We start from the raw sequence: 200,675 nt of genomic DNA, 5'->3' as shown, positions 1-200,675 counted from the left end.
AATGCGGCCTGCATCTCATCGTCGACAGCGCGAACTCGCTGCCGACGATGAGATGCAGGCCGCATTCGAGCGTGGCTTCGTAGGCATGCACAACGCCCGCCAGCGAGCATTCGTCGGTGATGGCCAGTGCCACGTAGCGCAGCGCGTGCGCCTGCTCGACCAGCTCCTCGGGATGCGATGCGCCGGTGAGGAAGCTGAAGTTGGAACGGGCGTGCAGCTCGGCGTAGAGGGGGTGGGGGGCGTGGAGAAGGGGCGGCATGCGCTCAGGCCAGGATGGCAAGGCGTGGCCTGCCAAGTTCATCAAGCTTGCGCAGAAGGACGAGCGCTGAAAGCGCCTGCCGGTGCGTGGACGCAGCCACACGCCGCTCGACAGCCAGATGCGTGAGGAAAGCCTCCACCTCGGGCGCGCCCATCTCGCGCGGATGCCGCAGGCCGTGAAAGCGCACATAAGCCTTTATAGATAGCCAATAGATGCAGATATCGAACGGGGCTGCGCTCGCGCACCTGATCAAGCCAAGCAGGCTGACAGATGGCAGTAGCGGCAGATGGAACGATGGACGGAGCCGAAGGGGGCAGGTAATCGGCTCCATGCTCGGCTTTATTACTGGTTTTTTAAACAGTATAAGTTGCCGAAGTGTTGAAGCAATCGAGAAGTTGGTAGCTAGATTCGTTGGAGTTGCACTATCTGGCGGATAGCAGTTAGGGAGTGCGAATAAAAACAGTAACTGATCAATATAGCTTGCAATACACAATTAGGGCTGAGTTTTAACGCTCGGACAAAATCAACCGTATCAAAAATCTGCTCGCGAAATCAATGTTCTATTGATTATGCTATCGAAGCTTGGAAAAATTGGCTGCGCTTCTTGTGTGCTTGATGGTTAAGCATCTTTTGTCATTCAAGCGTCATCTCTGTCAGCCAAAAAACAGGCTCCATTTGCAGACATGCGTCTGTATTCAGAGTTCGGAGAGTCCTATGGTTTCCTGGTTTCGTCATCGTATTGTTGCTAATTCGTTGGTGTGGTGCTTTTGTTTGTTTTTGCCAATCGCACAAGCGCTTGAGCTGGGCGCCATGAGTCTTGCGTATGTTCCAGCGCACACGATGTCGTCTGTGACTTTCTCTCATTCGCCGGCAATGTTTACTACATTCGCTCGTGCTGTTGGTGGTGTTGCATTTACTGGCATTGCTACTAGCGCCGATGGGTCGATTATTCGTCGCCTAAATTACGATGCTGCTGCCTCAGATGGAAAGCGATTTTCAGCGGATGTACAAAGTTCGAGCGGCACAATTAAAACTGTCGCTATCGAGGTTCCCGACTGGATTTTAATTCCATTGGCTAGATTGGTGGATACAAATGAAACTGGTGCGGTGACTTTATTTGGTTCGTTGAAAGATTCGATCTTGCAAGCCAAGTTGCAAGATGAGAAGCAGGCAATGATCGCTAACTACCATCCTGCATTAGAAAATACCCTGCTTGGGTTGCGTTTGTTGCAGGCTGATATGATGGCATTTGAATCAAATGCTACTGATCTATTTAAAGAAAACGGGCAATATATTTTGGGCTCGGGAGAATTCGCACCTAGCGATACTGATCTGCGGGCGAATTTGGCTGCATTTATGCGGGTTTCTCAATGGAAAGAGTCTCAACCTGTGTCGCATACATCCTATATAACAGGTGATATCGGAGGCGCGATTACCTTTTTTGTCACAGATGGGCGGCTAATCCTGCATGGTGACCCTGTTTGGTATTGTTGGAGAGACGATGACGAGCGAATTGAGTCGGCTATTTATGAGGTGGCGAAAACTCTTTCGCCAGATGCATTTGGCCTGCTTATGCTTAGCAGATTGGATGAGCAAAAATCAATAGCATTACAAAAACTTCAGAACAAAGCGGTATTAGAGCATGGTGCCCCGAAGGCCCTTGGTCAGCTTGCGCTTATTGATCAGGCAGAAAAGGAATCGTTGGTTGCTGTAGGGAAGTTAATTTTGAAGCATTTGTCCAATGTCCGCAAACATTCTTTGCAGGGTACAACCACGTTGTTTGATAAGTCAAAACTAGCTAAGGCCATCGCAATTGGGACCAGTTCCAGTCTGGAAACTGCATTTGCGGAAGTTGTTGAACGTTTGGAATCTAATCCGGTGCTGCAAGATCAATTGAAATCTGAGATTGAAGAAGCTGGGGGAAGACTTGGTGAGGTGGTGAATGCTATTCCTGTCATTCAAATGGAGAAATATAGTGCGGAGTTTTCAAGAATTATTGCGCGTGAGCGAGGTATAAATCCAAGTGTATATGGCGTACTACGTCGTTCAGTACAAATTGCAGCATTCCTGAGGGCTGCTCAACAAAGTGACACAAAGGCTTTTCAAAGCTTTGTGCAATCTATCCAAAAGGTACAGCTAAAAGTGAATCAGCCCATTGGGTATCACGTGATTACTCCAACTGTTTATCCACGCAATTAATTTCGCAAAGCCTATTTGAGAGTTTCATTTGGAAATGATGTTAGCCGGCTATGGTTCGACGAACGTCGGCAGTACCGAGTCAAACTAACAAAAAGATTGTGCGCGTTGCAAGCGCCATGACTGATTCGGGCGCTTGCTTTTTGGAGGTCTTAGATGGTCAGTCGAAAATCTGTATTTGTCAGTTACTCCGGGAGGATACCCTCTGATAAAGACTTTGCTAAGCGTCTACTTGTACGATTGTGCGAGCATTTTCTTGATCCTTGGGTATTTGAGCAGCGTGGAGGGGAGGTTCCGCTCGGTGAAAACGTTGACGAATATTGCAGGAAGAAAATTAGGCAGGCGGATCTTTTTGTGGCGATCATATCGGAATCCAGTCTTGAGTCTGAATCGACTCGATCTGAAGTCGCATTTGCTCTAAAGTTTTTGGACCCGAGGGAAATTATTCAGATATCAACTGCAGTCCGTCCCCATGATAGTTGGGATGATCCATATCGACAGCTTACCCCCTACAAAAGAATTGAGGTCATTGCCAATGATTCGGCGGATTTAGAGCGCTGTATAGAAGATATTTGCTGCCATGCTGGAATCAATTATCTCGGTCCCAATAATGGGTCTCCGCGTTTGCCGCTCATATCTAGGCTCACCGAAGAAGTAAAAGCAGCAAAGCCTCGCTATTCCCGTCTTGAAGTTGGGATTTTTAGCGAGCTTCGATTGTTAGCACTACATGCTTCTCAAGCGTATGAGGATGGCAGGCTTGAACATGCTTTCAGTGCACTAACTTCTTTAGAGTATCAACTTAGCATCCATTATGAGGGGCAAGCGTTCTATTATCCGCGACTAATACGTGGCGTTTTACTCTTTGAGTTGTCCGCATTTAGATCTTCATATCTTAATGATGCTATGACGCTGTTTTGCGAAATTTTGGAGGATCGGTCTATTGCAGCATTGGTGGACGAGAATTTATACGCGGCTATGGCGACAGTTTATCTTAGAAGGGGTGAAATTAATGAGGCTTTAAGATTTTATTATGTGGCACATGAAATGGTCAAGGCGCGGGGGCGAATTGACCCTGACCTTATACACAATATTATTGTGGCTAATATAGCTTCGCTATCAACAGGGCAGGATGCTGAAGTGGAGCGACTGTTAGAAGAAGCGAACTACATTTGCGCTACAACAGATCCATATTTATGTGAACGCCTTCTTGCTTTAAAAGCTGCGCTTCGAGCTAAGAAAGGTGATATAGAAGGGGCCCGCTATTTGTTGCATGAATTTGAGGTTTCAGCTACGGCTACTAGCGACATTTTAGCGGGGTTGGCACAGGATCTTGCTGTGCAACCACATTTGCTTGCGAGTGTGAAGGCAGTGGACTTTATCGAAAATCTTTTCGAAATTTCCATTCCAATGCTTCCGGATAAGCAGAAATCCTTGTTTTTGAGCTCGTATGCTGGCTTTCTCTATCGTATAGGGCAATTCGAGAGGGCACTTAAGTTACTGCAAATGGAAAATGCTACGAGTCATAATAATCCAAGATTTGTAATTGACGAAATTTGGTGCTTAAGACAGCTTGGGCGGCATAAAGACGCCCACGTCCTGGCGCTTGCGGCCGCAAATTTACCCTGCCCGTCTGAGGTAAGTTTTTCGGGTCGAGCTTTGGCGGAGTTTTTTTACTTTCGGGGCTTTGCCGCATGGCTGAGTGGTGCCTTTGAGCAGTCGCGTCGAGACTTCCTTGATTCTAGATTTCCAGTGCATCAAAGCTACGAGGTAGTCGCCCAGCAACACACACCGACCTCATTTAAACGATTTAAACGTCTTGCTGTAAGTGTACGTCGATTTTTGCAATAAAGATTAGAAGGGGCGTTATCCAGGTGGCTGGGGCCTGTCAGAAATTCTGTGTTCGCGTTATAGCTTCCCCGGGTTTCATTCAGTTTCCCAGTACGCAACCTTCAACCCAAGATTTTCTACAAACGGCAAGAAATCACGATCTGCATGCAGGAGCGCCAATCCATCCTCAATGCACCGAGTGGCAATGAGCGTGTCTATGGTCTTCCTGATGGTGATTCCCATCTTCCGCAATGTTCGGTAATTCTCTGAGGCTTTGATCGCAAGCTCATAGCCGGCGAGATTGATATGGTCGAAGGCATCAAAAGTATTCGTGACCAGCTCGAACTCTCGCTGATCACGAACGCCTTGCAGCACTTCTGCAGCGATCAAATCACCGATGGCAATTGGACTGCGCCCCAATAGGGAGTCCAAAAGTGCAACTTGTGGAGTGTCGGCCGAACGGAAATAGTCGATCCACACACTCGAATCCACCAAAATCACTTGTCAGTCCTCATGGCATTCAGGTCTCCCTCCCAGGTGATCTTTCCCTTGAGTTCCCTTGCCTTTTCCTGAGCGCGAAGCTGAACCAGCATCTTCAAACCAAGTTCCACCGCCTCACGCTTGGTCTTGGCTCCGGTTGCCGTCAGAGCGTCATTCATGAGCTTGTCGTCGATCTCGATGTTCGTTCGCATGGTGTGTACCAAAATTATGTTTTGTACACACTGTAGCACAAGTATTGCCTTTCATTGAATTTTTATCGCAATGAAGTTGGGGCGCATATCGGCCATCGCGCTGCATTTTTGAAATGAATTGCTTATCCAATCCGCTTCAGCGTCCCCCGATGCTTCCCCGCCTTCTCCACATACCCCACCGCCCCGCGCTGAAACTTCGCCGCCTCCTCATCCGTAAACGTCCGCACCACCTTGGCCGGCGATCCAATAATCAGCGAATTGTCCGGAAATACCTTCCCCTCCGTCACCAGCGCGCCGGCGCCGACCAGACTATTCCGCCCAATCACCGCGCCATTCAATATCACCGCCTGAATTCCCACCAGCGAGTTATCGCCGATCGTGCAGCCGTGCAGCATTGCCTGATGGCCCACCGTCACATTGGCGCCAATCGTCAGCGGTGAGCCCATGTCGGTATGCAATATCGCGCCATCCTGAACATTGCTGCCGGTGCCGATTTCAATCAGCTCGTTGTCGCCGCGCAGCACGGCCTGGTACCAGACGCTGGCGTTTTCACGCAGTGCAACCTTGCCGATCACGTCGGCCGATTCGGCGACGTGCGCGGTCGGATGAATGTCGGGGCTGTGGTCGTCGTAGCTGTAGATGGCCATGTCTCGTTTCCTTTGGTCGGTGAATGCGTCGGGCCGAAGTTTTCCATGCCCGGGCGGCGCGGCGTGCCGGCAGCCATCACGCGATGGCGTGACAATTGACCTTGCGCTGCCATTTCGGCGGCATCGGGCCGGGTGCCCGCGCAAGGTGAGGACATGAAACGCAATGCATGGGCAAGGGCAGTGGCGCTTTCGGCACTGACGCTGGCGGGCGGCGCGGGCGCCGGGCTGGCGCAGGCGCAGGTGGTGTGTACCCAGGCTGGCGCGGCCACGGTGTGCGACGGGCAGACCGGCTATCACCGGCGCTATCTGCCGGGCGGCGGCAACGGCAGCACGGTCGTCACGCGCGCGGACGGCAGCAGCACGACCATCACGCGGGTGGGCGGCGCCACACTCATCAACAACGGGCCGGGGCAGGGCACGACGACGGTCACGCGCATCGGCACGACGACGCTCATCACCCAGCCCGATGGCAGCTCGACGACGGTGTCGCGCGTGGGCGTGACCACCTTCGTGACCGAGAGCGGCCCGCAGCCGGCGCCAGCGCCCGAGGCGCCAGCCAAGCCCTGAGCCTGCCGGCTTACTGCTCGGGCCGGCGGTCGTTGGGGTACCAGTACTGCTTGTGGCAGGCCTCGCAGGCCTGGTCGATGCGGCTGCCGGCTTCGATGAAGTGGTCGACGTTCTTCTCGTCGATGGCGGCCAGCGTGATGCGGGCGGCTTCGCGCAGGGCGGCGGCGCGGCTGGCAAAGGCGGCGCGGTCGGCGTCGACGCGCTGCTGGATTTCCTCGGGCTTGAGGATGCCGCTCACATGCGCGTCTTCGAGCTGCTTGCCGGCGTGCGCGACCGGTCGGCCGTCGACGGCGAGCAGGTTGCCGGCCTCGGCCAGCCGCAGCGCCAGAAAGCGCAGCTCCAGCCATTCGGCGTCGCTGCGCGGCTGATGCTCCTCGGTGCCGGCGGCACTGACGGTCGTCGAGACCGATTCCCACAGCGCATCGGCCGACGGATCGACGAGGGATTGCATCAGCTCCTGAATCGACGCGACCGGTTCGAGCGCGGCGGCGGCCTTGGGCGCTTCGGGCGGCGTCTTGCCGCAGGCGGCGAGCAGGAGGAGGAGAACGGTGGGCGCGAGGCGCAGGCGCATGAGGGCTTCCTGATGGTTGTGATGGGCGGCGCGCGTCAGGCGAAGCCGATGGCACGGCCGGCCGCCGCGACCGCAAACCACAGCGCGAGCGAAAGCACGGCGACGGCGCGGGCCAGCGCGGGCGAGGGCGCCACATCGGCGCTGGCGGAGGTTGCCGCCGATGGCGCGGCCGAAGCCGACACACGCCGCGCGCCACCGCTCACCCGCCCGAACAGCAACGCCTGCACTGCCACCGCCGCCGCCAGCAGCAGCAACTTGGCGATGAACACCGGCTTGTAAAAGTAGAGCGTCGGCGCCGACACGAACATCAGCGCGCCGCTCACGGCTGCCGCCGCGAGCCCCCACCAGATCAGCGGCAGCGCATCGCCGGTGATGTCGGCCGCCGGCTGGCGCCCGAAGGCCAGCCCCAGCACGCGCAGGCTGGCCAGCAGCAGCGCCGCCAGCAGCAGCACAAAGCCCAGCACATGCACCACCTGGAGCGCGGCGCCGACCAGGTGATCGCTCTTGCTCACGGCATGCGCTACCGGCGTGTTCTGCAACCAGGTGAGGAATTCAAGCGTGGACATGGCGGCTCAGGACCAGTTGGGCAGGTAGGGGATGAGCCGCCCGCAGATGATGACCAGCGTCCACAGCAGCAGCGAGGCGAGGCCGGCGCGGCGCACGGCCGGCGGCTGCTCGGGCTGGTTGTGGCGCACGGCGTCGGTGCTGGCGATGGCCAGCTCGAAATACAGCGCATTGGCGCCGGCCAGCGCGATGAACAGCAGCTTGAACGGGAAAGCCGGGCTGGCGATGACGGTCGGCGCCTCGGCCCAGAACAGCAGCAGCCCGGTCGCGAACACCAGCGTGAAGCCGGCAAGCACCCAGGGCCGCAACTGCGCCAGCACCTCGGTGAGCGCGATGCGGCGCCACAGCAGCCCGACCATGCGCAGATCGATGAGGAAGATGAGCCCGACCGACAGCGACAGCCCGATCAGATGCAGCCCCTCGATGATCGGAAAGGCCAGCGCCGATTCGCTGATGACGAGGCCGAGGCCGGTGCCCTGAAGCTCGTCGGCCAGTTGCAGCAAGTGGTCCATGGTTCAGCGCCCCGGCGTGCTGGCCACGTTGCCGAAGCCGCCGTTGTTCTCGACGCAGATGCGCTCCTCGCGCTCGACGATCGGCTCGCTGCCGGCGTGCCTGGCCAGCGTGGTCTCGAAGTGCCAGCCGTTGGGCTTGTCGGCGGCGGTGTAGCGGCGCGCCGGGATGGTGGCGGTCCAGGGGCGCGTGTAGACGGTGGGGTCGTCGATGGTGGCGACGTAGTTGTAGCGCTTGCCGTCGGCCGCAAAGATGTAGCGCTCGGTGATGTGGGCGTTCTCGCTCAAAAACTCGCCGGTGCGGCCGAACAGCGCCTTGCCGTTGTTGTTGGTCACGTCCACCACCAGCGTGTTGCCTTCCCAGTGGCCGCGCGAATCGGCATTCCACAGCTTGATGCTGGCCGGCAGATGCGGCTTGCCGTCGAGATGGATGACCCGCGTGCCCGAGTTGAACAGGAACACCACATAGCCCGGGTACTGGCGGATCTCATAGCCGTGCCAGATCAGCGACTTGGGCACGCCGCTCGGGGCGCAGCGCGCCAGCGGCTCCACGTATTGCGGCTGGGTCGGGTTGTGGAAGTTGGCGAGGAACTCCTCCTGTTTTGCCTTGGCCCAGGGCTGGAACGGCACCTGGCCGTCGGGCGGATCGCTGACGCGGCTGGGCGCGCGTTCGTCGCGCGGGCCGAGCGGGCGGCCGCGCGTGGCCGGGTCGCCCGGAATGCCGCCTTGCGGATCGGTCCAGTTGTTGTGATTGGCCACGGTGTTGGACCAGTGGCCTTCCACGTTGGGCTGGCCGTCGCGCTGGCGCGGGCCGGTCCAGGGCGCCGGGTCGATGCGCGGATAGCTGCGCTCTTGCGAGATGCCGCCGCCACCGCCGCCGCGCACCGGCACCGGCGCGCTGCCGGGCGCGCTGCCCGATTGCAGCTTGGCCGCCTCGGCGACGGCCGGGCTGACGGTATTGCTCACCGCGCTGGTCTGCGCAGTGGCGGGCAGCGCGCTGGCCAGGGCCAGTGCCGCGCAGGCAAGGAAGGTCGTGTTGCTGTTCATGCTGCTGCACCAGGTCTTCGGCCCGCGCGCATTGCGCCCACGGGCCATTGCGGTCGTCACGGGCGGGGCGGGTAGTACTGGTCGAAGTCGAGCGTGTAGCAGTAGTTCTCCACCAGCTGGAAGTTCTTCTCGCGGTGGCGATGCAGGATCACCGCGATGTTCCACGGCCGGCTGAACACCTGGGCGTCTTCGATGGTGGCGCGGTAGTCGAGCGTGTTGGCATCGAGATAGGTCCAGCGCTCGACCACATGCAGCGCATCGCTGTGGAAGTTGCCGGCGCGGTCGAGCCAGGTTTCGTCGTTGAAGTGCTTCGCGTCGACGACCAGCGTGTCGCCCTCCCAGTGGCCGCGCGAATCGCCGAGCCACCAGTCGTTGGGGTTGTCCGGATGCTCGGTGCCGTTGGTGTGGATGGTGCGCACCGACTGGCCGAACTGGAACAGCAGCGTCAGGTCGCGCTCGCGCTGAAAGATCTGGAACGGCTCGGGGTAGTAGATGCCGCGCGGCACGCCGAGCGTGAAGCATTTCAGGCGCGGATCGTCGCTGCTGCGGGCGGCGAAGTTCTTCTTCTTCTGCTCCAGCGCCTTGGGCAGATAGGGGATGACATCGCCCTCGACGATGCCCTGGCCCGGCGGCGCGTCCTTGCGCGGACCGTGCGGCTCCAGGTCGAAGTCGGCATTGCTGGTGGTCTGCCAGATGCCGGAGAAATCGGGCTTGCCGTTGGGCAGGCGCGGGACGGCGGACTTGGGCGCGGTGGCGGCGGACTTGGCCGGCGCGGCGGTGGCGGCCTGCGTGGCCGGCAGCGCCGCGCCGAGCAGGGCGGCGGCGAGCGCGGCGGCAATCAGGGCCGGACGGGGCCGGAACAGCGGGTTCATCGATGCGGGCTGCTGTGGGAGGAGTTCGCGGACGCCGCGCGTTGGCGCGGCGTGTGGGGGATCAGCGGGTGGCGGGCGCGGTGGGGCTGTCCTGGGCGCCGCCGGTCTGGAAGCTGCGGCCGTCCTGCAAGGTGACCGTGACCGCGTAGCCGTAGGGGCCGCCGTTCTTCGAGCGATAGCCCTTCACGCGCACCGGCGTGCCGGGCGGCAGCACGGCCTTGGTCAGGCCGCGTTCCTGCAGGGCAAAGGGCGCGCCGAATTCCACGCCCCAGTTGGTCTCGGCGCCGTCGGGGCCCTTCACGTCGAAATAGAGCCAGCTGTGCGGATTGACCCACTTGGCCTTGGTGACCACGCCCGAGATGTCGATCGGCTGGTCGGCGTCGAACTCGGCCGAGAAGGCGTGATGCGCGGCGGCCGTGCCGGTGGCGGCGGTGAGTGCCAGGCCGAGCGCCAGCGCGGTCAGGGCGCGCGGCATGCGGCGGGCAGAAGCGGAATGAGCGGTCATGCTTGTTCTCCTGTCGGAAAGCCGGGCGGCGCAAGGCGCGGCGGGCCGGTGCGAAGGGCTTGCATTGCAGCTTCCGAACCACCGGCCAAGGCCGGCAAATCGGGCTGCCGAAGGCCGCAATTGCGGCGATGCGCGCAGCCCGCTGCTGCGAAGCCAGCGCGCCGGTGCGGCGGGCGTGCTTGGCTTCGGCCAGCGGCAGCCGCCCGATCGCCGACCGCCCGCGCCCTTGGGCGCGCCGGGCAGCCGCCGGCATTGCACCGGCGGCAGCGCAACGCGTCAGATCTTCCCCGTCACCGTCACGCCGACCCAGCGCGGCAGCGCCGGCGTCCAGCTGTTCCAGGTCTGCGACTGGTAGACCTTGCTGTCGAACAGGTTCTTGACGATCAGGCTCACGTCGAGCTGGTTGTTCTGCCGGCCCAGGCCCACCGCCGCATCGGTCACCGACGAGGCGCCGACCCAGCCATAGCTCGACAGCGCGTTGTCCGAGTTGAAGCGGCTGGCGAAGGTGGTGTTGAAGCTGGTGTGGAACAGCTTGTCGTCGAGCACCGGTACGCGGTAGTCGGCGCCGATGTTGAGCGTGACCTTGGAGGCGCCCGGCAGCGTCTGGCCCGAGATGTCGCGGTAGGGCGTGGCCAGATTGCCGTTCTCCACCGGCTGGGCCGAGTTCGGGAAGCTCTTGTACTTGGCGATGTTGTAGGCGCCCGAGAAGCGCACGGTCACGTTGCGGATGCCGCCGTACACGCCGTCGATCTCCAGCCCGTGCGCCTGCACCTTGGGCACGTTGCCGGTGTACGAGGTGTAGGCCGTGGTCTGGCTGCCGCCGGGCAGAAAGTTCTGCGCCGTCGTGTACTGGTCGACCGCCTGCACCGCCTGCTGGTAGTCGCGGATGCGGGTCAAAAACACGTCGGCGTTGAACACCAGCGTCTTGTCGAGCAGCACGGTCTTGGCCCCCAGCTCGAAGGAGTTGGTGCGCTCGGGCTTGGTCAGATAGGACAGCCCGTTCACGTTCTGCGAGATGCCGGCCTTCTCGCCGTACTGCCAGGTGAGGTAGGTGGTCAGGTCGGAGCTGAACTTGTAGCTCGGGCTCACGACGAAGGCCGGCTGGGTCTTGCGGAAGGGCTCGGCGTCGGCCTCGTTCCACAGCACGCCCACCTGATTGCGGCGCAGCGCGCGGGCTGCCGCCACCTGCGCCTTCTGCGCGGCGGTGAGGCTGTTGTAGGCGCCGCCCGGCGTGCCGGTGGCGGCCTTGCCGAAGTAGCGCGCGGCGATCTGGTCGGCCACCGCCAGCTGGGCCGCGTTGTTGGCCGAGTCGAGCACGCCGCTGCCATTGGCCAGGAAGCCGCCGAGGTTGATGCCGTTGACCGCCGCCGGATTGATGAGCGCGCCGGCGCCGGTGTCGTCGAGATAGGCGCGGCTGCTGGTGTTGCGGTCCTCGCGCGTGATGCGCAGGCCGGTGGTCAGCGTGAGCGGCTCGCTCAGATGCCAGTTGGCCTGGCCGAAGATGGCCGCGCTCTTGTTGTCGTAGCGGTTGTCCACGCGCTTGTAGAGCCGGTTCAGCGAGTCCTGCAGCAGGGCGCGGCCGCTGGTGTCGGTATCGAGCGTGCGGTACTGCGCGACGCTGGCAAACCAGGCGCCGGCATCCGAGCCCCAGCCGGTGCGGGTCGAGTGGTTGGTCTGGGTCTCGATGAAGAACAGGCCGGTCTGGTAGTCGACGAAGCCGCCCTGTTTCGACGTGAGCCGCAGCTCCTGGCTCAGCTGCTTGTAGTCGACCAGCCCGCCGCCGTTCTTGCTGATGTCGAACGGCGTGCCCTCGTCGTTGCGCGCGTCGAAGTAGTAGTTGCGCCAGCCGGTGATGGACGTGACCGTGTGGTCGGCCAGCTTCCAGTTCAGCTCGGCGATGGCGCCGTTGGTGCCGGTGACGATGGGGTTGTAGTTGTCGGCATTGATGGCGCGCCGGCCGGCATTGCCGAGGTAGTCGTTGGCATAGCTGTAGTCGCTCTGGTCGGTGAACCAGCGCCGGCCCAGGCGCGTGGAGGCGTCGGTGCTCAGCGGATTGGTCGTGCCGTCGGCATACACCGTGGGCGTGGCCTTGTTGTAGCTGCGGCCGTTGGTGGCCTCGCCGGCGCGCGGCTGGGCTTCGAGCGTGACCAGCGCATTGAAGTCGGCGCTCGGCGTCAGCAGCAGCTTGAGCCGGCCCGAGACGCGGTCGCGGTTGGCGTAGGTGAGGTCGGGGTTGTAGGCGTTGACCAGATCGCCTCGGCCCTTGGTGGCGCTGAGCGTGCCGCGCCAGGCCAGCAGATCGTCGACCAGCGGGCCGCCGTAGGTGGCGGTGCCGTAGAGCGTCTGGCGCTGGCCATAGCTGAGCAGGAACTTGCCCTCGGGCACGAAGCTCGGTTTTTTCGTGGTGATGTTGATGACGCCGAGACTGGTGTTCTTGCCCAGCAGCGTGCCCTGCGGGCCGCGCGTCACTTCCACCGTGTCCACGTCGGTGAAGTCGACGCTCGACGCGAGCGGGTTGTAGGCGTAGTTCACGCCGTCCACGATGATGCCGACGCTCGGGTCCTGGGCATCGGTCTGGCCCTGCTTGCCGATGCCGCGAATCGCCAGGCTGAACTGGCGCGGATTGCCCGGATTCCAGTTGACGTTGGCGACGCGCTTGGTGATCGACTCGACGTCGGTGGCTTGCAGCCGTTCCAGCTCGGCGCCGGTCACGACCGAGATCGACAGCGGCACATCCTGCAGCCGCTCGATGCGGTTGCGGCTGCGCACGACCACGGCGTCGAGCGCCTTGGCCTCGCCTTCGCCCTTGGCGGCGTCGGCCGGTGCGTCGGCGGCAAAGGCGGTCTGGCTGGCCAGCAGCGCGACCGCGAGAGCGATGCGGCCAAGCTGCCAGCGGGCGGCGGCCGGTGCGGCTGCGTGGGTTGCGGATGAGCCGGTCGGGCGGCGCGATTTTCTGGTTTTCATGGAGCGGCTTTCCTGATGATGGGAAACCGCTCCGTCCGCAATCGATGTGCCACCGCCCGTCGGCACGCAAGCGCGGTTGTGTTCACGCAGTGTTGCTGAAAGTTACGCGATCTAGGCGGATTTTGCCGCCGTGTTGGCCGCATTGCCGGCTATCGACAGCCTGTCGGGCAGGCGTCAGCCGCGCGCGCCGGTCTGCTATGTGCAAGCCAGCGGAAAGCCGCCGGCTGCGTGTTTCGCTGCAGCCGGCCGGCGCCGGATTCAGGGCTTGCCAGCGCTTGCAAGCCGCTCGCGCGGCACTTCCCAGCCGCCGCCCAGCGCCTTGACCAGCGCCACATGCGCGGCCAGCCGCCGGCCTTCGAGCGTGAGCGAGGCGCGCTCGTTGACCAGCGCCGTGGTCTGCGCGGTCAGCACGCTCAGATAGCCGACGGTGCCGGCCTTGTACTGGTTGAGCACCAGTTGCGCGGCCAGCCGGGCGCTGGCCGTGGCTTCGGATTGCACGCGTGCCTCGTCGGCCAGCACGCGCAATGCGGCGAGGTTGTCTTCGACTTCCTGCAAGCCGCCGAGCACGGTCTGGCGGTAGGTGGCGACCTGCTGGTCGTAGGCGGCGCGCGATTGCTCGATGGCGCCGCGCCGGGTGCCGCCGTCGATCAGCGTGCCGGCCAGCGCGGGCCCGAGCGCCCAGGTGCGCGCCGGCGCGGTGAACAGGTCGCCGAGCAGGCCGGCGCTGAAGCCACTGCTGGCCGACAGCGTCAGCGCCGGAAACCAGGCGGCTTCGCTCACGCCGATCTGGGCGTTGGCGGTCGCCATGCGGCGTTCCTCGGCGGCGATGTCGGGCCGGCGTTCGAGCAGGCTGGCCGGGAAGGCGACGGGCAGCGGCGGCAGTTGCGGTCCGGCCAGCGTGGCTTCGGGCGAGGGCGCGGCGTCGCTGCCGAGCTGGGCGCTGCCGGCCGGCGCGCCGGCGTCGGCCGTGGCGACCGCGCCCGCATACGGCGCAATCCGCAGCTCGGACGGCGGCACGCCGATCAGTACCGCGAGCGAGTGCTCAAGCTGGCTGCGCGTCACATCCAGGTCGATGGCCTGGGCGCGCGCCGATTGCAGCTGGGTCTCGGCCTGAACCACGTCGGCGCGCGCCACGGTGCCGGCGGCGTACTGGTTGCGCACGATGGTCAGCGAGCGCTCGTAGGCGGCGACGGTGTCGGCGTACAGGCGCTTTTGCGCATCGACCACGCGCAGTTGCAGAAAGTCGGTGGCGAGCTGGGCGCGCGCCGACAGCCGGGCGTTTTCCAGGTCGGCGGCGCTGGCCTGCACATTGGCCTGCACGCCCTCGTAGGCGCGGCGTAGCCGGCCCCAGAGGTCGACTTCCCAGCTGGCGTCGAGCGCCACGCTGTAGCTGCTGCGCACGCCGCCCGAGTTGCTGTTCTGCGAGCTGCCGGTGACCGAGCTGGAGCGCGAGCGCTGCGCGCTGCTGCTGACGCCGATCGCGGGCCAGAGCGCGGCGCGCGCCTGGGTCGACAGCGCGCGCGACTGGCGCAGCGCGGCGTCGGCGGCGGCGAGGTTCTGGTTGCCGATGTCGAGCCGCGCCATCAGCGCATCGAGTTCGGGATCGGCATAGGCGCGCCACCAGTCGGCGCGGATCGCGTCATCGGCCGGGCGGGCGGACTGCCAGCCGGCGGCTTCGCGGAAGGCCGTGCCGGTCGGCGCGTCGGGGCGGCGGTAGTCGGGGCCGGCGGCGCAGCCGGCCAGCGCCAGCGCGGAAGCCAGCGCAATCAGCGTGGCGGCGCGGTGGCCCCGACGCTGGCGGCTAGCGCTGCGCATGCCCGCCGTGGCTGCGCCGGAAATCCCGCAAATGGAAGGCATCTTCTTGTTCATCCTGGTCATGACTGGGCCGGGGCGGTCGGCAGGGCGCGCGGCGCGCGGCCGAAGCGGCGCTTGACCGCCAGCCGGGCGCGGTCGAGCGCGAGATAGACGACCGGCGTGGTGTAGAGCGTGAGCAGCTGGCTCAGCATGAGCCCGCCGACGATGGCGATGCCGAGCGGCTGGCGCATCTCGGCGCCGTCGCCGGTGGTGATGGCGAGCGGAATCGCGCCGAGGATGGCGGCCAGCGTGGTCATGAGGATAGGCCGCAGCCGCAGCGAGCAGGCTTCGAGGATGGCGGCCTGCGGACTCAGGCCGCGGTCGCGCTCGGCCGCGATGGCGAAGTCGATCATCATGATTGCGTTCTTCTTGACGATGCCGATCAGCAGCACCACGCCGATCATCGCGATCACGTCGAACTGGGTGTCGAAGGCCATCAGCGCCAGCAGCGCGCCGATGCCGGCCGACGGCAGCGTGCTCAGGATCGTGAGCGGATGCACCAGGCTCTCGTAGAGCATGCCGAGCACGATGTAGATCGTGATGAGCGCCGCCAGGATCAGCAGCGGCTGGTTGCCCTGGCTCTGCTGAAAGGCCATGGCGGTGCCGGCAAAGCTGCCGTGCACATCGGTCGGCACGCCGAGCCGCGCCATCGTGTCCTCGATCGCCGCCTGCGCATCGCCGAGCGAGCCGCCGAGCGGCAGGTTGAACGAGATGGTGCTGGCCGCGAACTGGCCCTGATGGTTCACCGCCACCGGCGCATAGCCGTCGGTCCAGTGCGCCACCGCCGCCAGCGGCACCGAGTTGCCGGCACTGGTGGTGATGCTGGTGCGCTCCAGCGCCTGCGAGTTCTGCCAGAAGCGCGGCGCGGCTTCCATCACCACGCGGTACTGGTTGAGCGGGTTGTAGATGGTCGAGACCTGACGCTGGCCGAACAGGTTGTTGAGCGTGGTGTCGATCTGGTTGACGGTCACGCCGAGCCGGCTGGCGGCATCGCGGTCGATGGCGATGAGCGTTTGCAGGCCGCGATCCTGCTGGTCGGTGTTCACGTCGACCAGCACCGGCAGCTGCGACAGCGCATTGCGGATCTTCGGTTCCCAGGTGCGCAGCAGATCGAGATCGTCGGCTTGCAGCACGTACTGGTATTGCGCATTCGACGGCCGGCCGCCCATGCGGATGTCCTGCACCGGCACCAGGAACAGGCTGGCGCCCGCCACCTTGGAGGTGGCCTTGCGCAGCCGCGCGATCACCGCATCGGCCGATGCCTTGCGCTCGGCCAGCGGCTTGAGCGAGACGAACACGTTGCCCGAATTGCGCTGCGATCCGCCGGTGAAGCCGGTGATGTTGGCGACCGCCGGATCGGCCTGGACGATGCGCACGAAGTCGGCGAGCTTGCCCTGCATCGACTGGAACGACACCGCCTGATCGCCCTGGATGAAGCCGAACAGCATGCCCACGTCCTGCTGCGGAAACAGCCCCTTCGGGATCACGGTGTAGAGCCGCACATTGAGCGCGACCGTGGCCAGCAGCACCAGCAGCGTGACCGCGCTGTGCCGCAGCGCCCAGCCCAGCGAGCGCACATAGCCGCGCCGCAGCGCCTCGAAGCCGCGCTCCGAGCCGGCCGCGAGCCGGGTCGCCAGCCGCGCCAGCAGACCGCTGCCGGCGGCCCGCGCCTGCTGCACCGGCCGGGCCCGCAGCAGCCGCGCGCACATCATCGGCGTGGTGGTCAGCGACACCGCCAGCGAGATGACGATGGCGATCGACAGCGTCAGCGCGAACTCGCGGAACAGCCGACCGACGATGCCGCCCATCGCCAGGATCGGGATGAACACCGCGATCAGCGACAGGCTCATCGACAGCACGGTAAAGCTCACCTCGCGCGCACCCTTGATCGCGGCCTCGCGCGGCGACAGGCCGTCCTCGACATGGCGCATGGTGTTTTCGAGCACGACGATGGCGTCGTCGACCACGAAGCCGGTCGCCACGGTCAGCGCCATCAGCGACAGGTTGTCGAGGCTGAAGCCGGCCAGGTACATGACGCCGAAGGTACCGATCAGCGATGCCGGCACCGCCACGCTCGGGATCAGCGCCGCGCGCCAGCTGCGCAGGAACAGGAACACCACCATCACCACCAGCGCCACCGAGATGACGAGCGACTTCTCCACCTCGCGCAGCGAGGCGCGGATGGTGGGCGAACGGTCGACCACCACATCCATGTCGAGCGCCGCCGGCGCGATCGCGCGCAGCTGCGGCAGCACCGCGTAGATGCGGTCGATGGTCTCGATGATGTTGGCGCCCGGCGCCCGGTTGAGCACCAGCTGCACCGACGGCTTGCCGTTGCTCAGGCCGGCATTGCGGATGTCCTCGACGCCGTCGTTGACCTCGGCCACGTCGGCCAGCCGCACCGCCGCGCCATCGCGCCAGCGCACGATCAGCGGCGCGTACTCGGCGGCAGTGCGGGCCTGATCGTTGGCGCCGATCTGCCAGCGCCGGTCGCCGTCTTCAAGAAAGCCCTTGGGCCGGTTGGCGTTGGTGGTGGTGATGGCCTGGCGCACGGTCTCGGTCGACAGGCCGGCGCGGTCGAGCGCCTCGGGATCGAGCTCGACCCGCACCGCCGGCAGCGAGGCGCCGCCGATGCTGACCTGACCCACGCCCTCCACCTGGGCCAGCTTCTGCGCCAGCATCGACGAGGCCACGTCGTACATCTGGCCGCGCGTCATGGTGGCCGAGGTGAGCGAGATGATGAGGATCGGCGAATCGGCCGGGTTCACCTTGCGATAGGTCGGGTTGCGCGTGAGGCTGGTGGGCAGCAGCGAGCGCGCCGCATTGATGGCCGCCTGCACATCGCGCGCCGCGCCGTCGATGTCGCGGCTGAGGTCGAACTGGAGCGTGAGCCGGGTGCCGCCGGCGGTGCTCTGCGAGGTCATCTCGGTGACGCCGGCGATGTTGCCGAGCGCGCGTTCGAGCGGCGTGGCGACGGTGGCCGCCATGGTCTCGGGGCTGGCGCCGGGGATGTAGGCCGAGACCGAGATGGTCGGGAAATCGACCTGCGGCAGCGGCGAGATCGGCAGCTTGAAGAAGGCCAGCGCGCCGGCCAGGATGATGGCCAGCGTCAGCAGCGTGGTGGCGACGGGGCGGGCGATGAAGAGCTTCATGCGGTTCTTCTTGTGTGCTGCGCTTGCGTCCGGGCTGGCGGAGAGCGGGAACGGCGCGCCTGCGGCGCGCTGGGTGACTCTGTTGAGGCATGGCGCTTGGGTCATGGGCGCAGCTCCAGTTCGGTCGGTGCCTGGTTTGCGAACACCGGTTCGGTCACGACTTCGGTCGTCACCGAGTTGGCGATGAAGCATTCCTCATGCGCCTCGTGATGCATGGCTTCGATGTCGGCGCGCGTCGGCAGATGGGTGCCCGAGAAGCGCGCGTCGGGCCGCAGCGTCACGCGGGTCATCGCGAGCCGGCCGGCGGCGTTCTTCGCCATCGCGCCGCTTGCGTTGTCGCGATAGCTGTCGACGCAGAAACCGCGCGCCGCCGCGATGGAGAGGAACCACAGCATGTGGCAGCTCGACAGCGACGCGACGAACAGCTCCTCGGGATCGACCGCGCCGGCATCCGACCACGGCAGCGGCACGACATGCGGCGATGACGACGCCGGCAGCACCACGCCGCCGTCGAAGGCGAGCGTGTGCGCGCGGCTGTAGCGCTTGCCGACGAAGTCGGCATCGCCACGCTGCCAGTCGAGCGTGCAGAGGTACTCAGCCATGCCAGATCTCCTGAACAGCACCAGCGCCACCGCAAGCCCGACCCGCAACCTCGACAGCCAACCGACAGCGGAGCGCCCGCCCCGGTACCGGCCGCGCGCCCTCCGATGCGCCGGGCGAGAGGAGGAAGACCGGGTTGCCCTGCCGAGGGACTCGGCAGGGCCGAACGAGGTTAGCCCCGCAGGGGCGGCCAACCTCGTGAGCCCGGTGCTTCCGAACGGTTCGCCCGGGAACCCCGCGCGCAGCGCGGGGCGCATCGGTGGGCGCGCGGCCGGTACCGGGGCGGGCGCTCTGCCAGCGCTTGAACGATGGCGCCGCCGCAGTCGCTCGGCAGTCAGTGCGCGGCAACTTCACGTCCCGCCTCGCCACTGCCCCGCACTCGCCGCGCCACCCGATCGAACGCCAGATAAATCACCGGCGTCGTGAACAGCGTCAGCACCTGCGACACGATCAGCCCGCCGATCATCGTGATCCCGAGCGGAAACCGCAGCTCCGCGCCCGACCCGCCGCCCAGCACCAGCGGCACCGCGCCCAGCAGCGCTGCCAGCGTCGTCATCAAAATTGGCCGGAATCGCAGCAGGCAAGCCTGATAGATCGCCTCGCGCGGCGGCAGGCCCTGGTTGCGTTCGGCGTCGAGCGCGAAGTCGATCATCATGATTGCGTTCTTCTTCACGATGCCGATCAGCAGCACGATCCCGATGATCCCGATGATCCCGAGGTCGCTGCCGGCCAGCATCAGCGCCAGCAGCGCGCCCACGCCGGCCGACGGCAGCGTCGACAGGATCGTCACCGGGTGGATGTAGCTCTCGTAGAGCACGCCCAGCACGATGTACATCGTGACGATGGCGGCCACGATCAGCAGCAGCGTGTTGCTCAGCGAGGCGCGGAAGGCCAGCGCCGCGCCCTGGAACGAGGTGTCCACGCTGGCCGGCATGCCGATGCGCGCCTCGGCCGCCTCGATCGCATCGACCGCATCGCCGAGCGCCGCGCCCGGCGCGAGATTGAAGCTGACGGTCGCGGCCGGGAACTGGCTCACATGGTTGATCGCCAGCGCGGTCGGCCGCTCGATCACCCGCGCCACCGACGACAGCGGCACCTGGGTCGTGCGCGACGCCGACACGCTGGTGGTCAGGCTCGATCCGGCCGGCGCCGAATTGGCATTGCCGGCGCTGGTGGTCGAGGTGTTGCCGGTCGCCGGCACGTACAGGTCCTGCAGCGCGGCGAGACCGGCGCGCGCCGACGGCGCCACCTCCAGCACCACGCGGTACTGGCTCGACTGGGTGAAGATCGTCGAGATCAGCCGCTGGCCGTAGGCGTTGTAGAGCGCGTTGTCGATGGCGGCGGTGGTCACGCCCAGGCGTGCAGCGGCGTCGCGGTCGATCTCGATATAGGCCTGCAAGCCCTTGTCCTGCAGATCGGTCGCCACGTCGGCGAGCTGGGGCAGGGCGCGCAGTTCGGTCATCAGCCTGGGCACCCAGGTGCTCAGTTCGTCGATGCTGGGCGAGCTGAGCGTGAACTGGTACTGGGTGCGCGCGATGCGGTCGTCGATGGTCAGGTCCTGCACCGGTTGCAGGTAGAGCGCGATGCCGGGCAGGTCGGCGGCGCGCGCCTGCAGGCGCCGGATGATCTCGGCGACGCGCGCCTTGCGTTCTTCGAGCGGGCGCAGGTTGATGAGCAGCCGGCCGCTGTTGAGCGTGGCATTGGTACCGTCCACGCCGATGAAGGAGCTGACGCTTTCCACGTCCGGGTCCTGCACCACCAGTTCGGCGGCGCGGCGCTGGCGCTCGGCCATCGCGGCAAAGCTCACGCTCTGGTCGGCCTCGGTCGTCACCTGGATCACGCCGGTGTCCTGCAACGGAAAGAAGCCCTTCGGCACCAGCACGTAAAGCAGCGCGGTCAGCGCCAGCGTGGCGACGGCCACCGCCAGCACCGCCGGCTGATGGTCGAGCACGCGGCGCAGCAGCCGGCCGTAGCCGGCGATCACGCGCTCGAAGAAACGCTCGCTCGCGCGGTAGAAGCGGCCCTGCTCGGCCTCGGGCACATGGCGCAGCAGGCGCGCGCACATCATCGGCGTGAGCGTGAGCGACACCACGGCCGAGATGAGGATGGCGACCGCCAGCGTGATGGCGAATTCGCGGAACAGCCGGCCGACCACGTCGCCCATGAACAGCAGCGGAATCAGCACCGCCACCAGCGACACGGTGAGCGAAATGATCGTGAACGCGATCTGCTCGCTGCCGCGCAGCGCGGCCTGCATCGGCGACAGCGGCGGATCGCCGGGCTTTTCGCCGTGCTCCAGATAGCGCGAGATGTTCTCGATGACGACGATGGCGTCGTCGACCACGAAGCCGGCGGCGATGGTCAGCGCCATCAGCGTGAGGTTGTTGATGCTGAAGCCGGCCAGATACATCACGCCATAGCTGCCGATCAGCGACAGCGGCACCGCGACGCTTGGGATGAGCGTGGCGCGCCAGTTGCGCAGGAACATGAAGATGACCGCGACCACCAGCACCACCGCCAGCGCCAGCTCGTGCTGCACATCGCGCACCGAGGCGCGGATGGTGTTGGTGCGGTCGGTCAGCAGCTGAACCTGCACCGCGCCGGGGAGGCTTGCCTGCAACTGCGGCAGCAGCGCCTTCACGCGGTCGACGGTCTCGATCACGTTGGCGCCGGGCTGGCGCTGCACATTGATGACGATGCCGGCCTTGATGCCGTCGCGCGCATTGCCGGCCCAGGCGCCGAGCTGGGCGTTCTCGGCGCCGTCGAGCACGGTGGCCACGTCGGCCAGCCGCACCGGATTGCCGGCGCGCCACGCCACGATGAGCTGGCGGTATTCGAGCGCCGAGCGCAGCTGGTCGTTGGCGTCGATGGTCGAGCTGCGCAGCGGGCCGTCGAAGCCGCCCTTGGCCTGGCTGGTGTTGGCATTGCCGATGGCCACGCGCAGGTCGTCCAGGCTCATGCCGTAGGCGGCCAGCGCGGCCGGATTGGCCTGAATGCGCACCGCCGGCCGCTGGCCGCCCGACAGGCTCACCAGCCCCACGCCCGGCAGCTGCGAAATCTTCTGCGCCACGCGGGTATCGACCAGCGCCTGCACGCGCGGCAGCGGCAGCGTCTCGGAGGTGACCGCCAGCGTCAGCACCGGCGCATCGGCCGGATTGACCTTGTTGTAGACCGGCGGCTGGGGCAGGTCGGCGGGCAGCAGATTGCTGCCGGCGTTGATGGCCGCCTGCACCTGCTGCTCGGCCACGTCGAGCGTGAGGTCGAGCGTGAATTGCAGCGTGATGACCGAGGCGCCGCCCGAGCTGGTCGACAGCATCTGCTTGAGCCCGGGCATCTGGCCGAACTGGCGTTCGAGCGGCGCGGTGATCGACGAGGTGACCACGTCGGGGCTGGCGCCCGGGTAGAGCGTGACGACCTGGATCGTCGGGTAGTCCACCTCGGGCAGCGCCGACAGCGGCAGCTGGCGATAGGCGAACAGGCCGGTGAGCAGGATGGCGAGCATCAGCAGCGAGGTCGCCACCGGCCGCAGGATGAACAGGCGCGACGGATTCATTGCGCGGCGCGCGGTGCGGCGGGCGCGGCGTCGGCCGGCTTGGCGGCGGCGTTTGCAGCGCCGTCGGCGGGTTTGGCGGCATCGCCGTTGCCGTCGCGGCGGCGCTTGCGCGGGGCGGCTTCGGCGCCGGCGCTGGCGGCCGTGGCGCGCGCCACCGGCTCGACCTTGGCGCCGTCGCGCAGCTTGTCGCTGCCTTCGATGACCACCACCGCGCCGGGCTTGAGGCCTTCCTCGATGACCGTCAGCTCACCCTCGGCGGCGCCGATGCGCACCGGCCGCACGCTCACCGTGTTGTCGTCGCCGACGCGGTAGACATAGGTGCCCTGGCTGCCGCGCAGCACGGCGGCGGTCGGCACCAGCAGCGCATCGGCCAGCGTGTCGACCACCAGCCGCACATTGACGAACTGGTTGGGGAACAGCGCGCTGTCGGCATTGGGGAACAGCGCGCGCAGCTTGACGGTGCCGGTCGCGCTGTCGATCAGGTTGTCGAAGCTGGCGACGGTACCGGTGGCCAGCAGGCTGCGCTGGTCGCGGTCCCAGGCTTCGGCCACCAGCGGCTTGCCGGCACGCAGCGCGGCGCGCACGCGCGGCAGCGCCGATTCGGGGATGGAGAACAGCGCGGAGATGGGTTGCAGCTGGGTCAGCACGACCAGCCCGTCGGCGTCGCTGCTGCGGATGAGATTGCCGGCATCCACCTGACGCAGCCCGAGCCGGCCCGCCACCGGCGCGGTGATGCGCGTGTACGAGAGATTGAGCTCGGCGCTGGCCACCGCCGCGCGGTCGACCTGCACCGTGGCCTCGTACTGGCGTACCAGCGCGGCCTGCGTATCGACCTGCTGGCGCGCGATCGAGTCCTGCGCGAGCAGGCCGCGATAGCGCTCCAGATCGACCCTGGCATTGGCCAGCTGGGCCTCGTCGCGCGCCAGCTGGCCCTTGGCCTGGAGCAGCGCCACGTCATAGGCGCGCGGATCGATGCGGGCCAGCAGCTGGCCGGCCTGCACCACGTCGCCTTCCTTGAACAGCAGCTGGTCGAGCGTGCCGTCGACGCGCGCGCGCACCGTGACCGTGGCCAGCGCGGTGATGTTGCCGACCGCCGGCTGGATCACGCGCAGGCTGCCGGCATGGGCGGTCTCGACCACCACCGGCTGCGGCCGGTTCGGATCGCCGCCGCGCCGGCCGCCGCCCGGACCGCCGGGGCCGCCCGGGCCACCGGCGGCGCCGGGACCGCCGGCGCGCTGCTCGGCACCGCCTTCGGCCGGGGTGCCCTCGGTCGCATGCCACTTGCGCCAGCCGAAGACGCCGAGCGCCCCCAGCAGCAGCAGCGCCAGCAGCCACCAGAGCCAGCGGGACGACGATTTGACGGGAGTGGTGGAGGCCGTGGGCGTGGTGTTGAGCGGATCGGTCGCTGCGTCGGCGCGATCACTGCGGTTGTTGTCGTTCATGAACTCGGAAGGGGCTGCGGCGGCGGGAAGGTGGCGAGTGCAGTGCAAACGCGCGGCGATGGGAAGGCCCGAATTGCAACCGTGCGTTGCGCTGGCTGACAGCCGGGGCGCGATTATCGATGGCGTCGGCGACTACACTGCGCGCCCCCGGCCAGTCGCCGTCCTTTCGTTGTCACCCCGCCGCAATGTCGCCGCCCATCGCCAGCAACATCGTCAACATTTCCGCCTATCGCTTCGTCGCGCTCGACGATTTGCCGGCGATCGCCAGCAGCGTGCAGGCGCGCTGCACCGAGCTGGGCCTGAAGGGCACGGTGCTGATCGCGCCTGAAGGCATCAATCTTTTCCTGGCCGGCGACCGCGCCGCGATCGATGGCTTCGTGAGCTGGATCGAGGCCGATGCGCGCTTTGCCGAGCTGGCGCCCAAGGAGTCGTTCTCCAGCGCGGTGCCGTTCAAGCGGCTGCGGGTGCGCATCAAGCGCGAAATCATCACGATGAAGCGGCCGGTCGATCCGACGCGCGGCCGGGCGCCGGCGATCGCGCCGGCCACGCTGCGGCGCTGGCTCGATGCCGGCCATGACGACGTCGGCCGGCCGGTGGTGCTGATGGACACGCGCAATGCCTTCGAGGTCGATGCCGGCAGCTTCGACGGCGCCATCGATTACCGCGTCGAGCGCTTCAGCCAGTTCCCGTCAGCCGCGGCGGCCGATGCGGCGCGGCTGGCCGGCAGCACGGTCGTCACCTTCTGCACCGGCGGCATCCGCTGCGAGAAAGCGGTACTGGCGATGCGCGAAGACGGTTACGACCATGTCTGGCAACTCGACGGCGGCATTCTCAAATACCTGGAGCTGGAAGGCGGCGCGCACTGGCATGGCCGCTGTTTCGTGTTCGACGAGCGCAGCAGCCTCGATGCGGAGCTGGCCGCGCCGGCCTGAGCCGGGCTCGCGTCAGGCGCGCCGCCGGGCGTCGTCGCGGCCGAGCCAGGGCGCGATGGCGGCATCGAGCTGGTCGAGCGTGTAGGGCTTGGCCAGATAGCCGTCCATGCCGGCGCGCAGGCAGGCATCGGCATCGCCGGGCATGGCGCTGGCGGTCAGCGCCACGATGGGCACCGGCGCCAGGCCGCGCCGGATTTCCTCGGCGCGGATGCCGGCGGTGGTGGCGAAGCCGTCCATGCCGGGCATCTGGCAGTCCATCAGGATCAGGTCGAAGCGGTGCTGGCGCGCCAGCATGCAGGCGGTCTCGCCGTCCTCGGCCTCGGTCACCGTCACATCGAGCCGGGCCAGCATGGTGCCGACCAGCAGCCGGTTGATCGCGTTGTCCTCCACCACCAGCACCTGCGGGCTGCCGGCCGGCGCGATGGTGGCCGGCTCGACGCAGGCGGGCGCCGGCGCCGCCGGTCGTTCGCCGGCCAGTACCGAGATCACCGTGGCCGGGCCGGCAAACGCGAGCGGCGCGGCGGCGGCGCTGGCCGCCTGCTCGGCGTCGGGCGGCACCAGCGGCAGATCGAGCCGGAAGGTCGAGCCGATGCCGGCCCGACTGTCGGCGGTGAGCGCGCCGCCCATCGCCTCGGCGAGCCGGCGGCTGATCGCCAGCCCGAGCCCGCTGCCGCCATGCCGGCGCCGGTTCGACTGATCGACCTGGGTGAAGGGCTCGAACAGCCGCCCGACCGCCTCGGGCGGCATGCCGATGCCGGTATCGCAGACCTCGAAGCGCAGCCAGTCGGGCAGGCTCGGGTCGCGCGCCAGCCGCTGCACCCGCACCAGCACCCGGCCGCGCTCGGTGAACTTGAGCGCATTGCCGACCAGATTGAGCAGCACCTGGCGCACCCGCGCCGCATCCAGCAGCGCCTGCGCCGGCAGGTCGGGCGCCAGCTCGCAGCCAAGCGCGATCTGGCGCGTGCGAGCCGAGGCGCTGAACAGGTCGACCGCTTCCTGCGCCAGGCTGGCCGGCGCCACCGCCGTCGGATCGAGCTCGACCCGGCCGGCCTCGATCTTGGACAGGTCGAGGATTTCGTTGAGCACATGCAGCAGCTGGGCGCCCGACTGGGCGGCGGTCTCGACCATGTGGCGCTGGCCGTGGTCGAGCGCGCTGTGGCGCAGCAGGTCGAGCGTGCCGAGCACGCCGTTGAGCGGGGTGCGGATCTCGTGGCTCATGCTGGCCAGGAACTGGGTCTTGGCGCGGTTGGCCGCCTCGGCGCCGTCGCGTGCCTCGACCAGTGCCGCATTGGTATCGGCCAGCGCCAGCCGCTGGCCGATCGAATGCTCGACCAGCTCGCGGAACTCGATGGCGCTGCGCCGCAGCGTGATGAACAGCAGCGGCAGCAGCAGCACCGCCACCACCGCCAGCAGTGGCGGCCCGAGCAGTCCGGCCAGCCCGATCGCCAGCAGATGCGGAATCGTGTAGATCGGAAAGCAGCGGCCGATCAGCGCGGTGTACTGGCCCGCCACCGTGAGCGAGAGGGCCAGGATCACGATGATGAGCAGCCCCTCCTGATCGGGCACATGGTTCTCGATGGCCAGCATCACGTAGAGCGAGATCGCCGAATTGAGCGCGCAGTTCAGCTCCATCGTGCGCACGATCGGCCGCTGCGCGAGCCAGTCCAGGCCCACCGGCGGATGGTGTCGCAGCAGATTGATGCGGTGCGCGACCAGCAGCAGCGCCGCCACGGTCACGATCAGCGCCTCGACATGCAGGCCGTTGGCCGCGCCGATGCCGGCCATTGCGATGCGGCTGCCGATGAAGCTCAGGCTGCTGGCCTGGGCCTGGCGCAATCCGGTGGACAGCATTTCTGCGCCGACGCGTGGATCGGGCGCGGTGGCGGACGGTGCGACGCGGTTTTTCGAGGGCATGCAGGAGGCGGTGTGGGCGCCGCGCAGGCGGCCGGTTCGGACGGGTGGGCGCCGGGGCGCCGACGGCATTCTGGCGCAGGCAAGGGCCGCTTCGGCGCTGGTAACCTCGACGGGTCAGTTTTCGGCGCGCCGCGCGCCTCACCGTTCAAAAAGCACTGCAATGGCTCAATACGTCTACACGATGCACCGCGTGGGCAAGGTGGTTCCGCCCAAGCGCCACATTCTCAAGGACATCTCGCTCAGCTTCTTTCCGGGCGCCAAGATCGGCGTGCTGGGGCTGAACGGCTCGGGCAAGTCGAGCCTGCTCAGGATCATGGCCGGCATCGATACCGAGATCGAGGGCGAAGCCGTCCCGATGCCCAATCTCAACATCGGCTATCTGCCGCAGGAGCCGCAGCTCGATCCCGCCAAGACCGTGCGCGAGGAAGTCGAAGCCGCGCTCGGCGCCGTGAAGGAAGCCCAGGCCAGGCTCGAGGAGATCTACGCCGCCTATGCCGAGCCGGATGCCGACTTCGACAAGCTGGCCGAGGAGCAGGCCAGGTACGAAGCCATCATCGCCGCCGCCGGCGACGACACCGGCCATGCGCTGGAGATCGCCGCCGACGCGCTGCGCCTGCCGCCCTGGGATGCGGTCATCGGCAATCTGTCGGGCGGCGAAAAGCGCCGCGTGGCGCTGTGCAAGCTGCTGCTCAGCAAGCCCGACATGCTGCTGCTCGACGAACCGACCAATCACCTGGATGCCGAATCGGTCGAATGGCTGGAGCAATTCCTCCAGCGTTTTCCGGGCACCGTGGTCGGCGTGACCCATGACCGCTATTTCCTCGACAACGCGGCCGAATGGATTCTGGAACTCGATCGCGGCCACGGCATTCCGTGGAAGGGCAATTACTCCAGCTGGCTGGAGCAGAAGGAAGCCCGGCTGCAAACCGAAGGCAAGCAGGAAGCCGCCCGAATCAAGGCGATGAAGCAGGAATTGGATTGGGTGCGCCAGAACCCGAAGGGCCGGCAGGCCAAGAGCAAGGCGCGACTGGCGCGATTCGAGGAGTTGTCGAGTCACGATTACCAGAAGCGCAATGAAACCCAGGAAATCTTCATTCCGGTCGGCGAGCGGCTCGGCAATGAAGTCATCGAATTCGATGGCGTGAGCAAGAGCTTCGGCGACCGGGTGCTGATCGACAACCTGAGCTTCAAGGTGCCGGCCGGCGCCATCGTCGGGATCATCGGGCCGAACGGCGCCGGCAAGTCGACCTTGTTCCGCATGATTACCGGCCAGGAAACGCCCGATTCGGGCGCGGTGAAGATCGGCCAGACGGTCAAGCTCGCCTATGTCGATCAGTCGCGCGATGCGCTCGCGGCTGGCAAGACGGTGTTCGAGGAAATCGCCGACGGCGCCGACACGCTGACCATCGGCCGCTGGGAAATTCCGTCGCGCGCCTATATCGGCCGCTTCAATTTCAAGGGTGGCGATCAGCAGAAGATCGTCGGCAATCTGTCGGGCGGCGAGCGCGGCCGGCTGCATCTGGCCAAGACGCTGAGCGCCGGCGGCAATGTGCTGCTGCTCGACGAACCCTCAAACGACCTTGACGTGGAAACGCTGCGTGCGCTCGAAGATGCGCTGCTCGAGTTTCCGGGCAGCGTGATGGTCATCAGCCACGACCGCTGGTTTCTCGACCGGATCGCGACCCACATCCTGGCGGCGGAAGGCGAGTCGCAATGGGTGTTCTTCGACGGCAACTATCAGGAATACGAAGCCGACAAGAAAAAGCGCCTCGGCGAGGAGGGTGCCAAGCCGAAGCGCATTCGCTACAAGGCGCTCAAGTAGGCGCCACGGACGGGTCCGGCCGACTGGCCGGGCCCGCCGGGTTCACTGGGGCGAGACCGGGTTGGTGTACAGGAAGCCGCGCAGGATCAGCCAGGGCGTGTTGCTGCCGCCGCCGCCGTCGCCGCAGCCGGTAGCCGAGGTGTAGACGCTGTTGTTGTAGCTGTAGGACACGAACTTGCCCGGCGCCTTGCACGACAACCCGTTGTTGAAGTTGTACAGCGTCGACTTGCCGGCATCGGCCATCACGTAGATGAGGTTGCTGCCGCTCGCGTTGCTGCAATACAGCACGATGCTGCAAGTGCGGCCGGCGGCAATGTCGCCGCCCCAGACGATCAGGTCGGTGATGCGCGCCGACTTGCCGGTGGGCACGGTGTAGAGCGTGGTCGGCGCCGCCAGGGTGTTGACCCAGTTCTGGCCCTGGAAGGTGCCGACGATGTTGCCGGGCTGGGCGATGGTGGCCACCTGGGCAAAGGCACTGCCGGTGGCCAGCGCGGCGCACAGGCCGGTGGCTTTGATGAGCGATCTGACCATGCGGGTCTCTCCTGTCTGATTGGCTGAATGAATCCATCCACGCCGCGCCGGAACGACCACCTCGGGCTTGTGCGGACGGCGCGAGCATGCCGCCGGACGCCGGGTTGGTGATCGCTTGTCCCCAAGCCGTCCTGCCGACGGCAGCAAGGGCAGGACTTGCGGAGAACTCGATGAAGAAGAAGCAACACGGGCTGGGTCTTGCCCTGCTGGCGCTTGCGCTGGGCGGCTGTGGCGAACGGCCGGCGCAAGAGGCCGCCGCCGCGGCGCACCCGGCCGGCGGCGCGCGCAAGCATCTGGAACTGCGCATCGACGGCGACCGCGCCACGCTTTCCGCCGGCGGACTGGCGCGCGCCGCGGCGGCCCAGGCACTGGCCGCCGGCCTGGGCGCCAGCGTGATCGGCGCCGAGCCGCATGCCGAGCCGATCGACCTTGCCTTCAGCGACCAGCCGGCCGAGGCGGCGCTCAATCTGGTCGCCGGGCCCTGGCCGCATGCGGTGCAGCGGCGCGCCGATGGCCGCTGGGAGCTGCGCTTCATCGCCGACATGGCCGGCGTGGGCGCGGCGGTGGCCGGCGTGAGCGCCGGTCCGGCGCCGGTCGAGCGCGCCTTGCCGCCACCGCCGCCGGGCCAGCCCGGCATGACCGAGGAGCTGTTCGTGACCGATCCGGTCACCGGCCGGCAGACCACCGAGGTCTACAGCCATCCGCCCTCGACCGAGCGCAATCCGCCCGGGCAATTGCCGGCCAATGCACTGCCCGGCGGCGCCACCAGCAGCGGCGAGGATTACTTTGCCGCGCCGCCGCGGCGCTGAATGCCGCAGCGCGGCAATTGTGGGAATTGGCGTCGCGCTCGCGACATTTCCTACAAAGCGCGCATAAGAAACAATGCAATTGCAGACTTCATGCCCAACAAGGCCTAATGACTGCAATAGAAAACTGATATTGACGTGAATCAAGCTGCGGCGCTTCAATGAGCCGTCGGCAATCAGGCAATGCGCTGCCACGCAATTGCGCCGACCCTTTCAAGCCGGTTCAGCCTTTTCGCGAATTCAAGCTCAGGAGCGCGCAATGTTTCTCGACCACAATGTTCTCGGCCCCAAGAGTTTCACCAATGTGCTGAGCGACGCCGGTGTCGCGGTCAGCGATGCCAACATCGCCGCCTGGTGCCTCGGCATTCCGGGCCGCGATGAAGCCAAGCGTTTCTCGTACGTGTCGCCCAAGAGCGGCAATACCATTTACGCGCTCGAATACGCGACCTGCGTTCCGGCCAAGCCCGCAATTCACGAAGTCTGGCAATTCGACCACGACTTTTCGGAGAAGGAAGCGCTCGAAGCGCTGGGTGCCCGCAGCTATTTCAATCGCAAGATGGGCTGACGCCATCTGCGAAAACGGCCGGCGCAGTGAATGACGCCGGCCGCAACCGAGTGCTTGTATGACGATGTTTCAGGCCGCCTTCGGGCGGCCTTTTTTTCGTCGTGACGCCCGGCTCAGAAGCCGAAGATCAGATCTCCGGTGGCCAGTCCGGCGGTGCCGGTGAACAGCGCGATCTGGCTCAGTTCGGCGGCGCTCACCACGGCGTCGCTGCCGGCCGAGGTGAACAGGTAGAGCGAGCTGCTGCTGCCGTTGTCGACCGCGAACACCCGGCTGTCGCCGGCGGCGAAGGCGCTGTCGGCGCTGCCGATCAGTGCGGCGGCATTGGCCGTGGTGACCGTGCCCGAGATGTTGGCCGTGAACACCACGAACTCGGCCGCGGCCGAGAAATGCGCGCCGGCGCCGGCAAAGCTGGTCACGGTCTGGGCCGCATCGACGATGGCATCGCCATTGCCGACCGCGATGACCGACTGGTCGAGCTGGATCGTGTCGTAGCCGTTGCCGGCGGCCGGATTGCTGCGGCTCCAGAAGTCGGTGACGCTGTCCTTGTCGCTGCCGAGCGGGCTGGAGAACACGAACAGGTCGCTGCCCTTGCCGCCGGTCATCAGATCGCTGCCGGCGCCGCCGTCGAGAGTGTTGGCACCGTCGTTGCCGATCAGGGTGTTGTCGCCGCCGTTGCCGTTGCCGTCGATGGCCAGCGTGCCGGTGAGGGTCAGGTTCTCGAGCTGGGCGCCGAGGGTCCAGCCGATGGATGCCAGCACGGTGTCGATGCCGCCGCCGGCCAGCTCGACGATGCTGTCGTCGAGGCTGTCCATCACATAGCTGTCGTTGCCCTGGCCGCCGGCGAGCTGGTTGATGCCGGTGTTGCCGGTCAGCACATTGGCCAGCGCATTGCCGGTGCCGTTGATGGAGGCGCTGCCGGTGAGCGTGAGGTTCTCCAGCTCGTTGCCGAGGGTCCAGCTGATCGAGGCCAGCACGATGTCGATGCCGCCGCCGGCCAGCTCGGTGATGACATCGGCATCGCCGATCACATAGCTGTCGTTGTCGTTGCCGCCGATCAGCGTGTCGATGCCGCCGCCGCCGGCCAGGGTGTCGGCACCGGTACCGCCCGCCAGCACGTTGGCGGCCGAATTGCCGCTGAGCTGGTTGGCCAGCTCGTTGCCGGTGCCGTTGATGGCGCTGGCGCCGGTGAGCACCAGGTTTTCAACGTTGGCGGCCAGCGTCCAGCCGAGCGAGGCCTTCACCAGATCGGTGCCGGCATTGAAGGCCTCGACGGTGAGGTCGCCGGCACTTTCCACCACATAGGTGTCGTTGCCGAAGCCGCCGCTCATGGTGTCGCTGCCGGCGCCGCCGTTGAGCACATTGCCGGCACCGTTGCCCAGCAGCACGTTGGCGCCGGCGTTGCCGCTGCCGTCGATGGCATTGCTGCCGGTCAGCGTGAGGTTTTCGAACTCGTCGTCGAGCCGCCAGCTGATCGACGCCAGGATGGTGTCGCTGCCGCCGCCGGCCAGCTCGACCAGCTCGTCCTCGGTCGAATCGACCACATAGCTGTCGCTGCCGCTGCCGCCGATCAGCGTGTCGGCATCGAGGCCGCCGTCGAGCGTGTCGTTGCCGTCGCCGCCGGTCAGCACATTGCCGGCGCTGTTGCCGACGATGAGATTGGCCAGCGCATTGCCGCTGCCGTTGATGGCGATGGCGCCGGTCAGCGTGAGGTTCTCGATCTCGCTGCGCAGCGTCCAGCTGATGGACGAGAGCGTGGTGTCGATGCCGCCGCCGGCGGTCTCGCTGGTGCTGTCGCCGAGGTCGTCGACCACATAGCTGTCGTTGCCGCTGCCGCCGGTCATCGCATCGGCGCCTTCGCCGCCGTCGAGCGTGTCGTTGCCGTCGGCGCCGATCAGCAGGTTGGCGGCCGAATTGCCGACGATGAGATTGGCCAGCCCGTTGCCGATGGCGTCGATGGCGGCATTGCCGGTGAGCACCAGATTCTCCAGCTCGTTGCCGAGGGTCCAGCTCAGCGAGGCACGCACCGTGTCGCTGCCGCCGTTGAACAGCTCGGTCACCACGTCGTCGAGGCTGTCGACCACATAGGCGTCGTTGCCGGCGCCGCCGACCAGCGTGTCGCTGCCGCCACCGCCGTTGAGCACATTGGCGCTGGCATTGCCGGTGAGCAGGTTGGCGAGCGCATTGCCGAAGCCGTCGATCGCACTGCCGCCGGTCAGGCTGAGCCGCTCCAGGTTGGCGCCGAGCGTCCAGGTGACCGAGGTCAGCACCGTGTCGAGGCCGGCGTCGGCGCCCTCGGTGATCTGGTCGCGCACGTTGTCCACCACATAGCTGTCGTCGCCGCTGCCGCCCACCAGGCTGTCGGCGCCGGCGCCGCCGTCGAGCGTGTCGTTGCCGGCGCCACCCTTCAGCAGATTGACCGCGGCATTGCCGGTGATGAGGTTGTCGAGCGCATTGCCGGTGCCGTTGATGGCCGAGCTGCCGGTGAGCAGCAGGTTTTCCAGGTTGGCGCCGAGCGTCCAGCTCAGCGACGACTGCACGCTGTCGGTGCCGCTCAGCGCCAGCTCGACCACCCGGTCGGCGCTGCTGTCGACCAGGTACAAGTCGTTGCCGCTGCCGCCGGTCAGCGTGTCGGCGCCGCCGCCGCCGTCGAGCGTGTCGTTGCCTTCGGCGCCGATCAGCGCATTGGCGGCGGTATTGCCGGCGATGAAATTGGCCAGCGCATTGCCGGTGCCGTTGATGCGCGCGCTGCCCGACAGCACCAGGTTTTCCAGCTCGGCGCCGAGGGTCCAGCTCACGGTCGAATCGACGCTGTCGCTGCCGCCGTTGGCCAGCTCGGTGATGGTGTCGTCGACGCTGTCGACCACATAGGTGTCGTTGCCGGCGCCACCCGCCAGCGTGTCGTGGCCGGCGCCGCCGTCCAGCACATTGGCGCTGGCATTGCCGACGATCAGGTTGTCGAGCGCATTGCCGCTGGCATTGATGGCATTGCCGCCGGTCAGCGTCAGCTGCTCGACCTCGCTGCCCAGCACCCAGGACACGCTGGCCTCGACCCGGTCCATGCCGCCGTCGGCCAGCTCGGTCACCCGGTCGTAGAGGTTGTCGACGATGTACACGTCGTCGCCGCTGCCGCCGTCGAGCGCATCGCCCTCGGCGCCGCCGTCGAGCGTGTCGTCGCCGGCGCCGCCCGAGATCGCGTTGATGGCCGAATTGCCGGTGATGAGGTTGTCCAGCTCATTGCCGGCGCCGTTGATCGCCGAGGTGCCGGTGAGCGTCAGGTTCTCGACCTGCGCCGCCAGCGTGCCGAGCGAGCGCGAGGTCTTGATGAGATCGGTGCCGCCGAGCGCGCCCTCGATCACCTGGTCGCCCAGGTTGTCGACCAGATAGACGTCGTTGCCGCCGCCGCCGGTCATCACGTCGGCGCCCTCGCCGCCGTCGAGCGTGTCGTTGCCGTCGCCGCCGCTCAGCGCATTGGCCGCCACATTGCCGGTCAGCGCATTGGCCAGGGCATTGCCGGTGCCGTCGATGGCGGCATTGCCGATCAGCGTGAGGTTCTCCACCTCGTTGCCGAGGGTCCAGCTGACGGTCGAGCGCACCGTGTCGGCGGTTCCGCCGCCGGCCAGCTCGGTGACCGTGTCGCCGGCATTGTCGACCCGGTAGACATCGTTGCCGCCGCCGCCGGCCATGCTGTCGGCACCGGCGCCGCCGTTGAGCACATTGGCGCCGCCGTTGCCGAGCAGCGTGTTGGCGAGCGCATTGCCGGTGCCGTTGATGGCGCCGCCGCCGAGCAGCGTGAGGTTTTCCTGGCCGATGCCGAGGCGCCAGCTCACCGACGATTGCACCGTGTCGACGCCGGCATCGGCCGCCTCGATCACGCTGTCGTCGGCGCTGTCGACCAGATACAGATCGTCGCCGGCGCCGCCGGCCAGCGTGTCGCCGTCCAGGCCGCCGTCGAGCGTGTCGTTGCCGTCGCCGCCGCTCAGCGCATTGGCGCCGGCATTGCCGGTGAGGCGGTTGGCCAGCTCATTGCCGCTGCCGTCGATGGCGGCGGTGCCGGTGAGCGTCAGGTTCTCCACCTCCGAGCCGGGCGCCAGCGCCCAGGACAGCGCGGTCTGGATCGTGTCGTTGCCACCGAAGGTCAGCTCCACCACCCGGTCGCCGGCGTTGTCCACCACGTAAAGATCGTTGCCGCCGCCGCCCACCAGCGAGTCGGCGCCTTCGCCGCCATCGAGACTGTCGTTGCCTTCGCCGCCGCGCAGCGTGTCGGCGCCGGCATTGCCGAGCATCAGATTGGCCAGCTCGTTGCCGGTGCCCGACAGGCCGGTGCTGCCCAGGATGACCAGGTTCTCCAGATTGGCGCCGAGCGTGTAGCCGATGCTGGTGCGCACCGTGTCGGTCCCGGCGTTCGCCGCCTCGGTCACCACGTCGCCGGCGTTGTCGACCACATAGACGTCGTTGCCGGCGCCGCCCGCCAGCGTGTCGGCGCCGGCACCGCCGTCGAGCAGATTGGAGCTGCCGTTGCCGGTGATGACATTGGCCAGGGCATTGCCGGTGCCGACGATGGCATTGCCGATCAGCAGCAGGTTCTCGATGTTGTCGGCGAGCGTCCAGTTGACCGCCGCCTGCACGCTGTCGGTGCCGCCGCCGGCCAGCTCGACCGTCTGGTCGCCGGCGGTGTCGACCAGATAGGTGTCATCGCCGCCGCCGCCGATGAGCTTGTCGGCACCGGCGCCGCCGATCAGCACATTGGCCGCGTCATTGCCGGTGATCTGGTTGGACAGCGCATTGCCGGTGCCGTTGATGGCGGCATTGCCGGTGAGCACCAGGTTTTCCAGGTTGACGCCGAGCGTCCAGCCGATCGACGAGCGCACGGTGTCGGTGCCGCCGTCGGCCAGCTCGATGGTGAGATCGCCCGGGTTGTCGACCACGTAGATGTCGTTGCCGCTGCCGCCGGTGAGCGCATCGGCGCCCGCGCCGCCGTCGAGGCTGTCGTCGCCGGCACCGCCGGTGAGCGTGTCGTTGCCGGGGCTGCCGCTCAGCAGCGCGAATTTCACCGGCGTCTTGGCCGTCGGCGGCAGCGCGCCGAAAAGGACATCGGCAAGCGCGTCGGCCGGCGTGGCCGAATTGGCCGATTCACCCTTGTTGTTGAATTGCATGAATCTATTCCCGATGAAAATCGATGCGATGGATGGGCGGCAATGAAATGCGGACCAAATTGGCCTATTGGCCAGGCCGGCCGCAAGGTTTCAGCAACGAAATATAAATAAGCGAATTGAAGGCATCGCGATGGCAATGCCGTTTTTGCGACAGGAATGGCGAAATACGCCAATCCATATCAAGCGCGAATTGCAGCGAGGGGAATTGCGGTGGCGCGATCGCCGGCCGATGCCGGTGCGCCGGGCGCGGCTGCCGACAGCCCGGGGCGGGCGACGGCAGCCTGCGCACTGGCAGGCGCGCCCGTTGCAGGCGCGCCCGAAACTGCCTCAGGCCGGCAGGAAGCCGTCGACCGACAGATAGCGCTCGCCGGTGTCGTAGTTGAAGCCGAGCACCTTGCTGCCGGCCGGCAGCTCGGCCAGCTTCTGCGCGATCGCGGCCAGCGTGGCGCCGCTCGAAATGCCGACCAGCAGACCTTCCTCGCGGGCCGAGCGGCGCGCGTATTCCTTGGCGTCCTCGGCTTGCACCTGGATCACGCCGTCGAGCAGATCGGTGTGCAGGTTCTTGGGGATGAAGCCGGCGCCGATGCCCTGGATGGGGTGGGGCGCCGGGCTGCCGCCGGAGATCACCGGCGACGCGGCCGGCTCGACCGCAAACACCTTGAGGCCGGGCCACTTGGCCTTGAGCACCTGGGCGCAGCCGGTGATGTGGCCGCCGGTGCCGACGCCGGTGATGAGCACATCCAGGCCCTCGGGGAAGTCGGCGAGGATTTCCTCGGCCGTGGTCTTGACATGCACATCGATGTTGGCCGGGTTCTCGAACTGCTGCGGCACCCAGGCGCCGGGCGTCTGCTCGGCCAGCTCGGCGGCGCGCGCGATGGCGCCCTTCATGCCCTTTTCCTTCGGCGTCAGGTCGAAGCTGGCGCCGTAGGCCAGCATCAGCCGGCGGCGTTCGATCGACATGCTTTCCGGCATCACCAGGATGAGCTTGTAGCCCTTGACCGCCGCGACCAGCGCCAGACCCACGCCGGTATTGCCCGAGGTGGGCTCAATGATGGTGGCGCCCGGCTTGAGTTCGCCGCTGGCCTCGGCCGCTTCGATCATCGCCAGCGCGATGCGGTCCTTGATCGAGCCGCCGGGATTGCCGCGCTCGGACTTGACCCAGACCTGGGCATCGCCAAACAGGCGGTTGATGCGGATGTGCGGCGTGCGGCCGATGGTTTCGAGGACGTTTTGCGCTTTCATCTCTTCTTCACTCCGTGTTGGGTTGGGCGTTCAGGCGAGGCAGTGTCCGGCAAATGCCCACGCCGTGGACAGGGCGGATGCATATCGTCAGGTAATAACCAAAGACCTCGATCCGCCGGTATTCCACCATGCGAATGACGCATTTGGCCGCCAACTGACCGAACACGGCAGGCTTGAGCCGCCTGTTCCGCCGAACGCGGCGCGGACGCTCCGCTAGCCTCGCTGGGCAAGCGAGCATTCGCCCGCGTAAGCAGATCCAGGGAGCTGGCAGTAATGAAGTGGTTGACGCAGTGGAAAGTGGGGCCGCGGCTGGTGGCCGCATTCGTGATCGGTGCCTGCGGCGGCGCGGGTATCGGTCTGAGCGGGCTCTACGACATGCACCGCATTGCCGGCAACGGCGAGCGGCTGCACGACCGCGAACTGGCCGGGCTGGCGGCGGCCCAGGGCATCGCCATGCTCGATCTGCGCGCCGATTCGGCGCTCGGGCATGCGGTGGCGCGCAGCGGCGCGGCCGCGGCCGACACCGCCGCCATCGACCGCCATCTGGTCGAGGCGCGTCATGCGCTCGACGAGGCGCGCAACCGGGTCGGCCAGCTGGCGCCGCTGTTCGACGCCGGCGAGCGCGACCAGCTCGACCGGTTGGTGGCGCTGCAAGCCCGCGCCGATGCCGCCGTGACCGCCATCGAGGCCGAGCTGCGCGCCGGCGACCGGCGCGCCGCCAGCCATCTGGCCAACGACATTGCGCCGTTGGTGGCCGAGGCGGCCGAGCTGTCGGCCAGCCTGGTGCAGACCAAGCTGCGCGCCGCCGATGCCATCAAGGCCGCGAGCGATGCCCAGCTCTCCACCGCGCTGCAACGGCTGGCGCTGCTGATCCTGCTGGGCCTCGGCGGCGGCGTCGCGGCCGGCGTGGTGATCGCGCGCAGCGTGACCGGCCCGCTCGACCGCGCGCTCGCCGCCAGCGACGCGATGGCCGCCGGCGACCTCACGCGCCCCTTCGTGCCCGAAGGCCGCGATGAAGTCGCCGCCCTGGTCGGCTCGCTGGAAACCATGCGGCGCAAGACCGCCGAGGTGTGCGGCGTGGTGTCGAGCGGCGCCGATGCGGTGGCCACCTCGTCGGCCCAGGTGTCGGCCGGCACGCTGGAGCTGTCGTCGCGCACCGAATCGCAGGCCTCCACGCTGGAGGAAACCTCGGCGTCCATCGACGTGTTCAGCAGCACCGTCAAGCAGACCGCCGACAACGCCAGCCAGGCCAATCAGCTGGCCATGAGCGCCAGCGGCATTGCGGCCCAGGGCGGCGAGATGATGGAAAAGGTCGTCGCCACCATGGGCGACATCGCGGCCAGCTCGCAGCAGATTGCCAAGATCGTCGGCGTGATCGACGACATCGCGTTCCAGACCAATCTGCTCGCGCTCAATGCCGCCGTCGAGGCGGCGCGCGCCGGCGAGCAGGGCAAGGGCTTTGCCGTGGTGGCCAGCGAGGTGCGCATGCTGGCCCAGCGCAGCGCCACCGCCGCGCGCGAAATCAAGCAGCTCATCGCCAGCTCGGCCGAGCGGGTGGAAGAGGGCAGCGCGCTGGTCGACCGCGCCGGCCAGACCATGACCGACATCGTCACGTCGATCCAGCGCGTGGCCGACATCGTCAACGAGATTTCGGCCGCGAGCCGCGACCAGGCCGGCAACATCGGCCAGATCAACTCGGCCGTGGCCCAGATGGACACCCACACCCAGCAGAACGCCGCGCTGGTGGAACAGACCTCGGCCGCGACCCAGTCGATGCAGGAACAGGCGGCGCATCTGCTGGCGACGGCCGGGTTTTTCAGGGTGTGAAGCGGCTGGCGGCGCGGGCTGGCGCAAACCATGCTCGCCCGCAGCTGCCGCGAATTGCGCGGTGAACTTGCCGCCGGCGCGCTCACGAGGCAGCGCCGGCCCACTCTCGCGAGGGCAGACCATGTCCGTTCCCCAAACCGCCGTGCCGGTGTTCCAGCGCCATACCGCGCTCGACGATGCCCAGGCCATCTTCACCGGCGTGCTGTTCGTGTCGCTCGGGCTGCTGCTGTTCCGGCAGGCCGGGCTGCTGTCGGGCGGCACCGCCGGCATCGCCTTCCTGCTGCACTACGCCACCGGGCGCGATCCGGGCGGGCTGTTCTTCGTCATCAACCTGCCGTTCTGGTGGCTGGCGTGGCGGCTGATGGGGCGCGAGTTCACGCTCAAGACCTTTGCCGCCGTGGCGCTGCTGTCGGGCGCGATGGCGGTGTCGCCGCAGTTCGTGCGCTTCGAGGAGTTGCATCCGGCCTATTCGGCGCTCGCTGGCGGGCTGCTGCTGGGCGCGGGCTGCCTGTTTCTGGCGCGGCATCGGGCGAGCCTGGGCGGGGTGACGGTGACCTCGCTGTACGCGCAGGAGGCACTGGGGCTGAGCGCCGGGCGGGTTCAGCTCGCGATCGACGCGGTCATCATGCTGGCGGCGGTTTTCGTGATCGAGCCGGAGCGGGTGGCGTACTCGCTGCTGGGGTCGGTGGCGATGAATGTGTTCATCGCGATCAATCACAAGCCGGGGCGGTATCGGGCGGCGTGATGCCGCCCGCTCTGTGCCGGTCGAGCTGCTTCAGGCGCTGTAACCGCGGCTTTCCGTCGCGGTCGCGCCTGCGCCGGCCAGCTCGGTCAGGAAGGCGTCGTGCGTCATCGGGCGCGAGAACATCGGGTAGTTCTTGGTCGTGGCCATCGTCTGTTCCTCCTCGCTGAGCGTGGCGGTGCAGTCGGTCAGCGTGACCACGTCGTAGCCCTTTTCATACGCGGTGCGCATCGTCGATTCGACGCAGCAGTTGGTGAGGAAGCCGCCAAGCGCGACCGAGCGCACGCCCAGGCTGCGCAGGATGAAATCGAGATTGGTGCTGGCAAAGCCGCACAGGCCGCGCTTGCCCTCGATGACGATGTCGCCGGCCTGCGGGGTGAGCACGTCGACGATCTCGGCGCCCCAGCTGCCCTTGCGGAACGAGCGGCTGTCGACCACGCCCTTGAGGATGCCGTAGGGCTGGGCGGTGAGTTCGCGGTAGTCGTCGGTGAAGGTGATGGGCACCAGCACGATCCTGGCGCCGAGTTCGCGCGCCTTCTTTACCGTGGCGACCGTGTTGGCGAGCATGTTCGTGCTCTCCATGACGCCCTTGACGGCGTCGTGCAGCGTGCCGCCGGGGCTGGTGAAGTCGTTCTGGTATTCGATGAGGACGAGGGCGGTTTGCTTCGGGTCCATGCGTGTGTCTCCTGGTGGGGGACTGTGATGCTAGCCGGGCTTTGTTGCGTGCGTGGTCTGACCTTTTGATCGGCTGTTTGGCTGGCAGCGGCGGGCGGTGGGGCGGGGGCGATCCGGGGCAAGCGGGCCTGCCCTTGCGCTGCGCGCAAGGGTTCCCGGGCGGGCGCGACGGGCGTCGGCCGGTCCGCCAACTCAGGTCGCTTGCGCGACCTTCAGACATGCGGACCTGAGCGGCTGCGCCGCTCGCCGACGCCCGTCACGCCCGCCCGGCAGGACCGCCCATGCCCCGGATCGCCCCCGCCCCACCGCCCGCCTCGTGAGGTTGCGACGGCCACCCGCGCTGTCGGTTAACCTCCGCGCCACTCAGAACCGGCATTCCCTCCGCATGATTCGGCACATCGTCTTCTTCTCCGCCCGCGACAAGGGCGATCTCCCCACCATCCTCGACGGCCTGCGCCTGCTGGAGCAGATTCCCGACGCGCGCTTCTTCGAGGTCCAGCCCTGCGCGCGCATCGACCAGATCGGCAACGAGGTCGAGGTGGTCGTGTACGGCGAGTTCGACGACGAGGCGGCGCTGGCGCGCTTCAAGGCGCATCCGCTGTACGAGGAGTCGATCCGCGTGGTGCGACCCTTGCGTGAATTGCGCGTCGCGGCGGATTTCGTGTCGCGGCTGTCGTAAACCGCCAGCGCGGCGGGTATCGCGGCCGAGGGCGGCGGCGCGCCGCGCGGCATTGCAAAGGCTTGCAGCCATGGCAGACAACAACCCTCCCGTCGACAAGCCCTACGCCCCGTCCTGCGACCGCAACCGCGAGGTCATCCTCGCCGTGCTCGCCGAACATTTCGCCGACCGCAAGGCGGTGCTGGAGATGGGCGCGGGCACGGGCCAGCATGCGGTGTTCTTCGCGGCCGGGTTGCCGCATCTGACCTGGCAGGCGAGCGAACGCGCGAGCGAGCTGCCGGGCCTGCGGCTGTGGCTCGACGAGGCGGCGCTGGCCAACGCGCCGGCCCCGGTCGAGTGGGACGTGGCCACCGGCCTGCCCGCCGCGCTCGCGGGCGGGCGCTTCGACGCGGTGTTCAGCGCCAACACGCTGCACATCATGGGCTGGCCCGAGGTGGAAGCCTTCTTCGCCGCGCTGCCCGCGCTCGCCGCCGCCGACGCCAGGCTCGTCGTGTACGGGCCGTTCAACTACGGCGGACAGTTCACGAGCGAGAGCAACGCGCAGTTCGACGTGTGGCTCAAGAACCGGGGCGCGCACATGGGCATCCGCGATTTCGAGGCGGTGGATGCGCTGGCCGCGAAGGCCGGCTTCGCGCTGGTCGAGGATCGGGCGATGCCGGCGAACAACCGCTGCGTGCTCTGGCGGCGGGGCTGAGGCCCGAACCCGTCTAGAGCGGCGCCTCCCGGCATTCCTGCCACTCCACGGCTGTTCCCACCCGCGCGAACACGACCGGCAGCGCCACCTGCGCCTTGGGATGCACGTCGTGGAACAGCAGCACGCCGCGCCGCTTGATGAGCATCAGCGTGACGATCCGCCCCGTCACGTCATTGGCCGAGACGCGTGCGTTCCAGTCCTGCGAGTCGATGTTCCACAGCGCCACCCGCAGGCCCTGTTCGCGGAAGAAGGCGCCGCTGTCGGCCGTGCGCTGGCCATAGGGCGGGCGGAACCACGGCGCCACCATCGCCTCGGGAAAGGTCGTGCGCAGCAGCGCCTGGGTGCGCGTGACCGAGTCCTGCCAGGCGTCCCAGCGCTGGTGCGACTGGTGCTCCCAGCCGTGCGATGCCACGCACTGGCCGCGATAGGCGGCCGCCAGCGCGTCGGCGCCGCCGCGCGCCACCCGTGCCTGCAGGTTGCCGCCCAGCAGGAAGAAGACCCCGCTGCGCCGCGCCGTCGCGAGCATGCGCAGCGTGTCGTCGGTGCTGCCGCCGGGCGCCGACGGGCCGTCGTCGAAGCTGAGCAGGAAGCGCGTGTCGGGCAGGGCATCGCCATTCCATTCGCCGTCGTTGAAGCGGTCGATCTCGCTCGTCGTCTTCGGGAACAGCGCGGCGAGGCGCATCTGCTCGGCCACATAGGTGCGCGCGAAGGCCGCGAGATTGGCGTGCCACGCGGCCTGCCCGGCCGGCAGGCGCGCGGCCCAGGCGGTCGCGGCCGAGGTCAGGGCCGAGGCGGAGGCCGGTACCGCGTCGAGGCAGGTCCAGTCGGCGGCGTAGCGGGCGCAGTCGATCGAGGCCGCGCGGTAGTTGGCGAGCGCCAGGTCGGTTTCCCGCGCGGCCCAGCGCTCGACCGAGGCGCGGTTCAGGCTCTTGACGCCGAACGCGGCCGTCATGTCGGCGTCGGGCAGGCGCCGCAGTTCGTCGAGCGCGCCGACATACACCAGCAGCGCCGCGCGCGATGCCTTGTCGAAGCCGGGGCGGCGGTCGATCGCCTCGGTCCAGAGCGACGGATCGACCTGGGCGACGGCGGCGGGGCCGGCGGCGCGCGCGGGCGCCGAAACCAGCGTCGCGCCGAGCGCCAGCGCGGCCGTGAGCACGAGCGCCGACTTCACCGCGCGCCCTTCTGCCGCATGCGCTCGATCGCCTTGTCGTAGACCGGATTGGCGGCCTCGGCCCGGGCGGCGCGGTATTCCCGCGCGGCGTCGTCCCACTGGCCGGCGTCCTCGTAGATGCGGCCGTTGTTGTAGCGCGAACTGGCGCGCACGCGCGCGGCGGTCGGGCCGTCGGCGAGCGCGATGGCCTTGCGGTTCGCCCACATCGCCTCGGCGACGCGGCCGGCCTTCTGGAAGGCGAGCCCGAGGTTGCTGTACGCCTGACCGTAGCTGGCGTCGATCTCGATGGCCTGCTGGTAGAGCGTGATCGCCTCGTCGAGGTTGCCGGCGCGGTAGGCCGTCTCGCCGCGGCTGTTGAGGGCTTGCGCGTCCGCGCTGCCGTCGGTGCCGGTGGCGGCGGGCGCGGTCGAGGCCGGCGCGTCCATCACGCCCTGGAACTCGGGGCCTTGCAGGCGCCGTTCGCTGACGACCGAGGTGATCCGGTTCAGGTCCTGGATCTCGCCCTCGGGCGTGATCGCGAAGACGATCCACAGGTTGCCGGTCTGCTGCAGCGGCACGTAGTAGGTCTTGACCAGCGTCTGGCCGACATAGACGAAGACCTTGGCGCTGCTGCGCGACAGGCGCGGGGTGCGCGGGTCGGCGCGGTCGGTGTAGTCGTGTACCGCGTACACGTAGCGCTCGCCCACGTGCCGGCGGTTGAGCGTGATGGTCTCGGGCCCGAAGCCGTCGGTGTCGTCGACATCGAGCATGGCATCGGCACCGCGCATGCTCTCGAAGTAGACGTGATTGCCCGGAAAGACGACGTGGGAGTCGAGATCTTCCGGTCGGGCGCCCCAGTTGAGCACCACGCGCAGTCCGTCGAGGTTGTTCATGACCGGGCTGATCGCGTAGGTCATGTCGGCGCAGGGGCACTTCACGACGAGGTTGGAATAGCCGGCCTTCTTGACGATGAGCAGCGCGCCGGCATCGTCGGCGAAGGCGGAGGTCAGCGCGACCTGGCCCTGGGCATTGGTCACGCCGGAGACCGATTGCTCGCCGTTGCGCTGCAGGGTCACGGTCGCGCCGTCGATGCGCCGGTCCTTCACCGTGGCGCTGAGGATCTGGACGTTCACCGGCGCCGCGTGGGCGCCGAAGGCGGCGGTCGCCAGCAGGGCGGCGAGCAGACGGGCGGCCGGACGGCCGGTCGGGATGCGGAACATGGCGTTCTTTCTCGGGGTGTCGTTCTTGGAAGCAAGCGCGCCCGAAAATCGCACACTCCGGCGGCGACATGTTTGCGCCCGGACCGATGCCGTTCCCGGCTGTCGTTTCAGAGCGCCACCGTCCGCCGTTCCAGCCACTCGCGCGCCGCTCCCTCCACCAGCGGCCCGACCCGCTCCCGCACCTCCGCGTGATACCCGTTGAGCCACTCAACCTCCTCATCGGTCAGCAGCTCCCGCACAACGCAGCGGGTGTCGAGCGGGCAAAGCGTCGCCGTCTCGAACCGCATGAACTCCCCGAACTCCGTCGCCTCCGCCTCGGCGCACAGCACCAGGTTCTCCAGCCGCACGCCCCACTTCCCCGGCCGGTAAATCCCCGGCTCGATGGACGTGAGCATCCCGGTCTGCATCGCCGTCTGCGGCTCGGCCGCACCGCGAAAGCTGATGCTCTGCGGCCCTTCATGCACGTTGAGAAACCAGCCCACGCCGTGCCCGGTGCCGTGGCCGTAATCCACGCCCGCCGCCCACATCGGCGCGCGCGCGATGGCATCCAGCATCGGCGCCCGGATGCCCTTGGGGAAGCGCGCCCGGCTCAGCGCGATCAGCCCCTTCAGCACCAGCGTGAAATCGCGCTTCTGCTCGGCGCTGGGCTTGCCCACCGGCAGCACCCGCGTGATGTCGGTCGTGCCGCCGGTGTACTGCCCGCCTGAATCGATCAGCAGCAGCCCGTCGCCCTCGATGACCGCATGCGACTCGGGCAGCGCGCGGTAATGCGGCATCGCGCCGTTGGCGTTGAAGCCGGCAATCGTCGCAAAGCTCAGGCTGATGTAGCCGGGCCGGCGCGCGCGGGCGGCGGTGGCGCGCTCGTCGATGGTGATTTCGGTGATGCGCTCGCGGTTTACCGCGCCGTCGAACCAGGCCATGAACTCGGCCAGCGCGGCGCCGTCCTCGGCCATGGTGTCGCGCAGCAGCTCGATTTCGGCCGGCGTCTTGCGCGCCTTGGCGAACACGGTCGGGTTGATCGCCTCGATGACGGTCGCGCCCTCAGGTATCGCCTGGCGGAAGCCGTAAGTCAGGCGACGCGGATCGATCAGCACGCGCGCGTCGACAGGCAGGGCGGCCAGCGCACTGCGCGCCGCTTGGTAGGGCGCCAGCGCGACGCCGTCGGCCGCCAGACGCGCGGAGAGATCCGCGTCGACTTTTTCGGGTTGCACGAACAGGGTGGCGCCTTCGGTGCCGACGAGGGCATGGGCCAGGAACACGGGGTTGAATTCCACATCGCTGCCGCGCAGGTTGAGCAGCCAGGCGATGTCGTCGAGGGTGGACAGCCAGTGCCAGTCGGCGCCTTCGCGGGCCATGGCGGCGCGCAGGTCGGCGAGCTTGGCGGCGCGGCTGACCGGCGCGCGCGCGTGCTCGTACACCGGCGCGGCGGGCAGGGCCGGGCGGTCGGGCCAGATGCGGTCGAGCAGGTCGAGGTCGGTGCGCAGGGCGATGCCGCGCGCCGCCAGCTGGCCGGCGAGCTGGCGGCCGGCGGCCACGCCGAGCACATCGCCGTCGACCGCCACGGTGGTGCCGGCCGGCAGCGTGGCGGCCAGCCATTCGCCGTGGCCGGGGTCGGCGGGGGTACCGATCTTCATCAGCGCAAAGCCGCTGCCGGCGAGTTCGGCCTCGGCCTGGACCCAGTAGCGGCTGTCGGCCCACAGGCCGGCAAAGTCGGCGCCGACCGCCGCCGTGCCCATCGACCCGGTAAAGCCGCTCATCCAGGCGCGGCCCTGCCAGTGCGCCGGCAGGTATTCCGACAGGTGAGGATCGGCCGAGGGGATGATGACGGCGTCGACGCCGCTGGCGGCGAGTTGGGCGCGCAGGGCGTCGAGGCGGGAAGCGGGGTTGGCGGGCGGCATGGGCGGCGGGGTGGGAGGCTGTTGGAAAGCCGATGCTAAGCCCCGCACGGCGGCTGTCGGAACGCAAGACAGCTGTGGTTAACGGGAAATCCCGGGCAGACCGCCGGGCGATGCGCCGGGTATCTGAGGCGGCGGGCACACGACAAATTTCACGAAAGCGCCGGCACACAGGCGTTCAGCAAGAGGAAGCGGGACTTGGAGCAAGGCAAATGAGCGGCCCCGTGACGGGCGCCGCTGCGCATGACGAAGACGCAATGAGCCCGCCCGGCGCGCGCGGGCGGCGCCTGCGGCCGCTGGCCGCCTATGCGCTGGCACTGGCGCTCACGCTCGCGACGGTGCTGGCGCGCGCGCTGATCGAGCCGGCGGTGCAGGCGCGGCCGCTGATGATTCTGTTTGCGCTGCCGGTGGCGCTGGCGGCGCTGGCCGGCGGTCTGGGGCCGGGGCTGCTGGCCACCGCGCTGGCGGCCGGCGGCGTGGCGCTGCTGTTTCATCGGCCGTTCGACGGCACGGCGATCGAGGTGCCGCCGCACGATCTGCTCCAGTGGCTGCTGCTGATCGCCATCGGCGGCTTCGTGAGCCTGCTGAGCGGCGCGCTGCACCGCACGCGCCGGCGCGTCGAGGCCGACCGGGCGATGCTGGCGGTGACGCTGGCGGCGATCGGCGATGCGGTCATCTGCGCCGACCGGCTGGGCCGGGTGCAGGGCATGAATGCCGAGGCCGAGCGGCTGACCGGCTGGACGGCGGCCGAGGCGCGCGGGCTGCCGCTGATCGCGGTGTTCCACAGCCACGACGCGATCGATGGCCGGCCCGTCACCGATGTGGCCGAGCGCGCGCTCGCGCTCGGCGCGCCGGCGTCGCTCGACGATTGCCGCCAGCTGCGCCGGCGCGGCGGTGGCGCCTGGCTGCCGATCTCGGCGCGCTGCGCCCCGGTGCCCGACGAGGCCGGCGGCTGGCGCGGCATGGTGGCGGTGTTCCGCGACGAGACTGCCCGGCTGGCCGATGCCGCCGCGCTGCGCGAGAGCGAGGCGCGGTTCCGGCAGGTGGCCGAATGCCTGCCGCAGCTGGTGTGGACCTGCACGCCCAACGGCCAGTGCGACTGGATCAGTCCGCAATGGGCCGCCTATACCGGCGTGCCGGCCAGCGTCCAGCTCGGCACCGGCTGGCTCGATCAGGTGCATGCCGACGACCGCGCCGAACTACGCACCGCCTGGCGCACCGCCGTCGCCGAGCAGACCGACTTCCATGCCGAGTTCCGGCTGCGCCGGCATGACGGCGTCTGGCGCTGGTTCGATACCCGGGGCGCCCGCCTGCTGGGCGACGACGGCCGGCTGGTGAAATGGTTTGGCGCCAGCACCGACGTGGACGACAGCCGCCGCATGCTGGCCGAGCTCGAAGCGCACCGCAGCGACCTCGAAGCCCGCGTCGCCGCGCGCACCGCCGAGGCCGAGGCGGCCGGGCGCGCCAAGAGCGAATTCCTCGCCAACATGAGCCACGAGATCCGCACGCCGCTCAACGCGGTGCTCGGCTTCACCCGGCTGCTGCGGCGCGACGACGGCGCCATCGACCGGCTCGGCTATCTGGCGCGCATCGACGATTCGGCGCGCCACCTGCTGTCGATCATCGACGACATCCTCGACCTGTCCAAGATCGAGGCCGGCCGGCTGGAGCTGGAGCAGGCCAATTTCCCGCTCGCCTCGGTGCTCGACGAAGTGCGCTCGCTGATCGGCGATGCCGCCGCCGCCAAGGGCATCGCGGTCGAGATCGACACCGACCATGTGCCCACCTGGCTCAGCGGCGATCCGACCCGGCTGCGCCAGGCGCTGCTCAACTACGCGAGCAATGCGGTCAAGTTCACCGCCCAGGGCCGGATCGTGCTGCGCGCCCGGCTGCTGAGCGAGACGGCCGACGCGCTGCTGGTGCGCTTCGAGGTCGAGGACAGCGGCATCGGCATCGCGCCCGAGCAGCTGGCGCGGCTGTTCGAGGCCTTCGAGCAGGCCGATGCGTCGACCACGCGGCGCTATGGCGGCACCGGGCTCGGGCTGGTCATCACGCGCCGGCTGGCCCGCATGATGGGCGGCGACGCCGGCGCCACCAGCACGCCGGGCCAGGGCAGCCGGTTCTGGTTCACCGCCCGGCTCGGGCACGGCGAGGCCGGCCAGCCCTTGCAGGCGCCCGACGTGGGCGTGACCCGCGCCGTGGCCCGGCTGGCCCGGGCCCAGGCCGGCGCCCGCGTGCTGCTGGCCGAGGACCATCCGGTCAACCGCGAGGTGGCGGTGTGCCAGCTCGAACTCGCCGGGCTCGACGTGACCGTCGCCGAAGACGGCCAGATCGCGCTCGACAAGCTGGCCACCGAGTCCTTCGACCTGGTGCTGATGGACATGCAGATGCCGCGCCTCGACGGCCTGGACGCGACCCGCGCGATCCGCCGCATGCCGGGGCTGGAGCGGCTGCCGATCATTGCGATGACCGCCAACGCGTTTGCCGAGGACCGCGCCGAATGCCTGGCCGCCGGCATGAGCGATTTCCTGTCCAAGCCGGTCGATCCCGAGCGGCTTTACGAGGTGCTGCTGCGCTGGCTGCCGGCGCGTGCGCCCGCCGCCGCGCTGCCCGATCTGCCGCCGGCCTGACCTGGAGCAAGCGCCTGCGTTGCCCGGCCGCAACCGGCGGCCCGGCACGCGCGGCGCGGGTATTCCTGCCTCGCCGCGCGTGCCTGCCGGGCCCGAGCATCGGCGCTCCAATCACATCAGGAGAGAGCCATGCAACCGACGATCCGTTCGATCGCCCATCTGTGCGCCGTGGTGGCGCTGTTCGGCGCGGCCGCCGTCCAGGCCCAGACCCCGCCGCCGATCCAGCGCACGGTGGTGGGCAAGGGCGATGTCTCGGTGCCGGGCCGCGAGGCCATCGTGGCGCGGGTCGAGATCGCCGCCGGCGCCAGCGTGGCGCGCCACACCCATCCCGGCGACGAGATCAGCTACATCGCCGAGGGCGAGACCGAGCTGCTGATCGACGGCGAGCCGGCGCGTGTGGTGAAGGCTGGCGAGAGCTTCGTGATCCCGGCCGGCGTGGTGCATGCGGCGCGCGCCATCGGCACCGGGCCGGTCAAGTTGATCGGCGTGTATGTGGTGGAGAAGGGCAAGCCGCTGGCCACGCCGGCGCCGTGAGCGGCGCGGCCGGTCATTGGCCGCATAGCTGGCTTTCGCAGGGAATGCCGTCGTTGTCGCCGTCCATCTGGGTGCCGGGGCAGTTGCGCAGCACCCAGGTGGCTTCGGCGCAGGAGCTCATCTGCGAGCAGAGCGTGCGGCCGTTGCATTGGTAGCTGGCGGCGGCCGGCGCCGGTAGCGCAAAGCTGTCGGCAGGCGGATCGGCCAGGGTTTGCGCTGGCCGGGCGCTGCGATGGTCCTGCCAGGCGCTGATGGCGCCTGCGACGGCGAGCGCCACGGCCGCCAGCAGCACCGGCAGCCGGCTGCGCCGTCGCGGTTCGGCCAGCGCGCGGCGCGGCCGGTGCGGCGACCGGCTGGGCGGCGGCGGTGGCGCCAGCGGCGCGCTGTCGGTCGCTGGCGCGCGGCGTTGGATCGGTTCCAGCGTCAGCGCCGGCGCTGGCCAGAGGTCCGCCGACGACTGCGGATCGGCCGCAGGCGGCAGTGCATCGGAGGCCGGCGGCAGCGGATCGGGCGAGCGCGACAGCCGCAGCGCACAGGGCCGGCCGCGCTTGTCGCTGCCCGGCTCGAACCACAGGGTTTCGCCGACGCGCGGCAGCTGGCCGTCGTAGGGAAAGGCGCCGATGTGCACGAAGACATCGGCTGCGCCGCGCACGGCGATGAAGCCGAAGCCGCGCTCGGCATTCCATTTCTTGAGTTTTCCTTGCTGGCGCATGACTGGGCGACGGGGCTGGGCGGGCGCGCAGTGTCCCGGCGCAGAAAGCCGACCGCAAGCCGCGCCGCGCCGGCGACGTGCCGGAATGCAGCGCCGCCGTCCGCCGCTCGCCGCCGGGGCGCCCGGCCCGTCTTCCGACGCGCTCAGCCGCGCGTGCCCAGCCCCATGCGCAGCCCAAATCCGCGCCCGCCGGCCACCAGCCGCAGCCGGTCCTGATGCGCACGCGCGACCATGTCGGCCAGCACCAGCCCCAGGCCCGCGTGATCGGGCTGGCGCTCGTCCAGGCCGCGTTGCAGATCGTCGCGGCGCGCGGCATCGACGCCCGGGCCGTCGTCGTCGAGGGTGATGGCGCCGAGCGCCGCATCCCAGCCGATGCTGACCGCGCTGGCGCCGTGGCGCGCGGCGTTGTCGAGCAGATTGGCCAGTGCGGCGGCCACCAGATCCGGGTCGGCGCTGAACGCGGCATCGGCCACGTCGAGCGCCAGCCCCGAGGCCGGCACCTGCGCCACCAGCTCGCGCAGCCGCAGCGGCACGCGCTGGGCATCGGTGCCGCTGCGGAACAGCGCGAGCAGCGCGCCGACCACGGTGGCCAGCCGCCGGGTGGCGGCGCGGGTGCGGCCGAGCCGGTCGCGCAGCGCGCCGTCGGCCTCGCGCTGGGCCACGGCCAGTTGCGCCTCGATGCCGGCGAGCGGCGTGCGCAGCGCATGCGCGGCATGGGCGGCAAAGGCGCGCTCGGCGGCGGCGCGGCGCGCCAGCCGCTCGGCCAGCGCGCCGATGGCGTCATGCACCGGCACCAGCTCCTCGCGCTCGGGCGGCGGCAGCGCGGCGGCCAGCGGCCGGGGCGTGGCGGCCGGCACCGGATCGAAACGGTCGAGCGCATCGGTCAGCCGGCGCAGCGGCGCCAGTTCATCGCGCACCCGGCGCCGCAGCCACAGCGCCAGCCCCAGGCCCAGCGCCAGCGCGCCGGCCGAGGTGGCGGCCACCAGCTCGCGCCGCGCGCTCACGCGCTCGCTGCTGCGCTGCGCGACCTGGATGGCGAGCGCGCCGGTCCGGCCGGTGAGCGTGAACACGCGCCAGCCGTCGGCGGTGCTGGCATAGCCGTCGCGCAGCACGGGCGTGAGCGGCTGATCGGGCGCCGCATGCGAGCGCAACTGCACATGGCCGTCGCGCAGGCTGCGCAGCTGCCAGACCACGCGCTCGTGATGCGGCCGGGCCGGCAGGCTGCCCGAGGTGTCGGGCAGATCGTTGTCCTCCAGCTCGAACAGGCCCAGCAGCAGCTCGGCCGATTCGCGCAGCGCGTCGTCGAGCAGCGCATCGGTCTCGTGCGTGACGATGGTGCCGATCACCAGCGCCGCCGCCAGCCCGAAGCCGACCGACAGCACGATGACCGTGCGCGCCAGCCGCTGGACGATGGACGGAATCACGCGCGGCCCGCCATGCGGTAGCCCAGGCCGCGCACGGTCTCGATGGTGTCGCGGCCGATCTTCTTGCGCAGGTTGCTCAGATGCACCTCGACCGCGTTGCTCGACAGCTCGCCGTCGAAGCCCCAGAGCATCTGCTCAAGGTCGGCGCGCGGCACCACGCGGCCGGCGCGGCGGGCGAGGGCTTCGAGCAGCGCCCATTCGCGCGCGGTGAGATTGAGTTCGGTCTCGCCGAGCCAGGCGCGGCGCGCCGCCGGATCGAGGCTGACCGGACCGGCGACCAGCCGCGCGGTCGGCTGGCCCACGCCGCGCCGGGCGGCGGCGCGCACGCGGGCGGCCAGTTCCTCGGGCGCGAAGGGCTTGACGAGATAGTCGTCGGCGCCGGCGTCGAGGCCCTCGATGCGCTCGGGAATGCGGTCGCGCGCGGTGAGCAGGAGGATGGGCGTGGCATTGCCGGCGGCGCGCAGGCCGCGAATCCAGTCGAGGCCGGAGCCGTCGGGGAGCTGCCAGTCGACGAGCAGGGCGTCGTAGGGGGCGGGCAGGGCGGCGCGGGCTTGGGACAGGCGGGTGAGCCAGTCGACGGTGTGGCCGTCGCCGCGCAGGAAATCGCGCAGGGCTTCGCCGAGGAGGGGGTCGTCTTCTAGGAGGAGGAGGTGCATGGGTCGGCGCGACGGGACGGGGAAGGGAAGTGTCGCACCGGGATCGGACCGCTTGCCGTTGGGGCCTTGAGCCGAATACCGGCGCCCCATCCACTTCATTCGGCTCAACCACTGAGCCGATCACTGCTAGCATTCGGCTCATGCCCCACTGGATCTGGCAACACCCGCACTGGCCGCAGCTGCGCTGGCAGCCCGATGCCATCGCCGCGCCGCTGCGCGCGGTCACGCTCGCCCAGGGCCGATTGCTCGGCAAGGCGCATGGCTCGGCGCCCGGGGTGCAGGCCGCCTTCACCCTTGACGCGATGCTGCAAAACCTCATCGATTCGAGCGCCATCGAGGGCGAGCAGCTCAATCGCGAGTCGGTGCGGTCCAGCCTCGCGCGCCGGCTCGGGCTCGACGCCGCCGTCACGCGCAAGCCCGAGGCGCGCGGCGAAGGGCTGGCGCAGATCACGCTCGACGCCACGCAAAACCTTGCCGCGCCCATGACCGCCGAGCGGCTGCTGCAATGGCAGCGCTGGCTGTTTGCCGGCGACGACGGCGGGCTGCTCGGCCTGCGCATCCGCGTCGGCGACTGGCGCGGGCCCGACACCATGCAGGTGGTCTCGGGCCGCAGCGACCGGCCAACCGTGCATTTCGAGGCGCCGCCGCGCGCCGGTCTCGAAGCCCGCATCGATGAATTCCTGGCCTGGTTCAACGCCAGCCGCGCCGATCCGGCGCTCGATCCGCTGCTGCGCGCGGCGCTGGCGCATCTGTGGTTCGTCACGCTGCATCCGTTCGATGACGGCAATGGCCGGCTCACGCGGGCGCTGACCGATCACGCGCTGGCCCAGGGCGAGGGCGAGAGCATCCGGTTCTATGCGATGTCGGTCGCCATCCTGGCCGACCGCGAGGGCTATTACCGCGAGCTGCAAGCGGCCCAGCGCGCCGATCCGGAGGCGCCGCTCGATCTCACGCCCTGGCTGCTGTGGTTTCTGACCACGCTCGGCGCCGCCATTGCCGATGCGCTGGCGCGCATCGGCCGCGTGCTCGACAAGGCGCGGTTCTGGGCCGTGCATCACGCGAGCGATCTGGGCGCCGAGCAGGTGAAGGTGCTCAACCGGCTGCTCGACGGCGCGACCGACGACCGGGGCGGCTTTGCCGACGGCATCAGCGCGGCGCAGTACGGCGCGGTGGCGCGGGTGAGCAAGGCCACGGCCACGCGCCATCTGGCCGAGCTGCTCGCCAAGGGCTGCCTGTGCAAGTTGCCGGGCGGCGGGCGCAGTACGCGCTACAAGGTTTGTCTGCCGGGCGATGCGGCGCCGCTTCAGACGCCCTTAATTCCCGACGGCTAAGGTCGCCCAGCCGCTTTCCTCCAGGCCGTCAATGAACATGCCGCCATTCCCGCGCCGCCCGGTCCTGCCGCTGGTCGCGCTCTGCCTCGCGCTCGCCGCGCCGGCCTTCGCCGCCGAGCCCGCCACCGTCGCCGTCACCCAGCTCCAGCGCCAGCGCGCCCAGATCGAGACCGCGCCGCTGCAAGCCGCGACCGCCGCCACCACTTCCGAAGCCCGGCTCGACGGCCGCGCCGTCGCGCCCGCCAGCGCCCAGACCGTGGTGAGCACGCCGCTCGCCGGCGTGTTGCAGTCGGTCGAGGCCGAGCCGCTGCAAGCCTTGTCACGCGGCGCGCTGCTGGCGCGCGTGGCCAGCCCCGATCTGCTCGCGCATCAGCGCGAACTGCGCAGCGCCGCGCTCGAAGCGCGCCTCGCCGCCGACAAGCTCAAGCGCGATCAATCGCTGTTCGCCGACGGCCTGATCGCCGAATCGCGCCTGCATGAAACCCGCGCCGCCGAGCAGCGCGCCAGCGCCGCGCTCGACGAGCAGCGCGCCGCATTGCGCCTCGCCGGCCTGTCGCCGGCCGCCATCGAGCAGGGCGCGGGCGGCGCGCTGTCGCCCGCGCTCGAGCTGCGCGCGCCCGAGGCGGCCACGCTGGTCGAATGGCTGGCCCAGCCCGGCCAGCATCTGGAAGCGGGCGCGCCGGTCGTGCGCCTCGTGCGCAGCGGCCGCCTGCTGCTGGAGCTGCAAGCCACGCCAGCCCAGGCCGCATCCATCGCGCCCGGCGCCAGCGTGCGCGTCGACGGCTGCGCCGCGGCCGGCAGGATCACCGGCAGCGCGCCGCAACTCAGCGCCGGCGCGCAGACCGTGCTGCTGCGCGCCGACCTGCCCGATGCCGCGCGCTGCCTGCGGCTCAACCAGTACGTCAGCGCCACGGTCGCCACCGGCGGCGCGGCGGCGGCGGGCGGCGGCGCGCGCTTCCAGATTCCGTCGTCGGCCATCGCGCGCAGCGACAACCGCATCGTCGTCTTCGTCGAGCGGCCGGGCGGCTTTGTGCCGGCCGAGGTGGAAATCCTGTCCCAGTCGGCCGACACGGCGCTGGTGCGCGGCGCGGCGCTGGCGCCCGGCCAGCAGGTGGTCGTGAAGGGCACGGTGGCCATCAAGGGCATCTGGCTCGGCCTCGGCCACGAATAAGGGGCGGCCGATGCTTTCCAGACTGGTGGCGTTCGCGCTCGCGCAGCGCCTGCTCATCCTCGTGCTCACCGCGATGCTGGCGGTGGCCGGCGTGTTCGCCTGGCGCGCGCTGCCCATCGACGCCTTCCCTGACGTGTCGAGCACCCAGGTCAAGATCATCGTCAAGGCGCCCGGCATGACGCCCGAAGAGGTCGAGACGCGCATCGTCGTGCCGATCGAGCAGGAGATGCTCGGCATCCCCAACGCGCGCCTCGTGCGCTCGATGGCCAAGTACGCGATTGCCGACGTGACCATCGACTTCAACGAAGGCACCGACCTGTACTGGGCGCGCCAGCAGGTCAACGAGCGCTTTGCCGGCGTGCAGCCCGAGCTGCCGACGACGGCCAGCGGCGGCATCGCGCCGGCCACCACGCCGCTCGGCGAAGCCTTCATGTTCACCATCGAGGGCAATGCGACGCTGGCCGAAAAGCGCCGGCTGCTCGACTGGACCATCCGCCCGCAGCTGCGCTCCATCGCCGGCGTGGCCGACGTCAATGCGCTCGGCGGCGCGGTCGAAACCTTTGAAGTGGCGCCCGACGTCGCGGCGCTCGCGGCGCGCGGCATCACGCTGGCGCAGCTGCACGACGCCGTCGCCGCCAACAACCGCAACGACGGCGCCGGCCGGCTGCGGCAGGCGGAAGAAAGCCTGCTGGTGCGCGCCAGCGGCAGCGTGCAATCGCTCGACGACCTGGGCGCGGTGGTGGTCGCTGAGCGCGCCGGCACGGTGGTGCGGGTGCGCGACGTGGCCCGCGTGGGCATGGGCGCGCTGACGCGCTACGGCGCCGTCACGCGCGACGGCAAGGGCGAGTCGGTCGAGGGCATCGTGCTGACGCTGCGCGGCGCCAATGCGCGCGCCGTGGTCGATGCGGTGCGCGCGCGGCTCGGCGAGATCGGCAAGACCATGCCGCCGGGCATCACGCTGGTGCCGTTCTACGACCGTGGCGAGCTGGTCGGGCGCGCCATCGATACCGTGTCCAAGGCGCTGACCGAGGCCATCGTGCTGGTGCTGGTGCTGCTGTTCCTGTTCCTCGGCAACTTGCGCGCGGCCTTCGTGGTGGCGATGATCCTGCCGCTGTCGGCGCTCGGCACCTTCGTGCTGATGAGCCGGGCGGGCTTGAGCGCCAATCTCATGTCGCTCGGGGGCTTGGCGATCGCCATCGGCATGCTCGTGGACGCGGCGGTGGTGGTGGTGGAGAACGTCGAGGCGCATGCGGCACATCCGCCGCCCGGTGCGTCCCGGCCGCATCTGCACACGGTGTGGCGCGCGGTGCAGGAGGTGAGCACGCCGGTCGCGGCCGGCATCGCGATCATCGCAATCGTGTTCACGCCGCTGCTCAGTCTTGAGGGGCTGGAAGGCAAGCTGTTCGCGCCGGTGGCGCTGACCATCATCTTTGCGCTGGCGGCGTCGCTGCTGCTGTCGCTGACGGTGATTCCGGTGCTGGCCGGCATGCTGCTGAAAAAGGTGTCGCACACGACGCCGCCGCTGGTGCGCTGGCTCGAGCGCGGTTATGCGCCGCTGCTGGATGGGGCGCTCGCGCATCCCAAATGGGTGGCGGCCGGTGCGGTGGCGGCGCTGGCGCTGGCGGCGGCGCTGTGGCCCTTCATCGGCAAGAGCTTCATGCCGACGATGGACGAGGGCGACGTCATCATGCAGATCGAAAAGCTGCCGTCCATCGACCTCGACCGCTCGCTCGCCACCGATCTGCTGGTGCAGCAGCGCGTGCTCGAAGTGGTGCCCGAAGTCGCGCACATCGTCGCGCGCACCGGCTCGGACGAGCTGGGCCTCGACCCGATGGGCCCGAACGACAGCGACACCTTCATCGTGCTCAAACCGCCAGCCGAATGGCGCTCGCCCGACAAGAACCGGATCATCGATGCGGTGCGCGCGGTGGCCGGCGAGTTCGCCGGCATCAACACCGCCTTCACCCAGCCGATCGAGATGCGCACCGCCGAAATGCTGTCGGGCGTGCGCGGCGATCTGGCGGTCAAGATTTACGGCAGTGACCTTGCCACGCTCAACGAGGCGGCGCGCAAGGTGGTCGAGGTGCTGGAAAAGATCGCCGGCAGCGAGGACGTGCTGACGGTGCAGAACGAGGGCGTGCAATACCTGCGCGTCGACATCGATCGCGCGGCGGCCGGGCGCTTCGGCTTCACGGTGGAAGACGTGCAGAACGCGCTGCGCCAGATGGTCGAGGGCGCCGAGGCCGGCATCGTGGTGCAGGACGGCCGCCGGCTGCCGCTGGTGCTGCGCGGCGGCGAGGGCATGCGCATCTCGCCCGAGCTGTTCATGCAGCTGCGCCTGCCGCGCGCCGACGGCGAAGCCGTGCCGCTGGCCGCACTCGCGCGGCTGGAGCAGGGCGAAGGCCCGCTCAAGATCGACCGCGAGAACGCCCAGCGCTATGCCGTGGTGCGCGCCAATGTGCGCGACCGCGATCTGGTCGGCTTTGTCGACGAGGCCAAGGCGGCGGTGAGCGCGCAGGTGCCGCTGCCGGCCGGCTACCGCTTTGAATGGGGCGGCCAGTTCGAGAACCAGCAGCGCACCGCGGCCCGGCTGGCGGTGGTGGTGCCGGCGGCGCTGGCGCTGATCTTTCTGCTGCTGTTTGCCACCTTCGGCTCGCTGCGGCAGGCGACGCTGGTGTTCGCCAACATCCCGTTTGCGCTGGTGGGCGGGGTGGTGGCGCTGGCCGTGACACGCGAATACCTGTCGGTGCCGGCGTCGGTCGGCTTCATCGCGCTGATGGGGATTGCGGTGCTCAACGGGCTGGTGCTGATCGGCTATTTCAACCAGCTGGCGGCGCGCGGCATGGCGGTCGCCGAGGTGGTGCGGCAGGGCGCGATGCGCCGGCTGCGACCGGTGCTGATGACGGCCAGCATCACCGCCTTCGGGCTGGTGCCGCTGCTGTTCGCGACCGGGCCGGGCTCTGAGATTCAACGGCCGCTGGCCATCGTGGTGATCGGCGGGCTCATCAGCTCGACCGCGTTGACGCTGCTGCTGCTGCCGGTGCTGTTCCGGCGCTTTGGCATGGAGAACAAGGCATGAGCGGAGGGAATGGGGTGGCTGCGGAATCCGCTGGCCTGGAGGCGGTCGGCACGGCCACGGCGCCGCAATTCGACCGGCTGCTGACGGTGGTGGCGCCAGTGGCGCTGCAGGATGAGCTGATCGATGTGCTGCTCGGCCTGCCCGAGCTGGTGCGCGGCTTTACCGCCACGCCTGCCGACGGTTTTGGTGCCGGCGTGCGGCTGCCGAGCGCCATCGAGCAGGTGACCGGCCGGGCGCGCCGGGTGCGGCTGGAAGTGGCGCTGACCGAGGCCCAGATCGCGCCGCTGCTGGCCGCGTTGAAAGCGGCGCTGCCGACGCCCGAGATTGCCTACTGGGTGCTGCCGGTGCTGGGCTTCGGGAGGCTGGCATGAGCTACGGCGTGAAGCGGTTGTGGCCGATGCGATGCCTGCCGGCGGCGATTTGGCTGGCGCTGGCCGGCTTGGCCGCGCTGGCGAACGGCGCGGCGGCGCAGACGGCTCTGACGGCGCAATCCGGCGCCACGCCCGCAGGCAACGAGCCGGCGCCGCCGCACCACGCGCCCGCCGCGCCAATGCGCCAGGCCCCCGCCGCGCCGGCGCTCAACCTTGCGCTGCCGGCCAACCTCGCCACGCCGGCCGACGCCAGCGACCCATCCGAGCCCGGCCTGCACGACCACGCGCCGGCGCTGCCGGCCGACCTCGCTCGTGTGCTGCCGCCGGCCGAGCTGGCCGAGCGCGCCATCGCCGGCCTGCCCGAGGTGAGGGAGCGCCTGCGCGGCATCGACTACCGCGCCGCCGAGCGCGACCGGCTCGCCGCCGGCCCCTACGAATGGACCGCGCGCGCCACCGTGCAGCAGCGCCGCGAGGAGATCGGCCCGCGCTATCACGAGCAGGAAGTCGCCATCGAGCGCGGCTTTCGCTGGAGCGGCAAGGTCGAGCAGGACCGCAAGCTCGGCGCGACCGGCGTGCGCATCGCGCGCAACGGCTATTCCGATGCCTGGCACGAGGGCGCGCGCGGGCTGGTCGCCGGCTGGTTCGCGGTGCTGCGCGAGGCGCGCGCGGCGGCCCGGCTGGCCGAGCAGCAGGCCCAGCGCGAACGCGCGCTCGGCGTGGTGCGCAAGCGGCTCGCGGCCGGCGACATTGCGCGCATCGAGCTGGGTCTGGCCGAATCCGAAGCCGCCCAGGCCCGCAGCGCCCAGCGCGCCGCACTGGCCCGGGCCGCCGTGGCGCGGGCCGATTTCGCGCGCCGCTACGGCATCGCCGCGCCGCCCGAGACCGTGGCCGCGCTGCCCGAGCCGAGCTATGAGCCGGTCGATGTCGACCGCTACATCGAGGCGGTGCTGGCCGACAACCACGAGATCCGGCTGGCCGAACTCGATGCCGCGCACGCCCGCCTCAGCGCCGACCGCGAGCGCGCCGAGCTGCTGCCCGATCCGACCGTGGGCGTGCATGCCGGGCGCGAGCGCGGCGGCGCGGAACGCATCGTGGGCCTGAGCTTCTCGATGCCGATCGGCGGGCCGGCGCGCAGCGCGCGCGTCTCGGCCGCGCTCGCCGAGGCCGACATGGCCGACGAGCGGCTGCGCGCGACCCGCGCCCGCGTCGTGCAGTCGGCCTTCGAGCTGGCCACGCTGGCGAATGCCGCGCGCGAGGGCTGGGACAGTCTGGCCGGCGCCGCCACGCTGGCCGAGCGCAATGCCGATCTGGCCGAGCGCGGCTATGCGCTCGGCGAGCTGGGCATCAACGAGCTGCTGCTGGCGCGGCGTCAGGCCATCGAGGCCCGCAGCGCCGAGGAGACCGCGCGCGTCGGCCTGCTGGAGACGCATGCGCGGCTGCTGGTCGACCGGCATGCGCTCTGGGCGCCGCCCGAGGACGAAGACGAGTGAGCCGCGCCGCGTCGTGTAACAAGCCGTCGCAGCCGCGCTAGAGTGCCGGCCGGTCAATTCGCAGGGATGTTTCCGATGACGGGGGATGACATGCAGCCGCGCGCGGCAGACGCGCATCGGCAGGCGGCGCGGCCGGGCGGCGGCGCGGCGGGCTTTGCGTCGGCGCGGCGGGCCGTGCTGCTGGCGCTGGCCTGCTCGGCGCTCGGCGCCTCGGCCCAGCTGGCCGGCGCCGGCGAGAGCCAGCAGCCGCGTCCGGTCACGCCGCGCGGGCCGCTGCTGGCGCAGGAGCAGGCGATGGTGGCGCTGTTCGAGTCGACCGCGCCGTCGGTCGCCTACATCACCACCGAGACGCTGCAAGCCACCGGCCTGTTCCGCGCCGAGGTGCAGCAGGGCGCGGGCAGCGGCTTCGTCTGGGATGCGGCCGGTCATGTGGTGACCAACAACCATGTGGTCGAGGGCGCCCGGCGCGTGTTCGTGCAGCTCGACGCCGGGCAGCCGATCGAGGCCACGGTGGTCGGCGCCTCACCCGAATACGACCTGGCCGTGGTGCGGCTCAAGCGCGTGCCGGCCGACCTCAAGCCGATTCCGCTCGGCAGCTCGAAGGAATTGCGCATCGGCCAGTCGGTGATCGCCATCGGCAATCCGTTCGGGCTGTCGCGCACGCTCACCACCGGCATCGTCAGCGCGCTCGACCGCGAACTGCCGACCACCGATTTCCGCGAGGTGGCCGGCGTGATCCAGACCGACGCGGCGATCAACCCGGGCAATTCGGGCGGCCCGCTGCTCGACAGCGCCGGCCGGCTGGTGGGCGTGAACAGCGCGATCAAGTCGGCCTCGGGCAGCTCGGCCGGCGTGGGCTTCGCGATTCCGGCCGATCTGGTGAATCGCGTGGTGCCGGCGCTGATTGCGCGTGGCCGGGCGCCGTTGCCGGGCATCGGCATCGCGCCGGTGCGGCCCGACATCGTCGCGCGCGCCGGGATTGCCGGCGTGGTGATCGCCGACATCGGTCGCGGCACGCCTGCCGCCGACGCCGGGCTGCGCGCCTACGACTCGCGCAGCGGCGACCTCGGCGACGTGATCATCGGCGTCAACGGCCGCCGCGTGAACACGCTGTCGCAGTTCGTCAGCGAGCTGGATCGGGCCGGCATCGGCCAGACCGCCGAACTGACCGTGGTGCGCGGCAATCGCGAGCGCACGGTCAACATCAGGGTGATCGATCTGCGGCGGTAGAACGGCGCTGGCGGGCTGTGTGTATCATTGCGTGTCGCACGCCAGATCGGTGTGCCCGGCGTGCAAGGCTTCGTGGCCTTGCAAATGCCGCCAGACGCCGGGTTCGATGGGCGTCGCGGTTTCCCGGGCCGATGCGAGGGTCCGCTGGTTGCGGCGCACTTCCCGATGCGGGAGTCGCCGCCCGGATCCAGCCAGAAAGCGTTTTCTTCCAGGGTTTGCGTTGCGGGTCGCGTGGTTTGCTGCGACCGCTCCGGCACTTTCGTCCGGTCTCCATCGGTCGCATCCAGCGTGATGCGGCGATGCGCCGGGTTCGTTGAATCGAGTTTTTTCGCGTGCAGCGTGGTCGCCGACAGGTCGGCGATTCCGCTTCCGGCATGACCGGACGTAGCCGTTGTCGTCGGCCCTCGGGCGGATGACGCGGCGCGGTACAGGAACTGAATCGTCACTGGCCCCAGGGCCGTGGCGCTGGCGGCCAGTCCGCAACTAATCCAGCCAACTGAATGATGATGACCGAGGCCAGGCGCGTCGTTGAGACGGCGCTGCTGTGTGCTCAGGAGCCGCTGCCGGTGAATCAGCTGCGCAAGCTGTTCGAGCCCGAAGCCGAGCGCGGCCTGATCGAGAGCGTGCTCAACCAGCTCGCCGAGGATTGGGCCGATCGCGGCCTGCGGCTTGCGCTGCTGTCGAACGGCTGGCGCTTCGTGTCGCGGCCCGAGATGCGCATGTATCTGGAGCGGCTCAATCCGGAACGGCCGGCGCGCTATTCGCGGGCCGTGATGGAAACGCTGGCGATCATTGCCTACCGCCAGCCGGTCACGCGCGGCGACATCGAGGAGATTCGCGGCGTGACCGTGTCGACCCAGGTCATCAAGGCGCTCGAAGAACGCGGCTGGGTCGAGGTGATCGGCCACCGCGAGGCGCCGGGCCGACCCGGCCTGTATGCGACCACGCGCCAGTTTCTCGACGACCTGGGGCTGCGCGCCCTGGCCGATCTGCCGCCGCCGGTGCCGGTCGGCGAGGTAGCGTCCGGTGCCGCGCCGATCACGCTGCCGGCCCAGGTCGAGCTGGCGCTCGGCGATGCACCGGCTGCCGGCGCCGCCCCTGCCGTGGCCGATGAACCCAACTTTTCCGGCAGCGCACCCGTCACGGATGCCGCGCTGCCGAACCTTCTTTCTACCGAGGAGCCCGCCGGCTCCCGCCCCCAGCCCGACGCCCATGCCTAACGAACAGCAAGCCAACCTCCCGACCCCGGATCTTTTCGACAGCGACAAGGCGCCTGCGACCGACGCAGCGGCCAAGCCCAAGGCGCGCCGCGCGCCGCGCAAGACCGCGGCTGCCGAGGCTGGCGCGTCGCTGCCGGAAGCGGCAGCAGTGCCCGACGCGGCTGCGCCGGCGCCGCGCAAGCGCAAGCCCAAGGCGGTCGCCGAGGCGGCGGGCACGGCCGAGGCCGAGGTGCCGGCCGTGCCCAGGAAGAAGAAGGTGAAGGCGGATGCCGGCGACGAGGCGGCGACGGTCGGGCTGGGCGCGTCTGGGCGGCGCGCACGGTCGGCGGCGCGCGCGGCGGCGGGCGAGGTGGCAGCGGTGGCTGCGCCGGTGGTGGAGCAGGCCGAGCCGGCCGCGCCCAAGCCGGCGCGCAAGCGCAGCCGGACCGCGTCGGCGCCGGTGGCGGACGGCGCGCCGAGCGTGCCGGCAAGTCCGGCTCCGGTGGCGGCGGTCGAGCCGCGCGTCCGCGTCGACGCCGAAGCGCCGCGCGCACCGGTCGCGGCCGAGCCGCCGCGCGCCGAGACCGAGGCAGTGCGCGAGCGGCCGCCGCGCGCGCCGCGTCGCGAACCGGTCGCGCCGGCCGTGCCGGCGGCAGTCGCCGAGGCGGCAGTCCAGCCGTCCGGCGAGCGGCCGCCGCGCGATCCGGCGGCGCAGCCGGGCCGCGACGAGCCGAATGGCCAGCGCGGCCCGCGCTCGCGCCGCAACCGCTCGCGCGGCGCCGGCAACGCCCAGGCGCCGGGCAACGCGCAGGTCGAGGCCAATGGCGCTACCGATGCCGATGCCCAGCCGCGCACGCCGGCCGGCCAGCCCCAGGGCGGCCAGCCGCAGCGCGCCGACGGCACGCCAGGCAGCAGCAAGCGCCGACGCAAGCCGCGCGACCGGCGTGGCAAGCGCGAAGGCCGGATCGACGGCGCGCCGGCAGCCGACACGCCGACCGCCGTGCGCAGCGCCGGCATCCCCGACTTCATCGACGACGACGACGAGGACGACGATTTCTATCCTCAGGGCCGCGCCACCTACGCCGACAGCCAGCAGATCGCCAAGGCCCAGCGCGACTACTTCGCTGCCGAGGCGCTGATCGACGAAGACCTCGACGACGACGAGGTGCTGAAGGAAATCGCCGCCTTCCGCCCGCGCGACCGCCAGCTCGGCAACGGCGCGGCCAAGGGCACGGCGCCGGAAGACTTCCCGCGCATGGCGCGCGAGGAGGCCGCATCGGTATTCGAGCCGCCGGCCGGGCGCGCCGCCATCGAGCACATCGATGCGCTCGCGCCCAAGCTGCAAAAGGTACTGGCCGAGGCCGGCATCGGTTCGCGCCGCGAGATGGAGGAGCTCATCCTCGCCGGCCGCGTGTCGGTCAACGGCGAGCCGGCGCACATCGGCCAGCGCGTCGAAATCGCCGACCAGGTGCGCGTGAACGGCAAGCCGCTCCAGCGCCGCAACATCGCCAAGCCGCCGCGCGTCATCATCTATCACAAGCCCTCCGGCGAAATCGTCTCCAACGACGACCCGGAAAAGCGCGCCACCGTGTTCGAGCGCCTGCCGCAGGTGAAGAACGGGCGCTGGGTGTCGGTCGGCCGGCTCGACTTCAACACCGAAGGCCTGCTGATCTTCACCACCTCGGGCGAACTGGCCAACCGGCTCATGCATCCGCGCTTCGGCCAGGAGCGCGAATACGCGGTGCGCTGCCTGCCCGAGCTGACGCCCGAGGCCCGGCGCGCGCTCATCGACGGCGTGGTGCTCGACGACGGTCCGGCCAAGGTCAATGGCCTCATGGATGCGGGCGGCGACGGCGTCAACCACTGGTATCACGTCACCATCAGCGAAGGCCGCAACCGCGAAGTGCGCCGGTTGTTCGAGACCGTCGGCGCGACGGTCAGCCGGCTGATCCGGGTGCGCTACGGCGAGATCGAACTGCCGCGCGGCCTCAAGCGCGGTCGCTGGACCGAGGCGTCGCCGATGGAAGCGGCTTTTCTTTGCGCGCGGCTCGGCATCAAGCTGGCCGGCGATGCGCCGCACAAGGGTGGCGGCAAGCAGCAGCGCGGCGGTCAGCAGCACAAGCCGCGCGAAATCTCGCCGCTCGACACCATGACCGAGGCGATGTTCGGGGTCTCGCCGGTCAAAGGTGAGCGGTCGGATCTGCTCACCACGCATGTGCTGTCGGCGCGCCAGAACGGCGGCGGGCAGGGGCAGCAGCAGCGTCGGCGCGGCGGCATTCCGGGCATGCCGGGGATGGACGGTCCGCCCGACGGTCGTCCGGCCGGTGCGCCGCGTGGACCCAAGCCGGGCTTTCCGGGCGGTGCGCGCGGGCCGCAGGGCAAGAAGGCGGGCGGCGGATTTGGCAGCGGCAACGGCAAGCCGGGCGGCGCCAAGTTCGGCGGCAAGCCGGGTGCCGGCAAGAAGCCCGGCAAGCCCGGTGGCGTGCCGGGTACGGTCAAGGCTCAGGCCGGTCCGAAGCCCGGTGGCAAGCCCGGCGGACGTCCCGGCGGTGGCAAGCCCAATGGTCCCAAAGGGCCGCGCGGTCCCAAGCTTTGATGTGTTTGCGGTTTTTCCCCTATAATCCGCAAGTTAACCGCACAGTGCGATTTGCCAACCAGTTGTGACGCAGGCTTTACAAGGCCTCCACCACCGGACGGGCATGCGCCCGGTGCTCCCAGCAGGTAGTGATAAATGGGCGTCAGCGCCCATTTTTCTTTTGGGCTGGCTTGTTTGAATTCCAATTCCGCTTCGGCGGGTGGTCGAAGGTCCGGGCAACCGGCCGGCCGGCGAGTTGCCATTGGCGCTCGCTGCCAGTCGAACCGGGCTCGGGCCATTGCTTACAGGACTCGTCATATTGCTGCACTCGTCTTCAGCTCTGCACAGCTTGATCGAACAGAACGCCACCGCGCTCGGATTCGAAGTCGTTGAGGTCGAACGCGCGCCCCAGGGTCTGCTGCGTATCTCGATCGACCGGCCGCAGGGCGAGGGCGCAGTGACCGTCGGCGATTGCGAGCGTCTGAGCGACCAGCTCACCCATGTCTTCATGGTCGAAAACGTCGATTACGCCCGGCTCGAGGTGTCGTCGCCGGGTGTCGATCGTCCGCTCGTCAAGCCGGCCGACTTCGTTCGGTTTGCCGGCGCCGAGATCACATTGAAGCTGCGCACCATGGTCGGTGGGCAGCGCAAGTTCGAAGGCGTGCTCCAGACGCCCGAGGGCGAGGATTTCGCAATCGAGTTCGATACGCCGGGGGGCCGCTCGCAGTTGCGGTTCAAGTTTGCCGACGTGGAAAAGGCGCGACTCGTGCCCAAGCTCGATTTCAAGAGGAAAACAAGATGAGCCGCGAAGTGTTGTTGTTGGTCGATGCGCTCGCACGCGAGAAAAGCGTCAGCAAGGAAATCGTGTTCGAAGCGCTGGAGCAGGCGCTTGCCGCCGCGACGCGCAAGCTGTTCAGCGGCGATGTCGACATCCGCGTGTCGGTCGACCGCGAAACCGGCGAGAGCGAAGCCTTCCGTCGCTGGCAGGTCGTGCCCGACGAGGCCGGCCTCGAATTCCCCGACCGTCAGGAGCTGCTCAGCGATGCGCGCGAGCAGATCTCCGACATCGAGATCGAGGAATTCATCGAGGAACAGCTGGCGCCGATCGAATTTGGCCGCCGCTTCGCGCAGGACACCAAGCAGGCCGTGCTCCAGCGCATCCGCGATGCCGAGCGCGAGCAGATCCTCAACGACTTCCTCGACCGTGGTGACCAGATCATCAACGGCTCGGTCAAGCGCATGGAAAAGGGCGACGCGATCATCGAAGCCGGTCGCATCGAGGCCAAGCTGCCGCGCGACCAGATGATCCCGAAGGAAAACCTGCGCGTGGGCGACCGCGTGCGCGCCTTCCTGCTCAAGGTCGATCGCGCCGACAAGCGCCACAACATCATCGTTTCGCGCACCTCGGCCGACTTCATCAAGAAGCTGTTCGAGCTCGAAGTGCCCGAGATCGAGCAGGGTCTGCTGCACATCAAGTCGGCGGCGCGCGATGCCGGCGTGCGCGCCAAGATCGCGGTCTGGACCAACGACCGCCGCATCGATCCGATCGGCACCTGCGTCGGCATGCGCGGTTCGCGCGTGCAGGCGGTCACGAATGAGCTGGCCGGCGAGCGGGTCGACATCGTGCTGTGGTCGGAAGACCCGGCGCAGTTCGTCATCGGCGCGCTGGCGCCGGCGAATGTGCAGTCGATCGTCGTCGATGAGGACCGGCATGCGATGGACGTGGTGGTCGACGAGGACAACCTCGCGATCGCGATCGGCCGCCAGGGTCAGAACGTGCGCCTCGCGTCCGAGCTGACCGGCTGGCAGATCAACATCATGACGGCGACGGAGGCAAAGGAGCGCCAGAGCGACGAGCAGGGCAAGCTGCGCTCGCTGTTCATGGAAAAGCTCGATGTCGACGAGGAAATGGCCGACATCCTGATCGCCGAAGGCTTCTCCAATGTGGAGGAAGTGGCCTACGTGCCGATCCAGGAAATGCTCGAGATCGAGGCTTTCGATCAGGAAACCGTCGAGGAACTGCGCAAGCGGGCCCGCGATGCGCTCCTGACCGACGCGATCGCGAAGGAAGAGCAGGTCGACACGGTGTCGCAGGATCTTCTCGATCTTGAAGGCGTGTCGGCGGAACTGGCGGAGAAGCTGATCGCAAGCGGCGTCAAGACCCGCGACGAGCTGGCGGAACTGGCAGTCGATGAATTGCAGGAACTGACGGGCCTGGACGTGGAAGAAGCAAAGGCGTTGATCCTGCGCGCCCGCGCACACTGGTTCGAGCAGTGATGGACAGGGACTGAACAACACGGAAACGCAGTCCCTGCGCGTCCGGTTAACGAGGATGGAATGGCAAGCATGAACGTAGGCGAATTCGCCGCGGAACTGAAGATGTCCGAGCGCACGCTGCTCGAGCAATTGCAGGCGGCCGGCGTGGAAAAGCGCTCGGCAGAAGATGTCGTGACCGAGTCCGACAAGGCCAAGCTGCTCGAGATGCTGCGCAAGGCGCACGGCTCCGACAGCGCGGAAAAAAAGAAGATCACGCTCACGCGGCGCCAGACCTCCGAGATCAAGCAGGCGGATGCAACGGGCAAGTCGCGCACGATCCAGGTCGAGGTGCGCAAGAAGCGCACCTTCGTCCAGCGCGAACCCGATCCGGCGGAACTGCGTGCGACTCAGGCTGCGGCCGAGGAAGCCGCGCGGCTGGCGCGCGAGGAAGAGGCGCGCCGCGCCGAAGCCGCCCGCATCGAGGCCGAACGGCTCGAAGCCGAGCGTCAGGCGGCTGCCGAGGCACGTCGCAAGGCCGAGGAAGAAGCCGTGCGTGCCGAGGCCGCCCGGGTCGAAGCCGAGCGTCGTGCGGCCGAAGAGGCTGCGCGTGCCGAAGCTGCGCGTCAGGCTGCGGGCGCCGAGGCGCCGGCAGAAGGCGCACCGGCTCCGGCCCCCGCTGCCGCGCCCGTGCCCTCGCCCGAGGCGCAGGCGGCTGCGGCTGCCCAGGCCGTCGCTTCGGCGGCGAGCGCTGCAGCGGCGGCGGCCAAGGCGGCCGAGGAAACCGCGCGCAACCAGGCCATCGCACGCCGGCGTGCCGTCGAGGCCGAAGTGGCCGCGATGAACCGCATGCTGTCCCAGCCCAAGCGCGTGCTGAAGGCGCCCGAGAAGGCACCGGCTCCGCCGCCTCCGCCGGCCGCTGCGCCGGCACCGGCTGCGGCGCCCGCCGAGGGCACGCTGCATCGTCCGGCCGCCAAGACCGGCGAGGCCGCCAAGCCCGCCGACAAGAACGCCAAGCCGGCGCCCGGCGCGACCAAGCAGATCAAGCAGTCGCAGGTGGCTTCCACCTGGAGCGACGACGCGGCCAAGAAGCGCGCGATCAAGACTCGCGGCGATTCGAACGGCGGTGCCGGTGGCTGGCGCGGCCCGAAGGGCGGCGGTCGTCATCGCGGCGACACGGGCAACAGCAATTTCAACGCGCCGACCGAACCGGTCACGCGTGAAGTGCACATCCCCGAGACCATCACCGTGGCCGATCTGGCGCACAAGATGTCGGTGAAGGCGGCCGAGGTCATCAAGATGCTCATGAAGATGGGCCAGATGGTGACCATCAACCAGGTGCTGGACCAGGACACGGCGATGATCATCGTCGAGGAAATGGGCCACAAGGCATTCGCGGCCAAGCTCGACGATCCGGAATCGGACCTGATCGGCGTGGTTGCCGAGAGCGATGCGGTGGCCGAAAGCAGGCCGCCGGTGGTCACGATCATGGGTCACGTCGACCATGGCAAGACCTCGCTGCTCGACTACATCCGTCGCACCAAGGTGGCGTCGGGCGAAGCGGGCGGGATCACGCAGCACATCGGCGCCTATCACGTTGAAACGCCGCGCGGGATCATCACCTTCCTCGACACCCCGGGTCACGAGGCCTTCACGGCCATGCGTGCGCGCGGTGCGAAGGCGACCGACATCGTCATCCTGGTGGTGGCGGCCGACGACGGTGTGATGCCGCAGACGCGCGAAGCGATCCACCATGCCAAGGCGGCCGGCGTGCCGCTGGTGGTGGCGCTCAACAAGATCGACAAGCCGGGTGCCAACCTCGACCGCGTGAAGCAGGAACTGGTGGCCGAATCGGTGGTGCCGGAAGAGTACGGCGGCGAATCGCCGTTCATTCCCGTGTCGGCCAAGACCGGCGAGGGCGTGGACAACCTGCTAGAGAACATCCTGCTGCAGGCTGAAGTGCTTGAACTCACGGCGGTCAAGGAAGGCCCGGCCAAGGGCATCGTGATCGAAGCGCGTCTCGACAAGGGACGCGGTCCGGTGGCGACGGTGCTGGTGCAGTCGGGCATGCTCAAGCGTGGCGACACGGTGCTGGCGGGTTCGTCCTACGGCAAGGTCCGCGCGATGCTCGACGAGGCCGGCAAGCCGGTCGCGTCGGCCGGTCCGTCGATCCCGGTGGAAATCCAGGGTCTGACGGAAGTGCCGGCGGCAGGCGAGGAAGTGATCGTGCTGCAGGACGAGCGCAAGGCGCGCGAGATCGCGCTGTTCCGTCAGGGCAAGTTCCGCGACGTCAAGCTGGCGCGCCAGCAGGCGGCCAAGCTCGAAAACATGTTCGAGCAGATGGGCGAGGGCGAGGTCAAGTCGCTGGCGCTCATCATCAAGGCCGACGTGCAGGGTTCGCAGGAAGCCATCGTGCATGCGATGAACAAGCTCTCGACCGACGAGGTACGGGTGCAGGTCGTGCATGCGGCGGTCGGCGGTATCAGCGAATCGGACGTGAATCTGGCGACGGCGTCGAAGGCGGTGGTCATCGGCTTCAACACCCGGGCCGACACGTCGGCACGCAAGCTGGCCGAGGCCAACGGCGTCGACATCCGCTACTACAACATCATCTATGACGCGGTCGACGAGGTTAAGGCGGCCATGTCGGGGATGCTGTCGCCCGAGAAGCGCGAGCAGGTCATCGGTACCGTGGAAATCCGTCAGGTGTTCCAGGTGCCCAAGATCGGCGCGGTGGCGGGTTGCATGGTCACGGACGGCATCGTCAAGCGCAATTCCAGCGCCCGGCTGCTGCGCCAGAACGTGGTCATCTGGACCGGCGAGCTCGATTCGCTGCGCCGCTTCAAGGACGACGCGAAGGAAGTCAAGCAGGGCTTCGAGTGCGGTCTGTCGCTCAAGAACTTCAGCGACATCCAGGAAGGCGACCAGCTCGAAATCTTCGAGATCACCGAAGTCGCGCGGACGCTGTAAGGGCATCGGTCGATGAAGAAGCGTTCAACGAGTGCCCCGGCGGGCAGCCGCATCAAGCGGATCGCCGACCAGATCCAGCGCGATCTGGGCGAGCTGATTCCGCTCGAGGTGCGCGATCCGCGCGTGGTGCTCGTCACCGTGACCGGCGTCGAGGTCACGGCCGACTATGCGCATGCGAAGGTTTTCGTGAGTTCGCTGCGCGACGATCCCGAGGAAAAGGCCGGCGCCGTCGCGGCGCTGAACGAAGCCTCGGGCTGGCTGCACAGCCTTCTGTACAAGCGGCTCCACATCCACACCGTGCCGCGGCTGCATTTCCTGCTCGATGAAACCGGCGTGCGAGGTCTCGACCTCACGCGTCTCATCGACACGGCAAATGCAAGCCGCGCCAGGGACGACTGAGCCAGCGGGAAGGAAAGCGCCGACCGGATTCGCATGCTTGCGGCCCTGGCGGCCGACAGTCATGACGATTTCCGGCGTACTCCTGCTCGACAAGCCCGAAGGCTTCAGTTCCAACGCCGCGCTCGGCAAGGCCAGATGGCTGCTCGGCGAGCGCAAGGCGGGGCATACCGGCACGCTCGATCCGTTTGCAACCGGGCTGTTGCCGCTGTGCTTTGGCGAGGCCACCAAGTTTTCCGCCGATCTGCTCGATGCCGACAAGGCCTACGAAGCGACGGCGCGGCTCGGTCAGCGCAGCAGCACCGGCGATACCGAAGGCGAAATCGTCGAGGAACGTCCGGTCGATGTGTCGCGCGAGCAGCTCGACGCGGTGCTGACACGCTTTCGCGGTGAAATCAGCCAGATTCCGCCGATGCATTCGGCGCTCAAGCGCGACGGCAAGCCGCTGTACGAGCTGGCGCGCAAGGGCATCGTGGTGGAACGCGAAGCGCGGCATGTGCGCATCGAGGAGCTGGCGGTGCTGGAATTCGCCGCGCCGGTGCTCAAGTTTCGTGTGCGGTGCAGCAAGGGCACGTATGTGCGCGTGCTGGCCGAGGACATCGGCGCCGCTTTGGGTTGCGGCGCGCATCTCACGGCCCTGCGGCGCATCGCGGTCGGGCCGCTCGACATCGACGCGGCACTCACCTTGCAAGACCTCGAATCCATCCCGACGAAGGAAGCGCGCCAGGCCCGGCTCGCGCCGCTCGACTCGCTGCTGGCCAGCCTGCCGCGCGTCGATCTGGGCGAGCTGGATGCGGCACGCTTCCTGCACGGTCAGCGGCTCAAGACCGCAGACAGCGTCGGTCTGGCGAAATTGTTGCTGCCGGCCCGGACGGTGGCGGCCGAAGAGCCTCCCGATGTCGGCTTGGCGACGACCGAAGCCGCCGGCGCGGAGATCCGCGTGCGGGTCTATGACCCGGCCCGGCTGCTCGGCACCGCGCTGCTCGGCCCGGACGGTCGGCTCCAGCCGAGCCGGCTGATCGCGGCCTGAGCCGCGGGCAGGGCGGCGCCAGATTCGCTGCGATCCGTCCGCAGCGCTGCGCCAGGGCCGCAGAGCCCGCCAGCATCAGAAGAAGAAACCGGCTACGCGACCGCGCGGCCAACCGAATCCCCCGCCGGGCGACCTCGCGCGGCGAAACATTTGCAGATCGAGAAAGATCGAGAACCTCATGACCAAACGCGCACTCCGCAACATCGCGATCATCGCGCACGTCGACCACGGCAAGACCACGCTCGTCGACCAGCTCCTGCGCCAGTCGGGCACCTTCCGCGAGAACCAGCAAGTCGCTGAACGCGTGATGGACAGCAACGACCTCGAAAAGGAACGCGGCATCACCATCCTGGCCAAGAACTGCGCCGTGGACTGGAACGGCTACCACATCAACATCGTCGACACCCCGGGGCATGCGGACTTCGGCGGTGAAGTCGAGCGCGTGCTGTCGATGGTCGACGGCGTGCTGCTGCTGGTGGACTCGGTCGAAGGCCCGATGCCGCAGACCCGCTTCGTGACCAAGAAGGCGCTCGCGCTCGGCCTCAAGCCGATCGTGGTCGTGAACAAGATCGACCGTCCGGGCGCGCGTCCGGAATACGTCGTCAACGCCACCTTCGACCTGTTCGACAAGCTCGGTGCGACCGAGGAACAGCTCGACTTCCCGATCGTCTACGCCTCGGGCCTGTCGGGCTATGCCGGCCTGACCGACGATGTGCGCGGCGGCAACATGGATCCGCTGTTCCAGATGGTCATCGACCGCGTGCCGGTGCGTGACGACAACACCGAAGGCCCGTTCCAGCTCCAGATCACCTCGCTCGAATACAGCAGCTATGTGGGCAAGATCGGCGTCGGCCGCATCAACCGCGGCCGCGTCAAGCCGGGCATGAGCGTGGTCTATCTCGACGGCCCGGGCGGAACGCCCAAGACCGGTCGCATCAACCAGATCCTGAAGTTCCGCGGCCTCGAGCGCGAACTGGCCGAGGAAGCCCAGGCCGGCGACATCGTGCTCATCAACGGCATCGAGGAACTGAACATCGGCACCACCGTCTGCCAGCCCGACACGCCGGAAGGCCTGCCGCTGCTGAAGGTCGACGAGCCCACGCTGACGATGAATTTCATGGTCAACAGCTCGCCGCTGGCCGGCCGCGAAGGCAAGTTCGTGACCAGCCGCCAGATCCGCGAGCGTCTGGAGCGCGAGCTCAAGGCCAACATGGCGCTGCGCGTCGAATTCCCGGACGACACCGACACCTTCATCGTGTCGGGCCGGGGCGAACTGCACCTGACCATCCTGGTGGAAAACATGCGCCGCGAGGGCTACGAGCTGGCCGTCGGCAAGCCGCGCGTGGTGTTCAAGGACATCGACGGCGTGAAGTGCGAGCCGTATGAAGCACTGACGCTCGACGTCGAAGACCAGCATCAGGGCGGCGTGATGGAAGCCCTGGGCTATCGCAAGGGCGACCTGCTCGACATGCAGCCGGACGGCAAGGGCCGCGTGCGGCTCGAATACCGCATCCCGGCGCGCGGCCTGATCGGCTTCCAGGGTGAATTCCTGACGATGACGCGCGGCACCGGCCTGATGAGCCATGTGTTCGACGAGTACGCCGCCGTCAAGCCGGGCGACCTCGGCGAGCGTCGCAACGGCGTGCTGATCAGCCAGGAAGACGGCGCCGCCGTGGCCTATGCGCTGTGGAAGCTGCAGGATCGCGGCCGCATGTTCGTGGTGCACAACGACCCGGTCTACGAAGGCATGATCATCGGCATCCACAGCCGCGACAACGATCTGGTCGTCAACCCGATCAAGGGCAAGCAGCTCACCAATGTGCGCGCCTCGGGTACCGACGAAGCCGTGCGCCTCGTGCCGCCGATCCAGCTCAATCTGGAATACGCGGTCGAATTCATCTCCGACGACGAAATCGTCGAAGTCACGCCGAAGAGCATCCGTCTGCGCAAGCGCTTCCTGAAGGAACACGACCGCAAGAAGGCGTCGCGCGAATCGGCGATCGACTGAGCTTGATGGCGCCGCCAGTCGGCGCCGGTCTGTCCGTCAAAGGCCCGCCGCGTGCGGGCCTTTTCATTGCTGTGGCGCGGTTGGCGCGAGTCGCGCCGCCGTGTTGACCGACCCGATCCGTCCTCGCCCATGAACGCATCGCATCCCTTGCTGGCGCAACCGGCGCCGCTGCTGGGCTGGCGCGCCGCGCTGCTCGACGAGCCGCCGGCGCCGGCCCTGGTGGCGGCGCTGCCCGAGGCGCTCAAGGCGGCGGCGCAGGACTTTCTGGCCCGCGCCGACCGTCATCCCAGCGCTGCCGAGCAGGCCGGGCTGGACCGCTGGTACGCCGGCGCCGACGGCCAGCAGACGCTCGCCGCCATCACCACCGCGCTCTGGACCCAGATGCGCAGCCATGCGCCGCATGCGATGCCGGCGCATGACGCGCGCCACGCCATGCTCAAGGTGCCGACGGCGGCGCTCGAACACATGGCGGCCGAGCGCGTGACCGGTCATGCGCGCGTCGGCGTGCTGGCCGCGCTGCTGCACGACCACGGTCGCTGGGCCGAGGAGCGGCTGTTCGGCGGCCCGGGCGCGAGCCTGCTGCATGCGCGCATGAGTCTGCTGCTGGGGCGCGAACTGCTGGCCGGCTTTGCGCTGCCGCCGCTGCTGGCCGAGCAGATTCTGCTGGCGGCGCTGCGCCACACCTCGGGCGCCGAGCCGGCCGATCCAATGCCGCTCAAGCTCACGGTGGCGGCCGACCGCGACCAGCTCTGGGGCCATGAAATCGCGCTGCGCCTGTGCCATCACGCGCCCAATGCGCGCGGCGAATACGCCAGCCTCGACCGCGAACGGCCCGGCGCGCCGGCCGGGCTGTCGGTGCTCGACCGGCTGGAGTTCTTCTTGCGCAACCGGCTGCCCGGGCCGCTGTTCGCGCTCGATGCCCGGGCGCAGGCGAGCCGGCACTGGCTGCTCGACTTTGTGCTGATGGCGGATTCGCGCGCCGGCGGCATTGCGCGCTTCGCCGATCTGGCGGGCGCCGTGCTGCCGGGCCGGCGCGCGCTGCCGGACGGACTGGTCGGGCCCGATGGCCTCGAAGCGCGACTCGACCGCATCGAGGCCGAGCGGCCCGCCGCCGGCGCGCCCGAGCCGGCGCTGGCCGCGCTGCTGGCACTGCCGGGCGTGGCGCCGTCGCCGCATTACCGCGCGCTGGCCGGCGCGCGGCTGGCGCGGCTCGATGACGCCAGCCGGGCGCGCTTTGCCTCGGCCTTCGTCTGGGCCGAGCGCGCCTGTCGCCAGGACGATGCGCGGCAGCGCGCCTTCCTGACCGGGCTGTTGCAGACCGGGGCCGGCGATGCGCCGGTCGCCACGCTTGCCGGTCTGCTGCTGCGCGACTGGGATGTCATCGGCGCGGGATGAAGCGCCGGGCCGGCGTCATCGGAGCGCTGCGGCTGCGGCCGTGGTCGCGGCAGCCGGTGCGTCTTGCCTCGTGCCCGCCGTTGCGCAAAACGCCACCACCGCCTGCCGCATGTCGGCGCCGGCTTGCTCTGCCGGCAGATATTCCGACAGGTCGAGCGCGCCGTGGCAGGCCGGCGTGGCTGCCTCGGCAAGCGCTTGCGCCGCCGCCCGCGCCGCGGCCGCGCGACCGAAGCGGCGCAGCAGCAGCACGCCGTCGGCGTCGAGCCAGGCCACATACCAGCCGCCGCGTCCGCCCTCGACGCGCACCTCGCGGCCGCTGTCCTGCGCCAGACCGGCCACGGCATGCGCCAGCAGCAGCGCATCGAGGCGCGCGGCCTTGCGGCGCCACACCAGCGCGCCGATCGCCGCCAGCGGCAGCAGAGCCAGCAGTTCGATCATTGCGGCAGTCCCGGGCTTGAATGCATCGATCTTTCCTTCCGTTCGGCGGGTGCCGGTGCGTGTGCGGGGCGGCCGACTAGAATCCCGGCCCCATGCCGCCCGACTTTGCCACTGCCGCCCCTCGTCCGTCGCCCCGCCGCATCGGCCAACCGGCGGCTGCCGCGGCGCTGACCAGCCTGCTGGTCGTGCTGCTGGCCTCGGCCATCGGCTGCCACGATCTGGCCACCTGGTGGATGGAAACCCTGCCGGTGATGCTGGCGCTGCCGGCGCTGGCGTTGTCGCAGCGGCGCTTTCCGCTCACGCCGCTGCTGTTCTGGCTGGTGGTGGCGCATTGCCTGGTGCTCATCGTGGGCGGCCACTACACCTATGCCGAGGTGCCGGCCGGTCTGTGGCTGCGCGACGCGCTCGGGCTGGCGCGCAATCATTACGACCGGCTCGGCCATTTCATGCAGGGACTGGTGCCGGCGCTGCTGGCGCGTGAAATCCTGCGTCGGGTGCAGCGCATGCCGGCGGGCGCGATGCTCACGGCGCTGTGCGTTTCGGTTGCACTTGCGGTCAGCGCCATCTACGAAATCATCGAGATGATCGCCGGGCGCGTGTCGGCCGAGGGCGCGGCAGCCTTCCTCGGCACCCAGGGCGACACCTGGGATACCCAGATGGACATGACCCTGGCCTGGGCCGGCGCGCTGTTTGCCACCTTGCTGCTGGCACGCTGGCACGACCGTCAGCTGGCGGTGGCGCCGCGCTGTTCGCGCTGATCTCACCCAAGGACGACATGAAGCTTTCCATCCTCTGCCTGGTGGCGGCGGCGCTGTTGCCGCTGTTCTGCGCCTGGCTCGCCAAATGGGACGGCATCCGCTCGGGCGGCTTCGACAATCGCGCGCCGCGCGCCTGGCTGGCACGGCTGGAAGGCCGGCCGGCGCGGGCCCAGGCGGCCCAGGCCAATTCCTGGGAGGGCTTTCCGGTGTTTGCGGCCGGCGTGCTCGCGGCCCAGGTGCTGGCGGCACCGCAGGCGCGCATCGATCTGCTGGCACTGGCCCATGTGCTGCTGCGGCTCGGCTATATCGGCTGCTATCTGGCGGATCGCGCGAGCCTGCGCTCGCTGCTGTGGGCGGCCGGTTACGGCTGCTCGATCGCGCTGTATTTCGCAGCCGCATGGTGAAGCGCAAGCGCGGCGCGGCAGCCGCTCCGGGCGCTGCACCGCGCGCCAGTAGAATCCGCCGCGTGTCGCATCCCCCCTACCTTCATCGCGCCGGTCTTGCGGCGCTCGTCTGCGCAGCGCTGGCCACGGCCGGCGCGCATGCCGAATCCGCCACGCCGCTGGCCGCGCCCGCTGCCGAAACCGAAGTGAGCACCGCGCCGGTGGTGCAGGAGCCCTTGCCCGGCCGCGCGCTGCGCCCCGGCGAACGGCGCCGCGTGGCGCCGGTTCGGCGCTCGGCGACACCGGTCGCGCGCGCCGCTGCAAAGACGCCGGCTGCGCCCGGCGCGGCCCCGGCGCTGGCGGCGGCGGACGGCGCTTCGTCGGCCACGCCCGCTGCAGCCGTCGTCCCGCCATCCGCCGCGCCAGTCGCCGCAGCACCTGCACCGGTCGGCGCCGCCGCTCAGCCGGAGGGGGCCGCTGCCGCGCCGGCCGGCCTCGGCGCCAACCAGTCGTCCGCCGGCGGCAACCCGGCCGTCGCCGGCAGCCCGCCCGCCAGCGCCGGCCAGACCGCCGCCAGCACCTCGCCAGCCGAGCCCGCCGGCGCGCGTCCGGCCGCTGCCCGCCCGGCCCGGCGCGACTTCGACTTCACCCTCGAAGCGCCGGACGAGTTGCGCGAGCTGCTGTTGCGCCATCTCGATCTGGCCAAGGGCGACTATGACGAGGACGGCATCGACCGCGACCGGCTCGACACGCTGATCGAGCGCGCCGAGCGCCAGGCGCGCGGCCTGCTCACGACCGAAGGCTATTTCTCGCCCCGGCTCGACACCCGGGTCGATGGCGAGGCCCGGCCCTGGCGCGTGACCATGACGGTCGAGGCCGGCCCGGCGACCCGCGTTGCCGAGGTGTCGATCAGCGTCGTCGGTGCCAGCGAGCCAGTGGCCCAGCGCTTCTACGATGAGCACCGCGTGGCAGCGCACTGGACGCTGCGTGAAGGCGACCGGTTCCGGCAGGAGGACTGGGATCGCAGCAAGGACGCGCTGCTGCGCGCCTTTCTGGTCGAGGAATTCCCCGAGGCGCGCTATGCCCGCACCGAGGCGCGCATCGATCCGGCGACCCGGCAGGCGCGGCTCGAGGTCGAACTCGACGCCGGGCCGCCGCGCTACTTTGGCGCGGCGCATGTGACCGGGCTGACCCAGTACCCGCCGGAAATCATCGAGATCCAGAACCGGATCAAGCCCGGCGCGCCCTACAGCCAGGTGGCGCTGCTCGAAACCCAGTCGCGGCTCCAGGTGCTGCCCTACTTCCGCAATGTGACGGTCACGGCCGATCTCGATGCCGCCGATGCCGACGGCCGGGTGCCGGTCAACATCGCGGTCGAGGAGGCGCAGACGCGCAAGTTCCTGATCGGCCCCGGCTTCAGCTCCAACTCGGGCGCGCGGGTGCAAGCCGGCTACAGCGACGTGAACATCAACGGCGCCGGCTGGCGCTTCGACAGCCTGGCCCGCATCGAGCAGCGCGAGCAGCTGGCGCGCGCCGGCATCACGCTGCCCGACCGGCCCGACGGCTATCGCGACAGCATCACCAACACCTTCCTGCATTCCAACGTGTCGGGGCTGGAACTGCGCGCCAGCAGCCTGCTGCTGCGCCACGGCCGCGACGAGCAGGCGCTGCGCAGCATCGACCGCGCCTACACGCTGCTCTACGCCTACAGCATCGAGAAGCCGTCCGGCGCCGACCGGCGCCTGAACCGCGCGCTCGCGCCCGGCGTGGCCTGGACCTATCGCCGCATCGACAACCTCGCCTATCCGCGCGAAGGCGTGATCGGCAATCTGCAACTCGCCGGCGGCCTGCACAACGCGCTGTCCGACGAGGACTTCGTGCGCGGCTATGCCAAGGTCGTCGGCTTTCTGCCGGTCGGCGAGCGCGATTCGCTGACGGTGCGGCTCGAAGGCGGCGCGGTGCTGACCGCCACGCCCAGCAACGTGCCCGAGATGCTGCGGTTTCGCGCCGGCGGCGATCAGTCGATTCGCGGCTATGCCTACCAGTCCATCGGCCAGACCGAGGGCACGGCCACGGTCGGCGCGCGCTATCTGGCCATCGGCGGCGTCGAGGCGACGCACTGGCTCAGCAGCGAATGGGGCGTGGGCGTGTTCGCCGAGACCGGCGACGCGTTCAACACCGCCGCCGGCTTCGTGCCGCATACCGGCGTGGGCTTCGGCCCGCGCTGGCGCAGCCCGATCGGCCCGCTCAACTTCGACCTTGCCTATGGCGTGCGCGCGCATCAGGTGAGGCTGCATTTCTCGCTCGGCTTCGTGTTCTGAGTCATGGCCCAACCGCTTCCTCCGGCCGATGCCGATACCGAACCGACCGCGCCGCGCTATCCGCTGTGGCGCCGCGTGCTGCGCTGGATCGTCTGGCCGCTGGTGGCGCTGGTGGTGCTGGTCACCGGCGTAGGCTGGCTGGCGGGGCAGGAATTCACGCTGCGGCTGGCGGCGCGCGAGATTGCCCGCGCCACCGGCGGCGCGGTCACGGTCGAGGGCGTGAGCGGCTCGTTGTTCGGCCGACTCGATGTGCATCGGCTGCGCTACGAGGACGACAGCCTCGCGGTCGAGACGCGCGACCTGACGCTCGAATGGCTCTGGCTGCCGCCGACGCGCTTTTACGTGCGCACGCTGGCGGCCGCCGCGCTCGACATCGAGCAGAAGCTGCCGAGCACCGAGCCGGCCGCGCTGCCGAGCGCGCTGGCGCTGCCCGGCGTGCATGTGACGGTCGGCGATCTGCGCGTCGGCAGCATCGAATACCGCGCTGCTAACGGCTCGCGCACCGTGCTTGGCCCCTTGCGCGGCAGCGCCGACCTCGGCTCGACCGTCGACCGGCTGCATGTGGCCGAATTCAGCCTCTACGGCATCCGCCTGAGCGCCGATGCCGAGATCGATGTGCGCGCCCAGCCCTATCCGGCCACGCTGCGCGCGCACTGGCTCGCGCCCGACCTCGGGCCGATCGCCGACATCGAGCTGGATGCGCGCGGCTCGCTGGCGCGGCTCGATGTGCAGGCCCAGGCCAGCTGGCGCCGGCCGGGCGGCTCGCCGCTGGTGGCCACGACCGAGCTGAGGCTGTTCTCCGACACGCTCCAGCAGATGTTCGCGCCGATCATCCTGCTGGCCGACCAGGTGCCGATCGAGGTGGTGGCCGGCGACATCGGCCTGAAGGCGCCGCTGGCGCTCGAAGCCACGCTCGGCTTCGATGCGCAGGACAACTTCGGCGGCCCGGTCAAGCTCGAAAACCGCGCGCCCGGCAAGCTCGAGACCGGCCGCATTCCGGTCACCGTCATCACCGCCGACTTCAGCACCGCCAACGGCGCCCGGCTCGACAACGCCCGCATCGAGGTGCCGGGCGGCGGCACGCTGGGCGGCAGCGCGCATTTCGACACCGCGCAAACCATCGAGCTGGTGGCGCGCGGCTTCGATCCGCGCGGCCTGTCCGATCTGGCGGTGCCGATGAAGCTCGACGGCCCGGTGCGCATCGACGTGGACGAGAACGCGGCTATCACGGCGCAGATCGATCTGCGCGGCGGCGCGGTCGCCTATGCCGGCCATGCCCGCATCGCGCCGACCCAGGTCGACGTGGACCAGCTGCGCATCGGCACCGGCGCCGGCGCGCTCAGCGTCAGCGGCAAGGTCGGGCTCGACGGCCGCCGGCCGCTGGCGCTCGAAGGCCGCATGCAGGGCTTCGACGCGAGCCGCATCCTCACCGCGCTGAGCCCGAGCGATCCGCTCGCCGGCTGGCTGCGCTCCTCGTTCAACGGGCTGGTCAAGGTCGACGGCGCGCTCGGCATGGCACGCCACGGCAATCAGCCGGCGGTGCCGCTGACGCTCGCGGTCGATGCGCGCATCGATCCGAGCACGCTGGCCGGGCTGGCGCTGGCGGGCCGGGCGCGCGGCCGGCTGGCCGGCACCGGCGCGCTGGCCGGCTGGTCGGTCGACGATCTGGATGCGACGCTCAACTTTGCCGAGAACGCGCTGCGGCTCAACGGCGCGCTCGGCGTCGCCGGCAAGAAGCTCGCGGTCGACATCAATGCGCCGCGCCTCGACCGGCTGGCGGCGCTGGTCGGCGAGCCGATCGGCGGCCGCGCCACCGCACGCGGCAGCGCCGGCGGCACGCTGGCCGCGCCCGACACCACGCTGGCCGTGACCGGCGACGACCTGGTGCTGGGGCAGGGCGAACATGCGCTGCGGCTCGGCAGCCTGCGCGGCCGGGTCAATGCCAACACCGAGCGCATCGACGGCGATCTGGCGCTGGAGCGGGTGACGGTGGCGCAGCAGGCATTCGCGACCGCCCAGGTCACGGTCGCCGGCAAGCCGTCCGACCATCGCATCGCGGTGCGGGCGCGCGGCGACGGCGCGAAGCCGGCGGTGCAGTTCAGCGCCGACATCGCGGCCGGCCTGCGCGCGCCGACCCGGCCCGACGAGCATCCGGTCTGGGCCGGCCAGCTGCTCAAGCTGAGCAATGCCGGCCAGTACGCGATGCAGCTGGCGGCGCCGGCGCGCTTCGAGGTCTCGGCCGAGCGCCAGCGCTTCGAGGCGCTCGACATCGCGCTCGACGATGCGCGGCTGCAACTCGCGCGGCTGGAGCATGGACCGGGCGGTTTTCAGACCGCCGGCAGCCTGCGCCATCTGTCGTTCGCCACGCTCACGCGGCTGTTTCCCAAGGCGAAGGACATGCTGCCGCGCGCCACGCTGGCGCTCGACGGGCGCTGGGACATCGGCACGCTGCCCGACGGCCAGCTCAACGGCACGGCGCGCATCGAGCGCAGCGACGGCGATGTCTGGGTCATCAACTCGGCCAAGGGCGCGCTCGGCATTTCGCGGCTGGCGCTCGATCTGAAGGCCACGGCCAACCGCATCGAATCGCGGCTCGACTTCGAGTCGGCGCGCGCCGGCCGCTTCGACGCCAGCTTTGCGACCACGCTCGCCGGCCTCGACGGCAAGCTGCGCATCACGCCCGACGCGCCGCTCGACGCCCGGGTGCGCGGCGAGCTCAAGTCCTTCGCCTGGCTCACGCTGTCGTCAGATTCGCCGGTGACGGCCGACGGTCTGGTGACGATGGACGCGACCGCCAAGGGAACCTTTGCCCAGCCGCGGCTGGCCGGCGAACTGCGCGGCGAGAACATCGCGCTGCGGCTGCTCAAGCCGCGCGCCCGGCTCGACCAGGGCCGGGTGACCGTGGTGTTCACCGAGGATCGGGCCGAGCTGCGCGAATTCAGCTTCCAGGGCCGGCACGGCAGCCTCGGCGGCAGCGGCAGCATCCGCTTCATCGACCAGCGGCCCAACGGCAGCATCACGCTGCGCGCCGACCAGCTCGATGCGAGCAACGATCCCAACTATCAGATGGCCGCCAGCGGCGCGATCGAGCTGACGCTCGACAACGGCGCGGCGCGCGTGATCGGCGGGCTGCGCGCCGACTCGGCCAGCATCACTCTCGGCGATGCCTTCGCGCCCAAGCTCGGCGGCGATGTGGTCATCGTCAGCGAGGCCGATCCGGCTGCCGACCGGCTGCTCGAACACGAGGCGCAATCGGCCGAGGCGCGGCGCGAGGCGCTGCCGCTCACCGCCAATCTGCGCTTCGACCTCGGCAACAACTTCCGCGTCAAGGGCTATGGCGCCGAGGCCCAGCTGGGTGGCGGCATCGCCTTCGACGTGCGGCCGGGCCAGCCGATGCGCGCCAACGGCGTGGTCGAGGTGCTGCAAGGCAGCTACAACGCCTACAGCCAGCGGCTGGTGGTCGATCAGGGCACGATCAGCTTCGTGGGCACGGTCGACAATCCCAATCTCAACATCCGCGCCACCCGGCCCGAGCTGCCGGTCTCGGTCGGCGTCGAGATTCGCGGCACCGCGCGCGATCCCAAGCTCAAGCTGTATTCCGATACCGCCATGTCCGATACCGAGCGGCTGAGCTGGATCGCCACCGGCCGTGGCCTCGACGAAGCCTCGCGCTCCGATCTGCAATACCTGAGCGTCGCCGCCAGCGCGCTGATGAGCGACAGCAGCGGCGTGCCGATGACCAAGCGCGTCGCCAGCGCCATCGGCTTCGACTCGATCTCGATCGGCAACCGCTCGGCCACCACGGTGAGCAGCGCGCGCGGCAGCTCGCTCACCAGCCAGGACGTGGCCTTTGTCACCATCGGCAAGCGGCTGTCGTCGCGGCTCACCTTCACCTTCGAGCGCGCGCTGAGCGGCGTCGGTACCTTCGCCAAGCTGCGCTACGAAATCGGCCGCAAGTTCTATGTGCAGACCACCACCGGCGACGAAAACGCCATCGATGCCTTCTATACCTTCAGCTTCGACTGACTCTCCACGGCAAGGGGCGCGGGCGGTCATGGGCTGCATGACATAATCGACCGCTTCGCCAGCCCGCAATCTCCGCTCCCTCCGCGCCTTGCCGCCTGCCGGTGCGCCCCTTGCGCCGCCGCCTCCGATCACCGCTTCAACGCACGTCATTCGCTTCCATGGTCAGCTGGTTCAAACGTTCTTCCCCGGGCGACAAGCCCGAAGCGGCCGCTCCCGCCGCCGCACCGTCGCCCGCCCTCACCACCGCCGATCTCGCCGGCTTCGACGAAGACCGGCTGGTCGAGGTGGCCTGCGGTCCACATGCCTCCAACCTGCGCGAATCGGCGGTCGCCCGGCTCACCAGCGAAGAAGCGCTCAAGAAGGTGCAGCGCTGGGCCGGCGATCACGACAAGCGCGTGTACAAGGCCGCCAGCGCCCGGCTGCGCGCCACCCGCGACGCGGGCAAGGCGCTCACCGATGCCGAGCGCATCGCGGTGGCCATCGAGGATCTGGCCGCGTCGCCGGTGCCGGCCAACAACCGCGTGTCCGAGCTCGACCGCGCCTGGGCCGTCACCGCGCCGCATGTGGCCGGCACGCCCTGGGTCGAACGCTTCCAGCAGGCGCGCCAGACGCTCGAATCGCGGCTGATCGCGCGGGCCCAGCTGCAACGCGATGTGCGCGATCTGCAAGCCCTGATCGACGCTGCGCCCGACGCGCTGGTGCAGATGACGGCCGAGCAGGTCGAGGCCGAGCTGGCCAACATCGCGACCCGCGTCGCCGAGATCGGCCAGGCGCCCGAGTCGCAATCGGTACCGTCGACGCTGATGAGCGCGCTCGCCACGTCGGCCGAGGCGCTGCCCGGCGTCGTCGCCGAGCGGCGTGCTGCGCTGCCGGTGGTCGAGGCGCTCGTGGTCGAAGCTCCGGCCGAAGCCGCCGCGCCGGCTGCTGAAGCCGACGCCGCTCCCGCCGCCGAAGCGGCCGAGACCGGCGCCACCGCTGACGCCGCACCGACAGAAGCTGCTCCGACCGACGCAGTCGCCGCCGAAGCCGGTGCCGCCGAGCCGACCGAGACCGCCGCCAACGGCAGCGCCGAAACGCCCGAAGCCGCCACCGACGCCGCGCCCGCTGCCGACGCGCCGGCCAAGCCGCAACGCACCAAGGCCGAAGCCAAGGCCGAGCGCGCCGCCGCCAAGGCCAAGGCCGAGGAAGACCTGCCGCCGCCGCTGCCGCAGGAAGAGGCCGACGCCCTCGTGCCGCGCATCGAGGCGCTGCTCAAGATGGTCGAGGACGGCCAGATCGAGCAGGCCATCGAGGAAAACAAGCTGGTCGAGGCCGCCATCGGCGCCTACCGCCTGCCGCGCAAGGCCGCCGCGCCGTGGCGCCGCGCCCAGGCCCGGCTCGCCGAGCTGCGCGGCTGGCAACGCTTTGGCGCCGAACAGGTGCGCGACGGCCTGCTCGCTGAAGCCCTGCATCTGGCCGAGACCGAAGTCGCGCCCGAAGCCCGCGCCAAGGCGGTGCAGACGCTGCGCAACCGCTGGAAGGCCATCGACTCCGAATCGCGCCAGGGCGCGCCGGGCTGGCTGTGGCGCAAGTTCGACGAAGCCTGCGAGAAGGCCTATGCGCCGGCCGCCGCCCACTTTGCCGAACTGGCCGGCAAGCGCGCCGAGATCGCCAGCAAGCGCGAAGCGCTGCTGGTCGAACTCGAAGCGCGCGCCGTCGCGCTCGACGAAGCCCGCGCCGCCGACCAGCCGATCGACTGGAAGCCGGTCGCCGCCGCGACCGACAGCGCGCGCCGCCACTGGTTCGGCTTCGGCCCGCTCGAACGTCACCGTGCCGACCAGCGCAAGCTGGCCGAGCGCTTCGACGCCGTGCTGGCCCGCCTGCATGCGCCGCTCGACGAGACCCGCAAGGGCGAACTCGCGGTGCGCCGCGACCTGATCGAACGCGCCAAGAAGCTCGCCGAGGGCGAGCAGCGCGGCGGCTTCGGCCCGCTCAAGGTGTTGCAGGAGGAATGGCAGCGCCATGCCCAGCAGGTGCCGCTGCCGCGCAGCCAGGAACAGGCGCTGTGGACCGAGTTCCGCGCCGCCTGCGACGCCTACGCGACCAGCCTCAAGGCCGAGCGCGACGCCCAGCAGACCGAGCGCAAGACGCAGGACAGCGAGCGCCGCGACCAGCGCAAGGCGGTCGAGGGCGGCTTCCGCGATGCCGTCAAGGCGGCGCGCGACAAGGTCGAGCTCATCGTCAAGATCGAGGCGGCGCCCGGCGACGAGCTGCTGCGCACGCGCTGGAGCGAGCTGGGCAACGCCGGCAAGCTCGAACGCGCGCTGGCCGGTCGTTTCAATGCGCTCAAGCCGCTCGCGGCTGCGGCGGCCGAAGCGTCCACCTCGGAAGAGGATCCGGGCGCGGCCGCCGTTGAGCTGGCCGCGACGCCGGCAGCACCGGTGGCAGCTCCGTCGGCCGAGGTGACCCAGGGCATTGCCCGCGACCTGATTGCGCTTGAGCTCGAAGCCGGCGTCGCCAGTCCGGCCGAAGCCGAGGCCGACCGCAAGCGTCTGCAATTCGAGATGCTGGCCAACCGGCTCAAGCACCGCACCGCCATCGAGGATCCGGCGGCGCAGTTGCAGCGGCTGGTCGCCATCGCCGGCACCGGTGCCGCCGTGGCGCGGCGGCTGGCAGCGCTCATCACCGCCAAGAACGAATGGGTTGCCAATCCGCCGCCGCGCGTGCCGGCCGGCGGCTTCAGCGACCGCGAACGTGGCGATCGCGGTGGCGACCGTGGCGGACGCGGTGGTGACCGCCGCGACGACCGTCGCGATGGCCCGCGCAACAACAACGGCCCGCGCCGCTGACCGGCTGCCGCCGTCAGGGCGGTGCCAAAGCCAACAAGGCCGTGCCCGGCGTCATGCTCGGCACGGCCTTGTTGCGTGCGGCCTCAGCGCGCGCGCAGCCAGAGCGGATCGTTGAACAGCCGGTCGAGCGGCGCGCCGATCAGCGGCAGCATCATCGCCACCATGAACAGCCCGACCAGCAGCGTGACCGCAAAGCCCACGTTGAAGATCGACAGCTGAGGCGCGACCCGCGCCATCACGCCGAGCGCGGTGTTGCAGACCATGATCGCCACGATCACCGGCAGCGCCAGATTGAGGCCGATGGCGAACAGCGCCGAGCCCCAGCCGGCCATCGCGCGCAGGTCGAAGCCGCCGACCACGTCGCCCGAAATCGGAATGATGCGAAAGCTCTCGGCGAGCTGGGCGATGAGCATCAGGTGCCCGTCGAGCGTGAGGAACAGCATCGTCGCCATCAGCGACAGCAGGCTGCCGAGCAGCGGCGTCTGACGCGCGTTCTGCGGATCGACGAAGGTGGCGAAGCTCAGGCCCATCTGAAGGCCGGCCAGATCGCCCGCGTATTCCACCGCCGCAAACACCAGCCGCATCGAGAAGCCGATGACGCTGCCGACCAGCACCTGCTGCAGCAGCGTGCCCACGTTTTCCAGCGCGCCGCCCGGTGCCACCGTGCCCGCGCCCGGAATCGCCGGTGCCAGCACGAAGGCGATCAGCAGCGCCGCCAGCACCCGCACTCGCACCGGAATCGCCTTGTGCGACAGCACCGGCGCCGTGCCGAACAGCGCCAGCAGCCGCACGAAGGGCCACCAGAACTGCACGATCAGGCTCCAGACCTGCTCGAAGCTGAAGCTGACCATGCGGGCGCGCTCAGCTCACCACGTTCGGGATCGACTCGATCACCTGGCGCAGGAAGTCGGTGAGCGTCTGGATCATCCACGGGCCGGCGATGGCCATCATCGCGATCAGCGCCAGCAGCTTGGGGATGAAGGACAGCGTCTGCTCGTTGAGCTGGGTGGCCGCCTGCACGATGGAAATCAGCAGGCCCACGACCAGCGAGGTGAGCAGCAGCGGGGCCGAGACCATCAGCATGACCTGCATCGCCTGCATGCCGAGGGTGATGACGCCTTGCGAGTTCATTGCACCGCTCCGAACGACGCCACCAGCGACGCCAGCATCAGGTTCCAGCCGTCGACCAGCACGAACAGCATCAGCTTGAACGGCAGGCTGATGAGCACCGGCGACAGCATCATCATGCCCATCGACATGAGCACGCTCGCCACCACCAGATCGATGACGATGAAGGGCACGAAGATCATGAAACCGATCTGGAATGCGGTCTTCAGCTCGCTGGTTGCAAACGCTGGCACGACGATGCGCAGCGACAGGTCCTCGGTGGTGCGCGGCCGCTCGACCCGGGCCAGCCGCACGAACAGCGCGAGATCGCTTTCGCGGGTCTGGCGCAGCATGAATTTCTTCACCGGCACCTCGGCGCGCGCCAGCGCCTGGTCGAAGCTGATCTCGTTGCGCGTGTAGGGCTGCCAGGCCTCGTCATAGACCTTGTCGAACACCGGCCCCATGACGAACAGCGTGAGGAACAGCGACAGCGCGATCAGCACCTGATTGGGCGGCGTGGTCTGGGTGCCCATCGCCTGCCGCAGCAGCGACAGCACGATGATGATCCGCGTGAAGCCGGTCATCAGCAGCAGCGCCGCCGGGATGAAGCCGAGCGCGGTGAAGAACAGCAGCGTCTGCACCGGCACCGAATAGTTGGTGCTGCCGCCGGCGCCCGGCGTGGCGGTCACGCCCGGGATCGGGCTGGGGCTGGGGGCGGCGGTCTGGGCGCTGGCCAGCAAGGGCAGGGCGATCAGCGCCAGCAGGCCGAGCGCCAGGCCGGCGCGGCGCAGCTGCCGCTGGCGCCGTGTCCGGCTTGCGGCCGCCGCCAGTTCGGCGGCATCGGGATCGTGGGGATGCTGCTCGGGCGGCGCATCGGTCGATTCGGTCGGCAGCATCAGCGAGAGGTAGCGCATCGCGTCATTCCTTGCCGTTGGGCGCGCGGTTGAGCAGCGCCGACAGCTGGGCCATGAAGTTCGGCGCCGGCGTGCCGTTATCCGTGATGTCGGCCTCCGGGCGCGCCAGCGTCGCGATCGACGAAATGGCGCCGGCGGTCACGCCCAGCACATGCCATTGCGTGCCGATCTCCACCACCACCAGCCGCTCGCGCGCGCCGAGCGACAGCGCGCCCACGGTGCGCATCGGCAGGCCGGTGCGGCTCATGGGCAGGCGCAGCCGGCGCAGCAGCCAGCCCAGGCCGACGATGAGCGCCAGCACCAGGCCGAGCGCGAGCACCGAAGTCCACGGCGAATAAGAAGCATCCATCGTGTTCCTTCAGCGGCTCATGCGGCGCATGCGTTCGGACGGCGTGACGATGTCGGTCAGCCGGATGCCGAACTTCTCGTTGACCACCACCACCTCGCCCTGGGCGATCAGGCAGCCGTTGACCAGCACGTCCATCGGCTCGCCGGCCAGCGCATCCAGCTCGATGACCGAGCCCTGGGCCAGTTGCAGGATGTTCTTGATCGGAATCCGCGTGCGGCCCAGCTCCACCGTGAGCTGGACCGGGATGTCCATGATCATTTCGATGTCGTTGGCGGTGCCCGAGACCACGCCGCCCGGCGTGAGGATGCCGGCGGCGGCGGCGGCCTCGGCGGCCGAGGTGGTCAGGCCGGCGGCGGCGGCCTGCTCGGCCATCGCGGCGGCCCAGTCGTCCTCGGCGGGCGTGCCGGTATCGGGATCGATGTCGCTCATGATTGCCTTTTCTTGCCGTGGAGTTCTTCGGGTTTCGCGTTGCGTTCGAGGCTCAGCATCCGCTTGACGCGGACCGCGTAATGGCCGTTGAAGGTGCCGTGGCTGCCGCTGAAGACCGGTACGTGATCGACCTCCATGCTCACCTGCTCGGGCATGTCGAACTGGACGATGTCGCCGACCTTCATCTTCAGCATGTCGCGCACCGCCATGCGGGCGTGGCCGAGCACGGCGGTCAGCTCGACCTCTGCGTCCTGCACCTGGCGCGACAGCAGCGCGAGCCAGCGGTGATCGGGTTCGGCCGCGTCGCCCTGCACCGAGTTGTAGAGCAGGTCGCGAATCGGTTCGAGCATCGCGTAGGGCAGGCAGATGTGGATCGAGCCGGTCGCCGCATCCGAGAACTCGATGCGGAACGACGTGGCCACCACGATCTCGGACGGCGTCGCCACATTGGCGAACTGGGTGTGCATCTCGGCGCGCGAATAGATCCATTCGAGCGGGAACACCGGCGCCCAGGCCTTCTGGTATTCGTTGAACACCACTTCGAGCATGCGCAGGATGATTCGCTGCTCGGTGAGGGTGAAGTCGCGGCCCTCGATGCGGGTATGAAAGCGGCCGCCGCCGCCGAACAGCGTGTCGATCACGCCGAACACGAGCGTCGGCTCGAACACGAACAGCCCCGAGCCGCGCAGCGACTTGGCCGAGGCGATGTTGATGTTGGTCGGCACCATCAGCTCGCGCAGGAAGGCGCTGTACTTGATGACCCGCACCGGCCCGATCGACAGCTCGGGCGAGCGGCGCATGAAGTTGAACAGCCCGACGCGCAGGTTGCGGGCGAAGCGCTCGTTGATGATTTCGAGCGTCGGCATGCGGCCGCGAACGATGCGTTCCTGGCTCGCGATGTCGTAGTCGCGGATCGCACCGACCGGTGCCGCCTCGTCCTCCGCATCGGCGCCGTTGACGCCGTCGAGCAGTGCATCGACCTCGTCCTGCGACAGAAAGTGCTCAGCCATGGCCGGGCCTCACTGGATGACGAAGGTCGTGAAATTCACGCTGACCACCGGCCCCTCGATGTCCTCTTCGAGATCGTCTTCGGGCGCGGCCTCGCCGTGGGCGCTGGCCTTGCGCTTCTTGCGCGGCGGCGGCGCATAGCCGAGCGCCTTGTTGACCGTGTTCTGCAGCCGGTGCGCGAGGGCTTCCTTGCCCTCGGCATCGCTCACGTCGGCTGCCGTGAGCGAGGACAGCAGCAGCAGCACCTCGTGGCGGATCGACGGCATGTAGGCCTTGACCTCCTCGCCCGCATGTTCGTCGTCGAGCTGGAGCGTGATGCCGGCCTGCAGGTAGCGGTCGCGGTCGCGGTCGGCGAGGTTGACGGTGAACACCTCGAGCGCGGTGAACGACGGCGGATGCTTGGGATCGTGCGCCGGCTTGACCGGCTTCTTCTTGTATTCCTTGCCCGCCGCGTGGCCGTCGGCGGCGGCGGCTTCGCCACCTTCCGCGCCTTCGGCGTCGTGCTTCTTGCCGAGCAGCATGAAGGCCGCGCCGCCCGCCACCGCGAGCAGCAGAACCACGCCCACGATGATGAACAGCATCTTCTTGGACTTCTTGGGGGCGTCGCCGTCGGCGGTGGGTGCTGCTGCTGCCATGGTCTTGGGTTCTCCGGAGGCCTGATGAATCTTCTGCCGGCATTGTCCCGAGCCCCCGGTGCGCCGGTCGGGCGAGAAGCGGCCGCATTGCGGCGCTAATTCCGTCTGCCGCGACGGCTGGCCGCGCGTCGGCACGTCACGCGAATACCCCTCGATTCCCGCCCGATTTCGTCCGATGACGCGCGCGCCCGGCCGCCTAAGCTCCGCCGACTCTGCCCACGGCCGCTCCCTGCGGGCGCGCCCGGGCAGCGACAAGAACGATGAGCCGGAGAGAGGTCTGGAGATGAATGTCTTGCAAGCTGTGCTGGCGCCCGCCGTCGGCCTGATGCGCCAGCTGTCGCTACAGGTGAAGCTGGTGGCGCTGGGACTGCTGTGGCTGCTGCCGACCTTGCTGCTGACGAGCCGGCTGGTGGCCCACATCGATGCCGATTACGAGGTGGCGGCGGCCGAGCATGCCGGCCTGAGCCTGGCCCAGCAGGTGTTCGGCCTGCGCCGCGCGGTCTATGACCTGCGTGGCGCCGAGACCGCCCAGGACGCGGCCGCGCGCCAGGCTGCGGCCGACCGGCTCGACAGCGGCCTCGCGGCCATGTCGACCACCGTCGCGGCCGGCCGCATCGAGCTGACGCCGACCGAATGGTCGGTCGCCGAGACCCAGCTGCGCGCGCTGCTCGGCAGCGGCAATGCGCTGCGCAATGCCGGCACGGCGCTCGGCGCCTTGCAGAACGTGCTCCAGCTGATCGGCGAGCGCTCCAGCCTGGTGCTCGATCCGGCCGCGCCGAGCTATTTCCTGATGGAGCTGTCGATCCTGCATGCGGGCGACTGGGCCTGGGCGCTGTCCGACACCATCGCGGCGGCGCGCAATCCGACGCTGGCCGGCGGCATCGAACTCAGGCTGCGCGCCGACCGGCTCGAGCGCGCGCTCGACCTGATCGAGCGCTCGACCCAGGCGCTGCTGCGCAGCGGCGAACAGTCGCCGGCGCATCTGGCCGAGGCGATCGAGACCTCGCGCGTGCTGATCGCCAGCCTCGGCGGCGAGCGCATCGCCTTCGAGACCGCGGCGCGCCGGGCCGAGCAGTCGGAGCGCGCGGCAGTCGATGCCATCGTCGCCCGGCTCGATGTGCTGCTGGCCGAGCGCTGCGCCAGTGCGCTGGCCACCGAGCGCGGCGCCATCGGCGTGGCCGTCGTCGTCAATCTGGGTCTGATGTGGCTGCTGACCGCCTTCCGCGCCAGCGTGATCGGCTCGCTGCGCGAAGTGCAGCAGGCGGTCGACGCGACCGCGCGCGGCGATCTCGCGCATCAGGTCAAGGTGGCCGGCAAGGATGAATTCGCCCAGATCGGCGCCAGCGTCGAGCACATGAATGCGCGCCTGTCGGCGCTGGTGGCCGACATTCGCAGCAATGCGGTGATGGTTGCGCAGTCGGGCTTCACCCTGGCCGAGGGCACGCAGCGGCTGTCGGAACGCACCGAGCAGCAGGCCGGCAGCGTGCATCGCACCACTGCCAGCGTCGAGCAGATGAGCGGCACGGTGCGCGCCAATGCCGACAGCGCCGAGGCGGTCGACCGGCTCGCGGCCGAGGTGCGCGGCGTGGCCGAGCACGGCGGCAGCGCGATGCGCGAGGTGGTCACCACCATCGACGGCATCCAGACCAGCGCGCGCCAGGTGCGCGACATCATCGGCGTGATCGACGGCATCGCGTTCCAGACCAACATCCTCGCGCTCAATGCGGCGGTCGAGGCGGCGCGTGCCGGCGAGCAGGGCCGCGGCTTTGCCGTGGTGGCCAGCGAAGTGCGCACCCTGGCCCAGCGCAGCGCCAGCGCGGCGCGCGAGATCAAGGGTCTGATCGAGGACTCGGTGAAGCGCGTGGACGCCGGCGTGGCCCAGGTGAGCGAGGTGCATCGCCAGCTCGATTCCATCGTGGACGGCGTGCGCCGCGTGGCCGAGAACATCGAGACCATCAACCGCGCCACCGCCGAGCAGCGCGCCGAACTCAGCGGCGTGAGCGAGGCGCTCGGCGGGCTCGACGACATCACGCGCCAGAACGCCAGCATGGTGGTCGAGGCCAACCAGGCGTCGGCCGGACTCGGCGAGCGCGCCGGCAAGCTGGCCGAGGCGGTGGCCGCATTCCGGCTGCGCCAGGGCACGGCCGACGAGGCCCAGGCGCTGGTCGAGCGCGCCCATGCGCTGTGGACCCGCAACGGCAACGGCTGCTTCGCGCAGATCAGCGAGGCCGGCAGCGAATGGCGCGACCGCGACATGTACATCTTCGTGCTCGATCCGCTCGGCCGCTATCTGGCCTGCGGCGGCCAGCCCGAGAAGGTCGGCGTGTCGGTGCTCGACATTCCCAACATGGACGGCGAGCAGGTGGCGCGCGACATCGCGCGCTGCGCCGAGCACGGCGGCGGCTGGGTCGATTACGAGATCGTCAATCCGTCCACCGGCGTGAAGGCGCCCAAGACCTCGTATGTGCTGCCGTTGCGCGACGGGCTCGCCATCGGCTGTGGCGTGTACAAGACGCTCGTCGCCTGACCCGACCGGCGCGCCGGCGGCGCCTGTCAGCATCTGCGCTCAGCGCCGCGACCCTGCGGCCAGAGGAGTGCGATGCCCACCAATTCCCGCCCCGCCGCCGTCACGCCGTTCTGGGAGCGGCTGCCCAGCTGCTTCACCGCGCCGCTGCGGCCGACCCATCTCATGCTTTACGCGCTGGTCACCGTGGCCGGCGCGGTGCTGTCGGGGGTGTTCAACCCGGCCACCGCGATGAGCCAGATGCCTTTTCTGCTGGTGAGCGGGCTGGCGCTGATGCTGATCTTCGTCTGGCTGGTCGGCGGCTCGGCCTTCCGGGTGATGGATGCCGGCGCGCGCGGCCTGTTCGATCCCGAGACCGACGCCGCCGATCCGATCGACAGCGCGCTGCGCTCGCTGCCCTGGCGCATGTTCGGCGTGCAGATGGTGACCGGCATGGTGGCCGGCGTGTTTGCCGCCGCCAGCCCGGCGCTGGCGCTGGTGGCCCAGCTGCTGCTCATCGTGGCCTGGCCGGCCCAGCTGGTGCTGCTGGTGCGCGACCAGAGCTTCGTCTCGGCGATCAATCCGGCGCGCTGGTGGGAGGTGATGCATGCCATGGGCAAGCCTTACCTCGCGCTGGTGCTGTTCTTGTGGCTGCTGAGCGCGGGCACCGGCGTGGCGGCGGCACTGGTGCTGCCGCATGTGGGCGTGCGGCTGCTGCTGCCGGTGCTGCTGTTCGTCATCGCCTATTTCGCACATGCGATGGCCTATCTGATGGCCTATGCCATGTTCCAGTACCACGAGCCGCTCGGCTTCGAGCCCGATGCGCGCTCGGGCCTGGGCCAGCGCGAGGACGGCCCGGCGGCGCGCATCGCCGAGCTGATCGCCGACGGCGACATCGCCGCCGCCCTGGCCGAGGGCTATGACGACCAGCAGCGCAATCCCGACAGCCCGGCCGCGCATGAGCGCTATCACCGCGTGCTGATGCTGGCCGGCGAGCATGAACGCGCGCTGGCCCACGGCCGGCGCCAGCTCGCGCTGCTGCTCGACAAGGGCATGACCGGCGAGGCGCTGAAGCTGCTGACCGAGCTGCGCGGGCTCGATTCGGAATGGCGGCCCGACAACCCCGCGCATGAGCTGCCGCTGGCCCAGGCCGCGCTGCGGCGCCAGCAGCCCGAGCTGGCGCTGGCGCTGCTGCGCGGCTTCGACAAGCGGCATCGCGGTCATGAGCAGGTGCCGGCGGTCTATCTGTTCACGGCGCGGCTGCTGGCCACGCATTACCGCGATACCGCCACCGCACGCGCCATCCTGCTCACGCTGCTCAACCGGCATGGGCAGGCGCCGGCGGCGGTCGAGGCGCGCATCCTGCTCGACAGCCTGGACGCCGCGCCCGGGCGCTGAGCCGGCGCGCTCAGGCCAGTCCGGCGCCCTTGAGCAGATCGAGCGCGAGCCGGTTTTCCTGGCTTGCCGGATGGCGCTCGGCGAGCGCGGCGGCGGCCTCGCGCGCCTCGGCCGGCCGGCCGCTGCGCAGCAGCGCGCTCACGATGGCGAGCCGCGCCGGCGCATCGCTGGCCGGCGGCGGACTGCCGGCGCCGAGCCGCGCCGCCAGATCGAGCAGGCCGCGCGCCGGGCCGGTCTCGCCGAGCCGGGCCAGCCGCAGCGCCAGTCGCGCGGCCGCCTCGGGCTTGAGCAGCGGGCGCGGCCGGGCCAGCTGCAGATAGTCGTCGACCGCACGGCACAGCTGGGCCGGCGTGACCGCGTTGTCGGGCAGGCCGAACAGCCGCAGCGCCGCCAGATGGAAGTCGGGCGTGTCGGGCCGCAGCCGCGCCAGGTTGTGAAAGGCCAGCACCGCCGCCGCATCGCGCGGCCGCTCGGCCGACAGCTCGCCCCAGAGCTTGCGGGCATCGTCATAGCGCGCCGCCTCCAGCAGCCGGTGCGCCTCGGCGCGGCGCAGCTCGAACGGGTCGGGCACCGCCTCGGGCCGCAGCGGCGCCTGCACCGTCGGGCGCAGCCGGCGCAATCCGGCCATCAGCAGCGCGCCGCTGGCCAGCCCGCCAAAGTGCGCCATGTTGGCGATGCCGCTGCCGGCCTCGGCGAAATGCGCATACAGCTCGAAGCCCATCCACAGCGGCAGCAGCACGATGGCCGGCGCGCGCGTGACCGAGAAATAGAACAGCAGGTGGAAGAAGAAGCGGATGCGGCGCCGGCCGTAGAGCACGACATACATCGCCATCAGCCCCGACACCGCGCCCGAGGCGCCCAGGCCCGGCACGATCGAGCCCCAGCGCGCCAGCAGATCGCCCAGCTCGCCGCCCATGCCGGCGAGCAGATAGCAGAGCAGTAGCAGCGGGCCGCCGAGCGCCATCTCCAGCGTGTAGCCGAAGGCGAACAGGAAAATCATGTTGCCGACCAGATGCATGGTCGAGCCGTGCAGAAAGGTCGCGCTCAACAGCGTGTCGAGCCGCCATTCGGCCGGGCGCTGCGACCAGCGCCGGGTGAATTCATTGCCGCGCAGCTCGACCAGGCGCTGGCGCAGCTCGCGCCAGCGCGCGTGATCGGGATCGTCGCTGCGCAGGAGGCGGCCGGCATCGAGTTCGGCGCGAAAGCGGCTTTCCATTTCCAGCCGCGTCAGCAGCAGGCCGGCGTCGTCGGGATCGGCCGGGTCGGCATGACGCAGCTGCTGCGCGACGCCGCGATGGTCGGCATCGTTCTGCCGTTCGAGCCAGCCGAGGTAGTGCGGTAGCTCGATGGCGGCGAGGCCGGATTGCGCGTAATAGGCGCCGGCCCGGTCGAGCGCGCGCTGGTCGGCGCGTTGCGGACCGAACCACACCAGGCAGTTCACGAGGATGAGCAGCAGCGTGACCAGCGGCGGACGGCGCCAGTCGGGCTTGGTTTCGAGCGGGAAGACGAGGAGCACGCGGCGGCCTTGGACGGGGCAGGGAGGAGGAAGCGGCGGGCGGATTATCCCGGCGCTGCCTCGCTGGCCGTGCCGGCGGGCGGGCTTGTCCTTGTGCGCGCAGTCCGGCGCCGGTCAGGCGTGGCTCAGGCGAACAGGTCGAGTGCGCGACGGTTGGCGCCGGCGGCGGGGCGGACGACCGGGGCCGCGCCGTCGGCCGCCGTGCCGTCGTCGCGCGCGCCGCTGCCGCCGCCAGTGCCGCTACCGCGCTGGCCGCCGCTGCCGTCGCGCGCCTGCTCGCGCATGAAACCGAAGGCCTGACCCTGGGATTCGAAGCCGCTGGTGCCGCTTTGCAGCGCGATGCCGGACTGGGCCAGGCTGTCGCCGAGCCGGAACATCTGCTGGTCGATGGCGGCGCGGGTCTCGGCCTGCTCGGCGGCGAAATGCACGGCGGCCTTGCCGTCGGCCAGCGCGATCTCGACATGGATCGGGCCGAGATCCTTGGGATGCAGCGTGAGTTCGGCCACGTCGATGCCGTCGAGCGTCCAGCGCGTGACCTGATCGGCGAGCTGCTCGCCCCAGGCATCGCTGCCGACCGGCGCGGCCAGATCGGCCTGGGCCACGGCGCCCGGCGTGTCGGTGCGCACGACGGCGCTCGGCGCGAGGCCGGCGGCAGCGGCGAGGGCGGCGTCGAAGCGCGGCGCGGCATTCGGCTCGCCGGCGGGCGCGCCGGCGCCACGCGCGAGTTCGGCGAGCAGCTGGGCCGGATCGCTTGCGGCAGTGGCGGTGGCGGGGCTGCCGGTGGCCGGGGCGGCGCTGGCGGCGCCGGTCGCGGCGGCGCGCGCCGGATCGAGGCCGGTGGCGCCGGCGAGCGTGGCGGTGGCATTGCTGCCGGCCGGCGCGCGGCTGTCGGCGGCGACAGCAGCAGCAGAGGCTGCGGTGCCGAGGCCGGCACGGCTCGCTGGCAGCAGACCGGCGCCGGCGAGCCCGAACTTGTCGAGCGTGCTGACGCCGGTGTCGGCGGCGACGAGCGTTGCGGTGCCGCCAGGCCGGCTGGCGACGGGCGCTGCGACGCTGCTGGCGTCAGCTGCGGGCAGGCCGGGCCGGGCGGCGTTCAGCGCCATCAGTTGGGCGATGAGGTTGGCATCGGGACCGGCGGCGCTGGCGCTGCGGTTGTTCTCGGTTGCGCTAGCGGCGCCAGCGGTGGCAGTGGCGACCGGGTCGGCGGCGGCGCGGCCATGGCCGGCATCGCTTGCGCCAGCGGCCGGTCTGGCGGCGCTGGCGTCGGCATTGGACGGGCGCGCGCTCGGGCGCGCGCGGGCATCGGTCGGGGCGCCGGTGGCGGGCGTGGTCGGGGCGCTGGCCGGGTGCTCGGCGTCCGGCGCGGTGGCGGCGTCGGGCCGGGGCGCGTCGGCAGCGTCGGTGGCGGGGGCGGCGTCGGCCGGGCTGGCGCGCACGCCGTCGGCGCGGCGGGAGCCGGCATCGCTGGCGGGCGCGCTCGGCTCGATGCCGCGTACCGGCGTGTCGGCCGCCGCACCGCCGGCATCGACCATCAGCTGGGCGAAGGCCTTGCCGCCGTTGTCCTTGCCGGCGCTGCGGGCGCTGGCGTTGCCGCTGGTGCCGGCGCTGCGGCTGGCGGCCGCGTTGCTGCGGATTTCGTTGGTGCTCATGCCTGGTCGGCCGCAGCGGCGGCCATGCGGTTGAGCGCGATGCGCTGGGCGTATTCGTCGTTGTTGCGCGCTTCCTGGCGCTGTGCCTTGAGCGCGACGGCGGCTTCCTTGCGCGCCACATAGGTTTCGAGCGAGCGCAGTCGGCGTTCGGCCTCGAGCACGATGGCGCGCGCCCGCGCGACCGCCTGCTCGCGGAAGGCGTAGTCCTCGGTCTGCTGCTTGATCGCGGCTTCGAGCTTGGCCACGAAGGCGCCGAAGGTGGCCAGCGCGCCCGGACCGTCGACCCGCTCCATGCCGTCGCGCATGCGCTGCAGGTAGTCGCGCCGATAGCCGTCGAGCATCTCCAGCTTGTTGCGGCTGTCGTCGCGCAGCAGCGAGACATTGGCGAGCTGGCGCGCGGCCTGATCGCGCTCGTCGGCCGCCCGGTCGATCAGATGCGAGAACGCGGTGGCGTTGGGAATGCCTTGCAGGCGCGTCTGGGCCATGGCTGCTTACCTCCTGAAGCGGGACACGATCGCGCCGAGATGGCCGGTGGTGTCGCCATAGCGGGCACATTCGCCCAGGTCCTGGCGCAGGAAAGCCTCGATAAGCGGCCAGTTTGCAATCGCCGAATCGATGCCCGCGTCGCTGCCCGGCACATAGGCGCCGACCGCCAGCAGATCGCGGTTGCGCTGGTAGAGCGAGATCGCCTTCTTCAGCTCCAGCGCCGCCTTCGCATGCTCGGGCGAGACGCATTGCTGCATCACGCGGCTGATCGACTGCTCGATGTCGATGGCCGGGTAATGGCCCTGCTCGGCCAGCTGGCGCGACAGCACCACATGGCCGTCGAGGATGGCGCGCGCGTTGTCGGCGATCGGGTCCTGCTGGTCGTCGCCCTCGCTCAGCACCGTGTAGAAGGCGGTGATGCTGCCGCCGCCGTCCTCGCCATTGCCGGCGCGCTCGACCAGTGCCGGCAGCTTGGCAAACACGCTCGGCGGATAGCCCTTGGTGGCCGGCGGCTCGCCGATGGCCAGCGCGATCTCGCGCTGGGCCATCGCATAGCGCGTCAGCGAATCCATCATCAGCAGCACCTGCTTGCCCTGATCGCGGAAGTACTCGGCGATGGTCGTGGCATAGGCCGCGCCCTGCAGCCGCAGCAGCGGCGGCACATCGGCCGGCGCCGCCACCACCACCGCCTTGCGCAAGCCTTCCTCGCCCAGGATGTGCTCGATGAATTCCTTCACTTCGCGGCCGCGCTCGCCAATGAGCCCGACCACGATCACCTCGGCCTCGGTGTAGCGCGCCATCATCCCCAGCAGCACGCTCTTGCCCACGCCCGAGCCGGCGAACAGGCCGATGCGCTGACCCTTGCCGATGGTGAGCAGCCCGTTCAGCGCGCGCACGCCCACGTCGAGCACGGCTTCCACCGGCGCGCGGTCGATGGGATTCATCGGCCGGGCGCGCAGCGGGCGGCGTTCGCGGCAATCGGGCTCGGGCTTGCGGTCGAGCGCGCGACCGTTGGCATCGAGCACCCGACCGAGCAGCTCCCAGCCGACCGGCAGGGTGCGGGTGCGGTCCTCGGCGCGGCGCCACGGATGGCTGGCCTCGCCGTAGCGCGGCGGCGGCAGCGGGTCGTAGGCCGCTTCCACCCGCGCGCCGGGCATCAGGCCGGCCGGCTCGGTGTAGGGCATGAGGAAGACCTTTTCGCCGGCAAAGCCGACCACCTCGGCCTCGACCGTCTGGCCGCCGCCCTGGCTGACTTTCACCATGCTGCCGAGCGGCAGCTTGAGGCCGATGGCTTCCATCACCAGGCCCGACACGCGCACCAGCCGGCCGGCCACATGCGGCACCGGCGTCACGTCCGAGAACTCGGCGCTGTCGCGCAGGAAGGCGAGGGTGCGGTCGCCGGGCGCGGTGGAAATGGGCGTGCGGGTGTGGTTGTGCATGCAGCGGTCAGACCAGCGGGGTGTCGATCAGGCCGAGGTCGTGGCCGGGCGGCAGCGCCTCTTCCTTGAGGCCGAGCGCCGAGAGCGCGGTCTGGATGCGGCGCGCCAGACCGAGATCGATCTCGCCCTGGGCGCTGGTCAGCCGGCAGCCGCCGCGCAGTTGCGTCGGATCGGCGGCGAGCGCGATGCGGTCGTCCTCGCCGGCCAGATCGTCCTCGACCAGCGGCAGATCGTCGGGATGCAGATGCAGCCGCACCCGCGACGCCGACTCGCCGATCATGCCGACCGCCTCGCGCACCGCCGGCAGCATTGCCTGCGGATTGATCGTGAGTTCGGCGCGCAGCATCTGCTTGGCGAGGCGGGCGGCCAGCGTCAGCAGCTGCTCGGCGATGCCGGCTTCGCGCGCCGCCAGCTCGCTGCGGAACTGCTCGGCGATGGGCGCCATGCGCGAGGCCAGCTCGGTGGCGGCGCGGATCGCGATGGCTTCGGCATCGGCATAGCCGCAGGCGTAACCGTCAGCGCGCGCTTCCAGCGCCAGTTCATGCACCGGCACGGCGGGCGGCTCGGTCTCGACGAAGGCGAGGTCGTATTCGGGCGGCGGACCGGCCGGCTCCTCGGGCTCGGCCTCGGGTTCCGGCTCGGGCTCGGGCGGCTTGTTCAGGCGCGAGCGGCGGCTGAACGGGCTGATCGCAAAGTCGGCCTCGTCGGGGCGCGGACCGCGCGCAAACGCTTCTGCAAACGCTTGCTCGGCAGCCTTGCGCCGGGCCGCGCGCACCGCCTCGACGAAGGACATGGTTTGCAGCTCCAGCACCTCGGGCGTCCAGGCGCTGACCGTCACCCGGCTTTGCGCTTCCTCGCCCAGCACTTCGGCCGGGACGATGGGTTCAAACAAATGCGTCATCTGCGCCTCCGCTCAGCTGGATGGTTCCCTCGTCGGCCAGGCGCCGCACGATCTTGAGGATTTCCTTCTGCTCGGCTTCCACTTCCGACAGCCGCACCGGACCCTTGCCTTCGAGGTCCTCGCGCAGCGTCTCGGCGGCGCGCTTGGACATGTTCTTGAAGATCTTTTCCTGCAATTCCTTGTCGGTGCCCTTGAGCGCCGTGACCAGGGAATCGGTCTGCACCTCGCGCAGGATGGTCTGGATGCCGCGGTCGTCGATGTCGAGGATGTTGTCGAAGGTGAACATCTCGTCGAGGATCTTCTGAGCCAGATCGCCGTCGTGTTCCATCATGTTTTGAATGACGGAGGTCTCGGCCGCGTTGCCCATGAAGTTGAGCATTTCGGCCGCCGCGCGCACGCCGCCGAGCTGGGTCTTCTTGATCTTGTCGGAGCCGGCCAGCATCTTCGACAGCACCTCGTTCAGCTCCTTGAGCGCATGCGGCTGGATGCCGTCGAGCGTGGCGACCCGCATCATCACGTCGTTGCGGGTGCGCTCCGGCAGCTGCTTCAGGATCTCCGAAGCATGGTCGCGCTCCAGGTGGACGACGATCGACGCAATGATCTGCGGATGCTCGTTGCGCACCAGTTCGGCCACGGTCTGGGCGTCCATCCACTTCAGCCCTTCGATGCCCGACACGTCCTTGCCCTGCAAAATCCGGTCGAGCAGGAAGCCGGCCTTGTCCTCGCCGAGCGCCTTGACCAGCACGTCGCGCACGAAGTTGTCGGTATCGGCCACCAGCGAGGATTCGAGCCCGATCTGCTGGTGAAATTTCTTCACCACCATGTCGACCCGCTCCTTCGGCACGATCTGCAACTTGGCGATGGTCTCGCCGAGCTTCTGCACTTCCTTCGGCGACAGGTGCTTGAACACTTCGGCCGCCGCGTCGGTGCCGAGCGTCATCAGCAGGATGGCGCTCTCGGTCAGGCCTTCGTCTTCTTCGTTTGCCATGCGGCTTTGCTCCGGGTTGCGCGATCAGCTGTCGCGGTTCATCCACTTCTTGATCACGTTGGCCACGGCCTTCGGATCGTTGCGTGCCACCACGCAGATGTCCTCGATGAGCTTGGGATCGGGGATCGGCTTGGGCGGCGGCGGCGGCAGCGCCTCGATCTCCTCGCCGTCGGGGCCGACCACCGCCTCGAAGCCGCCCGGCACCACCGGCGTGCCGTCGGCATTGAGCGCGAGCGGCACCGGCACTTCCTCGTCCTTTTCCTCGGGCGGCGGCGGGTTGAGCGAGCGGATCGCCGGCCGGACCATGCCGAACACCACGATCAGCGCAATGCCCAGCAGCGCGAGATAGGGCGCCAGATCCTTCAGCAGCGCGAGCGTGGCCGGGTCCTTCCAGATCGGCACGTCCGGCGCGACCGGCACATCGGGCAGCGAGAACGGCACGTTCGATACCGACAGCGAATCGCCGCGCTCCTTGTTGAAGCCCATCGCCTCGCGCACCAGCGCATTGATCTGCTCCAGCTCCTGCGCGGTCAGCGGCTGGGTCGCCGGCACGCCTTCGGGCGGGTTCTTCAGCGTGCGGTGGTTGAGCACCACGGCGGTCGTCAGGCGGCGGATCGCGCCGGTGGCCACACGCGTGACGCGGGTCTGCTTGTCGACCTCGTAATTGATGGTCGATTCCTTGCGCGAATCGCTCGGGCCGGCATTCGGGCCGCTGGCGTTCTGTGCCGCCTGCGGATTGGCACCCTGGCCGACCGGCGCGGTCGTGGCCGCCGCCGGCTGGTTGGTCAGCGAGCCGGGCACGCCGCCGTCGGTGGTCTGGCGGCTTTGCGCGTCGACCGTCTGCACGCTGCGCACCGTGCCTTCCTTCGGATCCTGATTGGGCTTGAAGGTCTCGGCGGTCTGTTCCTGCTGGTTGAAGTCGACATCGGCCGTGACCTGCACGCGGAAGTTTTCCGGCCCGACGATCGGCTCGAGGATGTCGTTGATCCGCTTGATCGTCTGCTCTTCGACCCGGTTCACGTACTCAAGCTGGTTGCGGTTCAGGCCCGAGGTGTTGTCCTCGGGGCGCAGCAGCACCTTGCCGGTCTGGTCGACGATCTTGACGTTGCGCGGCGACAGCTCGGGCACGGCCGACGACACCAGCCCGGCGATGCCGGCCACCTGGGTCTCGTCGAGCATGCGGCCCGGCATCAGCGTGACCATCACGCTGGCGGTCGGCTTGAGGTCTTCGCGCACGAACACCGACGGCTTGGGGATGGCGATCAGCACCCGCGCCGACTGCACGCCGGTCACGGTCTGGATCGAGCGTTCGAGCTCGCCGGCAAGCGCGCGCTGATAGCTCATCTGCTCCTGGAACTGCGTCGCGCCGAGCTTCTGGCCGTCCATCAGCTCGAAGCCGATGTTGCCGCCGTGGACGATGCCCTGGCTGGCCATGCGCATGCGCAGATCGGCGACCTTGTCGCGCGGCACCAGGATCACGCCGCCGCTCTCGGTGCGGTAGGGCACGTTCATCTGCGACAGCGCCGCGACCACCGCGCCGCCATCCTTGTCCATGAGGTTGGAGTAGAGGACGGCGTAGTCGGGCGGGCGGTTCCACAGCATCGCGGCGACGGCCAGCGCCAGCAGCGCGGCGGCACCGCCGCCCAGCATCATCTTGGTTTTGGGCGGCGCGGCGCGCAGCCGTTCGAGCGGCGTCTGCGGCGGCGCCGGCAGTTCCGGCGCGTCGTCGGCGGTTGCTACGAGACTGTCGGCCATGGGGTGAGGTTCTCTGATGAAGGCTCAAGTTTTCTTGCGCACCGGCCGTCAACGGGCCAGCGCGTGAGCCGATTATCGAAACCGCCCGGCGCGGGCAAACGGGGATAAGGGGCGGGAAAGGGCCGCTTTCGGACCCGAGCGCGGGCCGCGCGACGCCTACAGTGCGAGGCATCCGAAATGGAGCCTCGCCATGGAATCGATCCGCCCCGTAGAAAGCCTGCTCGCCCAGATCGACGCCGCACGCGCGCGTCCAGCGGCCGGCAGCCAGAGCGGCGGCTTCGGCGCCGCCATGGCCGAAGCGCTCAACAAGGTGAGCCAGACGCAGAACGGCGCCGCCGACCTGCAAAGCCGGTTCCAGATGGAAGACCCGAAGGTCGGCCTCGAAGACACGATGCTGGCCATGAACAAGGCCTCGCTCGGCTTCCAGGGCCTGCTCCAGACCCGCAACAAGCTGGTTCAGGCCTACAGCGAAATCATGAACATGCAGGTGTGATCGGCGGGGCGGGCCGCCGCCTGCATCCGGTGGTGAACCCCACCCGAAGCGCCGCAATGGGCATGCGATCATCCGCGTTTGCCTTTGCGAGACCCGCTTCATGACCGATTCCACGACCCTCAGCCCGCTGACCGACGACGACTGCCAGCGCCTCGATGAACTGCTCGGCGAACTGCGCGACCGGGGGCTCGATGCGCCCGATGTCGAATTCACCGACGGGCTGATCGCCGGCGTGGTCTGCCATCCGGGCGAGATCGATCTGCTCGAATGGATCGCCGCCCTGATCGGCATCGACGTCGAGGACGAAATCCCGTTCGAGGACGACGAGCAGCGCGCCGAGTTCATCGAGCTGCTGGAGCGGCGTCAGGCCCAGGTGGCCGCCGCGCTCGCGCAGGACCCCGATACCGCGCTCGACGGTCAGCTGCTCGACCCGCTGATCTTCGAGCCGGCCGACGACGAGGAAGACGCGCCGCTGCTCGGCGAGTACTGGGCCGAGGGCTTCCTGGCCGCCTACGACGTGTGGGAGGACGAGCGCTTCGAGAAGCTCGACGAGGAAGAGTCGGCCTATCTCGAAGACCGGCTCGCCGACTTCGTCGAGCTGCTGTCGCCCGAATCGCTCGGCATGCCCGAGAACGCGATCGAGGAAGAGGACGACGTGGGCGTCGAGCACATCGACCGCACCGATCCCGCCACGCGCGATCTCGACATCGGCCGCGCGATCTGGTCGGCGCATGCGCTGCGGCGCTTCTGGGCCACGCGCGCCGCCAAGCCGGCGCCGATCCGCAAGGACGCGGCGCCCGGCCGCAACGACCCTTGCCCCTGCGGCAGCGGTCGCAAGTTCAAGAAATGCCACGGCGCCGACGCCTGAGCCGCGCGCGATGAGCAAGGCCTTCGTCAAGGAGGACGGGCAGGACGACGATGACGACCTGCCCCAGATGCCGCCGATTCCGGCCGGCAGCAAGAACTACATCACGCCCGCCGGCCATGCGCGGCTCAAGCATGAGCTGCTCGATCTCATCGACCGGCAGCGGCCCGAGGTGGTGAACATCGTGTCCTGGGCCGCCAGCAACGGCGACCGCTCGGAAAACGGCGACTACCTCTACGGCAAGAAGCGGCTGCGCGAGATCGACCGGCGCATCCGCTTTCTGACCAAGCGGCTGGACATCGCCGAGGTGGTCGATCCGGCGCGGCAGGAGAATCCGGAGCAGGTGTTCTTCGGCGCCACCGTCACCTATGCCGACAGTCGCGGCGATGAGCACACGGTCATCATCGTGGGCATGGATGAGGTCGATCCGTCACATGGCGCGATCAGCTGGGTGTCGCCGGTGGCGCGCGCGCTGACCAAGGCGCGCGAGGGCGACACGGTCACGCTGCGCACGCCGGCCGGCATCGAGGAGCTCGACGTGATCGAGATCCGCTATCTGCCGTTCAACCCCGCGGGCGGCTGATCTTCAGGATTTCGGGCAGGCGGCGCAGGTTGCGCATCACCAAGGCCAGATGATCGCGGTCGGCCACCTGCACCGTCGCATCGACCGCGATCGAGCCGTCGGGCTCGAAATCTTCGGTCGCCACGCGGTTGATGTTGGCGTCGCTGCTGGCGATTTCGGCGGCGATCTTGCCGAGCACGCCGCGCGCATTGGTCGCCAGCAGATGCACCCGGGCGTCGAAGCTGCGTTGCAGATCGGGCGCCCAGGCCACGTCGTCGAGCCAGCGTTCGGGGTCCTTGGCGCGCAGGCGGCGGGCGGTTTCGCAGTCGCGCGTGTGCACGATCAGGCCGTGGCCCTTGCGCAGATAGCCTGAAACCGTGTCGCCCGGAATCGGCGAGCAGCAGGGCGCGAGCTGGATCGCCATGCCTTCGGTGCCGTGGATGAGGATGCGCGCACCGTCGGAATCGACGCCGCTGCGCACCGTGGCACCCTCGGTGGCGAGCAGCAGCCGCCGCGCCACCACCGCCGCGATGCGCCGGCCCAAGCCGATGTCGGCATGAACCTCGTCGAGCGAACGCGCGCCGAGCGTGCGCACCAGCTTCTCGTAATTGGCCGCCGGCAGCGCCGACGGATCGACCTCCAGCGCCACCAGCGCCTGACGCAGCAGGCTCTCGCCCAGCGCGACCGACTCGGCCAGATTGGTCGTGCGCAGCGCATGGCGGATCTCGAAGCGCGCGCGCGCCGTGCGCACGAAGCCGAGCCAGTTGGGATTGGGCCGGCCGTGCGGATCGGTTTCCACCTCGACGATGTCGCCGCTGTGCAGCTCGGTGCGCAGGCTCACGGGCAGGCCATTGACGCGCGCGCCGACCGAGCTGTTGCCGATGTCGGTATGAATCTGGTACGCAAAATCGAGCGGCGTGGCGCCGCGCGGCAGCGAAATGATCTTGCTCTTGGGCGTGAACACGTAGACCGAATCCGGGAACAGATCGACCTTCACATGCTCGAAGAACTCGCCCGCGTCGCCGGTCTGGTTCTGCACCTCGATCAGCGATTGCAGCCAGGAATGCGTGCGCTGCTGAAGCTCGGTGACGCTCGCTTCCTCGTCCTTGTAGAGCCAGTGCGCCGCCACGCCCGACTCGGCAACGTGGTGCATTTCCTCGGTGCGGATCTGGAATTCGACCGGCGTGCCGAACGGACCCACCAGCGTCGTGTGCAGTGACTGGTAGCCGTTGAACTTGGGCACCGCGATGAAATCCTTGAACTTGCCCGGCACCGGCTTGAACAGCCCGTGCAGCAGCCCGAGCGCCAGATAGCACTGCTCGCGCCGCTCGACGACGATGCGAAAGCCGTACACATCGAGCACCTGCGAGAACGACAGCCGCTTCTCGCGCATCTTGCGGTAGATGCCGTAGAGGCTTTTCTCGCGCCCGAACACCTGCGCCTGGATGCCCGCCGACGGCAGCGTCGCGCCGATCTGGTTGAGGATCTTGTTCACCACCTCGCGCCGGTTGCCGCGCGCCGCCAGCACCGCCTTGCGCAGCGTGGAGAAGCGCGTGGGATAGAGGTAGGCGAAACTCAGATCCTGCAACTCGCGGAAGATCTGGTTCAGGCCCAGGCGATGCGCGATCGGCGCATAGATGTCGAGCGTTTCGCGCGCGATGCGGCGCTGCTTGTGCGACGGCACCGCGCCCAGCGTGCGCATGTTGTGCAGCCGGTCGGCCAGCTTGATGAGGATGACGCGCACGTCGCGCGCCATGGCCAGCATCATCTTGCGGAAGTTCTCGGCCTGGGCGTCCTGCTGGTTGGGGAACTTGAGCCGGTCAAGCTTGGACAGCCCGTCGACCAGCTCGGCCACCGGCGCGCCAAAGCGCTCGACCAGCTCCTGCTTGGTGACGCCCTGATCCTCGATCACGTCATGCAGCAGCGCGGCGATCATGGCCTGGGCATCGAGCTTCCACTGCGAGCACAGCTCGGCCACCGCGATGGGATGCGAGATGTAGGGCTCGCCGCTCTGCCGGAACTGGCCGAGATGCGCCTCGTCGGCGAAGCGGTAGGCCTCGCGCACGCGCGCCAGATCGGATTCGGAGAGATAGCTGCCGAGCACCTCGGCCAGCGGCGCGAAGCTCGCGACCGAGCGGAACTCGTCGCGCGGCGGCTCGGCATCCCGGGCGCCGTCGGGCGACTTGGGCTTGCGCTGCCGCGTGGTCGCGTCGGGCGGGGCGGCAGCATCTTCTTCTGCGGTGGCTTGTGCCATCGCCCGAGCCAGATGGCTGGTGATCGATGGCAGCTGGGTGCGCAGCGGCATGGCGGGTGGCGTCGGCGCGCGCGCGGCAGGCGCCGCCCCGGCCGGCTCCCTGGACGGGCGCTCGGGCCCGGAGCCTTCCGGCTCCGTCACAGCAGTAGCCCGATCGTCATCCATTCAATTCACTCCGTCAGCCAGGAACCTTCTTGAGCATTTCGATGCCGACCTTGCCGGCAGCGATTTCGCGCAGCGCGGTCACGGTGGGCTTGTCCTTGCTGTCGACCTTGGGCGTATGGCCCTGGGCGAGCTGGCGCGCGCGATAGGTTGCCGCCAGCGCCAGCTGGAAACGGTTGGGGATTTGCTTGAGGCAGTCTTCGACGGTGATACGGGCCAAGTGGGATCTCCGGATTTCAGATGGCGGTGCCGGCGGCGAGCGCCGCGACACCTTCGGCAGTATGCGGCAGGCGACATTTTGCCGCGCCGCAGCATCAGACGCGTTCGCCGCCAATGCCGAGCTGAATGAATAACTCGTGATTGCGTGCATGTTGTGCGGCAAAACGGGTGCGAGTGGCTTTGAGAATGCTCGTCAATTCATCCAAAGCCGTCGCAAAGTCTTGATTAATAATAACATGTTCAAATTCCGGGGCATGCGCGATCTCGCTGCCGGCGGCCAATAGCCGGCGCGAAATGACGCTGTCGCTATCCTCGCCGCGAGTGCGCAGACGATGTTCCAGCGCTTCGAAACTCGGCGGCAGAATGAAAATGCCGGTGACGGAAACGCGACTGCTGTCGGCGAATCGCGAGCGAATCTGGCGCGCGCCCTGCCAGTCGATTTCGAGCAGCACATCCACATCGCGAACCAGTTGATCCTCGATCCAGCGCCGCGACGTTCCGTAATAGTTGCCGTGCACTTCGGCCCATTCGAGGAAATCGCCGTCGGCCTCCATTTGCCGGAATTCGTCCACGCCAACAAAGTGGTATTCGCGGCCATTGCGTTCTTTTGAACGCGGCGCGCGCGTGGTGTGCGAAATCGACAGCCGCAGCGTCGGCATGCGTTCGAGCAGCGCATTCACGAGGGTGGATTTTCCGGCGCCGCTCGGCGCCACCACCATCAGCAGGCTGCCCGCGAAGGCGGGTTCTGACAGTCGGTTGGGCATGGTCGTGACCTTCATTCGAGGTTCTGGATCTGTTCGCGCATCTGCTCGATGAGCAGCTTGAGGTCGATGGACGCGTTGGCGAGATCGACCGCGACCGCCTTGCTGCCGAGCGTGTTGGCTTCGCGATTGAGTTCCTGCATCAGGAAGTCGAGCCGCTTGCCCAGGCCGCCGGCCGGCGGCTGATCGACGATGCGGCGCACTTCGGCGGTGTGCATGCGCAGCCGCGCCAGCTCCTCGTCGACGTCGGCGCGCAGCGAGAACAGCGTGACTTCGCTGGCAATGCGGCCGGCAAGTTCGTCGCGCGACACGCCGGCGGTCTCGCTCGCGGCAGCGACCAGTTCGTCGACGCGGCTGGCGACCTTGCGCCGATGGGCCTCGCGCAGTTCGGGTAGCCGGTCGGCGACCGAGGCGGCGATCGCGTCGATGCGGTCGAGCCGTTCGCGCAGATGGGCGGCGATGCGTTCGCCTTCGCGCGCGCGCGCCTGACGCAGCGTGGCGACGCATTCGCGCGCAGCATCGGCGGCGGCGTCGCGCAGTGCATCGGTGTCGAGCGGGCGATCGGCGATCACGCCGGGCCAGCGCAGCACGTCGGCGACCGACAGCCGGCCAGCCTCGGGCAATTCGTCCAGAACTGACGCTTGCCAGCCGGCAAGACGCTTTATTGCGGCTTTATCGGGCGCAGCCGCAGACGACGCGGTATCGTCCGCGCGTTGCCACTGCACGCGGAATTCGATCTTGCCGCGCGCGCAGCCGGCGACGATCGCCTCGCGCACGGCTGCCTCGATCTGACGCAGCTCGTCGGGAATGCGGAATTGAAGGTCGAGGAAACGGCTGTTCACGCTGCGCAGTTCGCAGCTGAGGTTGGCGCCGGCAACTGCGCGTGCGGCGCTGGCATAGCCGGTCATGCTGGCGCAAACCGCGCCGGCCTTCGAATGTTCGGAAGTCATTTCAGATGCATCTGGTGCGGCACGGCGCCAACTCGTCGAATAGGACGGGCTTGGCGGCCCTCATCGCGCGCGCATTTACAAACCACAGGGCCTAGGCTCAAATTCGGGTCTTCGAAAAGCACCGATACAGGCCGTCAGGGTAGATCAACCGTTCCGAATGTCAGCACAACAAAACGCAGCGCTCCCCGCGGGGCTGGTCATCGGCGGATATCGGATCGTCAAGAAAATCAGCACTGGCGGATTTTCCATCGTCTATCTGGCGCTCGACGAAACCAATACGCCGGTCGCCATCAAGGAATACCTCCCGAGTTCTCTCGTCGTGCGGCGTGAAGGCGAACTCGAGCCGTCCATCGTTCCGCAGAACCTGGCCACCTTCCGGGTCGGTCTCAAGTGTTTCTTCGAGGAGGGGCGGGCGCTCGCGCGCATCTCCCATCCCAATGTCGTGCGGGTGCTGAATTTCTTTCGCGCCAACGGCACGGTCTACATGGTGATGGTCTACGAGTCGGGCCGGTCGCTGCAGGAGCTGATCATTCGCCGGCGTGACACGCCGGGGCGCGACTACATCATTGGCGAGGGCACGATCCGGCGCATCTTTTCGCAGGTGCTCAACGGCCTGCGCGAAGTGCATGCCAACAAGATTCTTCATCTCGACATCAAGCCGGCCAACATCTATCTGCGCTCCGATGCCACGCCGATCCTGCTCGATTTCGGCGCGGCGCGGCAGACGCTCAATCCCGACGAGGACAAGCTCTATCCCATGTACACGCCGGGTTTTGCGCCGCCCGAGCTGCATGTGAAGGAGCCGTCGCTCGGGCCGTGGTCCGACATCTACAGCGTGGGCGCGGCGATGTTCGCCTGCCTGTCGGGCTCGCCGCCGCAAGCGGCCGATGCGCGCCGGCAGGCCGACAAGATGCCGTCGGCGATCCGCCAGTACCGGGCGCACTATTCGCCCGAGCTGCTCGATCTGATCAATCTCTGCCTCAAGCTCGATCCGCTGGAGCGTCCGCAGAGCGTTTTCTCGGTACAGAAGCTGCTTTTGGCAGAAGTCGTCCGGCATGAGCCGGCGTCGTTCACCGACCGGCTCAAGCGCATGGTGGCGCGCAGCGCGGGGCGTGGCGAAGGCGGGACCCCGCCCGGAAGCCATACCGAACCCGATCTGCCGACCGACTGGCGAAAATAAGCGGTGGAGGCCCCAAACCTTCCACCCGTCACTGCTTTACGGTGCTGAATACCCGTGCGTTTCTCGATCTACCAGGAAAGCAAACGCGGCGGCCGCAAGGTCAATCAGGACCGGATGGGCTACTGCTATACCCGCGACACCTTGCTGCTCGTGGTGTGCGACGGCATGGGCGGCCATCTCAACGGCGAGATCGCCGCGCAGATTGCCGTGCAGACCATCGGCGCGCTGTTTCAGCGCGATGCCCGGCCCATGCTCAAGGACCCGCGCCAGTTTCTCGAAGACGCGATGCTCACCGCGCACATCGAGATCCACCGCTACCGCGCCGGCCGCGGCTTGCCCGAATCGCCGCGCACCACCGCCGTGGCCTGCATCGTCCAACGCGGCGTGGCCTACTGGGCGCATGCCGGCGATTCGCGGCTGTACCACATCCGCGACGGGCTGATCCAGCAGGTCACGCGCGATCACTCCCAGCTCGAAGCCATGATCCAGGACGGTCTGCTCGATCAGCGCGACCGGGCCGACTATCCCGAGCGCAACCGGCTGTTCAACTGCCTCGGCGCGCCGGCCATGCCGCTGGTCGAGCTGGCCGATCCGGTCAAGCTGGTGCCGGGCGACCATCTGCTGCTGTGCTCCGACGGCCTCTGGGGCGCGGTGCCCGACACCATCATCGCGTCGGCGTTCCGGTCGAATTCGGTGATGCGCGTCGTGCCCGAGCTCATCAACTACGCGCTGATGCAGGCCGGCGCCCGTGCCGACAATGTCTCGGCGGTCGGCATGACCTGGGAATCCGACAGCTCGCCCGAGGAGGATCGCGGCGCGATCACGCCGGGCCGCACCGCCGATGCCTTCACCTCGACCATCCAGTTCCCGCCGCAAGGCAAGCCGACCGGCGACCACGCGCTGACCGACGACGACATCGAGAGCGCGATCGCCGACATCCGCAAGGCGATCGCCGCCACGCACAAAAGTCCGCCGCCCAAGCGCTGAGCGGTCGGCAGTCATCCCGAACCTTCCGCCGGCACTTTGTGCCGGTTTCTTTTTTTGGAATCTCCATGTCTTCGATCCAGCGGCCGTCCGGCCGGGCGCCCGACCAGTTGCGCGACGTGACCATCGAGCGCGGTTTCACCCGCCATGCCGAGGGCTCGGTGCTGGTGTCGTTCGGCGCGACGCGCGTCATCTGCACCGCCAGCGTCGAGGAGCGCGTGCCGCCCTTCCTCAAGGGCAAGGGCCAGGGTTGGGTCACGGCCGAGTACGGCATGCTGCCGCGCTCGACCCATACCCGCAGCGACCGCGAGGCGGCGCGCGGCAAGCAGTCGGGCCGCACCCAGGAAATCCAGCGCCTGATCGGCCGCTCGCTGCGCGCGGTCATCGACCTCAAGGCGCTCGGCGAACGCCAGATCCAGATCGATTGCGACGTGATCCAGGCCGACGGCGGCACCCGCACCGCCAGCATCACCGGCGCCTGGGTGGCGCTGCGCGATGCGATCGACGGGCTGCTGCGCACCGGCAAGCTCGCCGCCGATCCGTTGCGCGAGCAGGTGGCGGCGGTATCGGTCGGCATCTGGGAAGGGCAGGCGCTGCTCGATCTGGACTATGCCGAGGACTCGAACTGCGAGACCGACCTGAATCTGGTCATGACCGGCAGCGGCGGCTTTGTCGAGATCCAGGGCACGGCCGAGGGCGCGCCATTCTCGGGCGCCGAGCTCGACGCAATGCTGGCGCTCGGGCGCGGCGGCATCGCGCGGCTGGCCGAATTGCAGCGCGCGGCGCTGGGGCAGGGCGCGGCATGAGCGGCAGCGCCAACCGCCTCGTCGTCGCGTCGGGCAATGCCGGCAAGCTGCGCGAATTCGGCGCGCTGCTGGCGCCGCTCGGCTGGCAGCCGGTGGCCCAGGGCGAACTCGGCGTGCCCGAGGCCGAGGAGCCGCATTGCACCTTCGTCGAAAACGCGCTGGCCAAGGCGCGCAACGCCTGCGCGCATACCGGCCTGCCGGCGCTGGCCGACGATTCCGGCATCAGCGTGCCGTTGCTCGGCGGCGCGCCCGGTGTGCTGTCGGCGCGTTATGCCGGCGAGCCGCGCAGCGATGCGCGCAACAACCAAAAGCTCATCGCCACCGTGGCCGCGCAGGCGCGCAGCGAGGCCGACTGGGATGCGTACTACGTGGCGGTGCTGGTGTTCCTGCGCTCGGCCGACGATCCGCTGCCGCTGATTGCCCAGGGCCTGTGGCGCGGCCGGCTGGTGGCGACACCGGCGGGCGCGGGCGGTTTTGGCTACGACCCGCACTTCTTTCTGCCCGACGCCGGCTGCACCGCCGCCGAGCTGCCGGCCGAGCAGAAGAACCGCGTCAGCCACCGCGCCCAAGCGCTTGCCGCGCTGGTCGCCGGCCTGAGCGCGCGCTGACGTCATGGCGACGCGCATCAGCATCACGCCCGCCGAGGCGCTCCAGCGCGGCCCGGCCGACGCGGCGGTGCGCTTTCTGCGCCCCGGCGAACTGCGCCTCGATGCGTTGCCGCCGTTGTCGCTCTACGTGCATTTCCCGTGGTGCGAGCGCAAGTGCCCGTACTGCGACTTCAACTCGCATGCGCCGGATGGCGCGATCCCCGAGGCCGAGTACCTCGACGCGCTCTGCGCCGATCTGGAGGCATCGCTGCCGCTGGTCTGGGGCCGCCGCGTGCATACCGTGTTCATCGGCGGCGGCACGCCCTCGCTGCTGACGCCGGCCGGCCTCGACCGTCTGCTCGGCGATCTGCGCGCCCGCCTGCCGATCGACGCCGACGCCGAAATCACGCTCGAAGCCAATCCCGGCAGCGCCGAGGCCGCCAAGTTCCGCGCCTTCCGCGCCAGCGGCGTCAACCGGCTGTCGGTCGGCATCCAGAGCTTCGACGACCGCTATCTCAAGCCGCTCGGCCGCATCCACAGCGGCGATGAAGCGCGCCGCGCCGTCGAGGCCGCGACCGCCGTCTTTGACAACGTGAACCTCGACCTGATGTTCGCGCTGCCCGGCCAGTCGCTCGACGACTGCCTGCGCGATGTCGACACCGCGCTCGGCTTCGGCACGCGCCACCTGTCGCTCTACCACCTGACGGTCGAGCCCAACACGGTCTACGCCAAGTACCCGCCGGCGCTGCCCGACGAAGACCTCGCCGCCGACATGCAGGACGGCATCGCCGAACGCCTGAGCGCCGCCGGCTTCGACAACTACGAGATCTCGGCCTGGGCCAAGCCGGGCAGCGCTGCGCGCCACAACCTCAACTACTGGACCTTCGGCGACTACCTCGGCATCGGCGCCGGCGCCCACGGCAAGCTCAGCTTCCCGGAGCGCATCACGCGCCAGGCCAGGCTCAAGCAGCCGCAATCCTTCATGGAAGCCGCCCGGCGTGGCGACGCCTGCGCCGAATCCGGGGACGTGGCGACCGCCGCCTTGCCGGGCGAATTCATGATGAATGCGCTGCGCCTGCGCGACGGCGTGCCGACCGCGCTGTTCACCGAGCGCACCGGCCTGCCGCTGGCGCGGCTTGCGCACGGCATCGATGCCGCCTGCGCGCGCGGCCTGCTCGATCCCACGCCCGGCCGCCTGCGCGCGACCGACCTCGGCCGCCGCTTCCTCAACGACCTTCAGGCGCTGTTCCTCGACTGAGGCTCAGGCGCCGATCCAGGGCAGGCCGCGCTTGCACCAGCCGCCGACCGTCTTGCGATGCCCGGCGGCATCGCGGTCGCCCTCGAAGCCTTCGAGGATGTCGAAGCAGTCGGCAAAGCCGGCGACGGTCGCGGCCTTGGCCGCCGCCTTGCTGCGCACGCCGCTGCGGCACAGGAACAGCAACGGTCCGTCGCCGGCCGCCGCCTTCAGCTGCTCGATGAACTGCTCGTTCGGGCGACTGCCGGGCCAGATCGTCCATTCGATCGCGGCATAGCGATCGGCCGGCAGCGCGGGCCGCCCGACCCAGTCCAGCTCGGCGCGGGTACGCACATCGATCAGTCGCGCGCCGGGCAATGCGAGTGCGACGGCATGTGCTTCCTCCGGGCTGAGCGCACCGGCATAGCTGCCGTCGGTAGGACGGGCGCGGGCGTTTGTCAGAAGCTGGGTTGCATCAAGATCGGTCATTTGCGCCTCATTAAAGTGCGTATGCACCAAGTAAATGCGCGATTGCTTCTTCGCGCTGCAAGTCAGTCGATAGCCCCGTTGGCTCATTCAGCCCCAAACCGGCGCATCGCATCGCAATGGAGCATCGAATCCCTATTGCAATGCCTGATCGCCCGCAAATGGGTGCGGCATGCTAAATGCTATATTCGCCGGCGCTGTCAGAAAACTCCCGGTCAAGCGTAGTCCAATGACTTGATCGGTACCGATTTCTCTCGACCTGCAACGAACGGGGATGGTCGCCGCGGGCTGTCTGCGGATCTCCGTTTCGTCAAAACCGACAAACCTTTGAATCCGTTTCGATCCAGGAGATCTTCATGGCAATCACCGCCGATGACGTGATGAAGCTTGTGAAAGACAACGAAGTTAAGTTCGTTGATTTCCGCTTCACCGACACCAAAGGCAAGGAGCAACACGTCTCTGTTCCCCTGTCGCATTTCGACAAGGACAAGTTCGAGAGTGGCCATGCTTTTGACGGTTCGTCCATCGCCGGCTGGAAGGGCATCGAAGCCTCGGACATGCTGCTGCTGCCGGATCCCAACACCGCCTTCATCGATCCGTTCCGCGAAGAGACCACGCTCATCCTGACCTGCGACGTGCTCGAACCGTCGGATGGCAAGGGCTACGACCGCGATCCGCGTTCCATCGCCAAGCGCGCCGAGGCCTACCTCAAGTCCACCGGCCTGGGCGATACCGCCTTCTTCGGTCCGGAACCCGAATTCTTCATCTTCGACGGCGTGCGCTGGGGCGCCGACATGTCGGGCTGCTTCGTCGAGATCGAATCCGAAGAAGCCTCGTGGTCGACCGGCAAGAAGTACGAGGGCGGCAATCTGGCCCATCGTCCGGCGGTCAAGGGCGGCTACTTCCCGGTTCCCCCGGTCGATTCGTTCCAGGACATCCGCTCGGAAATGTGCCTGATCCTCGAACAGATCGGCGTGCCGGTGGAAGTGCATCACCACGAAGTCGCGGGTGCCGGCCAGAACGAAATCGGTACCAAGTTCGCCACGCTGGTCGAGCGTGCCGACTGGACGCAGAAGATGAAGTACGTCATCCACAACGTCGCGGCCAGCTACGGCAAGACCGCCACGTTCATGCCGAAGCCGCTCGTGGGCGACAACGGCTCGGGCATGCACGTTCACCAGTCGGTCTGGAAGGACGGCAAGAACCTGTTCGCCGGGGACGGCTATGCCGGTCTGTCGGAATTCGCGCTGTACTACATCGGCGGCATCATCAAGCACGCTCGCGCGCTGAACGCCATCACCAACCCGGGCACCAACTCGTACAAGCGTCTGGTCCCGGGCTTCGAAGCCCCGGTGAAGCTGGCCTACTCGGCCCGCAACCGCTCGGCCTCGATCCGCATCCCCTACGTCAACAGCGACAAGGCTCGCCGCATCGAAGTCCGCTTCCCGGACCCGACCGCCAACAGCTACCTCGCCTTCGCCGCCATGCTGATGGCCGGCCTTGACGGCGTGCAGAACAAGATTCATCCGGGCGAAGCCGCGGACAAGAATCTGTACGACCTGCCGCCGGAAGAAGACGCGCTCATCCCGACCGTTTGTTCGTCGCTCGACCAGGCGCTGGACTATCTGGACAAGGACCGCGAATTCCTGACCAAGGGTGGCGTGTTCACCGATTCGATGATCGATGCGTACATCGCGCTCAAGCAGGAAGACGTGACCCGTTTCCGCATGACGACGCACCCGATCGAATTCGACATGTACTACTCGCTGTAATTGGCCGGCGGCTTTGGCCGCCAGTGAAATCGACGGCGCTGAATGAAAATTCAGCGCCGTTTTTGTTGCACGAATGTGGTGCTTTTCATCTTTGCACCGAAACTGTGCGTGCCATACACTCGGCTTCGACAAATACCGTCGCGACGGGGGCCACGAATGACGCACCGATCATCAGTTGTTGCACTGCTTTTCTGGTTGTTTGCTGCACCGGCAATCGCGCAGGTCGTGAAATGCGAATTGCCCGACAAGACCATCGAATACAAGAACGTGGGCGATACGCGCGGCTGCAAGCCGATCGATCTGCCGGCGCTGACCACCGTGCCGCGCACGACTGCGCCGCAAAAGCCCGCGTCCGGTTCGGCTCCAGCTTCACGCGGCGACTTGAAGATCGATCCGACGGTGCAGCGCGGGCGCGATGACGACCGCCGCCGCATCCTGCAAGCCGAATTGCACATGCAGGAAGAAAACCTGGAAAAGCTGAAATCGGAATTCAATGCCGGCGAGCCCGAGCGGCGCGGCGATGAACGCAATTACCAGAAATATCTCGACAGGGTTGCCCGGCTGAAGGAAGACATCGCCCAGGCTGAGGGCAATATCACGTCGATCAAGCGCGAGCTTGGCAATCTGCCAAATTGAACGCCTTCGAGAATCCCATGACGAGCGGCCAGTTTCCTCAATTCGCCGGGCTCGATCTGCTCGGCTGTGGCGTGCTCGTGACCGATCCGCAATTCACCATCGTATTTGCCAATTCGGCGCTCGAAAGCATGTTGAGCGTGTCGCGGCGGGCGTTGGTCGGGCAGGTGATCGGCACGATTTTTCCGGGCAGCGGCCTGACCGAATTGCTCAAGCAGGTCTACGACGGCCATTTCGAGCAAAAGCGCCAGGATGTGACCTTCGGGCTGCCGAATCGCGATCCGATCACGGTGCACAGCACGGTCGTCGGTCTGCAGGAGCCGGCGCTTGGCGCGCTGATCGAGTTCCGCGAGATCGAGCAGCAGCTCAAGGTCGACCGGGCCGAACGCCTCATCGAGCAGGGGCAGGCCAACCGCGAGCTCATCCGCAATCTGGCGCATGAAATCAAGAATCCGCTCGGCGGCATTCGCGGCGCGGCGCAATTGCTCGAACAGGAAATGTCGGTCATGGACCGGGCGGTGGAATTCCGCGAATACACGCAGGTCATCGTCAAGGAGGCGGATCGCCTGCAAACCCTGGTCGATCGCCTGCTTGCGCCGCATCGTCGGCCCAAGCTGATTTCGCAGGTGAATATCCACGAAGTCTGCGAACGCGTGCGCTCGGTCATCCTGGCCGAATTTCCGCAGGGGCTGCGCATCGTTCGCGATTACGACATCAGCGTGCCCGAGATTCGCGGCGACAAGGAGCAGCTGATTCAGGCGGTGCTCAATATCGCCAACAATGCGGCCCAGGCTCTGTCACGCCAAATCTCTGACGGCAATGCGGTCATTACCCTGCGTTCCCGCGTGATTCGCAATGTCACGCTCGGAAAGCGCAGATGGCCGTTGGCACTGGACTTGCATATTCTCGATAACGGCCCCGGCATTCCGGGCGATATCCGCGACCGAATCTTTTATCCGCTGGTTTCCGGGCGCGAGGGTGGCAGCGGGCTGGGATTGACGTTGGCCCAGACTTTTGTCCAGCAGCATCACGGTGTCATCGAGTGCGACAGCGAGCCCGGACTGACCGATTTCAGAATTCTCCTGCCGCTCGGTTCCTGAGCCCGGCTTGCCGGAATTGCCAGAACGCTTTGACAGGATTTGCATGAGCCACAATTTCCCGCCGCCTTGGCTGCATTTTTGCCCGTCGATCGGCGTCGATTGCGCCGATCGTCCTGGCACTTACCGGAGGGGTAGCCCCGAATGAAGCCAATCTGGGTCATCGACGACGATCAATCGATTCGCTGGGTACTCGAAAAGGCGCTGACGCGCGAGCAATTGCCGGTCTGTACCTTTTCGAATATGCGCGAGGCGCTTGACGCGCTCGAAGTGGAAGAGCCGCAGGTCATGGTTTCCGATATCCGGATGCCGGGCGGCACCACCCAGAACGCCGGACTCGAATTGCTGCAACAGGTTCGCCGCGATCATCCTTCGGTGCCGGTCATCATCATGACCGCCTATTCCGATCTCGAAAGCGCGGTGGCGGCTTTTCAGGGCGGCGCCTTCGAATACCTGCCCAAGCCTTTCGACATCACCAAGGCAGTCGATCTGATCCGTCGCGCGGTCAGCGAAAGCCAGCGCGAGGAAGCCGTCGCGATCGAGACTTCGACGGCGGCGCCCGAGATTCTCGGTCAGGCCTCGGCGATGCAGGACGTGTTCCGCGCCATCGGCCGGCTGTCGCAGTCGAATGTCACGGTGCTCATCACCGGCGAGTCGGGTACCGGCAAGGAGCTGGTGGCGCGCGCGCTGCATCGTCACAGTCCCCGTCGCGATGCCCCTTTCATTGCGCTCAATACGGCGGCGATACCGCGCGATCTGCTCGAAAGCGAGCTGTTCGGGCATGAACGCGGCGCTTTTACCGGCGCGCAGACCTTGCGGCGCGGCCGCTTCGAGCAGGCCGAGAACGGCACGCTCTTCCTCGATGAAATCGGCGACATGCCGGCCGAGTTGCAGACCCGGCTGCTGCGCGTGCTGTCGGATGGCACCTTCTATCGGGTGGGCGGCGTCAGCCCGATTCGCGCCAATGTGCGCGTCATCGCGGCCACGCACCAGAATCTGGAGGAGCGGGTCAAGCAGGGCCTGTTCCGCGAGGACCTGTTCCACCGCCTGAACGTGATCCGGTTGCGGCTGCCGTCGCTGCGCGAGCGGCGCGAGGACATTCCGCTGCTGGCTCAGCACTTCCTCAAGGTGAGCGCGCGCCAGTTGCAGGTCGAGTCGAAACGGCTGTCGATGGAGGCGCTGCAGGCGCTCATGACGCTGCCGCTGCCCGGCAATGTCCGCCAGCTCGAAAACCTTTGCCATTGGCTGACGGTGATGGCACCCGGTCAGGTCATCGAGGTGAAGGATCTGCCGCCGGAAGTGCGCGACATTCTCGGCGCCGCGCCGGCCAGCGCCGAATCGCTGCCCGCGCCGATCGAGGCGAACGGATTCGCGGCTGCCGCGCCGACCGTGGCGTCGGCACCGGCGGCCGTTGCGCCCGATGTCGAGGACTGGGTCCGGTCGCTGGAGCGCGAGGCGGCCCGGCTGCTCGCGGCGCGCAGCCCCGAGGTGATGGAGCAGCTCACGCGCAAGTTCGAGGCGGCGGTGATCCGCACGGCGCTGCATTTCACCCACGGCCGGCGCATTGAGGCGGCGCAGAAGCTGGGCATCGGGCGCAACACCATCACGCGCAAGGTGCAGGACCTAGGGCTGGAAGCCAGCGACTCCGAGATCTGAGTCGCGCCATTTCGACGGGCAAAGAAAAAGGGCCGCTCATTGCGGCCCTTTTGCTGGGTGAAGGACGGTCAGTTGTGCGTGCGGATGAATTCGCGGATGCGCGGATAGACCACTTCGCGCCAGCGCCGGCCCGAGAAGATGCCGTAATGCCCGGCGCCTTCCACGACCATGTCGGCCTGCCGTTCCTTGGGAATGCCGCTGCACAGCTCATGCGCCGCCTGGGTCTGGCCCGGGCCGGAGATGTCGTCGAGCTCGCCTTCGACCGTGAGCAGCGCGGTGCGGGTGATGTCGGCCGGCTGCACCGGCACGCCGCGCACCGACCACAGGCCGCGCGGCAGCAACTGTTCCTGGAACACCACGCGAATGGTTTGCAGGTAGTACTCGGCCGGCATGTCGAGCACCGCGTTGTACTCGTCGTAGAACTTGCGATGCGACTCGGCGTCGTCCAGGTCGCCCTTCACCAGGTCGAGGTAGTAGTCGTAATGAGCCTGGGTGTGGCGATCCGGATTCATCGCGACAAAGCCGGCATGCTGCAAAAAGCCCGGATAGACCTTGCGCAGATAGCCCGGATGCTGGGCCGGCACCGGGTAGATCACATGGTTCTCGAACCAGCTGAGCGGCTTGCGCTTGGCCAGATCGTTGACGGCGGTGGCGCCCCGGCGCGTATCGATCGGGCCGCCCATCATCGTCATCGACTTGGGCGATTGCGGATCGTTGGCCGAGGCCATCAGCGATACCGCCGCCAGCACCGGCACCGTCGGCTGGCAGACCGAGATCAGATGCACGCTCGGGCCGAGGTGACGCACGAAATCGATGATGTAGTGGACATAGTCGTCGAGCGACCACGGGCCTTCGGTCACCGGAATGAATTTGGCGTCGACCCATTCGGTCACCCACACGTCATGGTCGCGGATCAGCATGCGGGCGGTATCGCGCAGCAGCGTCGCGAAATGGCCGGACAGCGGCGCGACCAGCAGCACGCGCGGGTCCTGCGCATTGCGTTCGTCCGAGATGGCGCGCTTGAAATGGGTGAGCTTGCAGAAGGGCTTGTCGACTGCGGTCTCGACCGTCACTTCGACGCTCTGACCGTCGACTTCGGTCGTCTCGAAGCCCCATTCGGGCTTTTCGTAGCTTTTTCCGATGCGGTGCAGCAATTGCAATCCGGCGGACAGGCGCTTGGCCAGGGGGGTATGCGAAAACGGCAGGACCGGGCTCGCATAGACCTGCGAAGTTGCTTCCGCCCAGAGCGATAAGGGCCTGAGCAAGGCCCGCTGCATCTCGTGTAGTTGATAAAGCATGCTTGTTTCCCTGATTCCTTGTCCCCGGAGTGCCACGCGTCTGCGCCCGTGTCAGCTCGCCTGCGCCGGCCCTTGGTCTGAAGCCGGCGCGAGTGTGCCATCGGCCAGTTTTGTTGCATAGCAACAAAACGGTGGCGAACGGTCCACGACCAAGATTTCAGCGCATATCCGACAAAACGTTTTGGGGATGAACCCGGGTATTCCGGGCGTCGGAAAGATGTTTTTGCCGGCTTGCACCGCGGAAAGGGAGCCACAAAACGACCGACGGCGCGCCAGTCGGATGACTGGTGCGCCGTCGAGGGCTGGGCGGCACGCGATCGCGTTCGCCCGGCTGAGCCATTCACGCCCGGTGGCGAATCGCACCGGGCATGACGGTCAGCGTTCGAGGTACTTGAGCTTGTCCGGGACGTTCGCCCATTCCTTGTGGTCGGGCAGGGCGTCGTGCTGGCGCGTGATCGACGGCCAGCTCTTGGCCAGTTCGGCATTGAGCGCCACGAAGGCAAGCTGATCCTGCGGCACGTCTTCCTCGGCAAAGATGGCATTGACCGGGCATTCGGGAATGCAGACCGCGCAGTCGATGCACTCTTCGGGATCGATCACCAGAAAATTGGGGCCTTCGCGAAAGCAATCGACCGGACAGACGTCCACGCAATCCGTATAACGGCAGCGAATGCATTGTTCGGTCACAACGTGAGTCATGGAAAAACCTCGAAAGCGATGAGTTTGGTGAGCCTGGTTCGGATGCCGTACCCACCTGCACCGACCCTGTTTGAGCAAGCCCCGGATTCTAACCGAGCACTTTTCGTCCCCAGCCGTGTTGCCCACACGGCGCCCGGTCTTTGCCGACCGTACCCGTCATGATCATCCAGTCACTGCTCGATACCGACCTGTACAAGTTCACGATGATGCAGGTGGTGCTGCATCACTTCCCGGGCGCGCATGCCGAATACCGCTTCCGCTGCCGCACGCCGGGTATCGATCTGGCGCGCCATGTGGACGAGATCCGCGCCGAGATCGCGCATCTGAGCACTCTGCAATTCACTGAAGCCGAGCTGGCGTTTTTGCGTGGGCTGCGGTTTGTGAAGAGCGATTTCGCCGATTTTCTCGGGCTGTTCCGGCTCAATCAGAAATATGTGCGGATTGCGCCATTGCCCGACGGCCAGCTCGAAGTGGCGGTGGAAGGGCCCTGGCTGCACACCATCCTGTTCGAGATTCCGCTGCTGGCAATCGTCAACGAGGTGTATTTCCGCAATCTGCCGCCGGGTACCGATTTTGTCGAAGGGCGCCTGCGCCTCACTGACAAGATTGCGCTGCTGACCCGGGACAGCGAATTCGACGATTTGCGCATTGCCGATTACGGCACCCGGCGCCGCTATTCGCGCGACTGGCAGGAGGAAGTGCTGCTGACCTTGCGCGACGGCCTCGGCGAGCGTTTCGCCGGCACATCCAACGTCTGGTACGCGATGAAGCACGGGCTGGTGCCGCACGGCACGATGGCGCACGAGTTCTTGCAGGCCTGTCAGGCACTCGGCCCTCGGCTGCGCGATTCGCAGACCTTCGCGCTCGAAACCTGGGCGCGCGAGTACCGCGGCGATCTGGGCATTGCGCTGTCCGACGTGTACGGGCTCGACGCCTTCCTGCGCGACTTCGACATGTATTTCTGCAAGCTCTTCGATGGCGCGCGCCACGATTCGGGCGACCCATTCATCTGGGGCGAACGCATGATCGAGCACTGGACGCGCAATCGTTGCGATCCGCGCACCAAGCTCATGGTGTTTTCGGATGGCCTGAATTTCAGTCTGGTGATGGAGCTTTATCGGCGGTTTCGCGGCCGGGCGCGGCTGGCATTCGGCATTGGCACCAATCTCACCAATGACGTCGGTCCCGAGCCGCTCCAGATCGTCATGAAAATGGTGCGCTGCAATGGCGCGCCGGTCGCGAAGCTGTCTGATTCGCCGGCCAAGAACATGTGCGACGACGTCGCTTATCTGGCCTATCTGCGCCAGGTATTCCAGATCGCCAATTGAGGCGATTGAAATTGCGCCGCCCGCTTAAGCTCGGCGTTTTGCAAATCTCGCCGAGGAAGCGCGCATGACCACCATCTCGATCAATCGCAAGCACACGCTCGGACTGGAGCGCGCCAAGGCGGCGTCCCAACGCGTGGTCGACAAGCTGAGCGAGAAATTCGGGCTGGAGAGCCACTGGGAGGGCAATGCGCTGAAGTTTGCGCGGCCCGGCGTGGAGGGGCGGCTCGACGTGAGCGAAACCCAGGTGGACGTGAAGATCGAACTGGGCCTGATGCTGGCCGCCTTTGCTGCGCCGATCGAGCAGCAGCTGGCTGCGTCGATCGACAAGGCGATTGCGGCGGGCGGCTGAGCGCCCGCGCGCAGCTCAACGCTGGCTGAGCGCCAGCTTGAGCAGATCGGCGACATTGGCGACGCCGAGCTTTTCCATCACGTTGGCGCGGTGCGCCTCGACGGTCTTGATGCTGATCGACAGGTCATCGGCGATTTGCTTGTTGAGCCGACCCGCCACGATGCAATCGAGCACCTGACGTTCGCGCAGCGTGAGGCGCGCGAGCTTTTCCTCGGCGGCGCGCTTGCGCAGGTTGTCGGCGGCGGTGGTCTGGGCCTGGGCCAGCATGCGTTCGACGATGGCGCGCAGCTCGGATTCGTTGAACGGCTTTTCGACGAAATCGACCGCGCCCTTCTTCATGGTGGAAACCGCCATCGGCACATCGCCGTGGCCGGTGATGAAGATGATCGGCAGGAAGAAGCGCGCGCCATTGCCCATCTGGTTCAGGCGCTCTTGCAGCTCAAGACCGCTCATGCCGGCCATGCGCACGTCGAGCAGCAGCACGCCGATCTTCAGCGGTTCGTAGCTTTCGAGGAAGGCTTCGGCCGAGTCGAAGGCCTGCACGCGGTAGGTGTTGGCTTCGAGCAGCCAGGCGAGCGAGTCGCGCACGGCCTCGTCGTCATCGACGATGAAGACGGTGGGCGGCTGGGTGGTGGTGGCCGGCGCGTTGGAAGAGCGGAGGGGGGTGGCAAGCATGAACATCTCCTGGTGTGGCTTCAGGATGGGGTCACCGTGGTGGTGACTTCGGGGTTGCCGGTGCCGGCGGACGATTCACCTGCCTCGTGGAACGGCAAACGTAGGTGAAAGGTGCAACCGTTCGGTGCGCCGTTCAATGGGGGATTGTTCTCGGCCCAGAGCCGGCCCTGGTGGAATTCAACGATGGAGCGGCAGATGTTGAGCCCCATGCCCATGCCTTCGCTCTTGGTTGTGTAGAAGGGCTCGAACAATTGCGCGGCGGCTTCGGCCGGGATGCCATGGCCGCGATCCATCACGTCGATGGCGAGGCCCGACACGCCGTTGGCGTCGGTGTACACATGCGCCCCGACGGTCAGACGGCGCTCGCGCGCGTCGGCCATCGCCTCGATGCCATTGCGCATCAGGTTGACCAGCACCTGCTCGATGAGGATCGGGTCGACCGCGATGGCCGGCAGATCGGCGTCGAGATCGGTCTCGATCACGGCCTGACGCTTGACCGCGTCGAACTCCACCAGGCCGATGGCGTCGTCGAGGATGGCCTGCACCGATGCCTTCTTGCGGTTGGGCTCGCGGCGTTTCACGAACTCGCGGATGCGCCGGATGATCGCGCCGGCCCGTTGCGCCTGCGACGCGGTCTTCTCCAGCGGCGGCAGCAGCTCGCCGGCGCGGCTTTCCGGGTCGCGCGCCATGATCGACTTGACCCGCGCGACCGTGCCCATCGAGTAGTTGGCGATGGCGGTGAGCGGCTGGTTCAGCTCGTGCGCCAGGCTCGACGCCATCTCGCCCATGGTGATGAGCCGCGAGGTCCAGGCTTCGCGCGCGTGCTGCTGGCGTTGCAGGTTCTCGCTCATGACGCGACTGGTGATGTCGGTGGCGATCTGCACTTCCACGCGGCGGCCGTCGACCCATTCGATCTGGCGCCGGCGCACCTCGAACCAGCGGTCGATGTCGGCGCAATGCACTTCGTGCGCGGCACCGGGCGTGGCGGCATCGGGCGGCGCGGCACCGGCCAGCTTGGCGTGGCCGTCGGGATCGTTGCCGAACAGCTGGCGGAAGTAGCGGTTGGCGAACAGCAGTTCGGCCTCGCCGAGCGACGGATCGGCCGGCGGCGCCACGACCGACACCGCCGCGTCCAGCTCTTCGAGCACGGTGGTGAAGCGCTCATGCGCGGCGGCGAGGCTTTCGCGCACGCGCTTGGGCTCGGTGATGTCGGTCATCGACGTCATCCAGCCGAATTGCGCGCCGCGCTCGTCGATCAGCGGCGAGAGGTAGAGCCGGGCGGCGAAGCGGCTGCCGTCCTTGCGCTGCACCGTGGCCTCCAGCCCGAGGTTGTCGCGGTAGGCGCGGCTGCTCATCACGGCGGCGAACTCGTCCCACTTGCTGGCGATGTCCTCGGCGGTCCAGTAGGGGTAGGGCGGCACGGCGCCCAGCAACTCGTGCTCGGCAAAGCCGGTCATGCGGCAGAAGGCGGCGTTGACGTAGGTGATGCGGCCTTCCATGTCGATGGCGCGCATGCCGGTGAGCATCGAGTCTTCCATCGCGCGGCGAAAGCCGGCCTCGCGCTCCAGCTGCTGCTCGGCGGCGGCGCGTCGCAGCATGTGGCGCCACACGCTCGCCAGCGACCAGATGATGAACACCGACAGCCCGAGCACCAGCCACAGCAGCAGGTTGGTGCGGAAGTGCGGCCGCTGGGCATCGGCATGCGCCACCAGCCGCATGCCGTCACCGGGCGGATCGAGCAGCAGCGAGTACTCCAGGCCCAGCTCGTCGAACTGGTCGCCCTCGCCGGCGATCGCGCGTTCCTCGCGGTCGTGGATCTCGACCTTGTACTTGCTGCGCACTTCGGCGGGCACTGCATTGCTCAGCAGATTGGCCATCGAATAGGTGGCGATGACCATGCCCGAGAAGCGCGCGCCGATGTACACGGGCACCGCGACGTCGAACACCTTGCGGTCGGAGCGCGAATACACGCGGCTGTAGCGCGCCTGGCGCGCATCGCGGGCGCGGTTGTAGTTGAGCGTGGGTTCCGATTCGAGGATGGGCATGCCCGGCTGCCAGCCGCTGCCGCCCACTTCGGGCCGCACTTCGGCCCAGCGCAGATTGCGCTGCGCATCGACGGCGGCGACCGAATTCAGCTCGCCGTACTGCGCCACCAGTTCGCGGGCGCGGGTGCGAAAGCCGTTCTCGTCGATTTCCTCTGCCGCGAGGCTGCGCGCCAGCGACGACAGCGCGTCCTGCTGCGACAGCACGCGCAGCCGCACGGTCTGCGCGGCGGTTTCGGTATCGCGGAACAGCACTTCGCGTTCGAGCGACTGCTGCTGGCGATGCAGCCACCAGGCGCCGCTGCCCATCACGGCGATGAAGATCGCCATCGAGATCAGTGGCGTGAGCCAGTACCAGCGCGAAAGCGGTTCGCGCCGCACAGCCGGATCGCCCACCGGAGTGGCGCCACGGCTGGTTTGGGAGGAGGGAAAGGTGTTCATGAAACCTGCCGATTCGGGCCTGCGATTGTGGACGAATCGCTCGGGCCGAGGGATGCGTGAAAGCGCGATCTGAAATTCAAACGATTTATCACATAGAGAAATCACAACTCACGATTCGCAAAATAGAATTCGCTCGCCTTCGGAGGAGGAGGTGCCCCAGACAACTACCTAGGTGAAAGCAAAGCCGCTTCGCCGACGCTTGGGGCAGTTCCGCCACCGCGCACCTGAGAGGAGACATTCATGTCCGCTGTGCCCAATGCGCCGCTGTCCGCGGCCAACGATTCCCGCGATCCCGACGTCGTCGAGACCCGCGAATGGCTCGACGCGCTCGAGTCCGTCATCGAACGCGAGGGCGTCGATCGCGCCCACGACCTGCTCGAAAAGCTGGTCGATCTCACGCGCCGCAATGGCGCCTACGTTCCGTTCTCGGCCAACACGGCCTACGTGAACACCATCCCCGCCACCAAGGAACAGCCGTTCCCGGGCAACCTCGACTACGAGGAACGCCTGCGGTCGTGGATGCGCTGGAACGCCATGGCCACCGTGGTGCGCGCCAACAAGATCGAGACGCCCGACGGCGGTTCGCTGGGCGGCCACATCGCCTCGTTCGCCTCGCTGGCGACGATGATCGGCGTGGGCTTCAACCATTTCTGGAAGGGCCCCGAGCATCCGGACGGCGCCGACCTGCTCTACATCCAGGGCCATTCGGCGCCCGGCATCTATGCCCGCGCCTTCCTCGAAGGTCGGCTCACCGAGGACAACCTTTCCAACTTCCGCCAGGACGTTGACAAGAAGGGCATCACGTCCTACCCGCATCCCAAGCTGATGCCCGAGTTCTGGCAGTTCCCGACCGTGTCGATGGGTCTGGGGCCGCTGATGGCGATCTATCAGGCGCGCTTCCTCAAGTACCTGCATGCGCGCGGCATCGCCGACACCAGCAAGCGCAAGGTCTGGGCCTTCTGCGGCGACGGCGAGATGGACGAGCCGGAATCGCTCGGCGCGATCGGCATGGCCGCGCGCGAAAAGCTCGACAACCTGGTCTTCGTCATCAACTGCAACCTGCAACGCCTCGACGGGCCGGTGCGCGGCAACGGCAAGATCATCCAGGAGCTCGAAGCCGAGTTTCGTGGCGCCGGCTGGAACGTCATCAAGGTGATCTGGGGCTCGTACTGGGATCCGCTGCTCGCCAAGGACAAGAACGGCACGCTGCAGAAGGTGATGATGGACACCGTCGACGGTGAATATCAGAACTTCAAGGCCAACGACGGCGCCTATGTGCGCAAGAACTTCTTCGGCAAGTCGCCCGAGACGCTGGAGATGGTCGGCCACATGAGCGACGACGACATCTGGCGCCTGAACCGTGGCGGCCACGATCCCAACAAGGTCTACAACGCCTATCTGGCGGCCACGACCGACAACCACGGCAAGCCGACCGTCATCCTCGCCAAGACCGTCAAGGGCTTCGGCATGGGCAAGATCGGCGAAGGCAAGAACACGACCCACCAGCAGAAGAAGCTGGGCGCGGCGTCGGTGCGCGAATTCCGCGACCGCTTCGGCATTCCGGTGTCGGACGAGCAGCTCGACGATCTGCCGTTCTACCGTCCGAGCCAGGACACGCCGGAAATGAAGTACCTGCAGGAACGCCGCAAGGCGCTGGGCGGCTATCTGCCGTCGCGGCGCCCGAAGAGCAGCGAAAGCTTCAAGGCGCCCGAGCTGGAATTCTTCAAGAGCCTGCTGGAACCGACCGCCGAGGGCCGCGAAATCAGCACGACGCAAGCCTTCGTGCGCTTCCTGGTCCAGCTGATCCGCGACAAGGAACTTGGGCCCCGCGTGGTGCCCATCGTCCCCGACGAGGCGCGCACCTTCGGCATGGAAGGCATGTTCCGGCAGCTGGGCATCTTCAGCCAGCAAGGCCAGCTGTACGAACCGGTCGACAAGGACCAGGTGATGTACTACCGCGAGGACAAGGCCGGCCAGATTCTGGAAGAAGGCATCAACGAGGCCGGCGCGATGGCCGACTGGATCGCCGCCGCCACGTCGTACTCGACGAACGACCGCGTGATGCTGCCGTTCTACATCTACTACTCGATGTTCGGCTTCCAGCGCATCGGCGATCTGGCCTGGGCGGCCGGCGACATGCAGGCGCGCGGTTTCCTGCTCGGCGGCACTGCCGGCCGGACCACGCTGAACGGCGAAGGCCTGCAGCATGAGGACGGCCATTCGCACATCTTCAGCGCCACGATCCCCAACTGCGTGAGCTATGACCCGACCTTCGCTCACGAGCTGGCGGTGATCGTCCAGCACGGCGTGAAGCGCATGGTGGAAGACCAGGAAAACGTCTTCTACTACCTGACGGTGATGAACGAGAACTACGCCCATCCGGGCCTGAAGCCGGGCACGGAAGAGGGAATCATCAAGGGTCTGTACAAGCTGGTCGACGGCAAGGAAGGCGTGGACAAGCGCGTGCAACTGCTGGGCAGCGGCACGATCCTGCGCGAATCGCTCGCGGCCAAGGACCTGCTCGAAGCCGACTGGGGCGTGACCGCCGACGTGTGGAGCGTGACGAGCTACACCGAGCTGGCGCGCGAAGGCCAGGACGCCGAGCGCTGGAACCTGCTGCATCCGACCGAAGCCGCCCGCGTGCCCTATGTGGCGCAGCAGCTCGGCGCGAGCAGCGGCCCGATCATCTCCAGCACCGACTACATCAAGATGTTCTCGGAGCAGATCCGCGCCTTCATGCCCAAGGGCCGCAGCTACACGGTGCTGGGCACCGACGGCTTTGGCCGCAGCGACTTCCGGGCCCGCCTGCGCCACTTCTTCGAGGTGGACCGCTTCTTCATCACCATCGCGGCGCTCAAGTCGCTGGCCGATGAAGGAAGCATTCCCGCCAGCACCGTGGCCGAGGCGATCGCCAAGTACGGCATCGATCCGAGCAAGCCGAATCCGGTGACCCAATAAGAACGACGGAGTCCAAATTGAGTCTCGTAGAAGTGAAGATCCCCGACATCGGGGACTCGAAGGATGTCGAGGTCATCGAAGTCCTCGTGAAGGTGGGCGACAGCGTCAAGGTCGAGCAAAGCCTCATCACGCTGGAGTCGGACAAGGCATCGATGGAAGTGCCGTCGAGCACGGCCGGCGTGGTGCGGGAGCTGAAGCTCAAGCTCGGCGACCGCGTGAATACCGGCGATCTGGTGCTGCTGGTCGAGGTTGAAGGCGCGGCCGCCGCGCCGGCACCGGCCAGTGCACCGGTGGCCGAACTGGCGCCGGCGCCCGCCGCGCCCGAAGCCAGCGACGCACCGGTGCCGGTCGCGGCGCCCGGCGGCATCGTCGAGGTGCGCGTGCCCGACATCGGCGACTCCAAGGACGTGGAGCTGATCGAGGTGCTGGTGAAGGTCGGCGACACCGTCAAGGTCGAGCAGAGCCTCATCACGCTGGAATCGGACAAGGCGTCGATGGAAGTGCCGTCGAGCGTCGGCGGCGTGCTCAAGGAGCTGAAGGTCAAGCTCGGCGACAAGCTGAACAGCGGCGATCTGATCGGGCTGGTGGAAACTGCCGCCGGTGCCGCACCGGCCGTGGCTGCGCCGGCTCCGGCGGCTGCGGCGCCTGCCGCCGGCCCCGCGCCGACGGTCGTCACCACGCCGCCGCCGGCTGCCGCCGCGCGTCCGGCGCCGCCGACCGAACCGGTGCCCGAAGTGCCGCTCGGCCAGCGTCCGCATGCGTCGCCGTCGGTGCGCATGTTTGCGCGTGAACTGGGCGTCGATCTGACCGGCGTGACCGGCACCGGACCCAAGGGCCGCATCACCACGGCCGACGTGCAGGGCTATGTCAAGGGCGTGATCGCCGCAGCCAAGGCAGCTCCGGCGCCCGCGCCGGCCGCAGCCGGCAAGTCGCTCGGCGGCGGGCTCGATCTGCTGCCCTGGCCGAAGGTCGACTTCAGCAAGTTCGGCGAGACCAAGGTCGAACCGCTGTCGCGCATCAAGAAGCTCAGCGGCCAGAACCTGGCGCGCAACTGGGCCATGATTCCGCACGTCACGCAGTTCGACGAAGCCGACGTGACCGACCTCGAACAGTTCCGCAAGGACACCAACGAGGCGCTCGCCAAGCAGGGCGTGAAGGTGACGATGCTGGCCTTCGTGATGAAGGCGGCGGTGGCGGCGCTCAAGAAGTTCCCGGCCTTCAACAGCTCGCTCGACGAGACCGGCGCGAACCTCATCCTCAAGCAGTACTTCCACCTGGGCTTTGCAGCCGACACGCCCAACGGGCTGGTGGTGCCGGTGCTGCGCGACTGCGACAAGAAGGGCGTCGCCCAGCTCGCGAAGGAAACGTCGGAGCTCGCCGCCAAGGCGCGCGACGGCAAGCTGTCGGGCGCCGACATGTCGGGTGCGAGCTTCACCATCTCGTCGCTCGGCGGCGTGGGTGGCACGGCCTTCACGCCGATCATCAACGCGCCCGAGGTGGCGATCCTCGGTCTGAGCAAGACCGAGATCAAGCCGAAGTGGGACGGCAAGGCCTTCCAGCCCAAGCTGATCCTGCCGCTCTCGCTGAGCTACGACCATCGCGTGATCGATGGTGCGCAGGCGGCGCGCTTCACGACCTATCTGTCGGAAACGCTGGCCGACCTGCGGCGCGTGCTGCTCTGACGCGCAACCGCTTGCAGCTCGGCGTTTGCCCCAAGGCGGGTCGGCGCGGGGCTGCAAGCGGCGTATCAGGCGTTTTCGCGGGTTTGTCGGGCTGAAGCCGGCGCGCAAGGTGAATTTGCATTCACCCCAAGCCGAGGACAGCCATGCACGACGATTCCCGCCCCCTTCCGGCGCGGCTTGCGCCCGCCGGTCCGAATCCGGGCCGCCGCTCGCCGCTTGCGCGCGTCGGCCGTGCGCTGGCCTTGCTGGCCGCGCTCGTCACGATCCTGCTCATCGCCCTCGTCGTGTTCGTCTCGACCGTCAATCTCAACCGCTTCAGGCCCTGGATCAATGACCGGGTCTCGACCGCGCTCGACCGGCGCTTCGAGATCGCCGGCGATCTGGCGCTGGACTGGCGGCGCGGCGACGACGGCGAAGGCTTCTGGGCGCGCGCGATTCCGCATCCGGAACTGCATGCGGGCGATCTGCGCCTTGCCAATGCCGACTGGGCCATTGCTGAAGGCCGACCCGAGCGGATGGTGGAGGTGAAGCAGCTGCGCGTCGATCTCGCGCCGCTGGCGCTGCTGGAGCACACCGTGCGGTTGCGGTCGGTGGTGGTGCGCGAGCCGTCGGTCGATCTGCGCCGCGAGGCCGAACGCAACAACTGGACGTTCAGGAAGAGCGAGGACGACGTGTCGTCCGCCTGGAAGGTGGAAGTGCGCTCGCTCGAAATCGACCAGGGGCATTTCGTGTATTCGGACGCGCCGCAGCAGCTCGATTTGGCGCTCGACTGGCGCACCGTCGAGCCGCCGCGCGACGGCCGCTACGGGCTTGCGTTCACGCTCGGCGGCAGATACCGCAAGGCGCCGGTCAAGGGCGAGGGCGAACTGGGCCGCGTGCTCAGGCTCGGTCAGGCCGACATGCGCTTTCCGGCGCGCGCCGCCGCGAGCGTGGGCCGCACCCAGGCCGAGGCGGAAGGCTTCATCGAGAACCCGCTCGCGCTGTCCGGCATCGATCTCAAGCTCAAGGTCGAGGCCGAATCGATGGCCGATCTCTACGACATCACCGGCATCGTGCTGCCTGCGACGCGGCGCTTTCGCACCGAGGGCCGGCTGGTCGGCAGCCTGGCGCCCGATGCGGCGACCTGGCGCTACGAGGATTTCACCGGGCAGGTCGGCGCGAGCGACATCGCCGGCCGGCTGAGCTATGCATCGAAGCAGCCGCGCCCGCGCTTCGACGGCGAATTCCGCTCCAGGCAGCTGCGGCTGGCCGATCTCGGTCCGCTGATCGGCGTGACGCCCGATGCGGCGCCGGCCAAGCCCAGATCCGGCACCGCCAGGTCAGGCAAGGTGCTGCCGCAGAACAGGTTCGACACCGCGCGCTGGAAGACGATGGACGCCGACGTGAAGTTCACCGGCGAGCGGGTGCTCAACGACGCCTCGATTCCGCTTGCCGACCTGACGTTTCATGCGGTGCTCGACAACGGCCGGCTCAGCCTCGATCCGCTCGACTTCGGTCTGGCCGGCGGGCGCGTGCAGGCCAGCGCCACGCTCGACAGCGCCCAGGCGCCGCTCGACGTGGCGCTCGAACTGCGCGCCAGCCGGCTGCAGCTGGCGCGGCTGTTTCCCGAGCTGGAACTGCTGCGCAAGAGCGTCGGCGAGGTGAATGGCGCGGCCGCGGTCAAGACGCGCGGCGACTCCATCGCCGCGATGCTCGCGGGCGGCAATGGCGAGCTCAAGTTCGTCACCCGCGATGGCGTGCTGAGCAAGCAGCTGCTGGAGCTGGCCGGCCTGAACGTGGGCAGCTATGTGGTCGGCAAGCTGTTTGGCGACAAGACCGTGGCGTTGCATTGCGCGCTGATCGACATGGCGCTCGACCACGGCGTGGCGCGCATGCGGCGTGGCGAGTTTTCCACCGAGCCGGCGCGCATCGACATCACCGGCCAGGCCGATTTCCGCGACGAAACGCTGGCCCTGCGCGTCAAGCCCGACGCGACCGGATTGCGCATCGTGTCGCTGCGCACGCCGATCGACATCGCCGGCACTTTCGCCGATCCCGACGTGTCGCTCGACAAGCTGCCGCTGCTGCTGCGGGCCGGCGGCGCGCTGGCGCTGGGATTGATCGCCGCGCCGGCGGCCATCGTTCCGCTGATCGTGCCCGGCCTCGAACACCAGCCTGAAGTCGCTTGCGCGCAGCTGCTCGCAAGCGGCCGCCGGCCGGCGCAGGCACCCGGCGGCGGCAAGGCCGCCGTGCCGCGCCAGAACCTGCATTGAAATTTCATCTTTACCCGTTCGTTCGCAAGAACAGACCACAGCGGACCACGAGCCCGCTCACTCAATAAGCCAGGAGATGCGATGAGCCAGAACATCGAAGTGACAGTCCCCGACATCGGCGATTTCGACGCGGTCGAAGTCATCGAAGTGCTCGTCAAGCCCGGCGACACGATCGCGAAGGAGCAGAGCCTCATCACGCTCGAATCGGACAAGGCTTCGATGGAAGTGCCGTCGGATTCGGCCGGCGTGGTGAAGGAGATCAAGGTCAAGGTCGGCGACAAGGTGAGCAAGGGCACGGTGATCCTGATCGCCGAGGCGGCGGCCGGTGCCGCTGCGCCTGCGTCTGCGCCGGCCGCCGCTGCACCCGCGCCGGCTGCCGCCGCGCCGGCTCCGGCACCGGTGAGCGCACCGGCCGCCGCGCCGGTGCCCGCGCCCGTCGCCGCCTCGGCCTATGCCGGCAAGGTCGACCACACTTGCCAGATGCTGGTGCTCGGCGCCGGCCCCGGCGGCTATTCGGCCGCCTTCCGCTCGGCCGATCTGGGCCTGGACACGATCATCGTCGAGCGCTACGCGACGCTTGGCGGCGTGTGCCTGAACGTCGGCTGCATCCCGTCGAAGGCGCTGCTGCATGTGGCGGCGGTCATCGACGAGGCCTCGCATTTCAGCGCGCTCGGCGTCGACTTTGCGCCGCCCGCGATCGACATCGACAAGCTGCGCGCGCACAAGGAAAAGGTGGTCGGCAAGCTCACCGGCGGTCTGGCCGGCATGGCCAAGGCGCGCAAGGTGCGCACGGTGCGCGGCCTGGGCCGCTTCATCGACGAGCATCATCTTGAGGTGTCGCTGACCGCCGGCACCGGCCAGGACTTGTCGGGCGAGAAGCAGGTCATCAAGTTCGACAAGGCCATCATCGCGGCCGGCTCGCAGCCGGTGAAGCTGCCCTTCGTGCCCGAGGATCCGCGCATCGTCGACAGCACCGGCGCGCTCGAACTGCGCTCGGTGCCGAAGAAGATGCTGGTCATCGGCGGCGGCATCATCGGGCTGGAAATGGCCACGGTGTACTCCACCCTCGGCGCGCGCATCGACGTGGTCGAGATGCTCGACGGCCTGATGGCCGGCCCCGACCGCGATCTGGTCAACGTCTGGCAGAAGTACAACGCCAAGCGCTTCGACAAGATCATGCTCAAGACGCGCACGGTCGGCGTCGAAGCCAGGCCCGAAGGCATCGCCGTCACGTTCGAGGGCGAGCAGGCGCCGGCCGAGCCCCAGCTCTACGACCTGGTGCTGGTGGCCGTGGGCCGCAGCCCCAACGGCAAGAAGATCGGCGCCGAGAACGCCGGCGTGGCGGTGACCGATCGCGGCTTCATCCCGGTCGACAAGCAGCTGCGCACCAATGTGCCGCACATCTTCGCCATCGGCGATCTGGTCGGCCAGCCGATGCTGGCGCACAAGGCGGTGCATGAGGCGCATGTGGCTGCCGAGGCGGCCGCCGGCCAGAAGAGCTTCTTCGACGCGCGCGTGATTCCGGGCGTGGCCTATACCGATCCGGAAGTGGCCTGGGTCGGCACCACCGAGGAAGAAGCGAAGAAGGCCGGCATCAAGGTCAAGGTCGGCAAGTTCCCGTGGGCGGCGTCGGGTCGCGCCATCGCCAACACGCGCGATGAAGGCTTCACCAAGCTCATCTTCGACGAGGAATCGCATCGCATCATTGGCGGCGCCATCGTCGGCACGCATGCGGGCGACTTCATCGGCGAGGTGGCGCTGGCCATCGAGATGGGCGCCGACGTGGTGGACATCGCCAAGACCATCCATCCGCATCCGACGCTCGGCGAGTCGATCGGCATGGCGGCCGAGGTGGCCGAAGGCGTCTGCACCGACCTGCCGCCGATGCGCAAGAAGTAAGGCGGCGCGGACCGGCTCGACGGGCCGGTCCGCGTTCTGGCAGTCAGCGACTGGCAGGCTTCTTGCGCAGTGCGTCATGTGCCCGCTGATACACTGGCCCGGCACACTAGCTACGGTCGGGACCATGACTCAGGACGAACTCAAGCAAGCCGTCGCGCAGGCCGCGATCGACTCCATCAAGCCCTATCTGGGCACCGGCGCCGTGCTCGGCATCGGCACCGGCTCCACGGCCGATCTCTTCATCGATGCGCTCGCGCCGTTTGCGCGCGAGATCGCCGGCACCGTGGCCAGCAGCGAACGCAGCGCCATTCGGCTCAAGAAGCACGGCATCGAGGTGCTCGATCTCAACAGCGTGCGCGACATCCCGGTGTACGTGGACGGCGCCGACGAGATCGACGCCGGCATGCACATGATCAAGGGCGGCGGCGGCGCCCAGACGCGCGAGAAGATCGTCGCGGCGGTGGCCGACAAGTTCGTCTGCATCGCCGACGAATCCAAGCTCGTCGACAAGCTCGGCAAGTTTCCGCTGCCGGTCGAGGTGATTCCGCTGGCACGCAGTTACGTCGCGCGCGAGCTGATGAAGCTGGCCAAGGAGCATCCTCTCGTCGAGGTGAACTGGCGGCTCAAGCCCGACGGCAGCGCCTTCCTCACCGACAACGGCTGCGTCATCCTCGACGTGAAGGGGCTGAGCATCGCCGACCCGGTCGAACTCGAAGGACGTCTCAACCAGATTCCCGGCATCGTCACCCACGGCATCTTTGCGCGCCGTCCGGCCGATGTGCTGTTGCTGGGCACGACCAAGGGCGTTCGCACGCTCGTGGCCGCCGTGCCTGCGAAATGACATCCGAGCGTCATACGCCACCGATAGCTTCCGAAGCTCCACGCCCCACCAGAGTGTCCAGATGAGCGATCACACCTCCAAGCAATACGACAGCGAACTCGAAGCGGTCCGCAACAAGGTTCTGCAGATGGGCGGGCTCGTCGAGCAGCAGATCAGCAAGGCGGTCGAGGCGCTCGACAGCGGCGATCTCGCGCTGGTGAACTCGGTGGTTTCGGGCGACCAGCAGGTCAACCGGCTCGAAATCGAGATCGACGAGGCTTGCACGCAGATGATTGCGCGGCGCCAGCCGGCGGCCGGCGACCTGCGGGTAATCCACACCATCATCAAGATGATTACCGACCTCGAACGGGTCGGCGACGAGGCGGTGAAGATCTCGCGCATGGCCCAGGCCATCACCGAGGCCAATCGGGTCCATCTGCCGCGCGTGGAACTCAAGCATCTGGAAAACACCGCGATCGGCATGCTGCGCCGTGCGCTCGATGCCTATGCGCGGCTGGATGTGGCCGGGGCCACGGCCGTGGTGCTGGAAGACGAAGCGGTCGATGTCGAGTACGCCTCGATCATCCGCCAGCTCATCACGCACATGATGGAAGACCCGCGCACCATCTCGCGTGCCATCGAGCTGCTGTTCATCGCCAAGGCGCTCGAACGCATCGGCGACCATTCCAAGAACATGTGCGAATACGTGATCTACATGGTCAAGGGCCGCGATGTGCGGCATCTGGCGATCGAGGAGTTCGAGCAGAGCGTCGTGCGCGACTGATCGCTCCCTGGGGCGGCCGAGCTGGCCGCTCCCGCAAATGCAAACGGCGGAACGCATCGACTGCGTTCCGCCGTTTGCATTTGCAGCTGCCGGCGTTGCCGCTGGCAGCTTCCGTCGCTCAGGCAGCGGTCGGCGGCACGTAGCCCTGGGCCGCGTCGGCACCGTCGCCGAAGAAATGGTTCTCCATCTGCTTGGCCAGGTATTGGCGCGCGCGGGGGTCGGCCAGGCTCAGGCGGTTCTCGTTGACCAGCATGGTCTGGTGCTTGAGCCAGCCCTGCCAGGCTTCCTTGCTGACCTGTTCATAGATGCGCTTGCCGAGTTCGCCGGGGTAGGGGGCGAAGTCGAGACCTTCGGCTTCCTTGTCGAGTTTGATGCAATGGATGGTGCGCGGCATGGCGGGCCTCGTGTGAGTGCTGCTCGGTTGTCGGCGGGCGTCGCTTCAGCTGGGTTAGACTCGAAACCCGCCCGTTCGGAGGTAATGTGAACAGCATTGTAATTCCAATGCAGCGCAGCATCCTGAAGGCGACCGAGCGCGAACAAGAACGCATCGGTCAGGAATTGCATGATGGGCTCGGTCAGCATCTGACCGGCATTGCATTTCTGGCCAAGGCCCTTGCGCGCAAGCTCGCCGACAAGGGTGCCGCAGAAGCCAGCGATGCTGAAAAGCTGGTTCAACTCATCAATCGTTCCGTCTCCATGACGCGAAATCTGGCGCATGGATTGCGTCCGGTGGGCGACGAGGACAACGCCTTGATGTCGGCCTTGCGCCAGATGGCGATCGATGTGGCCGATCTATTCAAGATCGAATGCCGCTTCATCAATGACGAACCGGTCCACATCGTCAGTCAGTATGTTTCGCATCATCTGTTCCGGATTGCGCAGGAAGCGGTGAATAACGCCATCAAGCATGGCCATCCCAACCGCATCGATATCGAGCTCGAACTCAAGCCGCGACGCGGCGGAAAGCATTCGAACATTGTTCTTACCATTTCCAACGACGGTGCGCTGTTTGCAAGCGACGTCGACAACAATTCTGGAATGGGATTGGCAGGAATGCGTTATCGGGCCCAGCTTATCGGCGCTAAGATTGCGTTTCGCAAGCTGCAAAGACCGGTAGGGGTTTCGGTGACGGTAGACGAGCGCAAGGCTCAGACGCTCGAGGAACCGCCCGGAGACGGAGAATTGGAATGATCAACGAACAGCCTGGCAATGAAACGGCTGGCGCCAACGGCGCAATCGAACCGCAGGCACCTGCACGAATCGTCATCGTCGACGACCACACCATCGTGCGCCATGGCATTGCCGAACTGCTCCATCGCGAACCCGATTTGCGGGTGGTTGCCGAAGCTGGCGATGCTGAAGAAGCGATCAATGTCATCAGCAATACCGAACTTGATCTGGCAATCGTCGATATTTCGATGCCGGGCATGAGCGGTATCGATCTGGTGAAGCGGCTGGTGGAAATTCGCCCCGAATTGCCCATCATCATGATGAGCATGCACGACGAGTCGCTCTACAGCGATCGGGCCTATCGCGCCGGGGCCAAGGGCTATGTGATGAAGCAGGAAGCCTCGGATCGGCTGCTGCTGGCAATTCGCAAGGTGTTGAAGGGCGGCGTTTACGTCAGCGATCGCATGCAGACGATCATGCTGCAGCGCTACCTGAATGCCGGCGATTCGGTGAGTTTCATCGACAATCTCACCGACCGCGAATTCGAGATTCTGCGGCTGATCGGTCAGGGGCTTTCGGTTCAGGACATCGCCGAGAAACTCGGGCGCAGCGCCAAGACCATCGAGGCGCATCGTGCCAACTTGCGTGAAAAGCTTGGCATTCGCAAGGCGGCTGAACTGACGCGTTTTGCCACTCAGTGGGTCGAGCGCGGCAACTGATCCGGCGCAGTGCTTTACGACTGCCGGATTGCTTTGCAACAAAAAAACCCGCAAATCGCGGGTTTTTTTGTTTTGGCGATGCCAGGCGAATTGCCGGTACTCCCTGGCGCGGTGCCGGTACTCGCGCGCCGCGCCCGGGCTAGAGCTGCTTGATGTAGACCTGACTGTTGCGCGAGCGGTCGATGGCGCGCTGCTTTTCGGGCGGCAGCGAATCGAGGCTGCCCTGCACGAATCCGCGCTTGAGAAACCAGTGCGCAGTGCGGGTGGTGAGCACGAAGATGCGGTTGAGGCCTTCTTCGCGGGCGCGCTGCTCGATGTGCTTGAGCAGCCGTTCGCCGTCACCCATGCCTTGCGCGTCGGGCAGCACGGTGAGGCAGGCCATCTCGCCCATGCGCTGGTCGGGATAGGCATGCAAGGCGGCGCAGCCAAAGATGCGCCGGTCGTGCTCGATGATCGAGAAGGCGGAGATGTCGCGCTCGATCACGCCACGGCCGCGCGGTACGAGCGTGCCGTCGGCTTCGAGCGGCTCGATCAGCGTGAGGATGGCGCCGACGTCGTCGGGCCCGGCTTCGCGCAGAAATTCCAGGTCGTCGCGGCTCACCATCGTGCCGACGCCGTCGTGGGTGAAGACTTCGAGCAGTGCCGCGCCGTCGATGCTGAACGGGATCATGTGGGCGCGCGGCACGTCGGCCTCGCAGGCGCGCAGGCAGCTTTGCAGATAGACGGCGGTGTCGGCTTCGAGCCGGCCGGTGGCCAGCAGCGACTTGACCGAGCGCTCGGAAATCTCGCGGATGAGCTCGCCGAGTTCGTTGACCACGCCGGGGATTTCGGTGAGGAAGATGAGCTTCTCGGCGCGCAGGGCGATGGCGATGCTGGTCGCCACGTCTTCCATCGACAGGTTGAAGGCCTCGCCGGTGGGCGAGAAACCGAGCGGCGACAGCAGCACGACGGCGCGCGAATTGAGCGCGAGCTGGATCTGGTCGATGGCGATCTTGCGCACCACGCCGGTGTGCTCGTAATCGACGCCGTCGACCACGCCGACCGGCTTGGCGGTCACGAAGTTGCCCGACATCACGCGGATGTCGGCATTGGCCATCGGCGTGTTGGCTAGGCCCTGCGAGAACGCGGCCTCGATGTCGAGCCGGATTTCTCCCGAGGCTTCCTTGGCGCATTCGAGCGTGGCGTCGTCGGTGATGCGGCGGCCGGCGTGGAAGCGGCTTTCGGCGTTGCGCAGCCGCAGCTGTTCCTCGATCTGCGGTCGGCAGCCGTGCACGACCACCACGCGAATGCCGAGCGCGCGCAGCAGCGCCACGTCCTGCACGGTTTGCGTGAGCTTGCCGGCCTGCACCATCTCGCCGGGGAAGGCGATGACGAAGACCTTGCGCTTGAACGCGTGGATGTAGGGCGCGACGGCGCGGAACCAGTCGACGAACTGGGCGCGGCTGGCGGCGTCGTCGGGTGCGGCGGGAGAGGCTGGGGAATAGGGCACGGTGGCGGGGGCAGGCGCGAGGGTGGCAGCAGGTGGCTCGGACACGATGGAAGGTCAGTCTGGGTCAGGGGAAAAAGGGACGAAATTCTATAATCCGCGCGATGCAAGAACCCCGCGTCCGGGCCGAACGGCGCCCGCCAGCCAACCCCGTCCCTCCCATCACCTTTCCCGAAGAGCTGCCGGTCAGCGCCCGGCGTGACGAGATCACGCGCGCGCTGCGCGAGCATCAGGTCGTCGTCGTCAGCGGCGAGACTGGTTCGGGCAAGACCACCCAGTTGCCCAAGATCTGTCTCGCGCTCGGACGCGGGCTGGGCGCGGGCGGCACCGGCCTCATCGGCCACACCCAGCCGCGCCGGCTCGCGGCCACGTCGGTCGCCAAGCGCATCGCGGTCGAGATCGGCTCGCCGGTGGGCGAGCACGTGGGCTACAAGATCCGCTTCAACGACAAGCTGTCGCCGGGCGCCTCGGTCAAGCTGATGACCGACGGCGTGCTGCTGGCCGAGACCCAGAGCGATCCGCTGCTGCGCGCCTACGACACGATCATCATCGACGAGGCGCACGAGCGGTCGCTCAACATCGACTTCCTGCTCGGCTATCTGCGCCAGATCCTGCCGCGCCGGCCCGACCTGAAGATCGTCGTCACGTCGGCGACCATCGACGCGGCGCGCTTTGCCGAGCATTTCGCCTCGGCCAAGGGGCCGGCGCCGGTCATCGAGGTCAGCGGTCGGATGTATCCGGTCGAGGTGCGCTACCGGCCCTACGGCGACCCGCGCATGGACGAATCGCGCCAGCGCCCGGCCACCGACCCGGCCGGCGCCCGCGCCGACGCAGTCCGCGCGCGCGACCGCGAGGAGCGCGACCTCAACGACGCCATCCTCGACGCGGTCGACGAACTGTCGAGCGAAGGGCGCGGCGACATCCTCGTGTTCCTGCCCGGCGAGCGCGAAATCCGCGAGGCCGCCGAGGCGCTGCGCAAGCAGCATCACACGCGCGGCGGCGTCCATCCCGAGGTGATCCCGCTGTTCGCGCGGCTGTCGGCCGAGGAGCAGGACCGCGTGTTCCGGCCCACGGGCAACAACCGCCGCATCGTGCTGGCGACCAATGTGGCCGAGACCTCGCTGACCGTGCCGGGCATCCGCTACGTCATCGATACCGGGACGGCGCGCGTCAAGCGCTACAGCTATCGGCAGAAGGTCGAGCAGTTGCAGGTCGAGCCGATCAGTCAGGCCTCGGCCAATCAGCGCGCGGGGCGTTGCGGGCGGGTTGCGGCGGGCATCTGCATCCGGCTCTACGACGAGGCCGATTTCAACAACCGCTCGCGCTTCACCGATCCGGAAATCCTGCGCTCGTCGCTGGCGGCGGTGATCCTGCGGATGAAGTCGCTGCGGCTGGTCGACATCGAGCAGTTCCCGTTCGTGGAGGCGCCGAGCGGGCGCGCGGTGGCCGACGGCTATGCGCTGCTGCAGGAGCTGGGCGCGCTCGACGAGCGCAACGAGCTGACGGCCATCGGCCGCGAGCTGGCGCGGCTGCCGCTCGATCCGCGCATCGGCCGCATGCTGATTGCCGCGCGCGACAGCGGCTGCCTGGCCGACGTGACGGTGATCGCCGCCGCGCTGTCCACGCAAGACCCGCGCGAGCGCCCGCCGATGGGCGCCGGCGCCGCCGTGGAGCAGGCCGCCGACATCGCCAACAAGCGCTTTGCGGATGAGCGCAGCGAGTTTCTCGCCATCCTCAAGCGCTGGGCCTTCCACGAGCACGCGCTCCAGCACAAGAAGAGCAACGCCAGGCTGCGCGACGAGCTGAAGGCCAACTTCCTGAACCCGCTGCGCATGCGCGAATGGCGCGATGTGCACGGCCAGCTGCATTCGACGATGGCGGAGCTGGGCTGGGATTTCGGCTCTGCGCCCGCTGCCGCCCCGGCAGCCGAAACGCCCGCTCCGGCCGGCGACACCACGGCCCGGCGCGGCTGCCCACAAGCTCCCAGCGCAGAGCCCGATCACCTCGATGCCGCCTTCAAGCGCATCGAAGCGCTGTCCAAGGACGCGGTCGCCTACGAGCGGCTGCATTCCGCCATCCTCGCGGGCCTGCTCGGCAACATCGGCTGCAAGACCGACGACGACGGCAAGCAGCAGCGCGACGCCTTCTACACCGGCGCGCGCGGCATCCGCTTCCTCATCTGGCCGGGCTCGACGATGGCCAAGAAGGCCGGCCGCTGGCTGATGGCCGCCGAGCTGGTCGAGACATCGCGGCTGTTCGCGCGCACCGTCGCCAGGATCGAGCCTGAATGGCTCGAAAAACTCGCGCCGCATCTGCTGGTGCGCAACCACAGCGATCCGCACTGGGAAAAGCGCAGCGGCCGCGTCAGCGCCTTCGAGCGCGCCACGCTTTACGGCCTGACGATCTATCACGGCCGCCGCGTGCCCTTCGCCAAGCTCGATGCCACCCAGGCGCGCGACATCTTCATCCGCAATGCGCTGGTCGAAGGCGACTACGAGCCGCGCGACCGGGGCGCGGCCGCGATGCTGGAGCACAACCTCAAGCTGGTGCGCGAGATCGAGCAGCTCGAACACAAGTCGCGCCGGCTCGACGTGCTGGTGGACGAGACGCTGATCCACGCCTTCTACGACGCGCTGCTGCCGCCCGAGGCGGTCGGCGCGGTCGAGTTCGAAGGCTGGTACCGCGACACCGCGCGCCAGCAACCCAGGCTGCTGTTCCTGAGCCGCGACGATGTGATGCGCCACGAGGCGGCCGGCATCACGACCGACCAGTTCCCGAAGAAGACCAACTTCGGCGGCGTGGAAATGGCGCTCGACTACCACTTCGAGCCGGGCAGTCCGCGCGACGGCGTGACGCTGAGCGTGCCGCTCTATGCGCTCAACCTCGTGAGCGAGGCGCGCTGCGACTGGCTGGTGCCGGGCATGGTCAAGGAGAAGGCGCAGCTGCTCATCAAGAGCCTGCCGCAGAAGCTGCGCCGCCATTGCGTGCCGCTGCCCGAGTACGCCGAAGGCTTTGTCGCGCGCCATCCGGCGGCCGGCGACGGCGATCTGGTGCTGGCGCTGATCGCCGATCTGCGCGCCCAGCGCCAGCTCAATGTGCTGGTGTCCGATTTCAAGCGCGAGACGCTGCCGGCGCATCTGGCGATGAACTTCCGCGTGGTGGATGAGCACGGCCGGCAGCTCGGCATCGGGCGCTCGCTCGGCGCGCTGCGGGCCGAGCTTGGCCGCAATGCGCGCGCCGAATTCCAGAAGCTGGCGGCGGCGGTGGCGATGCCGGGGCTGATCGGCGACGGCGTGGCACCGGCCGAGGCGGCCGGTCCGGGCGCGCCGGCTGCGACCGCGCCAGCGCGCGCCGGACTGGCCGGTTTGCAAGGGCTTGCAGGCGCGCTGCGGGCGGGCGGCGGCAACGGTGGCAAGGCGGGGGCGACCCAGCCGCCAGGCCATGCCGGCGCGCCAAACGCCGCCGGCAAGGGCGCCCCCGCCGGCAAGCCGCAATCCGGCCCGGCCCGGCTCGACGGCGACGCCCAGTTCACCGACTGGACCTTCGGCGAGCTGCCCGAGCTGGTCGAGATCCAGCGCAAGGGCGGCCAGGTGCTCATCGGCTATCCGGCGCTGGTCGATGCCGACACGCATTGCCGGCTCGAAGTCTTCGACGAGCCGGACGAGGCGGCGCGCGCACACCGGCGCGGGCTCAAGCGGCTGGTCGCGCTGCAACTCAAGGAGCCGCTCAAGTACCTCGACAAGAACATCCCCGGCCTGTCGCAGATGGCGGTGCAGTTCATGTCGCTCGGCAGTCAGGCCGAGCTCAAGCAGCAGATCCTCGATCTGGCGCTGGAGCGCGCCTGCCTTGCCGATCCGCTGCCGGCCACCGCCGAGCAGTTCCGCGCCCGGGTGCAGGACGGACGGGGCCGCCTGAGCCTGCTGGCGCAGGAGATCGCCCGGCTCGCCGCCGGCATCCTGGCCGAGTACGCGGCGGCGCTGAAGAAGCTGCCGCAGGTGAAGGCGTTTGCGCCCACGCATGCCGACATCGCCGGCCAGCTCGGCGCGCTGATGACGCCCGACTTTCTCGCGCGCCATCCCTATGCCCAGCTCGCGCACTTTCCGCGCTATCTCAAGGGCATCGGTGCGCGCATCGACAAGCAGCGCGCCGATCCGGCCCGCGACAGCGCGCGGCTGGCCGAGCTGCAACCGCTGCTCACCCATCTGCAACGCAAGCTGGCCGCGCGCAAGGGCGTGGCCGATGCCCGGCTCGACGAGTTCCGCTGGCTGCTGGAGGAGCTGCGCATCAGCCTGTTTGCCCAGGAGCTGCGCACGCCCATGCCGGTGAGCGTCAAGCGCCTGCAGAAGGTGTGGGAAGCGCTGCGCGACTGAGCGCGGCTGCCGCAGCAATGTTGCTGCCTTGCGGCAATTTCATTTCCGGTCTTGTCAGGCTTGGCAGCTTGAACAACAATGAGAACCATTCTCAAAGTGGATTGATTCCTGTCAAGGACCAATCCCGCCAGCCAGCCAGGCAGGTCAGCAGCGCCCAGCGCATCGACTGACTCCCCAGCCAGAGCCTCAACCTCCTCGGGGAAGTCATGTCCGTCTACACATCGCATCCGCTTGCGGCCGCCATCGCGGTCGCCGTCTCGCTTCCGGCCGCGCTGCCGGCCGCCGCCCAGACCGCGCCCGCCGCCCAGCCGGTGCTGCCCGAAGTGCGCGTGGGCGCCACCCGCGACAGCGATTACGCGACCGGCATCAGCTCGGTCGGCGGCAAGCTGCCCGAGGCCCTGCGCGATATTCCGCAGACGGTCAACGTGGTGAATCGCGCGGTGCTCGAAGCCCAGGGCGCGACTTCGCTGACCGATGCGCTGCTCAATGTGCCGGGCATCACCATCGGCGCCGGCGAGGGCGGCCAGATCGGCAACAACATCAATCTGCGCGGCTTTTCGGCGCGTACCGACATCTATCTGGACGGCATGCGCGATCGCGGCCAGTACTCGCGCGACACCTTCTTTCTGGAGGCGGTCGAGGTGCTCAAGGGCCCGGCGTCGATGCTGTTCGGTCGCGGCTCGACCGGCGGCGTCATCAACCAGTCGAGCAAGCGCGCCACGCTGCGGCCGGTGGACGAGGTGACCGCCACCGTCGGCACCGACAGCTATTACCGCGTGACCGCCGACGTCGGCAGCAAGCTGTCCGACACCGCCGCGCTGCGCCTGAACGCCTTCGGCCAGGACATCAAGTCCACCCGCGACGTGGTGCAGAACAAGGATTACGGCGCGGCGCCGTCGCTGCGCCTGGGCATCGGCACGCCGACCGAGATCACCGTGTCGGGCCTGTTCCAGCACAACAGCGATGTGCCCGACTACGGCTTTCCGCTGGTGGGCACCGGCGTGGGCACGGTCGCGCATCCGGTCAAGGCGCCGGCCAACCGGTTTTATGGCTATGCCGACGACTACTTCAAGCAGGACGTGCAGGTGGTGGGTCTCACCGTCGAGCACAAGCTCACGCCGACCACCCGGCTGCGCAACCAGACCCAGTTCAGCAACTACCGCATCGATGCCTCGCCGACACCGCTCGGCACGGTAAGCGTGGCGCCGGGCGCGCCGGCCGGCACCACCGTCAACTGGTACACGCCGCTGCAATACCTGCAAGCCCAGCGCCAGGACCGCAACCGCACGGTCGACGACCGCTCGCTGTTCAACCAGACCGAAGTCATCACCGAATTCGCCACCGGCGCCATCGGCCACAAGCTCACGGCCGGCGCCGAGGTCGGCACCGACAGCTATCGCTTCAAGCGCACCGGCTGGACGCCGACCAATGTGAATGTGAACCTGGGCGATCCGGCGACGGTGGATCGGGCCGGCAGCACTTTCCTGTCGAGCACCACCAACACCGATGCCAGCACCGTGGCCTTCTTCGCCAACGACGAGGTTGCGCTCACCAAGCAGTGGAAGCTCGTCGCGGGCCTGCGCTACGACCGCTATCACAGCGAGCAGACCGGCTACGACTATGTGGCCAAGGCGCCGGCCAATCTGCCGGGCCGTACCGACGCCAAGCTCAGCCCGCGTCTGGGCGTGCTGTATCAGCCCGACGAGGTGGCGAGCTATTACGCGTCCTTCGGCACTTCGTTCAATCCGTCGGCCGAGACCGTGACCGTGACCGCCGCCAATGTGAACGTGGCGCCGGAAAAGAACCGCTCCTTCGAGACCGGCGGCAAATGGGATCTGGACGGCGGCGCGCTGTCGCTCGCGGCCTCGGTGTTCCGCATCGAGAAGACCGATGCACGCACCACCGATCCGGTGACCGGCCTGGTCGACCTGACCGGCAAGGTGCGGGTGCAGGGCTTTGAAGTGAGCGCCGCCGGCAAGCTGACCGACACGGTGCAGCTGCTGGCCGGCTACACCCTGCTCGACAGCGAAATCCTGTCGAGCAAGGTGATCGGCACCGGCAACAACGCCGGCCTGTCCGAAAAAGGCCATGCCTATCCCAACACGCCGCGCCACAACGCCACGCTGTGGGCCACCTGGAAGCCGCTCGGCGAGGTCGAGCTGGGCGCCGGCAGCACGCTGTCGTCGAAGCGCACGCTGAACAACTTCGAGACCGCCGAGATCGCCGGCTATGCGCGCTTCGATGCGACGGCGGCCTGGATCCAGCGCAAATACACGCTGCGGCTCAACCTGCGCAATCTGACCGACGCCTACTACTTCGAGGGCGCCTCGGGCGGCCGGGCCACGCCGACGCGCGGCCGCACCGCGCTGCTGTCGCTGGCCTACCGGTTCTGATGGCCGGCGCCTAGCCAATCCGACGCCGGCGCCTTGCGTGCCGGCGTTGCCGTTTTCATTCGAGGTGGATCGTCATGCTTGTGCGCATTCCCGCCGTGCTCGGCGCCAATGAAATTGCCCGGATGCGCAGCGCGCTCGACGCTGCCGACGCGCCCTGGATCGACGGCCTGGCCACCGCCGGCCACCAGGGCGCGCGCGTCAAGCGCAATGCCCAGCTCGACGAGGCCAGCGCGCTGGCGATGCAACTCGGCCAGCAGCTGCTGGCGGCCATCGAGCGCAATCCGCTGTTCATCGGCGCGGCGCTGCCCAATGCGGTGTATCCGCCGATGTTCAACCGCTATGCCGGCGGCCAGCACTTCGGCGATCACATCGACAACGCGGTGCGGCTGCTGCCCGGCGGCGGCCGGCTGCGCACCGATCTGTCCTGCACGCTGTTCCTGAGCGCGCCCGACGAGTACGACGGCGGCGAGCTGCGCGTGGAGGACAGCTACGGCACCCACAGCGTCAAGCTGCCGGCCGGCGACATGGTCGTCTACCCGTCGACCAGCCTGCACCGGGTCGAGCCGGTGACGCGCGGCGCCCGCGTGGCGAGCTTCTTCTGGGTGCAAAGCCTGGTGAAGGACGACGGCCGGCGCAGCCTGCTGTTCGACATGGACTGCGCACTGCAACGGCTGGCCGCCAGCGGCGCCGACGAGCGCGCCCGGGTGCAGCTCACCGGCTGCTATCACAACCTGCTGCGCATGTGGTCGGAGCTGTGAGCGGCCGGTTCAGGCGGCGTCGAGCAGCGGCGCCATCGCCGAACTGAAGCGCTCGCTGCCGCCGCGCTCGTCGCGCTCGACGAACAGCGCGGCGATGCCGAGCCGCTCGGCCAGCGCCAGCCCGGCGTCGGCGCCGAGCACCGCAAGCCAGGTCGCCAGCGCATCGGCCCGCATGCAGCTCGCATGCAGCACGGTGACGGCGGCCAGCCGGTGCGCCAGCGGCCAGCCGCTGCGCGGATCGAGCGTGTGGCCGTAGCGGCGCCCGTCGCATTCAAAGACATGCCAGCTGTCGCCCGAGGTGGCGACGGCCTGTTCGCGCAGGGCCAGCACGCGCGGCGGCAGCTCGGCGTCGAAGGTGAGATCGGGCGGCTCGATGGCGATGCGCCAGGGCTGGCCGTCGGGCCGCTGGCCGCTGGCGCGCAGCTCGCCGCCGATGTCGACCAGCGCATCGCGGATGCCGAGCGCCGCGAGGCAGGCCACCACGCGGTCGACCGCATGGCCCTTGGCGATCGACGACAGATCGAGCTCGATGCCGCCCGGCTGGCGCAGCGCGCGCCGCTCGCGGTCGAGCTGCAAGCGCTGCCAGCCCATGCGGGCGCGGGCTTCGGCGATGGCTTCGGCGCGGGGCGGCGGGCGCTGCGGCCGCTCATCGCGCGGCTGGCCGGCGCCAAAGCCCCACAGCCGCACCAGCGGCGCGACGGTCGGGTCATAGGCGCCGGCCGAGCGCGCCGCCAGATCGAGCGCGCAATCGAGCACCTCGAACAGCGGCTCGGGCAGCGTCTGCCAGTGGCCGGCCGGCGCGCGGTTGAAGCGGCTGAGATCGGAATCGGCGTCCCACACGCTCATCTGCGCGATCACCAGATCCAGCTCGCGCTCGACGGCGGCGCGCAGCGCGGGCAGGGCCGGCGTCGGGCTGGCATCGGCTGGCCGCGCGAATTTCACCGTCCAGCGCGTTCCCATGCGCTCGCCGGTGAACCACTCGACCGCTGCGGTCACTTGGCCTGGATTTCCAGCGTCGCGCCATAGGCCAGCCGGCGTTCCTTTGCCTTCGGCACGCTGGTGCGGTCGTCCTTCGCATCGGCGTCGAGGTAGTAGAGGCCGGGCGCCGGCAGCGTCAGGCTGACCAGCCCGGTCGCATCGGTCGTCAGCTTCACCGCCTCGGGATCGTCGCGAAACCGCGTGTTGCCGGGCAGCAGCGTCAGCGCGATGCCGGCGGCCGGCTTGCCGTCGAGCAGCAGCCGGAAGCTCGCGCGCTCGCCGCTGACCAGATCGTTGGGATGGGTGACCGGTTGCAGCTCCAGCCCGCGACCGCTCGGCACCAGCGCGCTCGGCTTGCCCACGGTCACGAAGGACTCGACGCGGACGATCTGCTCGATCACTTCCAGGTTCTCGGCCTCGGCCGGGATCTCGCCGGCCAGCTTGCCGACCGGGCCGCGCCAGCGCTTCTGCTCGCCCTTGAGCGTGTAGCTGGCCAGCGCGTTGTGGCCGGCCAGCGCCAGCCGGTAGCTGCCCGGCTGCTCCAGCCTGAGATCGAAGCTGCTGCGCAACCGGCCGCGCTGCGGATTGTCGGGCGTCACGCGGCTGCCGTCGGGCGCGGTCACGGCCAGATCGTCGAGCGGCACGCCGACATGCGTGAAATAGAACAGGTCGTCCGACGCGGCGGCATCGACCGTGATCCATTGCGACTTGGCCAGCACCGTCGACGACGGCAGCAGCCACAGATGATGGGCGGCGGCCGGCGCCACGGCAGCGGCGCCGAGCAGCACGGCCAGGGCGGCACGCAGGACGAGCTTGCGGGATGGGTTCTTCATGTCGCGGTTCTCCGGTGCTGCGCTCAGGGCTTGAGTTCGAGCGTGATCTCGCCCAGTTCCTTGCGGCCGGCGGCCTGCAACTGCTCGGCTTTCTGCGGCGGCCAGCTGAACGCCAGGCTCACCACTTCATGGCCGCCGGCTTCGCGCGCGGCTTCCACGTTGAGGCGGTATTCGCCCGGCGCCAGCGCGGCCAGCGGCGCGGCCTTGTCGCTGAGGGCGAGCCGCTGCTTGCCGACCGGCCGGGTCGCGCTGGTCACGCCGTCGATGGGGAATTGCAGTTCGCGGCCGCTGCGGCGCCACCACTGGCGCAGGTCCTTCAGCCATTTCACGCCTTCGGCGTCGCGCTTTTTCAGGTCGTACCAGACGGCGACATTGCTGGCGGCGCTCTGGTCGGCGCGCTCGATCCAGATCGCGACATAGGGGCGGTGGTACTCGGCCACGTCGAGGCGCGGCACTTCGACGCCGATGCTGAGATCGGCGGCGAGCGCCGGCGTGCCCAGCAGCGCGCCCAGGGCAAGGGTCAGGCGGTGACGCATGGAACGGCTTTCAGTGAAGGAAGACGACAGCAAGCGCGAGCGGCACGGCGACACCGGCCGCCACCAGCGGCCAGGTGGACGGCCGCTTGCCGGCATGCACTTGCAGGATGAGCAGGCCGCTCAGCGCAAACACCAGACAGGCGAGCGCGAACACATCGATGAACAGGCTCCAGGCGCGGCCGGTGTTGCGGCCCTTGTGCAGATCGTTGAGCCAGGCGATCCAGCCACGGTCGGTGATCTCGGCCTCGGCCGCGCCGTCGGCGAGCGCGATGCGCAGCCAGGCGTCGCCGCCCGGGCGCGGCAGCGAGACGTAGACCTCGTCGGCCGACCATTCGGGCCGGGCATCGGCCAGCGTGAGCGGCCAGGCGTCCTCGATGCGGCCGGCGACCGTGGCGGGCAGCGGCGGCGCCAGCTCGGTGCCGGTCGGTGCGGCTGCGGTCAGCGCCGCCAGCTCGGATGGCGCGAGCTGGAGCGCCAGCCTTTGCACCTTGGCATGCGATTCGATCTGGCCGGCATGGTTGAGCGTGATGCCGGTCAGGCTGAACAGCAGCAGCCCCGCGAGGCAGATCGCCGAGCTGATCCAGTGCCAGTTGCGCAGCGTCTTGAGCCATTGGGCGCGGCGCTGGGCCTCGCGCTGGGTTTCGCGTTGTGCATCGGCCGGGCGCAGCGCTGCACCGGCGCGCCGGTCGGAGACCAGCGACGTGTCGGGAGATTTCATGGCCGGATCAGTGCGCGGGCGGCTGCATCACGAAGCCGAGCCTGGTCAGACCGTGGCGCTGCACGGCGGCCATCACCTCGGCCACATGCTCATAGGCCACGCGCTTGTCGGCGCCGAGGCGGATCTCGGGCTGGGGTTGACTGAGCGCGGCGTCGGCCAGCTTCGCGTCGAGCGCGGCGGCGTCGATGACCGCGTTGTCCCAGCGCACGCGGCCTTCGGCGTCCACCGCCAGTTCGATGGCGCGCGGGTCCTCCTTGGCCGGCGTGCTGCTGGCCTGCGGCAGGTCCACCGTCACGTCGTGCCGGATCATCGGCAGCGTCACCATGAACACCACCAGCAGCACCAGCATCACGTCGACCAGCGGCGTGGTGTTGATCTCGGGATTGAAGTCTTCGCTGTCGTCGAGGCTGCCAAGCGCCATGTCGTTCTCCTGGTGCTGGCGGCGCTCAGGCGCGGCCGGTGGCGGCGATGACGGCGAGCGGCGCGCGGTCGCGGCTGGCGCTCGGATTGGCGGCCGGCGCCATGCGCGCGCCGGTCACGAAGTAGGAATGCAGGTCGAAGCCGAAGCGGTTGAGCCGACCGGCGACCGCCTTGTTGGCGCGCACGAAGGCGTTGTAGGCAAAGCCGGCCGGAATGGCGACCGCCAGACCGAGCGCCGTCATGATCAGTGCCTCGCCGACCGGGCCGGCCACCTTGTCGATGGACTGCGCGCCGCTGCCGCCCATCGCGATCAGCGCGTGGTACACGCCCCAGACCGTGCCGAACAGCCCCACGAACGGCGCCGAACCGGCGATCGACGCCAGCATCGACATGCCGGCGCTCATGCGCGCGATGGCTTCGTCGATGCTCAGGCGCAGCGAGCTGGCGAGCCAGTCGTCGAGCCGGATGTTGTCGTGCAGCGCGCCGTGGCGCGTGGCGTGATGCTCGGCGGCGTCATGCGCGCGGGCGGCAACCGCGTAATAGGGGTTGTCGCGCGAGCTGCCCAGGCTGGCCAGCGCATCGCCGAAATTGCTCGCATCCCAGAACGCCACCTCGGCATTGCGCGACAGCCGGCGCATGCGCGCGATCTGGATCATCTTGGTCACGATCACGTACCAGGAGCAGATCGACAGGGCGATCAGCAGCACGGTGACGCCACGGCCGATGGCATCGGTTTGCTGCCACAGGTTGGCAAGGCTGAAGGCGTGTTGGTTGTCCATGGCAGGCGCTCGTTGGTTTGGGAAGGAGTCAGGAATCGAGGTCGAAGCGGGTGGCGATCAGGGCCCAGATCGGCACGGCGGCACCGTCGACGACATGGGGCTTGAACAGCGCCTTCATGGCGGCGGCGATGGCGGCGTTGTCGAGCCGTTCATGGCCGCTCGACCGGGTCACTTCGGCGCGCTGCGGAATGCCGCCGGCATCGACCAGCACGCGCAGTTCCACCACGCCGGCTTCGCCGCGCCGGCGCGACAGGCCGGGGTATTCGGGCGCCGGCGGGCGCAGATAGCTGATGCCGCTGCTGACGGTGCGCGGCTGGGCCGGCGCGGCGCTGGCCATGGCGGCGGGCGCCGGCGGCGCGGCAGGGGCGGGCGTTGCGGCGGCGACGGGCGGGCTGGGCGGCGCGGCTTCCACCGGTGCGGGCGCGGCCATCTGGGCCGGCGCCGGCGATTGCACCGCCAGCACCGGGCTCGGGCGCGGTGCCGGCAGTGGTGCGGGCGTGCGCTTGACGACTTCCGGCTTGCGCTCGACCGGCGTCGGTGCCGCAGCGGGTGCCGCCGCCGAGACCGGCGCCGCGATCAGGCTGGCGACCAGCACCGGCGGCGCGACCGGCTCGGGCAGCGCGGCGCTGGCCTGATGACCCACGGCCCAGATCGCGCCGGCATGCAGCGCAAGCACGGCGGCCAGTTCGGCGGGGCGCAATCGTCCGGAGGCCAGGTTCATCGGCGCAGCTCTTTCGTCGAAAACGATGGGTAGACATCAGGCAGCAATCTGCTTGATGAATTACAAATGCGAATCAATCGCATTACGTTTTCGACTATAGCCGCAGTGTCATTGCGGTGCAACAGTCCCGGCCTTGCGCCGGGGCTGCGTCAGTAGCGCGAGAGGTCGAAGCCCCAGGTGCGCGGGTCTTCGTAGCTGGCGATGCGGTCGTCCGAGCGCGCCAGATCGATCTCGCGCACCGGCAGGTGCGCCTGCGACTTGAGCGAGAAGAACACCCGCACGCGCGGCGTGAGCGCATTGCTCGCGTGCTGCTCGCCCACCACCGCCAGCCGCTGCGATTCCAGCCGCACCAGGCAGCCGGTGGGATAGATGCCGACGCACTTCACGAAGACGCGTACCAGCGCATCGTCGAAATGCGTGCCGACGTTCTTCATCAGCATGCGCAGCACCGCCGTGGGCGGCTGGGCGCGGTGATAGACCCGCTCGGACGAGACCGCGTCGTACACATCGGCGATCGCGGCCACCCGCGCGAGCGTGGAAATCTGCGCGCCGGCCAGACCGTCGGGATAGCCGGTGCCGTCGAGCCGCTCGTGGTGATGCCGCACCACGTCGAGCGAGGCGGCGTCGTGATGACCGGCCTCGATCAGCAGCCGGTGGCCCTCGGCCGGATGCAGCTTGATGGTGCTGAACTCGGCCTCGGTGAGCTTGCCGGGCTTGTTGAGCACCGCATCGGGCACGCTGGCCTTGCCCACGTCGTGCAACAGGCCGGCGAGACCGGCGGCGCGCATCGCCTCGGGCGACAGGCCGGCCTGCCTGCCGAGCGCGATCATCAGCGTGCCGACCGCCACGCTGTGCATGAAGGTGTAGTCGTCCTTGCTCTTGAGCCCGATCAGCGACACCAGCGCGCCGGCATTGCGCATGACCGAGCTGACCATTTCCTCGGCCAGCGTGGCCACCTCGGGCAGATCGCCGATGCCGCCGAGCCGGGCTTCGCGCATGGTTTCGCGGATCAGGCCGCGCGCGCGCGCGTGCAGCTTGCGCGCCGCCGTCAGCTCGTTCTCGAAGCTGGTCGGCGTGACGATGGCCCAGGGCGGACGGTTGTCGACCGGCGCGGGCGGGCTGGCCGGCACGGCCGGTTTGGCTTCGGGTTCGGCTTCCGGTTCGGCGGCGGTCGGCGCGAGCCGGTCGAGATCGATGCCGCGCGTCAGGTCGATGACGATTTCGCTGCGCCCGAGCTGGCGGATCTTGTCGAGCGTCTCGTCGTCCTCGATGAGGAAGCGCGTGCGCAGGAAGTCGTGCGCCCACCAGGAGCGGTCGATGTCATGCACGAACATGCCCAGTCGTGCGTCGCGCGCGGGAATCTTGAGCAGCGAATTCATGTGCCGTGGTTTGTGCCTTGCCGGTCGGTATCGCCAGGAATGGACGGCGCTCGGTGGGCTATCGGCAGCCGTGGACACATCTTGAGCGGGCTTGCCCGGCCTCAAGCCGGGAGAAGGGCGGCTGCGGGTAAGCTCGCAGCCCGATTGAACCGGAAGGCAAGATGATTCGACATGCGCTGGCAGGCGTCGCATTCGCGGCGCTGGGCCTTGGAGCCGCGGTCTGTGCCCAGGCACAGACGGCGGTGGTGCTCAACTCGCGCGACGCTCAGGTGAGCCTGCTCGACATGCGCGAGGGCCGCGAGACCGGCAAGCTCGACGTGGGCAAGGAGCCGCACCACCTCTATCCCACGCCCGACGGCAAGAGCCTGATCGTGGCCAATGCGCTCGGCAACGACCTCACCTTTCTCGATCCGCGTACCGGCGCGTTCCAGCGCAAGGTGACCGGCATCGACGATCCCTACCAGATCGGCTTTGCGCCCGACAACAAGCGCTTCGTCGTCAATTCGCTGCGGCTCGACCGCGTGGATGTCTACGACTACGACGGCGCCAACTTCAAGCTGGTCAAGCGTTTCGCGCTCAAGTCGATGCCGAGCCACATGGCATTCACGCCCGACTCGGCCGTGGCCTACATCACGCTGCAAGGCAGCAACCAGGTCGCCGCGCTCGACCTGCGCAAGATGGAAGTGCTCTGGCAGGTGCCGGTCGGCGAGGCGCCAGCGGGCATCTTCCTCACGCCCGACGGCAAGAGCCTGCTGGTCGGCATCATGGGCGCCGACTTTGTGGAGGTGATCGACATCGCTTCGCGCCGGACGGTCAAGCGCATCAAGACCGGCATGGGCTGCCACAACTTCCGCGCGCTCGGCGACAAGCGCCATGTGTTCGTCGGCAACCGGGTCGCCAACACGATCAACATGATCGACATGCAGACGCTGGAGAACGTGGCGACCATTCCGGTGCCCGGCGGCCCCGACGACATGGAGATCACCGCCGATGGCAAGCAGCTCTGGACCACGTCGCGCTTCATCAAGCAGGTCACGGTCGTGGATCTGGCCTCGCGTCAGGTGATCCGCAAGATTCCGGTCGGGCGGTCGCCGCACGGCATCTTCTTCGTCGACCGGGCGCCGCTGCTGTGAGGCTGGCCGCCGCGATGACCGTGGCGGCGCGCCGGGCCGGCGCAGTGCTGCTGGCCGGCGCGGCCGTCGCGTTCGGCCAGCCGGCGCGGGCTGCCGAGCCGGCCTGCGACAAGCCGGTCTTCCTCACCTTCGACACCGGCAACATGTCGGTGGCCGAGCAGATCGCCGCCATCCTCAACAAGCACCACGCCAAGGCCACGTTCTTTGTCGCCAACGAGCGCACGCCCGACGGCTGGTCGCTCGGCGAGGAATGGGCGCCGTTCTGGAAGGCGCGCGTCGCTGAGGGCCATGCCTTCGGCACCCACACCTTCGATCATGTCTATCTGCTCAAGGGCGCGAGCGGCATCCGCGTCGAGCCGCAGTTCGGTGCCGACGCCGGCCGCAAGCTCGACTGGAGCCCGGCCCAGTACTGCGCCGAGCTGGGCCGCAGCGCCACGCGCTTCAAGGCACTCACCGGCGCGACGCTCGCGCCGCTGTGGCGCGCGCCGGGCGGCCGCATCAATGCCGCCACCGAGGCCGCCGCCGCGTCCTGCAGCTATGCGCCGCATGTGGGCTGGGCCGAGGCCGGTTTTCTCGGCGACGAACTTCCGTCGGAGCGCTGGTCGAACCAGGCGCTGCTCGACCGGGCGCTGGCGCGCATTCGCAGCGGCGACATCGTGATGGCGCATCTGGGCATCTGGTCGCGCCACGATCCGTTCGCGCCCATGCTCGATCCGCTGCTCGACGGGCTGGCCGCGCGCGGGCATTGCTTTCCCACGCTGCGCGAACATCCGCTCTATCGGGCGGCCCTGCAGCGGCACTGATGTCCTCGTTCTCGCCTTCTCCGTAGCAGCCATGTTCAGCCACTTCGCCGACACCCTCGCCAACCTGTTCTCCGCCGCCCAGGACTGGCTGTTCGAGCATGTCGCCATCCACATCGTCTATGCGCTGGGGCTGGCGCCCTATACCGAGCAGGCCTTCGACGCGGTCGAATGGTTTCTGGTCGGGCTGATCGAGGTGCTGCTGCTGTGGCTGGTGCTCGGCACCTGCGAGCGGCTGGCGCCGGCCCAGACCATCGCCGACCGCCGCGCCGTGCTCACCGATGTGCTCTACACGCTGCTGCACCGGCTCGGCGGCTTTGCGCTGATCGCGTTCGCGCTGGTGCAGACCGTGGCCGACGACATCGAGGGCGCGCTGCGGCTGGTCGGCTTCGATGCGATCGAACTCGACCGCGTCTGGCCCGGCGTCACCGACCAGCCCTGGATGTCGTTCGCGCTCTATCTGCTGCTGTTCGACTTTGTCGACTACTGGCTGCATCGCGGCCAGCACCGGTTCGGCTGGTGGTGGCAGCTGCATGCGGTGCATCACAGTCAGCGCGACATGACGCTGTGGTCCGACAACCGCAATCACCTGTTCGACGATCTGCTGCGCGATGCGGTGTTTGCGCTGCTGGCGATCGCGCTCGGCGTGCCGCCGGGCCAGTTCGTGTGGCTGGTGGTGGCGCAGCGCGCGGTGCAGAGCGCCCAGCATGCCAATGTGCGCTGGGGCTTCGGCTGGTTTGGCCGGCTGCTGGTGAGTCCGCAGTTCCATCGCCGCCATCACGCGATGGAGGTGGGCCATCCGCCGGTCGACGGCCAGACCGGCGCGCGGCGCTATTACGGCGTGAACTACGCCGTGCTGTTTCCGATCTGGGATGTGCTGTTCGGCACCGCCGATTTCCGGCCCTTCACCGGCGCCTGCGGCATCGACGACCAGCGGCCGGGCCACAGCGCGCGCTTTCCGGCCGGGCGCGATTACGGCCGCGGTTTCTGGGCGCTGCAATGGCGGGCGCTCGCGCGCATCGCCGGCCGCGCCTGAAAGGCCAGTTCATGACCCGTACCACGCTCAAGCTGTTTGCCGCGCTGTTCCGTGCGGCGGTGTCGCTGGCGAGTCCGCGCATGCTGCTCATCACGCTGCTGCCGCTGCTGCTCACGGCGGCGCTCTGGGCCGGACTGGCGTTCTGGGGCTGGGAGCTTGCGGTCAATGCGCTGCAAGCCTGGATCGTGCAGTCGAGCGTCGGCGCCTGGACCGTCGGCTCGCTCGGCGCGGCCGGCTTCACTCAGCTGAGCGCCGGTTTCCAGAGTTTTGCCGCGCCGATCCTGGTGGCGGCGCTGGCGCTGCCACTGGTCGGGCTGACTTCCATCGTGCTGACGGCGCTGACCGCCACGCCGCTGGCGGTGCGCCAGCTGGAGCGCGGGCGCTATGCCGGGCTGGCAGTGCGCGGGCGCGATTCCTGGTGGGCGAGCCTCGGCAATTCGCTGCTCGCCAGCCTGATCTTTGCGCTGCTGTGGCTGGTGACGCTGCCGCTGTGGCTGGTGCCGGGCGTGGGCTTCGTGCTGCCGATCGCGCTCTGGGGCTGGCTTGCCTATCGCACCTTCGGCTACGACGTGCTGCAACGGCATGCCGAGCCGGCCGAGCTGCAAGCCTTTCTGCGCGCGCATCGCTGGCCGCTGTGGCTGCTCGGTGCGGGCAGTGCGCTGCTTGGCGCCGTGCCGGGCGCGATCTGGCTTGGCGGCGCGGTGGTCTTCGTGCTCAAGCCCTTGTTCGCGCTGGTGGCGCTGTGGCTTTACGCTGTGGTGTTCATGTATGCGTCGCTGGCTTTCGCGCACTACGCGCTTGCCGCGTTGCTGGCCGAACGTCTGCGGGCTGCTGCGGCGCAGACAGTCGCGGTCGAGGTCGTGGACGAGCCTGCCGTCGCTGCGCTGCCGCCAGCCTGATCGCGGCGCCGATCTTTCCTCCAACTCAAACCAGGGCCAGTCATGTTCGGTCTCATCATCATCGGCGACGAGATCCTGTCGGGTAAGCGCGAAGACAAGCATCTCGCCAAGGTCATCCAGCTGCTCGGCGCACGCGGCCTGGCGCTCGGCTGGGCGCATTACCTGGCCGACGACCGCGAGCAGATTGCGGCCTTCCTGCGCCGCAGCTTCAACAGCAACGACATCGTGTTCAGCACCGGCGGCATCGGCGGCACGCCCGACGACCATACGCGGCAGGCGGCGGCGCTGGCGGCCGAAGTCAAGCTCCAGCGCCATCCCGAGGCTGAGCGGCTCATCATCGAACGGGCGCATGAAATCGCCCGCGAGCGCGGCGACACCGCGCCCTTCGATCCCGCTTCGCCCGAGAACCTGCATCGCCTGACCATGGCCGATCTGCCGGCCGGCGCCGATCTGGTGCCCAACCCCTACAACCGCATTCCGGGGTTTTCGGTCGGGCAGCACTACTTCGTGCCGGGCTTTCCGGTGATGGCCTGGCCGATGATCGAATGGGTGCTCGACACCAAGTACGCGCATCTGTTCCAGTTTGGTGCACGCGGTGAGCGCTCGGCCATCGTGTTCGATGTGTTCGAGGCGCAGATCACGGTGCTGCTGGAGCGCATCGAAGCCGATTTCGCCGGCGTGAAGATCTTCAGCCTGCCGTCGGTGGGCACGGCAAGCCTGGGACGGCATATCGAGGTGGGCGTCAAGGGGTCTGAGCATCAGCTCGATCGGGCCTTCGATGCACTGATTCGGGGCTTGGAGGCGTTGGGCGGCCGGATCGGACCCGGCGAATGACTCGATCGCCCGGCCGGATTGCTGCATTTGCACCGGCCGGATTTGGCAAATTGCCCGGAAAGCGGGCAAAAAAAAGCCCGACCGCCGTGGTCGGGCATTAAGGCACCTGCACAAGGACAGAATACGGTGCCAAGGAGACAACCTGCATTTGATCTATAGCAAAAACGTTGCCAGCAAGATGGTCTAGTTCGATGCGGCGCACAAACGAAAAGGCCCTGTCCGAAGACAGGGCCTTTTCGTTTGTCGAGCCGGACTTGGAAGTCCGGCCGATCTACCAGCTGCCAATAACTTAGGCAGTGGCCTTCTTCTTGGCGACGGTCGCGGCTTGCGTGGCGGCCTTGACCGTGGCGCTGGTCGCGGCGGCCAGATTGGCTTCGGCCAGATCCGAGACTTGCTTGGTGGCCTTGCTGACCGATTCGTAGGCGCTGTTGGCGGCGGCGACAGCCGACTTCACCAGGGCGATGGCCGATTCCGAACCCGTGGGGGCGTTCTTGGCGGCGGTGTCGAGCAGCGTGGCGAACTTCTTGTTCGAGTCGGCCAGTTGGCTTTCGGCGAACTTGACGAATTCGGTGCGGGTTTCGGTCGCGATGTCGCTCAGGTGACGGCCGTAGGCCAGAACCTTTTCGGCGGTCGGCTGAGCCAGGGCGACCTGGAATTGCAGGAATTCTTGCGGGTCGCGCAGTTCGAGCGCTTCCTTGGCCTTCTCGGCCGATTCGGCCAGCGTGGCCTTGGCGACGTTGATGTTCAGGTCGAACAGCTTCTCGACGCCTTCGAAGGTCTTGGCCGACAGGGCGAAGAACGAATCGAGGTTGGCCTTGTAGGCGGTGGCGAGTTGTTCAGGGGTCAGGACGGACATGGTGGTCTCCAGGAGCGGCTAGTCGAAGTAGGAAATTCGGTGGTGCGGGCAGTCCCGCGCTTTAACCGCTGACCGGTCTGCATCCCCGGCTTGACTGCACCAGATCGCGTTGAATCGATCTCGGTTTGTGCGTTGCGGCGAAGTGATTGTTCGTCATTCGGCGACAATGTGCAAGCCCGGAATGATGCGGCGCAACATGAATTCGTTGGTCGATCTCTTATTTGCTAATAAGCCGTTGATTTATATAGATTTAAATTAGGGTTGCAAGCCTAGTTGCAGGCATTCTGCAAGGTAACTCCAGCGCTTGGCGTGTGGCGTTGCGCAAGCCTTGACGACGAGCTCGAAAGCGCTCGGGATCGTGCGTCGCACAATCAGGTGACGATGACATTTGCAGCTTGCGTTACCTGTTGTTGCATAGAGCCCGCGACCACCGGAATCGACGCGTCATTCGGGCCGCGAGCGCTCGATGGCGAGCCGGATCAGCTCGGCTTGGGCGCCCACGTTGAGCTTGCGCCGAATGTTGAGCCGATGCGTCTCGACGGTGCGCACGCTCAGGTCGAGTTCGCGCGCGATCTGCTTGTTGGACAGCCCGCGCGCCAGCCGCGCCATGATGTCGCGCTCGCGCGGCGACAGCGGCTCGGCGCCGGTCGCGGCCAGTTCGCGGTCGAGCATGCGGGGACCGAGCGCCGGCGGCAGATAGACGCCGCCCGCCAGCAGCGCCCGGATCGCCACGATGATTTCGCTCGACGGTGCGTCCTTGAGCACATAGCCACGCGCCCCGGCGCGCAGCGCCTGCGAGATGAACTCGGGCCGGTCGTAGACGCTGACCATCAGCACCTTGAGCGTGGGCATGCGCGCGATGAGATGGCCGGTCAGCTCGATGCCCGACATGTCGCGCATGCCGATGTCCATCAGCACCAGATCGGGCTCGAGCCGCGGGATGCAGTCGAGCGCCTCGGCGGCGCTGCCGGCTTCGCCGACCACGGTGAAGGCCGATTCGCCGGGCAGTGCGCCGGGCTCCTGGCGCAGCCGCGCGGTGAGCCCTTCGCGCACCAGCGGATGGTCGTCGACCAGTACCAGCCGGATCGTCATGCCTGCTGCATCCAGCGCGCGGCCGCCGGCGCCGACTTGGCGGGCCAGGGCAGGGCGGCGGCGCGCGGTACCCGCGCTTCCACCTCGGTGCCGGTGGCGGCGCTGCGGATGGCGAAGCTGCCGCCGATGGATTCGAGCCGCTCGCGCATGTTGCGCAGGCCGATGCCGGCGCGACCGTCGTGCTGCACCGCCGCGAGGTTGAAGCCGAGGCCGTTGTCGCGCACGCTGAGCGCGATGTCGCCCTCGTTTTGCGCCAGCGCGACCCAGGCCCGCGTGGCGCCCGAGTGGCGCGCCACATTGGCCAGCGCTTCCTGCGTCACGCGGAACAGCACGGTGATGACATGCTCGGGCAGGTCGCGCGCATGGTCGGGCAGCTGCACTTCGGTATGGATGCCGGTGTCGCCGCTGAACTCGGCCGCCAGTCGCATCAGCGCCGCCGGCAGCCCGAGCACATCGAGCATCGGCGGGCGCAGCCGGTGCGAGATTTCGCGCAGCTCCTGCGTCGCCGACTGGATGCGCGCCAGCGCCGTGTCGAGCTGCTGGCGCGCGCCGGCCGGATCGGCGCCGATCTGGGCGGCGGCGGTTTCCACCAGCAGCTTGATCGACACCAGCGTCTGGCTGCTGCCGTCATGCAGCTCGCGCGACAGCCGGGCCCGTTCGTCTTCCTGCGACTGCACCACCTGATGCGCGAGCTGGCGCAGCTTTTCATTGGCGATGCGGTGCTCGCTCAGATTGAGCACCAGACCGCAGCTGCCGATGACGACCACGCCGAACAGCGCGCAGCCGGCGATCCAGGCCAGCGTGCGCTCGATGTTGGCGGCGCTCTGGCGGTCGAGCTGGTCGAGCGTCGCGCTCACGTCGTCGAGATAGATGCCGGTGCCGATCATCCAGTTCCAGCGCGGCAGCGACACCACATAGCCGAGCTTGCGTTCGGCCGCGCCGGTCGACGGCTTGTCCCACACGTAGTCCACATAGCCGCCGCCGTTGCGCGCGGTGGCGATCAGCTGCTGGATGGTGGGCTGGCCGCGCCGGTCGCGCAGTTCCCACAGGTTGTGGCCGACCAGCTCGGGCTGGCGCGGATGCATGAGATTGCGGCCGTCGAGGTCGTAGACGAAGAAATAGCCGTCCTGGCCGTAGTCGAGTCGCGCCAGCCGTGCCAGCGCCGCCTTGCGCGCGGCCTCGTCGTCCTGGCCCTGGCCGTACCAGGGCTCGACCGCGCTCATGGCCAGCTCGACGTAATGGCGCAGCTCGCTGCGCTTGGCTTCCATCGTGGCCGATTCGACGAGCGCTCGTTCGCGTTGCGCGAGCAGGCGCTCCTCATGGAAAACGGCGGTGGCAATCGCGAACAGCGTGAGCGCGAGAGGCACCACCGCAAGCAGGATGACCTTGGTCTTGAGATGCATGAAAGCCGGTTCGCGGGTGGGTAAGCGGATGTTAACCGGGCATCCGCAACAACCCTAGTCTGTGCAGGTGACATGCGCAGGATGGACCCATCGACTTGCACCAAACTGGCGCTGGAACAGTGCCAATCGCGGAGTAGAGTCGGTGGCTCGAAAACCCGCCGCGCTCCCTCGCCATGACCCAGCTGTCCGACCAAGTCCATCTGCGCCCCGACCAGCTCGACGCCTTCTGGATGCCTTTCACGGCCAACCGCCAGTTCAAGCAGGCGCCGCGCATGCTGGTGCGGGCCGAGGGCATGCATTTCTGGACCGACGATGGCCGCCAGATCCTCGACGGCATCAGCGGCCTGTGGTGCTGCAACGCCGGCCACAATCGCAAGCCGATCGTCGAGGCGATCCAGCGCCAGGCCGCCACGCTCGACTTCGCGCCGCCGTTCCAGATGGCGCATCCGCTGGCCTTCGAGCTGGCCAGCCGCATCGCCGAGCTGGCACCCAGGCCGGCCACGCCGGCCGATCCGGCGCTCGACCATGTCTTCTTCTGCAACTCGGGCAGCGAGGCGGTCGACACGGCGCTGAAGATCGCCATCGCCTGCCAGCGCATTCGCGGCGAAGGCGCGCGCACCCGGCTGATCGGTCGCGAGCGTGGCTATCACGGCGTGGGTTTTGGTGGCATCGCGGTGGGCGGCATCGTCAGCAACCGCAAGATGTTCGGCACGCTGCTGGCTGGCGTGGACCATCTGCCGCACACCCACAATCTGGAGCACAACGCCTACAGCGTCGGCCAGCCGGAATGGGGCGCGGATCTGGCCGACGAGCTGGAACGCATCGTCACGCTGCATGACGCGAGCACTATCGCCGCGGTGATCGTCGAGCCGGTCGCGGGCTCGACCGGCGTGCTGATTCCGCCGCTCGGCTATCTGCAACGGCTGCGCGAAATCACGCGCAAGCACGGCATCCTGCTGATCTTCGACGAGGTGATCTGCGGCTTCGGCCGGCTCGGCGCGGCGTTTGGCGCCAACCGGTTTGGCGTGGTGCCCGACATGATTACCTTCGCCAAGGGCGTCACCTCGGGCACGGTGCCGATGGGCGGCGTGATCGTGTCGAAGCAGATCTACCAGGACTTCATGGTCGGCCCGCCGGGCGCCATCGAGCTGTTCCACGGCTATACCTATTCGGCCCATCCGCTCGCCTGCGCGGCGGCGCTGGCCACGCTCGACGTGTACCGCGACGAACAGTTGTTCGAGCGCGCGGCGACGCTGGAACCGGTGCTCGCCAAGCTGGCGCACGGGCTCAAGGGTCGGCCGCATGTGGTCGATGTGCGCAATCTGGGCTTTGTCGCGGCGGTCGAGCTGGAGCCGCGCGCCGGCCAGCCGGGCGCGCGCGCCTTTGACGTCTTCCTCAAGTGCTACGAGCAGGGCGTGCTGGTGCGCACCACTGGCGACACCATCGCCTTCTCGCCGGCACTGATCGCCAGCGAGGCCGATCTTGAACGGCTGGTGAGCACGGTTTCCGAGAATCTGGCGCGCGTCGATTGAAGCAACACGGCGTTAGCAATCGCGCGCGAGCATGGCCGGTTGACCGTGCGGCGGCGCTTGGCCTGGGCGGGTAATTCCCGGCCCGGCAGCCGCGTCGGGCTTGCAAACCACTTTCGGCAGCAGGGGTAGACTCGCGGCCCGGTCAACCGAAGTCATTCCCTCTCAAGGAGCCGCGCATGCAAGGCGACAAAGACGTCATCCAGTGGCTGAACGCCCAGCTCAAGAACGAACTGACCGCGATCAACCAGTATTTCCTGCACGCCCGCATCTACGGGCACTGGGGCCTCGACGGCCTGCAGAAGAAGGAATACGAGGAGTCGATCGGCGAGATGAAGCATGCCGATTCGCTCATCAAGCGGATCCTCATGCTCGACGGCCTGCCCAATCTGCAAGACCTGGGCAAGCTCAACATCGGCGAGAGCACCGAGGAAATCCTCAAGAGCGATCTGGCCGCCGAGCGCGCCGCGCAAGTCACGATCAAGAGCGGCATCGAGTGCTGCGAGCAGAAGAGCGATTTCGTGTCGCGCGAAATCCTGGTCGAGATCCTCGACGACACCGAGGAACACATCGACTGGCTCGAAACCCAGCTCGACCTGATCGACAAGGTCGGCATCCAGAACTACCAGCAGAGCTTCATGCGCGAGCCGAGCTGATCGGCCAGCCGACTCAGCGGGGCTTGAAGTCCTCGCAAGGGTCGGCGCGCGCGGCGGCCGGCGTCGCAATGACGAGGTCGTAGCGCGCTGCACTGCTGGCGCCGGCACTGCTGTCGGCGGTCAGCGCCAGTGCAGCACCCGCCGGCAAGCCGGCGTCTTCCTCCAGCCCGACGCTCGTCGCGGCCATTCCCACCAGCCATTGCGGCACGCCGATGTCACGCCGCACATGGCCATTGCCCGCAATCAGCAGCGCCTGCCGGTCGGTCACGCTGCGCAGCCGGGCCGCCATTACCGCGTCGCGCGCGATCTGGGCCAGCGCCATCCGGCGCGCCGTGGCTTCGTCGATCTGATTGCAATGGCCGGCGACGACTTCGGCGGTCTGGGCCGCGAGCAGCTTGTCGGGCAGCGGCCGGTCTAGGCCGAGCACGCTGCGCTCGCCGGCGCTGAACACCGCCTCGAAGCCGCCGCCGACGATTTTTGAAGCATCGGCGCGCGACAGATTGCCGGCCAGGATCGGTAGGTCGTAGCCCAGCGCCAGCACCACGAAGCCGCGATAGGCCGACCAGTCCCAGCCCTTGCGGCCCGGCGCGCCGGCGTCGATCACGCTGTCGGCGAGGCGGTCGAGCCCGGCAGCATCGGCCAGCCGACGGTCGCGTCGCGCCGCCGCCAGCGCGCGGTCGATGTCGGCCTGGCGTTCGCGGTCGAACTGTTCCATCACCAGCGCCGGCCGGATGCCCGCCACCAGCGCCCGCCGCAGCGCCTCGATGCGCAACTGGTGCTGCGCAGCATTGTCGTGAACCTCGCCGACCAGCAGCAGCCGTTGCCGGGTCATGACGCCGGCCAGCGCCTGCGCCGCCCATTCGCTGCCGGGCGGCAGTGGCTGGGCCGCCGGCGTGGCCGGAACCGGTGTCGGCTCGACCTTGCGTGGGGTTTCGATGGCTGGCCGCGCCCGATCCGGATCGGCAAACGGCCCCGATACAGGCGCGCTCGCCGAGGTGGTGGTCGTGGTCGTGCAAGCCGCGTTGAGCAGTGCAGCAACACCGATCATCGCGAGCGGCCAGCATCGTTTGCATGAACGATTGAGAATCATTATCGTTAAGTGTCTCAGGTTGATGTGGCTTCGCCGATGCCTTGACGCGCGGCAAGCGCGCATGGCGGCGGCATCGCTAGTCTGGCCCGGAACGACGGCGCTGCCGTCCGCGATTCCTCCCGTAACCCGACCAAGAAACCGCCATGCTCGCGCTCAGCCAGCTTTCGTTGAACACCGACGCCATCGTCGGTTCCGTGCAAGACGCGCATCCCGGCGATGTGGTCGCGCGCCGCCTGCGCGATCTGGGCTTTGTCTGCGGCGAGCTGGTGCGCGTGATTGCGGCCAGCCCGCTCGGCGGCGATCCGATCGTGGTGCAGGTCGGCTTCACGCGGTTTGCACTGCGTCGCTCCGAGGCCGAGCGCGTGTCGGTGCAGCTCATCGATGCGCGGCGCGCCGCCTGACCGGGAGCCGCGATGAATGCCAGCGTGAATCCGGCCGTGCTGCTCAACGGTTCGGCGCCGCCCAACCGGGTCGCGCTGATCGGCAACCCGAACTGCGGCAAGACCGCGCTGTTCAACCAGCTCACCGGCAGCCGGCAGAAGGTGGCCAACTACGCCGGCGTCACGGTCGAGCGCAAGGAAGGCCGGCTGGTGTCGCCGGCCGGCCGCGAGATTGCGGTGCTCGATCTGCCGGGCGCCTACAGCCTGGCCGCCGCCAGCCCCGACGAGGAAGTGACGCGCGATTTCTGCCTCGGCAAGCTGCCCGGCGAGACCCGGCCCGACATGATCGTCAGCGTGGTCGACGCGACCAATCTGCGGCTGCATCTGCGCTTCGTGCTTGAGCTCAAGTCGCTTGGTCTGCCGATGATCGTGGCACTCAACATGATGGACGCCGCCGCGCGCCGCGGCATCAAGGTCGATCGCGCCGGGCTGGAGCGCGAGCTGGGCGTGCCGGTCATCGAGACGGTGGCAGTCAAGCACGACGGCGCCCGTGCGCTGCTCGACCGGCTCGACGCCGCCATGCCGCCGGTGCCCGACGCCGGCCCCGATGCCGACGGCGTGCATGCCGAAGTCATGCGCATCCTCGCCGAGACCGTCGTCATTCCGCGCCGCACCGCCGAGACCGACGACGCCATCGACCGCTGGGCGCTGCATCCGGTCTGGGGTCTGGCCATCCTGGGCGCGGTGCTGTTCCTGATGTTCCAGGCCGTGTTCTCGTGGGCCGCGCCGTTCCAGGACGCGATCGACGCCGGCATCCATCTGCTCGGCGAGACGGTGTCGGGCGCCATGCCCGAAGGCGCGCTGCGCAGCCTGATCGTCGATGGCGCGATCGCCGGCGCCGGCAGCGTGCTGGTGTTCCTGCCGCAGATCCTGTTCCTGTTCCTGTTCATCCTCGCGCTGGAGGAATCGGGCTATCTGCCGCGCGCGGCCTTCCTGCTCGACCGGATCATGCTGTCGGCCGGGCTCACCGGGCGCTCCTTCATCCCGCTGCTGTCGAGCTTTGCCTGCGCCGTGCCCGGGATCATGGCCACGCGTTCCATCCAGGATCCGCGCGACCGCCTCGCCACCATCCTGGTCGCGCCGCTCATGACCTGCTCGGCGCGGCTGCCGGTGTATGCGCTGCTGATCGGCTCGTTCATCCCCGACCGCACAGTGGGCGGCGTGTTCAATCTGCAAGGCATGGTGCTGTTCGCGCTCTACGTGTTCGGCATCGTCAGCGCGCTGGCGGTGGCCTGGATCACGCGGCGGCTGCGCGGCAAGTTCAGCACCGATCCGGCCGAGCATGCGCTGCTGCTGGAGCTGCCGTCCTACCGCCTGCCGCGCCCGCGCGACCTGCTCATCGGCCTGAGCGAGCGCGCCAGCATCTTCATCCGGCGCGTCGGCGGCGTGATCCTGGCGCTCACGGTGCTGCTGTGGTTTCTGTCCAGTTTTCCGGCGCCGCCCGAAGGCTTTGCCGGCACGCCCATCGACGCGAGCTATGCCGGCATGCTCGGCCGCGCGATGGAGCCGCTGTTCGCGCCCATCGGCTTCAACTGGCAAATCTGCATCGCGCTAGTGCCCGGCATGGCGGCGCGCGAAGTGGCGGTCGGCGCGCTCGCCACGGTCTATGCGCTGTCGGCCACCGGCGACGACACGGCCCAGCAGCTCAGCCCGATCCTCGCGGCCAACTGGTCGCTGGCCACCGCGCTGGCGATGCTGGCCTGGTATGTGTTCGCGCCGCAGTGCCTGAGCACGCTGGCCGTGATCCGGCGCGAGACCAACTCCTGGCGCTGGGTCGCGGTGACCACCGTCTATCTGTTTGCGCTCGCATGGCTGGCGGCCTTCGCCACCTTCCGCATCGCGACCGCGCTGGCCTGAAGCCGCAACAAGGAGGCCGCCATGACCCCGTATGAAGTGTTCGAAAAGCTCGCGCTCGCGGGCGTGTTCGCGGTCGTCGTCTGGGTCGCCTTCGGCAAGCTGATGCCCGGCCTGCGCGCGCGGCTGCGCGCCGCGCTCGCCAGCGTGGCGGCGCGGCGCGGCCATGCGGCGCTTGCGCGCTGGCTGGCACCGACCGCGAGCGCTGGCGGCTGCGGTTCGGGCTGCGGCAGCTGCTCAAGCTGCGGCCCGGCACCGGCCGACGCCGCTGGCAAGACCGTGCCGATCCGGCTGCACGGCATTCCCCTCCCGCCGCGCAGCTGATCGCCGGACGCCCGTCCGGTCAAACGCCGGGCGCGGCCGGCCCGGCCGGTATGCTCGCCGGCCCTGTCGCCGTCCCGCCCGTCGCCGTGCCTGCTGCCGCTTCATCCTCATCCCCGCTACCGTCCGGCGCCGATTCACGCGGCCCGCTGCCGCCCGCCGTCATGGCCGGGCTGATGCTGGCCATCCTGCTCGGTGCGCTGGAGCAGAACATCGTCGGCATCGCGCTGCCGAGCATCGCGCTGCAATTGCAGGGCTTTGAATGGATGGCCTGGGTGGTGTCGGCCTATCTGGTCGCCTCGACCGTGGCCACGCCGATCTACGGCCGGCTCGGCGACCTGTATGGCCGGCGCCGGGTACTGGCCAGCGCCATCGGGCTGTTCGTGCTGGCGTCGGTGGCCTGCGCGGCCGCGCGTTCGATGCCCGAGCTGGTGCTCGCGCGGGTGCTGCAAGGGCTGGGCGGCGGCGGGCTCATCACGACCGCCCAGGCGGTCATCGCCGACATGGTTCCGCTGCGCGAACGCGGTCGCTACCAGGGCTATATCTCCAGCGTGTGGGCGTTTGCCGGCGCGGTCGGGCCGGTGGCGGGCGGCTTCATTGCCCACTGGCTGTCGTGGCGCTGGATCTTCTGGCTCAACCTGCCGCTCGGCCTGCTGACGCTGGCGGTCATCTGGCGCGCGCTGGCGCAACTGCCGCGTTCGGCGCGCCGGCCCCGGCTCGATCTGGCCGGCGCGGCGCTGCTGGGTGGCGGCACGGCGGCGCTGCTGATCGCGGTGACGCGGGCCGGGCAGGGCGCACCGCTGCTGGCGCCGGCCAGCCTCGCGCTGCTGATTGGCGGAGCGCTGGCGATTGCGCTGTTCCTGCGTCATGAGCGCCGCACGCCCGAGCCGCTGCTGCCGCTCGGTCTGCTGCGCGATCCGACGATTGCGCGCTGCACGCTCGGGCTGGCGCTGGCATTTGCGGCGCTGATGTCGGTGGCGGTGCTGCTGCCGCTGCGGCTTCAGCTGGTGGCGGGGCTGGCGCCCAATACCGCCGCGCTGTGGATGCTGGCCTTCAGCCTCGGCGTGCCGGCCGGCGCCTTCTCGGCCGGGCGCGTGATGCTGCGCAGCGGCCGCTACCGGCCGACGCTGCGGCTGGGCAGCTCGCTGGTGCCGCTGGGGCTGATCCTGCTGGCGCTGCTGCCGGGCGATCTGCCCTGGCCGTCGGCGCTGGCGGTGCTGGTGGTGGGTGCGGCGCTCGGCATGCAGCTGCCGACTTCGCTGGTGGCGGTGCAAAACGCCGCGCCGCGCGATCAGGTCGGCATTGCCACCGCGCTCACGGTGTTCACGCGGCTGCTCGGCGGTGCGATCGGCGTTGCCTGCGTGGGCGCGGTGTTCGTGGCGGCGCTCAAGGCTTCGGCGCCGACGGATGTGACGCCGAGCCTGTCCGATCTGCTGCATGGCGCGCTGGCGCCGCAGGCGGGCGCCGATGGCCCGGCACTGCGGGCCGCCGCCGATCAGGCATTGCGCATCGCCTTTCTGGCGGCGCTGCTGCCGGCCTTGCTGGCGGTCGGCGTGGTGGTCGGCATTCCCGACCGCGAACTCAATCGCGCGCCGGCACGCCGATAGCCGCTACTTGGTGAGGATGAGTCGGCCGGCGCGGGTGCGGCGCAGCGTGTAGAGCTCGCCGTTGTGCGCGATGCGCGCTTCCTGCTGGCCGCCGAGCAGGGTCTGGCTCGGCCAGACCTGCGGCCCCTGGCCCGCTGCGGGCCGCAGCCCGGCATCGCCGTGGCCGAGCATCGGCAGATCGTCCGATGCGCCAGCGATTGCCTCGTCGTTCATGCCGCCACCAGTCCGAGCGTGGCCAGCCCGGCCGACCGCTCGGCAGCCTCGGCCTCGTTGAGCAGGGCGCGCGCGTGCTGCACGCACTTGCCGCAGCTGCTGCCCAGACCCGATTCGTCGCGCAGATCGCGCACGCAGCGCGCGCCGGCATCGATGCACTTGCGCACCCGGCGCTCGGAAATGTTGTGGCAGACGCAGACGATCATGGAACCCATCCTCCGAAGTCCGGTGGGCGGGGGATGTAGCCGCCGCAGCCGGTGCTCAAACGCGAATCATTCGCATTCAATATAGCAGGACGCGGCGCTTTGGCAAGTGTTTGCCGCGCTGCGGTAAATCCAACATCCGAAAGCTTCCAGATAGTTTCCGATCTGCATGATTAGTAACGCAAACCATTCTCATTCACGTTACAGCGATGCCCGATCCGGCGCATCGGCAGGAGTCGGGCATGTCGGGGAGGTCGGAAATCGGTCGGGCCAGCGCGCTGGCAAAGCGGGATCGGCGCCGGTCCGCGCTGCCGCGTCTGGGCGCAGCGCTGGCGTTGATGGTGGCCAGCCTGCTCGGCGCCTGTGGCGGCGGCGGCACGGCCGGCGCCAGCGCCACGCCGGCTGCCACGCCGGCCTCGGCCATGAGCGCGACGGCCCAGCTCGGCGAAAAGCTGTTTGCCGATACCGCGCTGTCGCTGTCGGGCAAGCAGGCCTGCGCCAGCTGCCATGACGCCGCCTTCGCGCATGCCGCGCCCAATTCGCTGGCGGCCCAGCTCGGCGGCGCCGACCTGACGCTGCAAGGCACGCGCACGGCGCCGTCGATCGACTATCTCAACTACGACACCGCGTTCTATTTCGCGGCCGATGGCACGCCGACCGGCGGCTTCTTCTGGGACGGCCGCGCGCAGTCGCTGGCCGAGCAGGCCGGCGGCCCCTTCCTCAATGCGGTGGAAATGGCCATGCCGTCCAAGGCGGCGGTGGTGGCGGTGGTGGCCAAGGCCAGCTATGCGGCCGATTTCAGGAGCGTGTTCGGCAGCGACATCTTCAACAACGCCGAACTGGCCTTTGACCGCATCACCTTCGCGATCCAGGCCTATCAGCGCGAGGACGGCGACTTCCACCGCTTCAGCAGCAAGTACGACGCCTTCCTCGACGGCAAGGCGACGCTGACCGATGCCGAGAAGCGCGGCTTCGCGCTGTTCAACAACCCGAACAAGGGCAACTGCTTTGCCTGCCATCCGAGCGCGCGCGGCAGCGATGGCTCGCCGCCGCTGTTCACCGACTTCAGCTACGACTCGCTCGGCGTGCCGCGCAATCCCGAGCTGAAGGCCAATGCCGATGCCAGCTTCTACGACTTGGGCCTGTGCGCCCGGCCGGACGGCAGCCTGGCCCATCGCACCGATCTGTGCGGCGCATTCAAGGTGCCGTCGCTGCGCAATGTGGCGCTGCGTGGCGCGCTGTTCCACAACGGCCGCTTCAAGTCGCTGACCGAGGCGCTGCGCTTCTACGTGACGCGCGATACCGATCCGGCCGCCTGGTATCCGACCGTGAATGGCGAAGTCGTCAAGTTCGACGACCTGCCGGCCGCCTATCGCCGCAACGTCAACACCAGCGAGGCGCCCTACAACCGCCAGCCCGGCGATGCGCCGGCGCTGAACGAGGACGAGATCGCCGACGTGGTCGCCTTCCTGAACACGCTGACCGACGGCTGGACCGCGGCGAAATGAACCCCAAGACCTCCAACGCAGGAACCGCCATGCAAGCCCAACTCCGTCTCGCTTCGCCCCTCGCGCTGGCGCTCGCCGCCGCGTTCGCCTTCGCTCCGGCGGCTGCCCATGCCGACGAGGCGGCGCTGATGAAGCGCATCGAGCAACTCGCCAGCGAGCTGGAGGCGATGAAGGCCGAAGTCGCCAAGCTGAAGACCGCCGCGCCGGCCGCCGCACCCGCACCCGCAGCCGCTGCGCCGATGGCCGCCGCACCGCTCATCAACGGCGCCGACGCGCCCGCCGGCATGGACGGCGCGATGCACGCCCGGATGCACGGCGGCGCGATGAACGGCGGCGCGATGAACGGCGCCGAGCGCACCGACACCGGCCGCGGCCTGGTCGTGTCCGAGGAAGGCAGCCGGCTGACCAGCTATGGCGAGATCAACTACAACCGCTACCGCAACGACAGCTCGCGCAGCCAGTCCGATGTGCGCCGCGTGGTGCTCGGCTATGAACACCGCTTCGACCGCGACACCAAGGCGGTGGTCGAGCTGGAATGGGAACACGCGGTCGTCTCGGCCGACGACCAGGGCGAGAGCGAGGTCGAGCAGGCCTACATCGAGCATCAGTTCAACGACAGCGTCGCCGGCCGCGCCGGCCTGTTCCTGATTCCGCTCGGCCTGCTCAACGAGCGCCATGAGCCGACCACCTACTACGGCGTCGAGCGCAACTTCGTCGAGACCGCGATCATCCCCAGCACCTGGCGCGAGATCGGCGTGCAGGCGGTGGCCGATCTGGACAACGGCATCACGCTGCAAGGCGGCGTCAGCACCGGCTTCAGCCTGAGCAAGTGGGATGCAAGCTCGGACGAGGCGCAGGTCGAAGGCCCGCTCGGCACCATCCATCAGGAAGGCCAGAACGCGATGTCGCGCGACCTGTCGCTGTTCGGCGCGCTCAACTGGCGCGGCGTGCCGGGCCTGCATCTGGGCACCGGCGTGTTCACCGGCGGCGCGAGCCAGGGTGCGGCCGGCACGCCGCGCGGCCGCGTCACGGTGTACGAGGCGCATGCGCGCTGGCAGCCGGGCGCCTGGGATCTGGCGGCGCTGTATGCCGGCGGCAGCATCAGCAATACGGCGGCGCTCAATGCCGACAAGATCGGCGGCGTGTCGCTCATCCCCAGCCGCTTCGACGGCGGCTATCTGCAAGTGGCCAACCGGGTCTGGGAATCGGGCGGCAAGTACCTGTCGCCGTTCGTGCGCGCCGAGCGCTACAACACCGGCAAGTCCTACGCCTTCCTCGGTACCGGCGTCACGCCGGCCGCGCTGCCCAATGAGCGCGTGATTACCGTCGGCGCCAACTTCGGCCTGAGCCGCAGCGTGGTGCTCAAGGCCGACATGCAGTGGTTCAAGGAAACCACCGCCAACAACCGCATCGACCTCGGTGTGGGCTGGGCCTTCTGAGGGCGACGCGATGCGCTTCCAGCCCTTTGCGCTCGCTGCGGTTTCGGCTGCGGCGCTGCTGCCCACGGCCGCATTCGCGGTCGACTACCTGACGCCGGAGCAGGCCCAGAAGGCGCTGTTTCCCGACGCCGACAGCTTCGAGCCGCGCACGCTGGCGCTCGATCCGGCGCGCATGCAGGCGCTCGAAAAGAAGACCGGCCTGCCGGCGCGCTCCGCCAACTGGACCGTGCTGCTGGCCCGAAAGGCCGGCGCGCCGCTCGGCTGGCTGGTGTTCGACAACGTGGTCGGCAAGTTCGAGCTCATCACCTATGCGGTGGCGCTCGGCAGCGACGGCGCGGTCAGGCAGATCGAAATCCTGAGCTACCGCGAAAGCCATGGCGCCGAAGTGCGGCTGCCGGCCTGGCGCAAGCAGTTCGTCGGCAAGACCGGCGATTCGGCGATCAAGGTCGGCGACGACATCGGCAACATCAGCGGCGCCACGCTGTCCTGCACCCATGTGACGGATGGCGTGCGCCGCATCGTCGGGCTGATGCAGTTGGCGCGCGACGGCGGCTGGCTCGGCTAGCCGGGCGTGGCGCCGCAGTGCAAGCGCAGTTCCTGCGCCGGGCCCGGCCGGCGCTCGGTACGCGGGTTGAGGTGGCGGCTGTCGGCCCGGCCCAGGCTGTCGAGCGCGCCTTTGCTGCGGTCGAGCGGGTGCAGCGCGTGCTGTCGGCGCATGACCCGGCGAGCGACATCGGCCGCTTCAACGCCGCGCAGGCCGGGCCGCTGGCCGGCTGCGATCCCTGGACGCTGCGGCTGCTGGCGCTGGCCGACCGGTTGCGCGCCGACAGCGCCGGCGTGTTCGACATCGCGCTCGGCACGGCCGGCGGCGTGGCCGGCTATCGGCTGACGGCGGCAGGCGTGCTGGTCAAGACGCTGGCCGGCGTGCGGCTCGACGCCGGCGGCATCGCCAAGGGCTTTGCGGTCGATGCAGCCATCGCCGCCTTGCGCGCCGGCGGCTGTCGCGCCGGCTGGGTAGAGGCCGGCGGCGATCTGCGCGTGTTCGGCGACTGCGCACGCGACCTGTGGCTGCGCGACGCCCGGCCCGGCCGTGAGGCGCTGACGCCGCTCGGGCGCATCGAGCGCGGTGCGGTGGCCAGCTCGCAATACCTCGCCGACGGGCATTCGGCCGGCAAGCACGACTGGCTGCATCGCCCGGTCGGCGTAGTCCACGACTCGGCGCCGGTCGCGGTGATCGCGTCGCGCTGCGCCATCGCCGATGCGCTCACCAAGCCGGCGGTGCTCGGCGGACCGGGGCTGGCCGACTTGCTGCGGCGCTGGGGCGCGACCGTCTGCCGCCTCGACGACAGCCGGACGGGCGAGCCGGTTGGGCCTGGCTGATAAAGTCCGCGCCCATGCGTCGTCCCTCTCCCTCGCAGGCCGGCCTTGTGCATGCGCCGCGCGCCCGTCTTCATGCCCATGCCGCGCGGCCGGTCCGCACCAATCCCGCGCCGCGCTGGCAGCGCCGGCTGCTCGACTGGCCCTTGCTGGCGCTGCTGGCCAGCGGTCTGGCCTGGATTGCCGTGCACTACCTGATCGGCGCCGGCACCGAAGAAGGTCTGCCGCATCCGTCCGAACCCTGGCTGATGAAACTGCATGGCGCCGGCGGCTTTGCCGCGCTGATCGCGCTGGGCAGTTTCCTGTCGCTGCATGTGCCGCGCGGCTGGCGCGGCGGTCGACGGCGCGCCAGCGCAATCGCGCTGCTGATCGGCTGGGCAATCGCGGCAGGCAGCGCCTGGATGCTTTATTACGCCGCGCCTGAAGACTGGCGCGCGGTCATCGGATTGCTGCATGCGGCGGTCGGCAGCGCGCTCGGCGCCATTCTGCTGGCGCACCGCCGATTGCCTGCCAGAACCGAAGCCAATTCACTCGCCGAATAAGTTCCCGGATTGCAATCCACTTGAGCTAAGCGCGCTAAGTGCTTCTGCGAACAGGTTATTTTTTTCGGTGCTAAACTCCCGCCGCCTTGAGAAGACGATCTTTCAAGGCAATATTTCCGGAGATTCATTCATGCAAATGCGCGTGTCGCTGGCCATGCTGATCTGGCTGCTCTGTCTGATCATGGTGCTCGGCTATATGTCGGGCGAAGCGCAAGCCGCCACTGCCGAATCGCGTGTCGCCGTCTCCAAGGCGAAGGCGCGGGCCACTGCCGACAAGGTCAAGGCCAGCGTCAAGCGGCTGCCCAATTCCAAGGCCGATCGGCGCATCGCGATTCCGTCGCAGCAACGTTCGGTGCAGGGCGCGCGCATTCAGCGCGCCGCCTATCAGGCGCCGGCGGCGCTGTCCTACGGCCGGGCGCTCGGCCTGCACCAGTCCGAGAATCCGCTCGATCTCAAGTCGAGCGTCGCGCTGGTGGTCGATCAGGCCAGCGGCTCGCCGCTGTTCGAGAAGAACGCCGACGCGGTGCTGCCGATCGCCTCGATCAGCAAGCTGATGACGGCACTGGTCGTGACCGATGCCCGCCTGCCGCTCGACGAGGAAATCGAGATCTCGCAGGAAGACATCGATACCGAGAAGCACACCAGCTCGCGGCTGCGCCCCGGTACCCGGCTCACGCGCGAGGACGCGCTGCATCTGGCGCTGATGGCGTCGGAAAACCGCGCTGCCTCGGCACTCGGTCGTCACTATCCGGGCGGATTGCCGGCTTTCGTGCAGGCGATGAATGCCAAGGCCGCGGCACTCGGCATGCGCGATACCCGCTTTGTCGAGCCGACCGGCCTGTCCAGCTCCAACCAGTCGAGCGCACGCGATCTGGCCCGAATGGTGATGGCCGCCTATCGCGTGCCGCTGATCCGCGATTTCACGACCAGCCCGGCGCATTCGGTGCAGCTTGGCGCGCGCACGACCGAGTTCCACAACACCAACCGACTTGTCGATCGGCCCGACTGGAGCATCGGCGTGCAGAAGACCGGCTACATCTCCGAAGCCGGCCAATGTCTGGTGATGCAGGCCACCATCGATGCGCGGCCGGTGGTGATGGTGCTGCTCGATGCCCAGGGCAAGTATTCGCGTTTCGGCGATGCCGGCCGCATCCGCGACTGGCTGGTGCGGCATCCGGCGGTGGCCGATTCGCCGCTGACCACTGCGCCCAAATCGGCCGCCGTTCATCCGGGCTGATTGCCTGAATGCGGCACAAAAAAGCGCGGTGCTTGCAAAGGCACCGCGCTTTTTTCATGCCCGCGCATTGCGCCGGCGATCAGGCAATTCAGGCCGCCTGTTGCGAACCGTCATTGCTTGGCGCATAGCCGAGCGCCTTCGAGATTTCCTCGGCAGTGGCGGTCAGCAGTTGCACCCAATCTTCCTGGAGCCGATCGGCCGGTGCCGAGATCGACAGGCCGGCCACGAGCTTGCCCTGATCGTCCCGAATTCCGGCCGCAATACAGCGCACGCCCAGTTCGAGTTCCTCGTTGTCGCGTGAATAGCCCCGGCTGCGCGTATGGGCGAGTTCGCGTTCGAGTTTGGTCAGATCGGTAATGCTGTTGACCGTGGTTCCGGTAAGGCCGGTACGCATCGCGTAATTGCGCACATTCTTCGGATCGTCGACCGACAGGAAAAGCTTTCCGACCGAAGTGAGATGCAAGGGCGCCCGGCCACCGATGGCGCGAACCACCTGCATTCCGCTGCGTTCGGCATAGGCGCGCTCGATATAGACAATCTCGTCGCTTTGCCGCACCGACAGATTGACGGTCTGGCCGGTGCGGTAATGCAGCCGGCGCATGTGCGGCAGTGCCGCTTCGCGCACCGACAGCCGCGCCTTCACGAGATTGCCAAGTTCGAGGAGTCGCATGCCGAGCTTGTACATGCCGGGTTCGACCCGGTCGACGAAGCGGCAGGCGACCATGTCGTTGAGGAGGCGATGCGCGGTAGAGGGGTGGAGGCCGGTTTCAGCGGAGAGCTGCTTCAGGCTTGCCGGATCGGGCTGACCGGCGAGGGCATCGAGCAATCGCATCATGCGTTCGATGACTTGCACCGACGTAATCGAGTTGCGCTCTTTGCCCTTGGGTGCAACCACCGGTGCTTTTTCTTCCGGGGTTGGGCTTGACGGGGTGTTCATTGGTTTGACCTCTGTGGCGCACCTAGGCGACGTAGGAGTTTAGGTATCCGATTCTAGTGCTCCCATCTCTTCCGCTCAGCGGTGATATTCGGCCGTTATCCGGTCCACTTTTCGGGTTTCGAAATGCCCCTGTTTGGACAGCTGGCGATGGCGCATCACGAAATGCGCCATATGAAAAGACGGTTCGATAACTCAATGCCTCGAAAGCCGTTTCAGCTCAACGGAAATTCGACGATTGCCTCGTATCGCCGTACTCCGCCCTCGCCAGCTGCGGTGTAAAGACCAATTGCCCGGGACTTGAACAGGACCTTGTCGTCGCTCGCCTGATTGCGGACGGGGTGCGCCGGCCGTCTCGCATTGCGCACAAGGGTGACATGTGGGTGGAAGTGCTTGCTATCAAATTCAATTGAATGAGATTGCAGATTTGAGCTAAGGAATTCTCTTAGATGGAGCAGCGCCGGCGGCGTGTCGCTCGCGGCCAGCGTGGCCGCATTGCCGAAGTTGACGGGCCGTTCGAGCACGCAGTCGAGGCCCTGTTCGTCATGAATTGAGGCTTCGCGGACCAGGCGGTTGAGCAGGTCGGCGCAATGCTGGACATGCACCGGATTGGCGCTGCCGACGAAGGCCAGTGTGAGATGGAAGCTGTCGGCGCGCATCACCCGCGGACCGCGCGGGCTGGTGGCGGCCAGGCGGCCGAGCCGCAGCCAGCGCTCCTGCACCCGGACGAGTGCGTCGCGCGTGGCCAAGTCGGGCCAGAGGGCAAAAAAGATGCGTTGGTCTTGTTCCTCGGTCATGGTTTGGCTGCACGGTTGGTGACCGTCGACAGCCTCGGGACAGACCGAGAGGTGAATCGCCGCAAGCTGCGCGTCGATTCACATGCGCATCCAGAGTGCCGGCGACGGCGGAAGAAGTTCCGGCCAGCTTGGGTGCGCTAAGCCGGGTCAGATGCCCGGCGTTACTTTCTCTTTCATGCAACCGGCGCGCGCAGTTCGCGTGCGCAATCGGCCACCAGCGCGGGGCCGCGGTAGATGAGCCCGGTGTACAGCTGCACCAGGCGCGCGCCGGCCTTGCACTTGTCGGCGGCATCGGCACCCGACAGCACGCCGCCCACGCCGATGATGGGCAGCGCATCGCCGAGGCGCGCATGCAGCGCGGCGATCACCCGGTCGCTGGCGGCCTTGACCGGCGCGCCCGAGAGGCCGCCGGCCTCGTCGGCATGGCGCAGTCCGGCAACCGCATCGCGTGCCAGCGTGGTGTTGGTGGCGATGACGCCGTCGACGCGGTGGCGCAGCAGCAGCTCGGCGATGCGCGCGATCTGCTCGTCGTCGAGATCGGGCGCGATCTTGAGGGCGAGTGGCACGCGCTTGCCATGCCGGTCGGCGAGGCGGTCGCGGCTTTGCATCAGCGCGGCGAGCAGCGCATCGAGCTCGTCGCCGCCTTGCAGCTGGCGCAGATTCTTGGTGTTGGGCGAGCTGATGTTGACCGTGACATAGCTGGCGTAGGGGTACACGCGTTCCAGGCAATGCAGATAGTCGTCGGCGGCGCGCTCGATCGGCGTGCTGGCGTTCTTGCCGATGTTGAGTCCGAGCACACCGCCTTCGCGGTAGAAGCGCGAGCGCTGCACATTGCGCACGAAGGCGTCGACGCCGCCATTGTTGAAGCCCATGCGGTTGATGATCGCGTCGGCTTCGGGCAGGCGGAACAGCCTCGGCTGCGGATTGCCGGGCTGCGGCCTGGGCGTGACGGTGCCCACCTCGATGAAGCCGAAGCCCATGCGGGCCAGCGCGTCGATGTGCTCGCCATCCTTGTCGAGGCCGGCCGCCAGGCCGACCGGATTGGGGAAGCGCAGCCCCATCACTTCGCGCGGATCGGCGGGAATGCGCTGCTGCATCAGACAGCCGGGCAAGCCGAGCTTCTCGAGGGTATCGAGCCCGCCGAAGGTGAGGTGATGCGCCTTCTCGGGATCGATCAGGAAGAGCAGCGGACGAGCCAGGGAATAGAGCGACATGACGGCAGCGGGAGATGGCGAAGCGGGGGCCGGATTGTAGGACAGGCCACGACGCCGGTTTATTCCGTCGCGCCGCCGTCCAGATCAAGCTGCTGCCAGCGCCCGTTCACATGACTTTCCATCGGCCGGAAGCGCGCCTTGTAGGCCATCTTGGGCGAGCCCTGGATCCAGTAGCCCAGATAGAGATGGGGCAACTGCATCGTCAGGCACTGCTCGATCTGCCAGACGATGTTGTAGGTGCCGTAGCTCGCGCCTTCCACCTCGGGATCGTAGAAGGTGTAGACCGACGACAGGCCGTCGCTCAGCACATCGATGATGCTCACCATGCGCAACACGCCGGGCGTGGCGCTGTCGGGCGGATCGCGGAATTCGACCAGCCGCGTGTTGACCTTGCTTTGCAGCAGGAACTGGGCGTACTGGTCGCGCGAATCGTTGTCCATGCCGCCGCCGGCATGGCGCGCATTCTGGTAGCGCACGTACAGGTCGTAGTGCTCGGCGTCGAACACCAGCCGTAGCACGCGCGTTTCGAGTGCGCCGTGGTCGCGTCGGGCGCGGCGCTGGGCTCGGCTGGGCTTGAAGCGCGTGACCGGAATGCGCACCGGAATGCATTCGCGGCAACCGTCGCAATACGGGCGGTAGGTGAACAGGCCCGAACGCCGAAAGCCGACCCGCACCAGCTCCGAATAGGTTTCGGCGTGAATCATGTGCGATGGCGTCGCCACCTGCGAACGCGCCTGGCGACCGGGCAGATAGCTGCACGGATAAGGCGCCGTCGCATAAAACTGCAGCGCCGCGAACGGCAGTTCCTTGAGATGACTCATGCGCGCGGATCGTCTGGTGAGCCGGCGCGAACGCCGGCGGGTTTGCGACTAGACCTGCGGTATCGCGAGACGTTCCGGCCACTGCGCCGGCGCGGGCTGCGCGACAAGCTCCGCCAACTCGGCACAGAAACGGTCGCGCGGAACTTCGCGCGCGCCCAGCGAGGCCAGATGACGGGTGTTCTGCTGGCAGTCTAGCATCCGGAAATCCTCACTCCGGAGCCAGAAAACCAGCCCGGCGAGCCCTATTTTCGAGGCGTCGCTGCGGCGCGCAAACATGGATTCCCCGAAGAACATGCGGCCGATCGACACGCCATAGCCGCCGCCCACCAGTTCACCCTCAAACCAGGTCTCGAACGAATGGGCATGGCCGGCGCGATGCAGCGCGGTGTAGGCATCGATCATCGCGTCGGTGATCCAGGTGCCGTTCTGGCCCGGCCGCTGACTGGCGGCGCAGGCCCGCATCACATTGGCAAAGTCGAAATCGAAGCGGATTTCCCAGCGCGGATCGGCAGCGCAGGCGCGCAGGGTCCTGGCGAATGAGCGATGCACGCGGAAGTCGTCGAGGCGCAGCACCATGCGCGGGTCCGGGCTCCACCAGAGCACCGGCTGGCCTTCGGAAAACCACGGGAAGATGCCCTTGCCATAGGCGTCGCGCAGCAACTGCGCATTCAGATCGAGGCCCGCGGCGACCAGCCCGGGCATCTCGGTGCCGCTGCCCAGCGCGGTCGAAGCCTGCGGCAGCCGGTCGCCGGCATCGATCCACGGCACCGCCGAGCGGCCGATGCGGAGCATGCGCATCGACGACTCAGAGCGGGCCGTGCGTGCTGCCATGCGCATGCGGCGCGTGCGCCGGATGCACGCGCCCGGTGTGCAGTCCAAAGCGACCGACACGCAGATCGTCGAAGAAGGCGCGCAGCGTCATCGCGGTGGTGCGAAAGGCGATGTCGTCCCAGGGGATGTCGGATTCGGAAAACATCCGGACTTCGAGACTTTCCGGGCCCGGCGCGAAGTCGAGGTTGACGAGCTTGGCGAGATAGAAGACGTGCACCTGCTGTACATGCACCACGTCGAGCACCGAGAACAGCGGACCGATCTCGACCCGGGCGCCGGCTTCCTCGTCGGTTTCGCGCAATGCACCTTCGGCCAGGGTTTCGCCGTTTTCCATGAAGCCGCCGGGCAGCGTCCAGAAGCCATGCCTGGGCTCGATGGCCCGGCGGCACAGCAGAACCCGTCCGTCGAGATAGGGCAGGGTGCCGAGCACCAGCTTGGGATTGGCGTAATGAATGGTTCCGCATTGATTGCAGCAATGACGCGGACGATTGTCACCTTCGGGAATTCGCAGTGTCAGCGCATGGCCGCAGTGGGAGCAGTAGTTCATCCGGCGGGTCTCTTGATGATGCCGAGCAAGCGGGTTTGCCTAGTCTTGATAGGCGTACTATAATCTTCCTTCTCAGACGCGGGGTGGAGCAGTCTGGCAGCTCGTCGGGCTCATAACCCGAAGGTCGTAGGTTCAAATCCTGCCCCCGCAACCAGTTTTTCAATTGCCCCGATTCTTGCCAATTCGATCAGCGAATGGCGGGAATCGGGGCAATTTCATTTCTGCATCGTCTTGATTGCGGCGCCGATGGTGCAATTCGAATGCGCAAATCGGCATTGCGCCGGTCCGTTTCGGATGATGACGATCTGGCACTGCCCGAAATCCGGGCCGACTGCGCAGTGATCGCCGAAAACAGCGCGACGCTTTCCGCCGAGCTCGATGCATTCGGGCAATGCGCGCATGGCACCATCGGGTCATGTCCATCGCACGCATTCCGGTCGCCACACCTGGCGCAGCCGTCGCCGCCTCGCTCAGGACCAGTCTGCGCGGGCGGCGCCTGACCCTAGACGATCTCGTATTGGCGCTGGTCGCGCAGGGCATGGTCGGCGAAGCCGACATCGCCGCGATCCGCCGCGTGCCGGGTCAGACCGGACGCGCGATGCATCCGCTCGAAACTCTCGCCGAGGCACGGCTGCGGATCGCCAGTGGCGAGCGCATCGGCGAACTGCTCACGCCCGACGCGCTGGCCGAATGGCTGGCCGGCCAGACTGGCCTCGGCTATTTCCACATCGATCCGCTCAAGGTCGATTTCACGCGCATTGCCGATGTGATGAGCAGCGCCTACGCCACCCGCTACGGCATCCTGCCGGTGGAGGTGCGCGGCAACGACATCCTGGTGGCGACCTGCGAGCCGGGTCTCGACGACTGGGTTGCGTCGATCGAGAAGGCCACGCGCAAGGCGGTGCGCCGGGTGATCGCCAATCCGCGCGACATCGAGCGCTACACGGTCGAGTTCTACAACCTGGCGCGCTCGGTGAAGGGCGCGAGCCGCATCAACCACGGCGGCGCGGCCAACAATTTCGAGCAGCTGATCCAGCTGGGCGCGCAGATCGCCAGCGGCGCGCGCGCCATCGACCAGAACGATGCGCACATCGTGCAGATCGTCGACTGGCTCTGGCAGTACGCCTTCGAGCAGCGCGCGAGCGACATCCATCTTGAGCCCAAGCGCGACATCGGCATCGTCCGTTTCCGCATCGACGGCGTGCTGCATCAGGTCTATCAGGTGCCGGTCGCGGTGATGACGGCGATGGTGGCGCGGGTGAAGCTGCTGGGCCGGATGGACGTGGTGGAAAAGCGCCGGCCGCTCGATGGCCGCATCAAGACCAAGACGCCCGGCGGCTTGGAGGTGGAGCTGCGGCTGTCGACCCTGCCGACGGCCTTCGGCGAAAAGCTGGTGATGCGCATCTTCGATCCCGAGGTGCTGGTGCGGGACTTTGCCGCGCTGGGCTTCGGCGACGACGACGCGGCGCGCTGGACCGGCATGACCGCGCGACCGCACGGCATCATCCTGGTGACCGGACCGACCGGCTCGGGCAAGACCACCACGCTCTATTCCACGCTCAAGCTGCTGGCGACCGACGAGGTGAACGTCTGCACGGTCGAGGATCCGATCGAGATGGTGGAGCCGGCCTTCAACCAGATGCAGGTGCAGCACGGCATCGATCTGAGCTTTGCCGACGGCGTGCGGGCGCTGATGCGGCAGGACCCGGACATCATCATGGTCGGCGAAATCCGCGACCTCGAAACCGCCGAAACCGCGATCCAGGCCGCGCTCACCGGCCATCTGGTGCTGAGCACGCTGCACACCAACGATGCGCCGAGCGCCATCTCGCGGCTGCTGGAGCTGGGCGTGCCGGCCTATCTGCTCAATGCCACGCTGCTCGGCGTGCTGGCGCAGCGGCTGGTGCGCACGCTGTGCCCCGAGTGCAAGCGCCCGGCCAGTGCCGACGAGCGCCTGACCGACGATGCCTGGAACGAATTCATCGCGCCCTGGAAGGCGGCGCCGCCGGCCCAGGTGTTTCGGCCGGTCGGTTGTCTGGAATGCCGCATGACCGGCTATCACGGCCGTTCCGGCATTTACGAGCTGCTGGTGATGAGCGAGCGGCTCAAGGCGCTGGTGCATGACAAGCCCGACATTGCCGCGCTGCGCCAGGCCGCCATCCGTGAAGGCATGCGGCCGCTGCGGGTGGGCGGCGCGCGCAAGGTCGCGCACGGCGTCACCACGTTCGAGGAAGTGCTCAAGTGCGTGCCACCGGCCGACGCCACCGACTGAACCCCATCACCGGAACCAGCCATGCATCTGTTCATCTGGCGTCATGCCGAGGCCGAAGACGATCATCCCGAAGGCGATCTGGCCCGCCGTCTGACGGCGCGCGGTCAGGCCCAGGCGGCGCAATCGGCCGACTGGATTCGCGCGGTCGCCAAGGCGCGCGGCCTCAAGCCGAGCGTGCTCGCCAGCCCGGCCGTGCGCACCCGAGAGACGGCCGCCGCGCTGTCGCCCGACTTTGCGGTCGAGCCGTCGATCGCGCCCGATGCCGATCCGCAGCGCTATCTCGATCTGCTGCGCGAGGACCGCGATTCGCTCGTGCTGGTCGGCCATCAGCCGACGGCAGGCGAAGCGATCGCGCGGCTGCTCACCGGCCAGCCCGGCCATGTGAGCGTGCGCAAGTCGTCGGTATGGTGGTTTCAGCTGCGTTACCAGACGCGCGGCGACGCGCCGGTGACCCTGCGCGGCATGTTCGCGCCCGACTGAGCGCGCGCCGACTGGCTCAGCTGGCCTGGTCGAGCCGCTTGACCTTGAGGCCGAAGCCGACCTTGTCCCACTCCGCCATTTCCTGCTCCAGCGTGTAGTCGGTCAGCGGATGGGCATCGAGCCACTGGCCATCGAAGCCCAGCACGAAGATGTTGCCGTCGAGCGCCAGCGACACCGGCGGCAGTTCGATCTCGACCCGGCGCCGGAACAGCAGCACCGCCAGCCGCAGGCAGGCGATGCGGGTCCATTCGACGCGCGACTGCTTGCGACCCTCGATGACCGCGCGCAGCTTGGGCAGCTTGCCGGCGTGACCAAGCGTCAGCGTGGCCAGATCGGCCTGCTCGCGCTTGGAGAAGCCCGGCATGTCGGCATTGCCGACGATGTAGGCCGAATGCTTGTGATAGCCGGCATGCGAGATCGACAGCCCCACTTCATGCAGATCGCCGGCCCAGCGCAGAAAGCGCAGATGCAGGTCGAGCTCCTCGCCCGATGCCACGCCGGTCGACTGGAACAGCCGCACCGCCAGCTCGCCGACGCGCGCCGCCTGGGCCCGGTCGACGCTGTAGCGCTCCTGGAACTGCGCCACCGTCACCACGCGCATGTCCTGGCTCTTGCCGCGACCGATCAGGTCGTACATCACGCCCAGCCGCAGCGCGTTGTCGCAGGTCTGCATGCGCTCGAGCTCGAGCTCGGCGAACACCGCATTCATGATCGCGAAGCCGCCGGCCAGCACCGGCAGCCGGTCGGGCTTGAGGCCGTCGAGCTTGAGCTTGTTGACATTGCCGGCGCGCAGCAGCTCGGCGCGCAGCGCATCCATGCCTTCGCGCGTGATCACGCCCTGCGGCGCGGTGGCGCCATTGCCCAGGTTGTTGAGCTGGATGAGCTCGGCCAGCGCATTGGCGGTGCCGGCCGAACCCACGGCCTGCTCCCAGCCCTTCTGGCGGTAGCTGCGCGAGATGACCTGGATTTCGCGCTGGGCCGCGAGTTCGGCCTCCTTCAGCCCGTGACGATCGATCTCGCCGTCGCGGAAGAAGTTGCGCGACCAGCTCACGCAGCCGAGGTAGAGGCTTTCCATCAGCTCGGGCTCATAGCCGCGGCCGATCACGAATTCAGTCGAGCCGCCGCCGATGTCGACCACCAGCCGGCGGCCCTGATTGCCGTTCTCGTCGGCCATTGGCAGCGCATGCGCCACGCCCACGTAGACGAGGCGAGCTTCCTCGCGGCCGGCGATCACTTCGAGCGGGAAGCCGAGCAGGTCTTCGGCCTGGCGCAGGAACAGCGGCGCGTTCTTGGCGACCCGCAGGGTGTTGGTCGCGACGGCGCGCACCTGCTCGGGATGGAAGGAGCGCAGCCGCTCGCCGAAGCGTGCCAGCGCGGTAAGCCCGCGCTCGAAGGCCGCATCGTCGAGCATCTTGTCTTTGGAAAGACCGGCGGCGAGGCGCACCGTCTCTTTGAGGGAGTCGAGCGGATAGATCTGCTTGCCGTGGGAGGTTTCCACAACCCGTGCGACCAGCAGCCGGAAGCTGTTGGAACCGCAGTCCACCGAAGCGATAAGGGACGGATCCGACATCTGCGCGCGAAACTGTCTGAAGATGAAAAAAGAGCCCTGAGGCCGACCTGATTGCACTGCGACCCAATACTGCGCCGCAACAGTCCGGCGATTATGACAGCACGAACGCCAGCCAAAACCGTACCGCGCCGCATCACGACAATTCATCAATTGGTCACAAAGCAATGGAAGCCTTGCGCAAGTTGCGCGCAAGCATTGCCGCGGAAATCACGGAACAGGCATGGACCAACAACAACCAGAACTCAGCGAAAAAGTCCCGCAATTGCTCAACCGCGAAATCGGCATTCTCAAATTCAACGAACGCGTGCTCGCGATGGCGGAAGACGCCTCGGTGCCGCTGCTCGAACGGCTGAAATACGTCTGCATCGTCTCCAGCAATCTCGATGAATTCTTCGAGATTCGCGTGGCGGGATTGAAGGCCCAGGCCCGTACCGATCCGAGTTTCGTGCTCGAAGATGGCAAGACGGTGGTCGAGACGATGCGCAATGTCTCGGAGCTGGCGCATGCCATCGTCGCGCGCCAGTACGCCATCTACAACGATGTGCTGGTGCCGGCGCTGGAGGCCGAGGGCATCGTCTTCCATGTGACGGCGACCTGGAACGAGGCGCACGCGCGGTTCGCGCGCGATTATTTCGAGCGCGAAGTGCTGCCGATCCTCACGCCGATCGCGATCGATCCCGCGCGGCCATTTCCGCGCGTGCTGAACAAGTCGCTCAATTTCGCGATCGAGCTTTCGGGCCGCGATGCATTTGGCCGCAATTCGGGCATTGCCATCGTGCAGGCGCCGCGCGCCTTGCCGCGTCTCATCCAGGTGCCGCGCGAAATCAGCGGCTATCCGCATGGATTGATGCTGCTGACTTCTGTCATGCAGGGTTGCGTCGGATCGCTGTTTCCGGGCATGGAAATCAAGGGCATCTATCAATTCAGATGCACCCGCAATTCCGATCTGTTCATCGACGACGAGGAAGTGACCAATCTGCGCGAGGCGCTCAAGGGCGAGCTGTCGCAGCGACAGTTCGGCGATGCGGTGCGGCTGGAGCTGTCGGACAACTGCTCGGCCTCGATGCGCGAATACCTGTGCAAGCAGTTCAGTCTGGGCAGCGAGCAGGTGTTTCCGGTCGGCGGGCCGGTGAATCTGGTGCGGCTGATGCAGGTGCCCGACCTGATCGACCGCCCCGAGCTGAAGTACCGGCCCTTCGTGCCCGGCCTGCCCGAGGCGATCCGCAAGGGCGAGGCCAAGCAGCGCGACCTGTTCAAGATCATCGCCAAGCAGGATGTGCTGGTGCATCACCCCTACCAGTCGTTCACGCCGGTGCTCGACTTCGTGCGCCAGGCGGTCAACGACCCCAATGTGGTGGCGATCAAGCAGACCATCTACCGCACCGGCAACCAGAGCGAGCTGATGGAGCTGCTGGTGCAGGCGGCACGCATGGGCAAGGAAGTGACGGTGGTGCTGGAGCTGCTGGCGCGCTTCGACGAGGAAACCAACATCAACTGGGCGGCGCGGCTCGAAGAGGCCGGCGCGCATGTGGTGTTCGGCGTGGTCGGCCACAAGACACACGCCAAGCTGCTGTTCGTGGTGCGGCGCGAGATCGGCCGCACCGGCGCGACCAAGCTCGTGCGCTATGCGCATCTGGGCACCGGCAACTACCACCCGCGCACCGCCAAGCTCTATACCGACTTCGGCCTGTTCACCTCCGACGCCCAGCTTTGCCAGGATGTCCACGAGCTGTTCCAGCAGCTCACCGGGCTGGGCCGGCATCAGTCGCTCAAGCAGATCTGGCAGGCGCCGTTCACGCTGCACGAGAACGTCTGCGCCGGCATCCGTACCGAGATCGCCAATGTCAAGGCTGGCGGCAAGGGCCGAATCATCGCCCGCATCAATGCGCTGCTCGAAGACAAGGTGATCGCGCTGCTCTACGAGGCCAGCCAGGCCGGCGTGCAGGTCGATCTGATCGTGCGCGGCGTGTGCGCGCTGCGGCCGGGCGTGCCCGGCCTGTCCGAAAACATCGTGGTGCGCTCGGTGATCGGCCGCTTTCTGGAGCACAGCCGCGCGTTCTATTTCTTCGACAACGGCGCCGAGCGCGTCTATCTGTCGAGTGCCGACTGGATGGACCGCAACTTCTTCCGGCGCATCGAGGTGGCCTTCCCGGTCACCGACAAGAAGCTCAAGGCGCGTGTGATCGAGGAAGGGCTGATGGTGCTGCTCGACGACAACGCGCTGGCCTGGATCATGGACAGCGAGGGCAACTACACCCGCCTCGCGCCGGCCGCCGGCGAGCCGCGCCGCTCGACCCACGGCGTGCTGCTGCATCAGCTGGCCCAGATCACGCCCCAGCCCAAGGCCTGACCGCCGCCGTTGCCCTGGCGCAGCGACGTCCGGCCGACGGCTCGCGTCATGTCATTGGTCTGTCACACAGCCTGCATATCGTGCGTTTCAAGTTTTCAGCTCACCCCCGAAAGGTCACTTTCATGTTGAAGAAGTTCGTTCTGACGGCCGCTTTCGCCACCCTCGGCTGTGCTGCCGCGATTCCCGCGCAGGCCGCCGAAGTCACGGGTGCCGGTGCGTCATTCCCGGCGCCGCTGTATTCGCGCTGGGCTGCCGACTACCAGAAGGCGACGGGCAACCGGGTCAACTATCAGTCGATCGGCTCGTCGGGTGGCGTGAAGGCGATCCAGGCCAAGACGGTCGATTTCGGCGCCTCGGATGCGCCGCTCAAGCCGGAAGACCTCGACAAGGGCGGCATGGTGCAATTCCCGACCGCCATCGGCGGCATCGTTCCGGTGTTCAACATCGCCGGCGTCAAGCCGGGCGAGCTGCGCCTGACCGGCCATGTGCTGGCCGACATCTTCCTGGGCAAGATCACCAAGTGGAACGATCCGGCCATCGTGGCGCTGAACCCGGGCGTGAAGCTGCCTGAGCAGGCCATCGCCACGGTGCACCGCGCCGACGGTTCTGGCACGACCAACGGTTTCACCGACTACCTGAGCAAGGTGTCGGAAGACTGGAAGGCCAAGGTCGGCACTGGCAACACGGTCAACTGGCCCAACGGCATGGGCGGCAAGGGCAACGAAGGCGTGGCCTCGTTCGTGGCGCGCCTGCCGGGTTCGGTCGGCTATGTCGAGTACTCCTACGCCAAGCAGACCAAGATGCCTTACGCCGCGCTGCAGAACGCCGCCGGCAACTGGGTGCAGCCGGACGACAAGACCTTTGCCGCCGCCGCCGCCGGCGCCGACTACGAGAAGGCCCGCTTCGCGGTCAATCTCAACAATCAGGCCGGCAAGGACGCGTGGCCGATCACGTCGACGACTTTCATCATCGTCTACAAGAACGCCGAGAAGCCCGAGCAGGCGGCCGAGGTGCTCAAGTTCTTCAACTGGGCCTATGCCAATGGCGCGGCGGCTGCCGACCAGCTCGATTACGTGGCGCTGCCGGCCGATGTGGTCAAGCTGATCCAGAACCTCTGGACCAGCTCGATCAAGGACGGCGCCGGCAAGGCCGTCGCGTTCAAGTAATGTCCGCCCGCCGGGCCCATCGGGGGCCCGGCAGCGCCGCATGACGGCGATCGCGCCAGCCGACCGAAAGCGCGACGCACCGCAGCACGCTGATTCTCCAGGACATCTCCCATGACCGAACCCAACCGTTCCGCCGGCCTCGCGACCCAGCCGAACACCGACCGCGCCTACAACGCCGCCGGCGACATCATCTTCGCCGGCGCCACGCGCGCCGCCGCCTCGCTGGTACTGCTGGTGCTGGCCGGGATCATCGTTTCGCTGGTGGTCGAGGCCTGGCCGTCGATCTCGCGCTTCGGCCTCGGCTTCCTCACCAATTCCACCTGGGATCCGGTCGAGGAGAACTTCGGCGCGCTGGTGCCCATCTACGGCACGCTGCTCACCTCGGTGATCGCGCTGGTGATCGCGGTGCCGGTGAGCTTCGGCATCGCGCTCTTCCTTACCGAGCTGTCGCCGGTGTGGCTGCGCCAGCCGCTCGGCACCGCCATCGAGCTGCTGGCGGCGATTCCGTCGATCGTCTACGGCATGTGGGGCCTGCTGGTGTTCGCGCCGGTGTTCTCCAACTACTTCCAGGTGCCGGTGCAGAACGTGCTCGGCTCGATTCCGGGCTTGGGCAATCTGGTGGCGGGTCCGCCGATCGGCATCGGCCTGCTGTGCGCCGGGATCATCCTGGCGATCATGGTCATCCCCTTCATCGCCTCGGTCATGCGCGACGTGTTCGAGGTGACGCCGCCGATGCTCAAGGAAGCGGCCTACGGCGTCGGCTCCACGACCTGGGAAGTGGTCTTCAAGGTGGTGTTGCCCTTCACCAAGACCGGCGTGATCGGCGGCGTGATGCTGGGTCTGGGCCGCGCGCTCGGCGAAACCATGGCGGTCACCTTCGTGATCGGCAACACCAACCTGCTCGACGGCATCTCGCTCTACATGCCGGGCAATTCCATCACCTCGGCGCTGGCCAACGAGTTCGCCGAATCGTCGGGGCTGCATACCGCAGCGCTGATGGAACTGGGCCTGCTGCTGTTCTTCATCACTTTCCTCGTGCTGTCCGCGTCGAAGCTGCTGCTTGCCAAGCTGCGCGCGGGTGAAGGAGCCCGTTCATGAGCGCCGTCATCGGTCAGGTGGCCGCCCCCGGCCGCGTCGACATCGCCCTGCGCAATTCGATGCATCGCCGTCGCAAGCACATCAATGCCATCGCGCTCACGCTGTCGCTGTCGGCGATGGTGTTCGGGCTGATCTGGCTGGTCTGGATTCTGTTCACCACGCTCAAGCTCGGCATCTCGGGCCTCAGCCTGTCGCTGTTCACCGAATCGACGCCGGCGCCCAATGCCGACGTCGGTGGGTTGGCCAACGCCATCGTCGGCTCGGGGATGCTGGTGCTGGCGGCCACCTTCGTCGGCGCGCCGATCGGGGTGCTGGCCGGCGTGTACCTGGCGGAATACGGCCAGAACACCTGGCTCGGCCGCTCGACCCGCTTCATCAACGACATCCTGCTGTCGGCGCCGTCGATCGTGATCGGTCTGTTCGTGTATGCGGTGGTGGTGGCGCGCTCGGGCCATTACTCGGGTTTTGCCGGCGTGATCGCGCTGGCGCTGATCGTGATCCCGGTCGTCATCCGCACCACCGAGAACATGCTGCTGCTGGTGCCCAATGCGCTGCGCGAAGCCTCGTTCGCGCTCGGCATGCCCAAGTGGCGCGTGATCTACAGCATCACGCTCAAGGCATCGAGCGCCGGCATCGTCACCGGCGTGCTGCTGGCGGTGGCCCGTATCTCGGGCGAGACCGCACCGCTGCTGTTCACGGCGCTGTCGAATCAGTTCTTCAGTCTCGACATGTCGGAGCCGATGGCGAATCTGCCCGTCACCATCTTCAAGTTCGCGATGTCGCCCTTCGAAAACTGGCAAAGCCTTGCCTGGGCTGGCGTCTTCCTGATCACGGTCAGCGTGCTGTGCATCAACGTTCTGGCCCGGACGCTGTTCGGCAAGAAGGAGTTCTGATCATGTTCGAAAGCAAAGCTGTGGAAGCGACCTCCCGCCAAATCAATGTTTCGGCCAGCATGTTCGACAACAAGTCGGGCGCCAAGGATTCGGCGGCGCAATTGGCCTCCAAGATCGATGTGCGCAACCTGAATTTCTATTACGGGAAATTCCATGCGCTGAAGAACATCAATCTCGGCATTCCCGAAAAGAAGGTGACGGCATTCATCGGCCCGTCGGGCTGCGGCAAATCAACGCTGCTGCGCACTTTCAACAAGATGTTTGCGCTTTATCCCGAGCAGCGTGCCGAAGGCGAAATCCTGATCGACGGCGAAAACCTGGTCACGACCAAGACCGACGTTTCGCTGATTCGCGCCAAGATCGGCATGGTGTTCCAGAAGCCGACGCCGTTTCCGATGAGCATCTACGACAACATCGCCTTCGGCGTGCGTCTGTTCGAAAAGCTCAGCAAGGGCGAAATGGACGAGCGCATCGAATGGGCGCTGAGCAAGGCGGCGCTCTGGACCGAGGTGAAGGACAAGCTCAAGCAGAGCGGCACCAGCCTGTCGGGCGGCCAGCAGCAGCGGCTGTGCATTGCGCGCGGTATTGCCATCCGCCCCGAGGTGCTGCTGCTCGACGAGCCCTGTTCGGCGCTCGATCCGATTTCCACGGCCAAGGTCGAGGAATTGATCGCCGAATTGAAGGAGGATTACACGGTAGTGATCGTGACGCACAACATGCAGCAGGCCGCGCGTTGCTCCGATTACACCGCCTACATGTATCTGGGTGAATTGATCGAATTCGGCGATACCGACCAGATCTTCATCAAGCCGCGCAAGAAGCAGACCGAGGATTACATCACCGGGCGTTTCGGCTGATTTGTCGTCAAGCCGATGAAAGGGCCGATACCGGAACGGGTATCGGCCCTTTTGTTTTATGTCGCGTCATGAATGTTTCATTCGGCGGAGATATCGTCAAGGAGTTGCCTTTCAATTTCATTCTCGACGGAAACCCACAATGAAACGACGCACCCTGATTCTTTCCTCGATGGCAATTGCGCTGTCAGCCTGCGCCAGCTTCGGCGGCGCGTCGAAGGACATTCCGGCGGTGGCGGCGGCCCAGCCCGAGCTGGCCACCTTCAATCAGCTGGTCGCGGCGGCCGGCCTGGGCGCGACGCTTGCCGGTCCGGGCCCGTTCACGGTGTTTGCGCCGAGCGATGCGGCCTTTGCCGCCGTGCCGGCGAAGACGCTGGCCGAGCTCAAGGCCGATCCGGCCAAGCTCAAGGCCGTGCTCAGCTATCACGTGGTGGCCGGCAAGTTCCTGGCAGCCGAGGTCAAGGCTGGCGCGGTCAAGTCGCTCGAAGGCAGCGAACTCACCATCGAGACCGCGGGCAGCTTCGTCGGCCTGAACGGCGTGGCGGTGGTGACCCGTCCCGACCTGCGCGCCGCCAACGGCGTGATCCATGTGATCGACAGCGTGCTGCTGCCGCCGAAAAAGTAAGCCAGTTCAGGCGTTTGCTTCGGGTTTTCCCTTGACGTCGATCCGTCAAGAGTCGCTGCGTGTCGCCGTTAACAAGTGCATGGCCCGACCGGGTGCGCGTCCCGGTCGCCAGCCCATCCGGGGTCGCTGCCATCAGGCGCGCCCCGCACTTCGACACAAGCACGAGCTCCCTGGAGACAGACGTCCAAATGGTTCCGGCAAAACAGCACCCCAAGTGGAAGGACCTGGTCACCGGCAAGGTCCAGCCCTCCTTTACTCTCCTGGCCGCCAAGTTCCTGGTCAGCCGACTGACCATGTCGGCCAAGACTGACTCCTCGCCGAAGAATCTCGAAAAGCTGATCGGTGAAGCGCACCAGTTCTTCCATGAGAACGAGCGCATCGCCGACAAGGACATCAAAGCAATCTTCGGCTGAGGAGCCACGACATGAACAAGCTGCACACCCTGCAACAGGCCGCCTCGCTGATCGAGTCGGGTACCAAGGCCATCATCGCCGGCCCCGAAGCGCTGCTGACCCAGCTGCCGAAGGGCGACTGGATCGGCGGCACGATCCCCTACTTCATGGACGACGAGGGCGGTCTCAAGACCGAAGACCGCGTGTTCGTGTCGGCGCTGCCGGCCAGCGTGACGGCGATCTCGACCCGCCTGTACGACGAGCGCGAACTCGCGGCGATCGCCGCCGACGAGGCCGAGAACGGCTTCAGCTATCTCATCGTCCCGGCGCTGACGACGGTGCACGAGTCCTTCGCCAAGAACGTCTATGCCTATGACGGCATCTTCAATCGTCCGCTGCTGGGCTGGATCGCCGGCGTGGCGGTGGAAGACATCGGCAAGGCCGTGCCCAAGGTGATCGACGGCCGTACCGGCGCGGTCAGTTCGGATCGCGCGGTGGCGCTGCATGCCACGCTGGCTGCCGGCCATCAGGCCGAGATCGGCATCGTCAACCTGTTCGGCCAGGGCGACGGCGCCACGGTCGAGTTCGACGACACCGGCTTCAACGTGAGCCATGCGCGGGTCAACGGTCAGAAGGTGAATTTCGCGCAATGGCTGGGCGAGAACGCCATCGACACGCGGCTGCCGCTGGTGGCCGACTACTGCGGCGCGATGGTCAACGTGAGCTTCGCCTCGGTCGATGCGCAGAACGGCCGGGTGCAGCTGTATGCGCCGGTGTTCCCGGGCGTCACCTATCGCATCGCCGCGCCGGTGGCCGACTATCCCAAGTCGTTCGCTGCCGCGATCGAGCCGCTCGACATCGAGCCGGCGCTGTCGCTGAACTGCATCCTCAACTATCTGTACGGCAAGCTCGAAGGCCAGCACACCGGCCATTTCAAGGGGCCGTTCACCTTCGGCGAGATCGCCTACGGCCTGCTCAACCAGACGCTGGTGCATCTCCAGATCCACAAGCTCTGATCGCGGCGATGGCCGGCGCAAGCCGGTCGCGCCAATGAAAAAGGCCGGCATCTGCCGGCCTTTTTGCGTTGCTGCGCCGGCGGTCAGACCAGCCGGATCAGCGAGCCGCCCGACTTGGCATCGCGCTCCAGCTGGAGCAGGCCGCGCTTTTCGGCATCGGCCAGCAGATCGCCGAAGGCGCGATAGCCATAGGCCGCCTCGTTGAAGCCGGGCTGACGCCGCTTGAGCGTCTGCTTGACCATCGAGCCCCAGATCTTTTCCTCGGCGCCGCGCTCGTTGAGCAGCGCCTCGACGGTCTCGATGACCCAGTCGAGCGCCTGACGGCGGCGCAGTTCGTCCTCGCTGGCGTGGACGGCGGCGACGTTCTGCACCGGCGCCGGGGCTTCGGCCGGTACCGGCGCGGCCGCTTCGACCGGCGCGGTCTCGGCCGGTGCGGTTTCGATCACGTCGGCGGCGGCCTTGCGGCTGCGCGACTTGCGCGCCGGACGGGCCTTGGGCGCAGGCGTGGCGGGCTCGGCCGGTTCGGGCTCGGCGACCGCTTCGGTGGCGACGGCGTCGGTTGCAGCCGCAGCGCCGGCGCGGCCCCGGCCGCGACCGGTGCGCGACCAGCCGGCGTTGGCGACATCGGGCCGGGCGGGTTCGGCGTCCGGCTCGGTGGTGGCTTCAGGTTCGGTGTCGTCGGCGGCAGCGGCCGGCTCGGCGACGGCGACCACGGCTTCGGCGACTGGTGCATCGGCGCTGGACAGCTTGGCGCCGGCGCGCTTGCGGGCCGGTCGGCGCGGCTTGGCGGGCGGTGCGGCTTCTTCGGCCACCGGCGCGACAGCGGCTTCGGCCGGCGCGTCGGCCGCGACGTCTGCCGGCACGGCTTCGGCTTCGGACGGCACCTCGGCGGCGGGCAGGGCGAGCTGGGCGTCGGCCATGTCTGCGGTCAGTTCGCCAGCGTCATCGGTCGGCGGCACGATGCCGTCGAACAGGTCGGCCGGCTCGGCTGCGGGCGGCAGCTCGGTCTTGCCGCGTCCGCCGCGCCGGTTGCGCGAGCGACCTTCGCCCTTGCCGCTGCCGGTCTTGGCGCTGGCGGCCGGCTTGCCGGCGGGCGCGCGCTGCGGCTCGGCCTTGTCGGCGGCGGGCTTGCTGGCGCGGGCGTTGCCGCTTGGCTGCTGCTGGCCCTGGCGTTCGGCGCGCTTGCGCCGCGCTTCCTGGAATTCGAGCACCAGGTCGTCGTAGAAGATGAACTCGTCGCAGTTGCCGATCAGCAGGTCGGACGTGGAGTTGCGCACGCCGACGCCGATCACCTTCTTGTTGTTCTCGCGCAGCTTGGACACCAGCGGCGAGAAGTCGGAATCGCCGCTGATGATGACGAAGCAGTCGACATGGCTCTTGGTGTAGCAGAGGTCGAGCGCGTCCACGACCATGCGGATGTCGGCCGAGTTCTTGCCCGACTGGCGCACATGCGGAATCTCGATCAGCTCGAAGGCGGCCTCATGCATGTCGCGCTTGAACGCCTTGTAGCGGTCCCAGTCGCAGTAGGCCTTCTTCACGACGATGCTGCCCTTGAGCAGCAGGCGCTCCATGACTTTGCGGATGTCGAACTTCGGGTACTCGGCATCGGCGACGCCGAGCGCGACGTTCTCGAAGTCGCAGAAGAGCGCCATGTTGTGGATGTCGGAAGGAGAGGGCATGGGTCGGTCGGCTGTGGAAAGTCGGCCAGCTTAACGCGCGCGCTGCAAACCTCGGTGCGCATTCGGGTGAGCAGTCGGCTTGCGCTTGCGCCACCGCAGCCGGCTTCCGATCCGGGCGGCGGCGGCAGGCCGGCTCAGATGACCAGAATCGCCCGGAAGTCGTTCACGTTGGTCATCGTCGGCCCGGTGACGATCGAGTCGCCGACCGCGCCGAAGAAGCCATGCCCGTCGTTCGCATGTAGTGCATCGCGCGGCACGATGCCCAGCGTGCGCGCCTTGGCCAGCGTGCCCGGCCGCAGCAGCGCGCCGGCGCTCTTGCCCGCGCCGTCGATGCCGTCGGTATCGGCGGCCAGCGCATGCACGCCCTGCACGCCGTTCAGCGCGATGCCGAGCGACAGCAAAAACTCCACATTGCGCCCGCCCTTGCCGGCGCCGCGCACCGTCACCGTGGTTTCGCCGCTGGAGAGCAGCACGCAGGGCTTCACCACCGGCTGGCCGTAGCGCACCACTTGCAGCGCGATGCCGGCCATCGCCTTGCCGACTTCGCGCGCCTCGCCCTCGATGCTGTCGCCGAGGATCACCGGCGTGACGCCGGCGGCGCGCGCCAAGTCGGCGGCGGCTTCGAGCGAGGTTTGCGGCCTCGCGATGATGTGGGTCTCGATCTGCGGCAGACGCGGATCGCCGGGCTTGATGCTTTCGCCGCGGCCGGTCTCCAGCACCTTCCACACCGGCTGCGGCAGCCGGATGCCGTAGCGCTTGACGATGCCGATCGCGTCGGCGCAGGTGGTCGGATCGGGCACCGTCGGACCGGAGGCGATGTCGATCGGATCGTCGCCGGGCACGTCGGAGATGAGCAGGTTGATGACCTTGGCCGGCGCGCAGGCCAGCGCCAGCCGGCCGCCCTTGAGCGCCGACAGATGGCGCCGCACGCAGTTCATCTCCGAAATGCTCGCGCCCGAGGCCAGCAGCGCGCGACTCAGTTCCTGCTTGTGCTTGAGCGTGATGCCTTCGAGCGGCGCGGTCAGCAGCGCCGAGCCGCCGCCCGAAATCAGGCACAGCACCACGTCGTCGGGCGTGAGATTGCTGACCAGCTTGAGCATGCGTTGCGCGGCTTCGCGGCCGGCATCGTCAGGCACCGGATGGCCGGCCTCGACCACGTCGATGCGGTCGCAGGGCTGGGCATAGCCGTAGCGCGTGATGACCAGACCCTCGACCTCGCCGGGCCAGTTTTCTTCGACCGCCTTGGCCATCGAGGCGGCGGCCTTGCCGGCGCCGATGACGATGAAGCGGCCCTTGGGCAGCTCGGTCGGCAGATAGGGCGGCAGGCAGCGCGACGGCTGGGCGGCGTTGATCGCCATGTCGAGCATGGCGCGCAACAGGTCGGTGGGCTTGACCGGCTGGTTGGGAAAGGCGCCGATGGGACGCGAGGCACGCACGGCATTGAGGCGCTTCATGCGCAGGAACATTCTGGACATCCGGGGTCAACGCGGTCGGAAACGAGACAGAAAACGGCCTTCAGCAGCCCGGCGGGCTGCGCAGGAAGTCGATAGCACGCTGCTTGCCATCCAACGTCAGCGTCGAGACGGCCGGCGCCGCCGAGGCGACGATCTGGCCGCGCCGCACCACGGCAAGCCGGGTCGCGCGCAGCCGGATCGCCTCGACGGCGTCGCGCGCTTGCAGCAGCACGAAGTCGGCATGGCAGCCGGGCGCGAGACCGTAGCCGTCGAGCCCGAGGATGCGGGCCGGATTCTGCGTCACGGCGGCGAAGCAGGCACGCATCGCGTCCTGCGACGTCATTTGCGCAACGTGCAGGCCCATCTGCGCCACCTCCAGCATGTCGCCCGAGCCGAGCGAGTACCACGGGTCCATCACGCAGTCGTGGCCGAAGGCGACGGTGACGCCGGCGGCCATCAGCTCGGGCACGCGGGTCATGCCGCGCCGTTTTGGATAGCTGTCTTGGCGGCCTTGCAGCGTGATGTTGATGAGCGGATTGGCGACCGCGTTCACGCCCGATTCGGCGATCAGCGGGATCAGCTTGCTCGCGTAGTAGTTGTCCATCGAATGCATGGACGTGAGATGCGAGCCGGTCACGCGGCCGTGCAGCCCGAGCCGCTGGGTGTGGAAGGCCAGCGTCTCGATGTGGCGTGACAGCGGATCGTCGGACTCGTCGCAATGCATGTCGACGCGCAGGCCGCGCGCCGCCGCCAGCTCGCACAGCAGCCGGACCGATTCGGCGCCGTCGGCCATCGTGCGTTCGAAATGCGGAATGCCGCCGACCACGTCCACGCCGAGGTCGAGCGCCTGTTCGAGCAGTTGCAGCGCGCTGAGCTTGCAGCCCGGGTCGTCGCGCGCCGGCGAATAGCGCAGCACGCCGTCCTGCGGAAAGGCGACCAGTTGCAGATCGAGCCAGGGCGCGACGCGCTTCTTCACGTCGAGCAGGGCGCGCACTGCCAGCAGGCGCGGATCGCAGACATCGACATGGGTGCGGATCGCGAGCAGGCCGCGCGCGATGGCCCAGTCGCAATAGGCGAGCGCCCGTTCGGCGATGGCTTCCTCGGTGAGCACCGGCTTGAGTTCGCCCCACAGCGCAATGCCTTCGAGCAGGGTGCCGCTCGCATTCACGCGCGGCAGGCCGTAGGAGAGCGTCGCGTCCATGTGGAAATGGGCGTCGACGAAGGGCGGCGTGACGAGCAGGCCGGCGGCGTCGATGACCCGGGCCGCCTGCGCCTGGATGGCTGGCGCCACGTCGACGATGCGGCCGTCGGCGACTGCGATGTCGATGCCGGTCCGGCCGTCGGGCAGCGTGGCGCCGGTGACGAGGAGATCGAGCATCACTTGGTGCCGAACAGCCGGTCCCCCGCATCGCCCAGCCCGGGCCGGATATAGCCGTGCTCATCGAGCTGGCGGTCGACATGCGCGGTGAAGATCGGCACGTCCGGATGCGCGCGGCTCAGCGCCGTGAGCCCTTCGGGGCAGGTGAGCAGGCAGACGAACTTGATGCTGCGCGGGCTTTCTTCCTTGAGCCGGTCGATGGCGGCGATGGCCGAGTTGCCGGTGGCCAGCATCGGGTCGAGCACGATGGCGTCGCGCGATTCCATCTCGCCGGGCATCTTGAAGTAGTACTCGACCGCGCCCAGCGTCTTGGGGTCGCGGTACAGGCCGATGTGGCCGATGCGCGCACCCGGAATGACATTGAGCATGCCGTCGAGGATGCCGGTGCCGGCGCGCAGGATCGACACCAGCACCGTCTTCTTGCCGTCGATCACGCGCGATTTCATCGGCTCCAGCGGCGTCTCGATGTCGATTTCCTGCATCGGCATGTCGCGCACCACTTCATAGGCCATCAGCGTGCTCAGCTCGTTGAGCAGGCGGCGGAAGCTGTTGGTGCTGGCGTCCTTGCGGCGCATGAGGGTGAGCTTGTGCTGCACCAGCGGATGGTCGATGACGGTGACGTTGGGCGGGAGTTCGAAGCTCATCGTTGGGGCGCTCGGGAGTCGTTGTTGGGTTGCGGTGGTTCAGAACACGGTGCCGTCGCTCACCACCTTCATCGGCGGATCGCCGCCGCGCAGCTTGCCGGCAAGCACGCGGCCGGCGGCCCAGCTGCCGCCTTCGAGGATGGCGGCGAGCGGCATCTCGGGCTTGCCGAGCTTGGCGCGTACCCGGTCGGCGAGCGGGTCCATCAGCGCGATGGTCAGCGCGCGCCATTCGATGACGACGGTGTCGCCGGGCGTCCAGGCCTTGTCGGTGACCTGGCGCGTGAGCGGCACGATCACGCCGCTGTCGATCAGCAGGCCGCCGTTGCGGTACTCGGCCAGCGCGGTCAGCTCGTCGATGCCGATCACCTGTACGCCGGCGCGCAGGATCGGCTCCAGCAGCGAATAGCTCAGCCATTGCGACAGCTTGTGGATCGGCACCCAGCCGGCGCCGAGACCGCTGCCACCCGCGAGCGGATGGCGCCAGCAATCGCCGAGCGGCTGGTCGGCCAGCTTCTGGTGCGACGGCCAGATCGGCGCCAGACCGTCGAGCAGCAGCCCGAGCACATCGCGCGCGCGCACCGGCGCCTGACCCGATTGCGCGAGCAGCGCATCGAACAGATTGCCCGGCCGCGCCGGCTTGCCGAACAGCTCGGGCCGCGCGGCAATCGTCTTGCCGAGCCGACGCAGCAGCAGCGCGCGGCCGTCCACGCCGACCAGCGGATTGGCCTCGCTGGCCTGGAACAGCGCGCCGAGCTTGCTGGCGTCGAGCCGTTGCAGCGCCTCGGCATCCACGCGCAGCGGATCGCCGGCGGTGGCCGAGAAGGCGCCGCTCATGAAGGCGTGAAAGCTCGCCACGCCCAGCCCCTCGGAGCGGTTGAAGCTGGCCGAATGCCCGTCGGCGCGCGACTCGACCCAGCGCCATTGCGGCCCGGCGCCGGCATCGAGCAGCACGCTGACCAGCGCCAGATCGATGGCGGCGCGGGCGCGCGCGGCGGCGAATTCGGGCGAATCGAGCGTGCCGCCAGCCTTGGCGAATCGGGTTGCAAACGCCGCGTCGAAGGCCGCCTCGCGGTCGACGCCGCCGGCGCCAAAGTGCCGCCAGCGGCTGTGATACGGCACGTCGAGCGCCGGATAGCTGGCGCGCGTGACCTCGGCCACCACGTCGGCGGCCGCGTCGAGCCGGCTTTCGTCCACGCGGAAGAACTCGGAGCGGCCAGCCTGCACCGCCTTGAGGATGTTGTTGCAGCGCGCCCGGATCGTCGCTGGCGCGCGCAGCTCCTCGACCGCGCGGTCCAGCGCAGCGAGGCCGGCCGGCATGTGCTGCTGCTGCGCTGCATGCTGGCTGTGGGCAAGTTCATGGCTCATGACAGCTCCCGTCCCTTGATGGCGGCGAGCGCTTCGCCCTCGATCACGCGGCCGTCGGTGAAATAGCCGGCGGCCATCTTGGCTTCGATCTCGACCTTGGCATCGGCCGGCACCAGCTCGTCGGGGATGGGCACGCGCGCGCCGATCTCGATGCCGCTGCCGACCAGCGCGTCGAACTTCATGTTGCTCATCGAGACCAGCCGGTGAATCTTGCGCACGCCGAGCCAGTGCAGCACATCGGGCATCAGCTCCTGAAAGCGCATGTCCTGCACGCCGGCCACGCATTCGGTGCGCAAAAAGTACTTGTCGGCGCTGTCGCCGCCGACCTGCCGCTTGCGCGCGTTGTAGACGAGGAACTTGGTGACCTCGCCGAGCGCGCGGCCTTCCTTGCGGCTGTAGACGATCAGGCCCACGCCGCCCAGTCCGCCGGCTTCCACGCTCTGGGCACCGCGAATGCATTCCTCGATGGCATGGGTGAGATAGGGCCGGCAGGTGCAGATGTCGGAGCCGAACACGTCCGAGCCATTGCACTCGTCATGCACGCGCGCGGTCAGCGGCACCTCGGGATTGGCCAGGTCGCGCGGGTTGCCGAGGATGTAGACGGTCTGTCCACCGATCGGCGGCAGAAACACCTCCAGATCGCTGCGCGTGACCAGCTCGGGATACATGCCGCCGGTCTCCTCGAACAGGATGCGGCGCAGCTCGGTCTCGGTGCAGCCAAAGCGCTGGGCCACGCCGGGCAGCCACCAGACCGGCTCGATCGCCGCCTTGGTGACCACCGCCGAGCCGTTGGCCAGCAGCAGCTTGCCGTCGGGCTTGAGGCGGCCGGCGGCGATGGCCTCGCGCATCTCGGGCAGCTCGATGTGCGCCTGCGTCACCGCGATGGTCGGGCGGATGTCGATGCCGGCCGCGATCTGCTCTGTGAACACGTCGGCAACCCCCGCTCCCCACGGGTCGAGCGACACGATGCGGCCCGGCTCGCTCCATTGCGGATAGGGGCCGATGCGGTCGGTCGGCGCGGTATTGGTCAGGTCGGCGCGGTGCGTGGGATCGAGCGCGCCGGCGGCCACGGCAAGCGCGCGGTA

General features: G+C 68.2%; 170 protein-coding genes and 1 tRNA gene (1 of these 171 cut by a window edge). 89 read left to right on the top strand and 82 right to left on the bottom strand.

Annotated elements, in window-relative coordinates:
• Both B9P64_RS11420 and B9P64_RS11415 read right to left on the bottom strand, forming a co-directional pair.
• Positions 1-259: PHP domain-containing protein (locus B9P64_RS11420; protein ID WP_139826273.1), on the bottom strand; the 259-nt coding region annotated here is incomplete at its 3' end.
• A gap of 4 nt (positions 260-263) precedes the next feature.
• Positions 264-590 carry a site-specific integrase gene (locus B9P64_RS11415; RefSeq protein WP_139826272.1) on the bottom strand — a complete coding sequence of 109 codons (327 nt, stop codon included), beginning with the start codon at positions 588-590 and terminating at the stop codon, positions 264-266.
• Positions 591-973: 383 nt separating this feature from the next.
• Here B9P64_RS11415 and B9P64_RS24395 point away from each other — a divergent pair, with 383 nt between their 5' ends.
• Positions 974-2,458: a hypothetical protein gene (locus B9P64_RS24395; RefSeq protein WP_139826271.1), complete on the top strand. Its 1,485-nt coding sequence runs from the start codon at positions 974-976 to the stop codon at positions 2,456-2,458.
• Between the two features lie 153 nt (positions 2,459-2,611).
• Positions 2,612-4,303, top strand: a complete 1,692-nt coding sequence (locus B9P64_RS11410) for a TIR domain-containing protein (RefSeq protein WP_085316375.1) — start codon at positions 2,612-2,614, stop codon at positions 4,301-4,303.
• 75 nt (positions 4,304-4,378) lie between these two features.
• Here the strand turns inward: B9P64_RS11410 and vapC are convergent, their stop codons facing one another.
• The 3 genes from vapC to B9P64_RS11395 all read right to left on the bottom strand — a co-directional run bounded on the left by vapC (position 4,379) and on the right by B9P64_RS11395 (position 5,621).
• Positions 4,379-4,783 carry a type II toxin-antitoxin system VapC family toxin gene (gene vapC, locus B9P64_RS11405; RefSeq protein WP_085316346.1) on the bottom strand — a complete coding sequence of 135 codons (405 nt, stop codon included), beginning with the start codon at positions 4,781-4,783 and terminating at the stop codon, positions 4,379-4,381.
• Positions 4,780-4,974: a type II toxin-antitoxin system VapB family antitoxin gene (locus B9P64_RS11400; RefSeq protein ID WP_085316345.1), complete on the bottom strand. Its 195-nt coding sequence runs from the start codon at positions 4,972-4,974 to the stop codon at positions 4,780-4,782. Before B9P64_RS11400 ends, vapC begins: the two co-directional genes overlap by 4 nt.
• A 122-nt stretch (positions 4,975-5,096) precedes the next feature.
• A complete protein-coding gene (locus tag B9P64_RS11395) occupies positions 5,097-5,621 on the bottom strand; it encodes a gamma carbonic anhydrase family protein (RefSeq protein WP_085316344.1) in 525 nt (174 codons plus the stop codon).
• 153 nt (positions 5,622-5,774) lie between these two features.
• On the opposite strand from B9P64_RS11395, the gene B9P64_RS11390 reads away from it, so the two are divergent.
• Complete coding sequence (locus B9P64_RS11390; RefSeq protein ID WP_139826270.1) at positions 5,775-6,188, top strand: hypothetical protein; 414 nt, start codon at positions 5,775-5,777, stop codon at positions 6,186-6,188.
• A 10-nt stretch (positions 6,189-6,198) separates the two neighbouring features.
• On the opposite strand, the gene B9P64_RS11385 is transcribed toward B9P64_RS11390, so the two are convergent.
• The 12 genes from B9P64_RS11385 to B9P64_RS11330 all read right to left on the bottom strand — a co-directional run bounded on the left by B9P64_RS11385 (position 6,199) and on the right by B9P64_RS11330 (position 23,821).
• Positions 6,199-6,759, bottom strand: coding sequence for a cytochrome c (locus B9P64_RS11385; protein ID WP_139826269.1), 561 nt, complete (start codon positions 6,757-6,759; stop codon positions 6,199-6,201).
• A gap of 35 nt (positions 6,760-6,794) precedes the next feature.
• Positions 6,795-7,325, bottom strand: a complete 531-nt coding sequence (locus B9P64_RS11380; protein ID WP_085316342.1) for a hypothetical protein — start codon at positions 7,323-7,325, stop codon at positions 6,795-6,797.
• A gap of 6 nt (positions 7,326-7,331) precedes the next feature.
• Positions 7,332-7,835 carry a hypothetical protein gene (locus tag B9P64_RS11375; protein ID WP_085316341.1) on the bottom strand — a complete coding sequence of 168 codons (504 nt, stop codon included), beginning with the start codon at positions 7,833-7,835 and terminating at the stop codon, positions 7,332-7,334.
• Positions 7,836-7,838: 3 nt separating this feature from the next.
• Positions 7,839-8,879, bottom strand: coding sequence for a hypothetical protein (locus B9P64_RS11370; RefSeq protein WP_139826268.1), 1,041 nt, complete (start codon positions 8,877-8,879; stop codon positions 7,839-7,841).
• A gap of 56 nt (positions 8,880-8,935) precedes the next feature.
• A complete protein-coding gene (locus B9P64_RS11365; RefSeq protein ID WP_235839970.1) occupies positions 8,936-9,751 on the bottom strand; it encodes a hypothetical protein in 816 nt (271 codons plus the stop codon).
• Positions 9,752-9,812: 61 nt separating this feature from the next.
• The gene (locus B9P64_RS29080; RefSeq protein WP_268877146.1) at positions 9,813-10,256 is read right to left on the bottom strand and encodes a DUF6152 family protein; all 444 of its coding nucleotides are present in this window, start codon (positions 10,254-10,256) and stop codon (positions 9,813-9,815) included.
• A gap of 276 nt (positions 10,257-10,532) precedes the next feature.
• Positions 10,533-13,220 carry a TonB-dependent receptor gene (locus B9P64_RS11355; RefSeq protein WP_085316339.1) on the bottom strand — a complete coding sequence of 896 codons (2,688 nt, stop codon included), beginning with the start codon at positions 13,218-13,220 and terminating at the stop codon, positions 10,533-10,535.
• A gap of 258 nt (positions 13,221-13,478) precedes the next feature.
• Entirely contained in the window at positions 13,479-15,035 is a 1,557-nt protein-coding gene (locus B9P64_RS11350; protein WP_085316338.1) for a TolC family protein, read from the bottom strand.
• Between the two features lie 59 nt (positions 15,036-15,094).
• The gene (locus tag B9P64_RS11345) at positions 15,095-18,226 is read right to left on the bottom strand and encodes a multidrug efflux RND transporter permease subunit (RefSeq protein WP_085316337.1); all 3,132 of its coding nucleotides are present in this window, start codon (positions 18,224-18,226) and stop codon (positions 15,095-15,097) included.
• A gap of 101 nt (positions 18,227-18,327) precedes the next feature.
• Complete coding sequence (locus tag B9P64_RS11340) at positions 18,328-18,828, bottom strand: OsmC family protein (RefSeq protein WP_085316336.1); 501 nt, start codon at positions 18,826-18,828, stop codon at positions 18,328-18,330.
• Between the two features lie 332 nt (positions 18,829-19,160).
• The gene (locus B9P64_RS11335; RefSeq protein ID WP_085316335.1) at positions 19,161-22,379 is read right to left on the bottom strand and encodes an MdtB/MuxB family multidrug efflux RND transporter permease subunit; all 3,219 of its coding nucleotides are present in this window, start codon (positions 22,377-22,379) and stop codon (positions 19,161-19,163) included.
• Positions 22,376-23,821 carry an MdtA/MuxA family multidrug efflux RND transporter periplasmic adaptor subunit gene (locus tag B9P64_RS11330; RefSeq protein WP_085316334.1) on the bottom strand — a complete coding sequence of 482 codons (1,446 nt, stop codon included), beginning with the start codon at positions 23,819-23,821 and terminating at the stop codon, positions 22,376-22,378. The genes B9P64_RS11335 and B9P64_RS11330 overlap by 4 nt, the downstream gene beginning before the upstream one ends.
• A gap of 185 nt (positions 23,822-24,006) precedes the next feature.
• Between B9P64_RS11330 and B9P64_RS11325 the strand changes: the two genes are divergently transcribed.
• Positions 24,007-24,753, top strand: coding sequence for a sulfurtransferase (locus B9P64_RS11325; protein ID WP_085316333.1), 747 nt, complete (start codon positions 24,007-24,009; stop codon positions 24,751-24,753).
• Positions 24,754-24,765: 12 nt separating this feature from the next.
• Here B9P64_RS11325 and B9P64_RS11320 read toward each other — a convergent pair whose 3' ends face one another.
• On the bottom strand, positions 24,766-26,667 hold the full coding sequence (locus tag B9P64_RS11320; protein WP_176256804.1) for an ATP-binding protein: 1,902 nt from the start codon (positions 26,665-26,667) through the stop codon (positions 24,766-24,768).
• Between the two features lie 160 nt (positions 26,668-26,827).
• Here B9P64_RS11320 and ettA point away from each other — a divergent pair, with 160 nt between their 5' ends.
• Positions 26,828-28,489, top strand: a complete 1,662-nt coding sequence (ettA, locus tag B9P64_RS11315) for an energy-dependent translational throttle protein EttA (protein WP_085316331.1) — start codon at positions 26,828-26,830, stop codon at positions 28,487-28,489.
• A 42-nt stretch (positions 28,490-28,531) separates the two neighbouring features.
• On the opposite strand, the gene B9P64_RS11310 is transcribed toward ettA, so the two are convergent.
• The gene (locus tag B9P64_RS11310) at positions 28,532-29,020 is read right to left on the bottom strand and encodes a hypothetical protein (RefSeq protein ID WP_085316330.1); all 489 of its coding nucleotides are present in this window, start codon (positions 29,018-29,020) and stop codon (positions 28,532-28,534) included.
• A gap of 170 nt (positions 29,021-29,190) precedes the next feature.
• On the opposite strand from B9P64_RS11310, the gene B9P64_RS25685 reads away from it, so the two are divergent.
• Positions 29,191-29,829: a hypothetical protein gene (locus tag B9P64_RS25685; protein WP_085316329.1), complete on the top strand. Its 639-nt coding sequence runs from the start codon at positions 29,191-29,193 to the stop codon at positions 29,827-29,829.
• 256 nt (positions 29,830-30,085) lie between these two features.
• Complete coding sequence (locus B9P64_RS11300; RefSeq protein WP_085316328.1) at positions 30,086-30,391, top strand: hypothetical protein; 306 nt, start codon at positions 30,086-30,088, stop codon at positions 30,389-30,391.
• A gap of 113 nt (positions 30,392-30,504) precedes the next feature.
• On the opposite strand, the gene B9P64_RS11295 is transcribed toward B9P64_RS11300, so the two are convergent.
• Together B9P64_RS11295 and cysK are read right to left on the bottom strand one after the other, a co-directional pair.
• Positions 30,505-35,544 (bottom strand): beta strand repeat-containing protein, encoded by a 5,040-nt coding sequence (locus tag B9P64_RS11295; RefSeq protein WP_085316327.1) that lies wholly within the window; start codon positions 35,542-35,544, stop codon positions 30,505-30,507.
• A 327-nt stretch (positions 35,545-35,871) separates the two neighbouring features.
• Entirely contained in the window at positions 35,872-36,786 is a 915-nt protein-coding gene (gene cysK, locus B9P64_RS11290) for a cysteine synthase A (protein WP_085316326.1), read from the bottom strand.
• Positions 36,787-37,059: 273 nt separating this feature from the next.
• On the opposite strand from cysK, the gene B9P64_RS11285 reads away from it, so the two are divergent.
• Positions 37,060-38,613, top strand: a complete 1,554-nt coding sequence (locus B9P64_RS11285) for a methyl-accepting chemotaxis protein (protein ID WP_085316325.1) — start codon at positions 37,060-37,062, stop codon at positions 38,611-38,613.
• Between the two features lie 121 nt (positions 38,614-38,734).
• Positions 38,735-39,358, top strand: coding sequence for a YitT family protein (locus B9P64_RS11280; protein ID WP_085316324.1), 624 nt, complete (start codon positions 38,735-38,737; stop codon positions 39,356-39,358).
• 30 nt (positions 39,359-39,388) lie between these two features.
• Here the strand turns inward: B9P64_RS11280 and B9P64_RS11275 are convergent, their stop codons facing one another.
• Positions 39,389-40,030 (bottom strand): cysteine hydrolase family protein, encoded by a 642-nt coding sequence (locus B9P64_RS11275; RefSeq protein WP_085316323.1) that lies wholly within the window; start codon positions 40,028-40,030, stop codon positions 39,389-39,391.
• A 385-nt stretch (positions 40,031-40,415) separates the two neighbouring features.
• Here B9P64_RS11275 and B9P64_RS11270 point away from each other — a divergent pair, with 385 nt between their 5' ends.
• Both B9P64_RS11270 and B9P64_RS11265 read left to right on the top strand, forming a co-directional pair.
• Positions 40,416-40,709, top strand: a complete 294-nt coding sequence (locus B9P64_RS11270; RefSeq protein ID WP_028312571.1) for a Dabb family protein — start codon at positions 40,416-40,418, stop codon at positions 40,707-40,709.
• 70 nt (positions 40,710-40,779) lie between these two features.
• Positions 40,780-41,403, top strand: coding sequence for a DUF938 domain-containing protein (locus B9P64_RS11265; RefSeq protein WP_028312570.1), 624 nt, complete (start codon positions 40,780-40,782; stop codon positions 41,401-41,403).
• A 13-nt stretch (positions 41,404-41,416) separates the two neighbouring features.
• On the opposite strand, the gene B9P64_RS11260 is transcribed toward B9P64_RS11265, so the two are convergent.
• The 3 genes from B9P64_RS11260 to B9P64_RS11250 all read right to left on the bottom strand — a co-directional run bounded on the left by B9P64_RS11260 (position 41,417) and on the right by B9P64_RS11250 (position 45,671).
• Positions 41,417-42,574 carry a polysaccharide deacetylase family protein gene (locus B9P64_RS11260; protein ID WP_051378974.1) on the bottom strand — a complete coding sequence of 386 codons (1,158 nt, stop codon included), beginning with the start codon at positions 42,572-42,574 and terminating at the stop codon, positions 41,417-41,419.
• Positions 42,571-43,773, bottom strand: a complete 1,203-nt coding sequence (locus B9P64_RS11255) for a tetratricopeptide repeat protein (RefSeq protein WP_034412190.1) — start codon at positions 43,771-43,773, stop codon at positions 42,571-42,573. Before B9P64_RS11255 ends, B9P64_RS11260 begins: the two co-directional genes overlap by 4 nt.
• A gap of 107 nt (positions 43,774-43,880) precedes the next feature.
• Positions 43,881-45,671 carry an aminopeptidase P family protein gene (locus B9P64_RS11250; RefSeq protein ID WP_085316322.1) on the bottom strand — a complete coding sequence of 597 codons (1,791 nt, stop codon included), beginning with the start codon at positions 45,669-45,671 and terminating at the stop codon, positions 43,881-43,883.
• Between the two features lie 209 nt (positions 45,672-45,880).
• Here B9P64_RS11250 and B9P64_RS11245 point away from each other — a divergent pair, with 209 nt between their 5' ends.
• On the top strand, positions 45,881-48,298 hold the full coding sequence (locus tag B9P64_RS11245) for a PAS domain-containing hybrid sensor histidine kinase/response regulator (RefSeq protein WP_176256803.1): 2,418 nt from the start codon (positions 45,881-45,883) through the stop codon (positions 48,296-48,298).
• A gap of 129 nt (positions 48,299-48,427) precedes the next feature.
• The gene (locus B9P64_RS11240) at positions 48,428-48,832 is read left to right on the top strand and encodes a cupin domain-containing protein (RefSeq protein ID WP_085316320.1); all 405 of its coding nucleotides are present in this window, start codon (positions 48,428-48,430) and stop codon (positions 48,830-48,832) included.
• A gap of 13 nt (positions 48,833-48,845) precedes the next feature.
• On the opposite strand, the gene B9P64_RS28030 is transcribed toward B9P64_RS11240, so the two are convergent.
• The 3 genes from B9P64_RS28030 to B9P64_RS11225 all read right to left on the bottom strand — a co-directional run bounded on the left by B9P64_RS28030 (position 48,846) and on the right by B9P64_RS11225 (position 51,624).
• Positions 48,846-49,544, bottom strand: a complete 699-nt coding sequence (locus B9P64_RS28030) for an excalibur calcium-binding domain-containing protein (RefSeq protein ID WP_085316319.1) — start codon at positions 49,542-49,544, stop codon at positions 48,846-48,848.
• Between the two features lie 143 nt (positions 49,545-49,687).
• Positions 49,688-50,968 carry a histidine kinase dimerization/phospho-acceptor domain-containing protein gene (locus B9P64_RS11230; RefSeq protein ID WP_085316318.1) on the bottom strand — a complete coding sequence of 427 codons (1,281 nt, stop codon included), beginning with the start codon at positions 50,966-50,968 and terminating at the stop codon, positions 49,688-49,690.
• Positions 50,965-51,624 (bottom strand): response regulator transcription factor, encoded by a 660-nt coding sequence (locus B9P64_RS11225; protein ID WP_085316317.1) that lies wholly within the window; start codon positions 51,622-51,624, stop codon positions 50,965-50,967. Before B9P64_RS11225 ends, B9P64_RS11230 begins: the two co-directional genes overlap by 4 nt.
• 140 nt (positions 51,625-51,764) lie before the next feature.
• On the opposite strand from B9P64_RS11225, the gene B9P64_RS11220 reads away from it, so the two are divergent.
• The 15 genes from B9P64_RS11220 (at position 51,765) to B9P64_RS11150 (ending at position 74,122) form a co-directional block, all read left to right on the top strand.
• The gene (locus B9P64_RS11220; RefSeq protein ID WP_085316316.1) at positions 51,765-52,955 is read left to right on the top strand and encodes a Fic family protein; all 1,191 of its coding nucleotides are present in this window, start codon (positions 51,765-51,767) and stop codon (positions 52,953-52,955) included.
• Between the two features lie 31 nt (positions 52,956-52,986).
• Positions 52,987-54,126 carry an efflux RND transporter periplasmic adaptor subunit gene (locus B9P64_RS11215; protein ID WP_085316315.1) on the top strand — a complete coding sequence of 380 codons (1,140 nt, stop codon included), beginning with the start codon at positions 52,987-52,989 and terminating at the stop codon, positions 54,124-54,126.
• Between the two features lie 10 nt (positions 54,127-54,136).
• A complete protein-coding gene (locus tag B9P64_RS11210) occupies positions 54,137-57,205 on the top strand; it encodes an efflux RND transporter permease subunit (RefSeq protein WP_085316314.1) in 3,069 nt (1,022 codons plus the stop codon).
• A gap of 14 nt (positions 57,206-57,219) precedes the next feature.
• A complete protein-coding gene (locus B9P64_RS11205) occupies positions 57,220-57,576 on the top strand; it encodes a DUF3240 family protein (protein WP_235839969.1) in 357 nt (118 codons plus the stop codon).
• Between the two features lie 179 nt (positions 57,577-57,755).
• Complete coding sequence (locus B9P64_RS11200; RefSeq protein ID WP_139826267.1) at positions 57,756-59,066, top strand: TolC family protein; 1,311 nt, start codon at positions 57,756-57,758, stop codon at positions 59,064-59,066.
• 75 nt (positions 59,067-59,141) lie between these two features.
• Complete coding sequence (locus B9P64_RS11195; RefSeq protein WP_235839968.1) at positions 59,142-60,296, top strand: S1C family serine protease; 1,155 nt, start codon at positions 59,142-59,144, stop codon at positions 60,294-60,296.
• 566 nt (positions 60,297-60,862) lie between these two features.
• Positions 60,863-61,516 (top strand): SMC-Scp complex subunit ScpB, encoded by a 654-nt coding sequence (gene scpB, locus B9P64_RS11190; protein ID WP_407919686.1) that lies wholly within the window; start codon positions 60,863-60,865, stop codon positions 61,514-61,516.
• Positions 61,509-64,091: a pseudouridine synthase gene (locus B9P64_RS28025; protein WP_235839967.1), complete on the top strand. Its 2,583-nt coding sequence runs from the start codon at positions 61,509-61,511 to the stop codon at positions 64,089-64,091. Before scpB ends, B9P64_RS28025 begins: the two co-directional genes overlap by 8 nt.
• A 319-nt stretch (positions 64,092-64,410) precedes the next feature.
• Complete coding sequence (rimP, locus tag B9P64_RS11180; RefSeq protein ID WP_176256807.1) at positions 64,411-64,872, top strand: ribosome maturation factor RimP; 462 nt, start codon at positions 64,411-64,413, stop codon at positions 64,870-64,872.
• Positions 64,869-66,347: a transcription termination factor NusA gene (gene nusA, locus B9P64_RS11175; RefSeq protein ID WP_085316308.1), complete on the top strand. Its 1,479-nt coding sequence runs from the start codon at positions 64,869-64,871 to the stop codon at positions 66,345-66,347. The genes rimP and nusA overlap by 4 nt, the downstream gene beginning before the upstream one ends.
• A gap of 60 nt (positions 66,348-66,407) precedes the next feature.
• Positions 66,408-69,293, top strand: coding sequence for a translation initiation factor IF-2 (gene infB, locus B9P64_RS11170; protein ID WP_085316307.1), 2,886 nt, complete (start codon positions 66,408-66,410; stop codon positions 69,291-69,293).
• Positions 69,294-69,305: 12 nt separating this feature from the next.
• Complete coding sequence (rbfA, locus tag B9P64_RS11165; protein ID WP_085316306.1) at positions 69,306-69,692, top strand: 30S ribosome-binding factor RbfA; 387 nt, start codon at positions 69,306-69,308, stop codon at positions 69,690-69,692.
• 61 nt (positions 69,693-69,753) lie between these two features.
• Positions 69,754-70,719: a tRNA pseudouridine(55) synthase TruB gene (truB, locus tag B9P64_RS11160; RefSeq protein ID WP_235839966.1), complete on the top strand. Its 966-nt coding sequence runs from the start codon at positions 69,754-69,756 to the stop codon at positions 70,717-70,719.
• 178 nt (positions 70,720-70,897) lie between these two features.
• Positions 70,898-72,727 (top strand): translational GTPase TypA, encoded by a 1,830-nt coding sequence (gene typA / locus B9P64_RS11155; protein ID WP_085316304.1) that lies wholly within the window; start codon positions 70,898-70,900, stop codon positions 72,725-72,727.
• Positions 72,728-72,856: 129 nt separating this feature from the next.
• Entirely contained in the window at positions 72,857-74,122 is a 1,266-nt protein-coding gene (locus B9P64_RS11150; protein WP_085316303.1) for a hypothetical protein, read from the top strand.
• A gap of 15 nt (positions 74,123-74,137) precedes the next feature.
• On the opposite strand, the gene B9P64_RS11145 is transcribed toward B9P64_RS11150, so the two are convergent.
• On the bottom strand, positions 74,138-74,560 hold the full coding sequence (locus tag B9P64_RS11145; protein ID WP_085316302.1) for a hypothetical protein: 423 nt from the start codon (positions 74,558-74,560) through the stop codon (positions 74,138-74,140).
• A 92-nt stretch (positions 74,561-74,652) separates the two neighbouring features.
• Here B9P64_RS11145 and B9P64_RS11140 point away from each other — a divergent pair, with 92 nt between their 5' ends.
• From B9P64_RS11140 to B9P64_RS11120, 5 genes are all read left to right on the top strand, one after another.
• Complete coding sequence (locus B9P64_RS11140) at positions 74,653-75,318, top strand: DUF2238 domain-containing protein (protein ID WP_085316301.1); 666 nt, start codon at positions 74,653-74,655, stop codon at positions 75,316-75,318.
• Between the two features lie 17 nt (positions 75,319-75,335).
• A complete protein-coding gene (locus tag B9P64_RS11135; protein ID WP_085316300.1) occupies positions 75,336-75,722 on the top strand; it encodes an MAPEG family protein in 387 nt (128 codons plus the stop codon).
• A 62-nt stretch (positions 75,723-75,784) separates the two neighbouring features.
• The gene (locus tag B9P64_RS11130; RefSeq protein ID WP_085316299.1) at positions 75,785-78,022 is read left to right on the top strand and encodes an autotransporter assembly complex protein TamA; all 2,238 of its coding nucleotides are present in this window, start codon (positions 75,785-75,787) and stop codon (positions 78,020-78,022) included.
• A 3-nt stretch (positions 78,023-78,025) separates the two neighbouring features.
• On the top strand, positions 78,026-82,048 hold the full coding sequence (locus tag B9P64_RS11125) for a translocation/assembly module TamB domain-containing protein (RefSeq protein ID WP_085316298.1): 4,023 nt from the start codon (positions 78,026-78,028) through the stop codon (positions 82,046-82,048).
• Between the two features lie 158 nt (positions 82,049-82,206).
• Entirely contained in the window at positions 82,207-84,876 is a 2,670-nt protein-coding gene (locus tag B9P64_RS11120; protein WP_085316297.1) for a DUF349 domain-containing protein, read from the top strand.
• Positions 84,877-84,959: 83 nt separating this feature from the next.
• Here B9P64_RS11120 and fliR read toward each other — a convergent pair whose 3' ends face one another.
• The 7 genes from fliR to B9P64_RS11085 are packed head-to-tail and all read right to left on the bottom strand — an operon-like array spanning position 84,960 to position 89,318.
• On the bottom strand, positions 84,960-85,727 hold the full coding sequence (gene fliR / locus B9P64_RS11115) for a flagellar biosynthetic protein FliR (RefSeq protein WP_085316296.1): 768 nt from the start codon (positions 85,725-85,727) through the stop codon (positions 84,960-84,962).
• Between the two features lie 10 nt (positions 85,728-85,737).
• Positions 85,738-86,007, bottom strand: a complete 270-nt coding sequence (fliQ, locus tag B9P64_RS11110) for a flagellar biosynthesis protein FliQ (RefSeq protein ID WP_085316295.1) — start codon at positions 86,005-86,007, stop codon at positions 85,738-85,740.
• Complete coding sequence (gene fliP, locus B9P64_RS11105) at positions 86,004-86,897, bottom strand: flagellar type III secretion system pore protein FliP (RefSeq protein ID WP_235839965.1); 894 nt, start codon at positions 86,895-86,897, stop codon at positions 86,004-86,006. Before fliP ends, fliQ begins: the two co-directional genes overlap by 4 nt.
• Before the next feature lie 4 nt (positions 86,898-86,901).
• Positions 86,902-87,246: a flagellar biosynthetic protein FliO gene (gene fliO / locus B9P64_RS11100; RefSeq protein ID WP_085316294.1), complete on the bottom strand. Its 345-nt coding sequence runs from the start codon at positions 87,244-87,246 to the stop codon at positions 86,902-86,904.
• A gap of 9 nt (positions 87,247-87,255) precedes the next feature.
• Complete coding sequence (gene fliN / locus B9P64_RS11095) at positions 87,256-87,675, bottom strand: flagellar motor switch protein FliN (protein ID WP_085316293.1); 420 nt, start codon at positions 87,673-87,675, stop codon at positions 87,256-87,258.
• Positions 87,672-88,685, bottom strand: a complete 1,014-nt coding sequence (gene fliM / locus B9P64_RS11090; protein ID WP_085316292.1) for a flagellar motor switch protein FliM — start codon at positions 88,683-88,685, stop codon at positions 87,672-87,674. Before fliM ends, fliN begins: the two co-directional genes overlap by 4 nt.
• Before the next feature lie 9 nt (positions 88,686-88,694).
• Positions 88,695-89,318 (bottom strand): flagellar basal body-associated FliL family protein, encoded by a 624-nt coding sequence (locus B9P64_RS11085; protein WP_085316291.1) that lies wholly within the window; start codon positions 89,316-89,318, stop codon positions 88,695-88,697.
• A gap of 283 nt (positions 89,319-89,601) precedes the next feature.
• Here B9P64_RS11085 and B9P64_RS11080 point away from each other — a divergent pair, with 283 nt between their 5' ends.
• Entirely contained in the window at positions 89,602-91,845 is a 2,244-nt protein-coding gene (locus B9P64_RS11080; RefSeq protein WP_176256802.1) for a methyl-accepting chemotaxis protein, read from the top strand.
• A 72-nt stretch (positions 91,846-91,917) separates the two neighbouring features.
• Complete coding sequence (locus B9P64_RS11075; protein WP_085316289.1) at positions 91,918-93,219, top strand: tetratricopeptide repeat protein; 1,302 nt, start codon at positions 91,918-91,920, stop codon at positions 93,217-93,219.
• Between the two features lie 10 nt (positions 93,220-93,229).
• Here the strand turns inward: B9P64_RS11075 and B9P64_RS11070 are convergent, their stop codons facing one another.
• From B9P64_RS11070 to fliF, 7 genes are all read right to left on the bottom strand, one after another.
• Positions 93,230-94,735 (bottom strand): rhomboid family intramembrane serine protease, encoded by a 1,506-nt coding sequence (locus B9P64_RS11070; RefSeq protein WP_085316288.1) that lies wholly within the window; start codon positions 94,733-94,735, stop codon positions 93,230-93,232.
• 125 nt (positions 94,736-94,860) lie between these two features.
• Positions 94,861-96,384: a flagellar hook-length control protein FliK gene (locus tag B9P64_RS11065; protein WP_085316287.1), complete on the bottom strand. Its 1,524-nt coding sequence runs from the start codon at positions 96,382-96,384 to the stop codon at positions 94,861-94,863.
• A complete protein-coding gene (fliJ, locus tag B9P64_RS11060; protein ID WP_085316286.1) occupies positions 96,381-96,869 on the bottom strand; it encodes a flagellar export protein FliJ in 489 nt (162 codons plus the stop codon). The genes B9P64_RS11065 and fliJ overlap by 4 nt, the downstream gene beginning before the upstream one ends.
• Before the next feature lie 6 nt (positions 96,870-96,875).
• Positions 96,876-98,309 (bottom strand): flagellar protein export ATPase FliI, encoded by a 1,434-nt coding sequence (gene fliI, locus B9P64_RS11055; RefSeq protein ID WP_085316285.1) that lies wholly within the window; start codon positions 98,307-98,309, stop codon positions 96,876-96,878.
• A gap of 7 nt (positions 98,310-98,316) precedes the next feature.
• Complete coding sequence (locus B9P64_RS11050) at positions 98,317-99,210, bottom strand: FliH/SctL family protein (RefSeq protein WP_085316284.1); 894 nt, start codon at positions 99,208-99,210, stop codon at positions 98,317-98,319.
• Positions 99,194-100,198, bottom strand: coding sequence for a flagellar motor switch protein FliG (gene fliG, locus B9P64_RS11045; RefSeq protein ID WP_085316283.1), 1,005 nt, complete (start codon positions 100,196-100,198; stop codon positions 99,194-99,196). Before fliG ends, B9P64_RS11050 begins: the two co-directional genes overlap by 17 nt.
• 24 nt (positions 100,199-100,222) lie before the next feature.
• Positions 100,223-101,953, bottom strand: a complete 1,731-nt coding sequence (gene fliF / locus B9P64_RS11040; protein WP_085316282.1) for a flagellar basal-body MS-ring/collar protein FliF — start codon at positions 101,951-101,953, stop codon at positions 100,223-100,225.
• Positions 101,954-102,143: 190 nt separating this feature from the next.
• Between fliF and fliE the strand changes: the two genes are divergently transcribed.
• From fliE to greB, 3 genes are all read left to right on the top strand, one after another.
• Positions 102,144-102,446, top strand: coding sequence for a flagellar hook-basal body complex protein FliE (gene fliE / locus B9P64_RS11035; protein ID WP_085316281.1), 303 nt, complete (start codon positions 102,144-102,146; stop codon positions 102,444-102,446).
• 100 nt (positions 102,447-102,546) lie between these two features.
• Positions 102,547-103,314 carry a UPF0149 family protein gene (locus B9P64_RS11030; protein ID WP_085316369.1) on the top strand — a complete coding sequence of 256 codons (768 nt, stop codon included), beginning with the start codon at positions 102,547-102,549 and terminating at the stop codon, positions 103,312-103,314.
• Between the two features lie 10 nt (positions 103,315-103,324).
• Positions 103,325-103,894, top strand: a complete 570-nt coding sequence (gene greB / locus B9P64_RS11025) for a transcription elongation factor GreB (protein WP_085316280.1) — start codon at positions 103,325-103,327, stop codon at positions 103,892-103,894.
• On the opposite strand, the gene B9P64_RS11020 is transcribed toward greB, so the two are convergent.
• From B9P64_RS11020 to B9P64_RS11005, 4 genes are all read right to left on the bottom strand, one after another.
• Entirely contained in the window at positions 103,875-106,127 is a 2,253-nt protein-coding gene (locus tag B9P64_RS11020; RefSeq protein ID WP_085316368.1) for a RelA/SpoT family protein, read from the bottom strand. The two genes, greB and B9P64_RS11020, sit on opposite strands and share 20 nt — an antisense overlap.
• Before the next feature lie 178 nt (positions 106,128-106,305).
• The gene (gene rpoZ, locus B9P64_RS11015; RefSeq protein ID WP_085316279.1) at positions 106,306-106,509 is read right to left on the bottom strand and encodes a DNA-directed RNA polymerase subunit omega; all 204 of its coding nucleotides are present in this window, start codon (positions 106,507-106,509) and stop codon (positions 106,306-106,308) included.
• Between the two features lie 94 nt (positions 106,510-106,603).
• Entirely contained in the window at positions 106,604-107,287 is a 684-nt protein-coding gene (gene gmk / locus B9P64_RS11010) for a guanylate kinase (protein WP_407919685.1), read from the bottom strand.
• Complete coding sequence (locus B9P64_RS11005) at positions 107,284-108,219, bottom strand: YicC/YloC family endoribonuclease (RefSeq protein WP_085316278.1); 936 nt, start codon at positions 108,217-108,219, stop codon at positions 107,284-107,286. Before B9P64_RS11005 ends, gmk begins: the two co-directional genes overlap by 4 nt.
• A gap of 157 nt (positions 108,220-108,376) precedes the next feature.
• On the opposite strand from B9P64_RS11005, the gene B9P64_RS11000 reads away from it, so the two are divergent.
• From B9P64_RS11000 to hemW, 5 genes are all read left to right on the top strand, one after another.
• Positions 108,377-109,399 (top strand): serine/threonine-protein kinase, encoded by a 1,023-nt coding sequence (locus B9P64_RS11000; protein WP_085316277.1) that lies wholly within the window; start codon positions 108,377-108,379, stop codon positions 109,397-109,399.
• Between the two features lie 54 nt (positions 109,400-109,453).
• Positions 109,454-110,386, top strand: a complete 933-nt coding sequence (locus B9P64_RS10995) for a PP2C family protein-serine/threonine phosphatase (protein ID WP_085316276.1) — start codon at positions 109,454-109,456, stop codon at positions 110,384-110,386.
• Between the two features lie 65 nt (positions 110,387-110,451).
• Positions 110,452-111,189 carry a ribonuclease PH gene (gene rph / locus B9P64_RS10990; RefSeq protein WP_085316275.1) on the top strand — a complete coding sequence of 246 codons (738 nt, stop codon included), beginning with the start codon at positions 110,452-110,454 and terminating at the stop codon, positions 111,187-111,189.
• Entirely contained in the window at positions 111,186-111,797 is a 612-nt protein-coding gene (rdgB, locus tag B9P64_RS10985; protein WP_085316274.1) for an RdgB/HAM1 family non-canonical purine NTP pyrophosphatase, read from the top strand. Before rph ends, rdgB begins: the two co-directional genes overlap by 4 nt.
• Before the next feature lie 4 nt (positions 111,798-111,801).
• On the top strand, positions 111,802-113,034 hold the full coding sequence (gene hemW, locus B9P64_RS10980) for a radical SAM family heme chaperone HemW (RefSeq protein ID WP_085316273.1): 1,233 nt from the start codon (positions 111,802-111,804) through the stop codon (positions 113,032-113,034).
• Positions 113,035-113,037: 3 nt separating this feature from the next.
• Here hemW and B9P64_RS10975 read toward each other — a convergent pair whose 3' ends face one another.
• Positions 113,038-113,499: a rhodanese-like domain-containing protein gene (locus B9P64_RS10975; RefSeq protein ID WP_085316272.1), complete on the bottom strand. Its 462-nt coding sequence runs from the start codon at positions 113,497-113,499 to the stop codon at positions 113,038-113,040.
• A gap of 353 nt (positions 113,500-113,852) precedes the next feature.
• Between B9P64_RS10975 and glnA the strand changes: the two genes are divergently transcribed.
• From glnA to ntrC, 4 genes are all read left to right on the top strand, one after another.
• Positions 113,853-115,268: a type I glutamate--ammonia ligase gene (gene glnA, locus B9P64_RS10970; protein ID WP_085316271.1), complete on the top strand. Its 1,416-nt coding sequence runs from the start codon at positions 113,853-113,855 to the stop codon at positions 115,266-115,268.
• Positions 115,269-115,424: 156 nt separating this feature from the next.
• Positions 115,425-115,904: a DUF4124 domain-containing protein gene (locus tag B9P64_RS10965; RefSeq protein ID WP_139826265.1), complete on the top strand. Its 480-nt coding sequence runs from the start codon at positions 115,425-115,427 to the stop codon at positions 115,902-115,904.
• A 17-nt stretch (positions 115,905-115,921) separates the two neighbouring features.
• A complete protein-coding gene (gene glnL, locus B9P64_RS10960; RefSeq protein ID WP_085316366.1) occupies positions 115,922-117,001 on the top strand; it encodes a nitrogen regulation protein NR(II) in 1,080 nt (359 codons plus the stop codon).
• Positions 117,002-117,142: 141 nt separating this feature from the next.
• Positions 117,143-118,654: a nitrogen regulation protein NR(I) gene (ntrC, locus tag B9P64_RS10955; RefSeq protein ID WP_085316269.1), complete on the top strand. Its 1,512-nt coding sequence runs from the start codon at positions 117,143-117,145 to the stop codon at positions 118,652-118,654.
• Positions 118,655-118,722: 68 nt separating this feature from the next.
• Here ntrC and B9P64_RS10950 read toward each other — a convergent pair whose 3' ends face one another.
• Positions 118,723-119,952 carry a polyhydroxyalkanoate depolymerase gene (locus B9P64_RS10950; protein WP_085316268.1) on the bottom strand — a complete coding sequence of 410 codons (1,230 nt, stop codon included), beginning with the start codon at positions 119,950-119,952 and terminating at the stop codon, positions 118,723-118,725.
• Between the two features lie 375 nt (positions 119,953-120,327).
• Positions 120,328-120,651, bottom strand: a complete 324-nt coding sequence (gene fdxA / locus B9P64_RS10945; protein ID WP_085316267.1) for a ferredoxin FdxA — start codon at positions 120,649-120,651, stop codon at positions 120,328-120,330.
• A 158-nt stretch (positions 120,652-120,809) separates the two neighbouring features.
• Between fdxA and pncB the strand changes: the two genes are divergently transcribed.
• Both pncB and B9P64_RS10935 read left to right on the top strand, forming a co-directional pair.
• Positions 120,810-121,979, top strand: coding sequence for a nicotinate phosphoribosyltransferase (gene pncB, locus B9P64_RS10940; protein ID WP_085316266.1), 1,170 nt, complete (start codon positions 120,810-120,812; stop codon positions 121,977-121,979).
• Positions 121,980-122,043: 64 nt separating this feature from the next.
• Positions 122,044-122,328 (top strand): polyhydroxyalkanoic acid system family protein, encoded by a 285-nt coding sequence (locus B9P64_RS10935; protein WP_085316265.1) that lies wholly within the window; start codon positions 122,044-122,046, stop codon positions 122,326-122,328.
• 15 nt (positions 122,329-122,343) lie between these two features.
• Here the strand turns inward: B9P64_RS10935 and B9P64_RS10930 are convergent, their stop codons facing one another.
• Entirely contained in the window at positions 122,344-123,003 is a 660-nt protein-coding gene (locus tag B9P64_RS10930; RefSeq protein ID WP_085316365.1) for a response regulator transcription factor, read from the bottom strand.
• 20 nt (positions 123,004-123,023) lie between these two features.
• Positions 123,024-125,375 carry a PAS domain-containing sensor histidine kinase gene (locus B9P64_RS10925; protein WP_176256801.1) on the bottom strand — a complete coding sequence of 784 codons (2,352 nt, stop codon included), beginning with the start codon at positions 125,373-125,375 and terminating at the stop codon, positions 123,024-123,026.
• On the opposite strand from B9P64_RS10925, the gene B9P64_RS25680 reads away from it, so the two are divergent.
• The 7 genes from B9P64_RS25680 to phoU all read left to right on the top strand — a co-directional run bounded on the left by B9P64_RS25680 (position 125,362) and on the right by phoU (position 135,881).
• The gene (locus B9P64_RS25680) at positions 125,362-125,559 is read left to right on the top strand and encodes a hypothetical protein (protein ID WP_176256800.1); all 198 of its coding nucleotides are present in this window, start codon (positions 125,362-125,364) and stop codon (positions 125,557-125,559) included. The two genes, B9P64_RS10925 and B9P64_RS25680, sit on opposite strands and share 14 nt — an antisense overlap.
• A gap of 167 nt (positions 125,560-125,726) precedes the next feature.
• Positions 125,727-128,444, top strand: coding sequence for a pyruvate dehydrogenase (acetyl-transferring), homodimeric type (aceE, locus tag B9P64_RS10920; RefSeq protein WP_085316263.1), 2,718 nt, complete (start codon positions 125,727-125,729; stop codon positions 128,442-128,444).
• Positions 128,445-128,461: 17 nt separating this feature from the next.
• The gene (gene aceF, locus B9P64_RS10915) at positions 128,462-130,126 is read left to right on the top strand and encodes a dihydrolipoyllysine-residue acetyltransferase (protein WP_085316262.1); all 1,665 of its coding nucleotides are present in this window, start codon (positions 128,462-128,464) and stop codon (positions 130,124-130,126) included.
• A 143-nt stretch (positions 130,127-130,269) separates the two neighbouring features.
• Positions 130,270-132,378 carry an AsmA family protein gene (locus tag B9P64_RS10910; protein ID WP_085316261.1) on the top strand — a complete coding sequence of 703 codons (2,109 nt, stop codon included), beginning with the start codon at positions 130,270-130,272 and terminating at the stop codon, positions 132,376-132,378.
• Between the two features lie 81 nt (positions 132,379-132,459).
• On the top strand, positions 132,460-134,277 hold the full coding sequence (gene lpdA / locus B9P64_RS10905) for a dihydrolipoyl dehydrogenase (RefSeq protein WP_085316260.1): 1,818 nt from the start codon (positions 132,460-132,462) through the stop codon (positions 134,275-134,277).
• 124 nt (positions 134,278-134,401) lie between these two features.
• Entirely contained in the window at positions 134,402-135,118 is a 717-nt protein-coding gene (rpiA, locus tag B9P64_RS10900) for a ribose-5-phosphate isomerase RpiA (RefSeq protein ID WP_085316259.1), read from the top strand.
• Between the two features lie 61 nt (positions 135,119-135,179).
• A complete protein-coding gene (phoU, locus tag B9P64_RS10895; RefSeq protein ID WP_085316258.1) occupies positions 135,180-135,881 on the top strand; it encodes a phosphate signaling complex protein PhoU in 702 nt (233 codons plus the stop codon).
• 118 nt (positions 135,882-135,999) lie between these two features.
• Here phoU and B9P64_RS10890 read toward each other — a convergent pair whose 3' ends face one another.
• Entirely contained in the window at positions 136,000-136,275 is a 276-nt protein-coding gene (locus tag B9P64_RS10890; RefSeq protein ID WP_085316257.1) for an oxidative damage protection protein, read from the bottom strand.
• Between the two features lie 107 nt (positions 136,276-136,382).
• Between B9P64_RS10890 and B9P64_RS10885 the strand changes: the two genes are divergently transcribed.
• Together B9P64_RS10885 and B9P64_RS10880 are read left to right on the top strand one after the other, a co-directional pair.
• The gene (locus B9P64_RS10885; RefSeq protein ID WP_085316256.1) at positions 136,383-137,072 is read left to right on the top strand and encodes a sensor histidine kinase; all 690 of its coding nucleotides are present in this window, start codon (positions 136,383-136,385) and stop codon (positions 137,070-137,072) included.
• A complete protein-coding gene (locus B9P64_RS10880) occupies positions 137,069-137,770 on the top strand; it encodes a response regulator transcription factor (protein ID WP_085316255.1) in 702 nt (233 codons plus the stop codon). Before B9P64_RS10885 ends, B9P64_RS10880 begins: the two co-directional genes overlap by 4 nt.
• 139 nt (positions 137,771-137,909) lie before the next feature.
• Here the strand turns inward: B9P64_RS10880 and argA are convergent, their stop codons facing one another.
• Positions 137,910-139,259 (bottom strand): amino-acid N-acetyltransferase, encoded by a 1,350-nt coding sequence (gene argA, locus B9P64_RS10875; protein ID WP_176256799.1) that lies wholly within the window; start codon positions 139,257-139,259, stop codon positions 137,910-137,912.
• A gap of 101 nt (positions 139,260-139,360) precedes the next feature.
• Between argA and hrpA the strand changes: the two genes are divergently transcribed.
• From hrpA to B9P64_RS10860, 3 genes are all read left to right on the top strand, one after another.
• Entirely contained in the window at positions 139,361-143,626 is a 4,266-nt protein-coding gene (gene hrpA / locus B9P64_RS28020) for an ATP-dependent RNA helicase HrpA (RefSeq protein WP_085316253.1), read from the top strand.
• Positions 143,627-143,832: 206 nt separating this feature from the next.
• On the top strand, positions 143,833-146,019 hold the full coding sequence (locus tag B9P64_RS10865; RefSeq protein ID WP_085316252.1) for a TonB-dependent receptor: 2,187 nt from the start codon (positions 143,833-143,835) through the stop codon (positions 146,017-146,019).
• A 74-nt stretch (positions 146,020-146,093) separates the two neighbouring features.
• A complete protein-coding gene (locus B9P64_RS10860; RefSeq protein ID WP_085316251.1) occupies positions 146,094-146,777 on the top strand; it encodes a Fe2+-dependent dioxygenase in 684 nt (227 codons plus the stop codon).
• 9 nt (positions 146,778-146,786) lie between these two features.
• Here B9P64_RS10860 and B9P64_RS10855 read toward each other — a convergent pair whose 3' ends face one another.
• The 8 genes from B9P64_RS10855 to B9P64_RS10820 form a co-directional block, all read right to left on the bottom strand.
• Positions 146,787-147,773 carry an FAD:protein FMN transferase gene (locus tag B9P64_RS10855; RefSeq protein ID WP_235839964.1) on the bottom strand — a complete coding sequence of 329 codons (987 nt, stop codon included), beginning with the start codon at positions 147,771-147,773 and terminating at the stop codon, positions 146,787-146,789.
• Entirely contained in the window at positions 147,770-148,588 is an 819-nt protein-coding gene (locus B9P64_RS10850; RefSeq protein ID WP_085316250.1) for a DUF4198 domain-containing protein, read from the bottom strand. Before B9P64_RS10850 ends, B9P64_RS10855 begins: the two co-directional genes overlap by 4 nt.
• A gap of 23 nt (positions 148,589-148,611) precedes the next feature.
• Positions 148,612-149,124: a DUF2271 domain-containing protein gene (locus B9P64_RS10845; RefSeq protein ID WP_085316249.1), complete on the bottom strand. Its 513-nt coding sequence runs from the start codon at positions 149,122-149,124 to the stop codon at positions 148,612-148,614.
• Positions 149,125-149,134: 10 nt separating this feature from the next.
• On the bottom strand, positions 149,135-149,842 hold the full coding sequence (locus B9P64_RS10840) for a PepSY-associated TM helix domain-containing protein (RefSeq protein WP_085316248.1): 708 nt from the start codon (positions 149,840-149,842) through the stop codon (positions 149,135-149,137).
• Positions 149,843-149,849: 7 nt separating this feature from the next.
• The gene (locus tag B9P64_RS10835; RefSeq protein ID WP_085316247.1) at positions 149,850-150,263 is read right to left on the bottom strand and encodes an ExbD/TolR family protein; all 414 of its coding nucleotides are present in this window, start codon (positions 150,261-150,263) and stop codon (positions 149,850-149,852) included.
• A gap of 25 nt (positions 150,264-150,288) precedes the next feature.
• Positions 150,289-151,041 carry a MotA/TolQ/ExbB proton channel family protein gene (locus tag B9P64_RS10830; RefSeq protein WP_085316246.1) on the bottom strand — a complete coding sequence of 251 codons (753 nt, stop codon included), beginning with the start codon at positions 151,039-151,041 and terminating at the stop codon, positions 150,289-150,291.
• Positions 151,042-151,069: 28 nt separating this feature from the next.
• Positions 151,070-151,762 carry an energy transducer TonB gene (locus tag B9P64_RS29075; RefSeq protein WP_085316245.1) on the bottom strand — a complete coding sequence of 231 codons (693 nt, stop codon included), beginning with the start codon at positions 151,760-151,762 and terminating at the stop codon, positions 151,070-151,072.
• A 149-nt stretch (positions 151,763-151,911) separates the two neighbouring features.
• The gene (locus B9P64_RS10820) at positions 151,912-153,141 is read right to left on the bottom strand and encodes an HD-GYP domain-containing protein (RefSeq protein ID WP_176256798.1); all 1,230 of its coding nucleotides are present in this window, start codon (positions 153,139-153,141) and stop codon (positions 151,912-151,914) included.
• Between the two features lie 161 nt (positions 153,142-153,302).
• Here B9P64_RS10820 and B9P64_RS10815 point away from each other — a divergent pair, with 161 nt between their 5' ends.
• The 5 genes from B9P64_RS10815 to B9P64_RS10795 are packed head-to-tail and all read left to right on the top strand — an operon-like array spanning position 153,303 to position 157,843.
• Complete coding sequence (locus tag B9P64_RS10815) at positions 153,303-154,274, top strand: YVTN family beta-propeller repeat protein (protein WP_085316243.1); 972 nt, start codon at positions 153,303-153,305, stop codon at positions 154,272-154,274.
• Between the two features lie 14 nt (positions 154,275-154,288).
• Positions 154,289-155,077: a polysaccharide deacetylase family protein gene (locus tag B9P64_RS10810; protein ID WP_085316363.1), complete on the top strand. Its 789-nt coding sequence runs from the start codon at positions 154,289-154,291 to the stop codon at positions 155,075-155,077.
• 31 nt (positions 155,078-155,108) lie between these two features.
• Positions 155,109-156,110 (top strand): sterol desaturase family protein, encoded by a 1,002-nt coding sequence (locus B9P64_RS10805; RefSeq protein WP_085316242.1) that lies wholly within the window; start codon positions 155,109-155,111, stop codon positions 156,108-156,110.
• 11 nt (positions 156,111-156,121) lie between these two features.
• Positions 156,122-157,009 carry an EI24 domain-containing protein gene (locus tag B9P64_RS10800; protein WP_176256797.1) on the top strand — a complete coding sequence of 296 codons (888 nt, stop codon included), beginning with the start codon at positions 156,122-156,124 and terminating at the stop codon, positions 157,007-157,009.
• Positions 157,010-157,051: 42 nt separating this feature from the next.
• Positions 157,052-157,843, top strand: a complete 792-nt coding sequence (locus B9P64_RS10795; RefSeq protein WP_085316240.1) for a competence/damage-inducible protein A — start codon at positions 157,052-157,054, stop codon at positions 157,841-157,843.
• A 289-nt stretch (positions 157,844-158,132) separates the two neighbouring features.
• Here the strand turns inward: B9P64_RS10795 and phaP are convergent, their stop codons facing one another.
• The 3 genes from phaP to B9P64_RS10780 all read right to left on the bottom strand — a co-directional run bounded on the left by phaP (position 158,133) and on the right by B9P64_RS10780 (position 161,194).
• Positions 158,133-158,699, bottom strand: coding sequence for a TIGR01841 family phasin (gene phaP / locus B9P64_RS10790; RefSeq protein ID WP_085316239.1), 567 nt, complete (start codon positions 158,697-158,699; stop codon positions 158,133-158,135).
• 444 nt (positions 158,700-159,143) lie between these two features.
• A complete protein-coding gene (locus B9P64_RS10785) occupies positions 159,144-159,791 on the bottom strand; it encodes a response regulator (protein ID WP_085316238.1) in 648 nt (215 codons plus the stop codon).
• Positions 159,788-161,194: a cache domain-containing protein gene (locus B9P64_RS10780; protein ID WP_085316237.1), complete on the bottom strand. Its 1,407-nt coding sequence runs from the start codon at positions 161,192-161,194 to the stop codon at positions 159,788-159,790. Before B9P64_RS10780 ends, B9P64_RS10785 begins: the two co-directional genes overlap by 4 nt.
• Before the next feature lie 173 nt (positions 161,195-161,367).
• Between B9P64_RS10780 and B9P64_RS10775 the strand changes: the two genes are divergently transcribed.
• Complete coding sequence (locus B9P64_RS10775) at positions 161,368-162,726, top strand: aspartate aminotransferase family protein (RefSeq protein ID WP_085316236.1); 1,359 nt, start codon at positions 161,368-161,370, stop codon at positions 162,724-162,726.
• Positions 162,727-162,902: 176 nt separating this feature from the next.
• Entirely contained in the window at positions 162,903-163,379 is a 477-nt protein-coding gene (bfr, locus tag B9P64_RS10770) for a bacterioferritin (protein ID WP_085316235.1), read from the top strand.
• 13 nt (positions 163,380-163,392) lie between these two features.
• Here bfr and B9P64_RS10765 read toward each other — a convergent pair whose 3' ends face one another.
• Positions 163,393-164,427 (bottom strand): ChaN family lipoprotein, encoded by a 1,035-nt coding sequence (locus B9P64_RS10765; protein WP_235839963.1) that lies wholly within the window; start codon positions 164,425-164,427, stop codon positions 163,393-163,395.
• 185 nt (positions 164,428-164,612) lie between these two features.
• On the opposite strand from B9P64_RS10765, the gene B9P64_RS10760 reads away from it, so the two are divergent.
• From B9P64_RS10760 to B9P64_RS10745, 4 genes are read left to right on the top strand one after another with little or no spacing between them, the layout of a single operon-like run.
• A complete protein-coding gene (locus B9P64_RS10760) occupies positions 164,613-164,870 on the top strand; it encodes a FeoA family protein (protein ID WP_085316234.1) in 258 nt (85 codons plus the stop codon).
• A gap of 12 nt (positions 164,871-164,882) precedes the next feature.
• Complete coding sequence (feoB, locus tag B9P64_RS10755) at positions 164,883-166,766, top strand: ferrous iron transporter B (RefSeq protein WP_085316233.1); 1,884 nt, start codon at positions 164,883-164,885, stop codon at positions 166,764-166,766.
• A gap of 21 nt (positions 166,767-166,787) precedes the next feature.
• The gene (locus B9P64_RS10750; protein ID WP_139826264.1) at positions 166,788-167,087 is read left to right on the top strand and encodes a DUF6587 family protein; all 300 of its coding nucleotides are present in this window, start codon (positions 166,788-166,790) and stop codon (positions 167,085-167,087) included.
• A 50-nt stretch (positions 167,088-167,137) separates the two neighbouring features.
• Positions 167,138-168,691 (top strand): MFS transporter, encoded by a 1,554-nt coding sequence (locus B9P64_RS10745; RefSeq protein WP_085316232.1) that lies wholly within the window; start codon positions 167,138-167,140, stop codon positions 168,689-168,691.
• A gap of 3 nt (positions 168,692-168,694) precedes the next feature.
• On the opposite strand, the gene hemP is transcribed toward B9P64_RS10745, so the two are convergent.
• Positions 168,695-168,904, bottom strand: coding sequence for a hemin uptake protein HemP (hemP, locus tag B9P64_RS10740; protein WP_085316231.1), 210 nt, complete (start codon positions 168,902-168,904; stop codon positions 168,695-168,697).
• Positions 168,901-169,110, bottom strand: a complete 210-nt coding sequence (locus B9P64_RS10735) for a (2Fe-2S)-binding protein (RefSeq protein WP_085316230.1) — start codon at positions 169,108-169,110, stop codon at positions 168,901-168,903. The genes hemP and B9P64_RS10735 overlap by 4 nt, the downstream gene beginning before the upstream one ends.
• A 206-nt stretch (positions 169,111-169,316) precedes the next feature.
• Here B9P64_RS10735 and B9P64_RS10730 point away from each other — a divergent pair, with 206 nt between their 5' ends.
• The 6 genes from B9P64_RS10730 to pbpG all read left to right on the top strand — a co-directional run bounded on the left by B9P64_RS10730 (position 169,317) and on the right by pbpG (position 175,210).
• On the top strand, positions 169,317-170,615 hold the full coding sequence (locus B9P64_RS10730; protein WP_235839962.1) for a cytochrome-c peroxidase: 1,299 nt from the start codon (positions 169,317-169,319) through the stop codon (positions 170,613-170,615).
• A gap of 29 nt (positions 170,616-170,644) precedes the next feature.
• Positions 170,645-172,054 (top strand): porin, encoded by a 1,410-nt coding sequence (locus tag B9P64_RS10725; protein WP_085316360.1) that lies wholly within the window; start codon positions 170,645-170,647, stop codon positions 172,052-172,054.
• 10 nt (positions 172,055-172,064) lie between these two features.
• Complete coding sequence (locus B9P64_RS10720) at positions 172,065-172,619, top strand: FMN-binding protein (RefSeq protein WP_085316229.1); 555 nt, start codon at positions 172,065-172,067, stop codon at positions 172,617-172,619.
• A 17-nt stretch (positions 172,620-172,636) separates the two neighbouring features.
• Positions 172,637-173,434: an FAD:protein FMN transferase gene (locus tag B9P64_RS10715; RefSeq protein ID WP_176256796.1), complete on the top strand. Its 798-nt coding sequence runs from the start codon at positions 172,637-172,639 to the stop codon at positions 173,432-173,434.
• A gap of 14 nt (positions 173,435-173,448) precedes the next feature.
• Positions 173,449-173,973 (top strand): hypothetical protein, encoded by a 525-nt coding sequence (locus B9P64_RS10710; protein WP_139826263.1) that lies wholly within the window; start codon positions 173,449-173,451, stop codon positions 173,971-173,973.
• Positions 173,974-174,103: 130 nt separating this feature from the next.
• Positions 174,104-175,210, top strand: a complete 1,107-nt coding sequence (pbpG, locus tag B9P64_RS10705; protein ID WP_085316226.1) for a D-alanyl-D-alanine endopeptidase — start codon at positions 174,104-174,106, stop codon at positions 175,208-175,210.
• Between the two features lie 88 nt (positions 175,211-175,298).
• On the opposite strand, the gene B9P64_RS10700 is transcribed toward pbpG, so the two are convergent.
• The 6 genes from B9P64_RS10700 to B9P64_RS10675 form a co-directional block, all read right to left on the bottom strand.
• Positions 175,299-176,147: an IclR family transcriptional regulator gene (locus B9P64_RS10700; protein ID WP_085316225.1), complete on the bottom strand. Its 849-nt coding sequence runs from the start codon at positions 176,145-176,147 to the stop codon at positions 175,299-175,301.
• A gap of 212 nt (positions 176,148-176,359) precedes the next feature.
• The gene (locus tag B9P64_RS10695) at positions 176,360-176,941 is read right to left on the bottom strand and encodes a 2'-5' RNA ligase family protein (RefSeq protein WP_085316224.1); all 582 of its coding nucleotides are present in this window, start codon (positions 176,939-176,941) and stop codon (positions 176,360-176,362) included.
• A 173-nt stretch (positions 176,942-177,114) separates the two neighbouring features.
• Positions 177,115-178,155: a quinone-dependent dihydroorotate dehydrogenase gene (locus B9P64_RS10690; protein WP_085316223.1), complete on the bottom strand. Its 1,041-nt coding sequence runs from the start codon at positions 178,153-178,155 to the stop codon at positions 177,115-177,117.
• 59 nt (positions 178,156-178,214) lie between these two features.
• Positions 178,215-178,976, bottom strand: coding sequence for an arginyltransferase (locus B9P64_RS10685; RefSeq protein WP_085316222.1), 762 nt, complete (start codon positions 178,974-178,976; stop codon positions 178,215-178,217).
• A gap of 48 nt (positions 178,977-179,024) precedes the next feature.
• A complete protein-coding gene (gene aat / locus B9P64_RS10680; RefSeq protein ID WP_235839961.1) occupies positions 179,025-179,774 on the bottom strand; it encodes a leucyl/phenylalanyl-tRNA--protein transferase in 750 nt (249 codons plus the stop codon).
• Between the two features lie 7 nt (positions 179,775-179,781).
• Positions 179,782-180,354, bottom strand: a complete 573-nt coding sequence (locus B9P64_RS10675) for an NUDIX hydrolase (RefSeq protein ID WP_085316221.1) — start codon at positions 180,352-180,354, stop codon at positions 179,782-179,784.
• Positions 180,355-180,431: 77 nt separating this feature from the next.
• Here B9P64_RS10675 and B9P64_RS10670 point away from each other — a divergent pair.
• A tRNA-Met gene (locus B9P64_RS10670) sits at positions 180,432-180,508 on the top strand.
• A gap of 61 nt (positions 180,509-180,569) precedes the next feature.
• On the opposite strand, the gene B9P64_RS24370 is transcribed toward B9P64_RS10670, so the two are convergent.
• A complete protein-coding gene (locus B9P64_RS24370; RefSeq protein ID WP_139826262.1) occupies positions 180,570-180,755 on the bottom strand; it encodes a hypothetical protein in 186 nt (61 codons plus the stop codon).
• A 14-nt stretch (positions 180,756-180,769) separates the two neighbouring features.
• Here B9P64_RS24370 and B9P64_RS10665 point away from each other — a divergent pair, with 14 nt between their 5' ends.
• The gene (locus tag B9P64_RS10665; RefSeq protein ID WP_085316220.1) at positions 180,770-182,626 is read left to right on the top strand and encodes a GspE/PulE family protein; all 1,857 of its coding nucleotides are present in this window, start codon (positions 180,770-180,772) and stop codon (positions 182,624-182,626) included.
• Between the two features lie 21 nt (positions 182,627-182,647).
• Positions 182,648-183,106, top strand: coding sequence for a SixA phosphatase family protein (locus B9P64_RS10660; RefSeq protein WP_085316219.1), 459 nt, complete (start codon positions 182,648-182,650; stop codon positions 183,104-183,106).
• Positions 183,107-183,122: 16 nt separating this feature from the next.
• Here B9P64_RS10660 and ppx read toward each other — a convergent pair whose 3' ends face one another.
• Positions 183,123-184,676, bottom strand: a complete 1,554-nt coding sequence (gene ppx, locus B9P64_RS10655) for an exopolyphosphatase (protein WP_085316218.1) — start codon at positions 184,674-184,676, stop codon at positions 183,123-183,125.
• A gap of 220 nt (positions 184,677-184,896) precedes the next feature.
• On the opposite strand from ppx, the gene ppk1 reads away from it, so the two are divergent.
• From ppk1 to B9P64_RS10615, 8 genes are all read left to right on the top strand, one after another.
• Positions 184,897-187,026 (top strand): polyphosphate kinase 1, encoded by a 2,130-nt coding sequence (gene ppk1, locus B9P64_RS10650; RefSeq protein ID WP_085316217.1) that lies wholly within the window; start codon positions 184,897-184,899, stop codon positions 187,024-187,026.
• A 122-nt stretch (positions 187,027-187,148) separates the two neighbouring features.
• Positions 187,149-188,192: a phosphate ABC transporter substrate-binding protein PstS gene (gene pstS, locus B9P64_RS10645; RefSeq protein ID WP_085316216.1), complete on the top strand. Its 1,044-nt coding sequence runs from the start codon at positions 187,149-187,151 to the stop codon at positions 188,190-188,192.
• A gap of 111 nt (positions 188,193-188,303) precedes the next feature.
• A complete protein-coding gene (pstC, locus tag B9P64_RS10640; RefSeq protein WP_085316215.1) occupies positions 188,304-189,290 on the top strand; it encodes a phosphate ABC transporter permease PstC in 987 nt (328 codons plus the stop codon).
• Positions 189,287-190,183, top strand: coding sequence for a phosphate ABC transporter permease PstA (pstA, locus tag B9P64_RS10635; RefSeq protein ID WP_085316214.1), 897 nt, complete (start codon positions 189,287-189,289; stop codon positions 190,181-190,183). The genes pstC and pstA overlap by 4 nt, the downstream gene beginning before the upstream one ends.
• A 59-nt stretch (positions 190,184-190,242) precedes the next feature.
• Positions 190,243-191,040 (top strand): phosphate ABC transporter ATP-binding protein PstB, encoded by a 798-nt coding sequence (pstB, locus tag B9P64_RS10630; protein ID WP_085316358.1) that lies wholly within the window; start codon positions 190,243-190,245, stop codon positions 191,038-191,040.
• A 139-nt stretch (positions 191,041-191,179) separates the two neighbouring features.
• Positions 191,180-191,662: a fasciclin domain-containing protein gene (locus B9P64_RS10625; RefSeq protein ID WP_085316213.1), complete on the top strand. Its 483-nt coding sequence runs from the start codon at positions 191,180-191,182 to the stop codon at positions 191,660-191,662.
• A gap of 188 nt (positions 191,663-191,850) precedes the next feature.
• Positions 191,851-192,075, top strand: coding sequence for a hypothetical protein (locus B9P64_RS10620; protein WP_085316212.1), 225 nt, complete (start codon positions 191,851-191,853; stop codon positions 192,073-192,075).
• Positions 192,076-192,086: 11 nt separating this feature from the next.
• Positions 192,087-193,070, top strand: coding sequence for a DUF6976 family protein (locus B9P64_RS10615; protein ID WP_085316211.1), 984 nt, complete (start codon positions 192,087-192,089; stop codon positions 193,068-193,070).
• An 83-nt stretch (positions 193,071-193,153) separates the two neighbouring features.
• Here the strand turns inward: B9P64_RS10615 and B9P64_RS28010 are convergent, their stop codons facing one another.
• The 6 genes from B9P64_RS28010 to B9P64_RS10585 form a co-directional block, all read right to left on the bottom strand.
• Entirely contained in the window at positions 193,154-194,749 is a 1,596-nt protein-coding gene (locus B9P64_RS28010) for an NYN domain-containing protein (RefSeq protein ID WP_235839960.1), read from the bottom strand.
• 134 nt (positions 194,750-194,883) lie between these two features.
• Entirely contained in the window at positions 194,884-196,116 is a 1,233-nt protein-coding gene (locus B9P64_RS10605; RefSeq protein WP_235839973.1) for a glycerate kinase type-2 family protein, read from the bottom strand.
• A 148-nt stretch (positions 196,117-196,264) separates the two neighbouring features.
• Positions 196,265-197,581, bottom strand: a complete 1,317-nt coding sequence (locus B9P64_RS10600; RefSeq protein WP_085316209.1) for an amidohydrolase family protein — start codon at positions 197,579-197,581, stop codon at positions 196,265-196,267.
• A complete protein-coding gene (gene upp, locus B9P64_RS10595) occupies positions 197,581-198,225 on the bottom strand; it encodes a uracil phosphoribosyltransferase (RefSeq protein WP_085316208.1) in 645 nt (214 codons plus the stop codon). The genes B9P64_RS10600 and upp overlap by 1 nt, the downstream gene beginning before the upstream one ends.
• 39 nt (positions 198,226-198,264) lie before the next feature.
• Positions 198,265-199,590: a DUF1688 family protein gene (locus B9P64_RS10590; protein WP_235839959.1), complete on the bottom strand. Its 1,326-nt coding sequence runs from the start codon at positions 199,588-199,590 to the stop codon at positions 198,265-198,267.
• On the bottom strand, positions 199,587-200,675 hold the 3' portion of the coding sequence (locus B9P64_RS10585) for a GTP cyclohydrolase II (protein WP_085316207.1). 180 nt of this gene lie beyond the right edge of the window; the window shows 1,089 of its 1,269 coding nt (coding positions 181-1,269); the start codon falls outside the window, past its right edge; it ends in the stop codon at positions 199,587-199,589. The genes B9P64_RS10590 and B9P64_RS10585 overlap by 4 nt, the downstream gene beginning before the upstream one ends.

This window comes from Derxia lacustris (assembly GCF_002105195.1).
GTDB lineage: Bacteria > Pseudomonadota > Gammaproteobacteria > Burkholderiales > Burkholderiaceae_E > Derxia > Derxia lacustris.
The sequence above is the reverse complement of the archived record's forward strand: the minus strand, read 5'-3'. Positions and strand labels throughout refer to the sequence as shown.

What these genes read in the sequence shown, in the direction of transcription:
- B9P64_RS11415 (WP_139826272.1), bottom strand. Translation starts at nt 590, where the DNA reads ATGGAGCCGATTACCTGCCCCCTTCGGCTCCGTCCATCGTTCCATCTG.
- B9P64_RS24395 (WP_139826271.1), top strand. Translation starts at nt 974, where the DNA reads ATGGTTTCCTGGTTTCGTCATCGTATTGTTGCTAATTCGTTGGTGTGG.
- B9P64_RS11410 (WP_085316375.1), top strand. Translation starts at nt 2,612, where the DNA reads ATGGTCAGTCGAAAATCTGTATTTGTCAGTTACTCCGGGAGGATACCC.
- B9P64_RS11400 (WP_085316345.1), bottom strand. Translation starts at nt 4,974, where the DNA reads ATGCGAACGAACATCGAGATCGACGACAAGCTCATGAATGACGCTCTG.
- B9P64_RS11395 (WP_085316344.1), bottom strand. Translation starts at nt 5,621, where the DNA reads ATGGCCATCTACAGCTACGACGACCACAGCCCCGACATTCATCCGACC.
- B9P64_RS11390 (WP_139826270.1), top strand. Translation starts at nt 5,775, where the DNA reads ATGAAACGCAATGCATGGGCAAGGGCAGTGGCGCTTTCGGCACTGACG.
- B9P64_RS11385 (WP_139826269.1), bottom strand. Translation starts at nt 6,759, where the DNA reads ATGCGCCTGCGCCTCGCGCCCACCGTTCTCCTCCTCCTGCTCGCCGCC.
- B9P64_RS11380 (WP_085316342.1), bottom strand. Translation starts at nt 7,325, where the DNA reads ATGTCCACGCTTGAATTCCTCACCTGGTTGCAGAACACGCCGGTAGCG.
- B9P64_RS11375 (WP_085316341.1), bottom strand. Translation starts at nt 7,835, where the DNA reads ATGGACCACTTGCTGCAACTGGCCGACGAGCTTCAGGGCACCGGCCTC.
- B9P64_RS11370 (WP_139826268.1), bottom strand. Translation starts at nt 8,879, where the DNA reads ATGAACAGCAACACGACCTTCCTTGCCTGCGCGGCACTGGCCCTGGCC.
- B9P64_RS11365 (WP_235839970.1), bottom strand. Translation starts at nt 9,751, where the DNA reads ATGAACCCGCTGTTCCGGCCCCGTCCGGCCCTGATTGCCGCCGCGCTC.
- B9P64_RS29080 (WP_268877146.1), bottom strand. Translation starts at nt 10,256, where the DNA reads ATGACCGCTCATTCCGCTTCTGCCCGCCGCATGCCGCGCGCCCTGACC.
- B9P64_RS11355 (WP_085316339.1), bottom strand. Translation starts at nt 13,220, where the DNA reads ATGAAAACCAGAAAATCGCGCCGCCCGACCGGCTCATCCGCAACCCAC.
- B9P64_RS11350 (WP_085316338.1), bottom strand. Translation starts at nt 15,035, where the DNA reads ATGCGCAGCGCTAGCCGCCAGCGTCGGGGCCACCGCGCCGCCACGCTG.
- B9P64_RS11345 (WP_085316337.1), bottom strand. Translation starts at nt 18,226, where the DNA reads ATGAAGCTCTTCATCGCCCGCCCCGTCGCCACCACGCTGCTGACGCTG.
- B9P64_RS11340 (WP_085316336.1), bottom strand. Translation starts at nt 18,828, where the DNA reads ATGGCTGAGTACCTCTGCACGCTCGACTGGCAGCGTGGCGATGCCGAC.
- B9P64_RS11335 (WP_085316335.1), bottom strand. Translation starts at nt 22,379, where the DNA reads ATGAATCCGTCGCGCCTGTTCATCCTGCGGCCGGTGGCGACCTCGCTG.
- B9P64_RS11330 (WP_085316334.1), bottom strand. Translation starts at nt 23,821, where the DNA reads ATGAACGACAACAACCGCAGTGATCGCGCCGACGCAGCGACCGATCCG.
- B9P64_RS11325 (WP_085316333.1), top strand. Translation starts at nt 24,007, where the DNA reads ATGTCGCCGCCCATCGCCAGCAACATCGTCAACATTTCCGCCTATCGC.
- B9P64_RS11320 (WP_176256804.1), bottom strand. Translation starts at nt 26,667, where the DNA reads ATGCCCTCGAAAAACCGCGTCGCACCGTCCGCCACCGCGCCCGATCCA.
- ettA (WP_085316331.1), top strand. Translation starts at nt 26,828, where the DNA reads ATGGCTCAATACGTCTACACGATGCACCGCGTGGGCAAGGTGGTTCCG.
- B9P64_RS11310 (WP_085316330.1), bottom strand. Translation starts at nt 29,020, where the DNA reads ATGGTCAGATCGCTCATCAAAGCCACCGGCCTGTGCGCCGCGCTGGCC.
- B9P64_RS25685 (WP_085316329.1), top strand. Translation starts at nt 29,191, where the DNA reads ATGAAGAAGAAGCAACACGGGCTGGGTCTTGCCCTGCTGGCGCTTGCG.
- B9P64_RS11300 (WP_085316328.1), top strand. Translation starts at nt 30,086, where the DNA reads ATGTTTCTCGACCACAATGTTCTCGGCCCCAAGAGTTTCACCAATGTG.
- B9P64_RS11295 (WP_085316327.1), bottom strand. Translation starts at nt 35,544, where the DNA reads ATGCAATTCAACAACAAGGGTGAATCGGCCAATTCGGCCACGCCGGCC.
- cysK (WP_085316326.1), bottom strand. Translation starts at nt 36,786, where the DNA reads ATGAAAGCGCAAAACGTCCTCGAAACCATCGGCCGCACGCCGCACATC.
- B9P64_RS11285 (WP_085316325.1), top strand. Translation starts at nt 37,060, where the DNA reads ATGAAGTGGTTGACGCAGTGGAAAGTGGGGCCGCGGCTGGTGGCCGCA.
- B9P64_RS11280 (WP_085316324.1), top strand. Translation starts at nt 38,735, where the DNA reads ATGTCCGTTCCCCAAACCGCCGTGCCGGTGTTCCAGCGCCATACCGCG.
- B9P64_RS11275 (WP_085316323.1), bottom strand. Translation starts at nt 40,030, where the DNA reads ATGGACCCGAAGCAAACCGCCCTCGTCCTCATCGAATACCAGAACGAC.
- B9P64_RS11270 (WP_028312571.1), top strand. Translation starts at nt 40,416, where the DNA reads ATGATTCGGCACATCGTCTTCTTCTCCGCCCGCGACAAGGGCGATCTC.
- B9P64_RS11265 (WP_028312570.1), top strand. Translation starts at nt 40,780, where the DNA reads ATGGCAGACAACAACCCTCCCGTCGACAAGCCCTACGCCCCGTCCTGC.
- B9P64_RS11255 (WP_034412190.1), bottom strand. Translation starts at nt 43,773, where the DNA reads ATGTTCCGCATCCCGACCGGCCGTCCGGCCGCCCGTCTGCTCGCCGCC.
- B9P64_RS11250 (WP_085316322.1), bottom strand. Translation starts at nt 45,671, where the DNA reads ATGCCGCCCGCCAACCCCGCTTCCCGCCTCGACGCCCTGCGCGCCCAA.
- B9P64_RS11245 (WP_176256803.1), top strand. Translation starts at nt 45,881, where the DNA reads ATGAGCGGCCCCGTGACGGGCGCCGCTGCGCATGACGAAGACGCAATG.
- B9P64_RS11240 (WP_085316320.1), top strand. Translation starts at nt 48,428, where the DNA reads ATGCAACCGACGATCCGTTCGATCGCCCATCTGTGCGCCGTGGTGGCG.
- B9P64_RS28030 (WP_085316319.1), bottom strand. Translation starts at nt 49,544, where the DNA reads ATGCGCCAGCAAGGAAAACTCAAGAAATGGAATGCCGAGCGCGGCTTC.
- B9P64_RS11225 (WP_085316317.1), bottom strand. Translation starts at nt 51,624, where the DNA reads ATGCACCTCCTCCTCCTAGAAGACGACCCCCTCCTCGGCGAAGCCCTG.
- B9P64_RS11220 (WP_085316316.1), top strand. Translation starts at nt 51,765, where the DNA reads ATGCCCCACTGGATCTGGCAACACCCGCACTGGCCGCAGCTGCGCTGG.
- B9P64_RS11215 (WP_085316315.1), top strand. Translation starts at nt 52,987, where the DNA reads ATGAACATGCCGCCATTCCCGCGCCGCCCGGTCCTGCCGCTGGTCGCG.
- B9P64_RS11210 (WP_085316314.1), top strand. Translation starts at nt 54,137, where the DNA reads ATGCTTTCCAGACTGGTGGCGTTCGCGCTCGCGCAGCGCCTGCTCATC.
- B9P64_RS11200 (WP_139826267.1), top strand. Translation starts at nt 57,756, where the DNA reads ATGCGCCAGGCCCCCGCCGCGCCGGCGCTCAACCTTGCGCTGCCGGCC.
- B9P64_RS11195 (WP_235839968.1), top strand. Translation starts at nt 59,142, where the DNA reads ATGACGGGGGATGACATGCAGCCGCGCGCGGCAGACGCGCATCGGCAG.
- B9P64_RS28025 (WP_235839967.1), top strand. Translation starts at nt 61,509, where the DNA reads ATGCCTAACGAACAGCAAGCCAACCTCCCGACCCCGGATCTTTTCGAC.
- nusA (WP_085316308.1), top strand. Translation starts at nt 64,869, where the DNA reads ATGAGCCGCGAAGTGTTGTTGTTGGTCGATGCGCTCGCACGCGAGAAA.
- infB (WP_085316307.1), top strand. Translation starts at nt 66,408, where the DNA reads ATGGCAAGCATGAACGTAGGCGAATTCGCCGCGGAACTGAAGATGTCC.
- rbfA (WP_085316306.1), top strand. Translation starts at nt 69,306, where the DNA reads ATGAAGAAGCGTTCAACGAGTGCCCCGGCGGGCAGCCGCATCAAGCGG.
- truB (WP_235839966.1), top strand. Translation starts at nt 69,754, where the DNA reads ATGACGATTTCCGGCGTACTCCTGCTCGACAAGCCCGAAGGCTTCAGT.
- typA (WP_085316304.1), top strand. Translation starts at nt 70,898, where the DNA reads ATGACCAAACGCGCACTCCGCAACATCGCGATCATCGCGCACGTCGAC.
- B9P64_RS11150 (WP_085316303.1), top strand. Translation starts at nt 72,857, where the DNA reads ATGAACGCATCGCATCCCTTGCTGGCGCAACCGGCGCCGCTGCTGGGC.
- B9P64_RS11145 (WP_085316302.1), bottom strand. Translation starts at nt 74,560, where the DNA reads ATGATCGAACTGCTGGCTCTGCTGCCGCTGGCGGCGATCGGCGCGCTG.
- B9P64_RS11140 (WP_085316301.1), top strand. Translation starts at nt 74,653, where the DNA reads ATGCCGCCCGACTTTGCCACTGCCGCCCCTCGTCCGTCGCCCCGCCGC.
- B9P64_RS11135 (WP_085316300.1), top strand. Translation starts at nt 75,336, where the DNA reads ATGAAGCTTTCCATCCTCTGCCTGGTGGCGGCGGCGCTGTTGCCGCTG.
- B9P64_RS11125 (WP_085316298.1), top strand. Translation starts at nt 78,026, where the DNA reads ATGGCCCAACCGCTTCCTCCGGCCGATGCCGATACCGAACCGACCGCG.
- B9P64_RS11120 (WP_085316297.1), top strand. Translation starts at nt 82,207, where the DNA reads ATGGTCAGCTGGTTCAAACGTTCTTCCCCGGGCGACAAGCCCGAAGCG.
- fliR (WP_085316296.1), bottom strand. Translation starts at nt 85,727, where the DNA reads ATGGTCAGCTTCAGCTTCGAGCAGGTCTGGAGCCTGATCGTGCAGTTC.
- fliQ (WP_085316295.1), bottom strand. Translation starts at nt 86,007, where the DNA reads ATGAACTCGCAAGGCGTCATCACCCTCGGCATGCAGGCGATGCAGGTC.
- fliP (WP_235839965.1), bottom strand. Translation starts at nt 86,897, where the DNA reads ATGCGCTACCTCTCGCTGATGCTGCCGACCGAATCGACCGATGCGCCG.
- fliO (WP_085316294.1), bottom strand. Translation starts at nt 87,246, where the DNA reads ATGGATGCTTCTTATTCGCCGTGGACTTCGGTGCTCGCGCTCGGCCTG.
- fliN (WP_085316293.1), bottom strand. Translation starts at nt 87,675, where the DNA reads ATGAGCGACATCGATCCCGATACCGGCACGCCCGCCGAGGACGACTGG.
- fliM (WP_085316292.1), bottom strand. Translation starts at nt 88,685, where the DNA reads ATGGCTGAGCACTTTCTGTCGCAGGACGAGGTCGATGCACTGCTCGAC.
- B9P64_RS11085 (WP_085316291.1), bottom strand. Translation starts at nt 89,318, where the DNA reads ATGGCAGCAGCAGCACCCACCGCCGACGGCGACGCCCCCAAGAAGTCC.
- B9P64_RS11080 (WP_176256802.1), top strand. Translation starts at nt 89,602, where the DNA reads ATGAATGTCTTGCAAGCTGTGCTGGCGCCCGCCGTCGGCCTGATGCGC.
- B9P64_RS11075 (WP_085316289.1), top strand. Translation starts at nt 91,918, where the DNA reads ATGCCCACCAATTCCCGCCCCGCCGCCGTCACGCCGTTCTGGGAGCGG.
- B9P64_RS11065 (WP_085316287.1), bottom strand. Translation starts at nt 96,384, where the DNA reads ATGAGCACCAACGAAATCCGCAGCAACGCGGCCGCCAGCCGCAGCGCC.
- fliJ (WP_085316286.1), bottom strand. Translation starts at nt 96,869, where the DNA reads ATGGCCCAGACGCGCCTGCAAGGCATTCCCAACGCCACCGCGTTCTCG.
- fliI (WP_085316285.1), bottom strand. Translation starts at nt 98,309, where the DNA reads ATGCACAACCACACCCGCACGCCCATTTCCACCGCGCCCGGCGACCGC.
- B9P64_RS11050 (WP_085316284.1), bottom strand. Translation starts at nt 99,210, where the DNA reads ATGACGCATTTGTTTGAACCCATCGTCCCGGCCGAAGTGCTGGGCGAG.
- fliG (WP_085316283.1), bottom strand. Translation starts at nt 100,198, where the DNA reads ATGGCAAACGAAGAAGACGAAGGCCTGACCGAGAGCGCCATCCTGCTG.
- fliF (WP_085316282.1), bottom strand. Translation starts at nt 101,953, where the DNA reads ATGGCCGACAGTCTCGTAGCAACCGCCGACGACGCGCCGGAACTGCCG.
- fliE (WP_085316281.1), top strand. Translation starts at nt 102,144, where the DNA reads ATGGAATCGATCCGCCCCGTAGAAAGCCTGCTCGCCCAGATCGACGCC.
- B9P64_RS11030 (WP_085316369.1), top strand. Translation starts at nt 102,547, where the DNA reads ATGACCGATTCCACGACCCTCAGCCCGCTGACCGACGACGACTGCCAG.
- greB (WP_085316280.1), top strand. Translation starts at nt 103,325, where the DNA reads ATGAGCAAGGCCTTCGTCAAGGAGGACGGGCAGGACGACGATGACGAC.
- B9P64_RS11020 (WP_085316368.1), bottom strand. Translation starts at nt 106,127, where the DNA reads ATGGCACAAGCCACCGCAGAAGAAGATGCTGCCGCCCCGCCCGACGCG.
- gmk (WP_407919685.1), bottom strand. Translation starts at nt 107,287, where the DNA reads ATGAAGGTCACGACCATGCCCAACCGACTGTCAGAACCCGCCTTCGCG.
- B9P64_RS11005 (WP_085316278.1), bottom strand. Translation starts at nt 108,219, where the DNA reads ATGACTTCCGAACATTCGAAGGCCGGCGCGGTTTGCGCCAGCATGACC.
- B9P64_RS11000 (WP_085316277.1), top strand. Translation starts at nt 108,377, where the DNA reads ATGTCAGCACAACAAAACGCAGCGCTCCCCGCGGGGCTGGTCATCGGC.
- rph (WP_085316275.1), top strand. Translation starts at nt 110,452, where the DNA reads ATGTCTTCGATCCAGCGGCCGTCCGGCCGGGCGCCCGACCAGTTGCGC.
- rdgB (WP_085316274.1), top strand. Translation starts at nt 111,186, where the DNA reads ATGAGCGGCAGCGCCAACCGCCTCGTCGTCGCGTCGGGCAATGCCGGC.
- hemW (WP_085316273.1), top strand. Translation starts at nt 111,802, where the DNA reads ATGGCGACGCGCATCAGCATCACGCCCGCCGAGGCGCTCCAGCGCGGC.
- B9P64_RS10975 (WP_085316272.1), bottom strand. Translation starts at nt 113,499, where the DNA reads ATGACCGATCTTGATGCAACCCAGCTTCTGACAAACGCCCGCGCCCGT.
- glnA (WP_085316271.1), top strand. Translation starts at nt 113,853, where the DNA reads ATGGCAATCACCGCCGATGACGTGATGAAGCTTGTGAAAGACAACGAA.
- B9P64_RS10965 (WP_139826265.1), top strand. Translation starts at nt 115,425, where the DNA reads ATGACGCACCGATCATCAGTTGTTGCACTGCTTTTCTGGTTGTTTGCT.
- glnL (WP_085316366.1), top strand. Translation starts at nt 115,922, where the DNA reads ATGACGAGCGGCCAGTTTCCTCAATTCGCCGGGCTCGATCTGCTCGGC.
- ntrC (WP_085316269.1), top strand. Translation starts at nt 117,143, where the DNA reads ATGAAGCCAATCTGGGTCATCGACGACGATCAATCGATTCGCTGGGTA.
- B9P64_RS10950 (WP_085316268.1), bottom strand. Translation starts at nt 119,952, where the DNA reads ATGCTTTATCAACTACACGAGATGCAGCGGGCCTTGCTCAGGCCCTTA.
- fdxA (WP_085316267.1), bottom strand. Translation starts at nt 120,651, where the DNA reads ATGACTCACGTTGTGACCGAACAATGCATTCGCTGCCGTTATACGGAT.
- pncB (WP_085316266.1), top strand. Translation starts at nt 120,810, where the DNA reads ATGATCATCCAGTCACTGCTCGATACCGACCTGTACAAGTTCACGATG.
- B9P64_RS10935 (WP_085316265.1), top strand. Translation starts at nt 122,044, where the DNA reads ATGACCACCATCTCGATCAATCGCAAGCACACGCTCGGACTGGAGCGC.
- B9P64_RS10930 (WP_085316365.1), bottom strand. Translation starts at nt 123,003, where the DNA reads ATGCTTGCCACCCCCCTCCGCTCTTCCAACGCGCCGGCCACCACCACC.
- B9P64_RS25680 (WP_176256800.1), top strand. Translation starts at nt 125,362, where the DNA reads ATGAAGATCGCCATCGAGATCAGTGGCGTGAGCCAGTACCAGCGCGAA.
- B9P64_RS10925 (WP_176256801.1), bottom strand. Translation starts at nt 125,375, where the DNA reads ATGGCGATCTTCATCGCCGTGATGGGCAGCGGCGCCTGGTGGCTGCAT.
- aceE (WP_085316263.1), top strand. Translation starts at nt 125,727, where the DNA reads ATGTCCGCTGTGCCCAATGCGCCGCTGTCCGCGGCCAACGATTCCCGC.
- B9P64_RS10910 (WP_085316261.1), top strand. Translation starts at nt 130,270, where the DNA reads ATGCACGACGATTCCCGCCCCCTTCCGGCGCGGCTTGCGCCCGCCGGT.
- lpdA (WP_085316260.1), top strand. Translation starts at nt 132,460, where the DNA reads ATGAGCCAGAACATCGAAGTGACAGTCCCCGACATCGGCGATTTCGAC.
- rpiA (WP_085316259.1), top strand. Translation starts at nt 134,402, where the DNA reads ATGACTCAGGACGAACTCAAGCAAGCCGTCGCGCAGGCCGCGATCGAC.
- phoU (WP_085316258.1), top strand. Translation starts at nt 135,180, where the DNA reads ATGAGCGATCACACCTCCAAGCAATACGACAGCGAACTCGAAGCGGTC.
- B9P64_RS10890 (WP_085316257.1), bottom strand. Translation starts at nt 136,275, where the DNA reads ATGCCGCGCACCATCCATTGCATCAAACTCGACAAGGAAGCCGAAGGT.
- B9P64_RS10885 (WP_085316256.1), top strand. Translation starts at nt 136,383, where the DNA reads ATGCAGCGCAGCATCCTGAAGGCGACCGAGCGCGAACAAGAACGCATC.
- B9P64_RS10880 (WP_085316255.1), top strand. Translation starts at nt 137,069, where the DNA reads ATGATCAACGAACAGCCTGGCAATGAAACGGCTGGCGCCAACGGCGCA.
- hrpA (WP_085316253.1), top strand. Translation starts at nt 139,361, where the DNA reads ATGCAAGAACCCCGCGTCCGGGCCGAACGGCGCCCGCCAGCCAACCCC.
- B9P64_RS10865 (WP_085316252.1), top strand. Translation starts at nt 143,833, where the DNA reads ATGTCCGTCTACACATCGCATCCGCTTGCGGCCGCCATCGCGGTCGCC.
- B9P64_RS10860 (WP_085316251.1), top strand. Translation starts at nt 146,094, where the DNA reads ATGCTTGTGCGCATTCCCGCCGTGCTCGGCGCCAATGAAATTGCCCGG.
- B9P64_RS10850 (WP_085316250.1), bottom strand. Translation starts at nt 148,588, where the DNA reads ATGAAGAACCCATCCCGCAAGCTCGTCCTGCGTGCCGCCCTGGCCGTG.
- B9P64_RS10845 (WP_085316249.1), bottom strand. Translation starts at nt 149,124, where the DNA reads ATGCGTCACCGCCTGACCCTTGCCCTGGGCGCGCTGCTGGGCACGCCG.
- B9P64_RS10840 (WP_085316248.1), bottom strand. Translation starts at nt 149,842, where the DNA reads ATGAAATCTCCCGACACGTCGCTGGTCTCCGACCGGCGCGCCGGTGCA.
- B9P64_RS10835 (WP_085316247.1), bottom strand. Translation starts at nt 150,263, where the DNA reads ATGGCGCTTGGCAGCCTCGACGACAGCGAAGACTTCAATCCCGAGATC.
- B9P64_RS10830 (WP_085316246.1), bottom strand. Translation starts at nt 151,041, where the DNA reads ATGGACAACCAACACGCCTTCAGCCTTGCCAACCTGTGGCAGCAAACC.
- B9P64_RS29075 (WP_085316245.1), bottom strand. Translation starts at nt 151,762, where the DNA reads ATGAACCTGGCCTCCGGACGATTGCGCCCCGCCGAACTGGCCGCCGTG.
- B9P64_RS10820 (WP_176256798.1), bottom strand. Translation starts at nt 153,141, where the DNA reads ATGAATTCGCTGCTCAAGATTCCCGCGCGCGACGCACGACTGGGCATG.
- B9P64_RS10815 (WP_085316243.1), top strand. Translation starts at nt 153,303, where the DNA reads ATGATTCGACATGCGCTGGCAGGCGTCGCATTCGCGGCGCTGGGCCTT.
- B9P64_RS10810 (WP_085316363.1), top strand. Translation starts at nt 154,289, where the DNA reads ATGACCGTGGCGGCGCGCCGGGCCGGCGCAGTGCTGCTGGCCGGCGCG.
- B9P64_RS10805 (WP_085316242.1), top strand. Translation starts at nt 155,109, where the DNA reads ATGTTCAGCCACTTCGCCGACACCCTCGCCAACCTGTTCTCCGCCGCC.
- B9P64_RS10800 (WP_176256797.1), top strand. Translation starts at nt 156,122, where the DNA reads ATGACCCGTACCACGCTCAAGCTGTTTGCCGCGCTGTTCCGTGCGGCG.
- B9P64_RS10795 (WP_085316240.1), top strand. Translation starts at nt 157,052, where the DNA reads ATGTTCGGTCTCATCATCATCGGCGACGAGATCCTGTCGGGTAAGCGC.
- phaP (WP_085316239.1), bottom strand. Translation starts at nt 158,699, where the DNA reads ATGTCCGTCCTGACCCCTGAACAACTCGCCACCGCCTACAAGGCCAAC.
- B9P64_RS10785 (WP_085316238.1), bottom strand. Translation starts at nt 159,791, where the DNA reads ATGACGATCCGGCTGGTACTGGTCGACGACCATCCGCTGGTGCGCGAA.
- B9P64_RS10780 (WP_085316237.1), bottom strand. Translation starts at nt 161,194, where the DNA reads ATGCATCTCAAGACCAAGGTCATCCTGCTTGCGGTGGTGCCTCTCGCG.
- B9P64_RS10775 (WP_085316236.1), top strand. Translation starts at nt 161,368, where the DNA reads ATGACCCAGCTGTCCGACCAAGTCCATCTGCGCCCCGACCAGCTCGAC.
- bfr (WP_085316235.1), top strand. Translation starts at nt 162,903, where the DNA reads ATGCAAGGCGACAAAGACGTCATCCAGTGGCTGAACGCCCAGCTCAAG.
- B9P64_RS10765 (WP_235839963.1), bottom strand. Translation starts at nt 164,427, where the DNA reads ATGATCGGTGTTGCTGCACTGCTCAACGCGGCTTGCACGACCACGACC.
- B9P64_RS10760 (WP_085316234.1), top strand. Translation starts at nt 164,613, where the DNA reads ATGCTCGCGCTCAGCCAGCTTTCGTTGAACACCGACGCCATCGTCGGT.
- feoB (WP_085316233.1), top strand. Translation starts at nt 164,883, where the DNA reads ATGAATGCCAGCGTGAATCCGGCCGTGCTGCTCAACGGTTCGGCGCCG.
- B9P64_RS10750 (WP_139826264.1), top strand. Translation starts at nt 166,788, where the DNA reads ATGACCCCGTATGAAGTGTTCGAAAAGCTCGCGCTCGCGGGCGTGTTC.
- B9P64_RS10745 (WP_085316232.1), top strand. Translation starts at nt 167,138, where the DNA reads ATGCTCGCCGGCCCTGTCGCCGTCCCGCCCGTCGCCGTGCCTGCTGCC.
- hemP (WP_085316231.1), bottom strand. Translation starts at nt 168,904, where the DNA reads ATGAACGACGAGGCAATCGCTGGCGCATCGGACGATCTGCCGATGCTC.
- B9P64_RS10735 (WP_085316230.1), bottom strand. Translation starts at nt 169,110, where the DNA reads ATGATCGTCTGCGTCTGCCACAACATTTCCGAGCGCCGGGTGCGCAAG.
- B9P64_RS10730 (WP_235839962.1), top strand. Translation starts at nt 169,317, where the DNA reads ATGCCCGATCCGGCGCATCGGCAGGAGTCGGGCATGTCGGGGAGGTCG.
- B9P64_RS10725 (WP_085316360.1), top strand. Translation starts at nt 170,645, where the DNA reads ATGCAAGCCCAACTCCGTCTCGCTTCGCCCCTCGCGCTGGCGCTCGCC.
- B9P64_RS10720 (WP_085316229.1), top strand. Translation starts at nt 172,065, where the DNA reads ATGCGCTTCCAGCCCTTTGCGCTCGCTGCGGTTTCGGCTGCGGCGCTG.
- B9P64_RS10710 (WP_139826263.1), top strand. Translation starts at nt 173,449, where the DNA reads ATGCGTCGTCCCTCTCCCTCGCAGGCCGGCCTTGTGCATGCGCCGCGC.
- pbpG (WP_085316226.1), top strand. Translation starts at nt 174,104, where the DNA reads ATGCAAATGCGCGTGTCGCTGGCCATGCTGATCTGGCTGCTCTGTCTG.
- B9P64_RS10700 (WP_085316225.1), bottom strand. Translation starts at nt 176,147, where the DNA reads ATGAACACCCCGTCAAGCCCAACCCCGGAAGAAAAAGCACCGGTGGTT.
- B9P64_RS10695 (WP_085316224.1), bottom strand. Translation starts at nt 176,941, where the DNA reads ATGACCGAGGAACAAGACCAACGCATCTTTTTTGCCCTCTGGCCCGAC.
- B9P64_RS10690 (WP_085316223.1), bottom strand. Translation starts at nt 178,155, where the DNA reads ATGTCGCTCTATTCCCTGGCTCGTCCGCTGCTCTTCCTGATCGATCCC.
- B9P64_RS10685 (WP_085316222.1), bottom strand. Translation starts at nt 178,976, where the DNA reads ATGAGTCATCTCAAGGAACTGCCGTTCGCGGCGCTGCAGTTTTATGCG.
- aat (WP_235839961.1), bottom strand. Translation starts at nt 179,774, where the DNA reads ATGCGCATGCTCCGCATCGGCCGCTCGGCGGTGCCGTGGATCGATGCC.
- B9P64_RS10675 (WP_085316221.1), bottom strand. Translation starts at nt 180,354, where the DNA reads ATGAACTACTGCTCCCACTGCGGCCATGCGCTGACACTGCGAATTCCC.
- B9P64_RS24370 (WP_139826262.1), bottom strand. Translation starts at nt 180,755, where the DNA reads ATGCGCGCATTGCCCGAATGCATCGAGCTCGGCGGAAAGCGTCGCGCT.
- B9P64_RS10665 (WP_085316220.1), top strand. Translation starts at nt 180,770, where the DNA reads ATGTCCATCGCACGCATTCCGGTCGCCACACCTGGCGCAGCCGTCGCC.
- B9P64_RS10660 (WP_085316219.1), top strand. Translation starts at nt 182,648, where the DNA reads ATGCATCTGTTCATCTGGCGTCATGCCGAGGCCGAAGACGATCATCCC.
- ppx (WP_085316218.1), bottom strand. Translation starts at nt 184,676, where the DNA reads ATGTCGGATCCGTCCCTTATCGCTTCGGTGGACTGCGGTTCCAACAGC.
- ppk1 (WP_085316217.1), top strand. Translation starts at nt 184,897, where the DNA reads ATGGACCAACAACAACCAGAACTCAGCGAAAAAGTCCCGCAATTGCTC.
- pstS (WP_085316216.1), top strand. Translation starts at nt 187,149, where the DNA reads ATGTTGAAGAAGTTCGTTCTGACGGCCGCTTTCGCCACCCTCGGCTGT.
- pstC (WP_085316215.1), top strand. Translation starts at nt 188,304, where the DNA reads ATGACCGAACCCAACCGTTCCGCCGGCCTCGCGACCCAGCCGAACACC.
- pstA (WP_085316214.1), top strand. Translation starts at nt 189,287, where the DNA reads ATGAGCGCCGTCATCGGTCAGGTGGCCGCCCCCGGCCGCGTCGACATC.
- pstB (WP_085316358.1), top strand. Translation starts at nt 190,243, where the DNA reads ATGTTCGACAACAAGTCGGGCGCCAAGGATTCGGCGGCGCAATTGGCC.
- B9P64_RS10625 (WP_085316213.1), top strand. Translation starts at nt 191,180, where the DNA reads ATGAAACGACGCACCCTGATTCTTTCCTCGATGGCAATTGCGCTGTCA.
- B9P64_RS10620 (WP_085316212.1), top strand. Translation starts at nt 191,851, where the DNA reads ATGGTTCCGGCAAAACAGCACCCCAAGTGGAAGGACCTGGTCACCGGC.
- B9P64_RS10615 (WP_085316211.1), top strand. Translation starts at nt 192,087, where the DNA reads ATGAACAAGCTGCACACCCTGCAACAGGCCGCCTCGCTGATCGAGTCG.
- B9P64_RS28010 (WP_235839960.1), bottom strand. Translation starts at nt 194,749, where the DNA reads ATGCCCTCTCCTTCCGACATCCACAACATGGCGCTCTTCTGCGACTTC.
- B9P64_RS10605 (WP_235839973.1), bottom strand. Translation starts at nt 196,116, where the DNA reads ATGCTCGACATGGCGATCAACGCCGCCCAGCCGTCGCGCTGCCTGCCG.
- B9P64_RS10600 (WP_085316209.1), bottom strand. Translation starts at nt 197,581, where the DNA reads ATGCTCGATCTCCTCGTCACCGGCGCCACGCTGCCCGACGGCCGGACC.
- upp (WP_085316208.1), bottom strand. Translation starts at nt 198,225, where the DNA reads ATGAGCTTCGAACTCCCGCCCAACGTCACCGTCATCGACCATCCGCTG.
- B9P64_RS10590 (WP_235839959.1), bottom strand. Translation starts at nt 199,590, where the DNA reads ATGAGCCATGAACTTGCCCACAGCCAGCATGCAGCGCAGCAGCAGCAC.